The organism is Streptomyces sp. NPDC037203 (genome assembly GCF_055605065.1).
In genome coordinates this window covers 1-229,385 of the sequence record NZ_JBVJUC010000013.1, presented here as the reverse complement: position 1 = coordinate 229,385, position 229,385 = coordinate 1, and the positions used below count along the sequence as shown (strand labels likewise).

Genomic DNA, 229,385 nt, shown 5'->3' with positions numbered 1-229,385 from the left:
TGGAGCCGATCAGCGGGATGTCCGGCTTCTCGCGGAGCAGGAAGGGGACGCCGCCGATGTGGTCCTCGTGGCCATGGGTGAGGACGATGCCCTCGATGTCGTCGAGACGGTCCCGGATCGACGAGAAGTCCGGCAGGATGAGGTCGATTCCGGGCTGCTCCTCCTCAGGGAAAAGCACTCCGCAGTCGACGATGAGCAGACGGCCGCCGTACTCGAAGACCGTCATGTTCCGGCCGATCTCGCCGAGACCGCCGAGCGGGGTGACCCTCAGGCCCCTCGCGGGGAGCGGCGGGGGCGGGCCGAGTTCAGGATGCGGATGACTCAAAAGACTCTCCTCAACCACACGCGCCACGTACCGGTACGGCACGTGGCGCGCATGACGTTCGTGCGAAGCAGTTGTCGTTGGTGACGCGGGCACCGGTGGCCCGCCGTATTCGGTTGTGGTGTCTTCAGTTGTGAAGCTCCGGGAGCCACTGGAGCCTTTGGAGCTTCTGGACCGCGGGGGTCCGGGTGGTGCTGAAGTCTGTTGCTAGAGCTGTACCCCGCCGGCCGCAAGATCGATCTTGAGCTGGGCGATCTCCTCGGGCGAACACTCGACCATGGGCGAGCGCAGCGGGCCGCCGGGCAGTCCCAGCAGGTCGAGCGCGGCCTTGGTGGTCATGACGCCCTGGGTGCGGAACATGCCGGTGTAGACCGGGAGCAGCTTCTGGTGGATCTCGGTGGCCTTGACGACGTCACCGGAGGTGTACGCGTCGACCAGGGCGCGCAGGTCCGGGGTGACCAGGTGGCCGACGACCGAGACGAAGCCGACCGCGCCCACGGAGAGCAGGGGCAGGTTCAGCATGTCGTCGCCGGAGTACCAGGCGAGTCCGGACTGGGCGATGGCCCAGCTGGCGCGGCCGAGGTCGCCCTTGGCGTCCTTGTTGGCGACGATCCGGGGATGCTCGGCGAGCCGGACGAGGGTCTCGGTGTTGATCGGGACGCCGCTGCGGCCGGGGATGTCGTAGAGCATGTTCGGCAGGCCGGTCGCGTCGGCGACAGCCGTGAAGTGCCGGTACAGGCCCTCCTGCGGGGGCTTGTTGTAGTACGGCGTGACGACCAGAAGGCCGTGGGCGCCGATGCGCTCGGCCTCGCGGGCCAGCTCGATGCTGTGGTGGGTGTCGTTGGTGCCGACCCCGGCCACCACGTGGGCGCGGTCGCCGACCGCCTCCAGGACGGCTCGTACGAGATCCGCTTTCTCCGCGTCACTGGTGGTGGGGGACTCGCCGGTGGTCCCGTTGACGATCAGGCCGTCGTTGCCTGCGTCCACCAGGTGGGCGGCGAGCCGCTGCGCGCCGTCGAGGTCGAGTGCGCCGTCCGCCGTGAAGGGCGTGACCATGGCGGTGAGGACCCGCCCGAAGGGGGTCTGCGGAGTCGAGGTCGGAGCCATGGGTAACACGCTACTCGGTGCGCCCTGCGCGGTCTGCCCTTGGGGGTCCGGGCAAGTCAGGACAAAAGTGGAACCCGGCACTGCCTGCTCGGGGGTTCAAGCAGTGCCGGGCCCGTTTGATCAGGCTAGATGAACTTCTCTAAATGCCGCAATACGGACACCTCAGGAGGCTGACCCGCACATCCGTTCCGCGCGGTGGAACAGGGCCGCGGGCAGCCCCTTCGTCCGGGGCCCTGTTACGGGGCGACGCGGCCGTTCGCGTTGTAGGCGGCGTACGTCAGCGGCATGAGCTTCGCCCACTCCGCCTCCATCTTCTCGCCGACCATCTCGATCTCCCGCTGCGGGAAGGACGGCACCTTGGCCAGCTCGTGCTGGGTGCGCAGACCGAGGAAGTGCATCAGGGAGCGCGCGTTGCAGGTGGCGTACATCGAGGAGTACAGGCCGACGGGGAGCACCGAGCGGGCGACCTCGCGGGCGACGCCCTCGGCGAGAAGCTGCTGGTAGGCGGCGTACGACTGCTCGTACGACGCTTCCAGGGCGCCCTTGACGGCGCCGTGCTGCTCCGGTGTGCCCTCGACGAAGACGTACTTGCCGGGGCGGCCCTGCTGCACCAGCTTGCGGGAGGCGTCCGGCACGTAGAAGACGGGCTCCAGCTCCCGGTAGCGGCCGGACTCCTCGTTGTACGACCAGCCCACGCGGTGCCGCATGAACTCGCGGAAGACGAAGATCGGGGCGCTGATGAAGAAGGTCATCGAGTTGTGCTCGAACGGGCTGCCGTGCCGGTCGCGCATCAGGTAGTTGATCAGACCCTTGGAGCGCTCGGGGTCCTTCTTCAGCTCGTCCAGGGACTGCTCGCCGGCGGTGGAGACGCGGGCGGCGAAGAGGACGTCGGCGTCCGAAGCGCTGGACTTCACCAGCTCGACGGTGACATCGCTGCGGAACGTGAGCGACTCGGGGGTGGTCACGGGGGTTGGGGTCCTTCCCTCACTTCGGTGGTTCGCGCCCACCTTACGGGGCACCCGCCGGGGCCGGAGCGGGACCTCACCCCGAAAAACGCGCCGACGATTTTTTCCGACATGGGCACCTTTTGCGGTACTCGATCGTCTGTACCGGTGAGACCCGCACGTTCGATGCTGAAACGGGAAAGGAGTGGCAACCGCGATGTCCCGCCGGCGTGAGCCCGTACCCTTCGCCTTCCTCGCCGAGGGCGATACGTTCCGCAGCAATGTGACTCCCCCGCCGCGGCAGCGAGGGTCCTTCGGCGAGATAGCCGGGCGCTGGTTGCTGGCGCTGACCGTCGTGGCCGGGCTGGTGGGTGCGCTGCTCGTCGGCATGCCGGCGCTGTCCACGCCGGCCGATCCGCCGGCGCCGCAGTCCCAGGCGTCCCAGGGGCACTGACCCTTACGGCGGTTCCGGGCTGGTGAGCGGGCAGGCGGCCGGATAGCCTCACCGGGCACAGCCCCCGCGAGCAGCGAGTGAGGAACCGCCGTGCCCCTGCCCTTCCTGACGGCCGACCGTCCCTTCGAGGTGGCCTCCGAGAGCGCATTGCCGTACGACGACCGGGACCGCTGGCGGCGCCCCTACCGGCCCGGCCCATGGCGGGTGGGACTGGCGGCGCTGGTGCTGATGGTGGCGTCGTTCGTGCTGTTCGCTGCGGTGCTGATCGCGGTGACCGGGTCCTCGTCGTCCGCGGCGGTGGTACTGGGCATCGGCCTGGTGGTGATCGCCGGCGCGCTGCGCTTGCTGCGGGTGGGGGTGTGGGTGAGTCCGCGGGGCGTGCGGCAGGTCGGGTTGCTGAGGACGCGGACGGTGCCGTGGGCGCGGGTGGGCTCGGTGCGGACGGTGCAGCAGCCGGTGCGCTGGCTGGGGATGCCGAGGACGGTGCAGGGGCAGGCCCTGGTGCTGGTCCGGGAGGACCGGGCGGGGGACGCGGGGGTGCTGCTGACGACGGCGTCGCTGGACTTCCTCAACCGGCCGGCGGGGTTCGACCGGGCGGCGGATGCGGTGGAGGCGTGGGCGGCGGAACGCTGCCGGTGAGGCGCCCCGCGCAGCCGCGGCTGCCCGCGGCCGAAGCGTCCTACAGGGGCGCGGGGAACTGCGCGACAAGCGACCGCACGCCCGCGGTCCCGAGTCGGCCCGCGCACCCGCCGATCTGAAGTCGGCCGGTATCGCGCGGGATCAGACGTCCGTCGGGACGCGGCCCGCGTGCAGGGCGATCGCTCGTTGCATGGCCTTGCGGGCGCGAGGTGTGTCGCGGGCGTCGTGGTAGGCGACCGCCAGGCGGAACCAGCAGCGCCAGTCGTCCGGAGACGCCTCCGTCTCGGCCTTTCGGCGGGCGAAGACCTCGTCGGCCGAGTCGCGGTCGATACGGCCGCCCGCCGTGCGCTTGAGCTCGTCCACCGGCAGGCCCCCCTCCGCGTCGAGCTCGGCGGCGAGCTGGTTGGCCCGGCGGACGAACTGGGTGTTCTTCCACAGGAACCACAGGCCGATGACCGGCAGGATCAGCACCGCGACCCCGAAGGTCACGGTGAGGGCCGTACCGGTCTCTATGAGCAGCACGCCGCGGCTGCCGACCAGGACGAAGTAGAAGACCAGGACGGCGGCCGTGACGAGATAGTTGATCTTCGCGCGCATGGCAGGGAGTGTTCTCAGCTCAGGTCGAGGAAGTGCTCGAGGCCGAAGGTCAGGCCCGGAGTGGTGACCACGCGGCGCGCGCCGAGCAGGATGCCCGGCATGAAGCTGCTGTGGTGCAGGGAGTCGTGCCGGATGGTGAGGGTCTCGCCCTCGGCGCCGAGCAGCACCTCCTGGTGGGCCAGGAGGCCGCGCAGCCGCACGGCGTGCACGGGGACGCCGTCCACGTCGGCGCCGCGGGCGCCGTCGAGCGCGGTGACCGTGGCGTCCGGGGCCGGCGCGGTGCCGGCCGCGCGGCGGGCCTCGGCGATGAGCTGCGCCGTGCGCGTGGCCGTACCGGACGGCGCGTCGACCTTGTTGGGGTGGTGCAGCTCGACCACCTCGACCGATTCGAAGTACGGCGCCGCGAGCTGCGCGAACTTCATGGTCAGCACGGCCCCGATGGAGAAGTTCGGGGCGATGAGCACGCCGGTTTCCGGGGACTGGCCGAGCCAGCCCGTCAGCTGCGCGAGGCGGTCCTCGGTCCAGCCGGTCGTGCCGACGACCGCGTGGATGCCGTGGCGCACGCAGAAGTCGAGGTTGCCCATGACCGAGGCGGGAGTGGTCAGTTCGACGGCGACCTGGGCGCCGGTCTCCGCCAGCGTCTCCAGCTTGTCGCCGCGGCCGAGAGCGGCCACCAGCTCCATGTCCTCGGCGGCCTCGACCGCCTTGACCGCCTCGGACCCGATCCGGCCCCTGGCCCCGAGGACCGCCACGCGCAGCTTGCTCATCCTTGCTTCCTCACGATCCTTGCTGACTTGCCGACTTGTCGATTCCGAAGGTCAGGCGACGGCGTCGTGCAGTCGCGCGGCCTGTTTGTCCTTGAGCGGGCCGATGACCGACAGCGACGGGCGCCTGCCCAGGATGTCGCGGGCGACCGCGCGGACCTCGTCCGGGGTGACCGCGGCTATCTTCGCCAGCATGTCGTCCACCGACATCTGCTCGCCCCAGCACAGCTCGCTCTTGCCGATGCGGTTCATCAGCGCGCCGGTGTCCTCCAGCCCGAGGACCGTGGAGCCGCGCAACTGGCCGATGGCGCGGGCGATCTCGTCGTCGGTCAGCCCGTTGGCGGCGACCTGGTCGAGTTCGTCGCGGCAGATCCGCAGCACGTCGTGCACCTGGCTGGGACGGCAGCCGGCGTAGACGCCGAACAGGCCGCAGTCGGCGAAGCCGGAGGTGTACGAGTACACGCTGTAGGCCAGACCGCGCTTCTCCCGGACCTCCTGGAAGAGGCGCGAGGACATGCCGCCGCCGAGGGCCGTGTTGAGGACGCCCATGGCCCAGCGGCGGTCGTCGGTGCGGGCGAGTCCCGGCATGCCGAGGACGACATGGGCCTGTTCGGTCTTGCGGCCGAGCAGTTCGACCTTGCCGAAGGTGCGGATCGTACGGCTGCCGTCGCGCGGGGCGATGGGCTGTGCGTCCGGGGTCTTCAGCGCGCCCGCCTTCTCGAAGGCCGCGCGGACCTGGCGTACGACCTTGTTGTGGTCGATGTTGCCGGCGCAGGCGACCACGAGGTGGGTCGGGTCGTAGTGCTTCCGGTAGAAGCGGCGGATGCGGTCGGCGGTCAGGGCGTTGACGGTGTCGACGGTGCCGAGGACGGGGCGGCCGAGGGCGTTGTCGCCGAACATGGTGTGCGCGAACAGGTCGTGCACGCAGTCGCCGGGGTCGTCCTCGGTCATCGCGATCTCTTCGAGGATCGCGCCGCGTTCGACGTCGACGTCCTCCTCGGCGATGAGCGAGCCGGTCAGCATGTCGCAGACGACGTCGATGGCGAGCGGCAGGTCGGTGTCGAGCACGCGTGCGTAGTAGCACGTGTACTCCTTGGCCGTGAACGCGTTCATCTCGCCGCCGACGGCGTCGATGGCGGCGGAGATGTCCAGCGCGGAGCGGCGCGCGGTGCCCTTGAAAAGCAGGTGCTCCAGGTAGTGCGTGGCACCGTTCAGGGACGGGGTCTCGTCACGGGAGCCGACGTGCGCCCAGATACCGAAGGTCGCGGAGCGGACGGAGGGCAGGGTCTCGGTGACGACGCGCAGGCCACCGGGGAGGGTGGTCTTGCGGACGGTGCCGATGCCGCCGGTGCCCTTGATGAGGGTTTGGGTACGGGCGACGGCCCGCGCCTCCGAAGAGGGGCGGGCCGTCACCTGTGCGCTACGGGACGTCACTTCTCGGCGTCGTCCTTCGCCTCGTCGCCGTCCTCGCCCTCGATCACCGGGACGAGGGAGAGCTTGCCGCGCGAGTCGATCTCGGCGATCTCGACCTGGACCTTCTGGCCCACGCCGAGGACGTCCTCGACGTTCTCCACGCGCTTGCCGCCGGCGAGCTTGCGGATCTGCGAGATGTGCAGCAGGCCGTCCTTGCCGGGCAGCAGGGAGACGAACGCGCCGAAGGTGGTGGTCTTGACGACCGTACCCAGGTAGCGCTCGCCGACCTCGGGCATCGTCGGGTTGGCGATGCCGTTGATCGTGGCGCGGGCGGCCTCGGCCGAGGGACCGTCGGCGGCACCGATGTAGATGGTGCCGTCGTCCTCGATGGTGATCTCGGCGCCCGTGTCCTCCTGGATCTGGTTGATCATCTTGCCCTTGGGGCCGATGACCTCACCGATCTTGTCGACCGGGATCTTGACGGTGATGATCCGCGGGGCGTGCGGGCTCATCTCGTCGGGCCGGTCGATGGCCTCCATCATCACGTCGAGGATGTGCAGGCGGGCGTCGCGGGCCTGCTTGAGGGCCGCGGCGAGGACGGAGGCCGGGATGCCGTCCAGCTTGGTGTCGAGCTGGAGGGCGGTCACGAACTCCTTGGTGCCGGCGACCTTGAAGTCCATGTCGCCGAAGGCGTCCTCCGCACCGAGGATGTCGGTGAGGGTGACGTAGTGCGTCTCGCCGTCGATCTCCTGGGAGATCAGACCCATGGCGATACCGGCGACGGGGGCCTTCAGCGGCACACCGGCGTTCAGCAGCGACATGGTGGAGGCGCAGACCGAGCCCATGGACGTCGAGCCGTTGGAGCCGAGGGCCTCGGACACCTGGCGGATCGCGTAGGGGAACTCCTCGCGGGTCGGCAGCACCGGCACGAGGGCGCGCTCGGCGAGGGCGCCGTGGCCGATCTCGCGGCGCTTCGGGGAGCCGACGCGGCCGGTCTCGCCGGTGGAGTACGGCGGGAAGTTGTAGTTGTGCATGTAGCGCTTGCGGGTCACCGGGGAGAGGGTGTCCAGCTGCTGCTCCATGCGGAGCATGTTGAGGGTGGTGACGCCCAGGATCTGGGTCTCGCCGCGCTCGAACAGCGCGGAGCCGTGCACCCGCGGGATGGCCTCGACCTCGGCGGCGAGCGTACGGATGTCCGTGACGCCGCGGCCGTCGATGCGCTTCTTCTCCTTGATGACGCGCTCACGGACCAGGGTCTTGGTCAGCGAGCGGTACGCGGCGGAGATCTCCTTCTCGCGGCCCTCGAACTCCGGGAGGAGCTTCTCGGCGGCCAGCGCCTTGACGCGGTCCAGCTCGGCCTCGCGCTCCTGCTTGCCGGCGATGGTGAGCGCCTGGGCGAGCTCGGGCTTGACCGCGGCGGTCAGGGCCTCCAGCACGTCGTCCTGGTAGTCCAGGAAGATCGGGAACTCGCCGGTCGGCTTGGCGGCCTTGGCGGCGAGGTCGGCCTGGGCGCGGCACAGGACCTTGATGAACGGCTTCGCGGCCTCCAGACCGGCGGCGACGACCTCCTCGGTCGGCGCCTCGACACCGCCCTCGACCAGCTTGATGGTCTTCTCGGTGGCCTCGGCCTCGACCATCATGATCGCGACGTCGCCGTCCTCCAGGACGCGGCCCGCGACGACCATGTCGAAGACGGCGTCCTCGAGCTCGGTGTGCGTCGGGAAGGCGACCCACTGGCCGCGGATCAGCGCGACGCGGACGCCGCCGATCGGGCCGGAGAAGGGCAGACCGGCCAGCTGGGTGGACGCGGACGCGGCGTTGATCGCGACGACGTCGTACAGGTGGTCGGGGTTCAGCGCCATGACCGTACAGACGACCTGGATCTCGTTGCGCAGGCCCTTCTTGAAGGACGGGCGCAGCGGGCGGTCGATCAGGCGGCAGGTGAGGATCGCGTCCTCGGAGGGGCGGCCCTCGCGGCGGAAGAAGCTGCCGGGGATCTTGCCGGCGGCGTACATCCGCTCCTCGACGTCCACCGTGAGGGGGAAGAAGTCGAGCTGGTCCTTGGGGTTCTTGGAGGCGGTGGTGGCCGACAGCACCATGGTGTCGTCGTCCAGGTAGGCCACGGCGGAGCCGGCGGCCTGCTTGGCCAGGCGGCCGGTCTCGAAGCGGATGGTGCGGGTACCGAAGGCGCCGTTGTCGATGACGGCCTCGGCGTAGTGGGTCTCGTTCTCCACTAGCGTTTTCTCCGTTACTTATCGTCTTTTGTCCCTGGCCTGCCCGTGTGGCAGGGGGACGGTGGTGGAGAAGCGCGCCTGGTGCGGGCCGGTCTTCGATCGAAGCACCCGGGGTTCGCTTCCCCCGGGGGCCACTACCGAGGACCGGCGGCGGCGTGGTGCGCTTCTCCTCGTCTTGTGTCGTGCGTTCTTGCGTACTGCGTTCTTGCCTGGTGCGTCTTGCGTTGTGCTACCACACTACAAAGCGTGAGTGACACCGCGCACGTTTCCGCACGTACAGCAAAGGGAGCGGCCCCCGAGTCCTGTCGGGAACCGCTCCCCTCACGGCGTCCTTACTTGGCGCCGGCCGCACCGCGGCGGATGCCGAGGCGGTCGACCAGCGCACGGAAGCGCTGGATGTCCTTCTTCGCCAGGTACTGCAGCAGGCGACGGCGCTGACCGACCAGGATCAGCAGGCCACGACGGCTGTGGTGGTCGTGCTTGTGGGTCTTGAGGTGCTCGGTCAGGTCGGAGATCCGACGGGACAGCAGAGCGACCTGGACCTCGGGGGAGCCGGTGTCACCCTCCTTGGTACCGAACTCGCCGATGATCTGCTTCTTCGTAGCGGCGTCGAGCGACACGCGTACTCCTCATAGTCTGTTGAGGCCACCGAGTGCCCCCGGTCTACGTCTCGGGGGAGCTTCCGTGACTCGGAAGGCGGGGATCCGCTGCGCGCGGCCTCCAGGGCACGGGGCTCCGGGGGTGCGTACACGAACGGCCGTCACTCAGGGTACCAGGCAGCGGCGGGCCCGTTTCCCCCGGTCGGCGAACCCCTCCGGGGAGCGGCGTGCGGCCACTAGGGTGAGCATCAGGACTGTACGTCACCGGGACCGTACGTTACGTCGGGAAGGGGTCGCCGCGAGATGGCGGAAACGGAAGCCGAGATCAAGGCACGCAAGGAGCGCGAGCGCGACGAGCTGTACGCGCTCGACATCTCGGACGTCGAGTGGCACTGCGCTCCGGGCACCGAGGAGCACGAGGAGCGCGTCGAGATCGCGTACCTCCCCGAGGGGGCCGTGGCCATGCGCTCCTCCCTCGACCCGGACACGGTGCTGCGCTACACGGAGGCGGAGTGGCGGGCGTTCGTGCTGGGGGCGCGGGACGGCGAGTTCGACCTCAAGCCGATGGCGCACAACGGGGGGCTGGACGCCCAGTAGGGGCGCCGGTGAACGGCGGAAAGGGGCGGCACACCCTGGGGGTGCCGCCCCTTTTCCGCTGTGCGGGTCGGGTTCGTCCGATCGGGGTCAGTGCTTGAGGCCGGCGGTGCCGACGCCGAACACCGAGACGACCGAGCCTGCCTTGCGCGGGTCGTCGAACTGCAGTTGGTAAGGGGCGAAGAACGCGTGGCCCTGCTGGTACAGGATGAACGAGAAGTCGGGCTCGTCCTCCACCTTCCCCCCGTACTTGACGTCTCCCTCCGGCACGTGGAAGAGGAGGTACGGGGTCTCCTTGCCGGTGCGGGGGTTCCAGTCGACGATGGCCGCGGGCTGCACGTCGTCCAGGCTGCTGCGGTAGAGGATCAGGTCGTCGCCGTTCATGCGGACGGGGAGGACGGACTGGAACGGCCGGCCCTGGAAGGCGGCGACGGCCGTGCCCTTGCGGACGTCGAATGCCGTGATGTGGTTGCTGGGCTTGAGGAACTCGGTCGAGTCCTTGCTCATCACGAAGATCCGGTCGCGGCCGACCGCGATGCCGGTGCACTTGTCGACGACTCCGAAGTAGCCCATGGGGTCGGGGCCGCACTCGGGCTCGTACTTCTTCAGCGAGATGGTGGCCTGGAGCCTGCCTGTGCCGGGGTCCAGGGTGATCAGGTCCGTGACCATGGTGTCCCCGGCCGCGACGGCGATCACGGGCGGGGCGGAGGACGGCAGGTACACCTGCTGGACGCCTTTGCTGACCGGATACCGCCAGACGACCTTGCCGCTGCGCGGTTCGAGCTTCTCCACCCGGTAGGTCTTCTCGCCGGCCTGCTTGCAGCTGACCAGGGCCAGCAGGGCCGGGCCCCCGGCGTAGCCCGCGTCGTGGCACTGGGAGGTGGCGAGGGTGGTGTTCCACAGCCGCCTGCCGCTGTCCATGTCGTACGCCACCGAGCCCTGTCCCCAGGCGACGGCCACGACACCGCGGGTCAGGGCGAGGTTCGTGTCCGTGGCGTCGGCGAAGTCGGCGGACGGCATCTTCTGCTTCCAGAGCTGCTTGCCGGTGCCGAGATCGAACATGAGCACGTGGTCGCAGCTGCCGTGCGCCGACTGGACGACGACGGCGGTCCGGCCGTCGACGGTGACGTCATGGCCGACGGCGCAGACAGGGCCGTCGAGGCGCAGGGTCCAGGCCGTGTTGTCGGCGTCCAGCGAATCACCGATCTTGTAGCCGGTGATCCGGTCGGAGACGGCCCGCGCGACGATCTTGCCCGTCGCCCAGAGGCCGGGCGAGTACCGGTAGCGGCCCTTGGGGAGCTTCTCCTCGTGCCGGACGACGGTCTGGCCCTCCGGGGAGACGGGCGGTATCTCCGTGTTCAGGCGGTTGTCGCGCACGTCGTCCGGGGACTGCCGGGCCGGCTTGGCGTCGGTCGGACCCGTCCGGTCGCCGGACGAGTGGTACCAGAGCAGGCCGGCGCCGGCGCACAGCACGATCGCCACGGCCGCGGCGATCACCCCCAGGAGGCGTCGGCGGCGTCGGCCGCGCGCCTGGTCGGCGGCCAGCGCGGACTGTGTGTATGCGGACGGGGGCGGGCCGAAGTGCACGCTGCGAGGTCCTTCTCTTCGCCGCCTCGCCGGGGGCGGGCGGTCCGGCGGTACGAGACCCGGATCACTTGCTGGTCATCGCGCGGGCGGCCGAGTACACGTCGAACACGGCGAGCGCGAGGGGGACCAGCGTGAGGAGGACGAAGCCCTCGACGATCTCCAGGAACCGTCCCCAGAAGGGGCTCAGGCCCCGGCGCGGGACGATGAGCCCCACGGCCGCCGCGAGGGCCGCGCCGGCCGCGATCGCCGCGGCGAGCCAGATGGCGCGGATGTCGAGGCCCGAGCGGTCGCCGGTGAGCGCGTCACGCAGGATGGACTGCGGCGGGTTGAGCGCCAGTCCGAGGCCGAGCAGCACGAGCGCGCCGAGCCCGGCCGCCAGCAGCGGGGCGACCTGTCCGGTGTAGCGGAACAGCTGGGCGCGCATCAGCAGGGCCAGGGCCGTGGCGAGGGCGAGCAGTTGGGCCCAGATGTCGTCGGAGAAGCCGAGCACCGCGCAGGAGGCGAGGGCGGTGAGCGCGCAGCCGCCGACGAGACCGACGAGGATCTCGTGGCCGCGCCGGGCCCGGGCCTCGATCCGCTTCAGGTCGACCGGCTCCTGGACGACGGTCTCCGTGCCGTAGGTGCTGCTCTGGGCGGAGTTCGGCGGCTCGAAGCCGATGGGCAGCCGGGCGAAGCGCATGGACATCCCCGGCAGGAAGGCCAGGCCGCCGACCGCGAGGGGCGCGCACAGGGCGGCGATGTCCTTGGGTGTCCAGTGCACGAGGATGGCCGTGAACACCGTGACCAGGCCGAGCGCGGATGCGAGGACGAAGGCGACGAACGGGGCGTCCCCGCCGGGTGTGCACAGGGTCAGGACGACCGAGGCGAGCAGGACGGCCGCGCACGCGAGCAGGAACTGGAGCTTGCCGACGCCCTGGTCGTGCGCCAGGGCGAGGAGGCCGGAGCCGGCCACACCGGCGTTGGGCAGGGCACCGAGGCCCAGGGCGATCGCGGAGCCCCGGTCGTCGTAGACCCGGCCGCGGACGGCGGCGAAGACGACGAGGAGCACTCCGGCGACGCCCGCGAGGATGCCGGGCAGGCTGTGCATGTCGTGTCCGGGGTCGGCCTGCCAGGCGACGAAGGCGAGCAGGGCGGACAGGGCGCCCGCGCCGACGAGGCCCGCGACGCGGGTGAGGTCGTCGCTCCACAGGGTGCGATGCCGGGTCACCGAGGAGGCGACGGCCTCGGAGACGTCGTCGAAGACGGCCGGCGGCAGCGACTCGGAGAAGGGCCGCAGGGTGAGCAGTTCGCCGTCGAGAATCCGCTGTGCGGCGAAGGAGCGCGCGCTGTCGAGGACGGTGCCGTCCCGGCGCACCAGGTGGTAGCCGACCGGGGCGCCCTCGGCGGGCTCCTGCCGGGAGAGCCGGAGGATCTCCGGGTAGATGTCGGCGACCGGGATGTCGTCGGGCAGCGCCACGTCGATCCGGCTGTCGGGCGCGACGATCGTGACCCGGCAGAAACCGAGTCCCGACCCCGTTCCGGTGCCGGGCAGCGCTGTTCCCGTGGCCGTCGTGCTCACCTCGTACTCCCCCTCAGTGATGATCCTGCGTCCGTGCAGTGAATATCCCGCGCCCCTGCCCGGCCGGAATCACCGGGAATCGACGCGGCGGGCGCCGACCGGCTCCGCCGTGGGATGGCATGCGATGACGCCTCGCACGGAATACCCCGCTTCACGGGGTTTGTTCGCGTGTGCTCAAGCGAACACCCGGCACCCTACCCCGCACCGCCGACTGGTGGAGTCAGTAGGATCACGCGGCGGCCTGCGTCCGTCCGTCAACGGGGGACGGACCTCATTCTTGGGGCCTGGCAAAGGAATTGGGGAGCAGTGAGCCACATCGTCGTGAAGCGCCCGCCGCGGGCGCTGCCGTCCGAAGTGCCCACGGGGGAGGTCGTTCTCCAGCCTCCTCCGGAATTGCCGCGGGGGCCGCAGGAAAGCGTCCTGATGCAATTGCTGCCGACGCTCGGTATGGGCGGCTCCGTGGTCTTCTTCTTCACGAACGGGCAGCCGTTCATGAAGATCATGGGCATGGTGATGATCGCGTCGACGGTCGGCATGTCCATCGCGATGGTCGTCCGCTTCCGGCGCGGTTCGCAGGGCCAACTCGCCGATGTGCGGCGCGACTACATGCGGTATCTGGCGGGGACCCGCGGCGCGGCCGTGCACACCGCGAAGGCACAGCGCGACGCGCAGTACTACCTGCACCCCTCGCCCGAGCAGTTGTGGGCGCTGGTCGCCGAGGGCAGCCGGGTCTGGGAACGCAGGCCGGGCGACGAGGACTTCGCCCAGGTGCGCATCGGACTGGGCTCCCAGGAGCTGGCCACCCCCCTCATCGCGCCCGAGACCGGTCCGGCCGGCCGGCTGGAGCCGCTCACGGCCGGGGCCATGGAGCGTTTCCTCGACGTCCACGGCACCCTGGACGATCTGCCGATGGCCGTGTCGCTGCGCGCCTTCTACCACGTCTCGGTCAGCGGCGACGCGGAGTGCGCACGCTCGACCGTGCGTGCCCTCACCGGCTCGCTGGCCGCGCTGCACTCCCCCGAGGACCTGATCGTCGCGGTGGTGGCCGGCCGTGCGGCGCTGCCGCGCTGGGAGTGGGTCAAGTGGCTGCCGCACGCCCAGGCGCCGGACGCGGTGGACGGCGCGGGTACCCGGCGGCTGATCGGCCCCGACGCCCACGAACTCGAGATCCTGCTCGCCGACCGGCTGGCCGGCCGGCCCCGGTTCCACCCGAGCGGCGCGCCGCTCCTGGAGGAGCCCCACATCGTCGTCGTACTCGACGGGGTGTCCCTGCCGCCGGACTCGGCCCTGTCCACCATGGAGGGGCTGCAAGGCGTCACGGTGATCGAGATCGTGCCCGGAGAGCCCACCGGCGCCCGCGGCGACCTCGCGGTCGTCGCCCAGCCCGGCCTCCTGCGCCTGGAGCCGGCGGACGGGGAGATCTACGAGGGCACGCCGGATGCCCTGTCGTACGAGTCCGCCGAGGCCCTCGCCCGGCAGCTGGCCCCGTTGCGGCTGGCCTCCGGCGGTGACGACGACGAACCGCTGCTGGCGAACCTGGACTTCACCGAGCTGCTGAATCTCGGTGACGCGGCGTCCGTCGATCCGCAGCGCACCTGGCGGCCGCGGGGGCTGGCCGAGCGTCTGCGGGTGCCGATCGGTGTCGGTCCCGACGGCCGGCCCGTGATGCTGGACCTCAAGGAGGCCGCCCAGGAGGGCATGGGTCCGCACGGCCTGTGCGTGGGCGCGACGGGTTCCGGCAAGTCGGAGCTGCTGCGCACCCTGGTGCTGGGGCTCGCGGTCACCCACTCCTCGGAGACCCTGAACTTCGTCCTGGCCGACTTCAAGGGCGGCGCCACCTTCGCCGGCATGGCGCAGATGCCGCACGTGGCGGCGGTCATCACCAACCTGGCCGACGACCTCACGCTGGTCGACCGCATGGGCGACTCGATCCGCGGCGAGCTGAACCGCCGCCAGGAGATGCTGCGCGACGCGGGCAACTACGCCAACATCCACGACTACGAGAAGGCGCGCGCGGCCGGTGCCCCGCTCCAGCCGATCCCCTCGCTCGTGCTGGTGATCGACGAGTTCAGCGAACTGCTGACCGCCAAGCCGGACTTCATCGAGATGTTCGTGCAGATCGGCCGTATCGGCCGTTCGCTGGGCGTGCATCTGCTGCTGGCCTCGCAGCGCCTGGAGGAGGGCCGGCTGCGCGGCCTGGAGACGTATCTGTCGTACCGGATCGGTCTGCGGACCTTCTCCGCGGCCGAGTCGCGCGCGGCGCTCGGCGTCCCGGACGCCTACGAGCTGCCGAACGTGCCCGGTTCCGGCTTCCTGAAGTTCGGCACCGACGAGATGGTGCGGTTCAAGGCGGCGTACGTCTCCGGGGTGTACCGCTCGGGGGGCAGGCAGGGCGCCACGGCCGGGGGGCCGCTGCCCGTCGAACGGCGGCCGGTGCTGTTCACGGCCGCGGAGGTGCCCGTGCACTACGCGCCGGTGCCGAAGCAGCGCACGGAGTCGGCGGCGCAGGTCGACGACGCGCTCGCGGACACGGTGCTCGATGTGATCGTGCGCCGGCTGGAGGCGCAGGGCCCCGCGGCGCACCGGGTGTGGCTGCCGCCGCTGGACAGCCCGCCCTCGCTGGACGGGCTGCTGCCCAAACTCACGGCCGTCCAGGGGCGCGGGCTCACCCAGCCGGATTACGAGGGTGCGGGGCGCCTCGTCGTCCCGGTGGGCCTTGTCGACAAGCCGTACGAGCAGCGTCGTGAGCCGCTGTGGCTCGACTTCTCCGGGGCGGCGGGCCATTTGCAGCTCCTGGGCGGCCCGCAGTCCGGCAAGTCCACCCTGCTGCGGTCGCTGATCTGCTCCTTCGCGCTGACGCACACACCGCACGAGGTGCAGATCTACGGCCTCGACTTCGGTGGCGGTGGCATGGCGGCGGTATCCGGTCTGCCGCACGTGGGCGGGATCGCCTCCCGGCTCGACCCTGAGCGGGTGCGCCGGACGGTGGCCGAGGTCTACGGCGTGCTGCGACGCCGCGAGGAGTACTTCCGGACGTCGGGCATCGCCTCGATCCAGGACTTCCGCGCCCGGCGCGCCCGCGGCGAGATCTCGGTCACCGACCAGCCGTGGGGCGACGTCTTCCTGGTCATCGACGGCTGGGGCAGCTTCCGCACCGACTACGACAGTCTGGAGCCGGCCGTCCTGGACATCGCCGCGCGCGGTCTCGGTTACGGCATCCACCTGGTCCTGACGGCGTCGCGCTCGATGGAGGTCCGCGCGAACCTCAAGGACCATCTGATGAACCGCCTGGAGTTGCGGCTCGGTGACACCATGGACTCCGAGATCGACCGCAAGGTGGCGGCGAACGTGCCCGCAGGTGTGCCCGGTCGCGGTGTGTCGCCGCAGAAACTGCACTTCATGGCGGCGGTGCCGCGTATCGACGGCCTGACGTCCGACACGGACCTGGCGGACGCGACGGCCGCGCTGGCGGCCGAGGTCTCCCGGCACTGGCAGGCGCCGGGGGCCCCGCAGGTGCGGATGCTGCCCCGCGAACTCCCGGTGGCCCAGCTGCCCGCGGGGGACCGGTTCCCCCGGCAGGGGGTCGCCTTCGGCATCGACGAGAACGATCTTGAACCGGTGTTCGTCGACTTCGAGACGGACCCGTTCTTCATGGTCTTCGGCGAGAGCGAGTCGGGGAAGTCGAACCTGCTGCGGCTGCTCATCGGGCAGCTGACGCAGCGCTACTCGGGCGACGAGGCGAAGTTCTTCGTGGTCGACAACCGGCGCTCGCTGCTGGATGTCACCCCGGCCTCGCATCTGGCCGAGTACATCCCGATGTCCAACGCCATGGACCACCACATGGTGGCCCTCGCCGACCTGATGAAGCGGCGTACGCCGACGGCCGATGTGACGGCCCGGCAGCTGCGGGAGCGCAGCTGGTGGCGGGGTCCGACGGTGTACGTGGTCGTGGACGACTACGACCTGGTGTCGACGTCGAGCGGAAACCCGCTGAGCGGCCTCACCGATCTGCTGCCGTTCGCCCGTGACGTCGGCGTGCGGTTCATCATCGCCCGGTCGACCGCGGGTGCGGGCCGGGCCTCGTTCGAGGCGTTCATGCAGCGGATGATGGAGCTGGGCGCGCAGGGCGTGGTGCTGGCCGGCGACCCGAGCGAGGGTGACATCCTCGGCGGGGTACGGCCGCGTCCGATGCCGGCGGGCCGGGGCGTCTTCGTGTCGCGCAGGCGGGGGAAGACGCTGGTCCAGACGGGGCTGGTGGACGTGGAGTACTGAGCGTCCCGCGGGAGACACGGAGGGGTGGGCACCTCCCGCGCGTGCCCACCCCCGTGCCGTTCGTGCGGCGTCCGGCCTACTCGAAGTAGCTGGCGCCCTTGAGGTCGCCCCCGCGGTAGTCACCGCCGGCGGCGTGCACCCGCTGGCTGATGGAGAGCAGCGCCTGGTGGATGCCGCTGGCGTGCTGGTCCCACTTCACGGACTTGCGCTGGAACGAGTCGTACGCCTCGCCGCCCCAGCCCTCGGCCACGTCGTGGACGGCCTTCTTCAGCGCGCCGAGGTCGTCCTCCAGCTGCTTGGCCACGTTGCCCAGCTCGGTCGTGAGGGCGTCCAACGCGCCGTACTTGACGCTCAGGTCCTGGTAGTGCGGAGTGGTCATGTCTTCCTCTTCCTCGGATTCCTCGGATGATCGATCGTGGTCAGTACAGGTTCAGCGCGGAGGTGCTCGCGCCGGCGTCGACCTCGACCTTGTTGATCGTCGAGTGCAGCTCGTCCTCGAGCTTGGTCTTGTCCTTCTGGTTGAGGTTGATGCCCTGGAGGAAGTCTTCGAGCATGCGGCCGATCGCGGCCATGTGCTCGTTGATCTCGTGCTGCTTCGTCTTGAACGCGTTGGAGCCCTGACCCGTCCAGTGGGTCTCGATCATGTCGATCGTGCCCTGGAGCCGGCCGAGGCACTTGGTGACCGAGTCGTAGCGGTCGATGACGTTCTTCTCGAGCTTTTGCGCGTGCGCGTCTACAAACTTACGGCCGTCGGCCATTGCGGCACTCCCCTTCGTGAGAGCGAGCTGTGCTTCCTTGACTGCGCATCACCGGGTGGTGACGCCTTTCCTGTGAACCGTCAGGCACGTCGTCGCGACCGGATCACGGCGAAGGCCGCGCCACCGATCACCACCAGTGCGGCGGCGGCTCCGACGACCCACGTCAGTGTGTTGCCGGACGACTTCGAGCCGGCGTCGGCCGCGGGGGCCGGGTGGCCGGGGGTGGGCTTGGCGGAGCCGGATGCGGACGTGGAGGGCGAGGTGCCCGGCTTGCCGCGCCAGTTCTCCGTGGCCAGCGGATCGGCCGCCGCGGAGCCCGGATCGTAGTGCGGGTTTTCCAGCACCTTGCGGGGGCGGACGATGCCGTAGCCGAGGTAGTTGCTGGGAGTGCCCTTGGGCCACGTCCGGCCGGCGGTGTCGATCAGTGAGCGGAGGACCTGGTTGGCGGTCCAGTCGGGGTGGACGGACCAGATGAGGGCGGCGGAGGCGGAGGCGATGGCGGTGGCCTGACTAGTGCCGTTCATGTGAGAGCAGTACGACTGGAACTTCGCGTTGCACCATCCGGGCAAGTCCACACCCGGCGCCGCCAGATCGACGGAGGAGCCGTGGTCCGAGAACTTCCCCACCCTTGTCGCCTTGTCGATGGCGGAGACGCCGACGACGTAGGGGTAAGAAACCGGGTAGCCGGCGTTGTTCGACGTCTGGGCGTTGTTCCCGACTGCGGCGAACATCAATTTGCCCTTTGAGGCAGCGTACTTGACTGCCGCCTCCTCGTCGTCATAGGAGATGTCGTCACCGAACGACATGTTTATGATCTTGGCATCGCTGTCAGCGATGGCCCTGATCACCTTGCTGACGTCAGGTGCCTTGTTCTCCTCGGACAGTGTGAATCCCTTGCCCGCGATGCGGTAGGGCACAATCTTGGCCCCAGGCGCCAACCCCTTGATCCCCCCGCCGCGTCCCGTGCCGGCGATGATCTCGGCCATTGTGGTGCCGTGGCCGTCCAAGTCTTTCGTGGCCCCGTAGGCAACGGACTTCGGCACTTCGTCGCCCAGTACTTGCCCTTCGAGAGAGGGAGTCGAGGGGTTGACGCCCGAGTCCACGACGGCCACCTTGACCCCCTTGCCCGTGCTCGTCTTCCACATCTCGTCGGCCTTCATCGCCGACAGGTACCACTGCTGCGACTGGACGTCGGCGGCAGCCGCGCTGGGGGCCAGACCCACCGGCAGAGCCATCAGTGCGCCGAGCGCTGCACACGCGGCGGTCAGTCGTCTCGTGCTCGCTGACAACATGCCTCTCGTACGTCCTCGCTTCATCTCGTTACTCGGTCTCCGGCGCTTGCCGCCGGCGCGACTTCTTGTCGTCGCGGTTCCGTGTGGAGCGTCGGGCCGCCGGGCGACCCGGCACGTGCTCGTCGGAGACACGGGCGCCGTTCCCGGCCGCCGGTGCCTTGCCGTTGGGCGCCGCGGTCCTGCCCGCGGGCGGTGTCCCGAAGCCCTCCGACTCGGCCGCCCGGATCACCCCGCGCTGACCGGGTCGCTCGACGGCACGCGCGGCACGCGCGGCGGGCTCGCCGCCGATGACCTTGCCGCGCGGCACCCGCGAGCCGTTGACACCCTTCGCGGAGGGCGTGGTCGGCCGGCCGCCGATGACACCGCCAGTGCGTGCCGCTCCGGTCGGTCCCGTCTCACCGATGGGCTCGCCGGGAACGCCCGCGGTCCGGGGCGTGCCGCCGACGATGCCGCGAGCGACCGGGCCCCGGCCCACCGGAGCCTTGCCCATGGGGGACTGGCCCATGGGGGTTCTGTCCATCGGTGACACCGGTCCGCGCGCGCCCACCTGACCGGGAACGACGGACTGCCGCACCCCACCGATGGGGCCGCGTCCCGCGCCGGTTCCGGCCTCCGGTTCCTCGACGGCGGGTACGGCCGGGCGCGACGGCCCGACCGGGCCCCGGATGCCACCCGCTCCACCGCGTGGCACGGGCATGCCCACCGGCGGGACCATGGGACCGGTGGGGAAGGGAGCGATCGGTCCCCCGCCGCCGCCACCAGGACCGGGTGCGGTCGGCGGCGCGACCGGCACCGTCGGCTTCACGTCCGGAGGCAGGGTGTTGGTGCTGTCGATGTGGGTGCCGACGTGCTGGGTCGGGTCCACGTGGACATGCTGCTCCGGCGGCAGGACCACATGGTGGAGATTCGTCCCAGGCGCGACGCTGGTGCCAGCAGGCTCGATCGGAACGCTGACGGAGTGATCGACCCGAGTTCCAGCCAAGGGTGTATGCGGGAGAGCGGCTTCGCCCCCGCCGGTCTGCTCATTTCCTCGCCACGCTTTGGCAGGCTTGGGCACCCCCATGTCCGGCATCTTCCCGAACTTGGGCTCGCTCAGCCCCTGCAGGTTCCCCTCCGAGACCGCGTAGTACGACGCCAGACGGTTCATCTGGTTGATCGCCTCTTGGCGGTGGTTCTCGACGACCTGGGCCTGTATGCCACCCGGATCCAGCTTGGCCTGCTCGCCCGGCAGGATGCCCTTGGGCCGGTTGTCGCGGGGCGGCATGGAGCTGCGTACGGAGGCGAGTCCCATGCTGGCCGCGGAGACCTGGGTGGCCACGTCGTCCGCGAACTGGGCGAGTTCGTAGGAGTGGTTGACGAGGTCGCTGGCCCAGCCGTGGAACGCGGTGGCCGCCTCACCCTGCCAGTCGATCCGGCCGATGTTCTGCAGGAGTTCACCGGCGGCGTTCCAGATGGCGTCCCGTGCGTCCCAGAAGCCGTTGGCGGCGTTCTCCAGATCCTCCGGCTTCGCGGCATGCACCATGTCGATCATGTCGTTCAGCTGGTGGTTCTCGAAGTCGCTGACCGTGCAGCCGCCGCCCGGCGCATTGAGGCTCGGCGCGGCACACTGGTGCTTGTCCAGGGCCGACTTCTCGTCCTTGAACTGGTCGCCGGCCACCGCGCGGTCGAACTGATGCGGATCCGGCTTCTTGTCGTGGTCACCCATCAGATGTTCCCGCCGCCCTGCTCGGCGTCGCCGCGCTTCTGGTCCTTCCGTACATCCCCGTACTTCTCGTTGATCTCCATGCGGATCTCGTGGAACCGCCGCCGCTCGTCGTCGTCCAGATTCGCGAAACCGATGTCCGCGCCGTGTACGGCGATCTGCATGGCCTCGATCTGCAGCGTCAGCGACTTGGAGAGTGTCACGAGGCGGTCGTGGACCCGCGTGTACTGGCTGTGCAGGCCGGTGGCCTCGGGGAAGCCGCCGTGGCCGCAGAACGAATCGGCGGCGAGCGTGTGCATCGCCACCTTCTTCGCCGAGCCGGGCGAACGCTCGAACGTGTCGAGCACCCCGTCCACACGTGTCTTGAAGGTCTTCAGCGCCTCAAGACCGACCTTCAGTCCGCCCGTGCCGTCGTCAGGCCGCACGTTGCGCCACCCCCGTTTCCGTCCCCTGCCCGGGGCGGCAGCGATCCCCAAGCGTTCGTCTTCGCAACGCAGTCACTGTAGTCAACGGGACTGACACCCCCAACTGACTTGTGTGACAAGTCTGCTGCGGCCCGGCTGCCTTCACGCATCTTTCACGCCGTGGTCCGCCCCGGACCGCCGCCCGCCGTCCTTCTGCGGGCGTCGCGGATCGCCACCGCCACCCCCGCCAGGGCGGCCACCAGCACCGCCACCCCGACGGCCACGTACGTGGCCAGCCGGGCGTTGCGTTCGTCGGCCGTCTCGCCGAGCACCAGCCGGGCCGGGGTCGGCGCCTGGGCGTGGCTGAGGCCCTCGTGCGGGTCGGGCTTCTCGATGGGGTGCTCGTCGTCCGTCAGGGCGCGGACCGGGTCGACGACGCCCCAGCCGACCAGCATGTCGTGCCCGGCGACCGAGCGTTCCGCGGTCTGCTCGATCTGTGCGACGATCTCGCGCGCCGTCCAGCCGGGGTGCTTCGCCTTGATGAGCGCGGCGACACCGGCGACGTACGGGGCGGAGAAGCTCGTGCCGTTGTCCGAGCAGTGGCCGCCCTTGGGCACGGTGGAGATCATGTCGACGCCGGGAGCGGCGACGCCCACGAAGTCGCCGGACTGGGAGAAGGACGCGCGCTCGTTGTTGCGGTCCGAGGCGGCGACCGCCAGGACACCCGGATAGGACGCCGGGTACGTGAGTTTGACGTTGCCGTCGAGGCCGTCGTTGCCCGCGGAGGCCACCACCACGATCTGGTGTGCCAGGGCGTCGTCGATCGCGCGGCGCAGGCCGTCGGCCGGCTGTATGGCGTTCGCGGTGTCCTGGGAGATGTTGATCACCTGGGCCTTCGCCCTGATCGCGTACTCGATCGCCTGGGCCAGGGTGGCCGCGGTGCCGTCGCCCTCCGCGTCGTTCTGCTTGATGGGAATGATGGTCGCCTCGGGTGCGAGACCGACGAATCCCGTTCCCTGCATGGGCCGGGCGGCGATGATGCCCGCGACACGCGTGCCGTGTCCGACGGTGTCCGTCGTCCCGTTCGCCTTGCCGCGGTCGATCTTCTGGCCCTTGGTGTTCTTCGGCGGCAGGAAGTTGGCGCCGCTCGACGCGTCCACCGCGTGGGCGAGTTGGGGGTTCCGGGTGTCCACGCCGGTGTCGATGACCGCGACGCGCACGTCCTTGCCCTTGGACTGGCTCCACAGCTCGTCCAGCAGCACGCGCTGGAGGGACCAGGGGCGCCCGGAGTACACCTTGTTCGGGAAGTCGCACTGGTCGGCGAAGGAGTCGGCGGCGGCCGGCGGGGCCGGAGCGACGGCGGCGGTGCACAGCGTGGCGGCCGCGATCGCCGCGGTACGGAGCAGACGCGGGTACGGCACGTGGCTCCTCCTACGAACCCTGCGGCTGGCTCGCCGCGGTGGTCGAAAGGCGCGGCCCGGTGGGCAGGAACACCGACCAGGGCAGCGGGATCGGGGCGGGTTCGAGACCGGCGTACCCGAGCCTGGTCTGGGCCAGTTGGGCCTCCTGCTGGAGTTCCTTGCGCTGCTTGTCCGTCATGCCGTACTCGATGCCCTTGGAGCCGGTGTCGGCGTTCGACTGCATGGCGTAGCGCAGGCCGGTGTCGGTGACGAGGAAGACACCGCCGGCCTTGGTGTCCGTGCCCTGGAACTGGCGGTAGAGCTGGCCGGAGCCGGGAGTCACGTAGGCGCTCGACGATCCGGTGGGCAGTTCGGCGGGGAAGTCGGTACCGGCCCAGGTGCTGAGGGTGGTGTCGCCGTTGCCGGGGGCGACGTGGTCGAGGACGTTGCAGACGGTGTCGCGGCTGCCGCCCGCGGTGCCCGCGTCGTTGACGACGATCGGGGCCAGGCTCGGCCACTTGCGGTCGGCCGCGAAGGCGGTCGAACCCGGTACGAAGGCGCCCGCGCTGACGTCGAGTGCCTTGCTCGCCTGCCCGAGGCCGACGAGTGCCTTGCTGTTGAGGAGCAGCCTCGCGGTGAAGTCGGAGACGGGCAGGACCTTGCCCGGTTCGACGACGTAGAACTGCCGGCGGTCGCCGTCGGGGGCGCGCAGCACCATGCCGACCTTGTTCGCGGCATCCGGCAGGCTGCCCTGGACACCGGCGGGCGCGCCCACGGTTCCCTCGATCCGGGGAAAGGTGATCCGGTCGCCGGGGTGCAGGGTGTCGAGCCAGTCCCGCGAGACGCGCTCGGGCTGCCGACCGGCGCCGACGAGGGTGCGCAGCAGCAACTCGTCGTTTTTGTCGACCGGGTACGCCGTGCCGTGGGCGTCCACGATGTAGCGCTGCCCGTCCGGGGCGGCGACGTACATGATGTCCCCGCCGGCGAGCTTCTCGCGGGCTCCCTCGGTCCTCTTCCTGTCGCGGGCGGCGAGCACGAACGCCGCCTTCTGGATGGCCCTGCCGCCCGCGCTCGGGCGCTCGCAGACGGCCCACCGCTTGGGCGAGCCGGCCTCCTGGCTGGAGGGCAGGCGGTCGGGGGCGTACGGGATGCCGATGGTGACGCCGTGCGGGATCTTGCCGTTGTCGAGGATCGACTCGTCGACGGTGACCACATCGCCCTTGCCGTCGGCGAGGAGGAGCTTGGCCGACGCCATGTTGAGCACAGGGTGCAGCTGGGTCTTGCCGTCGGTCTTGAGGACGACGTACCGGGTGGTCGACTTGCTGGCGATGATCACCTTTTCACCCGGAGTGTCCCAGCCCTGCGGCGCGGTCGGGCGGAACATCCCCCAGGCGCCGAACACCGCCATGACGGCCACTCCGACGATGGTGCCGGGCAGGATCGCTCGCAGCGGCTTGGGGGCAGCTTCCTCCGAGCCGTCGGAGGAGGGCTGGACGAACGCCGCGAGCATGCGCTGCTTCGCAAAGGTGTAGGCGTTGAGTTGATCCCGCCGAGATGCCATCTGCCCCTGATTCTCCCCGTGTGGCCGTCCGGATACCGGTCGAAGACCACCGTCTCCGGCACGCCGTTGTCGGACCGAGCCCCTACTATGCCTGGTGGCTGGACGGTTCCGTGGAGCGGGTAGGGTACCGGGGCCCTCGCGGGCACTGCTCAGGGGCCGCACAGCGGGGAGTCGTAAGGAAAATGGGGGGATGAGTTGAGGGCTTCCGGGACGCGCTCTCGTACGCGCCGGCAAGGACGGGGAACCGGCCCCTCGACGGCCGGTGCGCAACCGGCGGCAGCTCCGCGGGTACCGCCCGGAAAACGGCTGCTTCCGGATCCGGCGGGTCCGGGCACCCGCCCGGCGCTGTCCGGTTCGTTCCGCATGCAACGACTCGTACTGCCGGAACTCGCGCTGGCCCTGCTCGTCGTCGGATGGGTCATCGGCCCGTTCGCCCTGGTACCCGCCGCGCTCGTCGCCGTACTGCTGGTCGCCCTCGCGTTCGTCCGGCGGCGCGGTCGGTCGCTGCCCGAATGGCTGTTCACCGCGCGGGAGTTGAAGGCCCGCAAGCGCCGGGCCGCGAGCACCCCGATACCGCCGGGCACCGAACCGTCACTGGTGCCCGCGCTCGAATGCGAGCCGAGCCTGCGCACGTACGCCTACGGCGGGCGCGACCGGCGGCCCGTCGGCATCGTCGGTGACGGCACCTTCGTCACCGCGGTGCTCCAGGTGGAGGCCGACGCGACCGCGTTGCGGGCGGAGCGGAGCCGGCAGCCGCTGCCGTTGGGGCTGGTGCGGGACGCGTTGGAGGTGGACGGGATACGGCTGGAGTCGGCGCAGGTCGTGCTGCACACGCAGCCCGCGCCCGCGCTGCACCTGCCGCAGCAGTCGGTGGCCGTCGCCAACTACCTGCCGTTGCAGAAGCAGACCGGGGCCCCCGCCGTGCGGATCACGTGGATCGCGCTGAAGCTGGACCCGGAGGTGTGCGCGGAGGCGGTGGCCGCGCGCGGGGGCGGGCTGCTCGGGGCGCAGAAGTGCGTCGTGCGCGCCGCGGACCATCTGGCGAGCCGGCTGACCGGGGCGGGCTTCCGGGCCCGTGTGCTCGACGAGGAGGAGCTGATCGCCGCGCTCGCCACCTCGGCCTGCGCCAATCCGCTGGTCACCGCGGAGGCGGGGCGCGGCGAGACGCGGGAGCGGCGCACGGAGGAGTCCGGGCGCAGCTGGCGGTGCGACAACCGGCGGCACACCACCTACTGGGTGCGGCGCTGGCCCCCGCTGGGCGGCGGGCGCGGCGAGTCGCTGCCGCAGCTGGTCGCGAGGGTCACGGCCGTACCGGCGCTGGCCACCACCTTCAGTCTCACCCTCGCGCCCGGCGACCGGCAGGAGGTGTCGCTGTGCGGGCATCTGCGGGTGACCGGCCGCAGCGACGAGGAACTCGTCGCTGCCCGGCGGGCGTTGGAGGCGGCGGCCCGCGAGGCCGGTGCCGGCCTGGCCCGCCTCGACCGCGAGCAGCTGCCCGGCATGCTGGCCACGTTGCCCCTCGGAGGTGCGCGGTGACGACGACTCCCACGGACTCCCCCGGCCTGCCCCGGGCGACGGCGGACGGCACCGGACCGCGCGGCCTCGGCGAGCGGCTGCGGCACGGGCTCGGGCTGCTCGGCCCCCGGCACGGCCGGCACGCGCTGTCCGCCCGGATGCTCGACGCGCTCGCGCTGCCCATCGGCGACGACGGTGTGGTGGCCGGTGTGGACGCCGAGGGCCAGCCCGCCGTGCTCGGCATCAACCGGCCCACGCCGTACGACGTGGTGCTGATCGGCGGCCTGTGGACGGCGCAGGTGCTGGCGCTGCGCGCGGCGGCCACCGGGGCGCGGGTGGCCGTGGAGACCGGCCGGCCGCAGGCCTGGATGCAGATGGTGCACGCCATGGGCGGCGGGCAGAACGGACTGTCGGTGTACGACGTCGGGCGCGTCCCCCCGCAGGGCGCCTCGGCCGGCACGCCGGTCGTGGTGGTGCGGGACTGCGGTATGCGGCCCCCGCGCGGCCGGGTGGCGTCCGGGCCCTGGCAGTCGGTGCTGACCCTGCTGCCGTATCTCAGCCCGGTCGCGCCCCGGCTGCTGCGCCAGGCCCGGCTCGCCGGTATCCAGCGGGTCTCGCCGGACGAGGCCGCCGAACTCGGCCGCACCATGGGGCTCACGCGCACCGAGGTGGAGTCGCTGCCCGCGCTGCCGGACGGTGTCACCCTGTGGTGTACCGACCGGGACCGGCAATATGTGCTGACCCAACCGACCGACGCCGAGACGGGGTTGCTGGGCACACCGCGACGCATGGACTGAATTGCCCTTGCCTGTGGGATTTGTTCGCTTTCCCGCTCCTTCCCGTTCGCCGGTTCCCTTCCGGTTGCTCCCGGTTTCGTGCCGCAACTCGGGGCGTGGGCCGGGGGCTTCGCCCTGCCTTCCGCCCTCCTGCGCGCGAGCCGGGAGGCGGGCGGGCCTGCCGGGGGACGGCTCGTGGTGATTAGGCTGGGAGCGGGCGTGACGGCAGGACCCGTGGACCGGGCTGCCCCTGACGACTACGGACGACTCGAACGACACGACATGGTCGCCCCGCCACGGCATGAGGGTGCTCGACCACACCAGGAGGAACTGTGAGCAGCGATCGGGACGGGACGCGCGGGGGCTGGGCCACACCCGGCGATGACCAGCCCGACGCGGAGGCCGTCGAGACCACCGGCGAGTTCACCATCGACTACGCTCCCCCGGCCTGGTACACGCAGAACGCGTCCGGCGCGGGCGGACACGCCGAGCAGGGCGGGACCGAGGGGGCCGCTGCCTCCGGTTCCTCGGAGGCGTCCGGGTTTCCGCCGTTTCCCTCTTCGGGGGACGCGGACGCCGGGGTGATGCCACCGCCGGTCGGCATGCCCCCGGTCGGCACGCCCCCGGTCGGCGTCCCGCCGGTCGGCACGCCCCCTGTAGCCGCCCCGCCGGTCGCTACGGCGCCGCAGGGGACGCCGTTCGCTCCGCCGATGCCGCCGCCCGTGCCGCCGCAGGCTCCGGTGGGGCCCGCGCGGTCGTTCGGCGATTCCGTTCCGGTACCCGGCCTGCCCGACGGGTTCGAGCTCCAGCAGCCGCAGGGCCGGCCCGCCCAGCCCGAGGGCTCGCCGGCCGAGCCCGAGACGGGCAACGGGGACCTGGAGAGCGGGGCGACCATGCGGTTCTCCGCCGTCGCCCTGAAGCGTGAGATGGCCGAGATCGCCGAACGCGCCGCCGCGCTCCAGAAGGCTGCCGCCGAATCCGGGACGGCGGACCGGACCGAGTCCGAGCCCCAGGCGGAGGCCGAGGCAGAGGGCGCCGGGGAAGGTGCTTCCGGCGTCGAGTCCGGTGCCGGTGCCGAGCGAGGCGCGGGGGACGGTGAGGCCACCGGGCACGGTGAGAGCGGTGCCTCGACCGGGAGCACGGACGGAAACGGGGGCACGACCGCCGACGGCGCGGCGACGGGCGGCGGCGCGGTGACCGGCGGCGGCGCGGCGAACGCCGTGGTGACGGGTGACGGCGCGGCGGACGCCGTGGACGCGGACTCCGCGCCGGATGAGTCCGGACGGGAAGGGGCCGCGCGGGAGGGCGCCGCCGAGGACGTCCGGGACCCCGCCCCGCAGACCCCCGCGCCCCAGAACGCGGCGCCTCAGGGCGCGGCACCTCAGGACGGCGCTCCCCAGAACCCCGTGCCTCAGGAGGCCGCCCAGCAGGACGCGGTCCCGCAGGACGCCGTCGGACAGCCCGCTCCCCCGGTGCCGCAGGACTTCCCGGCCGCCTGGACGCCGCCGCCCGCGCCGCAGCACGGTGTGCCCCCGCTGCCGCCGTCGTACCAGCCCGCCGCCCCGGCCCCGGCGAACCAGTGGCCGGCGCAGCAGCCCCTGCCGCCGCAGGCGGGACCGCAGCCGCCCGCGCCCCCGCAGCCCGGCCCGGTGCAGGGGCCGCAGCCGCCGTTCCAGCCGCAGGCTCCGCAGCCCGCGCCCGCGGTCTGGAACCAGCCGAATCAGCAAGCGCAGCCCCCGCAGCCGAACCACCCCGGCATGCCCATGCCACCCGCTCAGCCGGGTCCGCAGGGCGTGCCGCAGCCGCACCAGGCCGGCGGCTACGGCTTCCCGCCGGGCCCGGCGCCCCAGCCCCACCCCCAGCCTCCGGTCCCGGCGCCCAACGCGCCCGAGCAGCAGGGCGGCTACGGCTTCCCGCCGGGCCCGGCGCCCCAGCCCCACCCCCAGCCTCCGGTCCCGGCGCCCAACGCGCCCGAGCAGCAGGGCGGTTACGGCTTCCCGCCGCAGCCCCGGCCCGACGCCCCGCAGCCCCCCGTCGACCCGCGTGCCGGGGCCGCCTGGCCGCAGGCGGTCCAGCACGACCAGCGGCAGCCCACCAACCCCGGTGCCGCGCCGCTGGGTTACACCGCGGCCGTGGAGCTGTCCGCGGACCGGCTGCTGAACAACCGCCGGCAGAAGGCCCGGAGCGGTCGGCCGGCGGCCGGCGGGTCCCGGTTCAAGCTGGGCGGCAAGAAGGAAGAGGCCGAGCGGCAGCGCAAGTTGGAGCTGATCCGAACGCCGGTGCTGTCCTGCTACCGGATCGCGGTCATCAGCCTCAAGGGCGGCGTGGGCAAGACCACCACGACCACCGCGCTGGGCTCCACCCTCGCCACCGAACGGCAGGACAAGATCCTCGCCATCGACGCCAACCCGGACGCCGGCACGCTCGGCCGGCGGGTGCGCCGGGAGACCGGGGCCACCATCCGCGACCTCGTCCAGGCGATCCCGTACCTCAACTCGTACATGGACATCCGCCGGTTCACCTCGCAGGCGCCCTCCGGTCTGGAGATCATCGCCAACGACGTGGACCCGGCCGTCTCGACCACGTTCAACGACGAGGACTACCGGCGCGCGATCGACGTGCTCGGCCGCCAGTACCCGATCATCCTCACCGACTCCGGCACCGGTCTGCTGTACAGCGCCATGCGCGGGGTGCTCGACCTCGCCGACCAGCTGATCATCATCTCCACGCCGTCCGTGGACGGTGCGTCCAGCGCCAGTACGACGCTGGACTGGCTGGCCGCGCACGGGTATTCCGACCTGGTGTCCCGCTCGCTGACCGTGATCTCCGGGGTCCGCGAGACCGGCAAGATGATCAAGGTCGAGGACATCGTGTCGCACTTCGAGACCCGCACCCGCGGGGTCGTGGTCGTGCCCTTCGACGAGCATCTGGCCGCCGGTGCCGAGGTGGACCTCGACATGATGCGGCCGCGCACCCGCGAGGCGTACTTCAACCTCGCCGCGATGATCGCCGAGGACTTCGTGCGGCACCAGCAGGCGCACGGGCTGTGGACCAGCGACGGCAACCCGCCGCCGATGGCCGCGCCGCCGATGCCGGGCCAGCAGCAGACGCCGCCCCAGGGCCAGCCCTACCCCCAGCCCTATCCGCAGGGACCGGGCCAGCAGTACCCCGGCCAGCCCTACCCGCCCCAGGCGCCGCAGCCCCAGCAGCCCTACCCGCCCCAGCAGCAACAGCAACCGGGGCAGCCTGGTCAGCCGGGCCAGCCCGTCCCGCAGCCCTACCCCCCGCAGCCGGGCCAGCCGTACCCCGGCCAGCCCTACCCCCAGGCGCAGCCCCCGCAGCAGCCGTGACCCCGCGGCCGTAGCGGCATGACGAAAGGGCGGCCGGTGCTCCACGCACCGGCCGCCCTTTCGTCGTCGTGGACGAGTCCGCGGCGGTCAGCCCTCCGCCGCCACGATCTCCCGGCACCGCTTCACATCGGCCGCCATCTGTTCGAGCAGCGCCTCCAGCGAGTCGAACTTCGCCTGGCCGCGGACGTAGGCGAGGAAGTCGACGGCGACGTGCAGGCCGTACAGGTCGAGGCCGACGCGGTCGATGGCGTACGCCTCCACCGTGCGCTCGGTGCCGTCGAACTGCGGGTTCGTGCCCACCGAGATGGCGGCCGGCATGATCTCGCCCTGTGCGTGCAGATAACCGGCGTACACGCCGTCGGCGGGGATCGCCGTGTGCGGCAGGGTCTCGACGTTGGCCGTGGGGAAGCCCAGCTCACGGCCGCGCTGGGCGCCGCACACCACGACGCCCTCCACCCGGTGCGGGCGGCCCAGGATCTCGCGGGCGCCCTCGACATCGCCCTCGGCGACCAGCCGCCGGGTCAGGGTCGAGGAGAACGGCTGCCCGCCGCCCGCCGCGCCGGACACGTACAGGTCGATGACCTCGACCTCGAAGTCGTAGACCTTGCCCTGTTCGGCGAGGAACTCGACGTTGCCGGCCGCCTTGTGGCCGAAGCGGAAGTTCGGGCCCTCCACGACCGCCTTGGCGTGCAGCTTGTCCACCAGGACCTTGACCACGAAGTCGGCGGGCGACAGCTTGGAGAACTCGCTGGTGAAGGGGAGGATCAGCACCGCGTCGACGCCCAGCCCGGCCATCAGCTCGCAGCGGCGGTGGTGCGGGGCGAGCAGCGGCGGGTGGCTGCCGGGGCGCACGACCTCGCTGGGGTGCGGGTCGAAGGTGACGACGACGGCCGGGACGCCCAGCTCGCGGGCGCGGTCGACGGCGTGCTTGATGATCAGCTGGTGGCCGCGGTGGACACCGTCGTAGGAACCGATGGTGACGACGCTGCGCCCCCAGTCCTCGGGGATGTCCTCCAAGCCACGCCAGCGCTGCACTGTGACCGCTCCTCGAACCCGTGTCCGTGTCTACCTTGACGATTGTGCAGGTCTAAGGGTGCCATGCCGGGTGGCCGGGGCCCGCATCGGCGGGGGTGCTGTGACCGGGCGCACGTCGCCGGGGCGGCTCGGGGGGCGGTGTCAGGCCGGTACCCGCGCGCCCCCGAGGATTTCCAGGGTGCGGCGGGTGCTGGGACCCACCACGGCGGCCCACTCGTCCGGGGCGTCGGCGAGCCAGCGGGTCATCCGGGCGGCGAAGCCGGGGACGTGCCGACCGAGGTCGGCCAGGGCGCGGTCGAAGCGGGTGGCGCCCTCGGGGGTGCGGCCCAGCAGCAGCCCGGTGCGGTGGACGAGGGCGCGGACCTCGTCCGCGCGGCGCGGTGCCCAGGCCCCCTGGCCGGCGTCCAGGACCTCCCCACCGGCGTCCAGGATCTCCTGACCGGCGTCCGAGGCCGCCGGGCCGGATTCCGGGACGGCCGACCCGGAATCCGGGAACGCCGACCCTGTTTCCGAGACCGCCGACCCTGTCTCCGAGACTGCCGGGCCGGATTCCGAGACCGCCGCGTGCACCACGGCGACCAGCACCGACGGCTCCTGTTCGCGGGCGAGCAGGAAGTCCAGGAGTTCGGCGCGCGGCGAGCCGGCGGCGCGGGTGCCGGGGGCGGCGAGGACGGTGGCGAGGGCGGCCCGCAGTGGCTCGGGGCCGTCCCTGAGCAGGCCGGTGACCAGCGGGAACAGTACGGGGCGGGCGGCGGGGCCGGGTTCCAGCCGGTGCTCGACGGCGGTGGCGATCCGGCCGGCGGTCTCCGGGTGCGGGCGCGCCGCCTCCCGCAGCAGGTTCGCGGCCGCGCGGGCGAGGGCCGGGGTGGTGACATCGGCGAGCAGACGGCGCAGGCAGTCGGCCGCCACCCGGTGCGGGCCGCGCAGCCGAGTACGGAAGGCGTCCAGGACGGGTTCCGGGTGGGTGGGCAGCGCGGGCAGCAGGGCGGTCGCGGGGACGAGCGGGTCACCGTCGGCGAAGTGGCGCAGCGCGTCGGCCAGATGGCGGTCGCGGAACCGCGGGTCGCCGGCCAGGAGGGCGTGGGCGCCGCCGTGCAGGGCGTGGTCGGCGGGGCGGCCGAGCACGGCGCGCGCGGCACGGCACAGCAGCTCGCGGTCCCCGGCCCCGCGCACATGCGGGGCGGCGCGCAGCGCGAGCGCCACGGCGGCCGGGTGCCGGGCGGACCGCCCGTCCCGCGCCCAGCGGTGCACGGCCCGGCACAGCGCCGACGGCTCCTCCTCGGCGAGCACGGTGAGCAGCTCCTCCGCGTACCGGTGGCCGCTCTCGGCCAGCGCCTGCGTGAGCGTGTCGAGCGCGCCGTGCCGATGGGTGTGCAGCAGGGCCTGCGCGGCGGTCGCCACGGTGGCGTGCGGGGCGGCGGGCAGCGGCCGCTCGTCCTCGAACCACCGCGTCAGACACGGCTGTACGGCGTCGGGTGCGGACGCCAGCAACCGGGCGACGGCGTCGAGGTACCGCTCCCCCGGCGCAGCCGCGACCGCCCCACCGCCCACCGGCGACGCACCCGAGGCCGGCACACCCGCACGCGCCGCACCCGCGGTCGACGCACCCGCACCCGGCGCACCCGCATCCGACGCCGGCGCACCCCCACCGGACGGCCGCACCCGCGCCCTCGACGCGCCCGCCGCCGGGTCGGCGAGGACGAGCCGGCGCAGCAGGTCCAGGCGCCCCGCCATCGGCAGAGGCAGTCCGGTCCAGAAGGCGGGCCCGAACTCCTCCGGCACCGGACGCAGTTCGCGCCGCCAGGCCACCACGCGCTCGGCGAGCAGCCGCAGCACCTCGGTGTACGGCGTCGCGTCCGGCACCTGTCCCAGGGCCCCGGCGAGCAGCCGGGCGGCCCACCAGGACTCGGTGTCCAGATCCAATGCGTCCACCAACTCACGCAACTGAAAGGCGAGTTGACGGGAGCCCTGGCGGCGGCCGAGGTGCAGCAGGGCCTGGACGACGGGCCCGGCGCGATGGCGGGGCACCGGCGCCGCGTCCGTATCCGCGTCCGCATCCACCGGCTCCGCTCCGGAGTCACGGGCGCGGTGCACCAGGGTGTGCACGGCCTCGTCCAGGTCGAGGTGCAGGCCCTGGAGCCAGTCGGCCAGTTCCTCGTGGGCGAAGCGGTAGCCCCGCCCGGCCGGCACGAGCAGGCCCTCGGCGAGCACGGCCGGTGCCCAGCCGGTGCCACCGCCGAGCCGCTCGGGGGCCTGCCCCCACGGGAACACCGCCTCGAAGGACGCGCGGTCCAGTTCCCCGTGCCCCGCCCCGAGGCTGAGCCGGGCGGCCTCGTGCACCTGCCCGGCGACCCGCGCGGCGAGCCGTCGTACGGCCGTGCCGCGCAGCCCGCGCTCGGCGGCGAGCCGCACCGCGATGCGCAGGCACACCAGGTCCAGGTGGGCCGCGAGCACCTCGTGCCGGTCGACGGGACCGGCGAACGGCGCCGTCCGCAGTACGGCCCACACCTCCGACAGCAGCCGCAGGGTGAGCGGATGCCGGGCGTCCCGCGCGGCGAGCAGGCCCTCGGGAAGCCCGTACCGCACCCGCGCCTGCTCGGCCTCCCGTGCGTCCAGGTCGCCAAGTGCCACGGCCCGTGCGGGAATCGAGGCGAAGCCGACCTCTTCCCAGTATTCCGGCCGGCAGGCCACCACCAGACGGGTGCCGGTCTGCCGGAGCCAGGCGAGGGTGCCCTCGGTCCATGCGGAAAGGCGCCGGGCCAGGGCGGGGGGCATCTCCTCGGGGCCGTCGAGGAGGAGCAGGAGGGGGCGGCCGGCGCGGGCGGCGAGGCGTTCGGGGGTGAGGTCGCCGAGGTCGGGGTCGAGACGGCGGGCGGCGGCGATGATGCGGGCGGCCCGGCACAGGGCGCGGTGGGCGGCGTCGGCCAGCGAGCCGTCACGCTCCTCCAGATCGGCGCCGCGCAGCCACAGCGTCGGCGCGGCGGCGCGGGCACGGCGGGCGGCGAGCGCCGCGAGTTCCGTCGTACGGCCGCTGCCCGGTGCGCCGACCAGGCCGAGCACGCACCGGTCGCCCTCGTCCGCGAAGGAGGCCAACTCCGCTGCCACCGCGGGGCGTTCGACCGGCTGCACCAGGGCCCTGGGCGGGCCGTCCTGGCCCACCGAGGTGGCGGTCAGCTCCAGGACGCCGGCGAGGTTGAGGTCGGCGCCGTACGCGGGCACGGTGGCCGCGTTGCGGGCGAGCAGCTCGGCGAGGGGGCCGTCGGCGGTGTGCGGCGGCACGGCGAAGCCGGCGTCGCGGTGGGGGGCGTGCAGGACGGTGCCGAGGACGCCGAGGACCGCGCCGGTACGCGCGTCCACCACAGGGCCGCCGGCCGCCCCGCCGCCGGGGCGCAGCGCGTCCCGGCCCGCCGTCCCGATGGCCAGCTCCAGCGCGTCGCCGATCAGGTGACGGCCGTACGACACCTCGGCGGCGGCCAGCACCCGCGCCTCGCGCCAGACCCCGGCGGCGAGCCGCACGTAGGTGCCGGCCGCGACGCTCTCCCGGCCGCTCAGCGGCAGCGGCGGCACGTCCAGGCCCTCGGTACGCACCAGGGCAAGGTTCCGGGCGGGCAGCCCGGTCACGTCCTCGGCGCCGACCACGCGGGTGCGGTCCCCGGCGCGCAGCACCAGCCGGTCGAGGCCGTCGACGGCTTCGTGGCTGGTCAGGAGGGTGCCGTGGTGGTCGGCGAGGAAGCCGGTGCCGCGGGGGCGGCCGGCGGGGTCCTGGATGTGGACCAGCGGGTCGGTGGTGCGGGCGTCCGCGAAGGGGGCGGGGTCCGTACGGCGGATGCCGAGGGCGCCCGCCGGGTGGGGGTGGGGAAGGGTGGCGCCTGCCGGGTGCGGGCGGGGGCTGGTGATCACCCGCGCGCCGCGCGCCCCGCCCGAGCGTGCACCGTCCGTGCGGGCGGCCTCCCCGTGAGCGGCCTCCGCGTCGGCGGCCTCCGTGTGGGCGGCGGCCGGTCCCGTCGCGTCCGTCATGTCACCCGTGCCGTGCGCCGTGGCCCCGCGGGCGCTGCCGGTTCGCGGGTCTCCTGCCGTCATCGTCCTGCCTTCCCGCCTTGCCCGTGCCTGTGGCGACGGTAGGCGGGTGAAGATCGGCGAGGCGGCCCGCTCGGGGAACGCGCCCCCTTCCGCTCCCCCGGTTCACTCCGAGCGCCTGCCCGGACGGGTGAATTGGCGGGGGCGGCTGGATAACCCTAGAGGTGGGGGAAGTGGGGGGACCGTGGAGCGGCGGCAGGGGCGTACCCCCGTGCCGGCCGCCGCTCCACGGCAAAGGCCCTCATCCGGCGAAGGCCACCGCCCGGACGAGGGCCACCGCCCGACGAGGACCACCGCCCGGACGAAGGCTTGCGCTCAGGCGAAGACGGCCAGGCTCTTGGCCTTGCCCTTGTGCAGTTCGACGAGCGCCAGGAAGCGGCCCTCGGGACCGAACACGGCGACGGGACCGGCGTCCGCGTACTCGTCGGGCATCTCCAGGCGGACCCCGTTCAGCAGCAGCTTGGCGCGCCTGGCGTCCACCTCCCAGCGCGGGAAGGCGGCCCCGGCGGCCTCGGCGATCGGCATCACGGTCAGCTCCTGCTGGAGCTGGTCCAGGGTCCTCGCCGAGTCGAGCTTGTACGGCCCGACGCGCGTGCGGCGCAGCGCGGTGAGGTGTCCGCCGACGCCCAGGTCGGCGCCCAGGTCGCGGGCGAGCGCGCGGATGTAGGTGCCGGAGGAGCAGACGACGGAGACGACCAGGTCGAGGACGGGGGTGCCGTCCTCGGCGACGGCGTCCCGGACGTCGTAGACCGTGAAGGAGGAGACGGTCACCGGGCGGGCCGGGATCTCGAAGTCCTCGCCCTCGCGGGCCCGCTTGTACGACCGCACGCCGTCGATCTTGATGGCGCTGACCTTGGACGGCACCTGCATGATGTCGCCGGAGAGCTTGGCGATGCCGGCGTCGATGGCCTCGCGGGTCACCTTGGAGGCGTCGGTGGACGAGATGATCTCGCCCTCCGCGTCGTCGGTGAGGGTGTCCTGGCCGAGCCGTACGGTGCCCAGGTACTCCTTCTCGGTCAGTGCGAGGTGGCCGAGGAGCTTGGTGGCGCGCTCGACGCCGAGGACCAGCACGCCGGTGGCCATCGGGTCGAGGGTGCCGGCGTGGCCGACGCGGCGGGTCCGGGCGATCCCGCGCATCTTGGCGACCACGTCGTGCGAAGTGAAGCCCGACGGCTTGTCGACGATGACAAGGCCGTCGGGCGTGGTGTGCTTCTGCGTCATTCCGCGGCGTCGCCGTCCGTCTCGTCGTCGGCGGGCTTGCGGTAGGGGTCCGCGCCGCCGGCGTAGGTGGCGCCCGCGGAGGTCTCCCGCACCTTGGCGTCGGACTGCCGGGCCTTGTCGAGGAGGTCCTCGATGGTCCGTGCGGTGTCCGGCAGGGCGTCCGCGACGAAGGTGAGGGTCGGGGTGAACTTGACCCCGGCCGCGCGGCCGACCTCGGAGCGCAGGATGCCCTTGGCGCTCTCCAGGCCCGCCGCTGCGGCCGCCCGCTCCTCGTCGTCCCCGTACACCGTGTAGAAGACGGTCGCCTCCCGCAGGTCACCCGTCACGCGGGTGTCCGTGATGGTGACGTGCGAGCCGAGCCGCGGGTCCTTGATCCCGCGCTGCAGCTTCTGGGCAACCACCTCTCGGATGAGGTCCGCCAGCCTTTTCGCCCGCGCGTTGTCGGCCACTGGTCCAGCTCCCGTTCTTTCCTGATTCCTTGGTCTTTGATCCGTGGTCTTCGTTCCGCGGTCCGGGTCAGTCGTCGTCGCCGTGGAAGCGGCGGCGTACGGACAGCAGCTCCACCTCGGGGCGGGCGGCGACCAGCCGTTCGCACCGGTCCAGTACGTCCGTGAGGTGCGCCGCGTCTCCGGAGACCACGGCGAGGCCGATGATGGCCCGTCGGTGGAGGTCCATGTGGTCCACCTCGGCCGCGCTCACGGCGTACTTCCGCTGGAGTTCGGCGACGATCGGGCGGACGACGGAACGCTTCTCCTTCAGCGAGTGGACGTCGCCGAGGAGGAGGTCGAAGGACAGGGTCCCCACGTACATGTATGTTGCCGGTTCACCCGCCGGTACGGGATCGATGGCCCCTGCCGGGTGGCTGGGGGACATCAAGAAACGGTACCGCGTGCGGGGCGGTGCCTCGACAGGGTTTCGGCCGGCCGCCCGGCCCGGCCGGCCCCGAGGCCGGCCGGAGAGCTCCGTACCGCCTCGCTCCGCCGACAGACCACGAGCCGGACGGCTCGGAGCGGTGCTCCGAGCCGTCCGGCCCCTGTCCAGCCGACCGAGTCGGGTGGGTGGGCGACGGGAAGCGGCACCGCCGGCCGACGGGATCCCCCGTCGGCCGGCGCGCACCGTCACCCCGTTACGCCCGCGGCTTCTCCCGCATCTCGTACGTCGCGATGACGTCGTCGACCTTGATGTCGTTGAAGTTCCCGAGGTTGATACCACCCTCGAAGCCTTCGCGGATCTCGGTGACGTCGTCCTTGAAGCGACGCAGGCCCTCGATGGTGAGGTTCTCCGCGACCACCTTGCCGTCGCGCAGCAGGCGCGCCTTGGTGTTGCGGCGGACCTCGCCGGACCTGACGAGCACACCGGCGAGGTTGCCCAGCTTGGACGAGCGGAAGACCTCGCGGATCTCCGCCGTACCCAGCTCGACCTCTTCGTACTCCGGCTTGAGCATGCCCTTGAGGGCCGCCTCGATCTCCTCGATCGCCTGGTAGATGACCGAGTAGTACCGGACGTCGACACCCTCGCGCTCCGCCATCTGCGCGGCACGGCCGGCCGCACGGACGTTGAAGCCGATGACGATGGCGTCGGAGCCCATCGCCAGGTCGATGTCGGACTCCGTGACCGCACCGACACCGCGGTGCAGGACGCGGATGTCGACCTCTTCGCCGACGTCCAGCTGGAGCAGCGAGGACTCGAGGGCCTCGACCGAACCGGAAGCGTCACCCTTGATGATCAGGTTCAGCTGCTGGACCTCGCCGGCCTTGAGCACCTTGTCCAGGTCCTCCAGGGAGACACGGCGCGTGCGCTTCGCGAAGGCCGCGTTGCGCTCGCGGGCGGCGCGCTTCTCCGCGATCTGACGGGCCGTACGGTCCTCGTCCACCACGATGAAGTTGTCGCCGGCACCCGGAACGTTGGTCAGGCCCAGGACCTGGACCGGCGTCGACGGGCCCGCCTCGGCCACGTTGTTGCCGCTGTCGTCCAGCATCGCGCGGACACGGCCGTACGCGTCGCCGACCACCATGGTGTCGCCGACCCGCAGCGTGCCTCGCTGCACCAGGACCGTGGCGACCGCACCGCGGCCGCGGTCCAGGCGGGACTCGATCGAGATGCCCTGCGCGTCCTGGTGCGGGTTGGCCCGCAGGTCGAGCGAGGCGTCGGCCGTGAGGATCACGGCCTCCAGCAGCGAGTCGATGTGCAGACCCTGCTTGGCGGAGATGTCGACGAACATGGTGTCGCCGCCGTACTCCTCGGCCACCAGGCCGTACTCGGTCAGCTGACCGCGCACCTTGGTCGGGTCCGCGCCCTCGACGTCGATCTTGTTGACCGCGACCACGATCGGCACGTCGGCCGCCTTGGCGTGGTTGAGCGCCTCGACCGTCTGCGGCATGACGCCGTCGTTGGCCGCGACGACCAGGATCGCGATGTCCGTCGACTTCGCACCGCGGGCACGCATGGCGGTGAACGCCTCGTGACCCGGAGTGTCGATGAAGGTGATCGCGCGGTCCTCGCCGTTGACCTGGGTCGCGACCTGGTAGGCACCGATGTGCTGGGTGATGCCGCCGGCCTCGCCCGCGATGACGTTCGTCTTGCGGATGGCGTCGAGCAGCCGGGTCTTACCGTGGTCGACGTGACCCATGACGGTCACGACCGGCGGACGGACGACCAGGTCCTCCTCGGTGCCCTCGTCCTCGCCGAACTCCAGGTCGAAGGACTCGAGCAGCTCGCGGTCCTCCTCCTCGGGGCTGACGATCTGGACGTTGTAGTTCATCTCGTCGGCCAGGAGCTGCAGCGTCTCGTCGGAGACGGACTGCGTGGCCGTGACCATCTCGCCGAGGTTCATCATGACCGCGACGAGGGACGCCGGGTTGGCGTTGATCTTCTCCGCGAAGTCGGTGAGCGACGCGCCGCGGGAGAGTCGGATGGACTCGCCGTTGCCGCGCGGCAGCATCACGCCGCCGACGCTCGGGGCCTGCATGGCCTCGTACTCCTGGCGACGCTGCCGCTTCGACTTGCGGCCACGACGCGCGGGACCACCGGGACGGCCGAAGGCGCCCTGCGTGCCACCACGGCCACCGGGACCGCCGGGACGGCCACCGAAGCCGGGACGACCGCCGCCACCGGGGCCGCCGCCGAAGCCGCCGCCACCGCCACCGGGACGACCGGCGAAACCGCCGCCGCCACCCGGACGGGCACCGCCGCCACCGCCGCCGGGACGACCGGCGAAGCCGGGACGACCGCCGCCGCCGCCACCGCCGGGCCGGCCGGCACCGGCCGGACCACGGCCGCCGGGGCCGGGACGCGGGCCGGCAGCGGGACGCTGCGGCATCATGCCGGGGTTCGGACGCGGGCCGCCCGGACGCGGGGCGCCGCCCTGCGGACGGGGCATCGAGCCCGGAGTCGGACGGGGACCGCCGGGAGCCTGCGGACGCGGACCGCCGCCCTGGGCGCCGGGCGCCTGCGGACGGGGACCGGCGCCGGGGGCGCCGCCGGGACGCGGACCACCCTGCGGACGGGGCGCCTGCGGGCGCGCCATGCCGGTGGAGCCGCCGGAGGTGAAGGGGTTGTTGCCCGGACGCGGGCCGGAGGGACGGGCACCCGGACGCGGGGCCTGGCCACCGGGACGCGGCGCACCCTGACCCGGACGGGCCTGACCCTGACCGGGGGCCGGACGGCCACCGGGCTTGGGGGCACCGGGACGGGCGCCGCCGGGACGCGGACCCTGCGCGGCCGGAGCCTGCGGGGTCTGAGCGGCGGGGGCGGCCGGCGGAGCGGTGAACTCCGGGGCGGCCGGAGCCGGACGCGGCGCGGGCTTGGGGCCCGGAACCGGACGCGGACCCGGAGCCGGCGCGGAGGCCGCGGGAGCCGCCGGGGCCGCCGGCTGCTGCGCGGCGGGCGTCGGGGGCTTGGGCGCCGGCGGCCGCGGGGCAGCCGGACGAGCCGCCTGCGCCGGAGAGGGCGCGGCGGGCTTGGGGGAAGCCTTGCGCGGGGCGGGCTTGGCGGACTTGCCGCTGCCACCACCCTGGAAGGCGTCGGTCAGCTTGCGTACAACCGGCGCTTCGATGGTCGAAGACGCCGAACGGACGAATTCACCGAGTTCCTGGAGCTTGGCCATGACGACCTTGCTCTCGACACCGAACTCCTTGGCGAGTTCGTAGACCCGGACCTTAGCCACTTCGCTCCTTTGAGGTCCGGGTGAAGCCGGACCGTCGCTAGTTCATGGGCGTACTCATCGCGTACTCATCGAGTGCTCATCGCAATCTCGACCTGCTTTCGACTCGCGAGGTACCAAGCCGCACGGGGTTCCGTACGGCATGTCTTACGGCGTTGCCTGCTCGGCAACTGTCGCCTGCTCGACGTATCGGCGCAACGCCTTTGTGTCGAGCGCGGCCGGGGCGCGCAGTGCCCTCGGCAACGCTCGGCGGCGTACCGCCTGGTCGACACAGACCAGGGCGGGGTGCACATAAGCACCCCGGCCGGGCAGCGTACCGCGCGGATCGGGGACGCATTCGCCCTCTCTCCGCACGATCCGCAGAAGATCGTCCTTGGCCGCCCGCTCCCGGCACCCCACACAGGTGCGTTCAGGGCATGCTCCGGCATGCGTCCGGCCAGACACGGCTAAGTCTACCTCCCCGCACCGACCTCACCCCCGTGGGGGAAAGATCGAACGGTTGTTGTCCCATTCCAAGCCACTCTCGGCCTGGATCATTCCCTGGTGGCGAAGCGCCTACTCCGCGGGCTGCTCGGTGTCGGGCCGGATGTCGATGCGCCAGCCGGTGAGCCGGGCGGCCAGGCGGGCGTTCTGCCCCTCCTTGCCGATGGCCAGCGAGAGCTGGTAGTCCGGCACGGTCACCCGCGCGGAGCGGGAGGCGAGGTCCACGACCTCCACCTTGCTCACCCGAGCGGGTGACAGGGCGTTCGCCACCATCTCCGCCGGGTCGTCCGACCAGTCGACGATGTCGATCTTCTCACCGTTCAGCTCGCCCATCACATTGCGGACCCGGCCGCCCATGGGGCCGATGCAGGCGCCCTTGGCGTTCAGACCCGAGCGGGTGGAGCGGACGGCGATCTTGGTGCGGTGGCCGGCCTCGCGGGCGATGGCGGCGATCTCCACCGAGCCGTCGGCGATCTCCGGCACCTCCAGGGCGAACAGCTTCTTCACCAGGTTCGGGTGGGTGCGCGAGAGCGTCACGGAGGGTCCGCGCACGCCCTTGGCGACCCGGACCACGTACGACCGCAGGCGCTGGCCGTGCGGGTAGGTCTCGCCGGGGACCTGCTCCTGCACCGGCAGGATGGCCTCCAGCTTGCCGATGTCCACCAGCACGTTCTTCGGGTCCCGGCCCTGCTGGACCACGCCGGTGACGATGTCGCCCTCACGCCCCGCGTACTCGCCGAGCGTCGCGTCGTCCTCGGCGTCGCGCAGGCGCTGCAGGATCACCTGCTTGGCGGTGGTGGCGGCGATGCGGCCGAAGCCCGAGGGGGTGTCGTCGAACTCCCGCGGCTCCTGCCCCTCCTCCAGGTCCTCGGGGTCCTCCTTCGCCCACACGGTCACATGACCGGTCCCCCGGTCGAGCTCCACGCGCGCATGCCGGCGGCTTCCCTCGGTGCGGTGGTAGGCGATGAGGAGGGCCGACTCGATCGCTTCGACCAGCAGGTCGAAGGAGATCTCCTTCTCCCTGACCAAGCCCCGCAGGGCGCTCATGTCGATGTCCACGGCTACGCCTCCTCCTCTTCCTTGTCCTTCTTGTCCTTGCGGTTGAACTCGACCTGCACGCGCGCCTTGGCGATCTCCGGGAAGGCGATCCGGCGGGTGGTGGCCTTGCGGCCCTTGACGCCGGGGACCTCGGTGTCGAGGCCCTCCTCGTCCACGGCCAGGATCCGCGCGACCAGTTCGCCGCCCTCGGTCAGCTGGAACTTCACGAGCCGGTCCACGGCGCGCACGAAGTGCCGGTGTTCGGTGAGGGAGCGCTCCGCGCCGGGGGTGCCGACCTCCAGGTCGTACGCGGTGTCACCCATCGCGTCGGTCTCGTCCAGCTTCGCCGAGAGCGCACGGCTCACATCGGCGATCGCGTCCAGGTCCGCCCCGGAGTCCGAGTCGACGACCACGCGCAGCACCCGCTTGCGTCCGACGGAGTCGATCGCGATCTCTTCGAGATCCAGCCCCTGGGAGGTGACGAGCGGTTCCAGCAGCTCTCGCAGCCTCTCGCTCTGGGTGGTGCTCATCCGGGTGACTCCTCGGCCGCGTGTGCTGTTGTGGGATGGGTCGCGTGTCTGATCAAAGGGTATCCGGTCGCGGGGAGTGTTGCCGTCCACCTGTGGACAACCCGGCGCGGGACGGGTGAGGCCGGGCGGTGCCGGTGACTGGTATCGGACAGATGCGCGGGTACGGTGATCACGCGCGCTCGCTCGCCGCACTTCTTGTCGTACGAGTTCCCCGAGGACGTCTGCCGTGCCGTACCCCTCGCCACCGCGTTCCCCCTCGGGGCCGCGTGTCCGCAGAAGAACCCTGCTGGCCTCGGCCGCCGGTACCGCCCTGCTGGCGGGCTGCACCTCGGGCGCGGATTCCGGCGACGACCCCTCGGCCGCCGCGCGGGCCCGTGCGGCGGCCGCCGCGGACAGCACCGCGCTGCTGGCCCGCTACGACGCCGTGCTCACGGCGTTCCCGGACCTCGCGGAGCGGTTGCGCCCGCTGCGCGCGGAGGTCGCGGCCCACGTCGCCGCGTTCACGGAGGGGACGACCCCCACCCCGACCCCCTCGGGCTCCGCCTCCCCCGGCCCCTCGCCCGCCCCCGTGCCGGCGAGGGGGAAGGACGCCCTCGCCGCGCTGGCCGCCGCCGAGCGGGCGCTCGCCGACCGGCGGGCCAAGGCGCTGCTGGACGTGCCGGGCGAGTCGGCCCGGCTGCTGGCCTCGACCGCGGCGGCCGGTGCCGCGCACGCGTACCTGCTGACCACGGGGGCGGCGAAGTGAGCGACGACCGCGAGAAGGCCGAACTGGCCGCCCTCCAGGCCGCGTTGGCGGCCGAGCACGCGGCGGTGTACGGGTACGGCGTCGTCGGCGGCCGGGTGGCCGACGGGCGCCGGGGCGAGGCGAAGGCGGCGTACGACGCCCACCGGGCCCGGCGGGACGCGCTGACCCGCGAGGTGCGGGACCTGGGCGGCCGGCCGGTGGCGGCGAGCGCGGCCTACGCCCTGCCGTTCGCGGTGCGCGACGCGGCCGACGCGGTACGGCTCGCCGCTCGGCTCGAGGAGCGGGTGGCCGGGGTCTACGCCGACCTGGTGCGCTCGGCCTCCGGTGCGCGGCGCGCCTCGGCGGCGGCGGCGCTGCGGGAGGCCGCGGTGCGGGCGGTGGCCTGGAGCGGACGGAGCGTAGCCTTCCCTGGGCTCGCCGAGCGGGCGGGCGAGGGGACGGGGACCGGTACGGACACGGGGACCGTGGGCGCGGGGCCGTCGGGGGCCGTGGCGCCGGCCCGCTGAGGCTTGCAGGGCCGAGGCTTACAGGACTGAGGAAGGGAACGGCTCGCGCATGGCTTTCGAACCGCCGCGGCGCCTGGTGCGGGCGCTCGGGGAGAGCGCCCCGGCCGGGGACGACTGGCTGGCCGGGCTGCCGGAGCTGGCCGAACGAGCCGTGGCGCGGCGGGAGTTGACCGTCGAGCGGGTGCAGGTGCCGGGCGGCCGCAGCAGCCTGGTGGTGCTGGTGCGGCGGGCGGACGGCGGCCCGGCGGTGCTGAAGCTGGCCCCGCCCAGGGCCCGGCCGGAGAGCGAGCGGGTGGCGCTGGCGCACTGGGGCGGCCGGGGTGCCGTACAGCTGCTGGAGTCGGACGCGGAGGACAGCGCGGAGGGGGCGCTGCTGCTGGAACGGCTGCACCCCGATGTCTCGGTGCGGTCGCTGCCGGAGGCGAAGGCCCTGCTGGAGGCGGCGGGCACGCTGCGGCGGCTGTGGGTGGAGCCACCCGCCGACCATGCGTTCGAGACCGTCGCCGAGCGCACCGGGCGGCAGGCGGTGGCGATGCGGGCGGGCGCGGAGCGGGAGCCGGAGGCGGCGCCACTGGTGGACGCGGCGCTGGCGGCACGGGAGGAGCTGCTCGCGGCGCCGCCGGAGGAGCGGCTGCTGCACGGGACGTTCCGGCAGAGCAAGGTGCTGGCCGGGGAGCGGCTGCCCTGGCTGGCGGTGGGTCCGGATCCGGTGGTCGGCGAGCACGCGTTCGACTTGGCGCGGCTGGTGCGGGACCGGGTGGAGGACCTGATCGCCTCACCGGCAGGCGCGTCCATCACCCGGCGCCGGATCAAGCGCCTCGCGGAGTCCCTGGAGGTGGACCAGGAACGGCTGCGGGGGTGGACGCTGTTCCGGGCGGTGGAGTCGGGGGTGCGTGCGGTGCGGGTCGGCAGGCCCAGGGACGGGGAGTTGCTGCTGGAGTTCGCCGGGTGGCTTTAGGCGGCGGTGGCGGTGGCGGTGTTCACGGTTTGCGGGTCACCCAGATCATTTCCGCCGGCCAGCGGTGTGCCCAGTCGGGCGGGTCGGTCTCGTTGTAGCCGTTGGCCGCCGCGGGTTCGGGCCGCGGTTCGATGAGGTCGTCGATGACGAGGCCGGCACCGCGCAGGACCCTGATCCAGTCGCCGTAGGTGAGCTGGTAGCTGGTCGCGCCGTCGTCCTCGGCGATGGTGTTCAGCCCGAAGTAGTCCTGCTGCAGCGTCGTGGTCACGCGGCCGGCGGCTTCGTCGTAGCAGGCTTCGAACCAGGGGCTGGCGACGTTGAACACCAGCCGGCCGCCGCGGCGCAGGACACGCGCGGCCTGCGGGACGGCCAGGTGCGGAGGTGCCCAGCTGAGCCCGCCGTAGTCGCAGAAGACCAGGTCGAAGCTGTCGGCGGCGAACGGGAGGTGTTCGGCGGCGCCCTGCACCAGCGGGTAGCGGGCCGCTCCCCTCGCGCGGGCCGCCGCGGCGAGCTGGGCCTCGGACAGGTCGAGCCCGACCACGTGGGCGCCCTCGGCGGCGAGCGCCCTGGACCACTGGCCGGCGCCGCAGCCGAGTTCGAGGACGCGCTTGCCGGTGACGTCGCCCAGGGCGCCCAGGTGCGCGTCGGGGATGGCGTACGTGCCCCACAGCCGGGGGGCGGCGCCGATCTGCGGGTCGTGTGCGCGCTGGTAGGTGCTGCTGAAGCGGTTCCAGAAGCGCCGGTTGGCGGGGATGCTGTCCACGCGCCGACTTCAGCACCACCTGCCGGGTACGGTCAACAGGATGGGCGGAGCCCCGCACCCTTGCGGGCGCGGGGCTCCCGAGCGGGGATTACGCCGTCAGACGCGCGATCGCGTCCTCCACCGTGACTTCCTCGCGCTCGCCCGTCTTGCGGTCCTTCAGCTCCAGGACGCCCTCGGCCGCGCGGCGGCCGGCGACGAGGATCCGGGGGACGCCGATCAGTTCGGCGTCGGTGAACTTGACGCCCGGCGAGACACCGGCGCGGTCGTCGACCAGGACGCGGACGCCCGCGGCGGCCAGCTTGCCGGCGACGTCGAGGGCCAGCTCGGTCTGGAGGGCCTTGCCGGCGGCGACCACGTGCACGTCGGCCGGGGCGATCTCCTTGGGCCAGCACAGGCCCTGCTCGTCCGCGGTCTGCTCGGCGAGCGCGGCGACGGCGCGGGAGACGCCGATGCCGTAGGAGCCCATGGTGACCCGGACGGGCTTGCCGTTCTGGCCGAGGACGTCGAGCTTGAGGGCGTCGGCGTACTTGCGGCCCAGCTGGAAGATGTGGCCGATCTCGATCGCGCGGTCCAGCTTCAGGCCGGTGCCGCAGGCGGGGCAGGGGTCGCCCTCCTGGATCACCACGACGTCCACGTACTCGTCGACCTCGAAGTCCCGCCCGGCGACGACGTTCTTCGCGTGGGTGTCCGCCTTGTTCGCGCCGGTGATCCAGGCGGTGCCGGGGGCCACGCGCGGGTCGGCGATGTACTTCACCTTCTCGCCGAGGCCCTGCGGTCCGACGTAGCCGCGCACCAGGTCGGGGCGGTCCGCGAAGTCCGCCTCGGTGACCATCTCGACGGCGGCGGGCGCGAAGTGCTCCTCCACCTTGCCCATGTCCACCTCGCGGTCGCCGGGCACGCCCACCGCGACGATCTCGCCGTCCACCTTGACCAGCAGGTTCTTCAGCGTGTCGGACGCCTGCACGCCGAGCGAGGCGGCCAGCGTCTCGATGGTCGGGGTGCCGGGCGTGGGGATCTCCTCCAGCGCGGGCACGGCGGAGCCGTCGACGGGCTGGAGCGCGTAGTGGACCGCCTCGGTGTTCGCGGCGAAGTCGCAGTTCGGGCAGTCCGCGAAGGTGTCCTCGCCGGCCCCGGCGGGGGCCAGGAACTCCTCCGACTTGGAGCCGCCCATCGCACCGGCGGTGGCCGCGACGATGCGGTAGTCCAGGCCGAGGCGCGCGAAGATCCGCTGGTAGGCCTCGCGGTGCAGGGCGTACGCCTCGGCGAGGCCCTCGTCCGCGGTGTCGAAGGAGTACGAGTCCTTCATCAGGAACTCGCGGCCGCGCAGGATGCCGGCGCGGGGGCGGGCCTCGTCGCGGAACTTGGACTGGATCTGGTAGAGGATCACCGGCAGGTCCTTGTAGGACGTGCACTGGTCCTTGACCAGCAGGGTGAAGATCTCCTCGTGGGTGGGGCCGAGGAGGTAGTCGCCGCCCTTGCGGTCCTTGAGCCGGAACAGCTCCTGCCCGTACTCGTCCCAGCGGCCGGTGGCGTCGTAGGGCTCGCGGGGCAGCAGCGCGGGCAGCAGCACCTCCTGGGCGCCGATGGCGTCCATCTCCTCGCGTACGACGCGCTCCACGTTGGCGAGGACCTTCTTGCCCAGGGGCAGCCAGGACCAGATGCCGGCGGCGGTGCGGCGGACGTACCCGGCGCGGACGAGGAGCTTGTGGCTGAGGACCTCGGCGTCCGCCGGGTCGTCGCGCAGCGTCTTCGCCATCAACTGGGACATGCGCTGGACCTGTGCGTTGGCCATGGTTCTCGTACTCCTACAGATAACCGGTGATGGCATAGGAGGTTAGCCGGGCTTGCCGGGCGGGCGGAAATCGGTTATCGCCCTATCGCCTGCGCAGCGGCAGCGGGGCCCCCATGACGGCGTACGGGCGCGGCGCGCTCGGGAAGTGCACGCGGCGGGCGAGGTCGACGTAGCCCAGGGAGTGGTAGAGGCCGCGGGCGGGACTGTCGGTGTCGATCGCGGAGAGGATCGAGCGGGGTTCGGTGGCCGAGTCGGTGATCCGGGTGATCAGACGGCGGCCGATGCCCCGGTTCTGGTGGTCCGGGTGGACGTGCAGTTCGGTGATCACGAAGGAGTCGTCCAGCCAGGAGTCGTTGCCCGCCGCGCGCAGGTACGGCTCGACGACCGTGGACCACCAGTGGGTACGGGAGTTCGGCATGCCGTAGACGAAGCCGACGAGGAGCCCGCCGACGCTCGCGCCGAGGGCCCGCGCGCCCGGAAACCGCATGTGCCGCTGGACGATCTGGCGCCGTACGGCGACTTCGTCCGGGCCGAGGCCGAACGCCAGCGCTTGGACCGCCAGGGCCTCGTCCACGCGGGCCGCCAGGTCCAGGGGGCCGATCGCTAGATCCATGCCGGGAGCGTATCCGGGTTCAGAACAGCACACTCATGAAGGCGCCGATCTCCTGGAAGCCCACCCTGCGGTAGGTGCGGCGCGCGGCGGTGTTGAAGTCGTTGACGTACAGGCTGACCACGGGGGCGACGTCCGCGAGCGCGTAGCGCAGGACCGCCGCCATGGCCGGGGCGGCGACGCCCTTGCCCCGGTGCTCGGGGGCCACCCATACGCCCTGGATCTGGCATGCCTGGGAGGTGGCCGCGCCGATCTCGGCCTTGAAGACGACCTTGCCGTCCCGGTCGAGCCGGGCGAAGGCCCGCCCGGCGCCCACGAGTTCGGCGACCCGCGCCTGGTAGAGCAGCCCGCCGTCCCCCGCCAGCGGGGAGACGCCGACCTCCTCGGTGAACATGGCCACGCACGCCGGCATGATCGTCTCCATCTCGTCCTTGCGGACGCGGCGGACGTAGGGGTCCGGGGCGATGTCGTCGGGCATGCGGTCGGTGACCATCAGCGGCTGGTGGGGCCTGACGTCGCGGGCCGGGCCCCAGTGGGGTTCCAGCAGCCGCCACAGCGCGGAGGTGGCGTCGGCGGGGCCGACGATGGAGGAGCAGCGCCGCCCGGCCCGCCGGGCACGGTCGGCGAAGCCCCGCACGGCGCGGGGGGTGGCGCAGATCGGGACCAGGTTGGCGCCCGCATAGCACAGGGACGTGAGCATGCCGTCCTCGTACCAGCCCCACATCTCGCCGCCGAGCCGCCAGGGGTCGAGCCCGGCGATCCGGACGCGCGCGGTCACGAAGGCATTCGCGACCGGCTCGCGGTCCAGGACCGCGAGCGCGGCGTCGAGGTCGCTCGGTTCGAGCACCCGTGAGGTGGTCTGGGTCAACAAGTGCGGGGGCCTCACCCTGGGGTTTGCGCTGGTCTTGGCACTATAGCCGCGCGTTCCCACCGGCGCGTCGAACAGTCCGGGATCGCGGGGGGCACCGACTTTGGGCACCTGCACTCCCAGGCTCATCCTTCGAGCAAGTCGTTCACGTATTCACGCAGCTCCGACGGCAGCTGTTCAAGCTGGATCTCCCGTAGCTGTGCGACCTGCTCACGTTGTACATGGCCAGTCGACATCAACTCGAGGATGGCGTGCAGTTCGGCCTCCAGGGCCGAGTTCTCCGATTCGGCCACCGCGACCGCCGACAACAAAGTCGCCAGCGCCGAAGCCTGAGCCGGCGTGTAAGCGGTCAACCGGTCCGTGATTTCGTCCGCCGCACGCTCGCGTAGCCCCGGCTCGACATCCAGGGCCTTGCGTACCATTTCGACATATTCTCGGGATTCCATGTGTGCAACCTGGTTCATCAATATGGCAGCGGATATCGGGTCGGCCACGGTATGTGCGTGCCATTGGCCGCTGCAGAATTATAGTTTGGGCTGTTCGGGTTGTGAACTTGCCGATGGTACAAGTTCCCCGCATCGTCCTGGTACCTGCCGCCGATCGAGATGCGATAGACATCACCGTTCGCCGCATTCGAGCCTGCTGGGGCAGTACCGTCCCTGTCGTGCACTCGGAGTCGAACAGTGTTTCCCGTATCAGGGTCCTTCCATTTGTATTCGACTCCTTTTTGCGCACCTCCGTTGGGATCTGGCCTGAGAACACGCATCTCAGCGTCGTCGGGGACGATGTCGAGTGGATTGTGATTCCTCAGGTCCCAGCCACCGTCCTCTACACGGGGCGGATAGGGACTCAGCCCATGCGGATCCACCCACGTGTGCGGGTTGGACACATACGCAACAGGATTCGGGGCCGGGGCCAAGCCCATCGGGTCAGGAGTGCTGTAACAGCCGATTTCGGGATCGTAGTGGCGGAAGTAGTTGTAGTGGAGACCGGTTTCGGGGTCGTAGTACTGGCCTGGGAAACGCAGCGGTGTGTACCCCGTGGCGTCGGTGTTCCAGGCCGTTGTTCCCCACAGGGTGCTTCGGGTGCGCCACGCGATCTCACCTTGCTCATCGATCAGCTCACTGGGCGTGCCGACCAGGTCGGTGACGATCGTGAAGAAGCGGGAGTCGATCTCGTTCTGGGAGGCGTCGGCCGCTGTGATGCGTTCCGTCTGGGTCAGGGGGCGCAGGCCCTGGTGGTCCCAGGTGAGGGTGACCCGGTTCGGGAGGGCCGAAGAGGCTGTCGTCTGTTCGCAGAGAGTGGTGCCGTCCCAGGTGAAGGTCACCTTTTCCAAAACGGTCTCGCCGTCGTCGGCCAGGCGTTGTTTGGTGGTGCGGCGGCCCAGGGGGTCGTAGGTGTAGCGCCAGCGAGTGCCGTCCGGGGTGACCACTGAGGTGAGGCGGTCTTCGGCATCCCATTCGTAGCGCCAGGTGTCCGGCTTGCGGGACAGGCGGGTCTTCTGGCGGAGGGTGATGCGGCCCAGGGCGTCGTGTTCGTAGCGGACCTCGCCGGCGCGGAGGACGCGGGTGCCCGCGTACGTGCGGGTGCCTGTCGCCTCGGCGCCCGGATGGGTCGTCGGCCAGGCGGCTTCTGTTTGGTTGCCTGCCTCGTCGTAGGCGTAACGCTCCGTCCAGTTCGCCGCGTGGACCGCCGTCACCCGTCCCGTCGCGTCCAGGTCGAAGCGGCGGGTACCGGACAGGTGGTCCTCGATGCCGATGACATTGCCGTCGGCCCGATAGGTGTACGCCCTGCTCTGCACCAGCCTGCCTCCGGTGCCGGTCACCGACTGGGCGGCCAGGCGGCCCAGGGGGTCGAAGGTGTGGGACACGGTGACCGTTCCGGCTACGCGGCGGGTCAGTTCGCGGCCCGCCGCGTCGTGGGCGAAGTCGATCGTGCGGCCGTTGGTCGTCAGCCGGGCGCGGTTGCCCGCCGCGTCGTACGACCAGGTGGAGACCGCACCCGTCGGGGTCGTACGGCCCGTGCGGCGACCCGAGGAGTCGTAGGCGTGCTTCAGCGTGCGGCCGTCGACCGTCTCGGAGAGCAGGCGGCCGTAGCGGTCGCGCAGCAACATCACGGTCGTGCCGTCCGGACCCGTGGCCTGAGCCAACTGGTCGGTGAAGTCGTACGCGTAGGTGGTGACCTGGCCTGCCGCGTTCTTCGCGGTGATACGGCCCAGGGCGTCGCGTGCGAAGGACGTCACCTCGCCAAGGGCGTTCCGGCGCGAGATCAGGCGGCCGGCGGCGTCATGCTCGTACGTCAGCGTGCGGCCGTCGAAGTCTGTCTCCGTGAGCAGGCGGCCGGCCGGGTCGTATGTGTAGTCCCAGGTCAGGCCCTGGGGGTTGGTGACCTTGGTCGGGCGCAGTTCCGCGTCATGGGTGAACTCGTAGCGCACTCCGTCGGGGCCCGTGCGGGCCGACAGGAGGTCGAAGTGGGTGTACTCGAAGCGGGTGACGCCGCCCAGCGCGTCGGTGTAGGTCGTGCAGTTGCCCTCGCCGTCGTACGTCCACGTCTCCGTCGTGCCGTCGGGGGCCGTACGGCGCGCCAGCCGGCCTTCGACCGTCCACTCCAGGCGGGTCGTCGCACCGGTGGGGTCCGTGATGGCGGTCGGGCGGCCGAAGGCGTCGCGTGTGTAGCGGGTGACCGCGCCCAGCGGGTCGGTGATCTCGACGGGCAGGCCCGCGCGGTCGCAGACCACCCTGGTGGTGTCGCCCAGTGGGTCCGTCACCGACGTCAGGTGGCCTGCCTCGGTGTAGGTGAAGCGGGTCGTCCGGGTCGCCGGGTCCGTCACCGCTGTGCGGTTGCCCCGCTCGTCGTAGGTGAGGCGCTGGATGTTCCCGTCGGTGCCCGTCACCTTCACCGGCAGGCCCAGGGCGTTGTACTCCGCCCTCGCCTCACGGCCGTCCGGGCGGGTGACCGAGGCGAGGTTGCCCTCGTCGTCGTAGCGGAACGTCGTCGTGTTGCCCAGGGGATCGGTGTGGGACAGGAGCCGGTTGTAGCGGTCTCGCGTGAACCGGGTCGCCGCGCCCAGCGGGTCGATCTCCGTGACGACCTGGCTGTTGGCGTCGATCAGGTAGCGGCGGGTGTGGCCCTCGCCGGTCACCGTCGTGGTGACCCGGTGGCCGGTCTCCGGGTCCGTGTCGTCGTAGGAGAGCCGCAGGGCCATGTGGCCGTGGGAGCCGCTCTCCGCGATGCAGCGGTCCCGGTCGTCGTACTCGTAGGTGTAGGAGCGGTCGTTCGTGTCCGTCCAGGACACCACTCGGCCACGCTCGTCGTAGCCGAAGCGCAGCGGCAGGCCCGAGGAGTTGACGACCTCCGTCAGGTGGCCTTCCGGGGAGTAGCCGTAGCGTTTGAGTTCCTGGTCGGTGCCGTCCGGGGCGGCGCCCGCCAGGTGCAGGGCCGTGACCCGCCCACCGGCGGTGGTGATCTTCAGGCGGTGACCGGCCGATGACGTGATCGCCAACGGGGTGCCGTCGGTGTCGTACTCGAAGGTGAGCCAGTTGCCGTTGCGGTCGTCGATCTGTTCCAGGACCGCCCGGTCCGGGGACTGGACGGCGAAGTGCCGGACGCGGCCCGAGCGGGGGTCGGTGATCGTGTAGCCGCCGTCCGTGCGGGCGAGCGGCCAGCGGTTGCTGCCGTGGGTGGGGAGGGTCGGGGCGCCGCCGGGCTCGGGCTGGGCGTAGGTCAGGAGGAGCCCGTCCTCCGTGACGAAGATGACCCCCTCGGCATCGATCGCCAAGTGCTGGTCGATGGTGGACGACCAGGAAGGCCCGAACCAGTGGCCCAGCCTGTATCCGGATTCCACGCGGCGGGTGAAGACGAGAGGGAGGGTGCCGGGCAGGGTGACGTCGGTCTGCGGCAGGTACATCTTGCCGGTGACCAGGTCGACCGGGTCGGTGTTGTCGTCCTCGACCTTGTTCTTCGGGTTCTCCGCCGTGCCCTCCGGATCGTCACCGGCCGCCTGGCGGGCGTCACTCGCCGCCGTCCTCTCCCCCGTACGCAAGTCCGCGCCCAGGCCGTCCAGTTCGGTCGGCAGCGTGCTGGGCAGGCGGACTCCGTCGAAGTCGAACAGCGCGCGGAAGCCCCCCGCGTCACCCGCCGCCCTGGCCACCGCACCGCCGCCGCCCAGCAGCCCCCCGAACTCCATCCCGGACACCGCGGAGTCGCTGACCTCGTCCAGGTTGAAGCCCTTGCTCTCACCCGTGGCCATCGAGACCGGCTGGGTCACCGCCAGGTCCACCGTGACCGACTCGATGCCGCCGATCGCGGCCGTGGCGAGCGTGGTGCCCGCGATCGTCGCCACCTCGCTCGACACGGCCACGCCCAGACTGCTTGCGAGTTCCACGATGCCCGCCGTGGCAGAGGCCGCGGCGGCCTCCGAGATCCCGGCCGTGAAGACGGCCAGCGCCGTGCCCGCGACGATCGTCGCGCCGACGATCTCCAGCTCGTGCTCCAGACGCGTCACCGCGTGATGCACGGCGTCGGCGTACTTGTCGAGCGCCTTCGCCATGTCACGGGCACCGTCGGCCATGTCCTTCAGCCAGCCCTGGCCGTTGTCGTAATAGCGGCGCCAGTACGGGTCGTCGAAGGCGGAGATCGCCTCGCCCTTGTTGTCCTCGATGATGCCGCGGGCCGTCTTGTTGGCCGCGGTCATCACGCCTTCGACGTCATCGGCGAACGACCGCCACGCCTTGGCCGCGTCCCGCAGCCCGCCCTCGTCCGCCGCCGGCCACCACATGCCGGTGACGTCCTGGACGATCTGCTTCGCCTTGTCCGCCGCGCTCACTTGACCGGGTCCCCGCCGTCCACATGGACGCGGCTGAACATCGAGCGGACGAGTTCCTCGTTGTCGATGTGGCCGTCCGCCATGTCACTCATGGCCTCGTGGATGCTGGCCAGCCCCTGGGAGAGGATGGACGCCGCGTGTTCGATCTTCGTCACCAGCGGGCCGTACGCCTTGTGGAACTCGTTGCCCTGCTTGTCGTCGCCCCACGGTGAACCGGCGTCCGCAAGCCCCGACTTGAGCTTCGTCAGCGCCTTGGCCAGATCGTGGCTGTGCGTCTGGAAATGCGGTGCCGTCTTCTTCAGATCATCGATCTTGATGTCGAGGATCTTGCCATCGTCGCCCTGGCCCCCCATGGTGCCGCGCCCTCCCTCGTCGATCCGCTCACTGGCCCGAAGGCCCTTCTGAGCAAGACGAGTTCACCAACGGGAACGACACCAAAGGGAAGGTAAAACTTGCTCAAGACCGCACGAGACCCAGGAAGGACTGCCAGGCGGTGGTCGGGACGGAGAGGGTGGGGGCGGTGGTGGGGGTCTGCTTGGAGTCGCGGATGTGGATGGTGGTGGGGCAGGTGGCGATCTCGACGCACTCGCCGCCGTCGCCGCTGCTGTAGCTCGACTTGTGCCACGAGAGGGCGACTTCGAGGCATTCCCCGCCACCGCCACTGCTGTAGCTGCTCTTGAACCACGTTAGGTTCGACGGCTTTTCGACCTTCATGCCTCTCCCAACAACTTCTCTACGAATGCCACCGACTCGCGCGGTGTCAGGGCCTGGGGACGGCAGGATCCCGCTGCACGGGACGCTCGCCGCGGACTCCCCCGGCTCCTTGCCTTCCGGTTCGTGACGTGCGTGCATGATCAGCTCCGTTCGAGGCCGTACACGAGTGGTGCGGGCATCAGGTACGCGGCGAAGGCGATCTGGCACAGGACCTGCAACACCAGCGGCTGGGGATAACTCGCCCCCACGAGCGGCCACGCGAAGAACACCATCGGGAAGGCCAGCGTCGCCCGGAACGTGGTGACCTCCATCCGCCGGTGAGCCAGGCCCGCGAGGAGGGCGAGGAGCAGCGTCGGTATGCCGGTGATGGCGAGCACGCCCAAGCCGAGCCACATGACGTCGGTGTACGAGTCCTCCTGGGACACGAGGAGCGCGATGACCACCCATGTCACGGCATGCAGGACCACATACGTCAGGACGCATCGCCCGACCCGCTCCAGCACCCGGCGCACGCCGGGACCGGCCTGGGACGCCGTGCCTTGCGTCACCGGCTCAGCCCTGAACCAAGCCCAGGAACGCCCGCCACGCGGTGGTCGGGACGGAGAGGGTGGGGGCGGTGGTGGGGTTCTGCTTGGAGTCGCGGATGTGGATGGTGGTGGGGCAGGTGGCGATCTCGACGCACTCGCCGCCGTCGCCATCGCTGTAGCTTGACTTGCGCCAGGTGAGGGCGACCTCGACGCACTGCCCGCCATCGCCCTGGCTGTAGCTGCTCTTGAACCACATCAGGTCCGACGACTTTTCGACGTTCATGTCTCTCCCAGCAACTTCTCTACGAATGCCACCGACTCGCGCGGTGTCAGGGCCTGGGCACGCAGGAGGCCGTACTTCTCCTCCACCTCTCTGACTGTCGAGCGGTCAGTTACGAGGCGGCTGACCTTGTAGGCGGGCACGTATGCGATCCTGCGCCCTTTCGCCGTCTCGATCAAGGTGAAGTTTCCAGAGAGTGCGGCATGCTCCTCCCGGTCGTACGGCATGACCTGGATCTCCACATTACGCCGTTGGCCGACGAGCAGGATCTGCTCCAACTGGCCGCGCCAGACTGCCAGTCCACCCAGTTGCCTGCGCACGACGGCCTCCTCCATAACGAAGGTCAACGTAGGCGCCGGTTTCCGCCCGAAGATCTCCTGCCGGGCCAGCCGTGCCATCACGCGCTGTTCGACCGTCTCTTCGTCCAGCATCGGCCGCCACATCCTGAACACGGCCCGTGCATACTCCTCGGTCTGGAGCAGGCCCGGCACCGCCTGCACTGCGAACACGTGCAGCGCTACAGCTTGTTTCTCCAGCGCCGCAGCATCCCGAAAATACGTCGGATACTGCGCCTTCTCCATGTCCTCGATGAAGTCGATCAACAACCCGTCTGCGCCCAGCACTCCGTCCACTTGCCGGATGAACTTCGCGTTCGGGATGCGCCTGCCCACCTCGTACGACGTGATCGTCGCGGCGGAGTATCCCGTGCGGTCCCCCAACTCCGCGCGGTCCATGCCCGCTCGGAGGCGCACCCGCTTCAGCACCCGTCCGAAGACGAGCGGAATGCCCGAGCCCGGCGCTTCCTGGCCATCCAGGTCTTCCTGTGCTTCCTCGCTCATGTACACCCCCAATGCCCTCGCGCCGCCCTCGGTCACGGTTGCGCGCGTGTACAGCGGCACCCTGCCCTTGTACAACGCCTGGTGGTCGTGGTGCGGCCGCTGTCCAACGCTACTGAGCGTGCGGGACCGTAACGGCGTGAAATCAGAAATCTCCACCCAGGAATTCACCATGCGCTTCACCTCCACCCCGCGCGGCGCGCGGCTCGCCCGGCGGCTGGTCTCGCTGCGACTGCACGAGTGGGGGCATCCGTACGACGGCAGGGTCAACGAGGCCGTCACGCTGATCGCGGCCGAGTTGGCCGCCAACGCCGTACGGCACGGGCATGTACCCGGCCGTGACTTCCATCTGCGGCTCGCGGCTCAGGACGGGGCCGTACGGCTGGAGGTCTCCGACACCCGGGGCGAGCGGCTGCCCGAGCCTCGGGTGCCGTGCGGGGAGTCCGGGCGGGGGCTGGTCCTGGTGGAGGCGCTCGCGGACAAGTGGGGGGTGGCGCCCCGGCAGCCCGGCAAGACGGTCTGGGCGGAGGTACGGCCGAGTCCCGCCACCGGGCGGTGACGGGACTCGTGATGCCGTACGGTCAGCCCGCGACGGAGACCGAGGGCTCGCCGGACTCGACGCCGTCGTCCTGCATCTTCTCGGCCAGCTTCATGGCCTCCTCGATGAGGGTCTCGACGATCTTGGACTCGGGGACGGTCTTGATGACCTCGCCCTTGACGAAGATCTGCCCCTTGCCGTTGCCGGAGGCGACACCGAGGTCGGCCTCGCGGGCCTCGCCGGGGCCGTTGACGACGCAGCCCATGACGGCGACGCGGAGCGGGACGTCCATGCCGGTGAGGCCCGCGGTGACCTCTTCGGCGAGCTTGTAGACGTCGACCTGGGCGCGGCCGCAGGAGGGGCAGGAGACGATCTCCAGGCCGCGCTGGCGCAGGTTCAGGGACTCCAGGATCTGGATGCCGACCTTGATCTCCTCGACCGGGGGGGCCGAGAGGGAGACGCGGATCGTGTCGCCGATGCCCTCGGAGAGCAGCGCGCCGAAGGCGACGGCCGACTTGATGGTGCCCTGGAAGGCGGGTCCGGCCTCGGTGACGCCGAGGTGGAGGGGGTAGTCGCACTGGGCGGCGAGCTGGCGGTAGGCCTCGATCATCACGACCGGGTCGTTGTGCTTGACCGAGATCTTGATGTCGCGGAAGTCGTGCTCCTCGAAGAGGGAGGCTTCCCACAGGGCGCTCTCGACCAGCGCCTCCGGGGTGGCCTTGCCGTACTTCTGGAGCAGGCGGCGGTCCAGGGAGCCCGCGTTCACGCCGATGCGGATCGGGGTGCCGTGCTCCTTGGCGGCCTGGGCGATCTCCCTGACCTGGTCGTCGAACTTCTTGATGTTGCCGGGGTTCACCCGGACCGCGGCGCAGCCCGCCTCGATGGCGGCGAAGACGTACTTGGGCTGGAAGTGGATGTCGGCGATGACGGGGATCTGGGACTTCTTGGCGATGGTGGCCAGCGCGTCGGCGTCGTCCTGGGTGGGGCAGGCCACCCGGACGATCTGGCAGCCGGAGGCGGTCAGCTCGGCGATCTGCTGGAGGGTGGCGCCGATGTCGGACGTGCGGGTGGTGGTCATGGACTGGACCGAGACGGGCGCGTCTCCGCCGACCGGCACGCTACCGACCTGGATCTGCCGGCTCTTGCGGCGCTCGGCGAGCTTGGTCGGAACGGACGGCATGCCGAGAGAAATCGCAGTCATCTGCTGTGCAACCCCAAGTCGTGGATCAAGATCCGGCCCCGTGCTACGGCGGGCTCCGGCATCCGAGATTACGGCACCGGCGTGTGCGCGGGCACATCCCACCCTGAGAAACCCCCTCTTTGGGGGGCGGCCGGGCGCGGCACGGAAGCGGCCCGGAACCCCAGGGGTTCCGGGCCGCCGTGCAGGCCGTACGGCTAGGAGATCTTGACCGGGTTGACGACGTCCGCGATGAGCACCAGGACGGTGAAGCAGACGAAGATCCCGGCCACCACGTAGGCCACCGGCATCAGCTTGGCCACGTCGAACGGGCCGGGGTCCGGGCGGCGCAGCACGCGGGCCAGGTTGCGCCGCAGCGCCTCCCACAGGGCGCCGGCGATGTGGCCGCCGTCGAGCGGGAGCAGCGGGAGCATGTTGAACAGGAACAGCGAGAGGTTGAACCCGGCGAGCAGCATCACGAACATCGCCACCTGCTGGGAGGCGGGGATGTCCAGGGTGGCGATGTCGCCGGTGATGCGGGCCGCGCCGACGATGCCCATCGGGGAGTCCGGCTGGCGCGGGGCGTTGTCGAACGCGGCGTCCCACAGGGCCGGGATCTTTCCGGGCAGGGCGGCGAGGGAGTCCACGGCGTCGCCGACCCGGTCGGTCATCCAGGTCACGGAGTCGCCGAAGCCCTGCTTCTGGACGCCGGTGGCGGAGCTGAAGCCGAGGAAGCCGGCCTTCACGTACTTGCCCTGCACGTAGGTGCCGCTGGAGTCCTTCGCGGCGACCATGTTGGTGGCGATCTTCGCGTGCAGGGTCAGCTGCCGGCCGTCGCGCTCGACGACGATCGGCACCTGTTTGCCCGCGCTGTCGCGGATCAGGTCGGAGAGGGTGTTCCAGTCCTTGGTGGGCTTGCCGGCGAAGGAGACGATCTTGTCGCGCTTCTGGATGCCGGCGGCCGCGGCCGGGGAGGCGGGGTCGGACTTCTTGCAGCTGTCGCGGTTCTCGCTCTGCGCGATGACGCAGGGCGAGACGGAGGCGACGGTGGTGGTCTGCTGCTGGATGCCGAAGCCCATGAGCACGGTGAAGAACAGGGCGATGGCGAGGATCAGGTTCATGAACGGGCCCGCGAACATGACGATGACGCGCTTCCACGGCTTGCGCGTGTAGAACATGCGCGTCTCGTCGCCGGGCTGGAGCTCCTCGTAGGCCGCCGAGCGGGCGTCCTCGATCATCCCGCGCCAGGGCGAGGTGGAACGGGCGGAGATCCGGCCCGCGTTGTCCGGCGGGAACATGCCGATCATGCGGATGTAGCCGCCGAGCGGGATCGCCTTGATGCCGTACTCGGTGTCGCCCTTCTTGCGCGACCAGACGGTGGGGCCGAAACCGACCATGTACTGCGGGACGCGGATGCCGAAGAGTTTGGCCGTCGACAGATGCCCCAGCTCGTGCCACGCGATCGAGACGAGCAGACCGAACGCGAAGACCAGTATGCCGAGGATGAACATCAAGGTCGTCATGCACGCGCCTCCGCGGTCGCCGTCGTGGCTGTGATCTCACGGGCCCGGATCCGCGCCCAGGTCTCCGCTTCGAGGACGTCCGACACGGTGAGTGAAGTTCCCGATCCCGGCGTGCCGTGTTCCTCGACCACGCGGGTGACGGTCTCCACGATCCCGTTGAAGGGCAGCGCGCCGCTCAGGAAGGCCGCGACGCACTCCTCGTTGGCGGCATTGAACACCGCCGGGGCCGTCCCCGCGAGCTGTCCGACGTGCCGGGCGAGATCCACCGAGGGGAAGGCCTCGTTGTCCAGCGGGAAGAACTCCCAGGTGGAAGCCTTGCTCCAGTCGAAGGCGGGCGCGGCGTCCGGAACCCGTTCGGGCCAGCCGAGGCCGATGGCGATCGGGCCCCGCATGTCGGGCGGCGTGGCCTGGGCGAGGGTCGAGCCGTCGGTGAACTCGACCATCGAGTGGACGTACGACTGCGGGTGCACGACCACCTCGATGCGGTCGAACGGGATGTCGTACAGCAGGTGCGCCTCGATGACCTCCAGGCCCTTGTTGACCAGGGTCGCGGAGTTGACCGTGATCACCGGGCCCATCGCCCAGGTGGGGTGGGCGAGGGCGTCCTGGACGGTGACCTGCGCGAGGTCCGCCTTGGTACGGCCGCGGAAGGGGCCGCCGGAGGCGGTGACGACCAGCTTGCGCACGTCGGCGCGGGTGCCGGCGGCGAGCGCCTGGAAGAGGGCGGCGTGCTCGGAGTCGACCGGGATGATCTGGCCGGGCTTGGCGAGCGCGGTGACCAGCGGGCCGCCGACGATCAGCGACTCCTTGTTGGCGAGCGCGAGGGTGCGGCCCGCCTCCAGGGCGGCGAGGGTCGGCGCGAGGCCGATGGACCCGGTGATGCCGTTCAGCACGGTGTGGCAGTCGGAGGCGGCCAGCTCGGTGGCAGCCCGCGGTCCGGCGAGGATCTCGGGCAGCGGCTCGCCGGGGCCGTACGCGGCGGCGAGCGCCTCGCGCAGGGCCGGTACGGCGTCCTCGCGGGCGACCGCGACGGTGCGCACCCGCAGCCGGTGCGCCTGCTCGGCGAGGAGCGCGACCCGGCCCCCGTTGGCGGACAGCGCGGTGACGCGGAAGCGGCCGGGGTTGCGCAGCACGAGGTCGATGGCCTGGGTGCCGATGGATCCGGTGGAGCCGAGGACCACCACGTCCTTGGGGCCGTCGCCCGCGAGGGGGTCGTAGACGAGGTGGGGGTCGGCGAGGGGTGCCGGACGGGCAGGGCTGTCGGTCATCCCCCCATTGTGGCCGCACGCGGTGACGGCCTGGACAGGGTGTCCCCTCAGGGAGTACGTCCGAATGCGGAGTGAGGGTGAAGATCCTGTGATAACTCTTCATTCCTGCGCTTCGGCGCTCACGCATTTCGCGGACGACATCCTTGGGGGGATCTCTCGATGCGGACCATACGGCTGCGCGCCGCCCTGCCCGCCCTCGCCGGTGCGGCCCTGCTCACCGGCACCCTGCTGAACACTCCGGCCCAGGCCGCCGGGGGTGTGAAGATCCACCATGTCTGGTTCGACAGCCCCGGCTCGGACAACCGCTCGAACACGAGCCTGAACGGCGAATGGGTACAGCTCAAGAACACCGGCGGCTCGGCGGTCTCGCTCAAGGGGTGGGTACTCAAGGACGCCGCCGACCACCGGTACGTCTTCCCGGACGTCAAGATCGGCGCCGGGAAGTACATGAAGATCCACACCGGGTCCGGCAGGGACACCGCGACGGACAGGTACCAGGGCCGCCGCGCCTACGTCTGGAACAACGACAAGGACACGGCGACGCTGACGAAGGCGAGCGGCGCCAGGGTCTGGTCGTGCTCCTGGACGACGCGGGACCCGAGCGACAAGTACTGCTGAGCGGCGCCCGTCAACCACCGTACGGCCTGCGGGCGTTGGCCTGGGTGGAGGGGCCGGGGGCCGCGTCGGCGATCCACGGTCCGTCCTGCGAGGGGTCCACGATCCCCTCCTCCAGCCAGGTGTAGGCGCCGCCGAGGACGCCCTTGACGACCTTGCGGTCGAGATCGTCGGTGTTGGTCCACAGCCGGCCGAACAGCTCCTCGACGCGGACGCGGGCCTGCCGGCAGAAGGCGTCGGCGAGCTGGTACGCCTCCCGGCCGTGCTCGTCGCGGGTGCGCAGCCGCTCCGCCCGCACACAGGCCGCGCTCATCGCGAACAGCTCGGCGCCGATGTCCACGATCCGCCCGAGGAAGCCCTGCTTGGTCTCCATCCGGCCCTGCCAGCGGGACATGCCGTAGAAGGTGGCGCGGGCCAGCCTGCGGGCCGTGCGCTCGACGTAGCGCAGATGGCAGGACAGGTCGACGCCGTGCCGGAACTCGCCGTATGAGGTGGGCAGTTGGCCGGGACCGGCGACGAGCTTCGGCAGCCACCTGGCGTAGAAGACACCGGCCTGCGCACCCGCCTTCGCCTTCTCCGGCAGGGACTTGGCCGGATCGATGAGGTCGCCGGCGACGGCGAGGTGGGCGTCCACGGCCTCGCGGGCGATCAGCAGGTGCATGATCTCCGTGGAGCCCTCGAAGATCCGGTTGATGCGCAGATCGCGCAGCATCTGCTCGGCGGGGACGGCCCGTTCGCCGCGCGCCTTGAGGGAGTCGGCGGTCTCGTAGCCGCGCCCGCCGCGGATCTGGACCAGCTCGTCGGCCATCTTCCAGGCCATCTCGGAGCCGTAGAGCTTGGCGAGGGCGGCCTCGATGCGGATGTCGTTGCGGTCCTCGTCGGCCATCTGGGAGGAGAGGTCGAGCACCGCCTCCAGGGCGAAGGTGGTCGCCGCGATGAAACTGATCTTGGCGCCGACGGCTTCGTGCAGCGCGACGGGCTTGCCCCACTGCTCGCGCTCCGCCGACCATTCACGGGCGATTTTCAGACACCACTTCCCGGCGCCCGCGCACATCGCGGGCAGCGAGAGGCGGCCGGTGTTGAGGGTGGTGAGCGCGATCTTCAGACCCGCGCCCTCGGGGCCGATGCGGTGCGCGGCCGGCACCCGCACCCGGTGGAAGCGGGTCACGCCGTTCTCGATGCCGCGCAGCCCCATGAAGGCGTTGCGGTGCTCGACCGTGACGCCCTCGGAGTCCGCCTCCACGACGAACGCGGTGATGCCGCCCTTGTGCCCCTCGGACTTCGGCACCCGCGCCATGACGACGAGGAGATCGGCGACGACGCCGTTGGTCGTCCACAGCTTGACTCCGTCGAGGACGTACTCGTCCCCGTCCGGCACGGCGGTGGTCGCGAGCCGCGCCGGGTCCGAGCCGACGTCGGGCTCGGTGAGCAGGAAGGCGGAGATGTCGGTACGGGCGCAGCGCGGCAGGAAGGTCCGCTTCTGCTCCGGTGTGCCGAACATCTTCAGCGGCTGGGGCACGCCGATCGACTGGTGCGCGGAGAGCAGGGCGCCGACGGCGGGGCTCACGGAGCCGACCAGGGCAAGGGCCTTGTTGTAGTAGAGCTGGGTGAGGCCGAGACCGCCGTACTCCGGGTCGATCTTCATCCCGAGGGCGCCGAGTTCCTTCAGGCCCGCGACGACCTCGTCGGGGATGCGGGCCTCGCGCTCGATCCGTGCCGAGTCGATCTCCGTCTCGCAGAAGGCGCGCAGCTTGGCCAGGAACTCCTCGCCGCGCCGCACGGACTCCTCCGCGGGCATCGGGTGCGGGTGCACGAGGTCGAGCCGGAAGCGCCCGAGGAACAGCTCCTTGGCGAAGCTGGGCTTGTGCCAGTCCCGGTCCCGCGCGGCCTCCGCGACCTCGCGGGCCTCGCGTTCGGTGACGGTGCTGCGGTGCTCGGTGGGGGCGGACATGGGATCACCTCGCCGCGAGGAGGAACCGGCCGGGGCGGTGCGCCGCCGACCGGTGCTACTGGCTCGTTGGTACCCGAAGTCGAACGTCCCCGCCACCCCTCGCGGGGGCGGGCGGGGCTGTTCGGGTCGGTTCCGGGGGCGCGGGTTTACTAGTGGCAGAGGTCGAGCACGGCACTCGCGTCGTCGGCGGTCACCTTGACGTACCGGTCGATGGCCGCCTGGTCGTTGTCGGTGATCGCGGTGGCGAAGGCGGCGTGGTCGGCGGACTCCTGCTGGATCGCGGACTTGACCGCCGGGTCGGTCGCCGCGTCGGCCGCGGCGGACAGGTCCTGGGCGAGTCGGCTGTTGTCCGCGGCCCATGCCTGGTCGGCGCCGGGGTTCGTGACCGGCGCCGTCGCTCCCCTCTCGTCGCTGGCCTGCTTCGCTTCGTAGTACTGGTCGCAGCCCGCCGGAGACGCGAAGGGGTCGGAGGCGGAGGCGGTGGGCGACGCCGTCAGCTCGGCCGGGAGCGAGAACGAGAACGTCGGGGTCGGCCCCGCGCCGCGCGCGTCCCCCGAGCCCGGCCGGTGGTCCCCGGAGGAGCTGGAGCTGATCGCGTAGCCCAGGCCGCCGACGAGCGCGCAGGCGGCGATCAGGGAGACGACGACCGTGACGAGGGTGCTCATGCCCGCCCCGGCGGCGCTCCCGCCGGTCACGGCGGCGGTGTGCGAGGCCACGGAGCCGAGGGTGGGCGCGTGCGCGGGGGCGGGGCCGGTGTGGGCGGGGGTGCCGGTGGAAGCGGTGCCGGTGGAGGGGGCTCCGCCGGTGTGGGCGGTGCCGGTGCCGGTGCCCCATGAGGCGCCGCCGTCGTGACCGGAGGCGCCGCCCCACGAGGCGCCGCCGTCGTGGGCCGGGAGGCCGGGGGTGGCGGAGGTGCCGGGGTGGGCGGGCGGTCCGAAGCCGTTGCCGGTCATGTACTGGTGGAGGTCGAAGTGGGGCGGGGCGGCAGGGGCGTGGGCTGCGGCGCCGCCGTGGGCCGCCGTACCGCCGTGGGCACCCGCGCCGCCGTGGACGCCCGCGCTGCCGTGGACACCCGGTCCTGCGTCGACTCCGGCGCCACTGTGAGCGCCCGCTCCCCCGTGGGCTCCCGCGCCCGTGGTGGCGTGTGCCGATGCGCCCTCGTCGCCCAGGGAGTACCCGAGCCGCGCCGCCTCGGCCAGCAGGGCCGCGTAGACGACGCGGCGGCCGAGCAGCAGGGCCCGTACCGCCTCCTCGTGCAGGAAGTAGCCCTCGGCCCGCCGGTCGCCCGCGGCGCGGGCGGCGACCCAGCCGCGGCCGAGCAGCCTGCCCCACACGCCCAGCCGCAGCGAACGGGCCAGTCCGGGCGAGGAGACCCGTACGAGCCGTACCGCCAGCTCCGGGCGCCCGGCCGCCTCGGCCAGTTCGGCCACCCGCTCCAGCACCTGCCCCGAGGCCGCGAGGTCCAGCGGCGTGGTCTCGCGGAGCGATCCCCACCGCACGAAGTGCTCGCACAGCCGCTCGGCCGGGAACGGCGCGGGAAAGCGCCCGCGCAGCACCGGCACCGTGTCGGCGACGGAGCCGTACCCCTGCTCCCCGGCACGCGCCAGTCCCAGGCGCACCAGGCGGTCGCACACCGCCTCCGGTTCCGGTACGTCCGTCAGCGCGCCGATGTGCGCGGCCGGGACCTCGGCGCCGTCGAGCGTGGCCAGCAGCCGCAGCACCCCCATGGCCGGCGCGTCTCCCGCCAGCCGGTCGAGCAGGGCGGGGAGCAGCTCGGTGATCTGGCCCGCGCGCGGGAGCCTGCCGCCGTCGGAACGCGCGAGCGCGGCGGCCCGCAGCAGTGGGAGCGGCAGGCCGTTCGCGGCCCGCCACAGGTCGCCGGCCGCCTCCCGGTCCGCCTCCGGGACCGGGCCGCCCAACTCCCGTGCCAGCAGCTCCAGTCCGGCGGTCCGCGACAGGCCGCGCAGTTCGAGCGCGGTGCCCTCGCTCCACAACGACCGCTCGGCAGCGGCGAAGACGAACGAAGCCTGGGGCGCGGTGTCCATCAGCTCCAGCAGCTGATCGGAGGTGAGCCCGGCGTCGTCGACGTACACCGTCACCCGCACGCCGGTCATCAGCCGTTGAAGCTCGGCCCGTGTGGGCGCGTATCCGGGGGCTTCGTAGCAGGCCTCGAAGACCTCCTGGGCGAGGTCCTCGACGCCGCGGTGGGCGCCGCCCAGGAAGACCACGCCGTCCGGGCCGGGCGGCAGCCGTCGCGCGGCGTGCCGCAACAGGGTGGTCTTGCCGGTACCGGGCGGCCCCCACAGCTGCACCGGGCCGCCGGCGCGCACGGCCGCCTCCAGCGCCCGCGTCTCCTCCTCCCGGCCCAACGGCTCCGGCCGACTCCGGGGCAGCACGGCGGCGCGCGGCCGGCGCCGGGGGCGCGGGCGTTCGGGACCCACCAGCACGGTCACCCGCGAGCCGTGCTGGGCGTCGACGACCACGTTGTGGTTGCCCGCGATCACCGGCCCGGTCGCGCTGCCGCCGATGTCGATCCGGTGTGCCGCCCGCGCGGCGTCGTGGTCATCGGGCGTCGGGACGCTGTCGTCCGCATCCGGCATGGTTCCCCCGTTCCGTTCGGCTGCCCGCCACCGTAGTGGCCCGCGGGGCGCCGGAAACCGTCCTGTGACGGTTTCGCTCCCCGACGGCCGTCCGGACGACGGAAACGGCCGCAGCCCCCGCACAGTGGGCTGCGGCCGTTCCGGTTTCCGACCTGTCCGTGGCAGGTCAGCTCTGGGTGACCCGTCGGCAGGTCAGAGGGCGAGGCCCGTCAGGACGAGGACGCGCTCGTAGGTGTAGTCCTCCATCGCGGAGCGGACGCCCTCGCGGCCGACGCCGGACTGCTTGGCGCCGCCGTAGGGCATCTGGTCGGCGCGGTAGGAGGGGACGTCGCCGATGACCACGCCGCCGACCTCCAGGGCGCGGTGGGCGCGGAAGGCGGCCTGGAGGTCGTGGGTGAACACGCCTGCCTGGAGGCCGTACTTGGAGTCGTTGACCGCGGCGAACGCCTCGGCCTCGCCGTTCACCTTCTGCACGCTGAGGACCGGTCCGAAGACCTCCTCGCGGGCGAGGGTGACGTCCGAGGGCAGGTCGGTGAGGACGGTCGGCGCGTACGAGGCGCCGTCGCGGTCGCCGCCGGTGAGCAGCGAGGCGCCCGCCTCGACGGCCTCCTTGACCCAGGACTCCACGCGCTTGGCGGCGTCCTCGCTGACCAGCGGGCCGACATCGGTCTTGGGGTCGCTCGGGTCGCCGGTGGCCTGGGCCTCGACGGCGGCCACGATGCGCGGCAGCAGCCGGTCGTACACCGGGGCGTCCACGATCACGCGCTGCACGGAGATGCAGGACTGGCCGCCCTGGTAGTTGGAGAAGGTCGCGATGCGGTTCGCGGCCCAGTCCAGGTCGGCGTCCGAGGAGAAGTCGCCGAGGACGACGGCCGCGCCGTTGCCGCCCAGCTCCAGCGTGCAGTGCTTGCGCGGCACCGAGTCCATGATCGCGTAGCCGACCTTCTCGGAACCGGTGAAGGAGATGACCGGCAGGCGCTCGTCCTGGACCAGGGCGGGCATCTTCTCGTTGGCGACCGGCAGGATCGACCAGGAGCCGGCCGGCAGGTCGGTCTCGGCGAGCAGCTCGCCGATGACCAGGCCGGACAGCGGGGTGGCCGGGGCCGGCTTGAGGATGATCGGGGCGCCGGCCGCGATCGCCGGGGCGACCTTGTGGGCGCACAGGTTCAGCGGGAAGTTGAACGGCGCGATGCCGAGCACGACGCCCTTCGGGAAGCGCCTCACCAGGGCGAGCCGGCCCTCGCCGCCGCCGTCGGTGTCGAGGCGCTGGGCCTCGCCGCCGTTGAACCGGCGGGCCTCCTCGGCGGCCCAGCGGAACACCGAGGCGGCACGGCCGACCTCACCGCGGGCCCACTTGATGGGCTTGCCGTTCTCGGCGGAGATCAGCCGGCCGATCTCCTCGGTGCGCTCGGTCAGGCGCTTGGCCACGTGGTCGAGGGCGGCGGCCCGTACGTGCGCGGGGGTGGCGGCGAACTCGTCCCGGACGGCGTACGCGGCGGCCACGGCCTCCTCGACCTGGGCGTCGGTCGGCACGCTGACGGTGCCGACGAGCCGGCCGTCCCACGACGAGGTGACGTCGAAGGTGGTGTCGCCGGTGACCTGGCGGCCGGCGAGCCAGAAGGCGTGGGTGGAAGTCATGTGCGATTCCCGGCCTTTCCGCGTTTGGGGGAGTCCTTGGCTTTCGTGCTCCACGGTAGGGCGGCGGGGGCCGGGGGTCGCTTGTCCGTGCCGTAGCAGTAGCTGCTGCAGCCACTACTGATTGGACTACTACTGGTCGGTCGAGGTGGCCTTGAGTGCGAGCCACAGCTCCATGCGGACATCGGGGTCGTCCAGGGAGCGCCCGAGGATCTCCTCGACCCGGCGCATCCGGTAGCGCAGGGTGTGCCGGTGCACGCCCAGGTCGGCGGCGGCCGCGTCCCACTGGCCGTGCCGGGAGAGCCAGGCGCGCAGGGAGGCCACCAGGTCGCCGCGGCCGGTGGCGTCGTGCTCGTACAGCGCGCGCAGCAGCCCGTCGGCGAACGCCTTCACCGCGTCGTCGGCGAGCAGCGGCAGCACGGAGCCGGCGGCCAGTTGCTCGTGCTCGACCAGGACCCGGCCGCGGCGCCGGGCCACCGACAGGGACTGCTCGGCCTGCTTGTAGGCGGCCGCGGCGGCGATCGGGCCGGCCGGCGCGGACAGCCCCACGACGAATTCGTCCTCGTCCGCGGCCGTGTGCTCGGTGCTGGTGCGGGCCGACTCCAGCTCCGCCGCGCGGGCGGCGCAGGCGGCCACCGCCGCGCCGCCGTCCGCGGCCAGTACGACGAGCCGCTCGCCCTCCGGCACCACCAGCACCGCCTCGCCGGAGCGCGCGGCGGCGGCCTCCAGGGTCTCCGCGAGGGTGCCGAGCCGGTCGCCGCCGGTTCCGCGCGCGGCGGGCACGGTCTCGGCGACGATCATGCGGAACGGCGCGTCCAGCAGCCTGCCGTACAGGTCGCCGGCGACGGCGCGGGCGTGGTCGGGTTCCCCGGCGAGCAGCATGCGCAGGACGGCCGTGCCGATGCGCTGTTCGGCGGCGTGCAGGGAGCGGGAGCGCTCGGTGGTGAGGGTGAGCAGGGCGATGGCGGAGTGCACGGCGTACCGCTCGGCGGTGCCCGGTGCGGCGGCGGTGCCCACGGCGAGGGCGGCGCGGGGGCGGCGGCCGGTGCCCAGGGAGTGCAGCTCGACGCGGTCCTCGTGCTCGGGGCCGCCGACCACGGAGGAGGCGGGGGCGGGCCGCTCCCGGAGCCGTTCCACCTCGCCGGTGAGGCGGGCGGCGCGGCGGCCGGCCCAGTCGGGGGCGGCGGCGACGACGGTGCCGGAGGCGTCGTAGAGCGCGGCCCAGCCGTCGACCTGCGCGGCGAGGGCGGTGAGCAGGCCCTCGGGGCCGGAGTTCAGGGCCTGCTTGGTCAGCTCGCGCTGGGCGGCGAAGCCGGCGGTGACGGCGCGGTACTGGTCGGCGGCGATGGCGGCGGAGACGGCCTTGCTGATGGCGAGGAAGGGGGTGCGGCGGGGGACTTCGAGGAGCGGGAGGGGTTCGCCCGCGCAGGCGTCGACGAGGGCCTTCGGGATCTCCTCGTAGTTCACCCCGACGGCGAAGCCGAGCCCGACGACGCCGGCGCCGGCGAGGCGGTGCACGTACCGGCGCATGGCCTCCGGGTCCTCCGCGTCCAGTTTGAGCGCGGTGATCAGGAGGAGTTCGCCGCCCTCCATGTACGGCACGGGGTCGGCGAGCTCGCTGACGTGCGCCCAGCGCACGGGCACGTCGAGGTGGTCGGCGCCGGCCCGGACGGTCAGCTTCAGCGCCGAGTGGTGGACGAGTGAGGCGAGCGTCGGGGGCATGGTGCCTTCACGGTGACGGGGATCTGTCTTGGCCGCCGCGTACCAACGACCGCCCCCGATTCTGCCTCACCGTACGATCCCGTGCCGCCCCCTTCACCCCCTCGGCTCAGCCCCTCAAATCCACCAGCAGCGGCGGCGCGTGCTCCCCCCGCACACTGGTCAACGACAACACGGCGTGCCCGGCGGGAACCCCGTGCGCCAACTCGGAGGCGGACCAGCGTTCGCGTTCTACTTGGCGGACGGTGACGGCGCGGGCGGTGGGCGCCTTGCCGGTGATGACCCGGCGCACCATGTGGACGGCCTTGCCGGCCGGGGTCTCGGCGATGATCTGCCGGTCGGTGACGTCCCGCGTCTCCGTCCACTCTTTGCCCCACACCTCGGCGAAGTCCTGCCCGTCCCAGGGGGTGAGCCCGGACAACGCCATCCGGCAGCCGACGGTGCCGAGCAGCGGTCCGCGCAGCGGCCGGGGCACGTCGTCCAGGGTGCGCAGGGTGAGCACCGCGCCGGCGTTCGCCGACCGCAGCCGCTGGATGCCGCGCACGGCCTCCGGGGTGACGACACCGGTGGCGTCGTCCAGGATCAGGCAGGCGAACAGCGACCGGTCCTCGCGGACCGCCACGGCGGCCGTGAACTGGGCGAGCACCAGCCGCGCCAGAATCCGGGAGGCGTCGGCGTGGCCCCGCTGGGGCAGGTCGATGCGCACCCGGACCGGGTGGTCGAGCGCCTTGAGCGAGAACGGCCGGGTGCTCCCGGAGGTGTCGAAGAAGGAGGCGAAGGCGGCCCGGTCGAGCAGGGCGATCCGGTCGGCGAGCACGCTGCCGATGTCGCCGGGGTGGGCCATCTGCCGCTCCCTGGCATCCAGTTCGCGCAGCAGCGACTCGTGGCTGGTGCCCGTCAGCGCCTTGCGCAGGGCATTCAGCGGGCCGGGCCCGCCGTCGAGGAGTCCGCGCAGCTCGGGCACGGAGGGGAACCGGCCGTGGACGGCGCGGAAGGGGCCGAGCAGTTGCGCGAGGATGGTGGTGGAGCGGCGGCTGTCGCTGCCCGGATGCGGGTCGGCCAGGTCGCCGACGAGGGCCTCGGCCAGTATGACGGCGGCTTCGTCGGGGTCGGTCGTGCCGCCGTACAGGTCGAGGTCGTAGGCGGAATCCGGCTGGCCGATGCGGATCACGACGTCGTACGCCTCCGCCGGGCCGAGTCCCGCGCCGACCGCGCCGACGACCACGACCGAGGCGCGGCCCGCGAGGGCGTGCAGGCACAGCGACTCGGCCAGCGGCCGAATCAGGGTGCCGGTCTTGCCGGAGCCGGCCGGGCCGACGGCCAGCAGGGAGGTGCCGAGCAGGTCGGGGCCGAGACCCAGGCCGGTGCCGCGGTAGTGGTAGGGGTTGCGGGGGTCGTCGGCGGTGGCGCCGAGCCGGACCTGGCCGGTGAGCAGGTCGTGGCTCGCCTGGCGGACGGGCAAGTCGCGCTGGCCGGAGGGGTGCGCGCAGGCGGCGGCGCCGTCCTTCACCACGGCTCCGGTGAACGCGGCCAGGCTGTGCCGCCCCGACCGCACCGCCTGCCAGGCCCGGTCGATCCGGGCGTGGTCCACGTCCCGCATCAGCCCGGCCTTCGCCTCCCGCGCCAGCCGCTCGGCAGCCTCCTGCGCCCCGGCGGCACGGAGGTGGGGGTACTCGGCGGGGTCGTGGTCGGGGGCGGGCGGGCGCTCGGACACCGGCAGCGCGGGCCGCCAGGCGGGCGGACCGTACCGGCGCCAGACCTCGCCCCAGCGACCGAGGCGGCCGACGACGATCAGGAGGACGGCGACGACGAGGACGGAGTAGCCGTCCCACAGGATGGCCTGCGCGACCGCGCTGTCGCTGTTCTGCCAGGAGTCCGGAGCGAGCAAGCGGACCGGCAGCACCCACCAGCTGCCGAGATAGCCGTGTGACAGCAGGGACCACACGAGCCAGGCCACGAGGAAGGCGATCAGCGCGCCGCCGATCAGCTGGTGGCCGGGGGTCCGCTCGGGCTCCTGCCGGGGGCGGCTGCGGTGCCCGAGCCGCCAGACTCCGGGCGGGGCCTCGGGGCGTGGCGTACGCAGCCAGGTCAGGAAGGCCGTGCCGTCGGGCCTCGGCGGTGCCCCCGGTGGTGTCGTCGGTCTAGGTGGCAGTGCTGTCTTGTCCAAGGGGCGGGTGGGGTGGGGTAGGGGGCCGGGTTGGGTTTTGCGAGTGTTGTGGGTTTCGTCGTCGTGCATCCGCCCTGCCCCCTGACCAGCCGTTCCGTCCACCGTCAGCGAGCAATCTAGTGCCTGCGGAGGGGAGTTAGGGGGTTGCGGGGCCGGGTGGGGCGCGGAGAGGTCCGTACGGTCGTACGCTCGCTATGTCCACCACGGACAACCGCGGCACCGCACAACGCCCACATGGAGCATGCCCACCTGTCCGCACCCGTCTTAGCCTGCGAGAAAAGAAGGCAAGCGTCCGTAATACCCCCAGGAGCCCCGCATGACCGCACTTCCGCAGGAGCGCCGCGTCGTCACCGCCATCCCCGGCCCGAAGTCGCAGGAGCTTCAGGCCCGCCGCACCGCGGTGGTCGCCCAGGGCGTGGGCTCCACGCTGCCGGTCTTCGTCACGCGCGCCGGCGGCGGTGTCATCGAGGACGTGGACGGCAACAGCCTGATCGACTTCGGCTCCGGTATCGCCGTGACCAGCGTCGGCGCCTCCGCCGAGGCCGTCGTACGCCGCGCCTCCGCCCAGCTCGCCGACTTCACCCACACCTGTTTCATGGTCACCCCGTACGAGGGCTACGTGGCCGTCGCCGAGGCGCTGGCCGAGCTGACGCCGGGTGACCACGCCAAGAAGTCCGCGCTGTTCAATTCCGGCGCCGAGGCCGTCGAGAACGCCGTCAAGATCGCGCGCGCGTACACCAAGCGGCAGGCCGTCGTCGTGTTCGACCACGGGTACCACGGGCGCACCAACCTCACCATGGCGCTGACGGCGAAGAACATGCCGTACAAGCACGGCTTCGGCCCGTTCGCGCCCGAGGTGTACCGCGTCCCGGTCGCCTACGGCTACCGCTGGCCGACCGGTGCGGAGAACGCCGGTCCCGAGGCCGCCAAGCAGGCCATCGACCAGATCACCAAGCAGGTCGGCCCGGACAACGTGGCCGCGATCATCATCGAGCCGGTGCTCGGCGAGGGCGGCTTCATCGAGCCCGCCAAGGGCTTCCTGCCCGCCATCCGCCAGTTCGCCGCGGACAACGGGATCGTCTTCGTCGCCGATGAGATCCAGTCCGGTTTCTGCCGGACCGGGCAGTGGTTCGCCTGCGAGGACGAGGGCATCGTCCCGGACCTGATCACCACCGCCAAGGGCATCGCCGGCGGTCTGCCGCTCGCCGCGGTGACCGGCCGCGCGGAGATCATGGACGCGGCGCACGCCGGCGGCCTCGGCGGCACGTACGGCGGCAACCCGGTCGCCTGCGCCGGTGCGCTCGGTGCCATCGAGACCATGAAGGAGCTGGACCTCAACGCCAGGGCCAAGCGCATCGAGGAGGTCATGAAGGGCCGCCTCACCGCGATGGCCGAGAAGTTCGACGTCATCGGCGAGGTCCGCGGCCGCGGCGCGATGATCGCCATCGAGCTGGTCAAGGACCGCGCCACCAAGGAGCCGAACCCGGAGGCCACCGCCGCGCTGGCCAAGGCCTGCCACGCCGAGGGCGTCCTGGTCCTGACCTGCGGCACCTACGGCAACGTGGTGCGCTTCCTGCCCCCGCTGGTCATCGGCGAGGACCTGCTGAACGAGGGTCTGGACGTCGTGGAGCAGGCCCTGGCCCGCATCTGAGGCCCCGGAATCCGGGCTGCGGCAGGCCGTGTGAAGAAGGTGTGCGGGGTGCATGACGGGACGGGAATCCGTCTGCCCAAGCGCCCCGGCCTGCCGTAGGTTCTACCCAGATGAGAGATACACCCCGTCCACGGGGGACCGTGGGCGACTCCGGGCCGGGGCCTCCCCAGCTTCGACCTGGTCGTGCCTTCGCGCACACAACCGGCGCCTGACGCCGGGATCTCCTCACCGATCGGACGGTCGCCGCCCCAAACCCCCCGGGGCGTGCGACGTTCCGGTCCGGACGGCCGCCCCGTGACCACCCCCCCCTGTTCCGGGGCGGCCGGCCTCCTTCTCCGGGCCCCCTCGCGTACACGGCCCCGGTACGACCCCTCCCCCGCCCGCCTGCCAAGCTGGCCCCCGTGTCGCACCCCGCCCGCCCCGGCCTCCGTGCCCTCCTCCTCGGCATCCCGGCCGTCCTCTTCCTGCTGATCACCTGGCAGGTCGTCGGCCACGGCCCGCTGCTGCGCGCGGACGCCCGGCTCAGCCGGGACCTGGTCCACCCGGACGGGTTCGGGCAGTTCCTCTCCGACCTCGGCGACGTCCAGGTCGCCGTCCCGGTCCTCGTCGCCGCCATCGGGTACGCCCTGTGGCGGGGCCGCGCCGCCGGACACCCCCGCTGGTGGCTGCCGCCCCTCGCGGCCGCCGTCCTGATGGCGCTGCTCCCGGCGCTGGTGGTGCCGCTGAAGGACTGGGCCGCCCGGCCGGGGACCCCCGTGGTGCCCCCGGCCGTCGGCTACTACCCCTCCGGGCACACGGCGACCGCCGCCGTGGCCTACGGCTGCGCGACCCTCCTGCTGCTGCCCTGGCTGCGCACCCGCGCCGCCCGCCGCACCGCCCGCGCGCTCTGCGCCGCGCTGGTCCTCGGCGTCTCGTACGGCCTGGTCCGCCGCGGCTACCACTGGCCGCTGGACGTGCTGGCCAGCTGGTGCCTGAGCGCGGTCCTGCTGACCGCGCTCGGCGCGCTGCCGGGGTTCAGCGGAAGTAGCCGTCGAACGTCTTCTGGAACTCCCAGTCCGAGTAGCGGTCCCAGTTGATCGACCAGGTCATCAGGCCGCGCAGATCCGGCCAGGTGCCATGGGTGGCGTACGAGCCGCAGTTCGTCTTCTTCGTCAGGCAGTCCAGGGTCTTGGTGACCTCGGCCGGGGCGACGTAGCCGTTGCCCGCGTTGGTGGAGGCGGGCATGCCGATCGCCACCTGGTCGGGGCGCAGCGGCGGGAAGACGTTGCCGGGGTCGCCGGCCACCGGGAAGCCGGTGAGGAGCATGTCGGTCATGGCGATGTGGAAGTCGGCGCCGCCCATGGAGTGGTACTGGTTGTCCAGGCCCATGATCGGTCCGGAGTTGTAGTCCTGGACGTGCAGCAGGGTGAGGTCGTCGCGCAGGGCGTAGATCACCGGGAGGTAGGCGCCGCAGCGCGGGTCCTGGCCGCCCCATTTGCCGGTGCCGTAGTACTGGTAGCCGTTCTGCACGAAGAAGGTCTCCGGGGCCATGGTGAGCACGAATCTCGCGCCGTACTTCGCCTTCAGCGTCTTCAGCGCCGAGATGAGGTTGACGATCACGGGCGTGGTGGGGTTCTTGAAGTCCGTGTCGCCGGTGTCCAGGGACAGCGAGTGGCCCTCGAAGTCGATGTCGAGGCCGTCGAGGCCGTAGGTGTCGATGATCCTGGAGACGGAGGAGACGAAGGCGTCGCGGGCCGCCGTGGTGGTGAGCTGGACCTGGCCGTTCTGGCCGCCGATGGAGATCAGCACCTTCTTGCCGGCCGCCTGCTTGGCCTTGATCGCCGCCTTGAAGTCGGCGTCGCTCTCCGCGTTCGGGCAATCGGTGACCGCACAGCGGGTGAACTCGACGTCCCCGGAGGTCGGGGAGGTGGGTTCGGCGAAGGCCAGGTCGATGACGTCCCAGCTGTCGGGGACGTCCGCGAGCCGGGTGTATCCGGAGCCGTTGGCGAAGCTGGAGTGGAGGTAGCCGACGAGAGCGTGCGCCGGCAGACCGGCGGACCCGCCGCCCGAGCCGCCGCCTGATCCGCCGGTGCCCGTCGTCACGACCACCGCCGCCGACCTCGCGGACTCGCCCGCGTCGTCGACCGCCGTCACCTGGAAGCTGTACGCCGTCGAGGCCGTGAGCCCGGTGACGGTGGCCGAAGTCCCGCTCGCGGACTGGACCTTGACGCCGTCGCGGTAGACGGCGTATCCCGTGGCGCCGGGCACCGCCGACCAGGACAGGGCGACGGAGGAGGCGGTGACGGAGGAGGCGGTCAACCCGGCGGGTACGGCGGGCGGTTGGGCGGTGCCGCTGCCGCCGGGGCCGGTGAGCGAGAGGTCGTCGGCGTCGTAGGCGCCGGTGCCGTACCACCCGTGGGTGTAGACCGTGACCTTGGTGGTCGAGGGTCCGGTGGTGAAGGTGGTGCTCAGCTGCTGCCAGTCCGGTGCCGACTGGGTCCAGGTGGAGACGTCGGTGGTGCCGGTGCCGCTCGCGCCCAGGTAGACGTACGAGCCCCGGACGTAACCCGCCAGCGTGTACCGCGAGCCGGGCTGGACGCTCACCGTCTGCGTGCACTGGGCGTCGTCGCTGCCCGCCGGGGTGGCCTGGAGCGCCGAACCGCCGCTGTGCACGGGTGCGTTGACCGTCTTGCCGGAGGATGCGGAGCACGTCCAGCCGGACAGGCCGGACTCGAATCCGCCGTTCTGGAGTACGTCCGCGTCGGCCGCGCGGGCGGCCGACGAGAGCGCGGTGAGGCCGGGCACGGCGAGGGCCGTGGCCGTGAGCAGGGCGAGCAGGGGTCTGGAGCGGTCCACAACGGCCTCCGGGCAGGGGGGAGTTGGAGGGTGGAACGGCACTCAATTTGGTCCAGACCAATCCCGGTGTCAAGACGCACGAGCGCTACTCGTCCTCCCCCGGCCCCAGCACGAGGCGTGCCGCCGCCTCGTGCATCGCCAGTTCCAGCAGCGCCGCGTCGGTCAGCGTGCCCGAGCCGTCCGGCGGCACCAGCCAGCGCACCCCCCGGCTCGCCCGGCCCGGATGCGGCACCACGATCCAGGTGCCGTCCCCCGCGGCGCGCACCCCGGTGCCCAGCCAGCGCTCCGCCGTGCCCGGCGCCACGAAGAACCCGACCCGGTTGTCGCCGAAGTCGGCGAGCACCGGGCCGGGGCGGCCGAGCATCCGGGTCAGCACGTCCAGCGTCGGATGGCCCAGGTGGGCCGGGAGGATCAGCACGTCCCAGGCCCGGCCCGCGGGCAGCAGCGCGACCCCGTGCGGATTGCGCTCCCACTCCCGGCGGCACCCCCGCGGGTCCGGTGCCACGGACGCCAGCCACTCCACCGCCGTCTTCGTCCCGCTCATCGAAAGGCCTCCCGCTCTCCTCGGCGGGCGGCGCGGGCGCGCGCCGCCTCGGCAGGAGAGAGGGAGGCCGTACCGGAGCATTACGCGGGTTCCGGAACCTCTAGAGGGTGACCTGGGTCACGCGAACTAGCTGTCGAATCCGAGACCCAGCTTGTCCATCGTGCGCAGCCACAGGTTGCGGCGGCCGCCGTGCGCGTCCGCGCGGGCCAGCGACCACTTGGTGAGGGCGATGCCGGTCCAGGCGAACGGCTCGGGCGGGAACGGCAGCGGGCGCTTGCGCACCATCTCCAGCTCGGTGCGCTCGGTGCGCTCCCCGTCCAGCAGGTCGAGCATCACGTCCGCGCCGAACCGGGTCGCGCCGACACCGAGACCGGTGAAGCCCGCCGCGTACGCCACCTTGTCCTGGTGGGCGGTGCCGAAGAAGGCCGAGAAGCGGGAGCAGGTGTCGATCGCGCCGCCCCAGGCGTGGGTGAAGCGGACGCCCTCCAGCTGCGGGAAGCAGGTGAAGAAGTGCCCGGCGAGCTTGGCGTAGGTCTCGGGACGGTCGTCGTACTCTGCCCGGACCCGGCCGCCGTAGTGGTGGATGGCGTCGTAGCCGCCCCACAGGACCCGGTTGTCGGCGGACAGCCGGAAGTAGTGGAACTGGTTGGCGCTGTCACCGAGCCCCTGCCGGCCCTGCCAGCCGATCTCCGCGAGCTGCTCCTTGCCCAGCGGCTCGGTCATGAGCGCGTAGTCGTAGACCGGGACGGTGTACGAGCGCACCCGGCGCAGCAGGCTCGGGAAGATGTTGGTGCCGAGCGCGACCTTGCGGGCGCGCACGGCGCCATAGGGGGTGCGGACGGCCATCCCGGCGCCGTACGGCTTGAGGGTGAGCGCGGGCGTGTGCTCGTACACCCGCACCCCGAGCCGGACGCACGCCTGCTTCAGGCCCCAGGCGAGCTTCGCCGGGTGCAGCATGGCCACGCCCCGGCGGTCCCACAGGCCCGCCTTGAAGGTCGGCGAGTCCACCTCGGCGCGCACGGCGTCCTCGTCCAGGAAGTCCATCCCGTCCGCGAGGCCCTGCTCCTGGAGCTCCTTGTGCCAGTCGCGCAGCTCCCAGGCCTGGTAGGTCTCGGTGGCCACGTCGATCTCGCCGGTGCGCTCGAACTCGCAGTCGATGCCGTGCCGGGCGATCGCCGCCTCGATCTCGTCCAGGTTGCGCCGGCCCAGCTCCTCCAGCTTGTGGATCTCGCCGGGCCAGCGGGTCAGCCCGTTGGCCAGGCCGTGGGTGAGGGAGGCGGCGCAGAAGCCGCCGTTGCGACCGGAGGCGGCCCAGCCCACCTCGCGGCCTTCCAGCAGGACCACGTCCCGCCGCGGGTCGCGCTCCTTGGCGTTGAGCGCGGTCCACAGTCCGCTGTAGCCGCCGCCGACGACCAGCAGGTCGCAGGTCTCGGAGCCGGTGAGGGCGGGCTCGGGTCCCGGCTTGCCGGGGTCTTCCAGCCAGTACGGGACCGGCTGGGCTTCGGAGAGAGAGGCGATCCAGTTGTCTCGGCCACGATTCATGGCGCTTGGGGCCATGATTTCAACTCCCTACAGAGCTTTTGCGCGCATGTCGGCTGTGCGCTTTTCGGCTTTACGCCTTTTGACTGTTACGGCGATTGTTGATCAGCATCGACACCAGCACCAGCACCACGGCGAGCAGGAACATGGCCGTACCGATCACATTGATCTGAACGGGCGTTCCGCGCTGGGCCGAACCCCAGACGAACATGGGGAAGGTGACGGTCGATCCCGCGTTGAAATTGGTGATGATGAAATCGTCGAAGGAGAGCGCGAAGGAGAGCAGCGCGCCCGCGGCGATTCCGGGTGCCGCGATCGGCAGGGTGACCCGCAGGAAGGTCTGCGCAGGCCCGGCGTACAGATCCCGTGCGGCCTCCTCCAGACGCGGGTCCATCGACATCACACGCGCCTTGACCGCGGTGACGACGAAGCTCAGACAGAACATGATGTGGGCGATCAGGATCGTCCAGAAGCCCAGCTGGGCGCCCATGTTGAGGAACAGGGTGAGCAGCGAGGCGGCCATGACGACCTCGGGCATCGCCATCGGCAGGAAGATCAGCGAGTTGATGGCGCCGCGGGCGCGGAAGCGGTAGCGGACCAGCGCGAAGGAGATCATCGTGCCGAGGATGGTGGCGCCCAGCGTCGCCCAGACGGCGATCTGGAGGCTGAGCGACAGCGAATTGCACATGTCGGCGACACCGCACGGCTGTTTCCAGGCGTCCAGCGAGAACTGCTGCCACTGGTAGTTGAAGCGCCCCTTCGGTTTGTTGAAGGAGAACACCGTGACGATGACGTTCGGCAGCAGCAGATACGCGAGGGTGAGAAGTCCCGCGATGACGACGAGGTGGCGCTTGAGCCAGTTGACGACGGGCATTTAGACCAGGTCCTCCGTCCCGGACCGGCGGATGTAGATCGTCACCATGGCCAGGATCGCGGCCATGAGGATGAAGGAGAGGGCCGCCGCCGTCGGATAGTCCAGGATGCGCAGGAACTGCGTCTGGATCACATTGCCGATCATGCGGGTGTCGGTGGAGCCGAGGAGTTCGGAGTTGACGTAGTCACCGGCGGCCGGGATGAAGGTCAGCAGGGTGCCCGAGACCACGCCCGGCATCGACAGCGGGAAGGTCACCTTGCGGAAGGTGGTCGACGGCTTGGCGTACAGGTCGCCGGCCGCCTCGTGCAGCCGCCCGTCGATCCGCTCCAGCGAGGTGTACAGCGGCAGGATCATGAACGGCAGGAAGTTGTACGTCAGGCCGCACACCACCGCGAGGGGGGTGGCCAGCACCCGGTCGCCGGCCGTCCAGCCGAGGAAGTTGGTGAGGTCCAGGATGTGCAGCGAGTTCAGCGCGTGCACCACGGGGCCGTTGTCGGCGAGGATCGTCTTCCAGGCCAGGGTGCGGATCAGGAAGCTGGTGAAGAACGGCGCGATCACCAGGATCATGATCAGGTTGCGCCAGCGGCCCGCGCGGAAGGCGATCAGGTAGGCCAGCGGGTAACCGAGCAGCAGGCACAGCACGGTGGCACCGGCGGCGTAGAAGATGGACCGCAGGAACTGGGGCCAGTACTCGGACAGCGCGTTCCAGTAGGTCGCGAAGTGCCAGGTGACCTTGTAGCCCTCCTCCAGGGAGCCCGTCTGCACGGACGTGGAGGCCTGGTAGACCAGCGGCAGCGCGAAGAAGACGACCAGCCACAGGATGCCGGGCAGCAGCAGCCAGTACGGCGTGAACCGGCCGCGCTTGCGCGGGGGCCTGGCCGCGGATTCCGCGGGGGCGAGCGGCGGGGGCGCTTCGGTGAGCGTCGGCATCAGGCGGCGACCTCTTCCCCGGTGCCCGCGTCGATGGCCTGGTCCGCGTCCAGGCCGAAGGTGTGCGCGGGGCTCCAGTGCAGGACCACGTCGGCGCCGGGGACCAGCCGGGCGTCCCGCTCGACGTTCTGGACGTACACCGAGAGTTCGGCGCAGGCGGGGCTGTCGATGACGTACTGCGTGGAGACGCCGATGAAGCTGGCGTCGGCGATCGTGCCGGTGAGGCGGTTGCGGCCCTCGGGGATGGTGCCCGCGTCGTCGGCGTGGGCGAGCGCGATCTTCTCGGGGCGGATGCCGACCAGCACCTTGCCGCCGGCCGGGGCGGGGGCGCTGCAACGGGCGGCGGGCAGCACCAGCTTGTCGCCGGCGGCCTTGAGCACGATGTCGTCGCCGCCGCTGGTGTCGACCTCGGCCTCGATCAGGTTGGAGGTGCCGAGGAAGTTGGCGACGAAGGTGGTCTTCGGGTTCTCGTACAGGTCGGTGGGGGCGCCGAGCTGTTCGACGCGGCCGCCGTTCATCACCGCGACCGTGTCGGCCATGGTCATGGCCTCCTCCTGGTCGTGCGTGACGTGGATGAAGGTGATGCCCACCTCGGTCTGGATGCGCTTGAGCTCCAGCTGCATCTGGCGGCGCAGCTTGAGGTCGAGGGCGCCGAGCGGCTCGTCCAGCAGCAGCACCTTCGGGTGGTTGATCAGCGCGCGGGCGACGGCGACGCGCTGCTGCTGGCCGCCGGAGAGCTGGTGCGGCTTCTTGCGTGCCTGCTCGCCGAGCTGGACCAGGTCCAGCATGTCCTCGACCTGCTTCTTGACGCTCTTGATGCCGCGCCGGCGCAGCCCGAAGGCGACGTTCTCGAAGATGTCGAGGTGCGGGAAGAGGGCGTAGGACTGGAAGACCGTGTTCACGGGCCTCTTGTACGGCGGCAGGTGGGTGACGTCCTGGTCGCCGAGGTGCACGGTGCCGCTGGTCGGCTCCTCCAGGCCCGCGATCATGCGCAGGGTGGTGGTCTTGCCGCAGCCGGAGGCGCCGAGCAGGGCGAAGAAGCTGCCCTGGGGCACGGTCAGGTCCAGCGGGTGCACGGCGGTGAAGGCGCCGTAGGTCTTGCCGATACCGGAGAGGCGGACGTCGCCGCTGTTGTCTGTCGTCATCGTGGTCGTCACGCCCCTGTGAGCTTGGAGAACTTCTGCTGGTAGGCGGTCTCTTCCTTCTGCGTCAGGGCGCGGAAGGGATGGGACTTCGCCTGCATGGCCTTGTCGGGCACGATCAGCGGATTGCTCGCGGCCGACTTGTCGATTTTCGCGAGGTAGGGAACGACTCCCGCAACGGGGCTCACGTAATTGACGTAGGCGGCGAGTTCGGCGGCGGGCTCGGGCTGGTAGTAGTAGTCGATGAGCCGCTCGGCGTTGGTCTTGTGGCGCGCCTTGTTGGGGACCAGCAGATTGTCGGTCGACGTCATGTAGCCGCTGTCCGGGATGAGATAGCCGACGTCCGGGTTGTCGGCCTGGAGCTGGACCACGTCGCCGCCCCAGGCGACACAGGCGGCGATGTCGCCCTTGGCCAGGTCGGAGGTGTAGTCGTTGCCGGTGAAGCGGCGGATCTGGCCCTTGTCGACGGCCTTCTGGAGGCGGGCGATGGCCGCGTCGTAGTCGTCGTCGGTGACCTTCGCCGGGTCCTTGCCCAGGTCGAGCAGGACCATGCCGATGGTGTCGCGCATCTCGGTCAGGAAGCTGACGCGGCCCTTGAGCTTGGGGTTGTCCAGGAGGTCGGAGACCGACTTCACCTCGACGCCGTCGAGGGCCTTCTTGTTGAAGGCGATGACGGTGGAGATGCCCTGCCAGGGGTAGGAGTAGGCGCGGCCGGGGTCCCAGTCGGGGTCGCGGAACTGGTCCGAGAGGTTCGCGAAGGCGTGCGGCAGGTTGGCCGGGTCCAGTTTCTGGACGTAGCCGAGGCGGATCATGCGGGCGGCCAGCCAGTCGGTGAGGACGATCAGATCGCGCCCGGTGTCCTGGCCCGCGGCGAGTTCCGGCTGGATCTTGCCGAAGAACTCGTCGTTGTCGTTGATGTCCTCGGTGTACTTGACCTGGATGCCGGTCCGCCTGGCGAACGCGTCGAGCGTGGGGTGGTGCTTGCCCGAGTCGTCCACGTCGATGTACTCGGGCCAGTTGGAGAAGTCGACGACCTTCTCGGTGGCCGAGTGGTCGTCGGCGGACACGCCGCCCTGGTTCTTGCTCGCGGCGGGGATGCCGCAGGCGCTCAGCGTCCCGAGTCCGCCGATCGCGAGGGCGCCCCCGGCGGAGGCGCGCAGCAGCGAACGGCGGGTCGGCGCGGCCCTGCCGCCGCCAAGACTCCGGCGTACGGCGGCCGATGCGACCGGTGCCGGCCGGTCGGGCTCGTAACTTCCCATGCGCGTGTGGCCTTTCGGAGGGGAGGGGGTGCCCGGTGGTGGGGACGGGCGTCGTACCCGGTGGAGCGCGCCGCGGGCGGGGGTCCCGCGGCCGGGGACGGCTCCTACCGGTCCCCGAAGATCGTGCGGTGCCAGTCCTTGCGGACCACCGCCGTGTTGTCGAACATTACGTGCTTGACCTGCGTGTATTCCTCGAAGGAGTACGACGACATGTCCTTGCCGAAGCCGGAGGCCTTGTAGCCGCCGTGCGGCATCTCGCTGATGATCGGGATGTGATCGTTGATCCAGACGCAGCCCGCCTTGATGTCGCGGGTGGCGCGGTTGGCCCGGTAGACGCTGCCGGTCCAGGCGGAGGCGGCGAGGCCGTACGGGGTGTCGTTGGCGAGCCGGATGCCCTCGTCGTCGGTGTCGAAGGGCAGGACGACCAGGACCGGCCCGAAGATCTCGGACTGGACGATCTCGCTGTCCTGGGCGGCGCCGGCGATGAGGGTGGGCCGGTAGTAGGCGCCCTTGGCCAGGTCGCCGCCGGGGGCCTCGCCGCCGGTGACCACGCGGGCGTAGGAGCGGGCGCGGTCCACGAAACCGGCGACGCGGTCGCGCTGGGCGGCCGAGACGAGCGGTCCGAGGTCGGTGCCGGGGGCGAACGGGTCGCCGAGCCGCACGGTCTCCATCAGGGCGGCGGTGCGCTCCACGAACGCCTCGTACAGCGGGCGCTGGACATAGGCGCGGGTGGCGGCGGTGCAGTCCTGGCCGGTGTTGATGAGCGCGCCGGCCACGGCCCCGTTGACGGCCGCGTCCAGGTCGGCGTCGTCGAACACGACGAACGGGGCCTTGCCGCCCAGCTCCAGGTGGAGCCGCTTGACGGTGGCGGTGGCTACCTCGGCGACGCGCTTGCCGACACCGGTGGAGCCGGTGAACGAGGTCATGGCGACGTCGGGGTGCCCGACCAGGTGCTCACCGGCCTGCCTGCCGGTGCCGGTGACGATGTTGACCACACCGTCCGGCAGGCCCGCGGCGGTGGCGGCTTGGGCGAACAGCAGCGAGGTCAGCGGGGTCAGCTCGGCGGGCTTGAGCACGATGGTGTTGCCCGCGGCGATCGCCGGGAGCACCTTCCAGGCGGCCATCTGGAGCGGGTAGTTCCACGGCGCGATGGACCCGACGACGCCGATCGGCTCGCGCCGGACGTACGAGGTGTGGTCGCCGGAGTACTCGCCGGCGGACTGCCCCTGGAGGTGACGGGCGGCGCCCGCGAAGAAGGCGGTGTTGTCGACGGTGCCGGGGACGTCGAACTCGCGGCTGAGCTTGAGCGGCTTGCCGCACTGGAGCGACTCCGCGCGGGCGAAGTCCTCGGCACGCTCGGCGAGCACGGCCGCGAAGCGGTGCAGGGCGTCCGAGCGCTCGCCCGGAGTGGCCGAGGCCCAGCCCGGAAAGGCCGCGCGGGCGGCGGCGACGGCCGCGTCCACGTCGTCGGTGCCGGCCAGCTCGTAGGTGTAGACCTCGGTGCCGGTGGCCGGGTCGACCACGGCGTGGCGGCGCCCCGAGGTGCCCCTGGTCAGACGGCCGGCGATGAACTGAGCGCCTTCCGCGAAACGGTCCTGCGCGGGAAATCGCTCCTGGCCGGCGGTGCCCGGATTGTGCATGTCGCTCTCCTCCGCCGATCACCCCGTCCCAGGGGTGGGTGGCGTAGCTCCAGCTCGATTTGAGTGCCGATCCTGACAGAGCTATTAGCCTCCAACAAGTGATTCCGTTGTTGCCTTTTGGTTACGCGACGGAATCTGTCGACCAGGTGTCGAGTCGGGCGAGGAAAAGCCGGACGGAGTGTCAGTGGTGCGTGCCAGACTCGCGTGCATGGGGAAGATCGACGGGCTCGAGGCCCTGGTCAGCGAGGTCCGCGCGGGGTCCCGGACCAAGTACCTGCACTTTTGGGGCCACCGGCCCCGGCCGGACGGCGGCATCGGCGCGAGCTGTCTGAGCCAGTGGTGGCCCTCACCCTTCGTGGTCGACGGCAGGCGGTACGCGACGGCGGAGCACTGGATGATGGCCGCCAAGGCCCGGCTGTTCGGCGACGCCGGGGCCGAGCACCATGTCCTCGCCGCGGCGCATCCGGCCGAGGCCAAGAAGGCGGGCCGGCTGGTCCGCGGCTTCGACGAGGCGACATGGGAGCGGGAGCGGTTCCGCATCGTGGTCGAGGGCAGCGTCCACAAGTTCGCCGCCGACCCGGCGCTGCGCGCGTTCCTGCTGGGCACGGGCGAGCGCGTGCTGGTCGAGGCGAGCCCGGTGGACCGGGTGTGGGGCATCGGCCTGACGGCGGACGACGAGGCGGCGGACGACCCGGAGCGCTGGCAGGGCCTGAACCTGCTGGGTTTCGCGCTGATGGAGGCGCGGGCGGAGCTGGCCGGACGATAGGTGCGGGGGCGCTCGGGTGTGGCGGGGCTCCGGGTGCGGCGATGCCCGCCGGACGGGTCCTGCGGTCCGGCGGGCATCGACCGGAGCGTGCGCTCCGGACGGGAACCGCGCTGTGCGGTCCCGTCGCGGGATCAGCGCTGCGCCACCGCCACCGGGACGGAGTGCAGGGAGCCGTAGTACGGATCCGTGTTCCTGCTCTCGTTGAAGGCGGTGACACCGATCACGATCATCAGCACGATCATGCCGATGCCGACGATGATGCCGATGACCCCCATGACCAGCCCCGCCTGAGCCTGCCCGTGGTTCGTGGCCTCGCCGCGCTCGACCCGGCGCCGCCCCTTGACGCCGAAGACCACCGCGAGGATGCCCAGCACCACCGAGAGGACGCCGTACAGGCAGAACAGGCAGATCGACAGGATGCCGAGCACCATGGCCGCGGTGCCCATGCCGTTCTGCGGTGCCATCGGCATGCCCGTCCAGCCGTAGCTCCCCGCGGCCGGGTAGCCGGGGTAGCCGTAGCCGCCGGCGGGCGGCGCGGAGACCGGGGCACCGGGGCCGGTGGGCGCGATCGGCGGGGGCGGCACCGGCTCACCCGTGCCGGGGGCGCCGAACACGGGCGGAGTGGGCGCCCCGAAGCCCGGCGCGCCCTGGGCGGGCGGGGCCGGCGGGGCGAAGCCGGGCCGGGCGTACCCGCCGGTCGGCAGGTCGGTCACGGTGGCCTGCTCGTGCACGGACGGCGGCTGGGCCGGGGGCTGCCCCGCGCCCGGCGCGGCGGGCTGGTCCTTGTCGAGCGACAGCCCCTGTCCGGGCGGTGCCCACGGGTCGTGGCCGCCGCCGGCCGCCCCACTCGACTGCGTTCCGTCTGACACCGGTACTTCCCCCTCGGTCGTTCGTCCCGCCATGCTACGGCCTTCCCACCCCACCCCGACCGGCCGGTCCCACCGCCCGGCACCAGCACAGACCGCCCCGACCGGCCGGTCCTCCGCCCTGGCGCCGGGCCCGCCGTCCTGACACCGGGCCTCCTGACGCCGCCTTCTCCGCGGCCGTACCGCTCGCGCCGCCTCCCGGACGCCCGGCAGGCCCCCTCACGCCTCCCCCTCCTCCCCCGCCCGCCTACGATGGCCTCTGACGATCAGCCGATCACCCGCGCCGCGCCCGCAAGGGCCCGTCGGCGCCCTGCCTCGGGGAGGACCCCTTGTCCGACAGTTCCGTACCGGCCGCCGGGCACGCCGACCGCGATCTGCGGGCGTTCATCGCCGGACTGCCCAAGGCCGAACTGCACGTGCACCACGTGGGCTCCGCCTCCCCCCGCATCGTCTCCGAGCTGGCCGCCCGGCACCGCGACTCCAGGGTCCCCAGCGATCCGGAGGCCCTCGCCGAGTACTTCACCTTCACCGACTTCGCGCACTTCATCGAGGTGTACCTGTCGGTGGTGGACCTGATCCGCACCCCGGAGGACGTCCGGCTGCTCACCTACGAGGTGGCCCGCGACCTGGCCCGCCAGCAGGTGCGCTATGCCGAGCTGACCCTCACCCCGTTCTCCTCCACCCGGCGCGGCATAGACGAACGGGCCTTCATGGACGCGATCGAGGACGCCCGCAAGAGCGCGGAGGCCGAGTTCGGCACCGTGCTGCGCTGGTGCTTCGACATCCCCGGCGAGGCCGGACTCCAGTCCGCGGAGGAGACGGTACGGCTCGCCACCGACGACCGGATCCGCCCGGAGGGCCTGGTGTCGTTCGGGCTCGGCGGCCCCGAGATCGGCGTGCCCCGCCCGCAGTTCAAGCCGTTCTTCGACCAGGCCATCGCGGCCGGCCTGCGCTCGGTCCCGCACTCCGGCGAGACCACCGGACCGCAGTCGGTGTGGGACGCGCTGAACGAGCTGGGCGCCGAGCGCATCGGGCACGGCACCAGCTCCGCGCAGGACCCGGCGCTGCTCGCGCACCTCGCCGAGCGGCGCATCCCGCTGGAGGTCTGCCCGACCTCCAACATCGCCACCCGCGCGGTGCGCACCCTGGACGAGCACCCGATCCGGCAGTTCGCCGAGGCCGGGGTGCTGATCACGGTCAACTCCGACGACCCGCCGATGTTCGGCACCGACCTCAACAACGAGTACGCGGTGGCCGCCCGCCTCCTCGGCCTGGACGAGCGCGGTGTCGCGGACCTCGCCAAGAACGCGGTGGAGGCGTCCTTCCTGGACGCGGCGGGCAAGGCGCGGCTCGCGGCGGAGATCGACACGTACACCGCCGCCCGGCTCGCGGTCTGAGGCGCACCACAATGGGGGCCATGCAGACCGTGACCGCCGTGGCCCACCGCGGCGACCCCTACCGCTTCCGCGAGAACACCCTCGACTCGCTGCGCTCCGGCATCGACCGGGGCGCGGACGCCGTCGAGCTGGATGTCCGGCTCACCCGTGACGGCGTGCCCGTGCTGCTGCACGACGACACGCTCGAACGGCTGTGGGAGGTGGAGCGGCCGCTGAGCACGCTGTCCGCCGAGGAGGTGCGCGGACTCACCGGCGGCGGGGTGCCGACGCTGGCCGAGGCGCTCGCCGCGACCGGTGACAGCCGGGTGATGGTGGACCTGTGCGGGCGGGTGACGCGGCGGACGATGGAGCGGATCCTGGACGTGGTCCGGCAGAGCGGGGCCGGGGACCGGGTGTACTACAGCGCGGGCGCGGAGACGATGCTCACCGTGCGCGCCGCCGACCCGGCCGCGGAGATCGCGCTGACCTGGACCACGCTGGCCCCGCCCCGCCCCGCGCTGCTCGCCGCGATCAACCCCCGCTGGCTCAACTACCGCTTCACCCTGGTCGACCGGGACCTGGTCGACCGCGTGCACCGGGACGGCCGGCTCGTGTCCGTGTGGACACCGGACACCCGGCGCTCGCTGCGCCGGCTGATGGAGCTGGGCGTCGACTCGATCACCACGAACCGCATCGACGTCCTGCACGGCCTCCGCTCCCGCTAGGGTCTTTCCCCCCGGCCCTGACGGACCGCCCCCGGCAACTCCCCCGGTCTCGGGAGGAGTTGCCGGGCGCTTGCTCAAGCAGCCGCGGTCAGCGGCGCGTCGGGGCCGGTCAACGCTTCCAGGCGCTTGATCTTCCGGCGTACGACGTACAGCGGAAGCACTCCGAAGACGCCGAACGACATGTCGATCAGGCTCCACCAGAACGGGATGCCCCGGACCGGGCCGCAGGCGAGGGCCAGCGGGACGATGCCGGCGCAGGCGATCATCCCGAACTCGATCACCCAGACGTTGCGCACCGGGTCGCGGTACGGGCCGTAGAAGGCGACCGCGATGACGAGGTGGGCGAACGCCAGCCAGTCGGTGCCGTAGAGGACGAACGGGTAGGTCGCGTCGACGGCGTCGAGCCCGTCCCGCACCCGTGCGATCCAGCCCGTCAGTCCGGGCAGCCACTGCGGCACCCCCGCCGCCGCCAACCCGCTCTGGGCCCAGCGCAGTTCGTGTACCAGTGGAAAGGCCGTGGCCCCGCTCAGCACCAGGCACACCACGAAGAAGACAAGCCAGCCGCGAATGCCCTTCAGGAGGGCGGCTCTGTCGCTCATGGGCAGAGCCTACGCCTCAGTTGAACGCGTTCAAAACCTGCCGGGAAAGAAGGGCTGGTGCCGTCAATCACGTCGTACTCCCCCACATGCCTGTACATTTCGGACGATCGTTTCGAGAGGCGACCGGCAGACGGGGCGAGGGATGAGCGCGGACGGACGTGGCGCGGTGGGCACCGGGCCGGGTGCCGAGCCGCGCCGCCGGGAAGGACGGACCCGTCGATGACGTCGACTCCGCCGGCCGGTACGGAGATCCGGGGGTTCCGGGCGGGTGACGGGCCGCCGCTGGTGGCCGCCTGGTGCCGTGCCGCCCCGGCGGATCCGATCACCCCCGACCGCTTCCGCACCCTCGTCCTGCTCGACGCCAACTTCGACCCCGAGGGGCTGCGGGTCGCCCTGGCCGGCGGCCGGGTCGTCGGCGCCGCCTACGCGGTGCGCCGGCTGACCCCGGTACACGGCACCGACCTGGAGCCCGAACAGGGCTGGATCCCGTTCTTCTTCGTCGACCCGGCCGCCCGCGGGCAGGGCCTCGGCCGCCGGCTGCTGACCGACGCCCTGGACTGGCTGAGCGCGCACGGCCGCACCACCGTGGACTTCTCCTCGTACACCCCGAACTACCTGCTCCCCGGCCTGGACACCGAGACCTACCCGGAGGCGGCGAGGCTTCTCGACGCGCTCGGATTCCGGACGCTGTACGAGGCCGCGGCGATGGACCGCTCGCTCGTCGGCCACCGGATGCCGGACGCCGTCGCCCACCGCCGGGACGAACTGGCCCTGCTGGGGCACCGGTTCGGCACTCCCGCCGACGACGACCTGGTGGAGCTGATCGCGCTCGCCGGGAGCCGCTTCAGCCCGGACTGGGCGCGGGCGATCCGGGAATGCCTGGCGGGCGGGGCCCCGCCGGACCGGATCGTCGTCGTCCGGGAGCCCGGCGGGCGGCTGGTGGGCTGGGCGATGCACGGGGCGTACGAGTCGGCGCTGGAGCGGTTCGGCCCGTTCGGGGTGGTGGAGGAGATGCGCGGCACCGGGCTCGGCAAGGTCCTGCTCCATATGGTCCTGGCCCGGATGCGGGCGCGCGGCGCGCACGGGGCGTGGTTCCTGTGGACCGGCGAGCGGTCGCCGGCCGGCCACCTCTACCGCGCCGCCGGTTTCAGCACGACCCGGACGTTCCGGGTGCTGCGCCGGGAGGCCGCCCGGTGACGCGGCCCCGACCCGGCCTGAACCGGCGGCACTTCGCCCTCGCGCTGCCCTCCGCGCTGCTCGCCGCGGGCTGCGCCGCACCCCGCCAGGGCACCGGCCGCCCCGGCGACCCGATCGTCCTCACCCTGCTCACGCACTACTCCAGCGGCGTCCTGAAGACGGCCCTCCAGAAGCCGGTGGACGAGTGGAACGCCACGCACGACCGGGTCAAGGTGCGGGCGAAGGCGGTGGAGTTCACCGATCTGCTGACCACGTTCACGGTCCGGCAGGCGGCGGGCCAGGGCGCCGACATCATCCAGCCGTACTGCCTGTGGACCGGCCAGCTCGTCCGGGCCGGTGTGCTGCGGGCCGCCCCGCCCGAGCACGCGGCGGAGATCCGGCGCGGCTACAGCCCGGCCGCGGTCGGCGCCGCGTCGTACGGGGGCCGCGTCTACGGCTACCCCACCGAGGCGCAGACGTACGCCCTCTACTACAACGCACGGCTGCTGCGCGCCGCCGGCATCGAGCGGCCACCGCGCACCTGGCCCGAGTTGACCGAGGCCGCCGAGCGCACCACCCGCCGGGACCGGTACGGCAACACGCTGGTGCAGGGTTTCGGTCTCTCGCTGTACGACGACTCCACCACCGTCGGCCAGACCCTCGCCCTGCTGAACGCGGCCGGGGGCGCGTTCGTCGCCGCGGACGGCCGGAGCACCGCGATCGACTCGCCGGCCGGGCGGGCGGTGTTCGAGCTGGAGCACCGCCTGGTGAGCCGGGGGGCGAGCGCCCCCGGTGTCAACGTCTACCAGGCGTTCCCCGCCGGTCAGGTGGCCATGGTGATCGGCGCGGGCTGGTGGACCGGCAGCCTGAAGCCGCTGATGGGCGCGGGGTACCGGGAGGTCGGCGTCGCCCCCGTGCCCGTCCCCGGGGCGGGCCGGAAGCCCGCCACGCTCGCCACCGGGTTCCTGCTCGGGGTCAACGCGGCCAGCCGGTTCCCGCGCGAGGCATGGGATTTCCTGCGCTGGCTCAACGCGGAGCGGACGGGCGCGCAGGGCGTGACCCGCATGAGCGCCCTCCAGGTCTCGGTGGGCTCGCTCACCGGCCGGGCCGACGACATGCGGGCGCTGCTCGGCAGCGGCGGGGACCGGAATCTGCGGCCGTTCCTGGACGCGCTGGCGTACGCGGTGCCGGAGCCGAACGTGCCGGGTGCACAGCAGGCGAAGACGCTGCTGCGCACGAACATCGAGGCGCTGTGGACCGGTCAGCAGTCGGTCGGGGAGGCGCTGCGCAGCACGCGCCGGCAGGTCGATCAGGAGGTGTCGCGGCTGTGGTGAACACGCTCGCGCCGGAGCGGGCCGGGCCTCCCGCCGCCCGCGCCCTGCCGCCGGGGGCCGGCCTCGCCGCCCGCGCCCGGCGCCGCCAGACGGTGGTCGGCTATCTCTTCCTCGCCCCGGTCCTGCTGTTCTTCGCGGTCTTCCTCGTCCTGCCGCTCGCCTTCGCCCTGCTGCTGTCGGCCTCGCGCTGGTCCGGCTTCGACCTCGGGGACATCCGGCCGGTCGGCCTGGACAACTTCACCGGGCTGTTCGCGGCCGGCTCGACGTTCCTGACGCCGGTCCTCACCAACACGGTGCTGTTCGCGCTGGGCACGGTGGTCGTCGCGCTCGCGGGTTCGGTGCTCGTCGCCACCTGTATCGACCGGCTGCGGTTCCAGGGGCTTTGGCGGACGCTGTACTTCCTGCCGATGGTGACGACCGTGGTCGCCGTCGGCAATGTGTGGAAGTACATGTACGAGCCGGGCGGTCTGGTCGACGGCGTCCTCAACGCCCTCGGGTTCGGCTCGGTCGCCTTCCTCCAGGACCCGCGCACGGCGCTGCCCGCGGTGGTCGTCGTACAGGCGTGGGCCTCGGCGGGGTCGGCGATCCTCGTCCTGACGGCGGGGCTGAAGTCGATCCCGCGTTCCTACTACGAGGCGGCGGCGCTGGACGGCGCCGGGTCCGCCACGACCTTCCGGAAGATCACGCTGCCGCTGCTGCGGCCGTCGCTGCTGTTCGTGTGCGTCACCCAATTCCTCACCGGGCTCCAGTCGTTCGCGCTGATCACGGTGATGACCAAGGGCGGCCCCGGCGACGCGACGGCGGTGGCGGCGCTGGAGATGTACCGGCAGGCGTTCTCGTACGGCGACTGGGGTACGGCGAGCGCGGCGGCGTTCGTGCTGTTCGTGGTGGTGCTGGTGATCACGCTGGCGCAGTTGTGGCTGTTCCGGCGCGGCGGGGAGGACGCGTGAGGGGCCGCCGCCCGCCGTGGGTGTCGTACCTCCTCGTCGTGGCCGGTGCCGTGGTCATGGTGGTGCCGTTCCTCGACATGGTGATGACGTCCTTCAAGGGGCCGGGCGAGTCGGGGAGGCTGCCGTACCGCTTCCTACCGGAGGGGTTCGGCTTCGGCAACTACCGTGCGGCGCTGGACCAGTTGGACCTGCCGGTGCTGTTCCGCAACAGCGTCGCCGCGACGGCGCTGATCACCGGCTCGGTGCTGCTCACCTCGTCGCTGGCCGGTTACGCGCTCGCCAAACTCCGGTTCCGGGGGCGGGACTTCGTCTTCCGGCTGGTGCTGGCGACGATGATGTTCCCGCCGTTCCTCTTCTTCATCCCGCACTTCCTGATCCTGGTGCACTGGCCGCTGGCGGGCGGCAACGACGTGCTGGGGCGGGGCGGGGCGGGGCTGACCGCCAGCATCGTGGCGCTCGTGATGCCGTTCCTCGTCAACGGCTTCGGGATCTTCCTGACGCGCCAGTTCATGCTCTCCATCCCGGACGAGATCCTGGAGGCCGCCCGTCTCGACGGCGCGGGCGAGTTCACCCTCTGGTGGCGCGTCGTCCTGCCCCAGACCAAGCCGGTCCTCGTCACCCTGGCCCTGCTGACCTTCGTGGACTCCTGGAACGAGTACATCTGGGCCCTGCTGATCTCCACGGCGAATCCGGGCGTGATGACCCTGCCGGTGGGCATCCAGCTCCTCCAGGACTATGTCGACCCCACCCGCACCATGCCGGTCGTGATGGCCGGACTCGTCCTGAGCGTCCTCCCGGTCCTCGCTCTCTTCCTCCTGCTCCAGAAGCACTACATCCGGGGGGTGATGCTCAGCGGCCTCAAGTGAGGCCCCGGCGCGCGTCCGGCATCAGCGTCCTTCACAGACCCACGATCCGGTTCCAGCGCCGGGCGAACTCCACGCGTTCCGCGGAGGTGATGTCGCGGGCGATGGCGAGGCGGGAGCGCATCGTGGAGTCGGGGAAGATCAGGGGGTTGCCGGCGAGGGCCGCGGTGTCCTTGTCGGAGGCGTCCGCGAGGACCTCCCTGGCGGCCGGGACCGGGCAGACGTAGTTGACCCAGGTGGCGAGCTTCGCGGCGACCTCGGGCTGGTAGTAGTAGTCGATCAGACGCTCGGCGTTGGCCTTGTGCGCGGCGCGGTCGGGGATCATCAGGGAGTCCGACCACAGCTCGGCGCCCTCCTCGGGGACGACGAAGCGGATGTCGGGGTTGTCCGCCTGGAGCTGGATGACATCGCCCGAGTACGCCTGGCAGGCGAGCACATCGCCGCTGACCAGGTCCTTGGTGTAGTCGTTGCCGGTGAAGCGGCGTATCTGGCCGCGCCGGACCTGCCGTTCCACCTCGTCGCACATGGTGTGGAAGTCGTGCGCCGTCCAGCGGGTGATGTCCACGCCGTTGCCCTGCATCAGCAGCGCGAAGGACTCGTCCAGGCCGGACAGCAGGGTGACCCGGCCCTTGAGGTCGGGCGCCCACAGGTCCTTGACCGCGCGGATCTCACGGCCGAGCTTCTTGCGGTTGTAGGCGATGCCGGTGATGCCGGACTGCCACGGCACGGTGAACCGGCGGCCTTTGTCGAAAGCGGGCGTGCGCAGCAGCGGGTCGAGGTACCTCGCCACGTTCGGCTGGTGCGCGCGGTCCATCTCCTGCACCCAGCCCAGCCGCACGAACCGGGCGCACATCCAGTCGCTGATGACGATCAGGTCGCGGCCGGTGGACTGGTGGTTCATCAGGGCGGGGCTGATCTTGCCGAAGAACTCGTCGTTGTCGTTGATCTCCTCGACGTACTCCACCCGTATCCCGGTGCGCTTCTCGAACGCGTCGAGGGTGGGCCTGCGGTTCGGGTTCTTGTCGTCGGTGTCGATGTACAGCGGCCAGTTCGCCCAGGTCAGCCGGTGATCGGCGGCGGACTCGTCACTCACCGAGCGCTCGCCCGGCCGGACGTAGGCGGCGGGCACTCCGCAGCCGGCCAGTGCGCCGAGCGCGGCGGTGCCGCCGAGCGCGCGCAGCAGGGAACGGCGGGAGAGGGACGTACGCGAAGAAGTCTGGGGCACCCCGGAAGGATGCCGCCGACTCGTCCGGACGCACAATCGACGGTGCGTCGAGCGGGGAGCGCCCTGTCCGACACCTTGTCGATCAGCGCGGTTCACCGGAAAGCGGCGAACGGCGGCCCCCGCACAGGAGGGTGAACCTGTGCGGGGGCCGCCGGGGACACACCGGGACTGCTAGCCCAGCGACGTCATCACGTGCTTGATCCGGGTGTAGTCCTCGAAGCCGTACGCCGAGAGGTCCTTGCCGTAGCCGGACTTCTTGAAGCCGCCGTGCGGCATCTCCGCGACCAGCGGGATGTGGGTGTTGATCCACACGCAGCCGAAGTCCAGCTTCTTCGACATGCGCATCGCGCGGGCGTGGTCCTTGGTCCACACCGAGGAGGCCAGGGCGTACTCCACGCCGTTGGCGTGCTCGACGGCCTGGTCCTCGTCCGTGAAGGACTGGACGGTGATGACCGGGCCGAAGACCTCCTTCTGGATGATCTCGTCGTCCTGCTTGACGCCGGAGACCACGGTCGGCGCGAAGAAGTAGCCCTTGTCGCCGACCCGCTTGCCGCCGGCCTCCACGCGCGCGTGCGCGGGCAGCCGCTCGATGAAGCCCTCGACCTGCTTGAGCTGGTTGGGGTTGTTCAGCGGGCCGTAGAGCACGTCCTCGTCGTCCGGCTGCCCGGTCTTCGTCTCCTCGGCGGCCTTGGCCAGCGCGGCGACGAACTCGTCGTGGATCGACTCGTGGACGAGGACGCGGCAGGCAGCCGTACAGTCCTGGCCGGCGTTGAAGAAGCCCGCCACCGAGATGTCCTCGACGGCCTTGGCGATGTCGGTGTCCTCGAAGACGACGACCGGCGCCTTGCCGCCCAGCTCCAGGTGGACCCGCTTGAGGTCCTTGGACGCGGACTCGGCGACCGACATGCCGGCGCGCACGGAGCCGGTGATGGAGGCCATGGCCGGCGTCTCGTGCTCGACCATCAGGCGGCCGGTGTCGCGGTCGCCGCAGATGACGTTGAAGACGCCCTTGGGCAGCACCGAGCCGATGATCTCCGCGATCAGCACCGAGGAGGCGGGGGTGGTGTCGGAGGGCTTGAGGACGACCGTGTTGCCCGCGGCGAGCGCCGGGGCGAACTTCCATACGGCCATCATCATCGGGTAGTTCCACGGCGCGACCTGGGCGCAGACGCCGATCGGCTCGCGGCGGACGATGGAGGTCAGCCCCTCCATGTACTCGCCGGCCGAGCGGCCCTCCAGCATCCGCGCCGCACCGGCGAAGAAGCGGATCTGGTCGACCATCGGCGGGATCTCCTCGGAGCGGGTGAGCCCGATGGGCTTGCCCGTGTTCTCCACCTCGGCCGCGATCAGTTCCTCGGCCCGCTCCTCGAACGCGTCGGCGATCTTCAGCAGGGCCCGCTGGCGCTCGGCCGGCGTGGCGTCGCGCCAGGCCGGGAAGGCGCGGGCGGCGGCCTCCATGGCGGCGTCCACGTCCGCCGGTCCGGACAGCGGCGCGGTCGCGTACGCCTCGCCGGTCGCGGGGTTGACCACCTCGGTGGTCCGTCCGTCGGCGGCGTCCCGGAACTCACCGTCGATGTAGTTGCGCAGACGACGCAGCTCGGTGCTCACTGCCGGCCTCCTGATCTGGTTCGAGGGTTCGAGCGGTCCAGTCCGGACGGCCGGTGCGGCTGTCCGATCACTGAGACACCCCACCCTAGTCGGCACCCCCACGTTTTCAACACCCCCGGCGGCGCCACTTCTGCGAAATCCGCAAGCTTTGGTCGCGCAGACAACGAATTTCATCGATTGGGGCTTGCAAAACTGACGAGACCTCGTGCACAGTGAGCGCGTGGCCAGTCGAAGCGCAGACCAGAGGGACTCGTCCCGCGAGTCCAGGAACGGCACCCCGCAGTTGGATGCCGTCTCCCTCGCCATCATTCAGCAGCTCCAGGAGGACGGTCGCCGGCCGTACGCCGCGATCGGCAAGGCCGTCGGCCTGTCGGAGGCGGCCGTGCGCCAGCGCGTCCAGAAGCTGCTGGACCAGGGCGTGATGCAGATCGTCGCCGTCACGGACCCGCTCACCGTGGGCTTCCGCCGGCAGGCGATGGTGGGCATCCACGTCGAGGGCGATGTCGAGTCGATCGCTGACGTGCTGACTGACATGTCGGAAGTCGAGTACGTGGTGATGACCGCGGGCTCGTTCGACATCCTCGCCGAGATCGTCTGCGAGGACGACGACCACCTGCTGGACGTCATCAACAAACGCATCCGGGCACTGCCCGGCGTGCGCTCCACCGAAAGCTTCGTCTACATGAAGCTGAAGAAGCAGACCTACATGTGGGGAACCCGATAACCGTGACCCAGAAGGACCTCAGCCGCACCGCGTACGACCACCTGTGGATGCACTTCACCCGCATGTCCTCGTACGAGAACTCTCCCGTCCCGACGATCGTCCGGGGCGAGGGCACCTACGTCTACGACGACAAGGGCAAGCGCTACCTCGACGGTCTCGCGGGCCTGTTCGTGGTCCAGGCCGGGCACGGCCGCACGGAGCTCGCCGAGACCGCCTTCAAGCAGGCCCAGGAGCTGGCCTTCTTCCCGGTGTGGTCGTACGCCCACCCCAAGGCCGTCGAGCTCGCCGAGCGCCTCGCCCACCACGCCCCCGGCGACCTGAACAAGGTCTTCTTCACCACCGGCGGCGGCGAGGCGGTCGAGACCGCCTGGAAGCTGGCCAAGCAGTACTTCAAGCTGACCGGCAAGCCCACCAAGTACAAGGTCATCTCCCGCGCGGTCGCTTACCACGGCACCCCGCAGGGCGCCCTGTCCATCACCGGCCTGCCGGCCCTGAAGGCCCCCTTCGAGCCGCTGGTGCCGGGCGCGCACAAGGTGCCCAACACCAACATCTACCGCGCGCCGATCTTCGGCGACGACCCGGTGGCCTTCGGCCGCTGGGCCGCCGACCAGATCGAGCAGCAGATCCTGTTCGAGGGCCCGGAGACCGTCGCCGCGGTCTTCCTGGAGCCGGTGCAGAACGCCGGCGGCTGCTTCCCGCCGCCGCCCGGCTACTTCCAGCGCGTGCGCGAGATCTGCGACAAGTACGATGTGCTGCTCGTCTCCGACGAGGTCATCTGCGCCTTCGGCCGCCTGGGCACGATGTTCGCCTGCGACAAGTTCGGCTACGTCCCGGACATGATCACCTGCGCCAAGGGCATGACCTCGGGCTACTCCCCGATCGGCGCCTGCATCGTCTCCGACCGCCTGGCCGAGCCGTTCTACCAGGGTGACAACACCTTCCTGCACGGCTACACCTTCGGCGGCCACCCGGTCTCCGCGGCCGTGGGCCTCGCCAACCTCGACCTGTTCGAGCGCGAGAACCTCAACCAGCACGTGCTGGACAACGAGGGCAACTTCCTCCAGACGCTCCAGAAGCTGCACGACCTGCCGATCGTCGGCGACGTCCGCGGCAACGGCTTCTTCTACGGCATCGAGCTGGTGAAGGACAAGGCCACCAAGGAGTCCTTCAGCGACGAGGAGACCGAGCGCGTCCTGTACGGCTTCCTCTCCAAGGCGCTGTTCGACAACGGCCTGTACTGCCGTGCCGACGACCGCGGCGACCCGGTCATCCAGCTCGCCCCGCCGCTGATCTCCAACCAGGAGACGTTCGACGAGATCGAGCAGATCCTGCGCGCCACCCTCACGGAGGCGTGGACCAAGCTGTAATCAGCTGACGGTGTGACCGCGACCGGCCCCGGAGCCGCCCGTTCGAGTGAGAACGGCGGTCCGGGGCCGTGTGCTGTCCGGCCACCGTCCGGCGGCTGCCTAGCGTGCCAGTGACCGATCGGCCCTGCCTTCGTTCCCCCATATGGAGGAACGGGCACGGGAAAACGGATCAGGAACCGAGGTGTACGCCCATGGAGGCTCCGCCGGACAACGACGTGCTGTGGGCACGGTCCCTGCACTTCACGCACCCCGACGGCTCCCCCGGACTGTCCGGGGTCTCGCTCGGCGTCCGGGAGGGCGAGATCCTCGCCCTCAGCGGCCCCCGCGGCAGCGGCAAGACGACCCTGCTGCGCTGCCTGTCCGGGCTGGAGCCGGTGCGCGAGGGCGAGGTCTGGTTCAACAGCACGCCCGTGCACACCCTCGGCCCGGCGCAGCGCGAGCGGCTGCGCCGCGACCGGTTCTGCTGGATCGGCCCCGAGCCGGCCCTGGTCCCCGAGCTGAACGCCTGGGAGAACACCGCGCTCCCGCTGATGCTGCGCGGCACCAGCCGCCGCCGGGCCAAGACCACCGCGCTGGAGTGGCTGGAGCGCCTCGACGTCGGGGAGCTGGCCCGCAAGCGCCCGCACCGGCTGCGCCAGTCCGAACGCCAGCGGATCTCCATCGCCCGCGCGCTGGCCCCGGCACCGACCGTGCTGTTCGCCGACGAACCGAGCGCCCCGCTGCACCGCGCCGACCGCGGCCATGTGCTGCGCACCCTCACCAGCGCCGCCCGCTCGCACGGCATCACCGTGCTGCTGGCCACCCACGACCCGGAGACCGCGGCCTTCGCCGACCGCACGGTGAACCTGCTGGACGGCAGGCCGGTGCGGACCGTACACCTGCCGGAGGTCCCCGACGCGGAAGGCCGGGCCGCGTGCTCGATCTCCGTCTGACCCGCGCGGCCCGGCCCGCCGTCCAGCTGCGCCGCCTGCTGGTGGCGGCGGCCTCGGCGGGCACCGGGTTCCTGCTGCTGTCCTGCCTCGGCTACGCCCTGAAACACCCCGAGGCCGCGAGCTCGGGCGCACTGCGGCTGGGCTGGTGCGCGGTGCCGGTCGCCGCGACGGTGTACCTCGCGCTCGCCGTGGCCCGCACCGACCCCGGCACCCGCCCGCGCCCCGGACTGTCCGCGCTCGGCCTCGGACCGGCCCGTCTGATGGCCGTGTCCGCCCTGGTCACGGCCCTGTCCACCACCCTGGGCTCGCTTTTCGCGCTCTCCCTCTTCCTGCATCTGCGCGGCGATCTGACGGGACTGCCGTTCGACGGCGCGGCGGCGTCCTTCCTGGCCGCCGGCAAGCACCTGCCCCGCGCGGCGACCCTGACCCTGCTGGCGGTGGTGCCGGGGGTGACGACGATCGCGGTGGCGGTGGCGCTCCGCCCGCGGGACCCGCGGCAGCCGGCCCGGCCGCAGCGGAGGTATCTGCCGTTCGTACGACAGGCCGGTGCTCCGGACGCGGCCGGCCAGGCCACCGAGGCCGCACCGGCGGGCGCCGGGGGCACACCCGCCGGGGACGGCACCGCGCAGGCGCCGGGCGGCGTGATCGACCCCCGGTTCACGCCCCCGCCGGTCGCGAAGCCGGCCGACGACGACAAGGGGCCCGGCGACACCCCCGCCGGTCTCCCCTGGGCGGTCGCCCTCCTCGCCGCCGGACTCACCGCCCAGGCGTACGCGGGCCGCACGCCCCCCGCCCCCACCTTCACCACCTTCCCCGCCAGCACCGGCCTCTTCCTCCTCGGCTGGCTCCTCACCGCGCTCGGCCTGGTCTTCGCCGCCCCCGGCCTCACCCATCTGTGCGGCCGCCTCCTCCAGTGCGCCCGCCCCGGCGCGCTCCGCCTCCTCGCGGGCCGCGGCCTGATGGCGGAGGCCACCAGGATCGGCCGCCCCCTCGGCATCCTGTGCGCCGTCACCGCCGCCGGGTACGCCATGACCACCCTGTACCGCGCCCCCGCCCGCGCCCTCGGCCCGCTGAGCGCCCTCGGCGCGCTGGTCGTCGCCGGCTGCGCCTTCGCCACACTGCTGACCGTGGCCGTCGAGACGCGCCAGCACCGCGCCGAGACCACCACCGCCCTGCTGCGCCTCGGCGCCCCCACGGGGGTGCTGCGCGGCGCCGCCGCCCTGCGCGCGCTCGTCCTGCTGGCCTTCTTCACGCCGCTCACCCTGGCGATCGCCGCGCTGGCCGCGTTTCCGCTGACCCGCTGAGCACCCGGCCGGCCGCTCCACCGGGCCTCCCCGCGCCCCGGACGCAGGCCACTCCAAGGGGCGCGGGGAACTGCGCGATCAGCCGGCGAGCGGCCGTAGCCATCACTCGGGACGTATCCTCACGGCGCTCAGCCGAAGTTCGTGTTCTCCAGCCAGAACTCCAGCACCTCACGCTCACCCACGATGTCGAGACCCGGAGTCTCAAGCGGCAGCCGGCGGTAGAAGGCGAGCAGCACGGACGTGAGCGGCCCCCGCAACGCGACCGTCGCCTTCTCGTGACCGCGCCGCCAGCTCACGCCGTCCTCGCCCATCTCGACCAGCCACTCGGCGTTCAGCTCCGGCTCGGCGTCGGTGGCGTGCAGATGGATGCTGCGGCCGGGCACGCGCAACGCGGCGGCCCACTCCCGCGCGCCGCTGCGCTGCACCCACTCCACCAGCTCCAGCCACTCGTCCAGCGCGTCGGCGGCGATGTCCGCCGCGACCTCGTACGGCGCCCCGGTGGTAAGCGCCGCGTCGGCGCGGTGGACGGTGATCTCGTGGGTCATCCGGCGCGCCCAGAAGCCGCTGGTGGCGGCGCCGGTCCAGCTCCACACCCCGGCCTCGGGGCCCGCCTCGCGCAGCGCGCCGACGATCAGCTCTCCGGTGTCCGCCAGCCACGCGTCCAGCGCCGCCGCATCGCCCTGCTTCTCGGGGCCGCCGCCGAGCGGGACCCGGTCCGTCGGGATCCTCTCCTGCGCCCGCTCCCGCACCATCGTGCCGGACCAGCGCAGGGCGCCACCCATATGCCGTACGAGCTGTTCCAGCGACCACTCCGGGCAGGTCGGCACGGTGGCCGACAGATCCGCGCCGGAGGTGATCAGTTCCCTCAACTTCCCTACTTGGAAGGCGATTTCGTCACAGTAGCGGTCATGTGCGAGGTAGGTCATGGGCCCACCCTAGGCGGCCGGTGATCAGTCGAGCACGACGATTTCGGCCGCGTCGAACTCCGCGCCCACCGTGTCCCCCGGCTCCGGTGCGTCCCGCAGCGCGCACGCCGCCTCCAGGCGGGGGCCGGTCCCCGGCTGGAGGTGGACGGCGACATGGGTGCCCTTGAAGGTGCGGGCGGCGACCGTGCAGGTCAGCCCGGTGTCGGCAGGGACGAGCCGTACGCCGGCGGGCCGGACCAGCAGCGTCCGGGGACCCTGCGGGGCGTCCTCGGGCACCGGCAGCTTGCCCCAGGGGCTGTCGGCGACCGCGCCCGCGACCGTCGCCGGGACCACGTTCTCGAAGCCGAGGAAGCGGGCCACGAACGCGTCGGCGGGGCGCCGCCAGACGTCGAGTGGCGTGCCGGACTGGGCGACTCGGCCGTCCCGCATCACCACCACCCGGTCGGCCAGCGCGAACGCCTCGCCCTGGTCGTGGGTGACGGCGAGCACGGTCGTACCCAAGTTCCCGAAGAGTTCGCGGAGTTCGACCACGAGGCGTTCGCGCAGGGAGCGGTCGAGCTGGCCGAGGGGCTCGTCCAGCATCAGCAGCCGGGGCCGGGGAGCGAGCGCGCGGGCGAGGGCGACGCGCTGCTGCTCGCCGCCGGACAGCCCGGCCACCGCCCGGCGGCACGCGCCCGGCAGTCCGACCAGTTCCAGCAACTCGCCCACCCGTGCGTCCCGTTCGTCTTTCGGCACGCCGCGCACCCGCAGCCCGAACGCCACGTTGGCGCCCACGTCGCGCTGCGGAAAGAGCTGGTGGTCCTGGAACATCAGGCCGACCCCGCGCCGGTGCGCGGGCACCCCGCCCTGGTCCCGTCCGGCGAGCGCGATCCGTCCGGCGTCGAGGGGCTGGAGCCCGGCGACCGCGCGCAGCAGGGTGGACTTGCCGCTGCCGCTGGGCCCGAGGACGCAGACCACCTCGTGCTCGGCGACCTCCAGATCGACCGCGTCCAGCACGGGCCGCCCGCCGAAGCACACGGTCGCGCCCTCGATGCGCAGCATCAGAACTCCCCGGTCCGGTCCGTGCGCAGCCGCTCCAGGAGGAGCAGGGCGGCGGCGCACACCACCATCAGAATCGTCGAAAGGGCCATCGCCTGGCCGTAGTTGAGGTCGCCGGGACGGCTGAGCAGCCGGGCCACGGCGACCGGCAGGGTCGGGTTGTCGGGCCGCGCGATGAAGACGGTCGCGCCGAACTCGCCGAGCGAGACGGCGAACGCGAACCCGGCCGCGACCAGCAACGCCCGCCGCACCAGCGGCAGATCGATCTCCCGCCATACCCGCCAGGGCGAAGCCCCGAGCACCGCCGCCGCCTCCCGCAGCCGGGCGTCCACCGCGCGCAGCACCGGCAGCATGGTGCGCACCACGAAGGGGGCGCCGACCAGGGCCTGCGCGAGCGGCACCAGAATCCAGGACTGGCGCAGGTCCAGCGGCGGTTTGTCGAGGGCGATCAGGAAGCCGAAGCCGACGGTCACGGCGGACACGCCGAGCGGCAGCATCAGCAGCGCGTCGAAACCCCGTACCAGCCGGCCCGCGTCACGGCGGGCCAGCGCGGCGGCGGCGAGAGAGCCGATCAGCACGGCGATGGCGGTGGCGGCGACGGCGTACTGGAGCGAAGTCCACACCGCGTGCACCGGCGCCACCAGGAACGTGCCTCCGTCGGTGCGGGTCAGTGCCCGGTAGTAGCCGAAGCCGGGGGCGTCCAGGGAGCGGCGGACGAGGACGGCGAGCGGCAGCACCAGGAGCAGCGCGACGGTGGCGAGGACGCCCGCGAGCAGCGCCCGCTGTCCGGCGCCGCGCGGCCGGCGGGCGGTGATGTCGGGGTCGACCAGGCGCAGGGCGGTCTCCCGGCGTCGTACCGTCCAGGCGTGGACACCGAGGACGGCGCCGACGGCGGCGAACTGGACGAGGGTCAGGACGGCGGCCGTGCCCAGGTCGAAGATCTCGGAGGTCTGCCGGTAGATCTCCACTTCGAGGGTGGAGAAGGTGGGGCCGCCGAGGATCTGGACCACGCCGAAGGAGGTGAAGGTGAACAGGAAGACCATCAGCGCGGCGGCGGCCACGGCGGGCGCGAGGGCGGGCAGGGTCACCTTGCGCCACGCGGCGAACGGGGAGGCGCCGAGCATCCGCGCGGCTTCCTCCTGGCGCGGGTCGAGCTGCGCCCACAGCCCGCCCACGGTCCGTACGACGACGGCGTAGTTGAAGAAGACGTGCGCGAGCAGGATCGCCCACACGGTGGTGTCCAGCCGTACGCCCCAGAGCTGGTCGAGCAGCCCGCCGTGGCCGACGAGGGCGAGGAAGGCGCTGCCGGCGACGACGGTGGGCAGCACGAACGGGACGGTGACGACGGCCCGCAGCACTTGTTTGCCGGGGAAGTCGAGGCGGGCGAAGACGAACGCGGCGGGCAGCGCGAGCAGCAGGGTGAGCGCGGTGGAGGCGAGGGCCTGCCAGGTGGTGAACCACAGCACGTGCCGGATGTCCGGCCGGCCGACCACGTCCGCGATCAGCCCGAGGTGCCAGGCGCCGCCGGTCTTCAGGCCGCGCGCCACGATCGCGACGACGGGCCAGGCGAAGAACACGGCGAAGAACGCGACGGGCAGGGCCATCAGTCCCAGCCGCGCCGCGCTCCCGCGCCACCTCCGCCCGCGGGCGGTCACTTCAGTACGAGCGACGTCCACGCCTTGACCCACTGATCACGGTCGGCAGCGATCTTCTCGGGGGCCATGGTCTCGGGGTGCCGGGCCGGGGGACCGTACCTGGTGAAGTCGGCGGGCACGGCGGCCCCCGCGACAACCGGGTAGACGTACATGTTCAGCGGCATGTCCTGCTGGAACTCCCTGGAGACCAGGAAGTCGAGGAACGCCTTGGCACCCTTGGGGTTCCTCGCGTTGCTGAGCAGCCCGGCGAACTCGATCTGCCGGAAGCAGGTGCCGGTCGCCACGCCGGTCGGGGCGGTGGCGGGGCGCTTCTTGGCGTAGATCACCTCGGCGGGCGGAGAGGAGGCGTACGACACGACGAGCGGCCGGTCGCCGCCGGCCTTCCTGCCGCCCGAGGAGCCGGAGAACTCCTGGTCGTAGGCCTGCTCCCAGCCGTCGACGACCTTGACGCCGTTGGCCTTGAGCTTCTTCCAGTAGTCCTGCCAGCCGTCGTCGCCGAACCGCGCCGCGCTGCCGAGCAGGAAGCCGAGGCCGGGCGAGGCGGTGGCCGGGTTCTCGGTGACGAGGAGGTTCCTGTACTCGGGCTTGACGAGGTCGGCGTAGGACTGGGGCGGCGTCAGGTGGTGCTCGGTGAAGTACGCCTTGTCGTAGTTGACGCAGATGTCGCCGTAGTCGACGGGGGTGACGCGGTGCTTGCCGTCGAGCTGGTACCGGGCGCCGACCTTGTCCAGGCCCTTGGCGGTGTACGGCTGGAACAGGCCGTTGTCGAGGGCTCGGGAGAGCAGGGTGTTGTCGACGCCGAAGAGGACGTCGCCCTGGGGGTCGTCCTTGGTCAGGATGGCCTTGTTGACGGCCTGTCCGGCGTCGCCGTCCTTGAGGACGCGGACCCGGTACCCGGACCGCTTCTCGAAGTCCGCGAGGACACCCTTGGAAACGGCCCACGAGTCGTGGCTGACGAGGGTGACGGTCTTGTCGTCCGCGTTGCTCCGGCCCTGGGTCGAGCCGCACGCGGACAGCGCGAGCAGGCCGAGCCCGACCGCCGCGGCCAAGCAGGTCTTCTTGTGCACTTGGTTGTCCTCCTGGGGTTGGCCAGGAAGAACGCGGCCCTGCCCGGAAGACCCGGACAGGGCGCAACAGCTTGAGTAGTGACCGAACTTCCTACCCAGAATGACCTGGGCGAGGTTCAGAGGGTCTGCGGCCTGGTGCCGCACTCTCAGCGCTGTGGCGCTCCCCTGTCGGAATATGAAGATGTGGATACAGCAGCTTCTTCGGTACTTCAAAGATGAAGAAGTGATGGAACGGGCTCAGACTACCGCTCGGTGGCGGCGAGCTGACCACAGGCTCCGTCGATCTCCTGGCCACGGGTGTCCCGGATGGTCACCGGCACACCGTGCGCGGCGATCGCGTCCACGAACGCCTTCTCGTCCTCGGGCCGCGAGGCCGTCCACTTGGAGCCCGGAGTCGGGTTCAGCGGGATGAGGTTGACGTGCACGGGCCGGCCCTTGAGCAGCCGGCCGAGCCGGTCGCCGCGCCACGCCTGGTCGTTGATGTCGCGGATGAGCGCGTACTCGATCGACAGCCGGCGCCCGCTCTTTTCGGCGTACTCGAACCCGGCGTCCAGCACCTCGCGCACCTTCCACCGCGTGTTCACGGGGACGAGGGTGTCGCGCAGCTCGTCGTCGGGGGCGTGCAGGGAGATCGCCAGCCGGCACTTGAAGCCCTCGTCGGCGAACCGGTGGATGGCCGGCACCAGGCCCACGGTGGAGACGGTGATGCCGCGCTGGGACAGGCCGAGGCCGTCCGGGGCCGGGTCGGTGAGCGCGCGGATGGCGCCGACGACCCGGTTGTAGTTGGCGAGCGGCTCGCCCATGCCCATGAACACGATGTTGGACAGCCGCGCCGGGCCGCCCGGCACCTCGCCGTCGCGCAGCGCCCGCATGCCGTCCACGATCTGGTGGACGATCTCCGCGGTGGACAGATTGCGGTCCAGGCCCGCCTGCCCGGTCGCGCAGAACGGGCAGTTCATGCCGCAGCCCGCCTGCGAGCTGATGCACATGGTGACCCGGTCCGGGTAGCGCATCAGCACGGACTCCACGAGGGTGCCGTCGAACAGCTTCCACAGCGTCTTGCGGGTGGTGCCCTCGTCGGTCGACAGATGCCGGACGACCGTCATCAGCTCCGGGAACAGCGCCTCGCGCAGCTTCTGCCGGGAGCCGGCCGGGATGTCGGTCCACTGCTCGGGGTCGTGCGCGTACCGCGCGAAGTAGTGCTGCGAGAGCTGCTTGGCACGGAACGGCTTCTCACCGATCCCGGCCACCGCTTCCTTGCGCTCGGCGGGCGAGAGATCGGCGAGATGCCGCGGCGGCTTCTTGGCTCCGCGCGGCGCGACAAAGGTGAGTTCTCCGGGCTTGGGCATGGTGGTACCAGTGTCGCAGATCCAATCGGGTGATCCGCGGTCGCCGGTTGTGGCGCCCGTCGCGCGGGCCGGGTCGTTCGGGTCGGGGGCGGCCGGGGTGGGTGGGTCACATCGGGGTCGGTTTGATCATGGCGAAGGGGGCGCCCTGGGGGTCGGCGACCACGGTCATCCGGCCGGCCATCATGTCGAAGGGCGGGGCGAGGACCGTGCCGCCGCTTCTGACCAGGGCGTCCACGGTGGAGTCGACGTCGTCGACCGCGAAGTAGGCCAGCCAGTGGGCGGGGGTGCCGGGCGGGTCGCCGGCGAGCTGGGTGACGCCGCCGACCGGGCGGCCGCCGACCGTCAGCGCCCAGTAGGAGTCGGCGCCCTCCATGGGCTCGATCTCGATGCCGAACGCCTCGCCGTAGAAGGCGGTGGCGCCGGGTACGTCGCTGGTGTGCAGCTCGTTCCAGGTCAGCGCGCCGGCCTCGTTGACGACCCGGGCGCCGTGGAAGTCGCCGGCCTGCCAGACGCCGAAGACCGCGCCCTGCGGGTCGGCGGCGATCAGCATCCGGCCCAGGCTGCCCACGTCCATCGCCGGGACGAGCAGGGTGCCGCCCGCGGAGACGATCGCGTCCTGGGTGGCCTCGGCGTCGGTGGTGGCCAGGTAGCTGGTCCAGACGGTCGGTGGCGGTTCCGGCATGTCCTGCGGCTTCGGGCCGAGACCCGCCACGGGCTTGCCGTGCAGCTCGCAGACCGTGTACCCGCCGAACTCGGCCGGTCCCGGCTGACCCTGCCAGCCGAACAGGTCGCGGTAGAAGTCCAGCGCGGCCTGCTGGTCCGAGGCCATCAGGTCGACCCAGCAGGGGGTGCCGGTCGCGTACGGGGTGGTGACTTCGGGCATCTCTCGCTCTCCCTACCCGGGGACCAGGGGGCCGGGGATCCAGCGGCCACGCCACGGGGCGTTCTTTGTCACCATCGTGTGGCCAAACGTGATCGCCCGCCCGTCAGAGCGGCTGGTGGGCGGCCATGGTGCCCCTGGGGGCGGGCCCTGGGAGTCCGTACGGACCCCGAGGCCGGATGAGCGGACGGTCGTACGGCGACGGGCCCCGCCCTGTTCCCAGGGCGGGGCCCGTACGGCCGTGACGACGCGCGACAGGGGTTTCGTCAGGCGGAGCCGACGAAGACCACCAGTAGGAGCCAGACCACCGGTGCCGTCGGCAGCAGGGAGTCCAGGCGGTCCATGATGCCGCCGTGGCCCGGCAGCAGGGTGCCCATGTCCTTGATGCCCAGATCGCGCTTGATCATGGATTCGCCGAGGTCGCCCAGGGTGGCGCTGGCCGCGACGGCGAGGCCCAGCAGCAGGCCCTGCCACCAGTGGCCGCCGTCGATCAGGAACTGCATGCACAGCGCGCCCGCGACCATCGAGAACGACACCGCGCCGAACAGGCCCTCACGGGTCTTTCCGGGGCTGATCCGCGGAGCGAGCTTGTGCTTGCCGAAGCGCCAGCCGACGGCATAGGCGCCGGTGTCGCTGACGACGGTGAGCAGCAGGAAGGTCAGGACCCGCCAGGGACCGTCGTCCGCGGTCAGCATCAGGGCGACGAAGGTGGCCAGGAAGGGCACGTAGAACGCCGCGAAGACGGCGGCCGTGACGTCCTTGAGGTAGCCCTCCGGTGGTTCAGTCATCCGCCAGACCAGCACCGCGAGCGCGGTGAGGGCCATGGCGACCCACGCGCCCTCGGCGCCGCGCACATAGCCGGCGACCACCATCGCCGCACCGCCGACCGCGAGCGGCACGAGCGGCGCCTTGATCTCCTTGCGCTCCTGGAGCCTGCTGGTCAGCTCCCACAGGCCGACGACGACCGCGACCGCGATCACGCCGACGAACACGGCCTTGACGATGAACAGCGACGCGATGATCACCACGCCGAGTCCCACGCCGACGCCTATGGCCGCGCCGAGGTCGCGGCCCGCGCTTTTCTTCTGCGGCGCCGGCGTCGGCTGCGGGGCGTCGGGCATGGGCTCCGGATTCTGGCTCGGGCTCGGGGGCGGCTGGGGCGTCCCGTACGGGGGCTGCGGCTGTGCCCCGTAGGGCGGCTGCTGCCCCTGCTGCGGCTGGGGCGCGTACGGCTGCGGCGCCGGCGGCTCGTACGACGGCTGCGTCCCGGCCGGCGGCTGCGTCCCGTACGGGTCGTACGGCATCGCGTCCTCGGGCGGGTTCGGGGTGCCGTAGCCGGGCTGCCGCTCGTACGGCGGCTGCGTCCCGTAAGGGAGCTGGCCGCCGGACTGCGGTGGTGACCCGTACTGCGGCTGGGGCTCGTCCCGGAACAAGGGGCCGCTCAGCCGAGCAGCCCGCCGGGTGTCGTCCTGGTCTCCGCCATACACGGGTACGTCGGGCACGATGGGCATGGGGCGCGTCTGCTGCGCCTCGGGCGCATCGTAGGCGGGACCCGCCGGGGCGGCCTCGCCCTGGACGGGCCCACCCTCGATGGGCCCCCAGTAGCCGGTCCGCCCCGCCGGTGGCGGCGCCCCCCAGGAAGAGTCGCTCATCAGACTTCGAGCAGCTCCGCTTCCTTGTGCTTGAGGAGCTCGTCCACCTGGGCGACGTACTTCGCCGTCAGGTCGTCCAGCTCCTTCTCCGCACGGCGGCCCTCGTCCTCGCCGATCTCGCCATCCTTGATCATCTTGTCGATGGTGTCCTTGGCCTTGCGGCGCACGGAACGGATGGAGACCTTGGCGTCCTCGGCCTTGCCCTTGGCGACCTTGATGTAGTCGCGGCGGCGCTCCTCGGTCAGCTCGGGGAACACCACCCGGATGATGTTGCCGTCATTGCTGGGGTTGACGCCCAGGTCGGAGTCGCGGATCGCCTGCTCGATGTTGCGCAGCGCGCTCTTGTCGAACGGTGTGACGACCGCCATCCGCGGCTCCGGCACGGAGAACGAGGCCAGCTGGTTGATCGGCGTCAGGGCGCCGTAGTAGTCGGCCACGATCTTGTTGAACATCGCCGGGTGCGCACGGCCGGTGCGGATCGCGGCGAAGTCCTCCTTGGCGACCACGACGGCCTTCTCCATCTTCTCCTCGGCTTCGAGGAGGGTCTCTTCGATCACCACTTGCTCCTGCGTGTCTTGAGTAAGGCCCGGCTGCGGTCCCTCGGTGGTCCGGCGGCCGGCTGCGTCGCGTCTTCTTCCTGCACGGTTCCCGACCGGCAGGACATTGTCCATCCCCCGGCCGAGGCGCGTGACGTCCGTCCCTCGGACAGGTGTCGTACCCCCTGGGGGCGACGGGGGCGGCCGGTCAGTTCCGGCTGCCGTGGTCACCCACCAGCGTGCCGATCTTCTCACCCTTGACGGCACGGGCGATATTGCCCTCGGCGAGAAGCTCGAAGACGAGGATCGGGAGCTTGTTGTCGCGGCACAGCGTGATCGCGGTGGCGTCGGCGACCTTCAGGTCCCTGGTGATGACCTCGCCGTAGCCGAGAGCGTCGAACTTGACGGCGTCGGGGTTGGTCTTGGGGTCGGAGTCGTAGACCCCGTCCACACCGTTCTTGCCCATGAGCAGCGCCTCGGCGTCGATCTCCAGGGCGCGCTGGGCGGCGGTGGTGTCGGTGGAGAAGTAGGGCATGCCCATACCGGCGCCGAAGATGACCACGCGGCCCTTCTCCAGGTGGCGCACGGCGCGCAGCGGGATGTACGGCTCGGCGACCTGGCCCATGGTGATGGCGGTCTGCACCCGGCTGTCGATGCCCTCCTTCTCCAGGAAGTCCTGGAGGGCGAGGCAGTTCATCACGGTGCCGAGCATGCCCATGTAGTCGGAGCGGGCGCGGTCCATGCCGCGCTGCTGGAGTTCGGCGCCGCGGAAGAAGTTGCCGCCGCCGATGACGACCGCGACCTGCGCGCCGTCCCGTACGACGGCCGCGATCTCGCGGGCGATCTTGTGCACCACGTCCGGGTCGACGCCCAGGCCGCCGCCTCCGGAGAACGCCTCTCCGGACAGCTTCAGCAGAAACCGGCCGCGTACTTTGCCGTCGTCGCTTTTCTGGGCCTTGTCGGTCATGGGAGATCCCGCCTCTTTCACGTGTTGCACATACGAAGAAGGCCATTGCCGGTGGGGTCGCTTTTCGCTCCCATACGCGGCAATGGCCTCCTCGTCAGATCTGCTGCCGTCCGCCCCACACTCGCGTGTGGCGGTGGTCGCGGACGACTGCTGTCGACCCTATCGGGATTCCTCCGCGGGTCGCGCGTCGATCGCGGTACGGACTCAGATGCCGACCTTGATGCGCGTGAAGCGCTTCAGGGTGACACCGGCCTCGTCCAGCACCTTCTGGACCGACTTCTTGTTGTCCAGCGCGTACGGCTGGCCCAGCAGGGTGGCGTCCTTGAAGAAGCCGTTGACGCGACCCTCGACGATCTTGGCGATCGCGGCCTCGGGCTTGCCCTCGGCGCGGGTCGTCTCCTCGGCGATGCGGCGCTCGGACTCGACGACCTCGGCCGGGACGTCCTCCTTGGCCAGGTACTTCGGCGCGAACGCGGCGATGTGCTGGGCGATGCCCTTGGCGACCTCGGCGTTCGGCTTGTCCAGCTCGACCAGGACACCGATCTGCGGGGGCAGGTCGGGCATGGTGCGGTGCATGTAGGCGGTGACGTAACCGTCGGAGAACTGCGCGAAGCGGTCCAGGACGATCTTCTCGCCGAGGTTGGCGTTGGCCTCGTCCACGAACGCCTGGACGGTCTTGCCGGGCTCGATCTCGGAGGCGAGCAGGGCCTCGATGTCGGCCGGGGAGGTCTTGGCGACGTGCTCGGCGATGGTCTTGGCCACGGCCTGGAACTTGTCACCCTTGGCGACGAAGTCCGTCTCGCACTTCAGCTCGACCAGGACGCCGGAGGAGTTGTCGTCGGCGATGATGGAGACCACGGCGCCGTTCTCGGCGGAGCGGCCCTCGCGCTTGGCGACGCCCTTCTGGCCCTTGATGCGCAGCGCCTCGACGGCCTTGTCGACGTTGCCCTCGGCCTCGTCCAGCGCCTTCTTGCAGTCCATCATGCCGGCGCCCGTGAGCTCACGGAGCTTCTTGACGTCGGCGGCGGTGTAGTTCGCCATGAGTCAGTGAGTCTTTCTCGAAGTCTGGGAGATCTTCAGATCCGCACGGTTGGCGATCCACATGTAGACGCGGAGCGCGTACGTCGTACCGACCTATGGGTGAACAGCGGGGGCGGAGTCGATGTCGCCGCCCCCACTGTCAAACGCTGACGCGGCGGATCAGGCCTGCTCGCCCTCGGCGGCCTTCTCCTCGGCCGGAGCGGCCTCGGCGGCGGGAGCCTCGGTGGCGGGAGCCTCGGTGGTCTCCGTGGCCTCGGCGGCGGGGGCCTCGGCGGCCGGAGCCTCGTCCTTCTTCTCACCCTCGAGCAGGTCGCGCTCCCACTCGGCGAGCGGCTCGCCGGCGGCCTTCTCGCCCTTGTCACCGGTGGCGACGCGCGAGCGGGAGATGAGGCCCTCGGCGACGGCGTCGGCGATCACGCGGGTGAGCAGGGTGACGGAGCGGATCGCGTCGTCGTTGCCCGGAATCTTGTAGTCGACCTCGTCGGGGTCGCAGTTGGTGTCGAGGATCGCGACGACCGGGATGTTCAGCTTCCGGGCCTCACCAACGGCGATGTGCTCCTTCTTGGTGTCCACGATCCAGACGGCGCTGGGCACCTTCTGCATCTCGCGGATACCGCCGAGGGTCTTCTCCAGCTTGGCCTTCTCGCGGGAGAGGACCAGCAGCTCCTTCTTGGTCAGACCGGAGGCCGCGACGTCCTCGAAGTCGATCTGCTCGAGCTCCTTGAGGCGCTGCAGACGCTTGTAGACGGTCGAGAAGTTGGTGAGCATGCCGCCCAGCCAGCGCTGGTTGACGAAGGGCATGCCGACGCGGGTGGCCTGCTCGGCGATGGCCTCCTGCGCCTGCTTCTTCGTGCCGACGAACATGACCGTGCCGCCGTGGGCGACGGTCTCCTTGACGAACTCGTAGGCGCGGTCGATGTACGACAGCGACTGGAGCAGGTCGATGATGTAGATGCCGTTGCGCTCGGTGAAGATGAAGCGCTTCATCTTCGGGTTCCAGCGACGGGTCTGGTGACCGAAGTGGACGCCGCTCTCCAGCAGCTCCCGCATCGTGACGACGGCCATGGCCGTATCTCCTTGAGTTTCTCGGTTGTGCCGCGTCCGCCGGACGGCGGTCGCGCCTGACGCCCGCGTGCGCCGTGCCGCGAAGGACCGAGAGGCGCTTGGCAGGAACCGTTTCCGGATGCCGTACCGGGGCGTGCGAAGTCGACCCGGTGACCCGGATCGCCAGAAGAAGTGTACGGGACCGCCGGGCCACCGGGTGACGCGGTTGTCCACAACCGGGGAGTGATCCACAGGTGGGAGGGCCCCCGCGGTGGGGTGCGGGACGGTGGGGGCATGCGACGACTTGTGTGGTACGGGATGGGGACGCTGGTTCTGGTGACGGCGCTGGCGCTGATCCTGTGCGGGCGCCGGGCCTGGGCGCGGCCGCCGTCAGCGCCTCCGGTGGGGGCTTCGGCCGCGGTGCCGGCGATCGCGCGGGGCTGGCCGGTGGGAGCATGGCCCGTGGTCCTGCGCGGCTGGCAGCCGCCGGCCACGCCGTACGGCCCCGGCCACCGCGGCGTGGACCTGGCGGCCGGTCCCGGAAGCCCGGTACGGGCGGTGGCGGCGGGCCGGGTGGCCTTCGCGGGCCGGGTCGCGGGGCGCGGAGTGGTGACGGTGGAGCTGAGGGGGACCGATCTGCGGACGACGTACGAGCCGGTGCGCCCTTCGGTGCGGGAGGGGGCGGAGGTGGGGGCGGGGGATGTGGTCGGGGTGGTGGAGGCGGCGGGATCGCACTGCGGTGCGCCGGCCTGCGTCCACTGGGGTCTGCTGCGGGGCGGGACCTATCTGAACCCGTTGGCCCTGCTCCCGCCGTGGCTGCTGGACCGGGGGCCGTCGAGACTGCTGCCGGTACTCACCGGCTGAGGCCGCCCGGCCGGGTTCAGCCCCGCACACCCCGCAGCGCCATCCTGACCGCCGCGTCGGTCACCGCCGCCGGGTCCTCGGCGCCGAGCTCGATCCGCCGTACCGCCGCGTCCACGACGCCCTGGAGCAGCATCGCCGCCAGCCGCGGCTGCTCCTGCCCCAGCTCGCCCAGCGCCTCGACGATCATCGCGACCAGCTCGCCGTGCGCCGCCCTGATCTTCTCCCGCGCCCCGGCGTCCAGCTCGCTCGCGGAGATCGCCACGACCGCCCGGTGCCGGCGGTCCCCGACGAGGGCCAGCTGCCGGCGGACGTACGCCTCGACCTTCCCCTCGGGCGAGTCCGCGTGCTCCATGGCCGCGGCCACCTCGGCCGCCCACAGCGGGAAGTCGGCCTCGCACAGCTCCTCGACCACGGCCGCCCGCGAGCGGAAGTACTCGTACACGGAGGACCGCGCGAGGCCCGTGCGCTCGGCCAGCGCGGGGAAGGTCAGCGCCTCCGTCCCGCCCTCGGACAGCAGGGCACGAGCCGCGTCCAGCAGGGCGGCTCGCTGCATCGACCGGTGCTCGGCCACGGAGGCCGCTCGAATCCTTGGCACGTCGACCACTTTAGGACGCGCCCGCGTCCGGCGGCGTCCGCTCAGCGCCCGAAGCTCGCCAGCTTGGCCCGCAGCTGGAGCACCGATTTGGTGTGGATCTGGCTGACCCGGCTCTCGGTGACCCCGAGCACATTGCCGATCTCGGCGAGGGTGAGGCCCTCGTAGTAGTAGAGGGTGACGACCGTCTTCTCCCGCTCGGGCAGCGTGTTGATGGCGCGCGCGAGAAACCTGCGCAGCTCCCGGTCCTCGGCCACCTCCACGGGGTTGTCCGCGGCGGTGTCCTCCAGCGTGTCCATGAGGCTGAGCCGGCCCCCGCCCTCGCCACCGACGTGCAGCAGCTCCTCCAGGGCCACCACGTTGGCGAGCGACAACTGGCTGAAAATGGCATGCAGTTCCTCCACCTCCATGCCCAGCTCCGCGGCCACCTCGCTCTCACTCGGGGTGCGCCGCAGCCGGGCCTCCAGGGTGGCGTAGGCACGCTCGACATTGCGTGCCTTCTGCCGCACCGAGCGCGGGATCCAGTCCAGCGCCCGCAGCTCGTCGATCATGGCGCCGCGGATCCGGGTGATCGCGTACGTCTCGAACTTGATCTCCCGGTCGATGTCGAACTTCTCGATCGCGTCGATCAGCCCGAACACCCCGGAGGAGACGAAGTCGGCCTGCTCCACATTGGGCGGCAGGCCGACGCTCACCCGGCCCGCCACGTATTTCACGAGCGGCGAGTAGTGCAGGATCAGCTGCTCCCGCAGCCGTTCGTCCCCCGTCGCCTTGTACGACCGCCACAGCTCGTCGAGCGTCGAGGGAGCGGGCGGCCGCACGCTGCCACCGTCGCGGGAGGCTGGGGGGATCGCCGCCCGGTCGGACCCGGAGGTGTGCTGGGGCATTCGTCGCCTTGTGCCGTTCTGCCGTGAAGTGCCGTCAAGTGCCGTGACTGTGAGTGCGGTGCTGGGAGGTGGTGGGTGGTGGTGGGCCGAAAGGGGCCGCCTGGGCGAGGTGTCGGTCTGATGTCGGGTTGGCGTGGTCTGTGCGGACGTCTTCGTGAGCGTAGCGTGACTGAGGAGTCGCGGTGTGCGAACGACGAGGCACCACCCGTGCGCGGGTCCCGGAGGCCCCTTCGGCATCACCTTCCGCAGCTCGCTCTGTGTGATGGCCGATGGGCGCCAACTCCGGGAAACTCCAAGGGCGTCGGCTGTTCCCCCGGACGGCCGAACACGCTCGGTCAGCATGGGGGGCGCCCCGTCCGGGCCGAGATCACCGCCTGGCGTGTCAACTTCCAGCCATCGCCGTGTCGTTCGACGTATCCAAGTGCTCGGAGTTCGTACAGTCTCGCGATCGCCTCGTCCGGGGTGGTGCGGGCGGCCGCCGCGAGCTCCCCGGCGGGGGCCGCGCGGTCGCCGGGCAGCGCGGCGAGGACGGTCCTCGCGGCCGGGGTCAGCAGGTCGCGGGGCAGCACCGGGCCGGTGCGGGGCGGGGCCAGGTCGCCCATGTCGCCGACGAGTTCGGCCACCTCGGCGGCGTCCGTGACGAGGGTGGCCTCGCCGCGCAGCAGCTCGTGCACCCCGGCGCAGAGAGCGCTGGTGACCGGGCCCGGCACGCCCATGGTGTGTCTGCCCAGGCGCTGCGCGGCCCGCGCGGTGGCGAGTGAGCCACTGCGGCAGGCGGCCTCCACGACGACGGTGCCTCTGGTCAGGGCGGCGATGACCCGGTTGCGCAGGATGAAGCGGCTCGGGGTCGGGTGGTCGCCGGGCGGCAGCTCGCCGATCACCAGGCCCTGCTCGGCGATCCGCTCGATCAGGGTGGTGTGGCCGCGGGGGTAGGGCCGGTCGACGCCGCTGGCCAGGACGGCGACGGTGGCTCCGCCGGCGGCGAGGGCGCCGCGGTGGGCGGCGGCGTCGATGCCGTAGGCGCCGCCGGAGACGACGACCCAGCCGCGCTCGGCGAGGCCGGCGGCGAGGGTGGCGGCGACATGGGTGCCGTACTCGGTGCAGGCGCGGGCGCCGACCACGGCGACGGAGCGCAGGGCCCACATGCGCAGGCTGGGGTGCCCGCGGACCCAGAGCCCGAGGGGGCGGGCGTCGGCGAGGTCGTCCAGTTGTCCCGGCCACTCGGGGGTGCCCGGCGCGACGAACCGGGCACCCACCGCCCGCGCCCGGACGAGGTCCCGCTCCGGCTCGGCGCGCGCGGCCCGCGCCAGGAGCCCGGCCCACCGCGCCTCGCCGACCCCCGGCAGCGGCTCACCCCCCGCCTTGATCCGCCGCACCACCTCCCCCACCCCGAACTCCCTCACCCACCGCCCCCCGACCTCGTCCCCCGGCTCGATCACCCGCCCCAGGAAGACGCGGCCGAGGGTCTCTTCGTCCGGCTTACGGGGCGGGTTCCGCTCTCCTTCGCTCATGTCAGCGCGCCGATGGCCATCGGGACCCCGCGCGGGACGCCGGTGCGCAGGTGCAGGGCGAGGGCGACATCGCTCGCATCCGGGCGGTCGTGCCCCACGAGGTCGGCGACCGTCCAGGCGACGCGCAGCACCCGGTCGATGCCGCGGGCGGTGAGCACGCCCCGCTCAAGGTTGCGCTCGGCCTCGTCCATCGCGCCGGGGACGGCCTGGAACCGGCTGCGCAGCTCCCTGCCGGGCACCTCGCTGTTGGTGCGCCAGGGTGTCCCGGCGAGGCGGGCGGCCGTACGCTCCCTGGCGCCCCGGACCCGGTCCGCGACGGTCGCTGTTGACTCTCCCCGCGCACCCGGCGCGGTGAGCTGGGCGCGGGTGACCGGATCCACCTCGACGCGCAGGTCCACCCGGTCCAGGAGCGGGCCGGAGAGCCGGGCCTGGTAGCGGCGGATCGCCGAGGGCGGGCACTCGCACAGGGCGTCGCGCTGGGAGAAGCGGCCGCAGGGGCAGGGGTTGGCCGCCAGCACCATCAGGAAGCGTGCCGGAAAGCGGACCACTCCCGCGCTGCGCGCGATCACGACGTGCCCGGCCTCCAGGGGTTGCCGCAAGGCGTCCAGGGTCTGGCTGTGGAACTCGGGGGCTTCGTCCAGGAACAGCACACCGCGATGGGCGAGGGACACCGCCCCCGGACGCGCGATGCCGGGACCACCGCCCACGAGTGACTGCATCGTCGCCGAGTGGTGCGGGGCGCAGTAGGGCGCGATGTCGATGAGCGGCTTGCCCGGTGGCAGCAGCCCGGCGACCGAGTGCACCGCCGTGACCTCCAGCGAATCCTGCCTGGTGAGCCTCGGCAGTACGGCGGGCAGGCGTTCGGCCAGCATCGTCTTGCCGGCGCCCGGCGGGCCCTCCAGGAACAGGTGGTGCCCGCCGGCGGCGGCCACCTCCACGGCCGTGCGGGCCGAGGTCTGGCCGACGACATCGGCCAGGTCGTGATCGGATTCGTGCTGGGCCGCGCCGAGGCTGTGCATGCCGGTGGCGGCGCCGGTTCCGGGCACGCGCAGCCCGGCCAGCAGCGGGTCCGGGCGGCCCTGTGCGTCCGGCTCCTCCTCGGGCACGGGTTCCTCGGCCAGCACCGCGATGAGCTGGCGCAGGCTGCGGACGCCGAGCACCGACACGCCGGGAACCAGCGCGGCCTCCGGGGCGGCGCACTCGGGCACGACCACCTGCTCGTAGCCCGCGTCGGCGGCGGCCAGCACGGCGGGCAGGATGCCGCGCACGGGGCGCACCCGGCCGTCCAGGCCCAGCTCGCCGATCATGACGATGTCGGCGAGGACGCGTGGGTCGATGCGTTCGGCGGCCCCGAGCACCGCGCAGGCCACGGCCAGGTCGAACCCGGAGCCGGCCTTCGGCACCGAGGCGGGGCTGAGCCCGACGGTGAGCTTCTTCTGGGGCCACTCGGCGCCGGAATTCACCACCGCCGCGCGCACCCTGTCCCTGCTCTCCGTCAGGCTCTTGTCCGGGAGGCCGACCAGGGTGAAGGCGGCGACGCCGGGTTCGAGGTCGGCTTGGACCTCGACGACCACGCCCTCGACGCCGACGAGGGCGACGGAGCAGGTGCGGGCGAATGCCATTCAGGCCACCCCCCGCGCGTGCTCGACCCGCGGGGCGCCGCGGCCGGGGACGAGGACGCCGACCAGGTCGATGCGGACGCCGCCCGGTGGGGCGCCGCCGTGGGCGTGGATCCAGCGTTCCGCGAGGTCGCGCAGCCGGGCGGCCTTCTCCGGGGTCACCGCGGCCATGGGATGTTCGTAACGGCCGCCCGCGCGGGTCTTGACCTCGCAGACGACCAGGACCTCGCCCTCCCTGGCCACGATGTCGATCTCGCCGCTGCGCCCGGCGCGCCAGTTGCGCGCCAGGATCGTCATCCCGCCCTCGGCCAGCCGCCGGGCGGCCAGGTCCTCTCCGTACCTGCCGATCGCTTCTCGTGCGTTCATGTCGGCACCACCTCCGGCGCCAACCGTCACGCATCCACCCGAGGGAAGTGGATCTTGGTGGGCTACCGGGTGGTTGTGGAAAACCCTGTCACCCGGACGGGGTAACCGAGCGAAAACAGGCAGGTCATCAGCCGCCCGGCAGCTCCAGGTCGCTCTTGTTCAGCTCCTCGATGTTCACGTCCTTGAACGTGAGCACCCGGACCTGCTTGACGAACCGGGCCGGCCGGTACATGTCCCAGACCCAGGCGTCGGCCATCGACACCTCGAAGAACACCTCGCCCTGGACCGAGTGCACCTGCATCTCGTAGTCGTTGGTGAGGTAGAAGCGCCGTTCCGTCTCGATCACGTATTTGAACAGACCGACGACATCTCGGTACTCCCGGTAGAGCTTCAGCTCCATCTCGGTCTCGTACTTCTCGAGGTCCTCGGCGCTCATGGCATGTTCCCCTTCAGCCGTGCGATCCCCCCATTGTGCGCCAGTTCCACTGGCTCTCAGACGATTTCCGTGTCGAGGGTCAGGGGGCCGGCCGGGGGACCCTCGTCGAGCAGCGTGCGCAGCAGCTCGGCGAGTCTGGTCGGATACACCGTCTCATGTGCCCGGCTCAGTTCCCGGCACGTCCACCAGCGTGCTCCGGCGACACTGCGCCGCTCCAGGTCCGTAAGGCCGGTCGGCGCCGTCGCGGTCTGGGTCGTACGGGCCAGGTAGTACCACTCGTCCTGGTCCCAGCGGCGGCCCGCGAACGGGAAGGAGCAGCGGCGCCGCCACAGCACCGGGCCGAGTTCGACCTCGGTGATGCCGGTCTCCTCGGCGAGTTCCCGCAGCGCCGCCTGGGCGCGGGTCTCGGCGCCCTCCACTCCGCCGCCGGGGGTGAACCACCAGTCGTCGGCGGGGTCGTCGGGCTCATGGCCGTGCAGCAGCAGGATGCGGTCCTCGGGGTCGAGCAGCACCACGCGGGCCACCTTGCGCGGGCGCCCTTCGCACGGCTGCTCGCACTCGGGCTCAGCGGGCACCGGCCGCCTCCGCGCGGGCGGTACGGGCGCGGGAGCGGCCGGTCCGCTTGGCGATCGGGCCGTAGGCACCGCCGCCGAGGACCAGGACGGCGCCGACCGCGATCAGCAGCTCGATGGTGGACAGCGGTCCCGGCCGCGACAGGGCGCCCAGCGCCTCGAACCCGGTGGGGCGCTTCAGCCCGCCCTTCCAGGGGAAGACGACGGCGTCCACGCGGGCGATCACCGCGGTGCGGGAGACGGTGCCCTTGGCGGCGTCCGTGAGGTGGGCGGTGGAGTCCAGGGAGCCCTGGCGCTCGTCGCCGAGCAGAAAGAGCCGGCCCTTGGGCACGGTCACGGTCGGGAAGTTCTGGTTCTCGGCCGCGGTCCCCTCGGGGAGGTACGGCTCCTCGATCTGCTTGCCGTCGACGGTCAGCTTGCCGTCCGTGCAGCAGGAGACGGTGTCGCCGCCGACCGCGACCACGCGCTTGACCACGTCGGAGCCGGTGACCCAGCTGCTGTCGCGGAAGACGACCACATCGCCGCGGCGCACCTCGCCGCCGTCCACGCGCTGGGCGAGCACGCGGTCGCCGGCGTCGATGGTGGGGGTCATGGAGCTGGTGGGCACGGTGTACGGCCGATAGCTCACGGCCGCCCAGCCGAAGCCGCCGAGGAACAGCACCAGGCCCAGGGCCACGGCCACCCCGGACAGCCGCTGCCCGAGCCGGCCGCCGGCCGCCGCCGTGCCGGTGCCGCCGCTGCGCGGGGCCGTACGCGTCGTACTCTCACCACCCATGGACCCGCACCCTACCTGTCGGTACCGAGCGTGGTCAGCCCCTCTTCCAGGACCTGGGGTACAGCTTTCCCGGAGCTTCACACCGCGGTCCGGGAAAGCGTGGGCGCAGCGCTCAGCGCTGTCCGGACGACGATTTCGGCAGGGCGTCCGAGCGCAGCCGGTCCGCGCGCCTGCGCCGCCACACCACGACGGGGGCGACGGCCGCGACGGCGACGCCCTCGGGGGCGACCGTCAGGGAGGCGGCGGAGGAGGACTGCTGGTTGCCAAGGCCCGGCTGGTCGAAAGTGTCCGGGATGGGCAGGGTGCCCCAGTGGCTGATCGGCCAGGCCTTGACGATGGCGCGGCCGACGACCTTGTCGACGGGGACGAAGCCGTGGTTCTTGTCGGTCTGGTTGTAGCGCGAGTCCCGCGAGTTCTGCCGGTGGTCGCCCATCACCCACAGGTAGCCCTTGGGGACCTTCACCTTGAACTGGCCGCCCTGGTCGTCCTGGCTGCAGGGGGTGTTGCCGGGGTAGACATACGGCTCGTTCAGCGCCTTGCCGTTGACCAGCAGCGGGCCGGTGCCCTTGCATTCGATGGTGTCACCGCCGACGCCGACCACGCGCTTGATCAGGTCCTTCTCATTGGCGGAGGGCATCAGCCCGACCCAGCTGAGGACCTTCTGCACCGCGTTCGGGTTCGGCGCGGGCTCGCCCGCCAGCCAGTCGTCCGGGTCGTGGAAGACGACGACCTCGCCGCGCTCGGGCTTGGAGCCGAACCAGGGGGTGAGCTTGTCGACCAGGACGCGGTCGCCGATCTGGAGGGTGTTCTCCATCGAGGCGGAGGGGATCGAGAACGCCTGGACCAGGAAGGTCTTGATCAGCAGCGCCAGGACCAGCGCGATCACGACCAGGATCGGCAGTTCTTTCCAGAAGGAGCGCGGCTTCCTGGGCGGCGGCGGGGTGTTGCCCGCGCCCGCGCTCCCGGAGCCCTGTCCGTCGCGCGGTGCGCCGTCGTCGCCCGTCGCGTCATTCCCTGTGGTCATGGCGCCGTCCGTACCTGAGTCGTCCGCCTCCGCGGGGTTCCCGCGGTGCTCCTCGCCGTCGTGACCCGACCGTGCGCCAACCGCCACATCCCCCACGCCAACTCCTTACTCCGTGCCGCCGCCCGCGCCACAGACGGCGCAGGCCCACCACTCCCATAACGAGCGGGAGTTCCGCAGGGGTCGGGAGCCGGGTCATTCCGTTCGGATTCTCATGGTCAACCCTATGCGACAGGGGCGGAGCGGCAGTCGCCCGCGTCCCGGCACGGGCAACGCTTGCAAAGGTTTTAGGTTCCTCCAGGCGCGTCCAGTGGCCGATCGGCCAGCCGATCCACATAGCACGCCCGACCACCGATTTCACCGACACCGTTCCGCCGTACGGGGAGTTCCGGTGGTAGCGGGAGTCCGCGGAGTCGCCCCGGTGGTCGCCCATCACCCACAGCCGGCCCTTGGGGACGGTGATGTCGAAGCGGATGTCGGACGGGTCGTTGCCCGGATACAGGTAGTCCTTCTCGGACAGCGGCACGCCGTTGACGGTGATCCGCCCTTGCGCGTCACAGCACTTCACATGGTCGCCGCCGACCCCGATGACCCGCTTGATCAGGTCCTTCTCGTTGGAGGACGGCAGCAGCCCGATGAAGCTGAGGCCCTCCTTGAGCTGTTTGACGACGACCGGGTCCGGCTTCTGGGCGGCCTCTTCGCCGGCCAGCCAGCCACCCGGATCGTGGAAGACGACGACGTCTCCGCGCTCGGGCCGGGAGCCGAACCACGGCGTCAGCTTGTCGACCAGGACGCGGTCGCCGACGCGGATCGTCTGCTCCATGGAGCCGGACGGGATCACGAACGCCTGGACGAGGAAGGTCTTCAGTACCAGCGCGATCAGCACCGCGACTCCCACCAGAAGGGGGATCTCCCGAACGGCCGAGCGTCTGCGCTTGCGCTTGACCTTGCGCTGGAGTTTCCGCCGTTCGGCGCGGGTGCGGCCGCCGCCGGGCGCGGAGCTGCGCCGGGCGGCGGCGGCCGGGCCGGGGCCGGCCGGGCCGGAGCCCGCGCGCGGCTTGCCGCGGTTACCCATGGGCGCCGCCCGCCGCGGCCGGCACGCGCGCGTAGGCGGGCGGCCGGGTCAGATGGGTCCAGTGGCGGTACGGCCAGACGATCCAGTCGGCCCGGCCGATGACGCGGCTGACCGGGATCATGCCGCCGCCCGGCGAGCCGAGGTGGTCGCGGGAGTCGCTGGAGTCGCTGCGGTGGTCACCGAGGACGAACAGCGTGCCCGGCGGCACCACGATGTTGAACGGCACGCTGGAGGGCCTGTCTCCGGGGTAGAGGAACGCCGATTCGTCGACCGCGCGGCCGTTCACGTCGATCCTCCCCCGCTTGTCGCAGCAGACCACATGGTCCCCGCCCACCCCGACGACCCGTTTGATGTAGTCGCCGTCCCCGAAATACCCGCTTCCGTCGAACACAATCACGTCCCCGCGGGCGGGTCCGGCGCCGAAGCGGTAGGTCAGCTTGTTCACGAGGACGCGGTCGCCGATCCGCAGTCCCTGCTCCATGGATCCGCTCGGGATCTGGAAGGGCTGCACCACGAAGGTGCTCAGCAGGAGCAGGAACACCAGGCAGGCGAAGAGAGTGAGGGTGACGCGGCCGCCCGGCAGCCATTCGGTGATCCGCGCCAACGCGAAACGCGACCGCTCCTCCGGGTCCGGGGAGTCCGGGCCGGAGGTGCGGTCGCGCTTCGTCGGCTGTGCTTCGGTGTCCATCGGGGCGAGATGTTATCCGGCCCCGCTATGACTCCGGGGAGGCGCTCAGCTCTCGCGCTTCTCCTTGATCTTCGCGGCCTTGCCGCGCAGCTCACGGAGGTAGTACAGCTTGGCGCGGCGCACGTCACCGCGGGTGACCAGCTCGATCTTCTCGACGATCGGGGTGTGCACCGGGAAGGTGCGCTCGACGCCGACGGAGAACGAGACCTTGCGGACCGTGAAGGTCTCGCGGACACCGGAGCCCTGGCGGCGGATCACGACGCCCTTGAACTGCTGCACACGGGAGCGGTTGCCCTCGATGACGCGCACGTGCACGTTGACCGTGTCACCCGGACGGAAGGCCGGGAGGTCGGTGCGCAGCGACGCGGAGTCGACGGTGTCGAGCAGGTGAGACATTTCGTCTGCTTTCTTCGCTGATGCCACAGGTCATCAACGGGACTGAAGAGGTACAGGGTGGTGCCGCGCGTGTCGGGTCGGGCGTCTTGTCCCCCTGTGGCAGGGGCGCACACCGGACGGGCGCACAGCAGCGGCCTATTCTTCCATGCCGGTGGCCCGGCGCCAAAATCGGCCGTACCGGTGACCGTCCGGGTCCGGTTCCCAGCCCAGGATGGACAGCATTTCGCGGTCCTTCTTGTCGAAGGCCTTGGGGTCGCAGCGCTCGATCAGATCGGGCCGGTTGAGGGTCGTACGGCGCAGGGCCTCGTCGCGGCGCCAGCGGGCGATCTTGCCGTGGTGGCCGCTGAGCAGCACGTCCGGGATGTCCCGGCCGCGCCAGGCGGGCGGCTTGGTGTAGACGGGGCCTTCCAGGAGGTTTGCCATGGCGCCGGGCGCGAAGGAGTCGTCGCGGTGGGACTCGGCGTTGCCGAGGACGCCGGGCAGCAGCCGGGCGACGGCCTCGGTGATGACGAGGACGGCCGCTTCGCCGCCGGCGAGGACGTAATCCCCGATGGAGACCTCGTAGACGGGCATCCGGGTGGCGTACTCGTCGAAGACACGCCGGTCGATGCCCTCGTAGCGGGCCGGTGTGAAGATCAGCCAGGGCCGCTCGGAGAGTTCCACGGCGAGTTCCTGGGTGAAGGGCCGGCCGCTCGGGGTGGGGACGATCAGCGCGGGGGCATGGGCGCCGGTCTCGTAGCCGTCGGCGAGGACGGTGTCGAGGGCGTCGCCCCAGGGCTCGGTCTTCATGACCATGCCGGGGCCGCCGCCGTACGGCGTGTCGTCCACCGTGTTGTGCCGGTCGTACGTCCATGCGCGCAGGTCGTGGACGTGCACGGCGAGCTGCCCGCGGTGCCGGGCCTTGCCGACGAGCGAGACGTTCAGGGGGTCCAGGTACTCGGGGAAGATGGTGACGACGTCCAGGCGCATTACGCGTCTTCCCCCGGCTGGTCTTCCTTCGGCTGGTCTTCCGCCGACCGGTCCTCCGCCCGCTCCGCATCCTCCGGCTCGCGGCTGGAGGCGATCTCGGCGCGGTCGTCGATCAGGCCGGGCGGGGGCGTGATGACGGCCTTCTGCTCCTCCAGGTCGATCTCGGAGACGATCTCCTCCACGAAGGGGATCATGACCTCCGAGCCGTCCGGGCGCTCCACGATGAACAGGTCCTGCGAGGGCAGGTGCGAGATCTCGGTGATCCGGCCGACCTCCACGCCGTCCTCGGTGACCACGTCCAGGTCCATGAGCTGATGGTCGTAGTACTCGTCCTCGCCCTCCGGCAGCTCCTCCGGGTCCACGTCGGCGATCAGGAGGGTGTTGCGCAGGGCCTCGGCGCCGGTCCGGTCGGTGACGCCCGCGAAGCGCAGCAGCAGCCGGCCGCTGTGGACGCGGCCCGTCTCGATGGTCAGCGGCCCCGCCGACGCGGGATCCGTGGCGAGGACGGCGCCGGGGGCCAGCCTCAGCTCCGGCTCGTCGGTACGTACCTCGACGGTGACCTCGCCCTTGATGCCATGGGCACGGCCGACCCGTGCGACTACCAGCTGCACCGTTCCAATTCTCCTGTCATCTGCTGCGCGTGTCCTGCTCGTACGACTGTGTTGTACGACTGCGTTGTACGACTCGTACGACTGCGGTGTACGACTCCGGATACGACTGCGGGCCGGGGACGGCCGAGTGGCCCTCCCCGGCCCGAGCCGGTTGCGATGAAGCGTCAGCGGACGTTGTCCACGTCGACCAGGTCGACGCGGACACCGCGACCGCCGATGGCGCCCACGACGGTACGCAGAGCGCGCGCGGTACGGCCGTTGCGACCGATCACCTTGCCGAGGTCGTCGGGGTGTACCCGGACCTCCAGCACGCGCCCGCGGCGCAGGTTGCGCGAGGCGACCTGCACATCGTCAGGGTTGTCGACGATGCCCTTCACGAGGTGCTCAAGCGCCTCTTCGAGCATGCTGCTCAGGCCTCGGTCGACTCGGACTCAGCCGCGGCCTCGTCCTTCTTCTCAGCCTTCTTCTTCTGGGTGATGGCCTCACCCTTGGCGTCGTCGTCGCCACCGAGGGCGTCGAACGACGGGCGGGCCGGCTTGGGCTCGGCGACGAGCAGCGGCGCGGGAGCCGGCTCGCCCTTGAACTTCTGCCAGTCGCCGGTCTTCTTCAGGATGGCGAGGACCGGCTCGGTCGGCTGGGCGCCGACGCCGAGCCAGTACGCCACGCGGTCGGCGTCCACCTCGATGACCGACGGGTTGTAGGTCGGGTGGTACTTGCCGATCTCCTCGATGGCCCGGCCGTCACGGCGGGTACGGGAGTCGGCGACGACGATGCGGTAGTGAGGCGAACGGATCTTGCCCAGACGCTTCAGCTTGATCTTGACTGCCACGGGAGTGGAATCTCCTGGTTTTGACGTGGGTGGGGCACGGCGCGTTGCCGCGTGGGGTTGCGGTACCCGTGTGCCCGACGGACGCGTCAGCCGGAGGAGAGAGGGGTCCTGTGCGGCTGTCGAGTACAGCCATCCATTCTGCCATACCCGGCGGACCCCTCCGGGCCGGGGTTCGAGACCCGCGGGATCGCTGCCCGCGCCCGCCGGCCTGGGGTGCCGACGGGCGCGGTACGGGGTCGCGGTGTGGGGTCCGGCACCCACGAGATGCCGGTGTGGAGGATCAGGCGGCGCCTGACATTTCCGGGATGCGGAAGGGTTTGCCACAGCCGCCGCAGACGATGGGGGCCTGGGCGAGGACGGAGGGGACCACGCGGACGTTGCGACCGCAGTCGCAGACGGCCTTGACGCGGACGCCGCCGCCGGAGGATCCATGGCGGGCGGCGGGCCCCCGGAAGGTGCGGGAGGTGTCCTCCGTGGTGGCCGCCGAGTGCGCCTTGAGGGCGCGCTGGAGGCGTTCGATGGTCGGGCGGTAGCGCCGCTTCGCCTCGGGGTTGAGCGTGACCAGGGAGAAGCCGCTGCTGGGATGCGGTTCCTCGGGGTGGTCCAGGCCCAGCTCCTCGGCGATCGAGAGGAACCGTCGGTTGTGGTAGCGGCCGGCACGGGAGGTGTCGCGGACCCCGCGCGCGGCGGCGATGCCGTGGACTGCCTCATGGAGCAGCCGTTCGAAGGAGAGTTCGTGTCCGCAGGCGGAGGACGACTCTCCGATCAAGGACTCTGGCGCGGCGAGATCCGGCAGATCGGGGTGGTACCGCTGAATGTCGGCCCACGCCTGTGCCAGCTCTGCGGCGAGAACAGGTGGTGTCTGTGTCGTGCTCACGTAATGACAACGAGCGGAGGGCACGCTGTGTTCCTATTCCGGGGCATCCCAAATAATTTGCACGTACCCGTCAGTTGGCACTGATGCGTCCTGACGAGGGCGCGTGCGCCGATGTGCGGAGGAAGGCTCACAGCTCATCACAAGCCGGTGCGTAGGTGGCACTACGATTCGCCCAGTAGACCCTGTCACGACGATGGCCCGCGGCGGCGCAAGAGGCGATTCGGCCGCTCTCGGCGCCGGGCCCCGTCCCGGTCGGCGCCCGTGACGCTCGCGACGTTACCGTGCGCGACCGCGCCCCTCGGCACCGGGCCGCCCTCCGGTGTGATCACCGTAAGCACAGCGGGGTTGCCGGGATGTGAATTCTCGCCACACCGGCCCACTGGGGCCAAGCAGGCGCCCTCGACCCCTGGACGGCACCGCGAGGCGGGGGTTACCTGGCATACGTGAGTCGTCGCGAGGGCGGCGGGCACGGGGGCCACACCAACCGGACACAGCGGCGAACCGTCGGCGGATGGGGGCGCTTATCCATGACAGCTTCGCTCGTACGGCGGTATCCGCCGCACGTGGCACCCACAGCCCACGAGGAAACGGAGGCACGCGCACGCGACTGGGCCGAGATCCAGGAACGGATGCTCGTCCCGCTGCACGAAGCCGTGTACGAACGGCTCGACGTCGGCCCGGACACCCGTCTGCTCGGCCTGCGCTGCGGCTCCGGCCTCGCCCTTCTCCTGGCGGCCGCCCGCGGCGCCGCCGTCACCGGCACCGACTCCTCCCCCGAACTGCTGGCCCTCGCCCGCGAGCGGCTGCGGCCACCGGACGGCGGCGCCCCGCGCGCGGAACTCGGACACGGCACGCCCGCGGACACCGGAACCGCCGGGTCGTACGACCTGATCACCGCACTGGACCCGATCCGCTGCCCCTCCGGCGACCCCGAGAAACTCGCCGCCCTGCTCGCGGGGGCCCTCCCCCGCACCGCCCCCGGAACCGCCGTGGTGCTCGCCGGCTGGGGTCCGCAGGAACGTTGCACCACCTCCAGCGTGCTCCGCGTCGCGGCGAAACTGGCTGATCCTTTGCGCAGTACCGGCGGCTGGCGCCCGGCCCGGCGGGACGACCTGGAGGAGGCCGCCCAGCGGGCGGGGCTGCGCCCGGACGGCTCCGGGCGGGTCTCCTGCCCGTTCGGATACGCCGGCCCGGACAGCGCGGTGCGCGGACTGCTGTCCACCGGTCTGTTCGACGCGGCGATCGCGGCGACCGACGCCAAGCAGGTCGACAAGGAGCTGACGGAGGCCCTGCACCCGTACCGCCGCGCCGACGGCACGGTCTGGATGCCCAACGTCTTCCGCTATCTGATCGCGCGCGTCCCCTGAACCCGGTGCGCCCGCCGGACCCCGCGGACCCGACCTGCCCGGTGGTCCCGGCGGGCCCGGCTCACCGTGCCTCCTCAGGGCCCTTGGCGAGCCGGGTGATCCCGGCGATGCGGTACGCGTCCGCCTCCTCCAGCGTCTCGTGCTCCAGCAGCGCCCGCGCCAGCGCGTCCAGCTGGCCGCGATGGTCCTGGAGCTTGCGCAGGGCCTCCCCGTAGCAGTCGTCCACGATCCGCCGCATCTCGGCGTCGATCACATCGAGCGTGCCCGGCGCCGCCGCGAGCCCGTACGCCTGCTGGGCGTCGCTCGGCAGCGCGGACAGCCGGCCGACCCGCTCGCTCATGCCCCAGCGGGCCACCATCGCGCGGGCGATGTTCGTCACCTGTTCGAGGTCGCTCTCCGCGCCCGTGGTGACCACGCCGTAGACGACCTCCTCCGCGGCCATGCCACCCAGCGCACCGATGATCCGACCGCGCAGATACTCCTCCGAATGGGCGTACCGCTCCACCTCGGGCGTGGACATCGTCACCCCGAGCGCCCGGCCGCGCGGCACGATGGTGATCTTGCGAACGGGGTCCGCGCCCGGCTGGAGCATGCCGAGCAGCGCGTGGCCGCTCTCGTGGTACGCCGTACGCCGCCGGTCCTCCTCCGGCATCACCAGGGTCCGCTCGGCACCCAGCTGGACCTTCTCCAGCGCCTCGGAGAGATTCGCGCCGGTCACCCGGTCCTGCCCCCGCTTGACCGCGAGCAGCGCCGCCTCGTTGGCCAGGTTGGCGAGGTCCGCGCCCGTCATACCGGGGGTCGTGCGCGCCAGCCGGGCCAGATCCACGTCCGGCTCCAGCGGCACGTCCCGCGTGTGGATCCGCAGGATCGCCTCACGGCCCGCACGGTCCGGCGGGGCCACCGTGACCACCCGGTCGAAGCGGCCGGGACGGGTCAGCGCCGGGTCCAGGATGTCGGCGCGGTTGGTCGCCGCGATGACGATCACGCCCTCCGAGCCCGAGAAGCCGTCCATCTCCGTGAGGATCTGGTTGAGCGTCTGCTCGCGTTCGTCGTGCCCGCTCATGGCCGTACTGCCGCTGCGCGCCCGGCCGATGGTGTCGATCTCGTCGATGAAGATGATCGACGGCGCCACCTTGCGGGCCTCCGCGAACAGCTCGCGCACCCGCGACGCGCCGACGCCGACGATCATCTCGATGAACTCCGACGCCGAGGCCGAGAAGAACGGCACCCCGGCCTCGCCCGCCACCGCCCGCGCGAGCAGCGTCTTCCCGGTGCCGGGCGGCCCCGCGAGCAGCACGCCCCGAGGCAGCTTGGCGCCCATCCTGCGGTAGGCGTCCGGGTGCTCCAGGAAGTCGACCACGTCGTCCAGCTCGCCCTTGACCTCGTCGATCCCGGCCACGTCCGCGAACGTCGTGCGCCTGGAGTCGGGCTCGGGCCCCACCGGCTTGGGCGGCGCCCGGCGGCCGAACAGACCGCCCGCGCCGGGCAGCGCGCCGCCGAGCCGCCGGGCGAAGAAGACCCACACCGCGACCAGGACCAGGATCGGAATCAGGGAGAGCAGCAGATTGGAGACGAAGCTGCGCTCCTGGACCACCGGCCGGGCGGTCACCGTGACGCCATGACTGCTCAGGTTCTGCCACAACCGGTCGTCCGCGAAGGCGGGGCGCTGCGTCTTGAACCGGGTGTACCGGCCGCCGCCCTCGGGATTGCTCCGGGCGGTCTTCAACTGGCCCTGGATGGCGTCGCCCTTGGAGTAGATCGTGGCGACATTGCCCTCGGAGACCTGCCGGCTGAACTCGGTGTAGGAGATCGTCGGCTGATTGGCCTGGCCGAGGTAGTTCAGGCCGAAATAGGCCAGCAGGAAGACGATCACCGCGGTGACGAGGAGCCCCCACCACTTCCCGCCCCGGAGTCCTCCCCCACCGGACCGCCGGGGCCCGTCGGGGGTGCCCTCGGCGCGCCACGGCTGCTCCGGGTCCTGGCGCGGGGGCGGCGCGTTGCTCATATAGGGACGTTAAGGCAGATACCGGCGCACGGCACATGGTGAAGGGCGCCCCCTGGAAACAGGGAGCGCCCTTCAGCGTCGTACAGCCGTCATGTCATACGGCCATGTCGTACGACTGTCAGCCCATGAACTTCTTGAACTCGTCCGGCAGCTCGAACTCCTCGGAGCCCTGCTGGGGCAGCTGGAAGGCGTTGCCGGCCTGGGCCGCGGCGGCCTCGCGGCGCTGGGCCTCCTCCAGCTCCTGCTGCCTGCGCTTCATCGGGTTGCCCGAGCGCTGCTTGCCCTTGGCCTTCTTCTGCTGCTTCTTCTGCCGGCCGGGGCCGCCGCCCATGCCCGGAATCCCCGGCATGCCGGGCATACCGCCGCTCTGAGCCATCCGGGACATCATCTTGCGGGCCTCGAAGAACCGCTCGACCAGGCCCTTCACGGCGCTGACCTCGACGCCGGAGCCCTTGGCGATACGGGCGCGGCGGGAGCCGTTGATGATCGTCGGGTCCTGGCGCTCGGCCGGGGTCATCGACTTGATGATCGCGGCGGTGCGGTCGACGTCGCGCTCGTCGATGTTCTGGATCTGCTCCTTGATCTGGCCCATGCCGGGGAGCATGCCGAGCAGCTTGCTGATCGAGCCCATCTTCCTGACCTGTTCCATCTGGGACAGGAAGTCGTCCAGGGTGAAGTCCTGGCCCTTCTTGGACGCCAGCTTGGAGGCCATCTTGGCGGCCTCTTCCTGGCTGAAGGTCTTCTCCGCCTGCTCGATCAGGGTGAGCAGGTCACCCATGTCGAGGATGCGGGAGGCCATCCGGTCCGGGTGGAACGCGTCGAAGTCGTCCAGCTTCTCGCCGTTCGACGCGAACATGATCGGCTTGCCGGTGATCTGCCGGATGGACAGCGCGGCACCACCGCGGGCGTCGCCGTCGAGCTTGGAGAGGACCACACCGTCGAAGCCGACGCCGTCGCGGAACGCCTCGGCCGTGTTGACGGCGTCCTGGCCGATCATCGCGTCGACGACGAAGAGGATCTCGTCCGGGGAGACCGCGTCGCGGATGTCCGCGGCCTGCTGCATCATCTCCTGGTCGATGCCCAGACGGCCGGCGGTGTCCACGATCACGATGTCGTGGACCTTGGACTTCGCGAACTCGATGGAGTCCTTGGCGACCTTGACCGGGTCGCCGACGCCATTGCCCGGCTCCGGCGCGTACACGGCGACGCCCGCGCGCTCGGCGACCACGCTGAGCTGGTTGACCGCGTTGGGGCGCTGGAGGTCGCAGGCCACCAGCAGCGGGGAGTGGCCCTGCTCCCGCAGCCAGTGGCCGAGCTTGCCCGCGAGGGTGGTCTTACCGGCACCCTGGAGACCCGCGAGCATGATCACGGTGGGCGGCTGCTTGGCGAAGCGCAGGCGCCGGGTCTCGCCACCGAGGATGGTCACGAGCTCGTCGTTGACGATCTTGACGATCTGCTGGGCGGGGTTCAGCGCCTTGGAGACCTCGGCGCCGAGGGCACGTTCCTTGACGTTCTTGATGAACGTGCGGACGACCGGAAGGGCCACGTCCGCTTCGAGGAGCGCGATGCGGATCTCGCGTGCCGTGGCGTCGATGTCCGCCTCGGACAACCGGCCCTTGCCGCGGAGGTTTTTGAAAGTCGCGCTGAGGCGGTCGGAGAGGGTATCGAACACGGTGGCGTCGGTCCTCGGGGTCGGAGGGATCTGGGCTGCCCTCCAGGGTATCCGGCCCGGCAGGGCATCAGTCCCCGCCCGTCGCATTCCCGGTACGCGTCACGGCGTCCGCAGGGTCTCCTCCAGGGCCCTCGCCACCGAGGCCGCGTCCTGTTCCGGCAGCGGCTCGCCCGTGCCCGTCGTCACGTAGAAGGCGTCGACCGCGTTGGCGCCGAGGGTCGAGACGTGCATGCTGCGGACCCGGACGCCCGCCTTCTCCAGGGCCGTGCCGATGCGGTGCAGCAGGCCGGGGGCGTCCTGGGCGCGGACCTCGATCACCGTGGCGTGGTGGGAGGCGGCGGGGGCCACCGTCACGCGCGGCGGCGGGGCGAGCAGGCCCCGGCGCCGCGGGTAGGCGGCGTCGCGCTCGGCGAGGCGGCCGGCGATGTCGAGGGAGCCGTCCAGGGCGCGCACCAGGTCGGCGCGCAGCCGGGCGGCTTCGGGCAGCGAGCCGTACTCGGCGGCGACCCGCCAGTCGAGCAGCAGCACCGGGCCGTCGCCGTCGTGCACGTCCCGCGGCAGCCGCAGGGTGCGCAGCTCGGCGGTGCGCACGGTGAGCCGGTGCACGGCGAGGACCCCGGCGACGGCGGGCAGCACGGCGCTCTGGTCGGGTACGGCGATGAGCAGCTCGACGCCGAGGGGTTCGGGCACGCCGGGCGGTTCCTCGGCGGCGACCGGCTCGCTGCGGGCGCGCACGGCGAGCACCGGGCCGCCGGTGCGGAACGCCTCGATGGCCAGGCGTTCCTGCTCGGCGGTGGGCGCGGTGGGCGCGGGCTCGTCCGGCACCTCGCCCGCGAGCAGCGCGCCGACACGGCGGACCAGGTCGGCGACGAGGGAGCCGCGCCAGGTGGACCAGGCGGCGGGGCCGGTGGCGAGGGCGTCGGCCTCGGTGAGGGCGTGCAGGAGTTCCAGGGTGCCCTGGGTGCCGACGGCCTCGGCGACGGAGCGGACGGTGGCGGGATCGTCCAGGTCACGGCGGGTGGCCGTGTCGATCAGCAGGAGGTGGTGGCGGACCAGCGTGGCCAGGACGGCGCCGTCCTCGGGGTCGAATCCGATGCGGGTGGCCACGTCCTTGGCGATGATCTCGCCGGCCACCGAGTGGTCGCCGGGCCAGCCCTTGCCGATGTCGTGCAGGAGCGCGGCGACGAGGAGCAGGTCGGGGCGGTGGACGTGCCGGGTGAGGGCGGCGGCGCGGACGGCGGTCTCGATCAGGTGGCGGTCGACGGTCCAGATGTGGACGGCGTTGCGCTGGGGGCGGCAGCGGACCCGCTCCCAGTCCGGGAGGAGCCTGCTGATCAGCCCCTCGGCCTCCAGCGCCTCCCAGACCTCGACGGTGGGGCGGCCGGAGCCGAGCAGGGTGACCAGTTGTTCGCGGGCCTCGGCGGGCCAGGGGGTGGGCAGCGGGCGGGCGGTCGCGGCCAGGCGCCGTACGGCGTACCGGGACAGCGGCAGGCCGGCCTGGGCTGCGGCGGCCGCGGCGCGCAGCGGGAGCACCGGGTCGCGTTCGGGGCGGGCGGCGCGGGCGAGGACCACCTCACCGTCCTGTTCGACCACGCCCTCGGCCAGCGGGGACCGCTCGGCCACCTGTTTCCCGCCGCCCAGCATGGCGCGCAGCCGCGGGCGTACGGCGCGTGAGCGCAGCACGCGCCGCACCTCGCGCCAGGTGACGTCACCGGCGTAGGAGATGACGCCGGCCGCCTCGTAGACCTGCCGGAGCAGGGCGTCGGCGTCGAGCAGGCCCAGTTCGGCCGCTACCTGGTCCTGTTCCTGGAGGGCGAGCCGGTCGGTGGCGCGGCCGGTGCTCAGATGGAGGGCGTCGCGGACGTCGAGCAGGGTGCGGCGGGCCTCGGACAGGCCCTCGCGGGGGGCGTCGGCGAGCCAGGAGGCGGCGACGGCGCGCAGCGCGGTGGCGTCGCGCAGACCGCCGCGGGCCTCCTTGAGGTCGGGCTCCAGGAGGAACCTCAACTCGCCCTGCCGGTCGGCGCGTTCGTCGCACAGCTCGTTCAGCTCGGGCAGCCGCTTGGGGGCCTGGTTGCGCCAGTCGGCGAGGACGGCGGTGCGCAGTCCGGCGGTCAGGCCGAGGTCGCCGGCGAGATGGCGGGCGTCCAGCAGGCCGAGCTGGACCTTGAGGTCCTCGCCGGCCGTCTTGCGGGCCTCGGCGAGGGTGCGCACGGAGTGATCGAGGTCGAGGCCGAGATCCCAGACCGGGTACCAGAGGCGGTCGGCGAGGGCGGCGACCGCGGCGGGGTCGGAGCCGTCGTGCAGCAGCAGGAGGTCCAGGTCGCTGCGCGGGGACAGCTCGCCGCGGCCGTAGCCGCCGACGGCGACGAGGGAGATGCTGCGGGACGGGCCGGCCGCGGCGGTGAACAGTGCGGCGAGCCAGCCGTCGGTCAGTTCGGCGAGGGCGGCGCGGCGCGGCGGCCCGGTCCGCGCCCCCTCGGTGAGGAGGCGCAGCCGGGCCGCCGCGTAGCCGCTGGGTTCCGGGCCTTCGGCCGCTGTCCGCTCATCCGTTCCCGTCACCCGGCGACTCCCGTTCCGTTCGGTTTCCAGGGTCCGACCTGGGTTTCCAGGCCAGATGTCAGAGGCGTCAGAGGGCGTCCGGGCCGCGTTCCCCGGTACGGACGCGTACGGCCGTCTCGACCGGGACCGACCAGACCTTGCCGTCGCCGATCTTGCCGGTGCGGGCCGCCTTGACGATGGTCTCGATCAGTTCCTCGGCGTCGTCGTCCTCGGTGAGGACCTCGATGCGGATCTTGGGAACCAGGTCGACGGTGTACTCCGCGCCGCGGTAGACCTCGGTGTGGCCCCGCTGCCGACCGTAGCCGCTGGCCTCGGTGACCGTCAGTCCGTGGACGCCGAAGGACTGAAGGGCTTCCTTGATCTCGTCGAGCCGGTACGGCTTGACGACGGCCGTGATGAGCTTCATGCGTCCACCTTCTTGGTCTGCTTCCCGCTCTTGCTGTCGTCCTGATTCTCCGGCCGCTTGCCTGCGGCGGCGGAGAGGGCGGAGCCGAGTACGCCGCCGCCGGCGCCGCTGAAGTCGTAGGCGCTCTCGGCGTGCTGGGCGCGGTCGATGCCGGAGACCTCCTCGTCCTGGGTGACGCGCATCCCGATGGTCTTGTCGAGGAGGAAGGCGAGGACGGCGGAGACGATCAGGGAGTAGGCGAGGACGGCGCCGACGCCGGCGCACTGCTTCCACAGCTGGGTGAAGGAGTGGTCGCCGTAGAAGACGCCGGTGGCGGCGGACTGGCCCTTGCCGCTGGCGAAGAAGCCGATGAGCAGGGAGCCGATGATGCCGCCGACCATGTGGACGCCGACGACGTCGAGCGAGTCGTCGTAGTTGAAGCGGAACTTCAGTCCGACGGCCGCGGCGCAGGCGACACCGGCGATGGCGCCGACGGCGATCGCGCCGAGCGGGGTGACGGCGCCGCCGGAGGGGGTGATGGCGACGAGGCCGGCGACCGCGCCGGAGGCGGCGCCGAGGGTGGTGCAGGCGCCGTGCCGGATCTTCTCGTAGCCGAGCCAGGCGAGCATGGCGGCGGCGGTGGCGATCTGGGTGTTGACGAACATCAGGGGGCCGACGCCGTCGTCGTTGCCGAGCCAGGAGCCGGCGTTGAAGCCGAACCAGCCGAACCACAGCAGACCGGAGCCGAGCATGACCAGGGGCAGGCTGTGCGGGCGCATCGGGTCCTTCTTGAAGCCGACGCGCTTGCCGATGACGAGGATGACGCCGAGCCCCGCGGCACCGGCGTTGATGTGGACCGCCGTGCCTCCGGCGAAGTCGATCACGCCCAGCTTGTAGGCCCAGCCGCCGGCGCCCCAGACCCAGTGCGCGACCGGGAAGTAGACCAGGGTGACCCACAGCACGAGGAAGACGGCCCAGGCGCTGAATTTCACCCGGTCGGCGAGGGCGCCGCTGATCAGGGCCGGTGTGATGATCGCGAACATCATCTGGAAGACGGCGAAGACGAAGACCGGGATGGTGTAGCCGGGCCACAGGTCCGTCTTGCCGATGCCGGTCCAGCCGACGTAGCCGGAGGACCAGCCGATCAGGGAGCCGTGGTCCGTACCGAAGCTCATCGAGAAGCCGTAGAGCACCCACAGGATGGTGACGATGCCCATGCTGATGAAGCTCATCATCAGCATGTTCAGCGTGCTCTTGACCCGGACCATGCCTCCGTAGAAGAAGGCCAGGCCCGGCGTCATGAGCAGCACCAGGGCGGAAGCAATGAGCATGAAGCCTGTATTGGCGGACGACAGCTTGGGTGCGTCCGCCGCAAGCATGATGGCTGGGGCCATCGGCGTCTCCTCGTCGATCGGGGCGCCCCCCTGCGGGCGGTGCCCCAGCGGTCCGGTGGGGTGGTGTGGGGGCCGGGTATGCGCCAGAGACTGACGGAGCACCGTTTCCACGGAGGCCACTCGTTGTTTCACCGGGGTGACGAAGACGACCCGTGTGTTACGCGTGCATGAACCGGCCGCGGCGCGGGCCTCTCGATGACCTGGCGTTGGGGGAGCCGAGTCGGGCGGTTCGGGAGGTCCGGCCGCGGCCGGGGTTTCGGGGCGGGGTCCGGGTCAGACGGCCTCGGACTCGGGGAGGTCGACGGCGAGCTGTTCGGCGAGATCGACCACGGCGGCGAGATCGCCGTGGTCCCGCACGGCCGCGCCGACCGTCTTTCGGATACGGGTGTTCACGCGCTCGGAGCGGACCTTCTTGGCCACGGTCATCGCCCGCGAGGCGAACTCGGTGCCGGCCTCGGGCTCGCCCTGGAGCAGATGCACGGTGGCCATGCCGATCAGATTGAGCGCATACGACCGCTGGTGCTCGCCGTCCTTGGCGAACAGGTCCACCGCGCGGCGCATCAGCGGCTCGGCGAGGGAGGCGTAGGCGGGGCTGCGGCCCGCGTGGTAGGCGAGGTCGCGGAAGGAGTGGGAGTTCTCCGCGTACAGCTCGGCCTCGGAGAAGAAGCGGATCCAGTCGGGGTCCGGCTCGTCCCACTCCTCCGCCTCGGCGAAGGTGTCCTCGGCCATCCGCACCGCGCGCTTGGTCCGGCCGGGCTGGCCCATGTTGGCGTAGGCGCGGGCCTCCATCGCATACAGCATGGCCTGGGTGCGCGGTCCGGCGCAGTCGCGGCTGCCGTACTGGGCGAGGTGGATCAGCTCCAGGGCGTCGTCGGGCCGGCCGAGGTGGATCATCTGGCGGCTCATGCTGGAGAGGATGTACGAGCCGAGCGGCCGGTCCCCGGCCTCCTTGGCCGCGTGCAGCGCGAGGACGAAGTACTTCTGCGCGGTGGGCTGGAGCCCGACGTCGTACGACATCCAGCCGGCCAGTTCGGCCAGTTCGGCGGCGACCTTGAACAGCTTGCGGGTGGTGGCCTCGGGCTGGGGTTCCTGGAGCAGGTCGGTGACCTCGTGCAGCTGGCCGACGACGGCCTTGCGGCGCAGGCCGCCGCCGCACTGGGCGTCCCACTGGCGGAACATCCGGGTGGTGGACTCCAGCAGGTCCAGCTCCGGCCTGGACAGGCGGCCGGGCCGGCGGGAGTCGGCGGCGGGCTCGGGGGCGGGCGCGGCCGGGGTGCCGGGGGTGGGCACGAGCCAGCGCTGCATGGGTTCGATCAGGGAAGGCCCCGCGGAGAGCGCGAGGGAGGTGCCGAGGAAGCCGCGCCGGGCGAGCATCAGGTCGCTGCGGGAGAACTCGCCGAGCTGGGCGACGGTCTGCGGGCCGGTCCAGGGCAGGTCCACACCGCAGGCGGCGGTCGACTGGCGGGCGGCGCGCAGGCCCAGGTCCTCGATGGAGACCACGCAGCCGAAGCGCTCGGAGAACAGCTCGGAGAGGATGCGCGGGATCGGTTCGCGCGGGTTCTCGCCGTCCAGCCAGCGGCGCACGCGGGAGGTGTCGGTGGAGATGTGGTTGGCACCCAACTGGCGGGCCCTGCGGTTCACTTGGCGGGCCAGCTCGCCCTTGGACCAGCCGCTGCGCACGAACCACGAGCCGAGCAGCTCATTGGGGCGCTTGTCAGCGTTTGTCCCGCTTCCGCCATTGCCGCCCACTGGAACGCCCCCATCCCTGAGACCTCTTGCCGCCCGAGTGCGCCAAGCCCTATCAGAATGCCGGTAAATACCGCCCGGCGTCCCCCGGTTCCCAGTCTTCGAACGCGATACCGAGCCGTTCTCGGAACCATTTCGGGTTACCGCCGAGTCGCTTCCGGGTTGCCCCCGGCATACCCAGGGGCGCATGTGCCCCGAGGATTTCGCACACTCACAGTAACCCCGTGATCACCGGCTCGGCCACGCGGATCAGAGAAACGCCACCATTCGCCACCCCTTCGAATGAACTCGCGGTCCGTCCCACGCGATTCACTTGACACAGGACGCACGGAAGCGGGCGGAGTGATGCGCAAAGGGGCGCGCGGATTACGGCGTGCCACCCGACATGCTTCAAAGCGCCGCCCCGGTTCCGTCACGGCCGGGGCATGCGGAGCCGTAACGTTACGTTCCGCTTCCGTCTCGTTCCGTGTCGTAACCACCGGCGCGCTGGACCCGTTGGAGGGGGCATGGGCTTCACGATCGGCGGCATTCGCGAGATCCGCTCCGGCACGCGCCGGCGTGGCCGGCCGGCGGAGTGCACCACCGTCGCCGAGTTCACCGGGCTCTGGGGCTGGGACGTGGTGCCGGGTGCCCGCGCCTCGGCGGGCGCCTGCTCCTGCGGCCTCGCGGAGTGTGCCGAGCCGGGCGCGCATCCGCTCGGCTTCGCGCCCGAGGTGCCGGCCGGGGCCACGCTGGACGAGGTGACCAAGGCATGGGCGGAGTTCCCCGGCGCCTCGGTGCTGCTGCCGGTGGGCCGCGCGTTCGACGTGGTGGAGGTCTCCGAGCCGGCCGGCCGGCGCGCCCTGGTCCGGCTGGAGCGGATGGGGCTGCCGCTGGGTCCGGTGGCCCTGACCCCCGAGGGCCGGGCGCAGTTCTTCGTGGCGGCGGGCGCCGCGGCCGAGCTGCCCCGGCTGCTGTACCGCATGGGCTGGGACGACCCGCGCGCCCTGGATCTGCGCGGGCTCGGGCCGGGTGCGTACATCACCGCACCGCCCAGCGACCGGGGCGGCCGGGGTCCGGTGCGCTGGCTGCGCCCGCCCGCCCTCGACTCCGCGACCCGCCCCCCGGCGGCCCGGCTGCTGCTGGGAACGCTGGCGTATGTGGCGCACCGGTCGCGCTCGCGGGCCTGAGACCGCGGCAGGAAGGACGACGGCCGGAAGGCACCCGCGGAAGACAGCGGCCGGAAGGCGCCGGGAGAAGGCGGTCGGCGGGCGCTGACGGGCGGCGGCCGGAAAGAGCGAAGTGCCCGTCCTCGACTGCACCTCGAGGACGGGCACTTCTTCACGCCGGGAGGATGGACCTACCCCTCAGTCTCCGATCAGGGCGTCCACGAACGCCTCGGGCTCGAACGGCGCCAGGTCGTCCGCGCCCTCGCCGAGCCCGATCAGCTTGACCGGCACGCCCAGCTCGCGCTGGACCGCGACCACGATGCCACCCTTGGCGGTGCCGTCCAGCTTGGTCAGCACGATGCCGGTGATGTCCACGACCTCCGCGAACACCCGCGCCTGCACCAGGCCGTTCTGCCCGGTGGTGGCGTCCAGGACCAGCAGCACCTCGTCCAGCGGCGCGTGCTTCTCGACCACGCGCTTGACCTTGCCCAGCTCGTCCATGAGACCGGTCTTGGTGTGCAGCCGGCCCGCGGTGTCGATGAGGACGACGTCGACCCCCATCTCCTTGCCCTCCTTCACCGCGTCGAAGGCCACGGAGGCGGGGTCACCGCCCTCCGGACCGCGCACGGTGTAGGCGCCGACCCGCTCGCCCCAGGTCTGGAGCTGGTCGGCGGCGGCGGCACGGAAGGTGTCGGCGGCGCCGAGCACCACGCTGCGGCCGTCGGCGACCAGGACGCGGGCGAGCTTGCCGGTGGTGGTGGTCTTGCCGGTGCCGTTGACGCCGACGACCATGACGATGCCGGGCTTGCGGTCGGCGGGCTCGGTCTTCACGGTGCGGTCGACATCGGTGCCGACCAGCTTGAGCAGCTCCTCGCGCAGCAGGCCGCGCAGCTCCTCGGGGGTGCGGGTGCCGAGCACCTTGACGCGCTCGCGCAGGCCCTCCACCAGCTCCTGGGTGGGCTGCACGCCGACGTCGGCGGTGAGCAGGGTGTCCTCGATCTCCTCCCAGGTCTCGTCGTCCAGGTGCTCGCGCGAGAGCAGCGTGAGCAGGCCCTTGCCGAGAGCGTTCTGGGAGCGGGACAGACGGGTGCGGAGCCGGACGAGCCGGCCTGCGGTGGGCTCCGGGATCTCGATCTCGGGAGCCTCGACGGTGGGTACGGGAGGCTCCTCTACGGCGACCGGCGGGCCGCCAGGGAGATCCACCTCCTCGATCGTCCGGCGCGGTTCGTCGCGCGGCGTCTCGGCCTCTTCGCCGACATGCGGCTCGGCCGGGGGCGCGGTGATGTCGGGCGCCTTCGGGGGCGGCGGGGGCAGTGACTTCCGGCGTCGGCTGCCCACGATCAGCCCGCCGAGCGCGCCGAGCACGACCACGGCGATGACTACAGCAAGGATGACGGTTTCCATAACGCGTCCAGTATCGGCCATGGGTTCCGCCGGGACCGGGCTTGTGGCATCCTCCGAGAGACAAACGCCACGTTTGGCGAGGAGTGGGAGCAAAGTACGATGGTCCGGGCTGCGTTGACGCGCGTAGAGTCCGACCGTCCCCTTCCCCCACCTCTAGGGCACCTTTCCCCATGAGCAAAACCGTCGAGACCGAAGGCGCTCTCGAGACCCGTGGCATCGAGCAGGTCCCGGACGACGAGCGGACCGGCCGGACCCGTGAGCTGTTCCCGACCTGGGTCGGCGCCAACATCAGCGTGCTGCTGCTGACGATGGGCGCGAGCCTCGTCGTGGCGTACCACCTGAACATCTGGCAGGCGCTGGTCGTCGCCGTCGCGGCGCCCGTCGTGTCGTACGGCCTCGTCGGTCTGATCGGCATCGCCGGCAAGCGGGGCGGGGCGCCGGGTATGGCGCTGTCCCGCGCGGTGTTCGGACAGCGGGGCAACCTGCTGCCGGGCTCGCTGATCTGGGTGGCCCGCTGGGGCTGGGAGACGATCAACGCGGTGACCGGCGCCTACGCCATGCTCTCCATCCTGGACATCCTGTTCGGGATCAAGGGGAACAGCGTCCTGGACATGGTGACGCTGCTGGTGTTCGTGGTGGCGACCTTCGCGATCTCCGGGCTCGGCATCAACGCCGTGCAGAAGTGCAACAAGTACGCCACCTACTTCTTCGGCGCCTTCTCGGTGCTGGTCCTGGTCTACCTGGCGGTGAAGACGGACTGGTCGAAGGTGATGGACCACAGCGCCGGTTCCACGGCCGCGGTGATCACCGGGATCGGCATGATCGCGGCCGGTGGCGTCAGCTGGATCCCGACGGCCCCGGACTTCACCCGCTATCTGCCGCGCACGGCCTCCTCCAAGGCGATCGTGGGTACGGCGGTCGGCGGCGCCGGTGTGGTCGTGCTGCCGATGGTCCTGATGGGCGCGGTGATGGCGGTCGCCACTCCGGACCTGGCCTCGGCCACCGACCCGGTGTCCTTCCTGGGCAAGATCCTGCCGACGTGGATCGCGGTGCCGTACCTGTTCATCGCGCTGGTCGGCATGCTGCTGATCAACTCGATGTCGATGTACTCGGCGGGCTTCACCGCGCAGACCCTCGGCTTCAAGGTGCCGCGGCACTGGGCGGTGTCGGTCAACGCCGTGATCTCGCTGGTGTTCGGCGGCGTGCTGATGCTGGTGGCGACGAGCTTCATGGGCTCCTTCATCGCCTTCCTGTCCCTGCTCGCGGTCGCGTTCTCCGCGTGGGTCGGCGTGTTCGGCGCGGACATGCTGCGGCGCACGGAGTACGACGGCCGGGCCATGGCCGACACCACGCGCACCAGCGCCTACTGGTACAAGGGCGGCTTCTCCCCCGCCGCCGTGGCCGCCTGGGCGATCGGCCTGGTCTCGGGCCTGCTGTTCACCACCTCGGACTGGTTCACCGGTCCGCTGGCCAAGAACAACGTCATCGGCCAGTACGGCCTCGGCTGGGTCGCGACGATCGTGGTCTCGGGCGTGCTGTACATGGTGCTGCCGAAGCCGGGCATCGAGGCTCCGGCGGACGCCGGGGAGACGGCCGGGTCCGCCCCCACCAGCAGCCCCAGCCCCACCGGCGAACAGGCGACCGCCGCCGTCTGATCGGACGCCCTGCGGGCTCGGCGGACGTTCTCGTGCGGCGGGCAGGGCGGTCGGTCGCCCGCCTCAACGCCGTAGCTCCGAGCGGCACCTGACGGTAAGTCAGCCGTAAGTCAGCCACCCTCCCCCTCCGACGCCTCGCGCCGGAGGGGGTTTTGGTGTGTCCCGGCGGCGGGGGTCGCTCGCGACGAGCCGCGGCCGATCGGTCACGGTGGCGCACCTCGTATCCGGAGGTGAACGCGCTGTTCGAGGGGCTGGGCGGCGCGCTCCCCGTCGCGGACGAGGCCGCCGTCGGCGCCCTCCCGGCGCTGACCGGCACACCGAGACCACGCACTACGCGTGCCTCGCCACGCTCACCCCGTGGGCCGCTGGCCAGGGCATCCGGCGGCCGACATCCGGGGCCTGCTGCCAGGGGGCCGGCCGCGGGCGACGGGAGCCGGTCGCCGGAGCGGCTCGCGGCCGGTCGCGAGACGCCGGGCCGGAGCGGCGGGAGCGGCGAGCAGGTCAGGAGCGGCTGGTCGACCGGGCCGGCAGCCGAGGCGCTCACGGAGGTCGCGACCAGCGCCTCGCCCCGTCTCGGCACCGGCGCGTGAAAGCCCTCGCCCCCGGACCGGGCAGTGGCCGGTCCGGGGGCGAGGGGAGATACGGGGAGAGGGGCAGCGGGGTCTGAAGGCCCTTCTCCCCGGGTTCGGGGTGCCTCGCACAGTCGCGGGGCTCAGCCCATCTCCTCCAGGGCCTTGCCCTTCGTCTCCTTGACGAACTTCAGGACGAAGGGGATGGAGAGGGCGGCGAACACCGTGTAGATGACGTACGTGCCGGAGAGGTTCCAGTCGGCCAGCGACGGGAAGCTCGCGGTGATCGCCCAGTTGGCGATCCACTGGGCGGCGGCGGCGACGCCCAGCGCGGCGGCGCGGAGCCGGTTCGGGAACATCTCGCCGAGCATGACCCAGACGACCACACCCCAGGACAGGGCGAAGAAGAGGACGAAGACGTGCGCCGCGATCAGGGCGACCCAGCCCTGCGTGGCCGGCAGCTTCCCGTCGACCAGGTGGTACGAGAACGCCCAGGCCTCCAGAGCCAGGCCGACGACCATACCGACCGAGCCGATGAGCGCGAGCGGCTTGCGGCCGATCCGGTCCACGAAGATCATCGCGATCACGGTGCCGATGATGTTGATGATGGACGTGGTGAAGGAGTAGAAGAACGAGTCCGTCGGGTCGACACCGACCGACTGCCACAGCGTCGAGGAGTAGTAGAACGCGACGTTGATGCCGACGAACTGCTGGAAGACAGACAGGCCGATGCCGACCCAGACGATCGGCTTGAAGAAGAAGCCGCCGCCCAGCAGGTCCTTGAAGGTGGAGCGGTGCTCGCTGCGCATCGCGTGCTCGATGTCGGCGACGCGCTTGTCCAGGTCGACACCCTTGCCCTCGACCTCGGCCAGGATCTCCTTGGCGCGCTCACGCTTGCCGACGGACAGCAGGAAGCGCGGGGACTCCGGGATGGCGAAGGACAGCAGGCCGTACAGGGCGGCCGGGATCACCATGACGCCCAGCATGACCTGCCAGGCCTCCAGGCCCATGAGGTGGCCGCGCTGGTTGCCGCCGGCGGCGTTCAGCAGGCCCCAGTTGACCAGCTGGGAGATGGCGATGCCGACGACGATCGCCGCCTGCTGGAAGGAGCCGAGCCGGCCGCGATAGGCGGGCGGGGCGACCTCGGCGATGTAGGCGGGGCCGATCACGGAGGCCATGCCGATGGCGAATCCGCCGACGATGCGCCAGAAGGCGAGGTCCCACAGCGCGAAGGGCAGCGCGGAGCCGACGGCGCTGATCGTGAACAGCACGGCCGCGATCTGCATGCAGCGGATACGGCCGATCCGGTCGGCTATCCGGCCCGCGGTGGCGGCGCCGATGGCGCAGCCGATCAGGGCGATGGCGATGACCTGCGCGAGCCCGGCGGAGCCGATGCCGTAGCGGTCCCGGATGGCTTCGACGGCGCCGTTGATGACGGAGCTGTCGTAGCCGAAGAGGAAGCCGCCCATGGCCGCGGCCGCGGCGATGAAGATGACGTGCCCGAGATGTTCGGGATGAGCCGTCCCGGCTCCTGACTGAGGTGCCTGCGCTGTGCTGGTCACGTGAAACTCCTCGGGCCACGGCAACGCTGCCGGGGTGGGGTGAGCCCTTCCAGGTCTCCAGTGGCGCACACGTTAACGCCACTTACACCTGAAGGAAAAAGCAACGTTGCAGAGACTATGCCTTCAACTTTCGAAGTCAATAGGGGGAATGCTGTGAGTTAGCAGATACAGCACCGCGCTCCGTGTTCAAGAAATGAACAGGGAGTGAAGTGATCTTGATCGACGGCTGCAGTGGATCTTGAAATGGGTCAGCGCAGACGCTGCGAGATGACCTTCGACACACCGTCGCCCTGCATCGAGACGCCGTACAGCGCGTCGGCCACCTCCATCGTGCGCTTCTGGTGCGTGATCACGATGAGCTGCGAGGACTCCTGCAACTCCTGCATGATCCGGATCAGCCGCTGGAGATTGGTGTCGTCCAGGGCCGCCTCGACCTCGTCCATCACATAGAAGGGGCTCGGCCGGGCCTTGAAGATCGACACCAGCAGCGCGACAGCCGTCAGCGACCGCTCGCCGCCCGAGAGCAGGGACAGCCGCTTGACCTTCTTGCCCGGCGGCCGCGCCTCGACGTCGACGCCCGTGGTGAGCATGTTGCCGGGGTCGGTGAGCACGAGCCTGCCCTCGCCACCGGGGAACAGCCTGGCGAAGACGCCCTCGAACTCGCGCGCGGTGTCCCGGTAGGCCTCGGTGAAGACCTGCTCGACCCGCTCGTCGACCTCCTTCACCACCTGGAGCAGATCGGCGCGGGTCTTCTTCAGGTCCTCCAGCTGCTCGCTGAGGAACTTGTGCCGCTCCTCCAGTGCAGCGAACTCCTCCAGGGCCAGCGGATTGACCTTGCCGAGCTGCTGGTACGCCCGCTCGGCCGCCTTGAGCCGCTTCTCCTGCTCGGCCCGCACGAAGGGGCGCGGCTGGTTGCGGGGGTGGTCCGGGTCCTGAGGCAGCGTCTCGCCGTCGGCGGCGGGCGAGGGCGGCACGAGCTGGTGCGGCCCGTACTCCGTCTCCAGCCCCGCCGGTTCGACACCCAGCTCCTCCAGCGCCCTGGCCTCCAGCTGCTCGATCCGCAGCCGCTTCTCGGCGCCGAGTACCTCGCCGCGGTGGACCGAATCCGTCAACTTGTCCAGTTCCGACTTCAGTTCACGTCCGGCGGTACGGGCGGCGGCCAGTTCCTGCTCGCGCCGGTCCTTCGCGGCCTCCGCGGCGGCGCGCTCCCGATCGGCGCGGGCGAGGGAGACCTCGACGTGCGCCAGCAGCTGCCGGGCGCCGTCGGCCACGGCCCGCGCGACCGCCGCCTCGTGGCGCAGCCGGGCCCGGCGCTGCTCGGCCCGCGCCCGCGCCTCGCGCTCCGTACGGGCGGCACGGTCGAGGGAGTCGGCGCGGCCGGCCAGCCCCTTGACCCGCTCCTCGTGGGTGCGGACCTGGAGACGCGCCTCCATCTCGGTCTGCCGCGCGTTGGCGCCGTCGGCGGAGAGCCGGTCGCGCACCGCGGTGTCCGGCTCCTCCTCGACCGGCATCTCCTCGGCGGCGGCGAGCCGCTCCGCGAGTTCCCCGGCCTCCGCCACGGCCTTGTCCAGCGCGTCCTGCGCCCGCGCGGCAGCGGCGGCGGAGCGCTCGGCCTCACCGGCGGCGGCGCGGGCCTCGCCGGCGAGGCGGCCGAGCCGCTGGGCGACGGTGGACTTCTCGCGGTCGGCCGCCCGACGCCGTTCGCCCAGCTCCTCCACGAGGGCGGCGGCCCCGGTACGGCGTTCCGCCGCGCTGTTCTCTTCTTCGGCCAGCCCGGCGCAGCGGACGGACAGCTCCGCGAGTTCGGCGGCGGCCTCGTCCACGGATGCCTGGACCTCCAGCAGGCTGGGGGCGCCGGCGGAGCCGCCGTGGGCGAAGTGGGCGCCGAGGAGGTCGCCGTCGGCGGTGACGGCGGTGAGGTGGGGGTGCAAGCGGACGAGGTCTTCGGCGGCGTCCAGGGTGTCGACGACGACGGTGTCCCGCAGGAGTCCGCGCAGGGCGGGCATCAGCTCGTCGGGGGCGCGGACGAGGTGTTCGGCAAGAAGCGGTCCGGGCCCGCGGTCGGTCGCGAGTGCCTCGTGGCCGCTTGCGCCCGCGCGGCGGACGCCGCATGCCGGGCACGGCTCCGCGCCCCTTCGCGGCGCGCCGTCGGGACCGGTGATGAGCAGGGCCGCCCTGCCCCCGTCCTGTTTGCGCAGGAGGCGGAGGGCGTCGGCGGCCGCGGACGGGTTCGTCACGGCGAGGGCGTCGGCGGCGGCGCCGAGGGCGGCGGCCAGGGGGATCTCGTAGCCGGGGGTGATCGTCAGGAGTTCCGCCGCCGGGCCGAGGAGGCCGGTGAGGGTCGTGCGGGCGTCGAGCAGCATGCCGGTGCCGTCCTTGCGGCGCAGGCCCAGGGCCAGGGTGTCGTGGCGAGCCCGGGTCGCGGCGCGGCGGCGCTCGGCGGCGGCGGTGGCCTGGCGGGCGGCGGTCAGGGCGGCCTCGGCGTCGGCCAGCTGCCGCTTCGCGGCCTCGTGGCGTGCGGCGAGGTCGGTGTCGTCCGCGTCGAGGCCGTCGACCTCGGCCTGGAGCGCCTCGTACTCCTCACGGGCGCGCACCGCGCGGTCCTGTGCCTCGTCGCGGGCCGTGGCCAGCCGGCCGATCTCGGCCTGTGCGGCGGCGGCGCGCGAACGGGCCGCGCCCACCTGGCCGCTCAGCCGGGCCAGGCCCTCGCGGCGGTCGGCGATGGCGCGGGCCACGTCCTTGAGCCGGCGTTCCTCGACGGCCAGTTCCCGCTCCAGTTCGGCGCGGTGCGCGACCGTGTCGTCCAGGGCGTGCCGGGCCGCTTCCAGGGCGGCCTCCAGTTCGGCCTCCTGCTCGCGGACGCGGGCGGCCTCGCGCTCCAGGTCCTCGGGGTCGCGGCCGCGGCGCTCCTCGGGCGGGGCGGAGGTGGCGCTGGTGACCCTGGCGTCGGCCAGCGAGATGGTGCCGCGTACCCGCTCGGCCAGCTGGGAGAGCTCGTACCAGGTCTGCTGGGCGCGCTGGAGGCGGGGCGCGAGCCGCCGTACCTCGTCCTCCAGGGCGGACTCGCGGTGCAGGGCCTTGCGCAGCTCCTGCCCGGCGGCCTCCTTGCGTTCCTTGAGGGCGGCCTCGTCGGCGATCTCGGCGTCGAGCGCCTGGCGCAGCCGTACGAGGTCGTCGGCGAGCAGCCGCAGCCGGGCGTCGCGCAGGTCGGCCTGGATGACGGCGGCCCGGCGTGCCACCGCCGCCTGGCGGCCGAGGGGCTTGAGCTGGCGGCGCAGTTCGTCGGTGAGGTCCTGGACGCGGGCCAGGTTGGCCTGCATCGCGTCCAGTTTCCGCAGCGCCTTCTCCTTGCGCCTGCGGTGCTTGAGGACGCCGGCCGCCTCCTCGATGAAGGCGCGGCGGCCCATCGGGTCGGCGTGCAGCACGGAGTCCAGCTGGCCCTGGCCGACAATCACGTGCATCTCGCGGCCGATGCCGGAGTCGGAGAGCAGTTCCTGGATGTCGAGGAGGCGGCAGGTGTCGCCATTGATCTGGTACTCGCTGCCGCCGTTGCGGAACATGATCCGCGTGATGGTGACCTCGGCGTACTCGATGGGCAGCGCCCCGTCGGAGTTGTCGATGGTCAGGGACACCTCGGCGCGGCCCAGCGGGGGGCGGCCGGTGGTGCCGGCGAAGATGACGTCCTCCATCTTGCCGCCGCGCAGCGACTTGGCGCCCTGCTCGCCCATGACCCAGCTCAGCGCGTCCACCACATTGGACTTGCCCGAGCCGTTCGGCCCGACGACGCAGGTGATTCCGGGTTCGAACCGGAGGGTGGTCGCGGAGGCGAACGACTTGAAGCCGCGCAGGGTCAGGGCCTTGAGGTGCACGCCGCCGGACTCTACCGGCCGCCGCTGTCTCACTCCATGAACGCCCGAGGCCGCGCGGTTTCACTCCTGGACACGCAGGGCACACCAGATGGTGAAGATGGTGAAAGGATGCGCGGGGGAAGAAAGAAGGGACGCCGAAGCGTCCCTTGTGATTCTGATGGACGGCCCCGGATGCCGGTCGTCCGATCTGTCGAGCGGTTGATACGGGCTGCCCGGCCGCTGCGTTGTAGAGCGATGCAGCGATCAGGTGAGCGCAGGCTCCGCCTGGTGTGCGTCGATGCTCTCCATGATCCTGTCCTGAGAAGCGGCAGCCGTCAGCGCTTCGTTCTCCGCCTGGATCCTGACCAGCTCGGACTCCAGGTCCTGAACACGCTGCTGAAGCCGTCGCATCTCGGCGAGGAGTCGAGGGTCGGAGCCGCCGACGTAACCGAGAAGCGCCTTTGCCATGATGGATGGTCCTCCACACTGAGTGACCGACCGATGCGGTGTGGGTCGTGAGGGATTCGCACCCGCGGTGCTTGGCACATCCGAGTGTTGCTCTGCTGTTGTTCTCATGCCAAACAGCTAAGGTGCGCGGGGCTTTCAGCGTCTCACCAAAAAGTTTGACGGTCAACACGATCACGCCCCGTATTGGCGGGCGAACCGGGGCGCGCGGCCGGAGAAGCACGGCGGCGCAGCGAGTCATCCGGGCCCTGGGGGCGCAGCGATCAGCTGTACCTGCGGAGCCTGCCACGCCACGCCCTTCTTGGCAACCACCAGGCCGTTTCCGCTCCCGGCGGGCGCGGGCGGGGGCGTGGCGGCCGGGGCCGGGCGGCTTCGGCTCAGCGGATCGCGAAGCCGTCGTAGCCGCCGCGGGGTGTGTCCCAGATCTCGGTGACGCCGTCCACACGGCCGGGCGTGTCGGCGCCCTGGAGCCAGTCCAGCAGCCCCTCGCAGCGCTCGCGGGCACCCTCCGCGACGACCTGCACCCGGCCGTCGGCCAAATTGAGAGCAAAACCACTCAAGCCGCCGATCTCCAGCGCCTTGGCACGGGTGAACCAGCGGAATCCCACGCCCTGCACGTGTCCACGCACCCAGGCGATCAGTCGGACATCCTCACTCATGGGGGCAACCTAACCGCCCGGTGTCGTTCGGGACACATCGCCCCCGAAGGGCATGAGGTACGGTCCGCACGCGGGTCCCTCTCCGGGGAAACTCACTCGATCGAGTGGGTTGGGGCGGCCCGAAGCACCAAAGATGTACGAGGAAGAGGGCAAGGTCATGGGACGCCACCGACGCTCGGACGCCGGCCGCGCCGCGGAGAGCGACACCCCGCGCGCCTCCGCCGCCGGGAGCGGCGACCTTCGTGCCCCGGCCACCGGGAACGACGATCCGGCGTCCACGCCTGCGGGGCCGGCCGGGGGTCGGGATCAGGCGTCCGCGCCCACCGCGCCGGTCGGCGGTCATGACCCGGCCGCCACGCCCACCGTGCCGATACCGATGGGCACCGCTCCCTATCTGAACCCCGAGGCGTACGCGGCGGCGAAGGCCAAGGCGGACGCGTATCTCTTCGCGGCCGGGCCGGTGCAGCCGCCCGCGGCCACGGCGGGGGACGCGGGCTCGCCGTACGCGGAGGCGGCCGCGGCAGGCGAGAGCGCGGCCGGCTCCGGGGCACCCCGCAGGGTGCCCGGCCGCGGCAGGCGGCGGCCGAGGCAGGCCGGGCGCGCGGTGAGCAGGACGCTGCTCGGGATGTGCGTGGCCGTGGCCCTGGGCACCGCCGCGGTGGCCGCGGGTGTGGTGCCGGGCTTCCAGGGCTACCGCCTCGACGGCAGCAGCCACACCACCGGCGGCGACCGGGTCCGGGCGGCGAGCTCCCCCGGCAATACGGCGGACGCGCAGGGCGGCACGTCCGGCAGCGCGGAGACCGGCGGCGCGTCCCGCAGCGCGGAGACCGGCGGCACGGACCACGGCGGCGGTGGTGCGGCGGCGGGTCCCGGCACCGGGCGGTCGCCTTCCTCTTCGGCCGCTCCCACGCCGTCCTCCTCCCCGACGCCGGGAACGTCCGCGTCGCCCTCGCGCTCGGCCCCCGCCTCGCCGGCCCCCTCGAAGTCCGCGAAGCCCACCACGCGCAGGAGCGTCCCGGCCGCCCCCGCCGCGCCGAAGCCCAAGCCCTCCCCCACCAGGGCGAAGCCGAGCCCGGCCCCGACGAGGACCGCGGCCCCCGCGCCGACCGTTCCGCCCGTGACCGTCTCCGCGCAGGCCGCCGCCGCGGCCGAGGTGCTGAAGCTGGTCAACGACGAGCGGGCCAAGGCGGGCCGCCCCGCGCTGTCCGCGAACTCGGCGCTGGCGAGCCTGGCCGGGGCGTTCAGCGACGACATGGCGGCGCGGGGCTTCTTCTCCGACACCGACCCGGACGGCAAGTCGCCGTGGGACCGGGCGGCGGCGGCCGGTGTCACCGGTCTGGGCGCCGAGAACATCGCGCGCGGTCCGGCGGACCCGGCGGCCCTGGTGAAGGCGTGGATGGCCAGCCCCGAGCACCGCGCCGACCTCCTGAACCCCGCCTTCCGCACCCTCGGCGTCGGCGTGCACTACGGTGCGGGCGGCCCTTGGTGGACGGCGGAGTTCGGCGGCTGAGTCCGGCGGCCGGGCCGGACCCCCCGTCCGGCGGCCGGGTCAGGCGGCGGCGCGGCCCCGCGCGAACGTGCGTGCCGTCTCCGCCACCCGGCGCCCGAGGTGCTCGGCCGTGGCGATGTCCGCCTTGTGCACACCCTCCGGGCCCTGGTCGGTGTCGGTCTGGGCGGCGGCGCCGGCGAAGAAGCCGAGGCGGTTGAGGTCGTTCTCGGAGGCGGTGCTGCTGTTCCAGCCCGGAAGCAGACCGAGGTTGACCCAGTGCATGCCGTGCTGGGCGGCGAGCGTCTGGAAGAACTGGAGCGTGTGCAGCTTGTCGCCGCTCTTGGAGCCCGAGTTGGTGAATCCGGCGGCCAGCTTGCCCTGCCAGTCCTGGCCGGCCCAGCGCGAGGAGGTCGCCTCGCCGAAGACGTGGAAGGCGCCGGAGGCGGTGCCCATGTAGGTGGGCGAGCCGAAGACGATCGCGTCGGAGCGGTCGAGTATCCGCCACTGCTCCTCGGTGATCTCGTCCACCTTGATCAGATGCGCCTCGGCGCCCGCCTCGACGGCACCGGCACGGACGGCCTCGGCCAGGACGGCGGTGTGGCCGTAGCCGGAGTGGTAGGCGATGGAAAGAACGGGGGTGGTCATGACTCTCCTCGGAAGGGCAGCTCAATAACGGCGAGGAAAGGAAAGCACTAACTTCCAGTTAGTGCAACCTGCCGGTTAGCGCTGCGTGGCGTATCCTGGTGCCATGACCGGATGTCCCGAGGAGCGCGACCAGCTCGCCTACAGCGTCTTCGCCAAGGCGTGCCCCTCCCGCTGCACGCTGGAGAACGTCACGGGCCGCTGGGGCGGACTGACGCTCGGCGCGCTGTACGAAGGCTCGCTGCGCTTCAACGAGCTGCGCCGCCGCGTCGACGGCGTGAGCGAGAAGATGCTCTCCCAGACCCTGCACGCGCTGGAGCGCGACGGCCTGGTGCACCGCGAGGCCCAGCCGACCAACCCGCCCCGCGTCGACTACGAGCTGACCGCGCTCGGCCGCGAGGTCGCCGGCCGCCTGCTCTCCCTCATCGAGTGCGTGGAGGGCGCGATGGACGAGGTGCTGGCCTCGCGCGAGCGTTACGACACGGCGCGCGGCGCCCGCTGACACGTCGGGCAGAAGTAGCTGGAGCGGTTCATCCAGGGGCGGCGCCGTATGGGCGTGCCGCAGCGGCGGCAGGGCTCGCCCTCGCGGCCGTAGGCGTCGAGCGAGCGGTCGAAGTAGCCCGACTCGCCGTTGACGTTGACGTACAGGCTGTCGAAGCTGGTGCCGCCGACGGCGAGCGCCGCGTTCATCACATCCCTGATGTGGCCGAGGAGTTCGGCCGTGACCGGGCGGGTGAAGTGGGCGGTCGGACGCTCGTAGTGGATGCGGGCGCGCCAAAGGGCCTCGTCCGCGTAGATGTTGCCGACGCCGCTGATCAACGACTGGTCCAGCAGGGCCCGTTTGACGGTCGTGCGCTTGCGGCGCAGCGCCTGGTGGAAGGCGTCGTCGTCGAACAGCGCGTCGAGGGGATCGCGGGCGATGTGCGCGATGACGTCGGGCAGTCCGTCGGGGGTGTTGTCGTGCAACGAGAGCCCGCCGAAGGTGCGTTGGTCCACGAACCGCAGCTCGGTGCCGAGTGAGTCGGCGAACCGGATCCGGATGCGCAGGTGCTTCTCGTCCGGCGCCTCCTGCGGCTGCACCAGCAGTTGCCCGCTCATCCCGAGATGCGCCAGCACCGACTGGTTGGTCTCCTCCAGCGGCAGCCACAGGTATTTGCCGCGCCGGCTGGGGTCGCCGATGTGATGCCCCTTGAGCCGCTGCGCGAAGTCCTCGCCCCCGGCCACATGCCGGCGTACGGCGCGCGGGTGCAGCACCTCGGTCTCGGCGACGGTGCGATGGGCCACCCACCGCGCCAGCCCCCGCCGGACGACCTCGACCTCGGGCAACTCGGGCATCGGGACCCCCGTGGGAAAGCGCGGTACGGAACGGAAGGACGCCCTGCGAGCCGGAAGGGCGCCGGATGTGACGAGCGCCCACCCCGTCCGGAACCGGTGGGGCGGGCGCTCGGTGGAGCTGTCCTCAGGCGGTGGCGGACGACGTGTCGTCGTCCTTCACGGCGTGTACGGCGGCCTGCCCGGCCTCCGCCGCCGCCTTGGCGCGCTCGTCCGCGGCGGCCTTGATGGCCCGCCAGGCGGACTCGGCGGCCTGCTGCTCCGCCTCCTTCTTGCTGCGGCCGGTGCCGGTGCCGTACGAGACGCCTCCGACGCGGGCGGCAGCAGTGAAGGTCTTCTCGTGGTCGGGGCCGGTCTCCGTGACCAGGTACTCGGGCACACCGAGCCCCTCGATCGCGGTCAGCTCCTGGAGCGACGTCTTCCAGTCCAGGCCCGCGCCCAGGTTGGAGGACTTCTCGATCAGCGGGTCAAAGAGCCGGTGCACCAGCTCGGACGCCGCGTCGAGGCCCTGGTCGAGATAGACCGCGCCGATCACCGCTTCGAGGGTGTCGGCGAGGATGGACGCCTTGTCCCGGCCACCCGTGCCCTCTTCGCCCCGGCCGAGCCGGATGAAGGCGCCCAGGTCGAGGCCGCGCCCCACCTCCGCCAGCGCACGCGAGTTGACCACCGCGGCCCGCAGCTTGGCCAGCTGGCCCTCGGGCAGGTCGGGGTGGGTGCGGTACAGCGTGTCCGTGACGACGAGGCCGAGCACGGAGTCCCCGAGGAACTCCAGCCGCTCGTTCGTCGGCAGACCGCCGTTCTCGTACGCGTAGGAACGGTGGGTGAGCGCACGCACCAGAAGGGCGGACTCGACCTGGTAGCCGAGCCGCCCTTCCAGAACTGTGTGGGACGAGGCCTGCGGACTACCCCCGCGCTGGCGGGGACTAGCGGCATTCGCGTCTGTCATCGGGCCTCTCACCAACCGCTCAGACTTCGAGGACCTGGCGCTTGTTGTAGGTGCCGCAAGACGGGCACGCGATGTGCTGCTGCTTGGGCTCGTGGCAGCGCTCGCACGCAACCAGGGTGGGGACCGCAGCCTTCCACTGCGACCGGCGGTGGCGCGTGTTGCTGCGCGACATCTTCCGCTTCGGAACAGCCACGGCTACTTCTCCTGCTTCTCGTCGACGCCCGCTTCGGCGCCGCTCATCTCGTCCTTCTCGCCGTCCGTCGTGGTGTCGGCGAGTCCCTGCAAAGCCGCCCAACGGATGTCGACGGCGTCATGGTGGTGTTCCGGGTCGTCCGCGAGCCGCGCTCCGCACTCGGAGCACAGGCCCGGACAGTCTTCCCGGCACACCGGCTGCATCGGCAGTGCGAGCACCACCGCATCACGCAGCACGGGTTCGAGGTCGAAAAGGCCGTCCTCGATAAAGAGCCTGTCCTCGTCGTCCTCGGCGTCGTCGCCCGGTTCCGCGATCACGCGGCCCCGGTCGTCGGCGTCAGGGTACGAGAACATCTCCTGGAAGTCCGCTTCGAGCTCCAGCTCGACCGGCTCCAGACACCTTACGCACTCCCCCTTGGCCGTTGCACGGGCGGTGCCTGTGACAAGCACCCCTTCCATGACCGACTCAAGCCGGAGGCCGAGTTCCACCGGGGTGCCTTCCGGCACTTCGATGACTCCCGGAATGCCGAGATCCCTGGGAGCGTCGATCTCGCGGGTCAGGCGCTGCAGCGCACCAGGACGCCGACCCAGCTCGTGGGTGTCGAACACGAGGGGGTTGCGGTGGTCGAGGCGGGCGTTGGAAGCCATTCCTGCTTTCGATCTGCGAACTCGAAGGGACACCGCCCGTCGGTGTTTCCGGGCGGCGGCGGTCGCGGGCTACTCCGTACGCGAGGCGTCAGGGCATGCGCGACCGAAGGGCCAGGATACTGGACCTTGCGCCCAGGGCCCAATCCGGCCCCGTCAGCGGCTGCCGCGCCCCTGCTCGTAGGCCCGCAGCTGCTCCGCGCTGATCATGCCGGTGTCGAAGAGGCTGGTCTCGTCCAGAGCGTAGTCCTGCTGCGCCGGGGACTGCTGCGGGTCCTGCTGCCGGGGGTCGTAGGCGGGCTGCTGGGGGTAGCCGCCCTGGTACCCGTAGGGATCGGCCTGCTGGTATCCGTACGGGTCCTGCCCGCCGTAGCCGGCCTGCTGCGGGTAACCGGGGTAGCCGGCCTGCTGCTGGTCGTAGGCGCCGTAGGCGGGCCCCGGCTCGTACGCCGGCTGCTCCGGCTGCTGCTGCGCGTACGCGGGCTCGGCGTGCGGCTCGTATGCCGGCTCGCCCCCCGCTTCGTACGCCGGCTCGCCCCCGGCTTCGTAGGACGGCTCGGCCGCCGGTTCGTACCCCGTCCGGTCCGTCCGGGGCTCGTACGACGGCTGCTCCTGCCGGGCCGCCGGGCGCCCGGCCGGGGCGTCCGCGAGGGCGGCCAGGTCGGCGAGGTAGTCGGCGTCGCTGGAGTGCTGGAAGGTCGTGGTGTCGTCGGCGAGGGCGCCGAGGTCGTCGGTGGCGATCCGGCCGTGCAGCTTCTGCCGGCCGCGCCCGACCGCCTCCAGGGTCTTGGCGAGCACCGCCTCGAAGGCGCCCAGCTTGGTGTCCACGTAGGCGTCGGCGTTGTGCCGCAGGGTCTCGGGGTCGGGGCTGCGCTCGGGGGCGTCCTCGTCCTCGTAGCCGTTCTCGTCCAGGCCCGGACCGGTGCCGAGGAGCTTCTCGCGGCCGCGGCCGACGGAGCCGAGCGTCTTGGTCAGGACGACCTCGAAGTTGGCGAGCTTGGAGTCGACGTAGTCGTCGGCCTCGGCGCGGATCTCCTCGGCCTCCTGGCGGGCCTCGGTGAGGATCCGGTCGGCCTCGGCCTGCGAGCGGCGGGCGATCTCGGTGCCGGAGATCAGCGAGCCGCGCTCGGCGTGCGCGGTCTCGATGATCCGCTCGGCCTCCCGCCGGGCCTCCTCGACCATCTGCTCCCGGTCGCCGATCAGCTCCTGCGCCTGCGCGAGGGAGCCGGGCAGCGCCTGGCGCACCTCTTCCAGCATCGCGAGCAGCTCGGCGCGGTTGATCACACAGGACGCCGACATGGGCATGGCCCGCGCGCCGGCGACCGCGGAGACGATCTCGTCGAGCTTCTTCTGCACGTCCACCTGTGCTCGCCACTTCCTACAGCCGGATCGGAGACGGACGGGACGACTGTAGCCCCATGGCCATCAGTCCTTGCGCAGCCGCCTGTTGAGGGCGTCGAGGACCTGCGGCGGGACCAGGTGGGAGACGTCGCCGCCCCAGGCCGCGACCTCCTTGACGAGCGAGGAGGACAGGAAGCTGTAGGTGGGGTTGGTCGGCACGAACAGCGTCTCGACGCCGGTGAGGCCGTTGTTCATCTGGGCCATCTGCAGCTCGTAGTCGAAGTCGCTGACGGCGCGCAGGCCCTTGACGATGGCGGGGATGTCGCGCTGCTTGCAGTAGTCCACGAGCAGGCCGTGGTGGGTCTCGACCCGTACGTTGGCGTACTCGGCGGTGACCTCGCGGATCAGCCCGACCCGCTCGTCGACCTCGAACAGGCCCTTCTTGGTCTGGTTGATCATCACCGCGACGTAGACCTCGTCGTACAGCCGGGAGGCTCGGGCGATGATGTCGAGATGTCCGTTGGTGATCGGGTCGAATGACCCGGGACAGACGGCGCGGCGCACTTGAGATCCCTCGCTCTCCGGTCCGGTCATCGTGCGTCTTCGCACGTAGCGGCGGCGCGACCGTACCAAAACGTTCCCTCGCCGTAACGACGGGACCGGATCGCCTCGAAGCCGTCCGGCCACCGGAATTCGCCGCCTCTGGTGCTGCGCTCCACGGTGACCAGCGCGTCCCGCGCGAGCCAGCCCTCCGAGTGGAGTGTGAGCAGAATCTCCCGGAGATCGTCGTCGGTGACCGCGTAGGGGGGATCGAGGAAGACCAGGTCGTACGGGGCGGCACCGGGCGCGGTCCGGATGACTTGTTCCGCTTTGCCCGCTCTGACCTCCGCGCCGGGCAGGCCCAGGTTCCGCACGTTCTCGCGGACGGTCCGCGCGGCGCGGGCGTCGGCCTCGACGAGGAGGGCGTGGCCCGCACCGCGGGAGAGGGCTTCCAGGCCGACGGCGCCGGAGCCGGCGTAGAGGTCGAGGACGCGTTCGCCGCGCAGGGGGCCGCCCAGGAGGGACTGCCAGGTGGAGAAGAGACCTTCGCGTGCGCGGTCGGAGGTCGGCCGGGTCCCTGTGCCGGGCGGTACGGAGAGGCGGCGTCCGCCTGCCTTGCCGGCGATCACGCGGGTCATTTTCGTTCCTTGTCCGGGGGTGATTGCGTAGTCAGTCTGGCAGGCCGTTCGCCGTGGCCGCGCGCGGTACCCCGCGCTCCCGGGGGGCGCGTTACCCGTCAGCCCTTCTCCAGGTACTGCTCCCTCTCCTCGTCCAGCAGCGCGTCCAGGGCGGTCCGCAGGCCCGGCAGCCGCTCCAGCTCCGGGTCCGCCGTCACCAGGGCCATCGCCTCCGCCCTCGCCTCCGCGATGACCTCCTCGTCCTCGATGACGGCGAGGACCCGCAGGCTGGAGCGGGCGCCGGACTGGGCCTGGCCGAGGACGTCGCCCTCGCGGCGCTGTTCGAGGTCGATACGGGAGAGTTCGAAGCCGTCGAGGGTGGCGGCGACCGCGTTCAGCCGCTGGCGGGCGGGGCTGGCCTCGGGCATCTCGGTGACCAGGAGGCACAGACCGGGCGCGGAGCCGCGGCCCACCCGGCCGCGCAGCTGGTGGAGCTGGGAGACGCCGAAGCGGTCGGCGTCCATGATGACCATCGCGGTGGCGTTCGGGACGTTCACGCCCACCTCGATGACGGTGGTGGCGACCAGGACGTCGGTCTCGCCCGCGGTGAAGCGGCGCATCACCGCGTCCTTGTCGTCGGGGTGCATACGGCCGTGCAGCACCTCGACGCGCAGACCCTTGAGCGGGCCCTCGACGAGGTGGCCGGCCACGTCGAGGACCGCGAGCGGGGGGCGCCTCTCGGCCTCGTCCTCGGCGGACTTCTTCCTGGCCGCCTTCTTCGGGTCGGCCGCCTCGTCGATGTCGTCTCCGATACGCGGACACACCACGTACGCCTGATGGCCGTTCTCCACCTCCTCGCGCACCCGCTCCCAGGCACGGGCCAGGAAGTGGGGTTTGTCGGCGGCCGGGACGACATGGCTGGCGATCGGGGAGCGGCCGGCCGGGAGCTGGTCGAGGACGGAGGTCTCCAGGTCGCCGAAGACGGTCATGGCGACCGTGCGCGGGATCGGGGTGGCCGTCATGACGAGGAGGTGCGGGGGCTGCTTGCCCTTGCCGCGCAGGGCGTCGCGCTGCTCGACACCGAAGCGGTGCTGTTCGTCCACGACGACCAGGCCGAGGTCGTGGAACTGCACCTTGTCCTCGATCAGGGCGTGGGTACCGATGACGATTCCGGCCTCGCCGGTGGCGAGGTCGAGCAGGGCCTTGCGGCGGGCGGCGGCGCCCATGGAGCCGGTCAGCAGCACCACCTTGGTGGCGTGCTCGGTGCCGCCCAGCATGCCGCCCTCGGCGAGGTCGCCCATCATCTCGGTGATCGACCGGTGGTGCTGCTGGGCCAGCACCTCGGTCGGCGCGAGCATCGCGGCCTGCCCGCCCGCGTCGACCACGGCGAGCATGGCGCGCAGGGCCACCAGTGTCTTGCCGCTGCCGACCTCCCCCTGGAGCAGCCGGTGCATGGGGTGTTCGGTGGCGAGACCGGCGAAGATCTCGCGGGAGACCTTCTGCTGGCCCTCGGTGAGGGTGAAGGGCAGCCGGTCGTCGAAGGCGGTGAGCAGGCCGTCGGGCTTGGGGCGGCGGGCGACCGCCGGGAGCTGGGCGTCCGCGTACCGGCGGCGGGCCAGGGCGACCTGGAGGACGAAGGCCTCGTCCCATTTGAGGCGGGCGCGGGCGGCCGCGATGTCGGCCTTGGTGGCCGGGCGGTGGATCCCGACCAGGGCCTCGGGGAGCGGGAGCAGCCCGCGGCCCTCGCGCAGGGCGGGCGGCAGCGGGTCCACGGCCTCCCGGGCGGCGGGCAGGACCGTCTGCACCGCCTTGCCGATCTTCCATGACTCCAGTTTGGCGGTGGCCGGATAGAGCGGGATCAGGGCGCCCGCCCAGGTCTCGACGGTCTCCTCGCCGTCGCCCTTCAGCAACTCGTAGGCGGGGTGGGCGAGCTGGAGGCGATGGTTGAAGACGGAGACCTTGCCGGCGAACATCGCGCGGGTGCCCGGCAGCAGGTCCTTGTGCGGTTTGTGCACGCCGTTGCCGAAGAAGACCAGCTGGAGGCGGCCGCTGCCGTCGGTGATGGTGACCTCCAGGCGCTGGCCCTTGCCGCGGGGCGCACGGGAGGAGGCGAAGGAGTGCAGGCGGGCGTCGGCGACCTGGGCGACCACGGTCACATGCTCGTCCATGGGGAGGTCGGCGAGGTGGGTGAGCTGGCCGCGCTCCTCGTACCTGCGCGGGTAGTGGTGCAGGAGGTCGCCGACGGTGTGCAGGCCGAGGTGCTCGGCCATCACCTTCGCGGTGGCGGGGCCGAGCACTGACTTCAGTGGCTGTTTCAGTGGTTCTTCCAGTGCGGGCACGGGATCCATTGCACACCACCGCACTGACAATGCCGTAGACGCCCGCCGGGCGGGTCCGGTCGCGAGCTGTCGTACCGATCCGGGAAAGCCCTGGTCCGCGCGGCGGTTCCGGGCCTAGGATGGCGCGCTCCGGCCATCCTTCGCGGTCACCGCCCCCTGCTGCGAGACCGCCCGACCCGGCGCCGGGTCCTCCCCCTCCGGCGCAGTGACGATGGATTCCCAGACCTCACAGTCATCCCAGTCCTCCCAGTCGCCTCTCCCCCCTCACACGTTCCAGGTCGATCTGCGCGGTCTGGTCGATCTGCTCTCCCATCACCTCTACTCCAGTCCGAAGGTCTACCTGCGCGAGCTGCTGCAGAACGCCGTGGACGCCGTCACCGCCCGGCGGGCCCTCGCGCCCGACGCCCCGGCGCAGGTGCGGCTGCACCCGGTGGACGGCGGTCTGCGCGTGGAGGACAGCGGCATCGGGCTCACCGAGTCGGACGTGCACGAACTGCTGGCGACCATCGGGCGCAGCTCCAAGCGCGCCGAGGGACTCCAGGAGGCCCGCGCCGGCTTCCTCGGCCAGTTCGGCATCGGTCTGCTCGCCTGCTTCCTCGTCGCCGAGCGGATCCGCGTGGTCAGCCGCAGCGCCCGCACCCCGAACGCGCCCCCGGTGGAGTGGACGGCGTGCGACGACGGCTCGTACACCGTGCGGACGCTGCCCGAAGCCGCGCGGCCCGAGCCCGGTACGACGGTGCAGCTGACGCCCCGGCCGGGCGCCGCCGAGTGGCTCGCGCCCGAGCGGGTGCGCGCGCTGGCCCGCGACTTCGGCGCGCTGCTGCCGTACGACGTCCGGGTCGGCGAGGAGCGGATCGGCGAGCTGCCCGCGCCCTGGGACCGGCCGTATCCGAGCCCCGGCGCGCGCCGGGCGGCGCTGGCCCGGCACTGCCAGGAGCAGTTCGGGTTCGCGCCGCTGGACGCGATCGACCTGGCCGTGCCGCTGGCCGGGGTCCGCGGGGTGGCCTATGTGCTGCCGTCGGCGGTGAGCCCGGCGCAGCGGGCGACGCACCGGGTGCATCTCAAGGGCATGCTGCTGACCGAGCGGGCCGAACAGCTGCTGCCCGACTGGGCGTTCTTCGTGCGCTGTGTGCTGGACACGGACAGCCTGCGGCCCACCGCCTCGCGCGAGTCGCTGTACGAGGACGAGACGCTGGCCGCCGTGCGGGACGCGCTCGGCGAGCGGATCCGCGACTGGCTGACCGGGCTCGCGGCCGGTGACCCGGAGCGGCTCGCGGCGTTCCTCGCCGTGCACCATCTGGGGGTCAAGTCGCTGGCGCGGCACGACCACGAGATGCTGCGCACGATGCTGCCGTGGCTGCCGTTCGAGACGACCGACGGCCAGGTGTCGCTGGAGGAGTTCGCGCGCCGGCACCCGGTGGTGCACTTCACCCGCGGGGTGGAGGAGTACCGGCAGGTCGCGGCGATCGCCTCGGCGCAGGGCGTGGGCGTGGTCAACGGCGGTTACACGTACGACAGCGAGCTGATCGAGGCGCTGCCCTCGGTGCGGCCGGGCACGGTGGTCGCCGAGCTGGACGCGGACACCGTGACCGCGCATCTGGACGGCGTCGATCCGGGGGTGGAGCTGGCGCTCACCGGGTTCCTGGCGGCGGCGCGGGCGAAGCTGGACCCGCTGGGCTGCGATGTCGTGCTGCGCGCCTTCCATCCGCTGTCGGTGCCCGCGCTGCACCTGGACGACCGGTCGGCGCGGCACGAACAGGCTCGCGCGGCGGCCGAGGAGCAGGCCGACGAGCTGTGGGCGGGCATCCTGGGTTCGCTGCGCGGCAGCGCGCCGCGCGCCCGGCTGGTGCTCAACCACCTCAACCCGCTTATCCGCAGGGTGGCTTCACTGGACGACGCGGAACTGATCGGCACCGCGGTCGAGTCGCTGTACGGGCAGGCGCTGCTGATGGCGCAGCGCCCGCTGCGGCCCGCGGACTCCGCGCTGCTGAACCGGGCGTTCATCGATCTGCTGGGGTGGGCGACGCGGGGGACGGCCGATGACTGAGATCACCGACCTGGCGGGGCTGCGCCGGGAGATGGCGGAGAACGCCGGGCAGCCCGAGGGCCCGGCCCGCAACGCCCGCGCGGAGCGACTGCTGGCGGCGGCCGAGAGGTTGAACGTTCCGCTGGCCGTGATCGAAGCCCTCGGGCACCAGTTGAGCGTCTACAACTACAGCTCCGAGAAGGACAAGATGTTCGTCCCCTTCGCGCGGCTGCTGCGCATGTGGGACGAGCGGCCCGAGGACTTCGACGCGTACGAGACGCGGTCGCTGCACTGGGTCTTCAAGTGGATGTCGGCGGGCATGCTGGACCAGCCGCACATCCCGCTCGCCTCGATCGAGAAGTGGCTGGGCGAGATGGAGCACCGCTACCGGCTCGCCGGGCACTCCGAACGGGCGGTGCGCAGCGCCGAGTTCAGCGTGGCCGCGCACCTCGGGGACCTGGCGCGGGCGGAGCGGGCGTACGCCGCGTGGCTGGCCGCCGACCGCGACGAGATGGCCGACTGCCACGCCTGCGAGCTGCACGGGCAGGGCCTGTGGCAGGTGGAGCGGGGCCGGGACGCCGAGGCGCTGGAGCTGTGGCGGCCGGTGCTGGAGGGCGAGTTCAGCTGTGCGCACGAGCCGCACGCGGTGCTCGCCGCGTCCCTGCTCCCGCTGCTGCGGCTGGGCCGCCCGGAGGACGCCCGCGCCCACCATCTGCGGGGGCTGCGGCTGGTGCGGCCCATGGAGAGCATGCGCAGCGCGTACGCCGAGCACGTGGAGTTCTGCGCGCTGAGCGGCAACGAGGCGCGCGGTCTGGAGCTGCTGGCCGAGCGGCCCGCCTACTTCACGGACACCGGGCAGCCGCGCAGCCGGCTGGACTTCCTGGCCGTGGTGGCGCTGCTGACCGGGCGCCTGACCGAGCTGGGACTCGGCGCCGAGCCGGTGCCGGGGCCCGCCGGACGCGCCTGGACGGCACGGGACCTCGCGGCCCACGCCCGCATCGAGGCGCTGGCCCTGGCCGGGCGTTTCGACGCGCGCAACGGCACGTCGTACGTGGGCGACCGGACGCGGGCGCGGATGGCCCGGCGGCCGCTGGCGGACCGGCTCCCGCTGGGCGTCCGCACCGCGCGCCCGGCGCCCGCCGCGCCGCCGGCCGCTCCCCCGCCGGCACCGGCCGCCGAACCGTCGCTGCCCGCTCTCCTCGCCGAGGCGCACCGGATGGCGGACACCCTGCGCCCGGAGGCGCTGGACGCCTGGGCGGCGGTGGGACGCGCCGCGAGCGATGGCGAACTCTCCCCCGGTGACCGCGCGTTGGTCGCCGACCACGCGGCGATGTCCCGCGGCCTCGAGGGCGCCGAGCTGTTCGAGCGGGCGGCCGGGCTGTACACGGCGGCGGGCGATCCCGGCGAGGCGCTGGCGGCGCGGGCCCGCGGCGCCTACTTCCGGGCGCTGCGGGGCGAGCGGGACACGGCCCTGGTCCGGGTGAGCGGCCTGTGCGAGGAGGTGCTCGCGCTGTACGCCGCCGGGGCCACCGGGGTGCGGCAGACCGCGTCGGTCCTGATGAGCCGGGCGCGCGTCCTGATGCACCGGGTGCGCTCCGGCGCGGGCTCCGCGCAGGACGCCGACGCCGCGGTGCGCGAGGTGCTGAGCCTGATCGAGGCGCAGGAGGTGCGGGACGCGCGGCTGGCGGCGCGGATCGCGGAGTCCCGCGGCATGCTCGCCGAGCTGGCCGGGGCGGCCGGGGACGGTGCGCGGGCGGCGGAACTGCTGCGGCAGGCCGTCGGGGAGTACGTCCGCGCCGGGCTGCCGTGGTGCGCGGTGGAGTACGAGGTCCACCTCGCCGCGCTGGCCGAGGAGGCCGGGGACCGGGAGGGGGCCGAGCGGGCGCTGCGGGCGGCGCTGGAGCACGGCGGCCGGTACGTGGAACCGGCCGGGCAGGTCCAACTGCATCTGCGCATAGCCGCGTTGACGGCCGAGCGGGGGGACGTCGCGGCGGCCGCGGAGCATGCGCTCCAGGCCGCGCACTGGGCCGACGAGGCCGGGGAGTCCGGCACGTCGGGGGCCTGGGCGCGGCAGCAGCTCGGCGGATATCTGCTGCGGCGGGGGCAGTGCGCGGAGGCGGCCGAGGTGCTGGAGTCGGCGCTGGCCGACCTGAGCGCCGGGACGCACGGCGACGGGGCCGTCGTACAGGCCCGCTGGTGGCTCGGGGACTGCCTGGCGGAGCTGGGTGAGCACCGGGCGGCGGCCGAGCAGCGGCTGCTGGCCGCCGACATCGCCCGGCACTGGCCCGAGCAGCGCGACCACGCCACGCTCGCCCACCTCGCCGCGGACGCCCTCGCCGACGCGGGCCTGGCGGCGGAGGCCGACCGGGCCTATGCCCGCGCGGGCGAGCTGTGGCGCTCCCTCGGCGACATCCGGCTCCAGGTCCGCTCACTGCGGGCCCGCGCCTGGCTGGCGCTGGGTGAGGACGCGGAGGCGGAGCCGGCCGCGGCGCTGATGGCCGAGGCCGTGGCGGTGTGCGAGCGCGCGCGGCAGGACGCGGCGGGCTCCCCCGCCCTGGCCGGGCTGACCCGTGAACTGGCCCAGACGCACCGCCAGTTCGGCGACCTCCTCGCCCAGTCCGGGAGACCGGACGCGGCCCCCTTCGACCGGGCGATCGCGCTGTTCGGCTCGCTCGGCGCGGCCGGGCTGCACGACCGTACCGGCGCCGAACTCGCGGCGGCCGAACTGGCCGCAGAAGGAGGCCGGCCCGAACAGGCGACGGCCCACGCCCGCGCGGTACTGGCCGCCTACGCGGACGCGGACGACACGGACGACACGGTCCGGGCACGCCGGGCGGAGGCTAACCGGCTGCTCGGAACGGCGGAGTGAGCGGGGCGCTGCGCCCGTCGGGCACGGAGGCGGGCCGGGGGTGGCCGAGCGGAGACGCCGGGAAGGGGCGGCGGCCCGCGTCCGAGCGGCCGCGCCTGCGCTCGGGGTGCGCCGGAGTCCGGTCGCTCACTCCACGCCGATGAGCAGCAGCGCTCCCTGGCGGCCGCCGTCGTACACCACCGTGTCCACGGCCAGGTAGGACTCCCGTACGCGGGCCTCCAGGTGCCCGCCGACGGTCTCGGGGGCCTCGGCGCCGATGACGAGGGTGACCAGTTCGCCGCCGGCCTGGAGCATGCGGTCCAGGACGGTGACCGCGGTGGCGGTGACGTCCGTGCCGATCACCGCCACGTCGCCGTCGATCAGCCCGAGCACGTCACCGGCCTGGCAGATCCCCGCGGTGGTCCAGGACCGGTGCTCGGCGACGACGACTTCCGCGTACCGGGTGGCGCCCGCGGCCGAGGTCATCTGGACGACGTCCTCGTCGAACCGGCGCCCCGGCTCGGACACCGCGAGCGCCGCGATGCCCTGCACCGCCGAGCGGGTCGGGATCAGCGCCACCCGGACCCCCTCGGCACGGGCCTGCTCGGCGGCCGCCGCCGCGGTGTCGCGCAGCTCGGCGTCGTTGGGCAGCAGCACCACCTCGCGCGCGTGGGCCCGCCGCACCGCCGCCAGCAGCTCCCCGCTGGCGGGCGGCTCGCCGGGGCGCGCGAGCACGGTGGTCGCGCCGGCCTCGGTGTACAGCTCGGCGAGCCCCTGCCCCGGTACGACGGCCACGACGGCCCGCTGGGCCCGCTCGCGCGGGGGACGCGGCCCGCCCGTGTGCACATCGCCGAGCCCGAAGTGCGTGATCCTGATCCGGTACGGGCGTCCGGCCTCCACGCCCGCCTCCACGGCGGCGCCCGCGTCGTCCACGTGCACATGGACGTTCCACAACCCGTCGCCGCCGACCACCACCAGGGAGTCGCCGAGCGCGTCGAGACGGGTGCGCAGCCGGGCCACGGCGGTGTCGTCCGCCTCCAGGAGGTAGATCACCTCGTAGGCCGGGCCACCGGGGCCGCCGTTCCCGGCCGTCTCGGCGACGCAGGCCCCGGCATCGGCATCGACATCGGGGCCGGGGTCGGGGTCGGGGTCGGGGTCGACGACGGCTTCGGCTCCGGAGCGGGCTTTCGGCAGCTGTTCAGCCACCCCGCCCACGACCGCTGCGGCGTCCGCGGCCTCCGCCGCCCCCGGCGCCGCCTCCCCCGTGCACGCCTCCACCAGCGCGCCGAGCACCGCGACGAGACCGCTGCCTCCGGCGTCGACCACCCCGGCCCGCGCCAGGACGCCCAGCTGGGCCGGGGTGGCCGCCAGGGCCGCGCGGGCGCCCTCGTGGGCGGCGCGGGCGATCATCCCGCAGTCGCCGTCGGCCCGCTCGGCGGCTTCGGCCGCGGCCGACGCGACCGTCAGCACGGTGCCCTCGACCGGGTGCGCCACGGCCTGCCGGGCGGAGTCCGCGGCCCGGCGCAGGGCGAGCCGCAGCGCGGCACCGTCGCAGCGCGGTTCCGCGTCGTCCGCCGCGAGCACCTGGGCCATGCCGCGCAGCAGCTGGGCGAGGATCGTGCCGGAGTTGCCGCGCGCGCCGATGAGCGCGCCATGGGCCATCGCGCGCACCGCGTCCGCGAGACTGGGACCGGCGGGCTGCGTCTCGTACCCGGCGAACACGGCCTCCACGGCCGTCGCGGCGGACTCCAGGGTCAGATAGAGGTTGGTCCCGGTGTCGCCGTCGGCCACCGGATAGACGTTGATCGCGTCGATCTCCTCGCGCGCCCGTCCCAGGGCGCGCAGGGCCAGACCGCACCAGGTGCGCACCGCGAGACCATCGAGGAATGTCTGCGGCACCTGCGCCACCTGCGCCTCCCTGAGCCGGCTTGACGTGGTCGCAGCGTAGACCCCGGCGGGCCGCCCGCCGGAAGCGGGCCGGGGCGGGACCCCTCGCGACCATGGTAGTTTCGCTGTACCGAGGCAGGCTTGCTATGCTGCTCCGGTTGCCCGATCCGATCGGGCTCTCCCCCCTGGCAACGCCAACCAGATCTCAGGTCGTACGATCTCGATCCCGGCCTGCCGGGATTATCCGTAAGTGCATCTGAAGTCTTTGGAGTGACCCGTGGCTGCCAACTGCGACGTCTGCGGCAAGGGGCCGGGCTTCGGCAACAACATCTCGCACTCGCACCGCCGTACGCCCCGTCGCTGGAACCCGAACATCCAGCGTGTGCGTACCGTGGTGGGCGGGACGCCGAAGCGCGTGAACGCTTGCACCTCGTGCATCAAGGCCGGCAAGGTCTCGCGCTGACGCTACAGCTGAGCGCGCGGCCACTTGTTGGTTCGCTGCACTGAGCCGGTCCATCTCAGGATGGACCGGCTTTTTGCCATGCCCGGAAGCCGGGGCGCCCCCTCGCCTCAGCCCGTCGGCATGCCGACCTGCCGCCGCTCCAGGGCGGAACGCAGCCTGGAGAGGGTCCGCGCGACGGCCGCCGCCGAAGCGGCGTCGATCACATCCCCCAGCAGTTCGGCCAGGGTCGCACCGACCGTCTCCTCGGCCGCGGCGACGAGCCGCGCACCCTCACCGGTCAGGGCCAGCAGGGAGGAGCGGCGGTCGGCCGGGTTCGGCGTCCGGACCACCCAGCCCTGCTTCTCCAGCCGGTCGACGCCCTTGCTCGTCGCCCCGACGCCGATCGCGAACTCGGCCGCGAGATCCGCCACCCGCGCCCCTTCGTGATCGCGCAGGAAGCGCAGCGCCTCGAACTGCGAGGTGACGATCGCGTGCCGCGCGCGGAGCCGGTCGTTGAGGGCGTTGTACAGCCGCGTCTCGCAGCGCACCAGGTCGGAGAAGAGATCCAGAAGCCCGGCGGTGTTCCCGGTTGTTTTATATGCCACGGCATATAGTGTAGAGGAATCTACTAGCGAGGGGGAGCACGCCCATGAGCAAGGAACAGCGCGCCCGGATCGACGCCATGCTGCGGCAGCCGCGCCCCGAGGGGCCCCGGACGACCGAGGAGCTGCGGGCCGGGTTCGAGGCGCTGATGAGCCGGATTCCGGTGCCCGGCGGCATCCGTACGACGCCGACCGCGCTCGGCGGCCGGCCCGCGCTGTGTGTCGCACCACAGGAGCGCCCGCGCCCCGGCACGATCCTGTACTTCCACGGCGGCGGCTGGATCAGCGGCTCGCCCGAGACGTCCCTGGCGCTGACCGGACACCTCGTGACCAGGACCGGCCGCACGGCGTACTCGCTGGACTACCGGCTGGCCCCCGAGCATCCGTTCCCGGCCGCGGTCGAGGACACGCTCGGCGCCTACCGCGCCCTGCTCGACGGCGGCGCCGACCCGTCGGCCGTCGTGTTCGCCGGGGACTCCGCGGGCGGCGGTCTCGCCGTCACCACCTGCCTGGCCGCGCGGGACGCGGGTCTGCCGCTGCCCGCCGCGATCGTGGCGTTCTCCCCCGGCCTGGACGCGACCCGCACCGGCGAGAGCATCGACACCAAGGCGGGCGTCGACCCGTTCTTCACCCGCGCGTCCGTCGAACACACCGGGGCGATGTACCTCGCGGGCGCCGATCCGCGTCAGCCCCTGCTCAGCCCGGCCGTCTGCGCCGACCTGAGCGGGCTGCCGCCGATGCTGCTCCAGGTGGGCACCAACGAGCTCCTGCTGGACGACTCCACCCGCCTCGCCGCGCGCGCCAGGGCCGCCGGGGTGGACGTGATCCTCGACGTCACGGCCGATGTGCCGCATGTGTTCCAGTCGTTCGCCGGCTCCCTGGACGAGGCGGACGAGGCACTGGAGCGCGCGGTCCTCTTCCTCGACCAGCGCCTGCGCCACCTGAGCGCGGCGGCGGCCTAGGGCACGGACCCGGCTCGGCCGGCGTGCGGCCCGCTCACTTCCCGGACCGCCACCCGTGGTCCACCGGGCCGATCCCCGCGCCCAGCGCGAACCCCGCTGCGATCGCCCCGGTGACGTACTCCTTGGCCGCGGCGACCGCCGCCGGGACGGTCAGGCCCCGCGCCAGCCCGGAGGCGATGGCGGAGGCGAGCGTGCAGCCGGTGCCGTGGGTGTGCCGGTTGTCGTGGCGGGGGGCGCGCAGCCGGTGCTCACCCGCCGCGGTGCCGTCCGTCAGGAGGTCCACCGCGTCACCGGCCAGGTGCCCGCCCTTGATCAGCACCCAGCGCGGGCCGTAGGCCAGCACCGCGTCCGCGGCCCGGCGCAGATCGTCCTCCGACTCGACGCGGACTCCGGTGAGCAGGTGCACCTCGTCCAGGTTCGGGGTCGCCACGGCCGCCGCCGGGAGCAGCCGGGTGCGCACGGCGTCCAGGGCGGAGGCGGCGAGCAGCGCGTCGCCGTGCTTGGAGACGCCCACCGGGTCCACCACGGCGGGCGCGTCCGTGCCGGCGATCAACTCGGCCACCGTCTCGACCAGTTCGGCCGAGCCCAGCATGCCGGTCTTCACGGCCTGTACGCCGATGTCGTCCACCACGCTGCGGTACTGGGCCCGCACCGCCTCGGCCGGGAGTTCCCAGACGCCCTGCACGCCAAGGGAGTTCTGCGCGGTCACCGCGGTGAGCACGCTCATCCCGTGCACGCCGAGCGCGAGCATCGTCTTGAGGTCGGCCTGGATCCCGGCGCCGCCGCCGGAGTCGGAGCCGGCCACCGTGAGCACGCGCGGCGGGGTCACGGCTCTATGTCCCCGAAGTGGTCCCAGCCGCCCGCGCTGGTCCAGGGCGCCCCGTCCACCGTCACCTGCGGCAGCGCGGAGGGGTTCAGGACCTCGCCGATGACCTTCCAGCGGGCCGGGAGCTTGGTGTCCGGCGGGAAGGTCGCCACGATCGCGTGGTCCTCACCCCCGGTCAGCACCCACTGGAGCGGGTCCACGCCGACGGCCTGCCCGATGTCGTTCATCTGCGTGGGCACGTCGATCGCGCCGGAGCGGATGTCGATGCGGACCTTGCTGGCCTCGGCGATATGGCCGAGGTCGGCGATCAGCCCGTCGCTCACGTCGCACATCGCGGTCGCGCCGAGCGATGCGGCGGCCGGCCCCGCGTGGTACGGCGGCTCGGGGCGCCGGTGGGCCTCCACGAAGGCGCGCGGCGAGCGGAAGCCGCGGGAGAGCACCGCGTACCCGGCCGCGGACCAGCCCAGCCAGCCCGTGACGGCCACCAGGTCGCCGGGCTGGGCGCCGGCACGGGTCACCGGCTCCTGGTTGCGCAGATCGCCGAGGGCGGTGATCGACACCGTGATGGTGTCGCCCCGTACGACATCCCCGCCGACCACGGCGGCGCCCGCGACCTGGCATTCGTCGCGCAGCCCGTCCATCAGCTCGGTCGGCCAGCTGACCGGGAGTTCGGCCGGCACCACCAGGCCCAGCAGCAGGGCGGTCGGTACGGCGCCCATCGCGGCGATGTCCGCGAGGTTCTGCGCGGCCGCCTTGCGCCCCACGTCGTAGGCCGTGGACCAGTCGCGGCGGAAGTGCCGCCCCTCCAGCAGGACGTCGGTGCTCGCCACCACCCGGCGGTCGGGCGCGGCCACCACGGCGGCGTCGTCACCCGGACCGATACGGACCGCCGGGGTGGTGGTGAGACGGGAGGTGAGCTCCCTGATGAGCCCGAATTCCCCGAGCTCACCAACCGTGCCCTTCATGTCCCTGACTCCCCTTCTCTGCCTTCGCCCGGCCGTGCTGACTCGCGCCCCATCAGTGTCCCCGATACCGTCGAGATGACCCCGACGCGGTCGGGAACGACCGCCGGTACGGTCCCGGACGACCGCCGACTTCCGTTGTGCCCGCACCCTGGCGCGCAAGCCGGTTCCCGCAGGTCTCCCCGCGGGGAGCGGCGACGCGATACCGTGGCGTTCCTTTTCCCCACATGATCCTCGTGGCCGCCCTGGAGGTTCCGTGGTACAGGCGTACATCCTGATCCAGACGGAGGTCGGCAAGGCGTCGACCGTCGCCGAGACCATCAGCAAGATCCCTGGAGTGATCCAGGCCGAGGACGTCACGGGTCCGTACGACGTCATCGTGCGCGCCCAGTCCGAAACCGTCGACGAACTCGGTCGCATGGTGGTCGCCAAGGTCCAGCAAGTGGACGGCATCACCCGCACCCTGACCTGCCCGGTCGTGCATCTGTAGCCCCCGTCTACGCTTGGCCGGTGAACTTCTTCCGTCACCGGCCCCCCGCCCTGATCGCCGCCCTGGCCGCGTCCGCGTCGCTGCTCGCGGTCGCGGGCTGCACCGCGGACGACGGCGCGGCGGTCGCGGTTCCCCGTCCCGACGCGAAGACCGCCCCGCTGTGCCGGAGTCTGCACGCGGTGCTGCCCGCCACGGTGGACGGGCGGCGGCGTGCCGACCCCGAACCCCGGTCCGTCTACACGGCGGGCTGGGGAAACCCGGCGATCATACTGCGCTGCGGGATCGTCCGGCCGCCGAAGATGATCGACCCCAAGGTGGCCCAGGGCGAGGACCCGGACGCGATCGCGGGCGGGGTCAACGGCGTGGACTGGCTGATGGAGAAGCAGGGCGACGGCACCTGGCACTTCACGACGGCGGGCCGCTCGGCGTATGTGCAGGTGACCCTGCCGAAGAAGCTCTCGGGGCCGGACGACAGCGCCCAGGTCCTGGAGGACCTGGCCCCGGCCGTGAAGAAGGCCATCCCGAAGGGGATGGCCTCCATGCGCGGCTAGGGCCTTTCTTCCGGATCTTGCCGGGGTCGCGGGGCCTGGCACGCACATCTGCGGCGTTGTCGTCGGTCGTCGACGCTCCGCGTCGACTCCCTCCTCCGCCTTGCATCTGCACGCACCAGCCCCCGCTCGGCTCGGCCGTAAGGCACCGCCAACTCAAGCCGACCTGATCCGGAAGAAAGGCCCTAGCGCCGCGGGTCAGCGCAGTCCGGTGGACCTGCGCAGCGCGGCCTGGAGCAGGCGGTCGATCAGCTCCGGGTAGCCGACCCCGGTCGCCTGCCACATCTGCGGGTACATCGAGATCGGCGTGAAGCCGGGCAGCGTGTTGATCTCGTTGATCACGAACTCCCCGTCCCGCGTGAGGAAGAAGTCCGCGCGCACCAGCCCCTCGCAGGACGCCGCCTCGAACGCGTCCACCGCGAGCCGCTGGATCTCGGCGGTCTCCTCCGCGGTGAGCGGCGCCGGGACGATGCCGGGCGTGGAGTCGATGTACTTGGCCTCGAAGTCGTAGTACGCGTGCGCGTCCGGCGGCGGGATCTCCGCCGGGACCGAGGCGCGCGGGCCGTCCTCGAACTCCAGGACGCCGCACTCGATCTCGCGGCCGGTGATGGCCGCCTCGATCAGGATCTTCGGGTCGTGCGACTGCGCCTCGGCGATCGCCTCGTCGAGCCCGGACAGGTCGTCGACCTTGGTGATGCCGATGGACGAGCCGGCCCGCGCGGGCTTCACGAACAGCGGCCAGCCGTGCTCGCCCGCGAAGTCCACGATCTTCTTGCGGGCGGCGGCCTCGTCCCGCTGCCACTCGCGGGGCCGGATCACCACGTAGGGGCCGACCTTGAGCCCGAAGGAGGTGAAGACCCGCTTCATGTACTCCTTGTCCTGGCCGACGGCCGAGGCGAGCACGCCCGCGCCCACATACGGAACCCCGGACAGTTCCAGCAGCCCCTGGAGGGTGCCGTCCTCGCCGTAGGGGCCGTGCAGCACCGGGAAGACGACGTCGACCTCGCCGAGCGCCTTGGGCACGGAGCCCGGCTCGCTGTAGACGACCTCGCGGCTGGTGGGGGCGACGGGGAGCACCACGTCCCCCTCGTGCGACTCCGCCAGGTCCTCGACGGCGGGCAGGGCGCGGTCGGTGATCGCCATCCGCTCCGGCTCGTCGGCCGTCAGCGCCCAGCGGCCGTCCCGCGTGATGCCGATCGGCAGGACGTCGTACTTCGTCCGGTCGATGGCCTTGAGGACGGCGCCGGCGGTGACCACGGAGATCCCGTGTTCGGAGCTGCGCCCACCGAACACGACGGCCACGCGGGGCTTGCGCGACGGCTGCTCAGGGCTCTGGGGAAGGTTCTCGGTGCTCATATCGCGTTGAGAGTACCCGTTGCCAGAGCCCGGATACAGCGTCGGCTCCGCCCTGAAACGCACAAAAACGGGCGGATTTCGCTCAGTGTCGCGGCATTTTCGCGCAACGGCCCCGCGGTCTCGCTCAGCGTCGCTCGGGCTTCGCGCTGCGCGACATCAGCTCCTTCAGCGCGACCACCGGCGGCTTGCCCTCGTGCACGATGCCGACGACCGTCTCCGCGATCGGCATGTCGACGCCGTGCCTGCGGGCCAGATCCAGCACGGACTCACAGGACTTGACGCCCTCCGCGGTCTGCTTGGTGACCGCGATGGTCTCCTCCAGGGTCATGCCCTTGCCGAGGTTGGTGCCGAAGGTGTGGTTGCGCGACAGCGGCGAGGAGCAGGTGGCGACCAGGTCGCCGAGGCCGGCGAGACCGGAGAAGGTCAGCGGGTCGGCGCCGAGCACGACACCGAGCCGGGCGGTCTCCGCGAGGCCGCGGGTGATCAGCGAGCCCTTGGCGTTGTCGCCGAGCCCCATGCCGTCCGCGATGCCGACGGCGAGCCCGATGACGTTCTTCACCGCGCCGCCCAGCTCGCAGCCGACCACGTCGGTCTCGGTGTACGGCCGGAAGTACGGCGTGTGGCAGGCCGCCTGGAGCCGCCGGGCCACGGCCTCGTCGGCGCAGGCCACCACGGCGGCGGCGGGCATCCGGGCGGCGACCTCGCGGGCCAGGTTGGGCCCGGTGACGACGGCGACGCGCTCCGGGCCGACCTTGGCGACGTCCTCGATGACCTCGCTCATCCGCATCGCGGAGCCCAGCTCGACGCCCTTCATCAGGGAGACCAGCACGGTGTCGGGGGCGAGCAGCGGAAGCCACTCGGCGAGGTTCTGGCGCAGGGTCTGGGAGGGCACGGACAGGACGGTGAAGTCGGCGTCCGCCGCGGCCTCGGCGGGGTCGGTGGTCGCCCGCAGGTTCTCGGGAAGTTCGACACCCGGCAGGTAGTCGGGGTTGATACGGGTCGTGTTGATCGCGTCCGCGACCTCGGCGCGCCGGGCCCACAGGGTGACCTCGCAGCCGGCGTCCGCGAGGACCATGCCGAACGCCGTGCCCCACGAACCGGCGCTGAAGACCGCCGCCTTGACCGCCTCGCTCACTTGCCCTGCTCCTCCGCTTCCCTGGCCTTGTTCTGCTCCCGCGTACGCCGCCGCTGCTCGATGCGCTCGCGGCGCGGGTCGTACGGCGTCTCGGGCGCCTTCTCGCCGCGGATCTCCTCCAGGAGGCGGGTGATGGCCGCCATGATGGCCTCGGTGGCCTCCCTCTGGAGGTCCGGGGTCATCTCCTTGTCGTAGAAGCGCGACAGGTCCACGGGCGGGCCCGCCAGCACGTGGTGGGTCTTGCGCGGGAAGAGGTTCGGCTTCTTCGCGTACGGCGGCAGCAGTTCGTTGGCGCCCCACTGGGCGACCGGGATCACCGGGCACTTGGTCTGCAGGGCCACCCGCGCGGCGCCGGTCTTGCCGGTCATGGGCCAGCCGTCGGGGTCGCGGGTCAGGGTGCCCTCGGGGTAGAAGGCGACGCACTCACCGCGCTCCACGGCGTCGATCGCGGCGCGGAAGGCGCTCAGCGCGTCCGTGGACTCGCGGTAGACGGGAATCTGTCCGGTGCCGCGCATCGCGGCGCCCACGATTCCCTTCTTGAAAAGGCCGCTCTTGGCCAGGAATCGCGGAACCCGTCCGGTGTTGTACTGATAGTGCGCGTATGCGAAGGGGTCCACGTGGGAATTGTGGTTCACCACGGTGATAAATCCGCCCTCGGCCGGAATGTGCTCCATTCCACGCCAGTCCCGCTTGATCAGAACCACCAGCGGCGGTTTGCAGATCACCGCGGCGAAGCGGTACCAGAAGCCGATTCTGCGGCGGGGCACAAGGACACCTTCCTCTAGGCGAATCCACGGGGGCTGACCCCGGCGCGGGCCGCACAAGTGTCGCCCCGCAGCGCCGGTCTGTCGAGAACACCGTACGCCCGACACGCCCCACCCCTTCGGCTGCGGGTGACAATGATCGCGACAAGAGAGGGGCGGTACGCCGGTGCAGTGGACGTTGGTCATCCCCCTGAAGCCGCTGTCGCGGGCCAAGAGCAGGCTCGCGGACACCGCGGCGGACGGGGTGCGCCCCGGCCTGGTCCTCGCGTTCGCCCAGGACACGGTGGCCGCGGGGCTGGGGTGTGCCGGGGTCGGGGATGTGGTGGTCGTCACGGACGACGCCCGCGCCGGGCGCGAGCTTTCCGCGCTGGGCGCGCGGATCGTCCCGGACGCCCCGGCGGCGGGCCTGAACGCGGCGCTGGCGCACGGGGCGGCGGCGGCACGACGGGGGCGCCCGCGGGCCGCGGTGGCCGCGCTGAACGCCGATCTGCCGGCCTTGCGGGCGGGCGAGCTGGAGCGGGTGCTTTCCGCCGCCGCGCAATTCCCGAGATCTTTTCTCGCGGACGCGGCGGGGGTCGGTACGACATTGCTGGCGGCGCGGGCGGGCCGGGAATTGGACCCGCTGTTCGGCCCGGACTCACGGGCGCGGCACCGGGGGTCCGGCGCGGAGGAACTTCTGCTGGGGGCCGTGGATTCGGTACGGCAGGACGTGGACACGGGCGAGGACTTGCGGGCGGCGCTCGCGCTGGGGGTCGGGCCGTATACGACCGCCGCGTGCGCTCATTTGCCGGTACCCGGCGTTTGACTCCCATCGCCCCGAGCGGCGCGACCGCCCGCGGCCGGACGGCCGCGGGTACTACCCTGAACCCCATGCAGGCGACCGCATACACCTACGACAGCGAGACCCGCAGCGGGCAGGTGCTGCTCGACGACGGCACCCCCGTGCCCTTCGACGCCGCGGCGTTCGACCGCGGCGGTCTGCGGCTGCTGCGGCCCGGCCAGCGCGTGCGGATCGAGACGGAGGGTGCCGAAGACACCCTGCGGATCACGCTCGTAACGCTCCAGACCCTGTAACTCCCCTTACACACGCCGCGGGCCGGACTCCGCCGGGAGTCCGGCCCGGCGCGTGAGTGCCCTGGCCTGCGACCTGCGCCCAGGGTCTTTCGTTCGGAGGAGGCCGGATCAGGGAGCGGGGTCTGGTGCCGTGCGTCGCAAGGCGGAGGAGGGCGACATGGCGGAGCCATGGCAACCGACGACAACGCCGCGAGGCGCGGTGCCAGGGCCCGCGAGCCCGGCATGATCCAAACGAGAGACCCTAGCGCGCGGTGGTCTTCTTCGCGGTGGTCTTGCGGGCCGTCGACTTCCTGGCCGGCGCCTTCTTCGCGGTGACCTTCTTCGCCGGGGCCTTCTTCGCGGTGGCCTTCTTGGCGGTGGTCTTCTTCGCCGTCGCGGTCTTGGCCGTCGCCGGCGCCTTCTTGGCGGTCGTCTTCTTCGCGGTGGTCTTCTTCGCCGCGGCGGCGGTGGCGGTGGTGGTCTTCTTCGCCGTCGTCTTCTTGGCGGTGGTCTTCTTCGCGGCCGCCTTCGCGGTCTTCTTCGCGGCGGCCTTCTTCACCGTCGCCGCGGCGCCCCCGGTCAGGCTGCCCTTGGGCGCCTTCTTCACCGAGACCTCGCCGCCGCGCGGCAGCTTCTTCGAGCCGCTGACCAGGTCCTTGAAGCCCTGACCGGCGCGGAAGCGCGGCACGGAGGTCTTCTTGACCCGAACCCGCTCGCCCGTCTGGGGGTTACGGGCGTACCGCGCGGGGCGGTCCACCTTCTCGAAGGACCCGAAACCGGTGACCGAGACCCGCTCGCCCGCGACGACCGCGCGGACGATGGCGTCCAGAACATGATCGACGGCTTCCGCCGCCTGCTGGCGGCCGCCAACCTTCTCGGCAATCGCTTCTACGAGCTGCGCCTTGTTCACGTCTTCCCCTTCGGAGACATCGCCAGAACGAATGTGTTCAAGCTTTTTCGCACGTTAGGCAGATATATACCGCAAATCAAACACGAAACGGGCTTATCACCCTTGTGCCGCAACGGACTCGGCGCTCTCGGGCTGTTCAGCGGTCCTCGCCGGGGATCCGACCCTCGTCGAGGTCCGCGGTGAACCGCTCGAGCCGCCTTGCCGCACCGGCGAGATCGTGCTTGGCCGCAGCCGTAATGACCAGCAGCTTCCGGGTCAGCGCCATCCGTACGCCCTCCGGGACTTGCAGTGCGCGCACTCTTGCGTGCGCTTCCTTGAGTTGGTTCGCGACCGCCGTATAGAGCTGGAGTTGGCCGTCGTGTTCCATGCACAGATTGTGCCATCTGGGGCGAGTTGTCGCCTGCCCAGGGGGTAACTCCCGCCACAAATGGCCTTCCGGGCACTTGCGGAAGGCGCGCTCCTCTGCCTCATCTACCCTCCCAACGCCCTTCATAACATGGGAAGTTGAGAGAACCCCCAGCGCAAGGGGGGTGCGTACGGGCCCGGACATGCCTGTACCCCCGATCGGGGCGATCGGGGGTACAGGCGGGCTTGTTGGGTGGCCGAAACCCGACCCTCGCGGGACTCGGGACAGGTTACCCGGTCAGCTCTGGAGGGTCTGCGGCTTGTAGGCCGGCCGGCGCTGCTCGTAGGCGGCGATGTCGGCCTCGTTCTGGAGGGTGATGGAGATGTCGTCCAGGCCGTTCAGCAGCCGCCAGCGGGAGTTCTCGTCCAGCTCGAAGGAGGCGGTGACGCCCTCGGCGCGCACCTCGCGCGCCTCGAGGTCCACCGTGATCTCGGCACTCGGGTCGTCCTCGGTCAGCTCCCACAGCGCGTCCACGATCTTCTGCTCCAGAACCACGGTGAGCAGGCCGTTCTTCAGCGAGTTGCCCCGGAAGATGTCCGCGAAGCGGGAGGAGATCACGGTCTTGAAGCCGTAGTTCTGGAGCGCCCAGACGGCGTGCTCACGGGAGGAGCCGGTGCCGAAGTCGGGGCCGGCGACCAGGACGGTGGCGCCCTGCCGCTCGGGGCGGTTGAGGATGAACTGGGGGTCCTTGCGCCAGGCCTCGAAAAGCCCGTCCTCGAACCCGTCCCGCGTCACCTTCTTGAGCCAGTGAGCAGGGATGATCTGGTCGGTGTCGACATTGCTGCGGCGCAGCGGGACGGCCCGGCCGGTGTGGGTGGTGAAGGCTTCCATGGTTTCTCAGACTCCAGCGGGCACGGGGGCGTCGGACAGGTCGGCGGGCGAGGCCAGGTGGCCCAGGACGGCGGTGGCCGCCGCGACCTGCGGCGACACCAGGTGGGTACGACCGCCCTTGCCCTGCCGGCCCTCGAAGTTGCGGTTGGAGGTGGAGGCGGAGCGCTCGCCCGGCGCCAGCTGGTCCGGGTTCATGCCCAGGCACATCGAGCAGCCCGCGTACCGCCACTCGGCGCCGGCCTCCTTGAAGACCACGTCCAGGCCCTCGGACGCCGCCTGGAGCCCGACCCGCGCGGAGCCCGGTACGACCAGCATCCGTACACCGTCGGCGACTTTGCGCCCCTTGAGGATCTCGGCGACGTTGCGCAGGTCCTCGATCCGCCCGTTGGTGCACGAACCTACGAAGACGGTGTCCACCTTGATGGAGCGCAGCGGCGCACCGGCCTCCAACCCCATGTATTCCAGGGCCTTTTCGGCGGCCAGGCGCTCCGATGCGTCTTCGTACGAAGCCGGATCGGGGACCCGTGCCGAAAGCGGCGCGCCCTGGCCGGGGTTGGTGCCCCAGGTGACGAACGGGGACAGGGCGGCGGCGTCGATGACGACCTCGGCGTCGAATTCCGCGTCGTCGTCGGTGCGCAGCGTCTTCCAGTACGCGACGGCCGCGTCCCACTCGGCGCCCTCGGGGGCGTGCGGGCGGCCCTTGAGGTAGGCGAAGGTGGTCTCGTCGGGGGCGATCATGCCCGCGCGGGCGCCGGCCTCGATCGACATGTTGCAGATGGTCATCCGGGCCTCCATCGAGAGCTTCTCGATGGCGGAGCCGCGGTACTCCAGGACGTAGCCCTGGCCGCCGCCGGTACCGATCTTCGCGATGATCGCCAGGATCAGGTCCTTGGCGCTGACGCCCTCGGGCAGTTCGCCGTCGACGGTGATCGCCATGGTCTTCGGGCGGGCCATCGGCAGCGTCTGGGTGGCCAGCACATGCTCGACCTGGGAGGTGCCGATGCCGAACGCCAGCGCGCCGAACGCGCCGTGCGTGGAGGTGTGGGAGTCGCCGCAGACCACGGTCGTGCCGGGCTGGGTCAGGCCCAGCTGGGGTCCGACCACGTGCACCACGCCCTGCTCGACGTCGCCCAGGGGGTGCAGCCGCACCCCGAACTCGGCGCAGTTCTTGCGCAGCGTCTCCAGCTGGGCGCGGGAGACCGGGTCGGCGATCGGCTTGTCGATGTCGAGGGTCGGGGTGTTGTGGTCCTCGGTCGCGATGGTGAGGTCGAGGCGGCGGACCTGGCGGCCGTTCTGGCGCAGCCCGTCGAAGGCCTGCGGGCTGGTCACCTCGTGCAGCAGGTGCAGATCGATGTAGAGGAGGTCGGGCTCGCCGTCGGCGCGCCGGACGACATGGTCGTCCCAGACCTTTTCCGCGAGTGTCCTACCCATCGCTTTCCCTCCGGCCGGCATGCGTGCGCCGGCCCAACTAGAGATCTTGAGGACGGCGCCCGCGCCCCTGATTCCGGGCGTCCGCCGCCGGGCCCATCGATGGACGGGCCGCCGTGTGAATCCAGAGTGGCGCGTTCCGCGGAAAATTGAACTTGCGTTTCACAGAGTGAGACGTGAGTATCGTTGCATGGACAACAGTAGCGGCGTCGGCGTTCTGGACAAGGCGGCCCTCGTCCTGAGCGCTCTGGAGTCCGGTCCGGCCACCCTCGCGGGTCTGGTCGGGGCCACCGGACTGGCACGACCCACGGCCCACCGCCTGGCCGTGGCCCTGGAACACCACCGCATGGTGGCGCGCGACATGCAGGGCCGGTTCATCCTCGGCCCGCGCCTCGCGGAGCTGGCCGCGGCGGCGGGCGAGGACCGCCTGCTGGCGACGGCGGGCCCGGTGCTCACCCACCTGCGCGATGTCACCGGCGAGAGCGCGCAGCTCTACCGGCGCCAGGGTGACATGCGGATCTGCGTGGCCGCGGCGGAGCGGCTGTCCGGCCTGCGGGACACCGTCCCGGTCGGCTCCACGCTCACGATGAAGGCCGGCTCCTCGGCACAGATCCTGCTGGCTTGGGAGGAGCCCGAGCGGCTGCACCGCGGACTCCAGGGCGCCCGCTTCACGGCGACGGCCCTGTCGGGCGTGCGGCGCCGCGGCTGGGCCCAGTCCATCGGCGAGCGCGAACCGGGCGTCGCGTCCGTCTCGGCGCCCGTGCGCGGCCCCTCCAACCGCGTGGTGGCCGCCGTCTCCGTCTCGGGCCCCATCGAGCGCCTGACGCGCCACCCGGGCCGTATGCACGCCCAGGCCGTCATCGACGCCGCCACCCGCCTCTCCGAGGCCCTGCGCCGCACGGGCTGACAGCGACCGGTACGCCCCCGCCGGCCGGGAGCCGCCTCAACGCCGCGGCGCTCCCGACCCGCGGGGGCGCAGCCGCCCACCGCACCGCCCCTCAGGCGATCTTCTCCCCGGACCCCGCCGGCCCGGCCGTCTCCCCCGAGCGATAGGCGAACCGATCCTTCGCGTACCGCCCGCGCGCGGCGAGCGGCACCTGTCCGTGCGCCGCCGCCAGGCCGAAGGGCGGCATGTCGGCGTAGATCGCCTCGTACGACCCCTGCGGCACCACGTACGCCTCGTGCCAGATGCCGACCTCGCCGCGCAGCTTCCCCGCCCGCTCCATGCGGTTCAGCCGCGCCCAGACCTCGTGGTGGAAGGCGTCGGGCGCCGTGGCGTAGGCGTACAGCTTCTCCTTGGACTCCCAGTACTGCACGACGTAGTACGTCCGCGGGGACGCCGTGAGCAGGATCTTCTCCCGGAGCCCCCGCTCCGGGTGCCGGGCCAGTTCGCGCAGCATGCGGAGCATCGCCAGCATCACCGGCACCCACCGGTGCACCGCCAGGAAGCGGTTGACGCGCATGCCGATCAGCAGGACGACGACATCGCCCTGCGCGTCGGCGGTCGTACGGGACACCATGGCTTCCCCCTTCATCGCGTGTTTGGATAGTGCTCCTATCCAAGGAAAGGCGCAAGACATGCGGCTGGCCGAACTGAGCCGACGCAGTGGTGTCCCCACCGCGACGATCAAGTACTACCTGCGCGAGGGCCTGTTGCCGCCGGGCCGGCAGCTCAACGCGACCACGGCGGAGTACGACGAGGGACATCTGCGCCGGCTGCGGCTGGTGCGGGCGATGGTGCAGGTCGGCAGGCTGCCGGTGGCGAAGGTGCGCGAGGTCCTCGGGCACGTGGACGACGAGTCCCTGGGCAGCACGATCCGGCTGGGCGCCGCGCTGTGGGCGCTGCCGCAGGTGCCGGAGCCGGACGAGGACGACGCCTGGGTGCGGTCCGCGCGCCAGGAGGTCGAGGCGCTGCTCGGCCGGCTGGGCTGGGAGAACGCGATGCGGGTTTCGACGATCTCCCCCGCGTACCGCTCGCTGGTGGTGGCGGTGGCCGCGTTCCGCCGGCTCGGCTACGAGTGGGGGGCCGAACAGCTCGCGCCGTACGCGGAGTTGATGTACCGCACGGCCGTACGTGACCTGGACAACATGGAGACGCTGCCGCCGGGGGCGGAGCGGGTCGAGTTCGCGGTCCTCGGGGCGATCCTCAACGAGCCGGCGCTGCGCGCGCTGCACCGGCTCGCCCAGGAGGAGGAGACGGCCCGGCGGTACGGCTTCGAGTGAGCGGGCGCCGGGAACGGCGAAGGCCCCCCGCCGAAGCGGAGGGCCTTCGTTCTGTACCCCCGACCGGATTCGAACCGGCGCTACCGCCTTGAGAGGGCGGCGTGCTAGGCCGCTACACAACGGGGGCGTGGACCCTGCGTTTCCGCAGGTCCGAGCTGGTCTACCTGGACTCGAACCAAGACTAACTGAACCAGAATCAGTCGTGCTGCCAATTACACCATAGACCAATGATGGTTTAGACCAGTCGTACCCCCGACCGGATTCGAACCGGCGCTACCGCCTTGAGAGGGCGGCGTGCTAGGCCGCTACACAACGGGGGCCCTAGCGATCCCGACAAGATCAGGATCAGTACCCCCGACCGGATTCGAACCGGCGCTACTGCCTTGAGAGGGCAGCGTGCTAGGCCGCTACACAACGGGGGCTTTGCAGATAAGCTCTGCGAGCTGGCCTACCTGGACTCGAACCAAGACTAACTGAACCAGAATCAGTCGTGCTGCCAATTACACCATAGGCCACAGGAACTCAACCCCCTGAAGGGCTTTCGTTCTCGTTTCGCTCCTCGGGGTTCCGGCCTTTCGGCCCGTTCCCCTCGGCGCAGGAAGAACATTACCCGAAGGTGGACGGGGCTCCAAAACGAGTATCCGAGCGCAGCAGCGCCGGAAGTTCGGACAGGCTCGCGATGCGGTGCGCGACGGCGCCCCCGGCGTCTCGCGCGGGGGCCGTGCCGCGGTCGATCCACACGGACAGCAGCCCGGCCTCGGCGGCGCCCCGCCCGTCGATCTCCGGATGGTCGCCGACGTACGCGACCTCGTGCGGGGCGAGGGACAGCGCCTCGCAGGCGGCCAGGAAGGCGCCGGGGCGCGGTTTGGAGACGCCCAGCTCGGCGGCGCACAGCACGGCTTCGAAGCGGTCCAGCAGGCCGAGGACGCGAAGCTTGCGCTCCTGCACGGTGATGCTGGAGTTGGAGAGCACCGCGTGCCGGTGGGTGGGCGCGAGCGCCTCCAAGGCGGGCAGCACGTCCGGGAACAGCCCCCAGGCGGCCTCGTAGTGACCCACGTAACGCTGGAACCAGGCCTCCGCCTCGGCGTCGTCCATCTCCGCCTCGACGAACGCCCGTACCCGGTCGCGGCGCTGCTCCTCGAAACCGCATTCCCCCGCCGCGTACCGCGCCCACTGCCGGTCGGTGATCTCCCGCCACCGGCTCAGCGCGTCCTCCACCACGCCGTAGCGCCCGAGCAGCCCCTCGGCGACGAGGTGCGCCCGCATCCCGTTCCGGTCGGCGGTGGTGTAGTCGAAGAGGGTGTCGTCCACGTCCCAGACCACGGCTTGGATGCTCACGGTCCGAAGGTAACGCCGGAGCGGGGCGAACGGCCCGGAACGCGGGATTCCGGGCTCCGTGCCGAACGTGAACGGGGGCGGCGCCCGGAGTTCCGGGTGCCGCCCCCATCGGGTGTGCCGGGCCTTACGCGGTGAGCCTCGTCAGGGCCGCGTCGATGCGGGCCAGGGTCGGCTCCTTGCCCAGGATCTCCAGGGACTCGAACAGCGGGAGGCCGACGGTGCGGCCGGTGACGGCGACGCGCACCGGGGCCTGCGCCTTGCCGAGCTTGAGGCCGTGGGCCTCGCCGGCGGCCAGGACGGCCTCCTTGAGGGACTCGGCCGACGTCCAGTCCGCGGACTCGAGCTTCTCGCGGGCCGTGCGCAGCAGGGCGTCGCTGCCCTCCTTCATCGCCTTCGCCCAGGACGCCTCGTCGTGGACCGGCTCCGGCAGGAACAGGAAGTCGACGTTCTCGGTGATCTCGGAGAGCACCTTCAGGCGGGTCTGGGCGTGCGGCGCGATGGCCTGCCACTTGGCCTCGTCGAACGCCTCCGGCGCCCAGGGGGCGACCGGGGCCTTCAGCCAGGGGCGGCAGCGCTCGGTGAAATCCTTCACATCCAGCATGCGGATGTGGTCGGCGTTGATCGCCTCGCACTTCTTCAGGTCGAAGCGCGCCGGGTTCGGGTTCACATCGGAGATCTCGAAGGCCGCGACCATCTCCTCGATCGTGAAGATGTCCTTGTCCGCGGAGAGCGACCAGCCCAGCAGGGAGAGGTAGTTGAGCAGCCCCTCGGGCAGGAAGCCGCGCTCGCGGTAGAGGTTCAGCGAGGACTGCGGGTCGCGCTTGGAGAGCTTCTTGTTGCCCTCGCCCATCACGTACGGCAGGTGGCCGAAGGCGGGGGTCTGCTTGGCGATGCCCAGCTCGGTCAGCGCCTTGTACAGCGCGATCTGGCGCGGGGTGGAGGAGAGCAGGTCCTCGCCGCGCAGCACGTGCGTGATCTCCATCAGCGCGTCGTCGACGGGGTTGACCAGCGTGTACAGCGGGGCGCCGTTGGCGCGCACGATGCCGTAGTCCGGGACGTTCTCCGGGGTGAAGGTCAGCTCGCCGCGCACCAGGTCGTCGAAGGTGATCGTCTCGTCGGGCATCCGGAACCGGACGATCGGCTGCCGGCCCTCGGCCCGGTACCGCTCGACCTGCTCGGCGGACAGGTCGCGGCAGTGGCCGTCGTAACCGGAGGGCTTGCCGGCGGCGCGGGCGGCCTCGCGGCGGGTGTCCAGCTCCTCCTGGGAGCAGTAGCAGTGGTAGGCGTACCCGCCGTCGAGGAGCTTGCGCGCGACGTCGGCGTAGATGTCCATGCGCTGCGACTGCCGGTACGGCGCGTGCGGACCGCCGATCTCGGGGCCCTCGTCCCAGTCGAAGCCGAGCCAGCGCATCGCGTCGAGCAGCTGGTTGTACGACTCCTCGGAGTCGCGGGCCGCGTCGGTGTCCTCGATGCGGAAGACCAGGGTGCCCTGGTGGTGCCGGGCGAACGCCCAGTTGAACAGGGCGGTGCGAACCAGGCCCACGTGGGGGTTACCGGTGGGCGACGGGCAGAATCGGACGCGGACGGGAGACGGAGAGCCGGGTGCGCTAGCCACGCTTGACAACCTTGTTGGTGAGAGTGCCGATGCCTTCGATGGTGACGGCGACGTCGTCGCCGACGTTCAGGGGGCCGACCCCCGCGGGGGTGCCGGTGAGGACGACGTCGCCGGGCAGCAGCGTCATCGCCTCGGTGATGTTGACGATGAGGTCCTCGATGGGGTGGATCATCTCGCTGGTGCGGCCGAGCTGGCGCTGCTCGCCGTTGACGGTGAGCTGCACGGTGAGGTCGTTGGCCCGCGCGAGGTCGATGTCCGTCTCCACCCAGGGGCCGAGCGGGCAGGAGCTGTCGAAGCCCTTGGCCCGCGCCCACTGCTTCTCGCGGCGCTGGACGTCGCGGGCGGTGACGTCGTTGGCGCAGGTGTAGCCGAAGATCACGTCCTTGACCCGCTCGCGGGGCACCTCGCGGCACATGCGGCCGATGACGACGGCCAGCTCGGCCTCGTGGTGCAGTTCCTCGGAGAAGGAGGGGTAGTGGATCTCGTCTCCGGGGCCGATCACCGAGGTGGACGGCTTGAAGAAGGCGAACGGGGCCTCGGGCACCTCGTGGCCCAGCTCCCGCGCGTGCTCGGCGTAGTTGCGGCCGAACGCCACGACCTTGTTGGGGAGGACCGGCGGGAGCAGCCTGACCTTGCTCAGCGGCACCTTCGTCCCGGACAGCTCGTGGTCGGCGAAGGGGATGCCCTTGATGATGTCGAGGACGAGTTCGTCCTCCTTGTCGCCCTCGACCGCGCCGAAGGCTACGTTCCCGTCGATGGAGAACCTGGCGATGCGCACGGGTGCTTGCGCCCCTCACTGAGAACCGGCGTACTGACGCCCAAGGTTAACCGGTCGGGCGGCCCGATGTTCGGCCGGGAGGGCATGGCGAGGGCTTTTTCCGGGGCCGTAATGCGCTTAAGGGGAATTCCCGTTTCCGGTGTTTTCAGGGGCGCCGACGCCAGGATCTCGGACATCCCTCACCCCTGTGAACTGCACTGATGGCCTCCGCCCTGCCTGAGCTCCGGGGGGTGGGAAGGCTACGGCGACGTCCGTCGCCGCCCCCGAAAAACGCGGAGGCGCGAATGCGCGGGAAAACATGTGCGGCCCGCCGCCCCGAGCCGCCGAAAAGAGAGCGCGGCCCGGAAGATCATCGCCGTCGGACGATCTTCCGGGCCGCGCTCGGAGCTCCCGCGGTCGCTTCGGCGGTCACTCGCCGGCGTTCACCGCCGCGGTCTCGGGCAGGTCCATGAGGATGGTGCGCCGGGGGTTGGCCGTCTGGGCGGGGAGTTCGACGGACTGCTCCGGCAGCGCGGGCGTCTGCAGCTCGCCGGCGTCCTCGAGGTGCGCCAGGGTCGTGCGTCGCGGGTTGGCTATCTTGCGGAACATCATCGTCGTCTTCACGGTTGTCGGCGTCCTAGTCCTGTGTCGGCGGGTGACGGTACGGGGCGACAGATACGTCCCTCATGTAAAGCGTCAGGCTAAACATCCGATTCCCTGACCAACTCGCCAACCAGCCCTGATGGTTGTGTGATTTTGCTCACCAACAAGGGGACAAATGGGTCAATTCCGGCCGACAATCCGCGCCAACGAAACGGACATTGAGGGTGGGAAGCCCCCATTCCGCTGCCGATCATGGCGACTGGGACACGTGCCACCGGGCGACGACTCGCAGGGATACGTCCGTTATGGATGAGATCGACTTCCACGACTGGTGACCCGACATGCACGCCCTGTCACGGTTGTCACAGCTCGGCACGCGGCCCTTGTTGGAGATCCGCCACTGTGCTGGAATTCCACGGACCGCCGCAGGATCGAGCCGGCGCAGGGGGCGCGACGCAGCGCCGAGTGGCGGCGAGACAAGGGGGAAACCAGCGCCGGTCACTCCAGACCACCGGGGGGCGTTTTCAGGGCGCCTTCCACGACGCCGACACCGTGTTCGTCCGCTCGCGCGGCCGGACGCCTGGTCCAGAGGTTGCGACGCTAGTGCAGGGACGTTTCAAGAGGGATGGCAGCGCTTCGGCGGAGCCGGAGCCGCACGACGGGACTGGCCCCATGAAGGGCAGCTCCTCTCCCCAGCACGCCCAGAGCCCGGGCCCCACCCCGCCCGGTGAGGGCCCCGAGCGCGCACGCCCCGGCGCGTCGGCCGCCTCCTCCCCCAAGGGCGCCGCCGGCAAGGGCTCCTCCGGCAAGGGCTCCGCGAAGTCCGCGGGCGCCGCGCCGTCCGCGAAACCCGCACCGGCCGCGAAGTCGGCGGCGGGGGCCACCGGTTCCGGCTCCCGCATGGCGCTGCGCAACTGGCGCATCTCGACCCGTCTGGTCTCGCTGCTCGCGCTCCCCGTGGTCGCGGCGACCTCGCTGGGCGCGCTGCGCATCGACGAGAACCTGAACGACATCCAGCAGCTCGACAACATGAAGCTGCTGACGGACATGACCAAGCAGGCCACCGAGCTGGCCGCCGCGCTCCAGGAGGAACGCGACCAGTCCGCCGGCCCCCTCTCGCACGGCCTCAGCGCGAGCGACTACACGGTCAAGGGCTACCAGCAGAAGACCGACCGGGCCCGCGCCAACTTCCTCGACGCCTCCGAGCAGATCGACGAGGCCAGCAAGAACGGCCAGCTCCAGGGCGTGCGCGACGCGCTCGTCGGCCTGGCCAACCAGCTGGACGACCTGGCGAAGATCCGCCGGTCCGCCTACCAGTCCAAGGAGAACTCGACTCAGACCATCGAGTCGTACCACCGGCTGATCACCCAGCTGATCGACCTCTCCCAGGACATGGCCGAGGCGTCCAGCAACCCCGAGATGATCTCGCGCACCCGCGCCCTGGCGGCGTTCTCCACCGCCAAGGAGTACGCGTCCGTGCAGCGTGCGACCATCGCCGCGGCGCTGCCCTCGACCACCACCAGCAAGGCCGACCTCTCGGAGAACGACCGCCTGTACGGCGAGTCGGCGTACGAGAGCGAGAACTCCGAACTGGCGATCTTCCGCAAGATCTACGCGAGCCAGAACGCGGAGGAGCTGCTCAAGCCGATCGACGGCGGCAACAACCCGACGATCGAGTCCGCGGACACCTACGCCAAGCGCGCCTTCGCGCAGCGCGGCGGCCTGTCCGACCTGCCCCCGCGCTCCTACCGCGACTGGGTGGACGACAGCTCGACCAAGATCGAGCAGATGAAGAAGATCGAGCACACCCTGCTCGAGGACATGGAGCAGAAGGCGCGCGAGCTCAAGAGCGCCACCCAGCGCGACGCCATCATCTCCGGTGTGCTGATCCTGCTGGTGCTCGGCGTCTCGCTGGTCGGCGCGTTCGTCGTGGCCCGCTCCATGATCCGCTCGCTGCGCCGGCTCCAGGAGACCGCCACCACGGTCGCCCAGGAACGCCTGCCCGAACTGGTCAAGCAGCTCTCCGAGTCCGACCCGCAGGACGTGGACACCTCCGTGGAGTCGGTCGGTGTGCACTCCCGCGACGAGATCGGCCAGGTGGCCGCGGCCTTCGACGACGTGCACCGCGAGGCGGTCCGCCTCGCCGCCGAGCAGGCCCTGCTGCGGGGCAACGTCAACGCGATGTTCACCAACCTCTCGCGCCGCTCCCAAGGTCTGATCCAGCGCCAGCTGTCGCTCATCTCCGAACTGGAGTCCCGCGAGGCCGACCCGGACCAGCTGTCCTCGCTGTTCAAGCTGGACCACCTCGCCACCCGTATGCGCCGTAACGGCGAGAACCTCCTCGTCCTCGCCGGTGAGGAGCCGGGCCGCCGCTGGACGCGGCCGGTGCCGCTGGTCGACGTGCTGCGCGCCGCCGCCTCCGAGGTGGAGCAGTACGAACGCATCGAGCTGGCCTCCGTGCCGACGACCGAGGTCGCCGGCCGGGTCGTCAACGACCTCGTGCACCTGCTCGCCGAGCTGCTGGAGAACGCCACCTCGTTCTCCTCCCCGCAGACCAAGGTCAAGGTCACCGGTCACGCGCTGCCCGACGGCCGGGTGCTGATCGAGATCCACGACACCGGTATCGGCCTCTCCCCCGAGGACCTCGCGGCGATCAACGAGCGGCTGGCCTCGCCGCCCACCGTGGACGTCTCCGTCTCCCGCCGCATGGGCCTGTTCGTGGTCGGCCGGCTCTCGCAGCGGCACGGCATCCGCATCCAGCTGCGCCCCTCCGACTCCGGTGGCACGACCGCGCTGGTCATGCTGCCCGTGGACGTCGCCCAGGGCGGCAAGAAGGCTCCCGGCAAGCCCGGCGGCCCCGGCGCGGTCGGCGGTCCGGCCGCGGCGCAGGCGGCAGCGGGCGCCGCGGCGGCCCGCCGCGGCGGCGCCGGTGCCGGTGCTCCCGGCGGTGGTCTGCTCGGCGGCGGCTCGCGCGGCCAGGTCGGCGCGGGGCAGGGTCCCCGAGCCGCGCTGCCCGGCGCGGGCCAGGGCCAGGGCGGTCGTCCCGGCGGACCCGGTGGTGCGCGCGGTCCGCAGCGCGGCGGCCCCGGTGCCCCCGGTGCCCCCGGTGCCCCCGGTGCCCCCGGTGGTCCCGGTGCCCCCGGCGGCTTCGGTGCGCAGGCGCCGAACGCCCCGCAGAACCTCCAGGCCGCGAACCCGGCCAACCCGCAGGGGCTCCAGGCCGCGAACCCGGCCGGCCCCCAGCAGGACCTGTTCGGCGGGCGCGGCTCCCAGCGCGACACCGGCGGCGGCGCCGACCAGGGCCGCCAGCCCCAGCTGCCGCCGCGCGGCGGCCCGCGGGCCGAGCTGCCCGGCGGCGACTCCCGGCGCGGCCAGGACTGGAGCAACGGCCGGGCCTCCCTCGACACTCCGCGCGGCCACGACGAGCAGGACCCGGCGGGCACCGCGCAGATGCCGGCGATCGACGACCGGCAGGGGCCCGGTTCGACCGCGCAGATGCCGCGGATAGATCCGCTCGCTCCCGCCCCCACCGGCGACTTCGGCCGACCCGAGCTGCCCGGTTCGAGGGGCGCGGACCAGTACGGCCGTACGGAACCCGCCCAGCAGACCGGCCAGTTCGCCCGGCCGGACACCACGGGCCAGTACCAGCGGCCCGACGCCGGCCAGCACACCGGTCAGTTCCAGCGGCCCGAAATCCCGCAGAACACCGGCCAGTTCGCGAGCCCCGACACCACGGGCCAGTACCAGCGGCCCGAAACCCCGCAGGACACCGGTCAGTTCCAGCGGCCCGACGCGTCGCAGCACACCGGCCGGTTCCCCCAGGCGGACGCGGGCCGGCACACCGGGCAGCACACGGGCCAGTTCCCGCAGGCCGAACTCCCGCAGCAGACCGGGCAGTTCCCGAGCCCCGACGCCGCCCAGCAGACCGGCCAGTTCCCGGTGCCGGGGCAGTACGACGCCCCCGCCGGGCAGCAGGAGAACGGCTCGTTCGTGCGCCCGGACGTCTTCGGGACGCCGGCCCGGCCGCAGGAGCCCGCCCAGGACACCGGCCAGTACGCGGCGCCGGGTGGCTACGACGGCGGCACCGGACAGCACGCGCTGCCCGGCCGCCCCGGCCCGGCGCACACCGGGCAGTTCGAGCGCCCGCAGCCGCCGGCCCGTGACGACTTCGGCGCCCCGCGCCCGCCGGCCCCGCAGCAGGCGCCGGCCCACCAGGAGCGCCCGGTGCGCGAACCGGAGGCGCTGCCCCCGGCCAGCGGTCCCGGTGACGGCCGTACCCCGCTGTTCGACACGCTGGAGACCAACTGGTTCCACGGCGCGGCCGGGCAGCAGGGCCAGCAGGGCCAGCAGCAGAGCGCGCCCGCCGAGCAGCAGCCGCAGCCCGCACCGCGCGAGGCGGCCACCACCGGCTCGTGGCGTGCCTCGCCGAACGACGAACTCGTGCGGCAGGCCGAGCGGGTGCGGCAGCCCGCCGCGGGCGGCATCACCACGTCCGGCCTGCCGCGCCGGGTGCCCAGGGCGAACCTCGTGCCGGGCACGGCTCAGCAGCAACAGCACCAAGCTGGTCCGCAGGTCTCCCGTGCGCCCGACGACGTACGCGGCCGGCTGACCAATCTCCGTCGGGGCATCGCACAGGGCCGTCAGGCCGGCAGCGGCCAGACCGGCAGCTACCCGAGCCCCACTCACCAGCAGGAGCGTTAGTTGAGTCCGATGAGCCAGGCGGCACAGAACCTGAACTGGTTGATCACCAACTTCGTGGACAACACCCCCGGTGTGTCCCACACGGTGGTGGTCTCCGCCGACGGTCTGCTGCTGGCGATGTCCGAGGGCTTCCCGCGGGACCGCGCCGACCAGCTCGCCGCGGTCGCCTCCGGCCTGACCTCGCTGACGGCCGGGGCCTCCCGGATCTTCGAGGGCGGCACGGTGGCCCAGACGGTCGTGGAGATGGAGCGGGGGTTCCTCTTCCTGATGTCCGTCTCGGACGGGTCCTCCCTCGCGGTGCTGGCGCACCCCGAGTGCGACATCGGCCTGGTCGGCTACGAGATGGCACTGCTCGTCGACCGCGCGGGGGCGGTACTCACCCCGGACCTGCGCGCCGAACTACAGGGCAGTCTGCTCCACTGACCGGCCCCGGCACCACACACCTCACCAAAACACCGTCCGGCCGCCACAAACCCCCCACCGGCCCCGTCAGACGGCTTGACTGACCGACTTGCTGTCCCGCCCGGAGGATCCATGACCCCGCCCACCGCCCATCACGATCCGTATGCGGAACCGTACGGGGACGAGGGCGACCAGCCGCTGGTGCGGCCGTACGCCATGACCGGCGGCCGCACCCGGCCGCGCTACCAGCTCGCCATCGAGGCGCTGATCAGCACCACGGCCGACCCCGCCGCCCTCATGGGGCTGCTTCCCGAGCACCAGCGGATCTGCCACCTGTGCCGCGAGGTCAAGTCGGTGGCCGAGGTCTCTGCGCTGCTGAACATGCCGCTGGGCGTGGCCCGGATCCTGGTCGCCGACCTGGCCGAGGCCGGCCTGGTCGCCATCCACCAGCCGGGCGGGGACGAGAACAACGGCGGCGCTCCGGACGTGACGCTGCTCGAAAGGGTGCTCAGTGGACTTCGCAAGCTCTGACGCGGGACGGGCCACCACCTCGGCGAAGATCGTGGTGGCGGGCGGCTTCGGCGTGGGCAAGACCACGTTCGTCGGCGCCGTCTCGGAGATCAACCCGCTGCGCACGGAGGCCGTGATGACCTCGGCCTCGGCCGGCATCGACGACCTCACCCACACCGGGGACAAGACCACCACCACGGTGGCCATGGACTTCGGCCGCATCACCCTGGACCAGGACCTCATCCTGTACCTCTTCGGTACGCCGGGTCAGGACCGCTTCTGGTTCATGTGGGACGACCTCGTCCGCGGCGCCATCGGCGCGGTGGTCCTCGTCGACACCCGGAGGCTCGCCGACTGCTTCCCGGCTGTCGACTACTTCGAGAACAGCGGGCTGCCCTTCGTCATCGCCCTCAACGGCTTCGACGGCCACCAGCCCTACACGCCGGACGAGGTGCGCGAGGCGCTGCAGATCGGTCCCGACACCCCGATCATCACCACCGACGCCCGGCACCGGGCCGACGCCAAGAGCGCTCTGATCACGCTGGTCGAGCACGCGCTGATGGCACGGCTGCGGTAACCGGTCCGGTAGCACTCAAGTGCGACGCCCCGTACGGAAGTTGCCGTACGGGGACGCGCGGGGCCCGGCGGGGCCCACTGTGGCCTTTGACACGGTGGGCCGCGGTGTTCATAACAGTTCGGCAGAGGAATCGTCCGGAGCCGCCACGCGACGCGGTCGGCCGGTGCCGCTGCGCGCACGACCGCCCCGCCTTTTGGCGGGGCTCGCTCTTTATGACCGTTTTATCTCTCGCTTACAGCCGAACGGTCACAAGGTTTCCACTGTTTGGAAGTGCGCTGGTCCACGTGCTGGAATGCCTGAACTGCCCCATGGTCCCTGACGTACTGCGTCGTCGTCGGCCGAACGGGCTCTGAGAGACTGCGGCACGACGTAGGTGCCGACCGCCGAGAGGTTGTTGGTCGAGTGAGGCGAAGCAAGAACGGTCCCGAGCCGTCGGCGCGGGGCAACTTCACCCCGCCGCCGCGCGCCGCGGCGCCCGCCCCGGTGTCCGGTGCGGAGCCGGCGGACACTCCCGCGCCCGGCGGCGGCCGTTTCTCCCCGCGCAACTGGCGGGTACCCACCCGGCTGAACGCGATCCTGCTCATACCCGCGGCCGTCGGCCTCGTCATGGGCGGCTTCCAGGTGAACAACTCGATCGACACCTGGCAGCAGGCCCGTGACGCCGAGAACACCGCCCGGCTGGTGCGCGCGGCCCTCGTCTACGCGGACGCCGTGGAGAACGAGCGCGACATCACCGCCGAGCCGCTCCTGCTGAACAAGAAGGACAGCAAGAGCAAGGCGACGATCGAGGACGCGCGCAAGGCCACCGACGAGGCCGCCGCCGGCTTCACCGAGGCGACGAAAAGCATGCCGCACACGCCCGGTCTGGTGCGCCGGCTGAAGCTGTTCCGCAAGGCCGAGCCCGAGCTGCAGGTCCTGCGCAAGACCGCCTACACCTCCAAGCTCACCGGCGTGCAGACGGAGGAGGCGTACGTCGAGGTCGCCCACCCGCTGATGGAGTTCGCCAACGAGCTCGGCCTGGGCACCGGCAACATCACCTCGTACGGCCGTACCGTCTACGCCATGTCGCTGACCAAGGCGGCGCTGTCGCTGGAGCGGTCCATCGGCATGCACCTGCTGGTCAAGCCGGGTCCGGACGCGCCGAACCTGTCCACCCAGCGGGTCTCCCTGGCGTCGTACGCCTACCTCGAGCGCATCGCCATCGAGGAGTACCAGGGCGGTGGCACCGCGCAGGACTCGCAGGTGCTGGCCGACGCGCAGAAGAAGGTCGCGGCGGACGCCAAGGCCGAGGCCGCGCAGGCCAGGCAGGACGACCCGAACTACGTGCCGCCGCCGAGCAACCCCAACACCATGGTCTCGGCGCTGGCCACCATGAAGGACACCAGCCAGGCCACCCGTGACGCGCTCGCCGCGAACGGCGTCAGCGCCCAGAACTGGTTCGCGGTCAACACGCTGAAGTACAAGGCGTACCGCAAGATCGAGTCGGACATGGCCGACAAGGCCGTGAACGAGGCGTCCGGCATCGCCGACGACGCCCGCACCTCCGCGATCATCACCGGCACCATCGTGGTACTCGCCCTGCTGCTCGCCTTCCTCCTGGCCGGCGCGGTGGCCCGGCAGATGAGCCGGGCCATGCGCCAGCTGCGCAACGCGGCCTTCGGCGTCGCCGAGCAGCGCCTGCCGATGCTGGTCGACCAGCTCTCGCGCACCGACCCCGGCCGGGTCGACACCCGTGTCGCCCCGATCCCGATCCACACCAAGGACGAGATCGGCGAGGTCGCCCGCGCCTTCGACCAGGTGCACCGCGAGGCGGTCCGGCTCGCCGCCGAGCAGGCCCTGCTGCGGGGCAACATCAACGCGATCTTCACCAACCTGTCGCGCCGCAACCAGTCGCTGATCGAGGGCCAGTTGACCCTGATCACCGACCTGGAGAACAACGAGGCCGACCCGGACCAGCTGGAGAACCTCTTCAAGCTGGACCACCTGGCCACCCGTATGCGCCGCAACGGCGAGAACCTCCTGGTCCTCGCCGGCGAGGAGCCCGGCCGCCGCTGGGACCAGCCGGTCCCGCTGGTCGACGTGCTGCGCGCCGCCTCCTCCGAGGTGGAGCAGTACGAGCGCATCGAGCTGTCCGGCGTCCCCGAAGCCGAGATCCACGGCCGCGCCGTCACCGACCTGGTGCACCTGCTGGCCGAGCTGCTGGAGAACGCCACCACGTTCTCCTCGCCGCAGACCAAGGTCAAGGTCACGGCGACCCGGCTGCCCGACGGCCGGGTCATGATCGAGATCCACGACAAGGGCATCGGCCTGACCGCCGAGGACTTCGCGGACATCAACCACAAGCTGGCCAACCCGCCGACCGTGGACGCCGCGATCTCCCAGCGCATGGGCCTGTTCGTGGTCGGCCGGCTGTCCGACCGGCACGGCATCCGGGTCCAGCTGCGCCCCTCGGGCGAGCAGGCCGGCACCACCTCCCTGGTCATGCTGCCGGACGCGATCACGCACGGCGGTGGCGGCGACTCGGCGCTGGACCGCGAGGAGTTCACGGTCTCGCAGATCATCCCGGAGCAGCAGTTCCAGGCGCAGCACCCGGAGGCGCAGCCGCTGCGCACCGCCGCCGAACTCGGCTTCGACGACAGCCAGTACACCGAGGTCCCCGACGACATCCGCGAACTGGACCCGGTCGGACGCTCCCTGCTCCGCGAGGGGCGCCGGGCGGCGCTGGAGGCGCAGGCCAACGGCCAGCCGCAGCCGGAGGAGCCGCGCCAGGACACCGGCGAGACCTACGCCGAGCCGCTGTTCGAGGGGCAGCACACCGGATACCCGGAGCAGCCGCGGCAGCCGCGGCAGCCGTACGAGGAGACCGCGTACCAGAGGACTCCGCATCAGGAGACTCCGTACCAGGAGACTCCGTACCAGGAGGCCGGCTACCAGGAGCAGGGGTACCAGGAGCCGTACGCGGAGACGCCGTCCGCCTCCTACGAGCGGTCGTACGACGGGCAGTTCTACCCCCAGGGCGGTGAACTGCCGGGCACGGAGGGCTACCCGGCGGCCGGCGGTTACCCGCAGAACGGCTATGCGGAGCCCGCCTACCAGGGCGACTGGCAGCAGCAGGACGGCTACCAGAACGGCTACCCGGCCCATTACGCTCCGGAAACGGAATCCGCGCCGGCCGACGCGGGTGAGCAGAACCGCGTAGGCTTCGAGGGTCCCGAAACGGTCGCTCCCGCCGCGCACGCGCTGACCGACGCCGGGCTGCCCCGCCGGGGTTCCGTCGCGAACGGCTCCGACGGTGCGGCCCCCGCACAGCAGGAGCCGCCGGCCGCCGCACCGGGGAACGACGGTGACGACGACTGGCGCTCGGCCAACGACGAGCGCTGGCAGCAGGCTTCGCAGCTGCGCAAGCCCAAGGCAGGCGGGGTCACCGCCTCCGGGCTGCCGCGGCGGGTACCCAAGGCCAACCTGGTCGAGGGCAGCGCCGAATCGACCCCCCAGGGAGGCCCCCAGGTCTCCCGCGCTCCGGAGGACGTCCGGGGCAGGCTGAGCAACCTGCGCCGGGGCGTCCAGCGCGGACGCAGCGCAGGCAGTGAAACGAACGGCCAGGCCACTGGGAATCACCACAGTGGTCCTGACAGCACCTACAACCAGGAGCGTTAGTGTGAGCCCGATGAGCCAGGCGGCACAGAACCTGAACTGGTTGATCACCAACTTCGTGGACAACACCCCGGGGGTGTCCCACACGGTGGTGGTCTCCGCCGACGGACTCCTTCTGGCGATGTCCGAAGGCTTCCCCCGTGACCGCGCCGACCAGCTCGCCGCCGTCGCCTCCGGTCTGACCTCGCTGACCGCCGGTGCCTCGCGCATCTTCGAGGGCGGCAGCGTCAACCAGACGGTTGTGGAGATGGAGCGGGGATTCCTCTTCATCATGTCCATCTCGGACGGATCGTCCCTCGCCGTCCTGGCCCACCCGGAAGCGGACATCGGCCTCATCGGGTACGAGATGGCCCTGCTGGTGGACCGCGCGGGCACGGTCCTCACCCCGGATCTCCGCGCGGAGCTCCAGGGCAGCCTTCTCAACTAGTAATCGGACGGTGCGTATTCGCGTCTCGGGGCCTTAAGGTTTCGGGACGCGGCTCCACACGGATGGGTGCCCGACGCAGTCGGAGGAGGAGAAAGTGGCAACACCCCCAGGAGGTTCGCCCTCGGGCAATTGGTCGTACGGCCCTGCCCAGGGCCACGGCGACGGCTCGGCGAACCCGTACGACTTTTCCTCCGCCCCCCACCACCGGCAGCCGTACGCCCCGCAGGGACCCGGCCCCTCGCCGTACGGCCGGCCGCAGGGGCCCGGCCCCTCGCCGTACGACCAGCCGCCGGCCCCGCGCATCCAGCCGGTCCAGCCGCAGCGCCGCCCCGAGCCGGCGCCCGCGGCGAACAACCCCCTGGTGCGTCCGTACGCCATGACCGGCGGCCGGACCCGCCCGCGCTACCAGCTCGCCATCGAGGCGCTGGTGCACACCACCGCTGCTCCGCACCAGATGCAGGGCCAGCTGCCCGAGCATCAGCGGATCTGCAATCTCTGCCGGGAGATCAAGTCGGTGGCCGAGGTCTCGGCCCTGCTCACGATCCCCCTCGGCGTGGCCAGGATCCTCGTCGCCGACTTGGCGGAGGCGGGCCTGGTCGCCATCCATCAGCCCGGCGGCGACGAGAACGCCGGTGGCCAGCCAGACGTGACACTGCTCGAAAGGGTGCTCAGTGGACTTCGCAAGCTCTAGCGGAGGGCCGGTTTCTCAGAGTCGCTCCACCACCTCCGCGAAGATCGTGGTGGCGGGCGGCTTCGGCGTGGGCAAGACCACGTTCGTCGGCGCCGTCTCGGAGATCAACCCGCTGCGCACAGAGGCCGTCATGACGTCCGCTTCGGCCGGCATCGACGACCTCACCCACACCGGAGACAAGACCACCACCACGGTGGCCATGGACTTCGGCCGCATCACCCTGGACCAGGACCTCATCCTGTACCTCTTCGGTACGCCGGGTCAGGACCGCTTCTGGTTCATGTGGGACGACCTCGTCCGCGGCGCCATCGGCGCGGTGGTCCTCGTCGACACCCGGAGGCTCGCCGACTGCTTCCCGGCTGTCGACTACTTCGAGAACAGCGGGCTGCCCTTCGTCATCGCCCTCAACGGCTTCGACGGGAATCAGCCCTACAGCCCGGACGAGGTGCGCGAGGCGCTGCAGATCGGTCCGGACACCCCGATCATCACCACCGACGCCCGGCACCGGGCCGACGCCAAGTCCACGCTCATCACGCTCGTGGAGCACGCGTTGATGGCTCGTCTGCGGTAAGCGAGGTTCGCGGCTCCCAGGGGCTGCCCGTCACGGCCGTACGCCGTCCACGGGCAGCCCTTTGCCGTTCGCGCGGTTCCCCGCGCCGCTTCGGGCGCGCAGAGAAGTGGGGCCCCTCCGGAGAGGGGCCCCACTTCCATGTCTTCTTCGTCTTCTTCTTCGCTCAGCCGTGCCAGCTGTGCGGGGCGCGGAAGCCGGGCTCGCGCTCCAGGCGGCGCCAGCCGGCCTTGGGGTGCGCGCGGTGGTGGGCCGGCTCGGGGCGGGCCGCGGCGCGGGCGAGCAGGACGGCCGTGATGGCGGCGACCTCCTCGGGCTCGGCGTGGCCCTTCTCGACGCGGATGTCGGCAGTGCTCATGGGTGTCAGTCTCCGTAAGAGAGAGGGCCGCTCGGTTACTGCGGGGGGTTGCCGTGCTTGCGGGACGGGAGGTCGGCGTGCTTGGTCTGCAGCATCGCCAGCGACTTCACCAGCACCTCGCGGGTCCCGGCCGGGTCGATGACGTCGTCGACCAGGCCGCGCTCGGCGGCGTAGTACGGGTGCATCAGCTCGGACTTGTACTCCTTGACCATGCGGGCCCGCATGGCCTCGGGGTCCTCGGCCTCGGCGATCTGGCGGCGGAAGATGACGTTGGCCGCGCCCTCCGCGCCCATCACCGCGATCTCGTTCGTGGGCCAGGCGTAGGTGAGGTCGGCGCCGATCGACTGGGAGTCCATGACGATGTAGGCACCTCCGTACGCCTTGCGCAGGATCAGCGAAATCCTCGGCACGGTGGCGTTGCAGTAGGCGTACAGCAGCTTCGCACCGTGCCGGATGATGCCGCCGTGCTCCTGGTCGACACCGGGGAGGAATCCGGGGACGTCCAGGAAGGTCACGATCGGAACATTGAAAGCGTCACACATCTGGACAAAGCGTGCAGCTTTTTCACTCGCTTCGATGTCCAGTACGCCGGCGAGGACCTGCGGCTGGTTCGCGATGATGCCGACCACCTGGCCGTCGAGGCGGGCCAGGGCGCAGATGATGTTGCGGGCCCAGCGCTCGTGGACCTCCAGGTACTCGCCGTCGTCGACGAGTTCCTCGATGACCTTCGTCATGTCGTACGGCCGGTTGCCGTCGGCCGGGACCAGGTCGAGCAGGATGTCCGAGCGGCGGTCGACCGGGTCGGAGCACTCCACGCGCGGCGGGTTCTCGCGGTTGTTCTGCGGCAGCAGCGAGAGGAGGTAGCGCACCTCGGCGATGCAGGTCTCCTCGTCGTCGTACGCGAAGTGGCAGACACCGGAGGTCTCGGCGTGCACGTCCGCGCCGCCCAGCCCGTTCTGGGTGATCTCCTCGCCGGTGACCGCCTTGACCACGTCCGGGCCGGTGATGAACATCTGCGAGGTCTCGCGGACCATGAAGACGAAGTCCGTGAGGGCCGGCGAGTACGCCGCGCCGCCCGCGCAGGGGCCCAGCATCACGGAGATCTGCGGGATGACGCCCGACGCCTTCGTGTTGCGCTGGAAGATGCCGCCGTATCCGGCGAGCGCGCTGACGCCTTCCTGGATGCGGGCGCCCGCGCCGTCGTTCAGGGAGACCAGGGGGGCGCCGGCCGCGATGGCCATGTCCATGATCTTGTGGATCTTGGTGGCGTGGGCCTCACCGAGGGCGCCGCCGAAGATCCGGAAGTCGTGCGCGTAGACGAAGACGGTACGGCCCTCGACCGTGCCCCAGCCGGTGATCACACCGTCGGTGTACGGCTTCTTCGCCTCCAGGCCGAATCCGGTCGCCCGGTGCCGGCGCAACTGCTCGACCTCCTGGAAGGAATCCGGGTCCAGGAGCAGCTCGATCCGCTCCCGCGCCGTCAGCTTGCCCTTGGCGTGCTGCGCCTTGGTCGCCTTCTCGCTGGGGCCGGCCACGGCCTGCGCACGGATGTCGTGCAGTTCGGCGACCCGTCCGCGCGCGTCCGTCGGCTCGCCGGTCGGCTCACCCGTCGTCTCTTCCAAAACGGTCATGTAGCGACCTTACGAAGGACACCAAGGAAAGCGAGCCGTCGACTCCGTACAGTCTCCGGCCCGTTTTCCTGGTGCGAGTGAACAGAACCACGGCGTAGTGCAGCCGTTCCGACTGCTCAGAGGCGGCTTGCGTTGTGGGAATACGACAAGGACACCACCGGCAGACCATCCCGCATTCGTGGGAACGCGCATGCCATCCGTGGAGTGACGCCACCCCCCGGACGGCCCTCGGCCGCGACCGCCGACCCCCACGCTATGCGCTTCTCCCGGCGGGTGCGCGCAGTGACTTTGAGTCATCGACACGCCACGCACCGGATGATGTTGAAACCCGAACCGAATGGGTCTACCGTCGGAGTCGTCGGATTCGTTGAACGTTAAACAGAATGGCTCCCAGGAGGACGTCATGGGCATCTTCGGCCGCAAGGACAGCACGACCGCCACCGCCGCGCAGAGCGCCGGCCCCGACCTGACCGCGCTGACCGGCGACTACACCATCGACCCCGCGCACAGCACGATCGGGTTCGTGGCCCGGCACGCGATGGTCACCAATGTGCGGGGCACCTTCCAGGACTTCACCGGCACCCTCCACCTGGACGGTCAGGATCCGGCCAAGTCCACCGCCGCCCTCGACATCGCGATGGCGAGCATCGACACCGGCAACGCCGACCGCGACGGCCACCTGAAGTCGGCCGACTTCTTCAAGATCGACGAGTTCCCGGCGATGACCTTCCGCTCCACCGAGGCGCAGGCCCTGGGCGGCGACGACTACCGCATCACCGGCGACCTCTCGCTGCTCGGCGTCACCCGGCCGATCACCATCGACCTGGAGTTCAACGGGCTCGCCAGGGACCCCTTCGGCAACGAGCGCGCCGGCTTCGAGGGCAAGGCCGAGCTGCTGCGCTCCGAGTGGGGCCTGACGTGGAACGCCGCGCTGGAGACGGGTGGCGTGCTCATCTCCGACAAGATCAAGCTGAACTTCGACATCTCCGCGATCAAGAACGCGTGAGCGTCGCCTGCTTCATCAGCGTTGCGTATCAGTTCCGGACGCGTTGACCGGGAAGAGAGCCTCGCAGTCGGCTCTTTGATAAGCGTCTCCGTACGATATCGCGCATGGACGATCACCTCGCCGACGCCGCCGCTCTCCGCCGCGCCGTCGTCCGGGTCAACCGGCGGCTGCGGCAGGAGCGCGGGGAGGGGGGCCTGAGCCCCAACCAGCTCGCGGTGCTGGGGTATCTGCACGCGCACGGCCCGGCCACACCGGGGCGGATCGCGGCGCAGGAGCGGCAGCGGCCGCAGTCGCTGACGCGGGTGTTCGCGGACCTGGAGGCCGAGGGGCTGATCGCGCGGGAACCGGACGCGGGCGACCGCCGGCAGTCCGTGCTGACCCTGACCGGACCGGGGCGGCGGGCACTGGAGCGGGACATGGCCGAGCGGGACATCTGGCTCGCCGCGGCCCTGAGCACGCTCGGCGACACGGAGCGGGGGGTGCTGGGGCTGGCGGCGGCGCTGCTGGAACGGGTGGGGTCGATGGAGATACCGGGCACGGAGCCCTGACCGCCCCCGGCCACTCCCCTTACGGGTACGCCTCAGTTGCCGAAGCCGCCCCCGAAGTCGCCCCCGTCTCCCCCGCCGAAACCGCCGCCGTCGCCGAAGCCGCCGTCCCCGAATCCGCCGCCGAAGTCGCCGGGGTCGAAATCGGTGCCGGAGACGTCGCCGCCCTGGTAGTCGGCGCCGCCGAAGTCGCCGTACCCGGCGCCGTAGTCGGCGGCGTACGAGGGCGTGGACATCATGCTGCCGAGCAGGGTGCCGAAGAGGAGACCGGGGAGGATGCCGCCGCCGAAGTAACCGCCGGCCCAGGGGCCGTAGGCGGGCCCGGCGTCCCAGTAGGGGCGGCGGCCGTACTCCGTGTCGACCTCGCGGACCACGGGATCGCGGCCGTCGGCGAGGCGGGTGGCGTCGGCGGCGCAGACCGGGACCTCGCGCGGGGCGCCGCCGGGCGGGGTCCAGGCGGCGTCGGCGACCGAGGGGCCGTGCCGGGGGTCGAAGAAGCAGGGCGGCCGGCGCTCGGGCAGCGGGCGGCCCTCACGGCGCGCGGCAAGCCGGGCGAGACAGAAGCGGCCGTCCGCCAGCGCCTCGGTGACCGGCCGGACGTCCTCCGGCCTGCCCGCCTCGGCCATCCGCTGCTTCGCGGTCTCGTAGGCGTCCAGGGCGCGCTCGTAGTCGGCGCGCATCGCGTCGTCGGCGCCGGGGTCGGCCGGGTGGAAGTCGAGGCGGTCCAGCTCCTCGCCGAACGCGGTGATGTCCTCGTCCACCACCACCCGGAGCCGGTCGAGCGCGGCCCGCTGCTCCCGCTCGCGCCGCCGCCGGTTCCGCCGTACCAGCGTGTACGCGCCCGCCGCGCCCGCCACCAGCACCGCGGCGACCGCGATCAGCCCCGCGCCGGAGCCCTCCCCGCTGCCCGCGGCGCCCCAGCTGCGGGGCGCGCGGCCGCCCATGTGGGCGAGGGCGCGGTCGGTGAAGTCGGTCAGCTGGGCCTTGGCGTCCTCGCCGTGGACGCTGTTCACCAGGTTCTGCCGGGCGGTCGGCGACATCACGGAGGCGTCGGCGCGGGCGTCGAAGCGGTCGCCGAGGCGGATGCCGTACAGGCCGGTGATGCCGGTGGCGGCGCGCAGGTCGGAGAAGAGGCTCGTCATGGGATAACCGGCCGGGAGGACCGCGATGAACAGCGGTTTGTTCGCGTCCTTGATCCGTTTCGCCAGCGCGTCGGCGTCCGCGCGGGAGAGCTGGCCGGAGGCCGCCGGGTCGACGTAGACCGGGCCGGAGCGCAGCGCGCGGGCGATGGCGGAGACGCTGGTGTCCGCGCTCGCTCCGGGGGCGAGACCGGTCGCCAGGACCAGGGCGAGCGCGGCGAGCAGCAGGGCGGTCAGGCTTCGGGTCCGCGGGACTGCCTTCATGTCTCGACGCTACCCGAAGCCTCCCGCAAGGGGTGGTTCAGGACGGACCGGTCAGGCCGCCCGGTACGCCTGCGCCAGCTTCTGCAGCGCCTGCCCGTAGTGGCCGGTCAGCAGCAGGTGGTCCGCGTCCGCGAAGGGCTTCGCCACGGCCGCCGTCATCCGGGACCCCACCTTCTGCTGGACCAGCAGCCGGGCCTGGTCGACCAGTTCCCGTCCGGTGCGTCCGTCACCGTGCCGCTGTGCCGTCGCCGCCCGCGCGGCCAGCGACCTCAGGGTGTCCGCGCCGCCGTGCGGGACGGCGGTGCGGGTGGTCAGGCCCCACCCGTAGGGGAACTGGGGGTCGTACGACGCGTCGCCCACGTTGATCGGGAGCTGGGACTCGGACTTCGGCCAGGTGACCGGGAGCTGTCCGGTGAAGGGGCGGGCGCCGTAGAGGACGTCGGCGACGCCCTCGCCCTCGGTGCCGGGCAGCCAGGAGGCCACCAGGGAGTCGATCTCGCCGAGCCGGTCGCCGATCAGCTGGGGCCGGCCGGAGACGATCAGCACCACGCACTTCATGGCGCCGCAGACCTTGTCCACCGCCGCCTGGTCGGCCGCCGTGAGGGACAGCGAGTGACCGTTGCCGACGTCGCCGACGCCCTCGGCGTAGGGGGTCTCGCCGACGACGACCACGCCCACGTCGTATCCGGCGGTCGGGGCGGAGGCGTCCTTGGAGTAGGTGACGTTCCCGCCGGCCTCGCGCATGCCCTGGAGGATGGTGGTGCCGGGGACGGTGCCGCCGGAGGCGCCCTGCCAGGTGAGGGTCCAGCCGCCGCTCTGGTTGCCGATGTCGTCGGCGTTGGACCCGGCGACGTACACCTTCTCGCGCTTGTCCAGCGGCAGCAGCCCGCCGCTGTTCTTCAGCAGCACCTGTGATTCGGCGGCCGCCTGGCGGGCCACGGCGCGGTGGGCCGGGGAGCCGATGGCGGCGGCGCCGCTGGTGTCGGCGTACGGGTGCTCGAACAGGCCCAGCTCGAACTTGCGGGTGAGGATGCGGGAGACGGCGTCGTCGATCCGCGCCACGGGGACCCGGCCCGCCTTCACCTCGTCGATCAGGGTGGAGCTGAAGTCCTTGTAGGTGTACGGCACCATCATCATGTCGACGCCCGCGTTCACGGCCGTGCGGACGTGGTTCGCGTAGTCGCCGGGGAGCTGGTCGATGGCGTTCCAGTCGCTGATCACGAAGCCGTCGAAGCCCAGCTTCCCCTTCAGCTCGCCGTTGATCATGTCACCGCGGGCGTGCATCCGGACCGCGCCCTTGCCGTCGCCGGTGATGTCGAGGGAGGAGTACGAGGGCATCACGGTGCCGATCCCCCGCTTCACCGCGCTCCGGTACGGCGCCAGGTGGATGTCCTCCAACTGCTGCCGGGTGACGGTGGTGACGCCCTGGTCGATGGTGTACGTGCCGGTGGTGGAGGAGCCGTAGGCGGTGCCGCCGTCGCCGACGAAGTGCTTGGCAGTGGCGAGGACCTTGTCGCCACGGCTCAACTGGCTGCCGTCCGCGCGCCCTTGGAGGCCCTGGATCACCGTCTCCATGGACTGCACCAGCGCCGGGTCCTCGCCGAAGGACTCGTAGGAGCGGCCCCAGCGTTCGTCGCGGCTCACGCACAGGCAGGGTGCGAAGTCCCAGGGGACGCCGGTCGCGCGCACCTCGGCGGCGGTCACCGCGCCGGTCCGCTCGGCGAGTCCGGGGTCCCTGGTGGCGCCGATGCCGATGTTGTGCGGCATGACGGTCGCGCCGTACAGGTTGTTGTGGCCGTGCACCGCGTCCACGCCGTAGATCAGCGGGATCTGGAACCGCGTTGCCTGCGCCTGGAGTTGGAAGCCGTCGATCATCTGCGCCCAGCCCTCGGCGGTGTTGGGCGTGGGCGTGGAACCGCCGCCGGACAGCAGCGAGCCGAGGCCGTACGAGGCGATGTCGCCCGGCGTGGTGAGTCCCGCGCGTTCGGCCTGGGTCATCTGCCCGGCCTTCTCGGCGAGCGACATCCGGGACAGCAGATCGGCGACCCGTTTCTTCACCGGCAGCTTCGGGTTCAGGTACGGCAGTCCGTGCGCGTCGATGACGACCTGCGGGGCCTCGGCGGGGGCCTTGGCGCCGTCGGCGGTGAGCTTGAGGGGGATGGTCTCGGCGGGCTCGGCGGCCCTGTCCTTGCGGGTGGGCACCTCGATGGTCCGGGTGGTGCCGGAGGGGGTGCCCGCGGGGAAGGTGAGGGTGCCGGAGACCGGGGTGTAGTCCCGGCCGGCGGTGGCGGTGCCGCCGCCGGTGGCGTAGGTGACGGTCACCGGGTCGTCCACGGGCTTCGCGCCCGTGGTCGCGAGGGTGACCCGCACCCTGGCGGTGCCGCCCCCGGTCACCGGGTAGACGGTCGCGTCGGTGCTGACGGAGGCGTGCAGCGCCTGATCGGCCTCGCCGTACAACTCCACGTCGTCCATGGCGAATTCGCCCTTGAGGCCGACGGGGAGGGTGACCGCGTACCCCCACATCCGGGTGAGGCCGAGGACGTGGTCGATGCCGCCGACGGGCTGGTAGTCGGTGCGGTACGTGAAGTCGGCGAACGGGATCTGGATCTGCTTCCAGCCGGTGAAGTCGTCGGTGAAGGACGTCGTCCACAGCTCGGACGCCTCGCCGGTGGCGCCGCCGTCCTTGATCTCGAAGGCGATCTTCTTGCCGTTGTCGTGCCCCTCCCACCAGAAACGGATGCCCTGGTGGGCCGACCAGTCGTGGGCGGGCTGGTCCGCTGCGAAGTCATGGGTGAAGCCGCCGTAGCCGCTGATGTCGTAGGTGCCGGCGAGCACCTTGGCGCCCTCGGGGGCGTCGGCGCGGTCGGCGAGGCGCAGTGTGGGCGGGTCGTCGCTGTCGCCGCCCCAGGTGAAGATGCCGTCCGCGGGCTGGGAGGCGAAGGGCACCTCGCCCTCGAAGCGGTCCACGGGCACCGGCGGGGGATCTCCGGCGGCGTGCGCCGCGGCGGACAGGGGCAGCAGGGCGGCGAGCAGGGCTCCGGGGACGAGCAGGGCGGTTCTTGGCCTTGGCATGGACCTTCCCTTGGCTCTCATGGTTCACTCATGGCTTAGCTCACGGCGTGAGTTAACTGACGGCTCCCCAACTCGTCAAGACCGTGCGTCAGTTGCTCCGCTCCGCTCCAATCCGCTCTGTCGACCCGAGAGGAAGGGCGACGCACCATGAGGAGATCCCCCCGCGCACTCCGGCTGCTGCTGGCCGGGCTGCTCTCCGCCGCCGGATTCACCGCGGCCACGCTCCCCGCGCATGCCGCCGGTGAGCAGGTCACCGCGTGGCTGACCACCACCGACGACTCCGCGGGCCGCCATGTCGTACGCGGCCTCGAAGCGCAGGCGCCGTTCGCCTTCCAGTCCGGGACGGGCGGTGGCGGCACCCAGATCACCGTGGACGAGAACACCCGGTACCAGACCTTCACCGGCGCCGGCGCCTCGTTCACCGACACCGCGGCCTGGCTGCTGAACAGCAGCGGCGCGCTGTCGCAGGCGACACGGGACGCGACGATGCGCAAGCTGTTCTCGCCGACGGACGGCATCGGCCTGTCGTTCCTGCGCAACCCGATGGGCGCCTCGGACCTCGCCCGCTACGGCTACACGTACGACGACGTGCCGTCCGGGCAGACCGACCCCGGCCTGAGCAAGTTCTCCATCGCGCACGACCTCGCGGACGTCGCGCCGCTCACCAGGCAGGCGCTCCAGTTGAACCCCGCGCTGACCGTGATGGCCTCCCCCTGGACCGCCCCGGCCTGGATGAAGGACAGCGGCTCGCTCAACGGGGGCTGGCTGAAGGCGGAGGACTACGGCGCCTACGCGTCGTACTTCGTCAAGTACCTCCAGGCGTACCAGGACCAGGGCGTCCACGTCTCGTACGTGACCCCGCAGAACGAGCCGACCTGCTGCTCCGGCTACCCGTCGATGAGCTGGAACGCGAGCGGTCTGGCCTACTTCCTCAAGAACGACCTGCTGCCGCAGCTCCAGTCGGCGGGTCTGAGCACCAAGGTCCTGGCACACGACTGGAATTGGGACACGTACGACTCCTATGCCGCGCAGTCCGTGGACGACCCCGCGATCCGGGAGCATCCCAACTTCGGCGGCATCGCCTGGCACGGCTACGGCGGCGACGTCTCCGAACAGACGGCGATCCACGACAAGTACCCCTCGCTGGACGCCTTCGCCACCGAGCACTCCGGGGGCACCTGGATCGCCGACCAGCAGCACGAGGACATGTCGAACATCATCGACTACACCCGCAACTGGGCGAAGTCGGTGACCAAGTGGTCGCTGGCCGTGGACCAGAACATGGGCCCGCACAACGGCGGTTGCGGCACCTGTACCGGACTGGCCACCGTGCACAACGGGGACAGCAGAAGCGGGAGCGTGGACTACACCGTCGAGTACTACGACATGGGCCAGCTGACCAAGTTCGTACGGCCCGGCGCGCAGCGGATCGCCTCCACGGCGTCCACCACGGTGCCCAACGTGGCCTGGCGCAACCCGGACGGCAGCAAGGCGCTGATCGCCTACAACGGCTCCGCCTCCGCCCAGACCGTCACCATCGACTGGGGTTCGCAGCACGCCACTTACTCGCTGCCCGGCAAGACCTCCGCGACCTTCACCTGGTCCGGCACCCAGTCCGGCACCGGCGCCGCGAGCGGGGCGTTCGTGGGGCTGGCCGGCAAGTGCCTGGACGTGGCGGGCGGGTCGAGCGCCAACGGTACGGCCGTACAGCTCTACGACTGCAACGGCAGCGCCGCGCAGCAGTGGACGGTGTCGGCCGACGGCTCGGTGCGGGCGCTCGGCAAGTGCCTGGACGTCACCTCGGGCTCGACGGCCGACGGGGCGAAGGTGCAGCTCTACGACTGCAACGGGAGCGGCGCCCAGCAGTGGTCGTACAACGCCGCGACGCATGACGTGGTGAACCTCGCCGCGGACAAGTGCCTGGACGTCACCGACGACTCCTCCGCCAACGGGGCCCGCGCGCAGATCTGGTCCTGCACGGGGGCGGCCAACCAGAAATGGCAGCTGCGGTGACGAGCGGCGGGCCGGTGGCTGGGGGACGATGAGGGGCAACGGCCGCGTCGACCTGGAGCCACCATGACCACACCGCAGGACCTGTTCCTCGTCAGCGTGGACGTCCCCGGCGCGCGCCCCGTCGAGCAGGGCGATCTGTCGCTGGCCCTCGCGGGGGCCGAGCTGATCGACCTGCTCGGGGTGCGCGCGCTCACCCTGGACGGGGAGCGCATCGTGCCGGGTCCGGCGCCGGCCACCGGTGACCGGATGCTGGACGAGGCGGGCGCGGCGCTGGTGCGCGAGGAGCCTTACGAGACGGTCGAGGACTGGCTGTGGCGGCGCGGGCGGGGGCTGGCCGCGGCGTATCACGACGCGCTGGACACCGAGGGGCAGCTCACCGGGGAACGCCGGCGCTGGCTGCCCCGGCTCGGCGGGGAGGCCCCGCACCCCGACACCCCGGCCCGCCGCCGCGCCGCCGACCGCTGGTGGTCCGGCGAGCCGGTCCTGACCGCGCTCGCCGTCCCGCTGGGCATCGGCGAGGACCGCGCGGACGGCAACGAGAACGCCGACGACGCGGTGCTCACCGTGCTGGCCGCCGTCGGCGACGCGATCACCGAACTGACCGCGGTCCGCGAACGCCGCCGCATCGAGAACGCCGCCTTCGACAACATCTGGCGGGCACCGTGAGGGCAGGGAGCGGACCGACGGCGACCAGGTGACGGGGACCGGCACCCTGAGCCCCGTGGGCCCCCAGCCCCTCCGTCAACACCGCCGAGAGGGCGGCCCAGACCCGCCGGGCGCCCTCGGACCCGCCGGGGAGAAGGCTCGCCCAGCCCCGCCGGGGGGCGGCGGCCCAGCCCCTCCGGGAAAAGCGGTCCAGGTCTGCCGGGAAGGGAACGTCAGATCCGCCGGGGGGCGCCCGCCCAGCCCTTCCGGGGACGGCACCTCAGCCCCGCCGGGAGCACGGCCCACCCGCCGGGAAGGGCGCCCGCAGGTACGCCAGGGAAGAGACCCTCAGATCGGCCGGGGGGGACCCACCCAGCCCCACCGGGGACGGCCGCTCAGGCCCGCCGGGAGGAAGGCCCAGGTCTGCCGGGAAGGGAACGTCAGATTCGCCGGGGGGGCTCCCGCCCGGCCCTCCGGGGACGGCGCCCCAGGCCCGCCGGGAGATCGGCTCAGATCCGCTGGGGATAAGGGCAGCCCAGCCCGTCCGAGAACGGCGGCGCAGATCCGGCGGGAGCGCGGCCATCTTCCGGGGACAAGGCCCGCCACCCCCCCCCAGGGACGGCGCCCCAGGCCCGCCGGGGCGCCGTCGGCCCAGTTCAGCCCTGCCGGGGAGCGCGCCTCGGCACCGCTGGGGAGGGCGGCGCAGGTCCGCCGGTCCCACCGTGCCGGGGTAGGGGTCTCGCGTCCCGTCAGGGCAGGGCGGGCCGGGCGCCTCACGTCACCCTGGGGGCCCCGCCCCCTGAGCCCCGCAGGGGCGGGGCCTGGGCGGGCCGTACCGGAGGCCGGGGAGGCGGACATCGCGAGCCCAGTGGAGCGTTACGCCGGTTGGACGCCCGCGCGGAGGAGGCCGTAGGTATAGGCGTCCTCCAGGGCCTGCCAGGAGGCGGCGATGACGTTTTCCGCGACGCCCACCGTGGACCACTCGCCGGTGCCGTCGGAGGTGGAGATGAGGACGCGGGTGGTGGAGGACGTACCGTGGCGGCCCTCCAGGATGCGGACGCGGTAGTCGACCAGTTCCAGGCCCGCGAGCTGGGGGTAGATCTTCTCCAGGGCGACCCGCAGCGCGCGGTCGAGCGCGTGGACCGGGCCGTTGCCCTCGGCGGTGGCCACGATGCGCTCACTCTTGGCCCACAGCTTGACCGTGGCCTCGTTGGCGTGTGTGCCGTCGGGCCGGTCCTCGGCGATCGCCCGCCAGGACTCGACGTCGAAGTACTTCAGCGCCCTGCCCTCGGCCTCGCCGCGCAGCAGCAGTTCGAAGGAGGCGTCCGCGGCCTCGTACGTGTAGCCCTTGAGCTCGCGCTCCTTGACCCGAGCCACCACCCGCCCGATCAGCTCGCGGTCGCCGCCGAGGTCGACGCCGAGTTCCTTGCCCTTCAGCTCGACGGAGGCGCGGCCCGCCATGTCGGAGACCAGCATCCGCATGGTGTTGCCGACCAGCGCCGGGTCGATGTGCTGGTACAGATCCGGGTCGACCTTGATCGCGGAGGCATGCAGCCCGGCCTTGTGCGCGAACGCGGACACGCCCACGTACGGCTGGTGGGTGGAGGGCGTGAGGTTGACGACCTCGGCGATGGCGTGCGAGATCCGGGTCATCTCCCGCAACCGCCCCTCGGGCAGCACCTTCTTGCCGTACTTCAGCTCCAGCGCCGCCACCACCGGGAACAGGTTCGCGTTGCCGACCCGCTCGCCGTACCCGTTGGCCGTGCACTGCACATGCGTGGCGCCGCCGTCGACCGCCGCCAGCGTGTTGGCGACCGCGCACCCGGTGTCGTCCTGGGCGTGGATGCCGAGCCGGGCACCGGTGTCGGCGAGCACGGTCGCGACGACCGCGTGCACCTGCGCGGGCAGCATGCCGCCGTTCGTGTCACACAGCACCACCACATCGGCCCCGGCCTCGGACGCGGCGCGCACGACGGCCTTGGCGTACTCGGGGTTCGCCCGGTAGCCGTCGAAGAAGTGCTCGCAGTCCACGAACACCCGGCGCCCCTGCTCGCACAGGTAGGACACGGTGTCGCGGACCATCTCCAGGTTCTCGTCCAGCGTGGTGCGCAGCGCCATCTCGACGTGCCGGTCGTGTGCCTTGGCGACCAGCGTGATCACCGGGGCGCCGGACTCCAGCAGCGCCCTGACCTGCGGGTCGTCGGCGGCCTTGGCCCCGGCGCGGCGGGTGGCGCCGAAGGCGACCAGCCGGGCGTTGCGGAACTCGATCTCGTTCTGGGCGCGGGCGAAGAACTCGGTGTCGCGGGGGTTGGCGCCGGGCCAGCCGCCCTCGATGAAGCCGACGCCGAAGTCGTCCAGGTGCCGGGCGATGGCGAGCTTGTCCGCGACGGTGAGGTTGATGCCCTCACGCTGCGCACCGTCGCGCAGCGTCGTGTCGAAGACGTGGAACGAGTCGTCGAGCTCGCTGGTTGCCGTCTCGGTCATGGTCTCAAGGCTCCTGTTGTGGATCTTCGGTCTTACCGGAATGACCGGCTCCACCGTCCCCCCAATACTCCCCCGCGCTCGATTCACGGCTGAAGGTGGGCCGTAAAACGAAAAAACCCCTCGCGGATGCGAGAGGTCTGCGCGCGGGTCGAGGACGAACGATGGCCACCCGCACCTGGTCGTACGAGATGGTCACTGCGGACCGGCGCGCCTGTTGCCGATAATCGTGGCGAACGTAAGCACGGGGGAAGTCTGGCACAGCACCGCCCCCGGCTCACCGTCCGTCTCAGGATGCGGTCGTCACACGGGACTCCCCCACTCCGCCGGCCCCCCGGACGCCGGTCAGGTCCCGGTCCTTCGTCTCCCGCATCGTGACGTACACGATCAGAGATACGGCCGCGCATCCCGCCACGTACCAGAAGAAACCGGACTCGATCCCGGCCTTCTTGAACCACAGGGCGATGTATTCGGCGGTCCCGCCGAAGAGGGCGTTGGCGAGGGCGTACGGGAGGGCGACGCCCAAGGAGCGGACACTCGTGGGGAACAGCTCGGCCTTCACACAGGCGTTGATCGAGGTGTAGCCGGTGACGATCACCAGGGCGAGCAGACTGAGGCCGAGGGCGGGCCAGTAGCCGCCGGTGTGCTTGAGCAGGGTCATGATCGGCACCGTCAGGACGGTGGAGCCGACCGCGAAGGTGATCAGCAGGGGCCGGCGCCCGATCCGGTCGGACAGGGCGCCGGCGAGCGGCTGGATCCCGGCGAAGACGATCAGCGCGGTGAAGGAGACGAGGGTCGCGGTGTCCTTGGACAGGCCCGCCGAGTTGGAGAGGTACTTGGTCAGATAGGTGGTGTACGTGTAGTACGCGACCGTGCCGCCCATGGTGAGCGCGATGACGAGGAACGCCTCGCGCCGGTGCCGCCACAGGGCGCGCAGGGTGCCGCGCTCCTCGGCGGCCGAGGCGTCCTCGTCGTAGACCTCGCTCTCCAGCATGTTGCGGCGCAGATAGAAGACGACGGCGGCACCGAGGGCGCCGACGACGAAGGGGATGCGCCAGCCGTAGCCGTGCAGGGCGGAGTCGGACATGGTGCGCTGGAGGACGATCTGGAGGCCGAGTCCGATGATCTGACCGACGGTCATGGACACGTACTGGAAGCTGGAGGCGAAGCCGCGCCGCCTCGGGTCGGTGGCCTCGGTGAGGTAGGTGGCGCTGGCCGCGTACTCACCGCCCACCGACAGGCCCTGGAGCAGCCGGGCGACGAGCAGCACGAGGGCGCCGCCGTACCCGGCGACCGCGTACGTGGGCGCGACGGCGATCAGCACCGCCGAGGCCGACATCAGTGTGACGGTCAGCGTCAGCGCCGCCTTGCGGCCCCTGCGGTCGCCGACCCGCCCGAGCAGCCAGCCGCCGACGGGCCGCATGAAGAACCCGACGGCGAAGATCCCGGCGGTGTTCATCAGCTGCGCGGTGGGGTTCCCACTCGGGAAGAACGCCCCGGCGAAATAGGTGGCGAAGCTGGCGTACACGAACCAGTCGAACCACTCGACCATGTTCCCCGCCGAGCCGACCCAGATCTTCTTCCAGTGTTGGATTCCCATGCCCCCTTACCTGCCCGACTCCGCGACGCCGGATGCGCCCCGGAGGCAGGCGGGGAACGCGCGCCCGCCGCACCGCCGACGCGTTCACGGCGACGGGGCGGCAAGTCCCTCCTCGATGAACTCCCTCACGTGCTGGATCACTTGCTCCCGGCGCACTCCGCGCAGGCCGATCGCCACGTGGATCGAGAAGCCGTCGAGCAGCGCGCGCGTGCGGGTGGCGAAGCGGTCCGCGTCCACGGTGCGGAACTCTCCCCGCGAGATGCCCTCGGCGATCAGCGCGACGAGGTCCCGGTGCCAGGCGCCCTCGATCGCGGCCTGGCGGGCGCGTGCGTCGTCGTCGGCGTTCTGGGAGCGGTTCCAGACCTCCAGCCACAGGCTCCAGTGGGGATCGCGGTGGCCGTCGGGCACGTACAGGTCGACGTAGGCCGCCAGCCGCTCGCGCGCCGAGCCCTCGCCCGCGAGCAGCCGGCCGCGCGCCGCACCGAGCCGGCCCTCGCTCCACTCCAGGGTCTGGAGCAGCAGTTCGTCCTTGGAGCGGAAGTAGTAGAGCAGATGCCCGCTGCTCATCCCGACCGCACGGCCGAGCGCCGCCATGGTGAGCTTCTCCAGACCGCGTTCGGCGATCATGCCCATGGCCGCGGCGAGCAGCTCCTCGCGGGGCGGGGCGGGGGTGCGCCGGCGCGGCGCGGCGCCCTCGCTCATGCGGACACCGTCCGTGCGGCGAGGGGACGGCGGGCGGGCGACGCGGGCAGCGGCCGGACCGGCTCGGGGAGACGGTGCCCGCGGCCCGTACAGACCAGGACGTTCACCCGTATGTTCTACCCGACCCGGAAGCCCGGCGGCCGCCGGGACGCCGGTTCCCCGACGCCCGCGGGCGGCCGCCCCTGCGTCCAGACCGCACGGACGGCCATCCGGGCGAACCGCCAGCCGTCGCCCGTCCGCGTGAGGTCCGCCTCGAAGACGCCGCCGACCTGGAACAGCGTGGCGTCGTGGTGGACATGGACCATCAGGGCGTTCCAGGTGGCCCGCGCCGTGGTGCCGGTCACCTCGGCGAGGACGCCGGAGGCGAGGTGCTGCGTACGGTCGTACCGCCCGAGCGCCTCCTCGGTCGCCCGGACGGCCGCCGCGCCCTGGGACGTCCCGAGCGGGGTCTCCATCCGGGCGTCCGGGGTGAGGAAGCCGTCCGCCCAGCCGGGCGTGAACTCCCGCGCGTCCAGCGCCCGGAAATACCGGTCCACCAGGGCGGCGATCTCCGTCTGATCCGTCTGCGCGCTCATGTCCGTGGTCATGCGCTCAGCCTCCGACCTGAACCGGACTTGAGGTCAAGAGCGGCCGCTGCACGCGGCGACATGCCCTTGGATGTCAGTGCCGCCACCAGTGCCTGTGCACGGCTTGCGGACGTAGTCCGTGTTTGAACGGATCGGCCGCCTTCCACGCCTCCTCGCCCCTGGCCGCCCGGTGCGCGGCCGTCAGCGGAGGTCGGCCCGGCGAGCGGCGCTCTGGGGCTGCTGCTGGGTGATGCAGTGGATGCCGCCCCCGGCCGCGAAGATCTGCCGGGCGTCCACGAGGGTGACCGTGCGGTCGGGGAAGAGGCGGCGGAAGATGGCGGCGGCGGTCTCGTCGCGGGGGTCGTCGAAGGCGCACAGGACGACGCCGTCGTTGCACAGGTAGTGGTTGATGTAGGAGTAGTCGGCCCAGTGGCCGTCCGCCTCCAGGACGGTCGGCGCGGGGACCTCCACGACCTCCAGGGGGCGGCCCTGCGCGTCGGTCGAGGACGTGAGGAGGCCGATGATCTCCTTGGTGACCTCGTGGTCGGGGTGGGCCGGGTCCGGCTGGTGGTGGGCGAGGACGACGCCGGGGCGGGCGAAGGCGGCGACGATGTCGACGTGGCCCAGGGTGCCGAAGCCGTACGGCGGATAGTCGGCGGTCAGGCCGCGCGGCAGCCAGATCGCCTTGCTGGTGCCGAGGTGGGCGTGGATCTCCGCCTCGACCTGCTCCTTCGTCCAGTGCGGGTTGCGCTCGGGGCCGAGCTGCACGGTCTCGGTGAGCAGCACCGTGCCCTCACCGTCGACATGGATGCCGCCGCCCTCGTTGACCAGCGTCGAGGCGTACGTCCGCGCGCCCGCGAGGTCGGCCACGTACGCGCCGGCCTTCGCGTCGTACTCCCAGCGGGCCCAGTCCTGGGCGCCCCACCCGTTGAACGTCCAGTCCACGGCGGCCAGTCGGCCCTGGCCGTCGGTGACGAAGGTGGGGCCGATGTCGCGCATCCAGGCGTCGTCCAGCTCGCGCTCCACGAGGTCGATGTCCGGCCCGAGCAGTTCCCGCGCCTGCGCCGAGGCACCGGGTCCGCAGACCACGGTCACCGGTTCGAAGCGGCGGACGGCGCGGGCCACCGCGGCCCAGGCGCGCCGGGAGGCGGCGAGGTCCTCGGCGTCCTCGAAGGTGGGGTTGGGGCCCGGCCACGCCATCCAGGTGCGCTCGTGCGGGGTCCACTCGGCGGGCATGCGGAAGCCGTCGGCGGCGGGGGTGCTCATCTGGGGGTCCGTTCCAAGGTCGCGGGGTGCGAAGTTCACAGGAAGTAGAGGCGGTTGAGGGAGACCGAGTCGGCCGGCTCCGAGCGCAGCGGGTCGCCGTCGAGGGTGACCAGGCCGGTGCGCTGGTCGACGTCGACCGCTCCGGTACGGGCGTTCAGCCGCAGGTCGGCGGGGCCGATGCCGCGGGTGCCGCGCACGGCGACCCGGCGGCGGCGCGTCGGCATGGTGTCGTTGCCCTGGTCCACGGCGGCCTGCGCGACGAACGCGACCGAGAGGTCGGCGGCCGTCGCGCCGTACGCCCCGAACTGCGGCCCCAGGACGAGGGGTTCACAGGTGTCGGTGGCCGCGTTGGGGTCGCCGACGACGCCGTAGGCGGGGAAGCCGGACTTGAGGACGAGCTGCGGCTTGGCGCCGAAGTACTCGGGGCGCCACAGCACGATATCGGCGAGCTTGCCGACCTCGATCGAGCCGACCTCGTGGGAAAGCCCGTGCGCGATCGCGGGGTTGATGGTCAGTTTGGCCATGTAGCGCAGCACGCGGGCGTTGTCGTCGGCCGCGCCGTCACCCTCCAGGGGGCCCAGCTCGGCCTTCATCTTGCCGGCCATGGCGAAGGTGCGCCGTACCGTCTCCCCCGCGCGGCCCATGCCCTGGGCGTCGGAGGAGGTGATGCCGATCGCGCCCAGGTCGTGCAGCACGTCTTCGGCGCCCATGGTGCCGGCCCGGATCCGGTCGCGGGCCATGGCCGCGTCGCCCGGCAGGTCGGGCTTGAGGTCGTGGACGGAGACGATCATGCCGTAGTGCTCGGCGACCGCGTCCCGGCCGAAGGGCAGGGTGGGGTTGGTGGAGGAGCCGATGACGTTCGGCACTCCGGCCATCTTCAGCACGTTCGGGACGTGGCCGCCGCCGCAGCCCTCGATGTGGAAGGCGTGGATGGTGCGGCCCTCCAGCACCCTGAGCGTGTCCTCGACCGAGAGGCACTCGTTCAACCCGTCGCTGTGCAGCGCGACTTGGACGTCGTGCTCCTCGGCGACCCGTAGCGCGGTGTCCAGGGCGCGGGTGTGGGCACCCATGTCCTCGTGCACCTTGAAGCCGCTCGCGCCGCCCTCGGCCAGCGCCTCGATCAGCGGGGCTTCGTGCGAGGACGAACCCCGGCCCAGGAAGCCGATGTTGACCGGCCAGGCGTCGAAGGCACCGAAGGCGTGGCGCAGCGCCCAGGGGGAGTTGACGCCGACGCCCCACACCGGGCCGAACTCCTGCCCGATGATGGTGGTCACGCCGGAGGCGAGGGACGCCTCCATGATGCGCGGCGACAGCAGGTGGACATGGGTGTCGACGGCGCCCGCGGTGGCGATCAGGCCCTCGCCGGAGACGATCGAGGTGCCGGTGCCGACGACGACGTCCACGCCGTCCAGCGTGTCCGGGTTGCCCGCCCGGCCGATCGCGCTGATGCGGCCCTCGCGGATGCCGATGGACACCTTGCGGATGCCCTGCACCGCGTCGATCACCACGACGTTGCTGATCACCACGTCGCAGGTCTCGCGCACGGCGGCGGCCTTGAGGTGCAGTCCGTCGCGGGCCGTCTTGCCGAACCCGGCGAGGAACTCGTCGCCGTGGCGCTGGGCGTCGGACTCCACCCGGATGGTCAGGCCCGAGTCGCCGAGGCGGACCCGGTCGCCCGCGCGGGGGCCGTGGGTGGCGGCGTAGGCGCGCGGGTCGACATGGATCTCCCGGCTCACCTCGCGCCCCTTGGACCGGCTCATCGCTGCTGCCCCTTCTCCTCGTCGCCCGCGGCCTCCGGGCGTCCGCCGCCGAACCCCCGCGCTCCGCCATCGGTGACCCCCAGATATCCGCAGGCCGCGGCCCTGCGCAGCGCCTCCGCACGCGCGCCCGGCGCGTCCAGCGGCCCGTCGACCAGCCCGGCGAAGCCGATCGCGATCCGCTCACCGCCGATCGGCACCAGCCCGACCTCCTCGCTCTCCCCCGGCCCGAAGCGCACGGAGGAGCCGGCGGGCACGGCGAGCCGCATGCCGTAGGCGGCCGCGCGGTCGAAGTCGAGGCGGGGGTTGGCCTCGAAGAAGTGGAAGTGGGAGGTGACGGAGACCGGCACGGCAGCGGTGTTGGTGACGGTGAGCCGGAGCACCGGCTCGGGGTCCGCGTGCGCGGGACCCGGCAGCAGCGCGCCGGGGGCGTCCGCGCCCAGCCCCCCGCCGATGGGGTCGGAGACCACCGCGAGCCGGGAGCCGTCGTCGAACACGGCCTCGACCATCACCTCGGTCACCACGTCGGCGACACCCGGCAGCACGTCCTCGGGGCCGAGGACACCGCGCGCCGCCTCGATCGCCTCCGCGAGCCGCCGGCCGTCGCGGGCGGCCTCGCAGACGGTGTCCGCGATCAGCGCGGTCGCCTCCGGCACGTTGAGCCGCAGGCCGCGGGCGCGCCGGGCGCGGGCCAGCTCGGCGGCGCCGAAAAGCAGCAGCCGGTCTCGTTCCGTGGGGGTCAGTCGCACGGCGCGCCGCCTCCTTCTCGTCCACCCATTTAGAGCGACACTCTAAAGCTTTCGAGCACCACTCTAAGCAGGTGGAACGCGAGCTGGCTAGAGATGAGGGCGTGAGGGATCGAACACCGCTCTAAAAACGCGCAGGGCCGCCGACGACCCCTGAGGGGGTCATGGCGGCCCTGTGCGAGGTGCCCGAGCGTCAGCCGATCCGGTGCATCCAGCCGTGCTTGTCCTCGGTCATACCCCGCTGGACGCCGAGCAGCGCCTCGCGCAGGCGCATGGTCACCTCGCCGGGAGTGCCGTCGCCGTGGGTCCACTCGTCCGTCTTGGTCTTGACGTGGCCGATCGGGGTGACCACGGCGGCGGTGCCGCAGGCGAAGACCTCGGTCAGCGCGCCGGAGGCGGCGTCCGCGCGCCACTGCTCCAGGGTGACCACGCCCTCCTCGGCCTGGTAGCCGAGGTCGCGGGCGACCTGGAGGAGGGAGTCGCGGGTGATGCCCTCCAGGATGGAGCCGGTCAGCGAGGGGGTGACGATCCGGTCGCCGTAGACGAAGGCGACGTTCATGCTGCCGCTCTCCTCGACCTTGGTGCGGGTGACCGCGTCGAGGTAGACGACCTGGTCGCAGCCGTGCGCGGCGGCCTCGGCCTGCGGGAGCAGGGAGGCGGCGTAGTTGCCGCCGGTCTTGGCGTCGCCGGTGCCGCCGGGGACGGCGCGGACGTGGTCCTCGGCGACCCAGATGGTGACCGGCTTGACGCCGCCGGAGAAGTAGGCGCCGGACGGGGAGGCGATCAGCAGGAACAGGTATTCGTTGGCCGGGTGCACGCCGAGCGCGGCCTCGGTGGCGATCATGAACGGGCGCAGATAGAGGGCCGCCTCGCCGCCGTGCGGCGGGACCCAGTCGGCGTCCTGGACGAGCAGTGCGTCCAGGGCGGCGATGAACAGCTCCTCGGGCAGCTCGGCCATGGCCATGCGGCGGGCGGAGGTGCGGAAGCGGCGGGCGTTGGCCTCGGGGCGGAACAGCGCGATCGAGCCGTCGGGCTGGCGGTACGCCTTCAGCCCCTCGAAGATCTCCTGGCCGTAGTGCAGCACCTGCGTGGAGGGATCGAGGGAGATCGGGCCGTACGGCACGAGCTGGGCGTCGTGCCAGCCGCGGCCCTCGGTCCACCGGATCGTCACCATGTGGTCGGTGAAGTGGCGGCCGAATCCGGGATTGGCCAGGATCGCCTCGCGCTCGGCGGCGGCGAGGGGGCTGGCGGAGGGCTTGAGCTCGATCGTGGGCGTCGTCATGAGTGATTGTCCTTCACCGGTTGTCGTGACGGGCCGCGCTCACACCTGACACCGGTTTCGACCGGTGCTCGGACATCCGAGCTTTCCCTCATACCGCGGCTCCGCGTTCGATTATCGCGCGCGGGCCTCGGCCGACGGAATCGGGTCGTGGGCTGCGGCCCAGGGGTCGTGTTGGCGGCCCAAGGGGCGATGCTTTCACCCGGCGGGGACATGCGGAAGCCGCCGGGCGATCATGCGGCCCGGCGGCTTCTTGAGAAGGGAGCGCCGGGTCAGCCGGCTACTCGGGCGGCGAGCGCGTCGCCGATCTCGGAGGTGCTCCGGGCGGGCCGGCCCGCGCGCTCGGTGAGGTCGGCGGCGACCGCGGCGTCGATGCGGTCGGCCTCGGCGTCGTACCCGAGGTGGCGCAGCAGCAGGGCGACGGAGAGGACGGTGGCCGTGGGGTCGGCCTTGCCCTGTCCGGCGATGTCCGGGGCCGAGCCGTGCACCGGCTCGAACATGGACGGGAACTCGCGGCTGGGGTTGATGTTGCCGGAGGCGGCCACGCCGATGCCGCCGGAGACGGCCGCGGCGAGGTCGGTGATGATGTCGCCGAAGAGGTTGTCGGTGACGATCACGTCGAAGCGCTCGGGCTGGGTGACCAGGAAGATGGTGGCCGCGTCGACATGCAGGTAGTCGGTGCCGACCTCGGGGAACTCCTGGGCGACCCGGTTGAAGGTGTCGGTCCACAGGTGGCCGGCGAAGGTCAGCACGTTGTTCTTGTGGACCAGGGTGAGCTTCTTGCGCGGGCGGGCCTGGGCGCGGGCGAAGGCGTCGCGGACGACGCGCTCGACGCCGTACGCCGTGTTGACGGACACCTCGGTGGCGACCTCGTGCGGGGTGCCCTTGCGAATGGTGCCGCCGTTGCCGGTGTACGGGCCTTCCGTGCCCTCGCGGACGACGACGAAGTCGATCTCCGGCTGCCCGGCGAGCGGAGTGGAAACGCCCGGCAGCAGCTTGCTCGGCCGCAGGTTGACATGGTGGTCGAAGGCGAAGCGGAGCTTGAGCAGGAAGCCGCGCTCCAGGACGCCGGAGGGCACCGAGGGGTCGCCGATGGCGCCGAGCAGGATGGCGTCGTGCCGCTTCAGCTGTGCGAGGTCCGCGTCGGTGAGGGTCTCACCGGTGGCGTGGTAGCGCTTGGCGCCGAAGTCGTACTCACGGGTCTCCAGCTTCACGTCCTGCGGAAGGACGGCGGAGAGGACCCTCAGACCCTCGGCCACGACCTCCTGGCCGATGCCGTCACCGGGGATCACTGCGAGATTGAGGCTGCGAGACATGCGGGAACCCTACTCCTCGTCCCACGGGATGACATGACCCGTCCGGCATGCGGACAGATCATGTCCCGCGCGGCGGCACGGCGAGCGGGCTCAGTGGCCGGTCTGCCCGCCGTTGTCCCTGCGGTCGAGGGCGCGCTGGAGCGCGGCGGCGGCCTGCCTGCGGTCGGACTCGCTGGCGCGGTGCGTGTGGCGGACTCGGCGGACGGTCGTCTCGGCCATGGCAATCGACTCCTTCGGCAGAACCGGAGCACGGAAATGAGGGGTACGCAGGCGATACGAGGCGCCGGAAGGGGGCGGGGAGCATCGGCCGCAGGGGTTGCCTGCACGGAGCCCGGCTCACAACCGCCATTCGCTGGGTCGAGCGAGATGTTCGGCTTCCTCCAAAGTAAGGGCATGCCCCTGTGCCTGTCTGCACAAATACTCGGGCTTCCTACTATCTGAGACGGCCCACCCGGACGACTCGGTCCTGACCTGGGCCTTTACTGATCCGGCCGCGGGCTTTCCGGACATTTTGCCGGTTCCCTGCCTGTCTCCTGCCGGTCCTGCGGGCCCGAGGGCGGCGCCCCGTTCAGCGTGGCGATCCCGAGGTCGGGCCGGGCGCCGGACCGGCCGCGCTCGAACAGCACGGCGCCGGGGAGGAGTTGGACGGCTGCGCCGCATCACCGTCCCGTCAGCCGGCGGGAATCGCGGCCGGGCCGGGTATCGCGGCGGGCCGGGAATGGGAAACGGGCCGGGAAGCCTGTTCGAAGTCAGGCTTCCCGGCCCGTCGTCCGGGTCGGGCCGAGGATCAGCCCATGTGCGGGTACGTGTAGTCGGTCGGCGGGACCAGGGTCTCCTTGATGGCGCGGGTCAGGGTCCAGCGCATCAGGTTCTGGGGGGCACCGGCCTTGTCGTTGGTGCCGGAGGCGCGGCCGCCGCCGAAGGGCTGCTGGCCGACCACGGCACCGGTCGACTTGTCGTTGATGTAGAAGTTGCCCGCGGCGAAGCGGAGCTTCTCCATCGTGTACGCGGCCGCCGCACGGTCGTTGGCGATGACCGAGCCGGTGAGGGCGTAGTCCGAGACCGACTCCATCTGGGTCAGCATCTCGTCGTACTCGTCGTCCTGGTAGACGTACACCGCGAGGATCGGGCCGAAGTACTCGGTCGTGAAGACCTCGTTCTCCGGGTCCGAGCACTCGATGACGGTCGGGCGCACGAAGTAGCCGACCGAGTCGTCGTACGTGCCGCCCGCGACGATCGTGCAAGTGGCGTCGGCCTTGGCGCGGTCGATCGCGGCCTTGTTCTTGGCGAAGGAGCGGTCGTCGATGACGGCGCCCATGAAGTTGGACAGGTCCGTCACGTCGCCCACCGTGAGGGAGTCGACCTCGGCCGCGAACTCCTCCTTGAAGCCCGAGTTCCAGATGGACGCCGGGATGTACGCGCGGGAGGTGGCGCTGCACTTCTGGCCCTGGTACTCGAAGGCACCGCGGGTCAGGGCGGTCTTCAGGATGGCACGGTCGGCGCTCGGGTGGGCGACCAGGAAGTCCTTGCCGCCGGTCTCGCCGACCAGACGCGGGTACGAGCGGTACTTCTCGATGTTGTTGCCGACCGTCTTCCACAGGTACTGGAAGGTCTTGGTCGAGCCGGTGAAGTGGATGCCCGCGAGGTCGCGGTGCTCCAGGGCGACCTTGGAGACCTCGATGCCGTCGCCGGTGACGAGGTTGATGACGCCCTTGGGCAGACCGGCCTCCTCCAGGAGCTGCATGAGCAGCACGGCGGCGTGGGTCTGGGTCGGGGACGGCTTCCAGACCACCACGTTGCCCATCAGGGCCGGGGCGGTGGGCAGGTTCGCGGCGATCGCGGAGAAGTTGAACGGCGTGATCGCGTAGACGAAGCCCTCCAGCGGGCGGTGGTCCATGCGGTTCCACACGCCCGGCGAGTTCGCCGGGGGCTGCTCGGCGAGGATCTGGCGGGCGTAGTGCACGTTGAAGCGCCAGAAGTCGACCAGCTCACAGGGGCTGTCGATCTCCGCCTGCTGGGCCGTCTTGGACTGGCCGAGCATGGTGGAGGCGGCGATCGTCTCGCGCCAGGGGCCGGACAGCAGCTCGGCGGCGCGCAGGATGATCGCGGCGCGGTCGTCGAAGGACATCGCGCGCCAGGCCGGGGCGGCGGCGAGGGCCGCGTCGATGGCGTCCCGCGCGTCCTGCTGGGTGGCGTGGCGGCCGGTGCCGAGGACGGCCTTGTGGTTGTGCGGCTGCACGACCTCGAACGGCTCGCCGCCGCCCAGCCGCTTCTCGCCGCCGATGGTCATCGGCAGCTCGACCGGGTTGCCGGCCAGCTCCTTGAGCCTGGCCTCCAGACGGGCGCGCTCGGGCGAGCCGGGGGCGTAGCCGTGCACCGGCTCGTTGACGGGGGTGGGGACCTGGGTCACAGCGTCCATGAGATCCGAACTCCTTGTACGTGAGCGGGTGGTGGGCTCAGCCCTTGCTGACCATGCTGCGGAGGAAGAAGCGCAGGTTCGCCGGCTTCTCCGCCAGACGGCGCATGAAGTAGCCGTACCAGTCGGTGCCGTACGCCGTGTAGACGCGCATACGGTGGCCCTCGGCGGCCAGCCGCAGGTGCTCGTCGCCGCGGATGCCGTACAGCATCTGGAACTCGTACTCGTCGAGCTTACGACCGGCCTTGTGGGCGAGCTCCTGCGCGATGGATATCAGGCGCGGGTCGTGGGACCCGATCATCGGGTAGCCCTCGCCCTCCATCAGGATCCGCAGGATGCGCACGTAGGCCTTGTCGATCTCGTGCTTCTGCTGGTACGCGACCTCGGCGGGCTCCTTGTAGGCGCCCTTGACCAGGCGGACCCGGCTGCCGGACTCGGCGAGCCGCTTGGCGTCGGCCTCGGTGCGGAAGAGGTACGCCTGGATGACGCAGCCCGTCTGCGGGTGGTCCTTCCGCAGCTCCTCGTGGATGGCGAACATCGAGTCGAGGGTGGTGTGGTCCTCGGCGTCCAGTGTGACGGTCGTACCGATGGCGGCGGCGGCCTCCACGACAGGGCGGACGTTGGCAAGCGCCAGCTCGTGGCCGCCCTCCAGCGCTTGGCCGAACATCGACAGCTTGACCGACATCTCGACCTTCTCGCCGAGCTCCAGCTCCTTGAGGTGGTCGATCAGCGCGAGGTAGGCGTCGCGGGCCTGGGCGGCCTGCTCGGGGGTGGTGATGTCCTCGCCGACGACGTCCATCGTCAGCTGGAGGCCCTTGCCCGTCAGGTCCTTGATGATCGGGACGATGTCGGACACCGTCTCACCCGGAATGAAGCGGTCGACGACCTGCTTGGTCACCGGGGCCGCCGAGATCAGGCGACGCATCCGGTCGCTGCGCGACGCGGCGAGAATCACGGGACCCAGCACGGGGCACCTCCACAGACAAGCACCAGAAGAGGCCATCACCCGACGATTCGGGTACGGCACGGAGAACCACCGTGAAACCTACGGATCCCTCTGATCGTCGGCCATCGACAGCTGTCACGCATCCGTCCCCGCGATCTCAGACATCTGTATGAAGGTGGCCGGAAAATGGGGGAGAATGCCCGCGTGGCGTCGGTTTACAAGGGTGATTACCAGGAGCTGGTGGACGAGATCTCGGAGCTGCTCGGCGTGCCCGCGACTCTGGAGAACCGCGACTTCGAGCTGCTCGCCTTCGGGGCGTACGACAGCGACGAGGAGCTGGACGCCTCGGCACTGGATCCGGTGCGCACCCGCTCGATCCTCACCCGGCGCTCCACGGCGGGCGTGCGCACCTGGTTCGAGGGCTTCGGCATCACCCGCGCGACCGGCCCGGTCCGCATCCCGCCGAGCCCGGAGGCCGGCGTCTACCGCGGCCGGATCTGCCTGCCGGTGCGCCACCGCGGTGTCGTCCTCGGCTACGTCTGGCTCCTGGACGGCGACCCCGGCCCGACGGACGCCCAGCTGACCGCCGCCATGCGGGTGGCCGGCCGGATCGGCGCGCTGCTCGCGGACGAGGCGGAGGCCGGGGCGGGCCTGAGCCGGGAGCTGCGGGCGGTCCTCACGGCGGAGGGGGGCTGGCAGCGGGACATGGCGGTGGCCGACCTGCGCACGGCGCTGGGCCCCCGCGCCGACGGCCCGCACACCCTGGTCTGCGTGGCCCCCTGGCCCTCCCCCGACCCCGACGACGCCCCCTCCGCCCGCTCCATCCCGCACGCGGCCGCGCTGTGCACGATCCCCTGGGGCACGGCGGGCCAGAGCCTCGCGGTCCTGGTGCGCCTGCGCTCCACGTCGGTGGCGGCACCGGCGCTGGCGGCGGCGGCACGGGTACGGGAGGAGGCGGAGGGGATGTGGGGGGCGCTGGGAGTACGGAGCGAATCCGGGACTGCGCCCCGCAGCGACCCGGAAGCCGAGCCGGGCACCGGCGTGCGCGGGGCACGGACGAGGGGCGCGGCGCGGGGCGCTTCGGAGGTTTCGGGCACGTCGAGCGGGGCTTCGGGAGTCTCTGGCAAGGGGGCCGTGGCGCGGGGCGCCGGGGCGGTGGTGGCCGCGGCGGTGGCGGCGGGGGCCGCCGGGGCGGCCGGCTTCGCCGGGGGCCTCGGGACGGCGGCCGGGTTCGGCGGGCCCGCGGCCGGGATCGGGGAGCCGCGCGCCGGGCTGGCCGAGCTGGGCACGGTATGGCAGGAGGCGCGCGCCGCGGCGCAGGCGGCGCTGGCCGAGCGGCGCCTCGGGCCGATCGCGCAGTGGCGGGGCATCGGGCCGTACCGCCTCCTGACCGCGCTCCCCCCGGAGTCCGCGCAGGACCCGGCCGCCGGCCCGCTCCTCTCCCCCGCCCACCGCGAGCTGGCCCGTACCGCCGAGATCTACCTCGACTGCGCGGGCCAGGCGGGCCGCACGGCGTCCGAACTGGGCATCCACCGCCAGACCCTCTACTACCGCCTCAACCGCGTGGAACAGCTGACGGGCCTTGACCTGGACGACGGCGAGGACCGACTGCTGCTGCACATGGCGCTGAAGCGGGCGCGGCTGTGAGTCGGGTCCGTCCTCGGCGATTTCCATAAGGCTCGGCACTGCCCCGGCGACCGTGTCGGCCAGGGCGATGGCAGCGGTTCGGTCAGCGGGCAGAAGTCGTCGCCGCGTACCGCCAGAACTCCCTCATCACCGGTGCGGGCACGGGACCCGTCGCGGCCACCTGGGTCAGCAGGATGGTGACGGCACCCGTGGCCGGGATGACGTGCGCCGCTGTGCCCGTGCCGCCGACCCAGCCGTAACGGCCAGGCGTATTCCAGGGGTTGGCCCGGTCGATGTCGACCGAGCCGCCGAAGCCCCAGCCCTGGCCCTCCAGGAACAGTCGGCCGATGTCGCGCTGCGCCGGATTCGTATGGTCGGTGGTCATCATGCGCACGGAGTCGGCCGACAGCACCCGGCGGCCGTCGGCCGCCACCCCGCCGGCCGGCAACATCCGGCAGAAGGCCAGCCAGTCGTCGGCGGTCGAGGCCAGCCCGCCGTTGCCGAGCGGAAGCGCGGGCAGACTGCTCCACTCGCCGTCCGGGCCGTCGGCGAGTTCCAGACTGCCGTCGTCGCCTGGCCGGTAGAAGCTGGTGAACCGGCCCCGCTTGGCGGCCGGCGCCTCGAAACCGGTGTCCACCATGCCCAGCGGCCCGAAGATCCGCTCCGCCAGGAACTCCTGCAGCGACTGCCCGGTGACCCGCGGAATCAGTACCCCCTGCAAGACGGAGCAGGTGTCGTACAGCCAGGCGGCGCCCGGTTGGTACAGCAGCGGGATGCGGCCCAGCGCCGCCATCCACTCGTCGGCCGGCGGGAAGTTGCTCGGCACCCGGCCGTCCTTCTGCACCGTGAACAACTCCTGCACCGCCGGCAGGGTGAAGTCGGAGGCGAATCCGTACCCGGCCTGAGAGGACAGCACGTCGAATACGGTAATCGGCCGGTCGGCCGGCACCACGTCGTCCACCGGGCTCGCCGGCGTGCGTACGACCACCGGCTTCCCCAGCTCCGGCAGCCACGTCCCGATCGGCTCGTCCAGTGCGATCCTGCCCTCGTCCACGAGGATCAGCAGTGCGGCGGCGGTCACGGACTTGGTGAGCGAGGCGACCCGGAAGATGGAGTCCCTCGCCATCGGGGCGCCACCGCCGGTGTCCTGCGCGCCGACGGCCGCCACCTCGACCTGGTCACCACGGGCCACGAGGCCGACGGCTCCCGGCAGCGCACCGGCATCGACGTGGGCTTCGAGCAGGTCGTGCAGGGTCGTCATGAGGCCGCCTTCCAGAAGTTCGCTGTCGGAAGGCAGACTCCAGCACGGACTGGGAATCATCGGCGTCGACAGGTCTGGTGGCCGAATCCTCGCGCGGTTCCCGCGCCCGGTCGGCAGGGGCCCGGAGGGGAGGGCGGTCGGGGGCTGCGGATCGTCGTCGCGCTCGCGGAGGAACCGGACCGGTTCCTCCGCGCGGACCCTGGCAAGCCGGTCCGGCGCCGCCTCAAGTCCGCGTGCGGCGGCGGTAGTAGTGGAAGGTGACCACGCCGAGCAGGGGTCCCCACGCCGCCAGCGGGATGTAGCAGGCGTTCATCACCCACTCGCCCCACACCGTGATGTCCATGTCGGCGTGCAGCGTCGTATACACGAACAGCACGCCGTAGACGGTGCAGGCGAGCGCTCCGAGCGCCGCGGGCACGACGGCGGCGTACACCGGGATCCGGCGCCCTCCCAGGCCGGGGATCCAGCGGGGCCACGCCTCGCCCCACGGCCGGACGAGCCCCAACGCCAGCCAGGCCAGCCCCTCTTGGAACGCGCAGAGCAGCGGGAGGACGAGATAGCCCCAGCCGGGGAGGAGCATGTCGTCGTACTCGGACGCGGCGAGCCCCAGCGGGACGCCGAGCACCACGGCGAGGCGCCACAGCGCCGAGGGCAGCGATGCCCAGACGACGGCCCGGGCCGTCCGGCGGGCCCAGGCAGGGACGGGCGAGGCGGTCGCGAGGGGCGGGGAAGCGGGTAAGGGCGCGCTGGTGGTCATGAGTCCGGCTCCTTGAGTGGCGAACATGCTCCGACACCCGGCGACGTTGCCACCCGGCGGTCCCCCGCCACGTCCGCCCGCAGGGCGGAAGGATGTACCTCTTCGGACGCACCCGAGGGGCCGCCCGTCAGACCTCGGTCGCACCATCCGTACGACCCACGGCGACCCGGCCGAACCAAGCCCCTTCTCCCTTCGGAGTCAGGACCTCACCTGGGCGCAGCCGCCTCGATGACCTGCCGCAGCCCCTCCGTCAGCGCCTCCCCGTCCGGCGCGGTCGCCGGGTCGAAGGTCCACTGGGAGATCAGGCCCGTCATCAGGGTCAGGTAGAAGCGGCCGAGTGTGTCGGCGGTCTCGTCGGAGACACCCTCCTCCGGCACCCCCATCAGCGCCGCGACCAGGCCCCGGCCGCCCTCGCGCTGGGCGCGGGACAACTGGTCCCGGACTTCGGGGAGTTGGTCGCCCATCGCGAGGATCTCCACGCTGAGCCGCCAGATCGAGCCCGGTTCGCGCAGGCTGTCGACGACGCCCGACCACACCTCCCGGAACCGCTCCAGCGAACCGGGAGCGCCGCTGAACCCGGCGTCGCCTCCGAAGGACTCCCCCTCCACCAGCGCGATGTAGGCCTGCGCCAGCAGCGCGTCCTTGGAGCCGTAGTGGTAGCCGATGGAGGCCAGGTTGGTCCCCGACGCCTTCACGATGTCGCGCGCGGTCGTCCGCGCGAAGCCCTTCTCCAGCAGACAGCGCTGCGCGCCGTCGAGCAGATCCTCGCGGTGTCCCATGCCGGCAGCCTACCGCGCCGCCCATACAAGCGTCCTAGACGAATGACTTATACAAACGTTCTAGACATGCGTTTAAGACGGCCGTACATTTGCCTGCCATGAAGCGTGAATGGACCGCCCTCTACGTGCTGATGCTCCCGCTGCTGCTGGTCTCGATGGACGTCTCGGTGCTGTACTTCGCCGCCCCGGCGATCAGCGCCGACCTGCACCCCACCGGCACCCAGCAGCTGTGGATCTTCGACATCTACGGCTTCGTGCTCGCCGGATTTCTGATGACCATGGGGTCGCTCGGGGACCGCATCGGCCGCCGCAAGCTCCTGCTCATGGGCGCCGCCGCGTTCGGCGGGGCCTCGCTCCTCGCCGCCTACGCGCACAGCGCAGAGACCCTCATCGCCGCCCGCGCCCTCCTCGGCGTCGGGGGCGCCACCCTGATGCCCTCGACCATGGCCCTGCTGCGCACGATGTTCACCGACCCGGCCGAGCGCGCGAAGGCGATCGGGCTGTGGTCCGGCGTGATGACCGGCGGCATCGCCCTCGGCTCGGTGATGAGCGGCATCCTGGTCGAACACTTCTGGTGGGGGTCCGTCTTCCTCGTCAACCTCCCCGCCATGGCCCTGCTGCTGGTGCTCGGACCCGTGCTGCTGCCCGAGTCCCGCGACCCCTCCCCCGGCCCCTTCGACTGGGTGAGCGTGCCGCTGTCCCTGGCCGCCGTACTGCCCGTGATCTACGGCCTGAAGGAGATCCCCTCCGAGGGCTGGCACCCGCTGTACGTCGTCTCGCTCACCGTCGGCCTGCTGTTCGCGGCACTGTTCGTACACCGCCAGCGCACCCACGCCACCCCACTGATCCCGCCCGCCCTGCTGAAGGGCCCCGGCTTCGCCCCGGCGCTGGTGCTCAACCTCCTCTCCGCGCTGGGCATGATGGGCTCGGCCGTCTTCACCACGCAGTACCTCCAGTCGGTGCTGGGCAAGAGCCCGCTCGCGGCGGCGCTGTGGAGCCTGCTGCCCTCGGTGTTCATCGGCCTCGCCGGTCCCCTCACCGCGTGGCTGGTCCAGCGGGGCGTCGACCGGGGGTCCGTCGTCGCGGGCGGCTTCGCGGCCATGGCCGGCGGATACGCGCTGCTCGCCCTCGCGGGCACCGACTCGCTGTGGCTGGTGCTCGCCGGGGCGGGCGTCCTCGCCTGCGGCGTCGTCGCGATCATGTCCCAGCTGACCGATCTGGCGATGAGCGGTGCCCCGGTGGAGCGGGCCGGCGCCGCGTCCTCGCTGCTGGAGACCAGCTCGGAGTTCGGCGGGGCGCTCGGGATGGCCGTCCTGGGGTCGATCGGTGCGGCGGTCTACCGCCACGAGATGCCGGGCACGGCCCCGGCGGGATCCCGCGAAACCCTGGGGGGCGCGCTCGCCGCGGTGGCTCGACTGCCGCGCGCCGCCGGGCAGTCGCTGCTCGCCGCCGCCCGGAACGCGTTCACGTGCGGGATGCGGGATGCCGCACTGGCCGGGGCGGTGGTGCTGGTGCTGGCGGCGGTAGCGGCGGCGGTGACCCTGCGGAAGGTCGAAGGCAGGCCCTGACGGGCCGGGAAACCCCTGGGGGGCCGAGGTGTTCCTCGGCCCCCCAGGGGTTTCACACCGGCCCTCCAGCCCGCCGGGTCAGGTGGGCGGATGGGCGGGAACGCGTCAGACCAGGTTGACCGAGCGGGCGGAGGCCGCGCCGATTTCGGCGGCGACCTCGGCGAGGACGTTCGGCGTCACCGTGTCGTCCACCGTGAGGACGGCCAGGGCCTCGCCGCCCACCGCGGCGCGGGCGACCTGCATGCCGGCGATGTTCAGACCGGCCTCGCCGAGGATGCGGCCGACGGTGCCGACGACACCGGGGCGGTCCTCGTAGCGCAGCACCAGCATGTGGTCGGCGAGGGCGAGGTCGACGTCGTACTCCCCGACCGCGACGATCTTCTGGATGTGCTTGGGGCCGGCCAGCGTGCCGGAGACCGAGACCTCCTCGCCGGTGCCCAGCGTGCCGCGGACCGTCACCACATTGCGGTGCTCGCTCGCCTCGGAGCTGGTGGTGAGGCGCACCTCGACGCCGCGCTCCTGGGCGAACAGCGGCGCGTTCACGTACGACACCGTCTCGGCGACGACGTCCTCGAACACGCCCTTGAGCGCGGAGAGTTCGAGCACCTTCACGTCGTGCTGGGTGATCTCGCCGTAGACCTCGACGTCCAGCCGCACGGCCACCTCGCCGGCGAGCGCGGTGAAGATGCGGCCGAGGCGCTCGGCGAGCGGGAGGCCCGGCTTGACGTCCTCGGCGATGACACCGCCCTGCACGTTGACCGCGTCCGGGACCAGCTCGCCGGCGAGGGCGAGCCGCACCGACCTGGCGACCGCGATGCCCGCCTTCTCCTGGGCCTCGTCCGTGGAGGCGCCCAGGTGGGGGGTGCACACGACCTGGTCCAGCTCGAACAGCGGGGAGTCGGTGCACGGCTCCTTGGCGTACACATCGAGGCCGGCGCCGGCGACGCGGCCCTCCTTCAGCGCCGCGTACAGCGCCGCCTCGTCCACGATGCCGCCGCGCGCGGCGTTGACGATGCGCACGCTCGGCTTGACCTTGCGCAGCGCCTCGTCGCCGATGAGGCCGAGGGTCTCGGGGGTCTTCGGCAGGTGGACGGTGATGAAGTCGGAGACCTCCAGGAGCTCGTCCAGGGACAGCACCTTCACGCCCATCTGGGCGGCGCGCGCCGGCTGCACATACGGGTCGTAGGCGACGACCTTCATGCCGAAGGCGGACATGCGCTGCGCGACCAGGGCGCCGATGCGGCCGAGGCCGACGACGCCGAGGGTCTTCTCGGCCAGCTCGACACCCGTGTACTTGCTGCGCTTCCACTCGCCGTTCTTCAGCGCCGCGTTGGCCTGCGGGATGTTGCGGGCGGTGGACAGCAGCAGACCGCAGGCCAGCTCGGCCGCGGTGACGATGTTGGAGGTCGGGGCGTTGACGACCATCACGCCGGCCTTGGTGGCGGCGGACACGTCCACGTTGTCCAGGCCGACGCCCGCGCGGGCGACGACCTTGAGCTTCTTGGCCGCGGCGACGGCCTCGGCGTCGACCTTGGTGGCGGAGCGGATCAGGATCGCGTCGACGTCGGCGATGGCGGGCAGCAGCTCCGCCCGGTCGGCTCCGTTGCAGTGCCGGATCTCGAAGTCGGGGCCGAGGGCGTCGACGGTCGCGGGCGAAAGCTCCTCGGCGATGAGTACGACGGGTTTCGAGCTCACGTGGGTCCTCACAAGTCCAATGCGGACGGCCGTCCCGACGGCCGCTGGCGGAGGGGTGCTAGCCGCGTGGAAGACGCACGACGCTGTGGGCCTGACGCGTATGTTGTGCAGCAGTCTAGTGGCGCCGCGGTCTTTGCTTTGCGCCGTTGCGGAAGGATCACCCGGACGGGGAACTCCAATGTGGAGTGCCGCCGGAGATCGTGGCGAATGGGGGCCGGAGCAGCATGCCCCGGCCCCCTGACGTGAGGCTTACGCCTCCTCGTTCACCCAGCTCATCAGCCGGCGCAGCTGCTTGCCCGTGGTCTCCAGCAGGTGTTCGGAGTCCTGCTTCTTGTACTCGTCGTACTTCTTCAGGCCGCCGTGGTACTCGTCCATCCAGTTCTTGGCGAAGGTGCCGTCCTGGATCTCGGC

Annotated in this window: 195 protein-coding genes, 5 tRNA genes and 2 pseudogenes (1 of these 202 running past the window's edge); 55 read left to right on the top strand and 147 right to left on the bottom strand. The window is 71.8% G+C overall.

All coding sequences use genetic code 11. From position 1 onward, the window contains the following. From ACZ7EC_RS29310 to thyX, 3 genes are all read right to left on the bottom strand, one after another. Positions 1–325 carry the start of a ribonuclease J gene (locus tag ACZ7EC_RS29310; RefSeq protein WP_471067253.1) on the bottom strand. It extends 1,361 nt beyond the left edge of the window, so only the first 325 of its 1,686 coding nucleotides appear in the window; its start codon is at positions 323–325; the stop codon falls past the left edge of the window. A gap of 204 nt (positions 326–529) precedes the next feature. Further along, entirely contained in the window at positions 530–1,429 is a 900-nt protein-coding gene (gene dapA, locus ACZ7EC_RS29305; RefSeq protein WP_471067251.1) for a 4-hydroxy-tetrahydrodipicolinate synthase, read from the bottom strand. Between the two features lie 236 nt (positions 1,430–1,665). Beyond that, on the bottom strand, positions 1,666–2,394 hold the full coding sequence (gene thyX, locus ACZ7EC_RS29300; protein ID WP_471067249.1) for an FAD-dependent thymidylate synthase: 729 nt from the start codon (positions 2,392–2,394) through the stop codon (positions 1,666–1,668). Positions 2,395–2,590: 196 nt separating this feature from the next. On the opposite strand from thyX, the gene ACZ7EC_RS29295 reads away from it, so the two are divergent. Together ACZ7EC_RS29295 and ACZ7EC_RS29290 are read left to right on the top strand one after the other, a co-directional pair. Continuing rightward, entirely contained in the window at positions 2,591–2,827 is a 237-nt protein-coding gene (locus ACZ7EC_RS29295; RefSeq protein ID WP_471067247.1) for a hypothetical protein, read from the top strand. Between the two features lie 90 nt (positions 2,828–2,917). Continuing rightward, positions 2,918–3,466, top strand: a complete 549-nt coding sequence (locus ACZ7EC_RS29290; RefSeq protein ID WP_471067245.1) for a hypothetical protein — start codon at positions 2,918–2,920, stop codon at positions 3,464–3,466. 141 nt (positions 3,467–3,607) lie between these two features. Here the strand turns inward: ACZ7EC_RS29290 and ACZ7EC_RS29285 are convergent, their stop codons facing one another. The 5 genes from ACZ7EC_RS29285 to rpsO form a co-directional block, all read right to left on the bottom strand. Continuing rightward, entirely contained in the window at positions 3,608–4,063 is a 456-nt protein-coding gene (locus ACZ7EC_RS29285) for a hypothetical protein (protein ID WP_471067243.1), read from the bottom strand. 14 nt (positions 4,064–4,077) lie between these two features. Further along, positions 4,078–4,830, bottom strand: coding sequence for a 4-hydroxy-tetrahydrodipicolinate reductase (dapB, locus tag ACZ7EC_RS29280; RefSeq protein ID WP_471067241.1), 753 nt, complete (start codon positions 4,828–4,830; stop codon positions 4,078–4,080). A 51-nt stretch (positions 4,831–4,881) separates the two neighbouring features. After that, the gene (locus tag ACZ7EC_RS29275) at positions 4,882–6,261 is read right to left on the bottom strand and encodes a M16 family metallopeptidase (RefSeq protein ID WP_471067239.1); all 1,380 of its coding nucleotides are present in this window, start codon (positions 6,259–6,261) and stop codon (positions 4,882–4,884) included. Next, positions 6,258–8,474, bottom strand: coding sequence for a polyribonucleotide nucleotidyltransferase (locus ACZ7EC_RS29270; protein WP_471067237.1), 2,217 nt, complete (start codon positions 8,472–8,474; stop codon positions 6,258–6,260). The genes ACZ7EC_RS29275 and ACZ7EC_RS29270 overlap by 4 nt, the downstream gene beginning before the upstream one ends. Before the next feature lie 332 nt (positions 8,475–8,806). Beyond that, positions 8,807–9,094 carry a 30S ribosomal protein S15 gene (gene rpsO / locus ACZ7EC_RS29265; RefSeq protein WP_030177470.1) on the bottom strand — a complete coding sequence of 96 codons (288 nt, stop codon included), beginning with the start codon at positions 9,092–9,094 and terminating at the stop codon, positions 8,807–8,809. A gap of 282 nt (positions 9,095–9,376) precedes the next feature. On the opposite strand from rpsO, the gene ACZ7EC_RS29260 reads away from it, so the two are divergent. Beyond that, positions 9,377–9,670: a DUF397 domain-containing protein gene (locus ACZ7EC_RS29260; RefSeq protein WP_471067235.1), complete on the top strand. Its 294-nt coding sequence runs from the start codon at positions 9,377–9,379 to the stop codon at positions 9,668–9,670. Positions 9,671–9,757: 87 nt separating this feature from the next. On the opposite strand, the gene ACZ7EC_RS29255 is transcribed toward ACZ7EC_RS29260, so the two are convergent. Together ACZ7EC_RS29255 and eccD are read right to left on the bottom strand one after the other, a co-directional pair. Then, on the bottom strand, positions 9,758–11,254 hold the full coding sequence (locus ACZ7EC_RS29255) for an outer membrane protein assembly factor BamB family protein (protein ID WP_471067234.1): 1,497 nt from the start codon (positions 11,252–11,254) through the stop codon (positions 9,758–9,760). A 64-nt stretch (positions 11,255–11,318) separates the two neighbouring features. Continuing rightward, entirely contained in the window at positions 11,319–12,812 is a 1,494-nt protein-coding gene (eccD, locus tag ACZ7EC_RS29250) for a type VII secretion integral membrane protein EccD (RefSeq protein WP_471067232.1), read from the bottom strand. Positions 12,813–13,118: 306 nt separating this feature from the next. On the opposite strand from eccD, the gene eccCa reads away from it, so the two are divergent. After that, a complete protein-coding gene (gene eccCa / locus ACZ7EC_RS29245) occupies positions 13,119–17,084 on the top strand; it encodes a type VII secretion protein EccCa (RefSeq protein WP_471067231.1) in 3,966 nt (1,321 codons plus the stop codon). A 76-nt stretch (positions 17,085–17,160) separates the two neighbouring features. On the opposite strand, the gene ACZ7EC_RS29240 is transcribed toward eccCa, so the two are convergent. From ACZ7EC_RS29240 to eccB, 7 genes are all read right to left on the bottom strand, one after another. Next, on the bottom strand, positions 17,161–17,463 hold the full coding sequence (locus tag ACZ7EC_RS29240) for a WXG100 family type VII secretion target (RefSeq protein WP_471067230.1): 303 nt from the start codon (positions 17,461–17,463) through the stop codon (positions 17,161–17,163). Positions 17,464–17,503: 40 nt separating this feature from the next. Further along, positions 17,504–17,842, bottom strand: a complete 339-nt coding sequence (locus ACZ7EC_RS29235) for a WXG100 family type VII secretion target (protein WP_471067228.1) — start codon at positions 17,840–17,842, stop codon at positions 17,504–17,506. Between the two features lie 80 nt (positions 17,843–17,922). After that, a complete protein-coding gene (locus ACZ7EC_RS29230) occupies positions 17,923–19,134 on the bottom strand; it encodes a S8 family serine peptidase (RefSeq protein WP_471067226.1) in 1,212 nt (403 codons plus the stop codon). 28 nt (positions 19,135–19,162) lie between these two features. Continuing rightward, positions 19,163–20,839 carry a WXG100 family type VII secretion target gene (locus ACZ7EC_RS29225; RefSeq protein WP_471067224.1) on the bottom strand — a complete coding sequence of 559 codons (1,677 nt, stop codon included), beginning with the start codon at positions 20,837–20,839 and terminating at the stop codon, positions 19,163–19,165. Then, positions 20,839–21,261 (bottom strand): hypothetical protein, encoded by a 423-nt coding sequence (locus tag ACZ7EC_RS29220; protein WP_471067223.1) that lies wholly within the window; start codon positions 21,259–21,261, stop codon positions 20,839–20,841. Before ACZ7EC_RS29220 ends, ACZ7EC_RS29225 begins: the two co-directional genes overlap by 1 nt. Before the next feature lie 152 nt (positions 21,262–21,413). Next, positions 21,414–22,661, bottom strand: coding sequence for a type VII secretion-associated serine protease mycosin (gene mycP, locus ACZ7EC_RS29215; RefSeq protein WP_471067222.1), 1,248 nt, complete (start codon positions 22,659–22,661; stop codon positions 21,414–21,416). Positions 22,662–22,671: 10 nt separating this feature from the next. Continuing rightward, positions 22,672–24,201: a type VII secretion protein EccB gene (eccB, locus tag ACZ7EC_RS29210; protein WP_471067220.1), complete on the bottom strand. Its 1,530-nt coding sequence runs from the start codon at positions 24,199–24,201 to the stop codon at positions 22,672–22,674. A 363-nt stretch (positions 24,202–24,564) separates the two neighbouring features. Between eccB and eccE the strand changes: the two genes are divergently transcribed. From eccE to ACZ7EC_RS29195, 3 genes are all read left to right on the top strand, one after another. After that, the gene (gene eccE, locus ACZ7EC_RS29205) at positions 24,565–25,737 is read left to right on the top strand and encodes a type VII secretion protein EccE (RefSeq protein WP_471067219.1); all 1,173 of its coding nucleotides are present in this window, start codon (positions 24,565–24,567) and stop codon (positions 25,735–25,737) included. Positions 25,738–25,763: 26 nt separating this feature from the next. Further along, the gene (locus ACZ7EC_RS29200; protein WP_471067262.1) at positions 25,764–26,513 is read left to right on the top strand and encodes a hypothetical protein; all 750 of its coding nucleotides are present in this window, start codon (positions 25,764–25,766) and stop codon (positions 26,511–26,513) included. A gap of 311 nt (positions 26,514–26,824) precedes the next feature. Then, entirely contained in the window at positions 26,825–29,842 is a 3,018-nt protein-coding gene (locus ACZ7EC_RS29195) for an SCO5717 family growth-regulating ATPase (protein ID WP_471067218.1), read from the top strand. 87 nt (positions 29,843–29,929) lie between these two features. Here ACZ7EC_RS29195 and ACZ7EC_RS29190 read toward each other — a convergent pair whose 3' ends face one another. From ACZ7EC_RS29190 to rimP, 9 genes are all read right to left on the bottom strand, one after another. Beyond that, the gene (locus ACZ7EC_RS29190) at positions 29,930–30,877 is read right to left on the bottom strand and encodes a bifunctional riboflavin kinase/FAD synthetase (RefSeq protein ID WP_471067216.1); all 948 of its coding nucleotides are present in this window, start codon (positions 30,875–30,877) and stop codon (positions 29,930–29,932) included. A 141-nt stretch (positions 30,878–31,018) separates the two neighbouring features. Continuing rightward, entirely contained in the window at positions 31,019–34,894 is a 3,876-nt protein-coding gene (locus tag ACZ7EC_RS29185) for a trypsin-like peptidase domain-containing protein (protein ID WP_471067215.1), read from the bottom strand. A 375-nt stretch (positions 34,895–35,269) separates the two neighbouring features. Then, positions 35,270–36,175 (bottom strand): tRNA pseudouridine(55) synthase TruB, encoded by a 906-nt coding sequence (truB, locus tag ACZ7EC_RS29180; RefSeq protein ID WP_471067213.1) that lies wholly within the window; start codon positions 36,173–36,175, stop codon positions 35,270–35,272. Further along, on the bottom strand, positions 36,172–36,624 hold the full coding sequence (gene rbfA, locus ACZ7EC_RS29175; RefSeq protein WP_471067211.1) for a 30S ribosome-binding factor RbfA: 453 nt from the start codon (positions 36,622–36,624) through the stop codon (positions 36,172–36,174). Before rbfA ends, truB begins: the two co-directional genes overlap by 4 nt. Positions 36,625–36,691: 67 nt before the next feature. Continuing rightward, a complete protein-coding gene (locus tag ACZ7EC_RS29170) occupies positions 36,692–36,985 on the bottom strand; it encodes a DUF503 domain-containing protein (RefSeq protein ID WP_355152423.1) in 294 nt (97 codons plus the stop codon). Positions 36,986–37,301: 316 nt separating this feature from the next. Next, positions 37,302–40,340 carry a translation initiation factor IF-2 gene (infB, locus tag ACZ7EC_RS29165; RefSeq protein ID WP_471067209.1) on the bottom strand — a complete coding sequence of 1,013 codons (3,039 nt, stop codon included), beginning with the start codon at positions 40,338–40,340 and terminating at the stop codon, positions 37,302–37,304. 144 nt (positions 40,341–40,484) lie between these two features. After that, a complete protein-coding gene (locus ACZ7EC_RS29160) occupies positions 40,485–40,781 on the bottom strand; it encodes a YlxR family protein (protein WP_471067207.1) in 297 nt (98 codons plus the stop codon). Positions 40,782–40,892: 111 nt separating this feature from the next. Continuing rightward, complete coding sequence (gene nusA, locus ACZ7EC_RS29155; protein WP_471067206.1) at positions 40,893–41,879, bottom strand: transcription termination factor NusA; 987 nt, start codon at positions 41,877–41,879, stop codon at positions 40,893–40,895. A 2-nt stretch (positions 41,880–41,881) separates the two neighbouring features. Continuing rightward, positions 41,882–42,388, bottom strand: coding sequence for a ribosome maturation factor RimP (rimP, locus tag ACZ7EC_RS29150; protein ID WP_471067204.1), 507 nt, complete (start codon positions 42,386–42,388; stop codon positions 41,882–41,884). Between the two features lie 226 nt (positions 42,389–42,614). On the opposite strand from rimP, the gene ACZ7EC_RS29145 reads away from it, so the two are divergent. The 3 genes from ACZ7EC_RS29145 to ACZ7EC_RS29135 are packed head-to-tail and all read left to right on the top strand — an operon-like array spanning position 42,615 to position 44,597. Next, positions 42,615–43,133, top strand: a complete 519-nt coding sequence (locus ACZ7EC_RS29145) for a hypothetical protein (RefSeq protein ID WP_471067202.1) — start codon at positions 42,615–42,617, stop codon at positions 43,131–43,133. Beyond that, the gene (locus ACZ7EC_RS29140) at positions 43,130–43,639 is read left to right on the top strand and encodes a ferritin-like domain-containing protein (protein WP_471067200.1); all 510 of its coding nucleotides are present in this window, start codon (positions 43,130–43,132) and stop codon (positions 43,637–43,639) included. Before ACZ7EC_RS29145 ends, ACZ7EC_RS29140 begins: the two co-directional genes overlap by 4 nt. Positions 43,640–43,688: 49 nt before the next feature. Continuing rightward, complete coding sequence (locus tag ACZ7EC_RS29135; protein ID WP_471067198.1) at positions 43,689–44,597, top strand: aminoglycoside phosphotransferase family protein; 909 nt, start codon at positions 43,689–43,691, stop codon at positions 44,595–44,597. 22 nt (positions 44,598–44,619) lie between these two features. Here ACZ7EC_RS29135 and ACZ7EC_RS29130 read toward each other — a convergent pair whose 3' ends face one another. The 11 genes from ACZ7EC_RS29130 to ACZ7EC_RS29080 form a co-directional block, all read right to left on the bottom strand. Further along, entirely contained in the window at positions 44,620–45,360 is a 741-nt protein-coding gene (locus ACZ7EC_RS29130; RefSeq protein WP_471067197.1) for a class I SAM-dependent methyltransferase, read from the bottom strand. 88 nt (positions 45,361–45,448) lie between these two features. After that, the gene (locus tag ACZ7EC_RS29125) at positions 45,449–47,152 is read right to left on the bottom strand and encodes a proline--tRNA ligase (protein WP_471067195.1); all 1,704 of its coding nucleotides are present in this window, start codon (positions 47,150–47,152) and stop codon (positions 45,449–45,451) included. Positions 47,153–47,234: 82 nt separating this feature from the next. Then, complete coding sequence (locus ACZ7EC_RS29120) at positions 47,235–47,765, bottom strand: GNAT family N-acetyltransferase (protein ID WP_471067193.1); 531 nt, start codon at positions 47,763–47,765, stop codon at positions 47,235–47,237. Positions 47,766–47,784: 19 nt separating this feature from the next. Next, positions 47,785–48,633 carry a GNAT family N-acetyltransferase gene (locus tag ACZ7EC_RS29115; RefSeq protein WP_471067191.1) on the bottom strand — a complete coding sequence of 283 codons (849 nt, stop codon included), beginning with the start codon at positions 48,631–48,633 and terminating at the stop codon, positions 47,785–47,787. 122 nt (positions 48,634–48,755) lie between these two features. After that, the gene (locus tag ACZ7EC_RS29110) at positions 48,756–49,124 is read right to left on the bottom strand and encodes a hypothetical protein (protein WP_471067190.1); all 369 of its coding nucleotides are present in this window, start codon (positions 49,122–49,124) and stop codon (positions 48,756–48,758) included. Then, positions 49,094–53,455 (bottom strand): polymorphic toxin type 30 domain-containing protein, encoded by a 4,362-nt coding sequence (locus ACZ7EC_RS29105; protein WP_471067188.1) that lies wholly within the window; start codon positions 53,453–53,455, stop codon positions 49,094–49,096. Before ACZ7EC_RS29105 ends, ACZ7EC_RS29110 begins: the two co-directional genes overlap by 31 nt. Next, positions 53,452–53,808: a WXG100 family type VII secretion target gene (locus ACZ7EC_RS29100; RefSeq protein ID WP_471067186.1), complete on the bottom strand. Its 357-nt coding sequence runs from the start codon at positions 53,806–53,808 to the stop codon at positions 53,452–53,454. The genes ACZ7EC_RS29105 and ACZ7EC_RS29100 overlap by 4 nt, the downstream gene beginning before the upstream one ends. 103 nt (positions 53,809–53,911) lie before the next feature. Then, on the bottom strand, positions 53,912–54,169 hold the full coding sequence (locus ACZ7EC_RS29095) for a DUF397 domain-containing protein (protein ID WP_471067184.1): 258 nt from the start codon (positions 54,167–54,169) through the stop codon (positions 53,912–53,914). Between the two features lie 140 nt (positions 54,170–54,309). After that, on the bottom strand, positions 54,310–54,717 hold the full coding sequence (locus tag ACZ7EC_RS29090) for a hypothetical protein (protein ID WP_471067183.1): 408 nt from the start codon (positions 54,715–54,717) through the stop codon (positions 54,310–54,312). A 4-nt stretch (positions 54,718–54,721) separates the two neighbouring features. After that, positions 54,722–54,979: a DUF397 domain-containing protein gene (locus ACZ7EC_RS29085; RefSeq protein WP_471067181.1), complete on the bottom strand. Its 258-nt coding sequence runs from the start codon at positions 54,977–54,979 to the stop codon at positions 54,722–54,724. Continuing rightward, on the bottom strand, positions 54,976–55,815 hold the full coding sequence (locus tag ACZ7EC_RS29080) for a helix-turn-helix domain-containing protein (RefSeq protein WP_471067260.1): 840 nt from the start codon (positions 55,813–55,815) through the stop codon (positions 54,976–54,978). The genes ACZ7EC_RS29085 and ACZ7EC_RS29080 overlap by 4 nt, the downstream gene beginning before the upstream one ends. A 169-nt stretch (positions 55,816–55,984) precedes the next feature. On the opposite strand from ACZ7EC_RS29080, the gene ACZ7EC_RS29075 reads away from it, so the two are divergent. Beyond that, positions 55,985–56,371, top strand: a complete 387-nt coding sequence (locus tag ACZ7EC_RS29075) for an ATP-binding protein (RefSeq protein WP_471067179.1) — start codon at positions 55,985–55,987, stop codon at positions 56,369–56,371. 22 nt (positions 56,372–56,393) lie between these two features. Here ACZ7EC_RS29075 and ispG read toward each other — a convergent pair whose 3' ends face one another. From ispG to dxr, 3 genes are all read right to left on the bottom strand, one after another. After that, positions 56,394–57,551: a flavodoxin-dependent (E)-4-hydroxy-3-methylbut-2-enyl-diphosphate synthase gene (gene ispG / locus ACZ7EC_RS29070; RefSeq protein ID WP_471067178.1), complete on the bottom strand. Its 1,158-nt coding sequence runs from the start codon at positions 57,549–57,551 to the stop codon at positions 56,394–56,396. Between the two features lie 194 nt (positions 57,552–57,745). Continuing rightward, the gene (locus tag ACZ7EC_RS29065; protein WP_471067177.1) at positions 57,746–59,050 is read right to left on the bottom strand and encodes a M50 family metallopeptidase; all 1,305 of its coding nucleotides are present in this window, start codon (positions 59,048–59,050) and stop codon (positions 57,746–57,748) included. Continuing rightward, on the bottom strand, positions 59,047–60,318 hold the full coding sequence (gene dxr / locus ACZ7EC_RS29060; RefSeq protein WP_471067176.1) for a 1-deoxy-D-xylulose-5-phosphate reductoisomerase: 1,272 nt from the start codon (positions 60,316–60,318) through the stop codon (positions 59,047–59,049). The genes ACZ7EC_RS29065 and dxr overlap by 4 nt, the downstream gene beginning before the upstream one ends. A gap of 159 nt (positions 60,319–60,477) precedes the next feature. Here dxr and ACZ7EC_RS29055 point away from each other — a divergent pair, with 159 nt between their 5' ends. Further along, a complete protein-coding gene (locus ACZ7EC_RS29055; RefSeq protein WP_471067174.1) occupies positions 60,478–60,936 on the top strand; it encodes a lamin tail domain-containing protein in 459 nt (152 codons plus the stop codon). A gap of 10 nt (positions 60,937–60,946) precedes the next feature. Here ACZ7EC_RS29055 and ACZ7EC_RS29050 read toward each other — a convergent pair whose 3' ends face one another. The 5 genes from ACZ7EC_RS29050 to ACZ7EC_RS29030 all read right to left on the bottom strand — a co-directional run bounded on the left by ACZ7EC_RS29050 (position 60,947) and on the right by ACZ7EC_RS29030 (position 71,074). Further along, the gene (locus ACZ7EC_RS29050; RefSeq protein ID WP_471067172.1) at positions 60,947–62,884 is read right to left on the bottom strand and encodes an acyl-CoA dehydrogenase family protein; all 1,938 of its coding nucleotides are present in this window, start codon (positions 62,882–62,884) and stop codon (positions 60,947–60,949) included. A 149-nt stretch (positions 62,885–63,033) separates the two neighbouring features. Then, entirely contained in the window at positions 63,034–65,484 is a 2,451-nt protein-coding gene (locus ACZ7EC_RS29045) for an ATP-binding protein (protein WP_471067171.1), read from the bottom strand. Between the two features lie 192 nt (positions 65,485–65,676). Then, positions 65,677–67,122: an aldehyde dehydrogenase family protein gene (locus tag ACZ7EC_RS29040; protein ID WP_471067169.1), complete on the bottom strand. Its 1,446-nt coding sequence runs from the start codon at positions 67,120–67,122 to the stop codon at positions 65,677–65,679. A gap of 129 nt (positions 67,123–67,251) precedes the next feature. Next, positions 67,252–68,841 (bottom strand): PucR family transcriptional regulator, encoded by a 1,590-nt coding sequence (locus tag ACZ7EC_RS29035; RefSeq protein ID WP_471067167.1) that lies wholly within the window; start codon positions 68,839–68,841, stop codon positions 67,252–67,254. A 106-nt stretch (positions 68,842–68,947) separates the two neighbouring features. Beyond that, complete coding sequence (locus ACZ7EC_RS29030) at positions 68,948–71,074, bottom strand: type IV secretory system conjugative DNA transfer family protein (protein WP_471067165.1); 2,127 nt, start codon at positions 71,072–71,074, stop codon at positions 68,948–68,950. Positions 71,075–71,321: 247 nt separating this feature from the next. On the opposite strand from ACZ7EC_RS29030, the gene gabT reads away from it, so the two are divergent. Continuing rightward, positions 71,322–72,656: a 4-aminobutyrate--2-oxoglutarate transaminase gene (gene gabT / locus ACZ7EC_RS29025; protein WP_471067163.1), complete on the top strand. Its 1,335-nt coding sequence runs from the start codon at positions 71,322–71,324 to the stop codon at positions 72,654–72,656. Between the two features lie 401 nt (positions 72,657–73,057). After that, positions 73,058–73,732, top strand: coding sequence for a phosphatase PAP2 family protein (locus ACZ7EC_RS29020; protein WP_471067161.1), 675 nt, complete (start codon positions 73,058–73,060; stop codon positions 73,730–73,732). On the opposite strand, the gene ACZ7EC_RS29015 is transcribed toward ACZ7EC_RS29020, so the two are convergent. The 8 genes from ACZ7EC_RS29015 to ACZ7EC_RS28980 all read right to left on the bottom strand — a co-directional run bounded on the left by ACZ7EC_RS29015 (position 73,671) and on the right by ACZ7EC_RS28980 (position 83,419). Continuing rightward, positions 73,671–75,491 carry a chitinase gene (locus ACZ7EC_RS29015; protein WP_471067159.1) on the bottom strand — a complete coding sequence of 607 codons (1,821 nt, stop codon included), beginning with the start codon at positions 75,489–75,491 and terminating at the stop codon, positions 73,671–73,673. The two genes, ACZ7EC_RS29020 and ACZ7EC_RS29015, sit on opposite strands and share 62 nt — an antisense overlap. Before the next feature lie 85 nt (positions 75,492–75,576). Next, a complete protein-coding gene (locus tag ACZ7EC_RS29010) occupies positions 75,577–76,035 on the bottom strand; it encodes a hypothetical protein (RefSeq protein ID WP_471067158.1) in 459 nt (152 codons plus the stop codon). A 126-nt stretch (positions 76,036–76,161) separates the two neighbouring features. Next, positions 76,162–77,592, bottom strand: a complete 1,431-nt coding sequence (locus tag ACZ7EC_RS29005) for an NAD(P)/FAD-dependent oxidoreductase (RefSeq protein ID WP_471067156.1) — start codon at positions 77,590–77,592, stop codon at positions 76,162–76,164. Positions 77,593–77,647: 55 nt separating this feature from the next. Then, a complete protein-coding gene (locus ACZ7EC_RS29000) occupies positions 77,648–78,448 on the bottom strand; it encodes an ABC transporter permease (protein ID WP_471067155.1) in 801 nt (266 codons plus the stop codon). Further along, positions 78,449–79,378, bottom strand: a complete 930-nt coding sequence (locus ACZ7EC_RS28995; protein WP_471067153.1) for an ABC transporter permease — start codon at positions 79,376–79,378, stop codon at positions 78,449–78,451. It abuts the gene before it with no gap. After that, positions 79,378–80,523, bottom strand: coding sequence for an ABC transporter ATP-binding protein (locus ACZ7EC_RS28990; protein ID WP_471067258.1), 1,146 nt, complete (start codon positions 80,521–80,523; stop codon positions 79,378–79,380). Before ACZ7EC_RS28990 ends, ACZ7EC_RS28995 begins: the two co-directional genes overlap by 1 nt. A gap of 8 nt (positions 80,524–80,531) precedes the next feature. After that, positions 80,532–81,779: an ABC transporter substrate-binding protein gene (locus tag ACZ7EC_RS28985; RefSeq protein ID WP_471067151.1), complete on the bottom strand. Its 1,248-nt coding sequence runs from the start codon at positions 81,777–81,779 to the stop codon at positions 80,532–80,534. A gap of 104 nt (positions 81,780–81,883) precedes the next feature. Further along, positions 81,884–83,419, bottom strand: coding sequence for a gamma-aminobutyraldehyde dehydrogenase (locus tag ACZ7EC_RS28980; protein WP_471067149.1), 1,536 nt, complete (start codon positions 83,417–83,419; stop codon positions 81,884–81,886). A 208-nt stretch (positions 83,420–83,627) separates the two neighbouring features. On the opposite strand from ACZ7EC_RS28980, the gene ACZ7EC_RS28975 reads away from it, so the two are divergent. After that, complete coding sequence (locus tag ACZ7EC_RS28975; protein WP_471067147.1) at positions 83,628–84,185, top strand: NADAR family protein; 558 nt, start codon at positions 83,628–83,630, stop codon at positions 84,183–84,185. A gap of 131 nt (positions 84,186–84,316) precedes the next feature. Here the strand turns inward: ACZ7EC_RS28975 and ACZ7EC_RS28970 are convergent, their stop codons facing one another. Beyond that, positions 84,317–85,054: a DUF4190 domain-containing protein gene (locus tag ACZ7EC_RS28970; protein WP_471067146.1), complete on the bottom strand. Its 738-nt coding sequence runs from the start codon at positions 85,052–85,054 to the stop codon at positions 84,317–84,319. A 249-nt stretch (positions 85,055–85,303) separates the two neighbouring features. On the opposite strand from ACZ7EC_RS28970, the pseudogene ACZ7EC_RS28965 reads away from it, so the two are divergent. Together ACZ7EC_RS28965 and ACZ7EC_RS28960 are read left to right on the top strand one after the other, a co-directional pair. Continuing rightward, positions 85,304–86,448 (top strand): annotated as a pseudogene (locus ACZ7EC_RS28965) (adenosine deaminase). 20 nt (positions 86,449–86,468) lie between these two features. After that, entirely contained in the window at positions 86,469–87,152 is a 684-nt protein-coding gene (locus ACZ7EC_RS28960) for a glycerophosphodiester phosphodiesterase (protein WP_471067145.1), read from the top strand. 74 nt (positions 87,153–87,226) lie between these two features. Here the strand turns inward: ACZ7EC_RS28960 and ACZ7EC_RS28955 are convergent, their stop codons facing one another. Continuing rightward, positions 87,227–87,751 (bottom strand): hypothetical protein, encoded by a 525-nt coding sequence (locus tag ACZ7EC_RS28955; protein WP_471067143.1) that lies wholly within the window; start codon positions 87,749–87,751, stop codon positions 87,227–87,229. 219 nt (positions 87,752–87,970) lie between these two features. Here ACZ7EC_RS28955 and ACZ7EC_RS28950 point away from each other — a divergent pair, with 219 nt between their 5' ends. Genes ACZ7EC_RS28950 through ACZ7EC_RS28935 form a run of 4 tightly spaced genes read left to right on the top strand, consistent with a single transcriptional unit; the run spans position 87,971 to position 92,077 of the window. Continuing rightward, positions 87,971–88,948, top strand: coding sequence for a GNAT family N-acetyltransferase (locus ACZ7EC_RS28950; protein WP_471067142.1), 978 nt, complete (start codon positions 87,971–87,973; stop codon positions 88,946–88,948). Further along, the gene (locus ACZ7EC_RS28945; RefSeq protein WP_471067140.1) at positions 88,945–90,261 is read left to right on the top strand and encodes an ABC transporter substrate-binding protein; all 1,317 of its coding nucleotides are present in this window, start codon (positions 88,945–88,947) and stop codon (positions 90,259–90,261) included. The genes ACZ7EC_RS28950 and ACZ7EC_RS28945 overlap by 4 nt, the downstream gene beginning before the upstream one ends. Further along, the gene (locus ACZ7EC_RS28940; RefSeq protein WP_471067139.1) at positions 90,255–91,211 is read left to right on the top strand and encodes a carbohydrate ABC transporter permease; all 957 of its coding nucleotides are present in this window, start codon (positions 90,255–90,257) and stop codon (positions 91,209–91,211) included. Before ACZ7EC_RS28945 ends, ACZ7EC_RS28940 begins: the two co-directional genes overlap by 7 nt. Continuing rightward, entirely contained in the window at positions 91,208–92,077 is an 870-nt protein-coding gene (locus ACZ7EC_RS28935; RefSeq protein ID WP_471067137.1) for a carbohydrate ABC transporter permease, read from the top strand. Before ACZ7EC_RS28940 ends, ACZ7EC_RS28935 begins: the two co-directional genes overlap by 4 nt. A 31-nt stretch (positions 92,078–92,108) precedes the next feature. Here ACZ7EC_RS28935 and ACZ7EC_RS28930 read toward each other — a convergent pair whose 3' ends face one another. Further along, complete coding sequence (locus ACZ7EC_RS28930) at positions 92,109–93,299, bottom strand: polyamine ABC transporter substrate-binding protein (RefSeq protein ID WP_471067135.1); 1,191 nt, start codon at positions 93,297–93,299, stop codon at positions 92,109–92,111. Between the two features lie 171 nt (positions 93,300–93,470). Beyond that, on the bottom strand, positions 93,471–94,907 hold the full coding sequence (locus tag ACZ7EC_RS28925; protein WP_471067134.1) for a gamma-aminobutyraldehyde dehydrogenase: 1,437 nt from the start codon (positions 94,905–94,907) through the stop codon (positions 93,471–93,473). A 205-nt stretch (positions 94,908–95,112) separates the two neighbouring features. Between ACZ7EC_RS28925 and ACZ7EC_RS28920 the strand changes: the two genes are divergently transcribed. The 4 genes from ACZ7EC_RS28920 (at position 95,113) to ACZ7EC_RS28905 (ending at position 99,234) form a co-directional block, all read left to right on the top strand. Further along, the gene (locus ACZ7EC_RS28920; protein WP_145485556.1) at positions 95,113–95,631 is read left to right on the top strand and encodes an Lrp/AsnC family transcriptional regulator; all 519 of its coding nucleotides are present in this window, start codon (positions 95,113–95,115) and stop codon (positions 95,629–95,631) included. After that, positions 95,616–96,998 carry an aspartate aminotransferase family protein gene (locus ACZ7EC_RS28915; protein WP_471067132.1) on the top strand — a complete coding sequence of 461 codons (1,383 nt, stop codon included), beginning with the start codon at positions 95,616–95,618 and terminating at the stop codon, positions 96,996–96,998. Before ACZ7EC_RS28920 ends, ACZ7EC_RS28915 begins: the two co-directional genes overlap by 16 nt. Positions 96,999–97,189: 191 nt before the next feature. After that, positions 97,190–97,930 carry an ABC transporter ATP-binding protein gene (locus ACZ7EC_RS28910; protein WP_471067130.1) on the top strand — a complete coding sequence of 247 codons (741 nt, stop codon included), beginning with the start codon at positions 97,190–97,192 and terminating at the stop codon, positions 97,928–97,930. Next, positions 97,912–99,234 carry a hypothetical protein gene (locus tag ACZ7EC_RS28905; RefSeq protein ID WP_471067129.1) on the top strand — a complete coding sequence of 441 codons (1,323 nt, stop codon included), beginning with the start codon at positions 97,912–97,914 and terminating at the stop codon, positions 99,232–99,234. The genes ACZ7EC_RS28910 and ACZ7EC_RS28905 overlap by 19 nt, the downstream gene beginning before the upstream one ends. 128 nt (positions 99,235–99,362) lie before the next feature. Here ACZ7EC_RS28905 and ACZ7EC_RS28900 read toward each other — a convergent pair whose 3' ends face one another. From ACZ7EC_RS28900 to rpsB, 11 genes are all read right to left on the bottom strand, one after another. Then, positions 99,363–100,160, bottom strand: a complete 798-nt coding sequence (locus ACZ7EC_RS28900; protein WP_471067127.1) for a maleylpyruvate isomerase family mycothiol-dependent enzyme — start codon at positions 100,158–100,160, stop codon at positions 99,363–99,365. A 24-nt stretch (positions 100,161–100,184) separates the two neighbouring features. Continuing rightward, positions 100,185–101,201 (bottom strand): ABC transporter ATP-binding protein, encoded by a 1,017-nt coding sequence (locus ACZ7EC_RS28895; protein WP_471067125.1) that lies wholly within the window; start codon positions 101,199–101,201, stop codon positions 100,185–100,187. After that, positions 101,201–102,802: an ABC transporter permease gene (locus ACZ7EC_RS28890; protein ID WP_471067123.1), complete on the bottom strand. Its 1,602-nt coding sequence runs from the start codon at positions 102,800–102,802 to the stop codon at positions 101,201–101,203. The genes ACZ7EC_RS28895 and ACZ7EC_RS28890 overlap by 1 nt, the downstream gene beginning before the upstream one ends. A 47-nt stretch (positions 102,803–102,849) precedes the next feature. Then, positions 102,850–103,920: a thiamine ABC transporter substrate-binding protein gene (locus ACZ7EC_RS28885; protein ID WP_471067121.1), complete on the bottom strand. Its 1,071-nt coding sequence runs from the start codon at positions 103,918–103,920 to the stop codon at positions 102,850–102,852. A gap of 242 nt (positions 103,921–104,162) precedes the next feature. Next, complete coding sequence (gene rlmN, locus ACZ7EC_RS28880; RefSeq protein WP_397983780.1) at positions 104,163–105,269, bottom strand: dual-specificity RNA methyltransferase RlmN; 1,107 nt, start codon at positions 105,267–105,269, stop codon at positions 104,163–104,165. 106 nt (positions 105,270–105,375) lie between these two features. Further along, entirely contained in the window at positions 105,376–106,152 is a 777-nt protein-coding gene (locus tag ACZ7EC_RS28875; protein ID WP_471067118.1) for a VOC family protein, read from the bottom strand. Positions 106,153–106,415: 263 nt separating this feature from the next. After that, on the bottom strand, positions 106,416–107,660 hold the full coding sequence (locus ACZ7EC_RS28870) for a phosphatidate cytidylyltransferase (RefSeq protein ID WP_471067256.1): 1,245 nt from the start codon (positions 107,658–107,660) through the stop codon (positions 106,416–106,418). Positions 107,661–107,800: 140 nt separating this feature from the next. Further along, complete coding sequence (gene frr / locus ACZ7EC_RS28865; protein WP_471067116.1) at positions 107,801–108,358, bottom strand: ribosome recycling factor; 558 nt, start codon at positions 108,356–108,358, stop codon at positions 107,801–107,803. 187 nt (positions 108,359–108,545) lie between these two features. Then, a complete protein-coding gene (gene pyrH / locus ACZ7EC_RS28860) occupies positions 108,546–109,304 on the bottom strand; it encodes a UMP kinase (RefSeq protein WP_046421052.1) in 759 nt (252 codons plus the stop codon). A gap of 204 nt (positions 109,305–109,508) precedes the next feature. Next, on the bottom strand, positions 109,509–110,345 hold the full coding sequence (gene tsf / locus ACZ7EC_RS28855; RefSeq protein ID WP_397983783.1) for a translation elongation factor Ts: 837 nt from the start codon (positions 110,343–110,345) through the stop codon (positions 109,509–109,511). A gap of 159 nt (positions 110,346–110,504) precedes the next feature. Next, a complete protein-coding gene (gene rpsB, locus ACZ7EC_RS28850; protein ID WP_471067114.1) occupies positions 110,505–111,410 on the bottom strand; it encodes a 30S ribosomal protein S2 in 906 nt (301 codons plus the stop codon). A 273-nt stretch (positions 111,411–111,683) separates the two neighbouring features. Here rpsB and ACZ7EC_RS28845 point away from each other — a divergent pair, with 273 nt between their 5' ends. After that, positions 111,684–112,253, top strand: a complete 570-nt coding sequence (locus ACZ7EC_RS28845) for a peptidoglycan DD-metalloendopeptidase family protein (RefSeq protein ID WP_471067113.1) — start codon at positions 111,684–111,686, stop codon at positions 112,251–112,253. 16 nt (positions 112,254–112,269) lie between these two features. Here ACZ7EC_RS28845 and ACZ7EC_RS28840 read toward each other — a convergent pair whose 3' ends face one another. The 17 genes from ACZ7EC_RS28840 to ACZ7EC_RS28760 form a co-directional block, all read right to left on the bottom strand. Next, complete coding sequence (locus tag ACZ7EC_RS28840) at positions 112,270–112,824, bottom strand: TetR/AcrR family transcriptional regulator (protein ID WP_471067255.1); 555 nt, start codon at positions 112,822–112,824, stop codon at positions 112,270–112,272. 65 nt (positions 112,825–112,889) lie between these two features. Continuing rightward, positions 112,890–113,732, bottom strand: coding sequence for an RNA polymerase sigma factor WhiG (gene whiG / locus ACZ7EC_RS28835; RefSeq protein WP_471067111.1), 843 nt, complete (start codon positions 113,730–113,732; stop codon positions 112,890–112,892). A 335-nt stretch (positions 113,733–114,067) separates the two neighbouring features. Continuing rightward, entirely contained in the window at positions 114,068–115,243 is a 1,176-nt protein-coding gene (gene dprA / locus ACZ7EC_RS28830; RefSeq protein ID WP_471067109.1) for a DNA-processing protein DprA, read from the bottom strand. Further along, positions 115,240–116,865 (bottom strand): YifB family Mg chelatase-like AAA ATPase, encoded by a 1,626-nt coding sequence (locus tag ACZ7EC_RS28825; RefSeq protein WP_471067107.1) that lies wholly within the window; start codon positions 116,863–116,865, stop codon positions 115,240–115,242. The genes dprA and ACZ7EC_RS28825 overlap by 4 nt, the downstream gene beginning before the upstream one ends. Further along, the gene (locus tag ACZ7EC_RS28820; protein ID WP_471067105.1) at positions 116,866–117,228 is read right to left on the bottom strand and encodes a YraN family protein; all 363 of its coding nucleotides are present in this window, start codon (positions 117,226–117,228) and stop codon (positions 116,866–116,868) included. A gap of 127 nt (positions 117,229–117,355) precedes the next feature. Then, positions 117,356–117,664, bottom strand: a complete 309-nt coding sequence (locus tag ACZ7EC_RS28815; protein ID WP_003965949.1) for a DUF2469 domain-containing protein — start codon at positions 117,662–117,664, stop codon at positions 117,356–117,358. Positions 117,665–117,720: 56 nt separating this feature from the next. Beyond that, positions 117,721–118,239 carry an NUDIX hydrolase gene (locus ACZ7EC_RS28810; RefSeq protein ID WP_471067103.1) on the bottom strand — a complete coding sequence of 173 codons (519 nt, stop codon included), beginning with the start codon at positions 118,237–118,239 and terminating at the stop codon, positions 117,721–117,723. Continuing rightward, entirely contained in the window at positions 118,229–119,011 is a 783-nt protein-coding gene (gene lepB, locus ACZ7EC_RS28805) for a signal peptidase I (RefSeq protein WP_471067102.1), read from the bottom strand. The genes ACZ7EC_RS28810 and lepB (ACZ7EC_RS28805) overlap by 11 nt, the downstream gene beginning before the upstream one ends. Positions 119,012–119,123: 112 nt before the next feature. Then, complete coding sequence (gene lepB / locus ACZ7EC_RS28800) at positions 119,124–120,131, bottom strand: signal peptidase I (protein WP_471067101.1); 1,008 nt, start codon at positions 120,129–120,131, stop codon at positions 119,124–119,126. Continuing rightward, positions 120,019–121,107, bottom strand: coding sequence for a signal peptidase I (lepB, locus tag ACZ7EC_RS28795; RefSeq protein ID WP_471067099.1), 1,089 nt, complete (start codon positions 121,105–121,107; stop codon positions 120,019–120,021). The genes lepB (ACZ7EC_RS28800) and lepB (ACZ7EC_RS28795) overlap by 113 nt, the downstream gene beginning before the upstream one ends. Next, the gene (gene lepB, locus ACZ7EC_RS28790; protein ID WP_471067097.1) at positions 121,100–121,795 is read right to left on the bottom strand and encodes a signal peptidase I; all 696 of its coding nucleotides are present in this window, start codon (positions 121,793–121,795) and stop codon (positions 121,100–121,102) included. Before lepB (ACZ7EC_RS28790) ends, lepB (ACZ7EC_RS28795) begins: the two co-directional genes overlap by 8 nt. A gap of 45 nt (positions 121,796–121,840) precedes the next feature. Further along, on the bottom strand, positions 121,841–122,191 hold the full coding sequence (gene rplS, locus ACZ7EC_RS28785) for a 50S ribosomal protein L19 (protein WP_471067095.1): 351 nt from the start codon (positions 122,189–122,191) through the stop codon (positions 121,841–121,843). Positions 122,192–122,326: 135 nt separating this feature from the next. Further along, the gene (trmD, locus tag ACZ7EC_RS28780) at positions 122,327–123,160 is read right to left on the bottom strand and encodes a tRNA (guanosine(37)-N1)-methyltransferase TrmD (protein WP_471067093.1); all 834 of its coding nucleotides are present in this window, start codon (positions 123,158–123,160) and stop codon (positions 122,327–122,329) included. Continuing rightward, positions 123,160–123,771 (bottom strand): ribosome maturation factor RimM, encoded by a 612-nt coding sequence (gene rimM, locus ACZ7EC_RS28775; RefSeq protein WP_471067091.1) that lies wholly within the window; start codon positions 123,769–123,771, stop codon positions 123,160–123,162. The genes trmD and rimM overlap by 1 nt, the downstream gene beginning before the upstream one ends. A 164-nt stretch (positions 123,772–123,935) precedes the next feature. Continuing rightward, entirely contained in the window at positions 123,936–124,175 is a 240-nt protein-coding gene (locus ACZ7EC_RS28770) for an RNA-binding protein (protein ID WP_029385578.1), read from the bottom strand. A gap of 5 nt (positions 124,176–124,180) precedes the next feature. Beyond that, positions 124,181–124,600: a 30S ribosomal protein S16 gene (gene rpsP, locus ACZ7EC_RS28765; RefSeq protein ID WP_145485580.1), complete on the bottom strand. Its 420-nt coding sequence runs from the start codon at positions 124,598–124,600 to the stop codon at positions 124,181–124,183. A gap of 280 nt (positions 124,601–124,880) precedes the next feature. Next, positions 124,881–125,477, bottom strand: a complete 597-nt coding sequence (locus ACZ7EC_RS28760) for a hypothetical protein (protein WP_037654570.1) — start codon at positions 125,475–125,477, stop codon at positions 124,881–124,883. A gap of 527 nt (positions 125,478–126,004) precedes the next feature. Between ACZ7EC_RS28760 and ACZ7EC_RS28755 the strand changes: the two genes are divergently transcribed. After that, positions 126,005–126,844: a methyltransferase domain-containing protein gene (locus ACZ7EC_RS28755; protein ID WP_471067089.1), complete on the top strand. Its 840-nt coding sequence runs from the start codon at positions 126,005–126,007 to the stop codon at positions 126,842–126,844. A 61-nt stretch (positions 126,845–126,905) separates the two neighbouring features. Here the strand turns inward: ACZ7EC_RS28755 and ftsH are convergent, their stop codons facing one another. From ftsH to nsdA, 6 genes are all read right to left on the bottom strand, one after another. Beyond that, entirely contained in the window at positions 126,906–128,849 is a 1,944-nt protein-coding gene (ftsH, locus tag ACZ7EC_RS28750; RefSeq protein WP_471067088.1) for an ATP-dependent zinc metalloprotease FtsH, read from the bottom strand. A 118-nt stretch (positions 128,850–128,967) separates the two neighbouring features. Continuing rightward, positions 128,968–130,521 (bottom strand): signal recognition particle protein, encoded by a 1,554-nt coding sequence (ffh, locus tag ACZ7EC_RS28745; protein ID WP_471067087.1) that lies wholly within the window; start codon positions 130,519–130,521, stop codon positions 128,968–128,970. Between the two features lie 99 nt (positions 130,522–130,620). Further along, positions 130,621–133,080, bottom strand: coding sequence for a [protein-PII] uridylyltransferase (locus ACZ7EC_RS28740; protein ID WP_471067085.1), 2,460 nt, complete (start codon positions 133,078–133,080; stop codon positions 130,621–130,623). A gap of 67 nt (positions 133,081–133,147) precedes the next feature. Then, the gene (locus tag ACZ7EC_RS28735) at positions 133,148–133,486 is read right to left on the bottom strand and encodes a P-II family nitrogen regulator (protein ID WP_397983805.1); all 339 of its coding nucleotides are present in this window, start codon (positions 133,484–133,486) and stop codon (positions 133,148–133,150) included. Beyond that, a complete protein-coding gene (locus ACZ7EC_RS28730) occupies positions 133,483–134,859 on the bottom strand; it encodes an ammonium transporter (protein ID WP_471067084.1) in 1,377 nt (458 codons plus the stop codon). The genes ACZ7EC_RS28735 and ACZ7EC_RS28730 overlap by 4 nt, the downstream gene beginning before the upstream one ends. 273 nt (positions 134,860–135,132) lie before the next feature. Continuing rightward, the gene (nsdA, locus tag ACZ7EC_RS28725) at positions 135,133–136,608 is read right to left on the bottom strand and encodes a transcriptional repressor NsdA (RefSeq protein ID WP_471067082.1); all 1,476 of its coding nucleotides are present in this window, start codon (positions 136,606–136,608) and stop codon (positions 135,133–135,135) included. A gap of 503 nt (positions 136,609–137,111) precedes the next feature. Between nsdA and ACZ7EC_RS28720 the strand changes: the two genes are divergently transcribed. After that, positions 137,112–137,774 carry a bifunctional DNA primase/polymerase gene (locus ACZ7EC_RS28720; protein ID WP_471067081.1) on the top strand — a complete coding sequence of 221 codons (663 nt, stop codon included), beginning with the start codon at positions 137,112–137,114 and terminating at the stop codon, positions 137,772–137,774. 177 nt (positions 137,775–137,951) lie between these two features. Here the strand turns inward: ACZ7EC_RS28720 and ftsY are convergent, their stop codons facing one another. After that, positions 137,952–139,157 (bottom strand): signal recognition particle-docking protein FtsY, encoded by a 1,206-nt coding sequence (gene ftsY, locus ACZ7EC_RS28715; RefSeq protein WP_471067079.1) that lies wholly within the window; start codon positions 139,155–139,157, stop codon positions 137,952–137,954. A gap of 170 nt (positions 139,158–139,327) precedes the next feature. Between ftsY and ACZ7EC_RS28710 the strand changes: the two genes are divergently transcribed. Continuing rightward, complete coding sequence (locus ACZ7EC_RS28710; RefSeq protein WP_471067078.1) at positions 139,328–140,812, top strand: cytosine permease; 1,485 nt, start codon at positions 139,328–139,330, stop codon at positions 140,810–140,812. A gap of 712 nt (positions 140,813–141,524) precedes the next feature. Here the strand turns inward: ACZ7EC_RS28710 and ACZ7EC_RS28705 are convergent. The 4 genes from ACZ7EC_RS28705 to ACZ7EC_RS28690 form a co-directional block, all read right to left on the bottom strand. Further along, entirely contained in the window at positions 141,525–142,943 is a 1,419-nt protein-coding gene (locus ACZ7EC_RS28705) for a sugar porter family MFS transporter (protein WP_471067076.1), read from the bottom strand. Positions 142,944–143,191: 248 nt separating this feature from the next. Then, a complete protein-coding gene (gene smc, locus ACZ7EC_RS28700; protein ID WP_471067075.1) occupies positions 143,192–146,812 on the bottom strand; it encodes a chromosome segregation protein SMC in 3,621 nt (1,206 codons plus the stop codon). A gap of 243 nt (positions 146,813–147,055) precedes the next feature. Continuing rightward, a complete protein-coding gene (locus ACZ7EC_RS28695) occupies positions 147,056–147,259 on the bottom strand; it encodes a hypothetical protein (protein ID WP_014675251.1) in 204 nt (67 codons plus the stop codon). Between the two features lie 374 nt (positions 147,260–147,633). Continuing rightward, a complete protein-coding gene (locus tag ACZ7EC_RS28690; RefSeq protein WP_471067073.1) occupies positions 147,634–147,915 on the bottom strand; it encodes an acylphosphatase in 282 nt (93 codons plus the stop codon). A gap of 133 nt (positions 147,916–148,048) precedes the next feature. On the opposite strand from ACZ7EC_RS28690, the gene ACZ7EC_RS28685 reads away from it, so the two are divergent. Further along, positions 148,049–149,425, top strand: coding sequence for a CAP domain-containing protein (locus ACZ7EC_RS28685; protein WP_471067071.1), 1,377 nt, complete (start codon positions 148,049–148,051; stop codon positions 149,423–149,425). Between the two features lie 39 nt (positions 149,426–149,464). On the opposite strand, the gene ACZ7EC_RS28680 is transcribed toward ACZ7EC_RS28685, so the two are convergent. Further along, positions 149,465–150,049, bottom strand: a complete 585-nt coding sequence (locus tag ACZ7EC_RS28680) for a flavodoxin family protein (protein WP_471067069.1) — start codon at positions 150,047–150,049, stop codon at positions 149,465–149,467. A gap of 103 nt (positions 150,050–150,152) precedes the next feature. On the opposite strand from ACZ7EC_RS28680, the gene ACZ7EC_RS28675 reads away from it, so the two are divergent. Further along, on the top strand, positions 150,153–150,548 hold the full coding sequence (locus ACZ7EC_RS28675; RefSeq protein ID WP_471067067.1) for a winged helix-turn-helix transcriptional regulator: 396 nt from the start codon (positions 150,153–150,155) through the stop codon (positions 150,546–150,548). On the opposite strand, the gene mutM is transcribed toward ACZ7EC_RS28675, so the two are convergent. The 8 genes from mutM to recG form a co-directional block, all read right to left on the bottom strand. Continuing rightward, the gene (gene mutM, locus ACZ7EC_RS28670) at positions 150,521–151,381 is read right to left on the bottom strand and encodes a bifunctional DNA-formamidopyrimidine glycosylase/DNA-(apurinic or apyrimidinic site) lyase (RefSeq protein WP_471067065.1); all 861 of its coding nucleotides are present in this window, start codon (positions 151,379–151,381) and stop codon (positions 150,521–150,523) included. The two genes, ACZ7EC_RS28675 and mutM, sit on opposite strands and share 28 nt — an antisense overlap. A 124-nt stretch (positions 151,382–151,505) precedes the next feature. Next, on the bottom strand, positions 151,506–152,336 hold the full coding sequence (gene rnc, locus ACZ7EC_RS28665; protein ID WP_471067063.1) for a ribonuclease III: 831 nt from the start codon (positions 152,334–152,336) through the stop codon (positions 151,506–151,508). A gap of 7 nt (positions 152,337–152,343) precedes the next feature. Then, positions 152,344–152,517, bottom strand: a complete 174-nt coding sequence (gene rpmF, locus ACZ7EC_RS28660; RefSeq protein ID WP_003951102.1) for a 50S ribosomal protein L32 — start codon at positions 152,515–152,517, stop codon at positions 152,344–152,346. Positions 152,518–152,519: 2 nt separating this feature from the next. Continuing rightward, positions 152,520–153,164, bottom strand: coding sequence for a YceD family protein (locus ACZ7EC_RS28655; protein WP_471067061.1), 645 nt, complete (start codon positions 153,162–153,164; stop codon positions 152,520–152,522). Between the two features lie 153 nt (positions 153,165–153,317). Continuing rightward, positions 153,318–154,523: an ATP synthase F0 subunit B gene (locus ACZ7EC_RS28650; protein ID WP_471067059.1), complete on the bottom strand. Its 1,206-nt coding sequence runs from the start codon at positions 154,521–154,523 to the stop codon at positions 153,318–153,320. Positions 154,524–154,586: 63 nt separating this feature from the next. Continuing rightward, positions 154,587–155,066 (bottom strand): pantetheine-phosphate adenylyltransferase, encoded by a 480-nt coding sequence (coaD, locus tag ACZ7EC_RS28645; RefSeq protein ID WP_397987166.1) that lies wholly within the window; start codon positions 155,064–155,066, stop codon positions 154,587–154,589. 26 nt (positions 155,067–155,092) lie between these two features. Continuing rightward, a complete protein-coding gene (gene rsmD, locus ACZ7EC_RS28640) occupies positions 155,093–155,680 on the bottom strand; it encodes a 16S rRNA (guanine(966)-N(2))-methyltransferase RsmD (protein WP_471067058.1) in 588 nt (195 codons plus the stop codon). A gap of 98 nt (positions 155,681–155,778) precedes the next feature. Then, a complete protein-coding gene (gene recG, locus ACZ7EC_RS28635; RefSeq protein ID WP_471067056.1) occupies positions 155,779–158,007 on the bottom strand; it encodes an ATP-dependent DNA helicase RecG in 2,229 nt (742 codons plus the stop codon). A gap of 202 nt (positions 158,008–158,209) precedes the next feature. Here recG and ACZ7EC_RS28630 point away from each other — a divergent pair, with 202 nt between their 5' ends. Together ACZ7EC_RS28630 and ACZ7EC_RS28625 are read left to right on the top strand one after the other, a co-directional pair. Then, positions 158,210–160,045, top strand: coding sequence for an HSP90 family protein (locus tag ACZ7EC_RS28630; RefSeq protein ID WP_471067054.1), 1,836 nt, complete (start codon positions 158,210–158,212; stop codon positions 160,043–160,045). Then, positions 160,038–162,893: a tetratricopeptide repeat protein gene (locus ACZ7EC_RS28625; protein ID WP_471067053.1), complete on the top strand. Its 2,856-nt coding sequence runs from the start codon at positions 160,038–160,040 to the stop codon at positions 162,891–162,893. Before ACZ7EC_RS28630 ends, ACZ7EC_RS28625 begins: the two co-directional genes overlap by 8 nt. Before the next feature lie 126 nt (positions 162,894–163,019). Here ACZ7EC_RS28625 and ACZ7EC_RS28620 read toward each other — a convergent pair whose 3' ends face one another. Continuing rightward, on the bottom strand, positions 163,020–164,780 hold the full coding sequence (locus ACZ7EC_RS28620) for a DAK2 domain-containing protein (RefSeq protein ID WP_471067052.1): 1,761 nt from the start codon (positions 164,778–164,780) through the stop codon (positions 163,020–163,022). 256 nt (positions 164,781–165,036) lie between these two features. Between ACZ7EC_RS28620 and rpmB the strand changes: the two genes are divergently transcribed. Continuing rightward, positions 165,037–165,222, top strand: a complete 186-nt coding sequence (gene rpmB, locus ACZ7EC_RS28615; RefSeq protein ID WP_004924906.1) for a 50S ribosomal protein L28 — start codon at positions 165,037–165,039, stop codon at positions 165,220–165,222. A gap of 107 nt (positions 165,223–165,329) precedes the next feature. Here rpmB and ACZ7EC_RS28610 read toward each other — a convergent pair whose 3' ends face one another. Further along, the gene (locus tag ACZ7EC_RS28610; protein WP_471067051.1) at positions 165,330–165,806 is read right to left on the bottom strand and encodes a MarR family winged helix-turn-helix transcriptional regulator; all 477 of its coding nucleotides are present in this window, start codon (positions 165,804–165,806) and stop codon (positions 165,330–165,332) included. 44 nt (positions 165,807–165,850) lie between these two features. Between ACZ7EC_RS28610 and ACZ7EC_RS28605 the strand changes: the two genes are divergently transcribed. After that, positions 165,851–166,765 carry an alpha/beta hydrolase gene (locus tag ACZ7EC_RS28605; protein ID WP_471067050.1) on the top strand — a complete coding sequence of 305 codons (915 nt, stop codon included), beginning with the start codon at positions 165,851–165,853 and terminating at the stop codon, positions 166,763–166,765. A gap of 34 nt (positions 166,766–166,799) precedes the next feature. Here ACZ7EC_RS28605 and thiD read toward each other — a convergent pair whose 3' ends face one another. Next, the gene (gene thiD, locus ACZ7EC_RS28600; RefSeq protein ID WP_471067049.1) at positions 166,800–167,594 is read right to left on the bottom strand and encodes a bifunctional hydroxymethylpyrimidine kinase/phosphomethylpyrimidine kinase; all 795 of its coding nucleotides are present in this window, start codon (positions 167,592–167,594) and stop codon (positions 166,800–166,802) included. After that, complete coding sequence (locus ACZ7EC_RS28595; RefSeq protein WP_471067048.1) at positions 167,591–168,556, bottom strand: thiamine-phosphate kinase; 966 nt, start codon at positions 168,554–168,556, stop codon at positions 167,591–167,593. The genes thiD and ACZ7EC_RS28595 overlap by 4 nt, the downstream gene beginning before the upstream one ends. Positions 168,557–168,809: 253 nt before the next feature. Here ACZ7EC_RS28595 and ACZ7EC_RS28590 point away from each other — a divergent pair, with 253 nt between their 5' ends. Together ACZ7EC_RS28590 and ACZ7EC_RS28585 are read left to right on the top strand one after the other, a co-directional pair. After that, positions 168,810–169,043, top strand: coding sequence for an Lrp/AsnC family transcriptional regulator (locus ACZ7EC_RS28590; protein ID WP_037654619.1), 234 nt, complete (start codon positions 168,810–168,812; stop codon positions 169,041–169,043). A gap of 20 nt (positions 169,044–169,063) precedes the next feature. Beyond that, entirely contained in the window at positions 169,064–169,594 is a 531-nt protein-coding gene (locus tag ACZ7EC_RS28585; protein ID WP_471067046.1) for a DUF3515 domain-containing protein, read from the top strand. 195 nt (positions 169,595–169,789) lie between these two features. Here ACZ7EC_RS28585 and ACZ7EC_RS28580 read toward each other — a convergent pair whose 3' ends face one another. From ACZ7EC_RS28580 to ACZ7EC_RS28570, 3 genes are all read right to left on the bottom strand, one after another. Further along, a complete protein-coding gene (locus tag ACZ7EC_RS28580; RefSeq protein WP_397983830.1) occupies positions 169,790–170,947 on the bottom strand; it encodes a D-alanine--D-alanine ligase family protein in 1,158 nt (385 codons plus the stop codon). A gap of 124 nt (positions 170,948–171,071) precedes the next feature. Then, a complete protein-coding gene (locus ACZ7EC_RS28575; protein WP_471067045.1) occupies positions 171,072–172,082 on the bottom strand; it encodes an NAD(P)H-dependent glycerol-3-phosphate dehydrogenase in 1,011 nt (336 codons plus the stop codon). Next, positions 172,079–172,849: a lysophospholipid acyltransferase family protein gene (locus ACZ7EC_RS28570; RefSeq protein WP_471067043.1), complete on the bottom strand. Its 771-nt coding sequence runs from the start codon at positions 172,847–172,849 to the stop codon at positions 172,079–172,081. The genes ACZ7EC_RS28575 and ACZ7EC_RS28570 overlap by 4 nt, the downstream gene beginning before the upstream one ends. Positions 172,850–173,012: 163 nt before the next feature. On the opposite strand from ACZ7EC_RS28570, the gene cofC reads away from it, so the two are divergent. Both cofC and ACZ7EC_RS28560 read left to right on the top strand, forming a co-directional pair. Next, positions 173,013–173,651 carry a 2-phospho-L-lactate guanylyltransferase gene (gene cofC / locus ACZ7EC_RS28565; RefSeq protein WP_471067041.1) on the top strand — a complete coding sequence of 213 codons (639 nt, stop codon included), beginning with the start codon at positions 173,013–173,015 and terminating at the stop codon, positions 173,649–173,651. A gap of 65 nt (positions 173,652–173,716) precedes the next feature. Next, positions 173,717–173,920: a hypothetical protein gene (locus tag ACZ7EC_RS28560; protein WP_471067039.1), complete on the top strand. Its 204-nt coding sequence runs from the start codon at positions 173,717–173,719 to the stop codon at positions 173,918–173,920. A gap of 241 nt (positions 173,921–174,161) precedes the next feature. Here ACZ7EC_RS28560 and ACZ7EC_RS28555 read toward each other — a convergent pair whose 3' ends face one another. The 4 genes from ACZ7EC_RS28555 to leuC all read right to left on the bottom strand — a co-directional run bounded on the left by ACZ7EC_RS28555 (position 174,162) and on the right by leuC (position 177,477). After that, positions 174,162–174,809 carry an HU family DNA-binding protein gene (locus ACZ7EC_RS28555; protein WP_471067037.1) on the bottom strand — a complete coding sequence of 216 codons (648 nt, stop codon included), beginning with the start codon at positions 174,807–174,809 and terminating at the stop codon, positions 174,162–174,164. 136 nt (positions 174,810–174,945) lie between these two features. Then, on the bottom strand, positions 174,946–175,176 hold the full coding sequence (locus ACZ7EC_RS28550; RefSeq protein WP_366666472.1) for an SCO5555 family protein: 231 nt from the start codon (positions 175,174–175,176) through the stop codon (positions 174,946–174,948). Between the two features lie 276 nt (positions 175,177–175,452). Beyond that, positions 175,453–176,046 carry a 3-isopropylmalate dehydratase small subunit gene (leuD, locus tag ACZ7EC_RS28545; protein WP_471067034.1) on the bottom strand — a complete coding sequence of 198 codons (594 nt, stop codon included), beginning with the start codon at positions 176,044–176,046 and terminating at the stop codon, positions 175,453–175,455. 6 nt (positions 176,047–176,052) lie between these two features. Continuing rightward, complete coding sequence (gene leuC, locus ACZ7EC_RS28540; protein WP_471067032.1) at positions 176,053–177,477, bottom strand: 3-isopropylmalate dehydratase large subunit; 1,425 nt, start codon at positions 177,475–177,477, stop codon at positions 176,053–176,055. Positions 177,478–177,664: 187 nt separating this feature from the next. Between leuC and ndgR the strand changes: the two genes are divergently transcribed. Beyond that, positions 177,665–178,381 (top strand): IclR family transcriptional regulator NdgR, encoded by a 717-nt coding sequence (gene ndgR, locus ACZ7EC_RS28535; RefSeq protein WP_046427375.1) that lies wholly within the window; start codon positions 177,665–177,667, stop codon positions 178,379–178,381. Between the two features lie 91 nt (positions 178,382–178,472). Here the strand turns inward: ndgR and ACZ7EC_RS28530 are convergent, their stop codons facing one another. Then, positions 178,473–178,994 carry a DUF4188 domain-containing protein gene (locus tag ACZ7EC_RS28530; protein ID WP_471067030.1) on the bottom strand — a complete coding sequence of 174 codons (522 nt, stop codon included), beginning with the start codon at positions 178,992–178,994 and terminating at the stop codon, positions 178,473–178,475. 58 nt (positions 178,995–179,052) lie between these two features. Between ACZ7EC_RS28530 and ACZ7EC_RS28525 the strand changes: the two genes are divergently transcribed. Next, positions 179,053–179,697 carry a MerR family transcriptional regulator gene (locus ACZ7EC_RS28525; protein WP_471067029.1) on the top strand — a complete coding sequence of 215 codons (645 nt, stop codon included), beginning with the start codon at positions 179,053–179,055 and terminating at the stop codon, positions 179,695–179,697. A 54-nt stretch (positions 179,698–179,751) separates the two neighbouring features. On the opposite strand, the gene ACZ7EC_RS28520 is transcribed toward ACZ7EC_RS28525, so the two are convergent. The 9 genes from ACZ7EC_RS28520 to ACZ7EC_RS28480 all read right to left on the bottom strand — a co-directional run bounded on the left by ACZ7EC_RS28520 (position 179,752) and on the right by ACZ7EC_RS28480 (position 184,031). Next, positions 179,752–179,824: transfer RNA gene (locus ACZ7EC_RS28520), tRNA-Glu, on the bottom strand. A gap of 28 nt (positions 179,825–179,852) precedes the next feature. Further along, positions 179,853–179,924, bottom strand: a tRNA-Gln gene (locus ACZ7EC_RS28515). A 20-nt stretch (positions 179,925–179,944) separates the two neighbouring features. Then, positions 179,945–180,017: transfer RNA gene (locus ACZ7EC_RS28510), tRNA-Glu, on the bottom strand. A 29-nt stretch (positions 180,018–180,046) separates the two neighbouring features. Beyond that, positions 180,047–180,119 (bottom strand) — tRNA-Glu (locus ACZ7EC_RS28505). A 21-nt stretch (positions 180,120–180,140) separates the two neighbouring features. Continuing rightward, positions 180,141–180,212 (bottom strand) — tRNA-Gln (locus ACZ7EC_RS28500). A gap of 91 nt (positions 180,213–180,303) precedes the next feature. After that, positions 180,304–181,035 (bottom strand): HAD family hydrolase, encoded by a 732-nt coding sequence (locus tag ACZ7EC_RS28495; protein ID WP_471067027.1) that lies wholly within the window; start codon positions 181,033–181,035, stop codon positions 180,304–180,306. Between the two features lie 124 nt (positions 181,036–181,159). Next, positions 181,160–182,650: a glutamate--tRNA ligase gene (gene gltX, locus ACZ7EC_RS28490; protein WP_471067025.1), complete on the bottom strand. Its 1,491-nt coding sequence runs from the start codon at positions 182,648–182,650 to the stop codon at positions 181,160–181,162. Continuing rightward, positions 182,643–183,428: a fumarylacetoacetate hydrolase family protein gene (locus ACZ7EC_RS28485; RefSeq protein ID WP_471067023.1), complete on the bottom strand. Its 786-nt coding sequence runs from the start codon at positions 183,426–183,428 to the stop codon at positions 182,643–182,645. Before ACZ7EC_RS28485 ends, gltX begins: the two co-directional genes overlap by 8 nt. A 408-nt stretch (positions 183,429–183,836) precedes the next feature. Continuing rightward, positions 183,837–184,031, bottom strand: a complete 195-nt coding sequence (locus ACZ7EC_RS28480; protein WP_471067021.1) for a hypothetical protein — start codon at positions 184,029–184,031, stop codon at positions 183,837–183,839. Positions 184,032–184,613: 582 nt separating this feature from the next. Here ACZ7EC_RS28480 and ACZ7EC_RS28475 point away from each other — a divergent pair. The 8 genes from ACZ7EC_RS28475 to ACZ7EC_RS28440 all read left to right on the top strand — a co-directional run bounded on the left by ACZ7EC_RS28475 (position 184,614) and on the right by ACZ7EC_RS28440 (position 195,543). Further along, entirely contained in the window at positions 184,614–188,711 is a 4,098-nt protein-coding gene (locus tag ACZ7EC_RS28475; RefSeq protein WP_471067019.1) for a sensor histidine kinase, read from the top strand. Between the two features lie 9 nt (positions 188,712–188,720). Next, positions 188,721–189,134: a roadblock/LC7 domain-containing protein gene (locus ACZ7EC_RS28470; RefSeq protein WP_023546525.1), complete on the top strand. Its 414-nt coding sequence runs from the start codon at positions 188,721–188,723 to the stop codon at positions 189,132–189,134. Between the two features lie 111 nt (positions 189,135–189,245). Then, entirely contained in the window at positions 189,246–189,644 is a 399-nt protein-coding gene (locus ACZ7EC_RS28465; RefSeq protein ID WP_037654659.1) for a DUF742 domain-containing protein, read from the top strand. Beyond that, a complete protein-coding gene (locus ACZ7EC_RS28460) occupies positions 189,625–190,200 on the top strand; it encodes a GTP-binding protein (protein ID WP_085566720.1) in 576 nt (191 codons plus the stop codon). The genes ACZ7EC_RS28465 and ACZ7EC_RS28460 overlap by 20 nt, the downstream gene beginning before the upstream one ends. A 402-nt stretch (positions 190,201–190,602) precedes the next feature. Further along, positions 190,603–193,857 carry a nitrate- and nitrite sensing domain-containing protein gene (locus ACZ7EC_RS28455; RefSeq protein WP_471067016.1) on the top strand — a complete coding sequence of 1,085 codons (3,255 nt, stop codon included), beginning with the start codon at positions 190,603–190,605 and terminating at the stop codon, positions 193,855–193,857. 10 nt (positions 193,858–193,867) lie between these two features. After that, positions 193,868–194,281 (top strand): roadblock/LC7 domain-containing protein, encoded by a 414-nt coding sequence (locus tag ACZ7EC_RS28450; RefSeq protein ID WP_004983065.1) that lies wholly within the window; start codon positions 193,868–193,870, stop codon positions 194,279–194,281. 94 nt (positions 194,282–194,375) lie between these two features. Next, a complete protein-coding gene (locus tag ACZ7EC_RS28445) occupies positions 194,376–194,972 on the top strand; it encodes a DUF742 domain-containing protein (protein WP_471067014.1) in 597 nt (198 codons plus the stop codon). Further along, complete coding sequence (locus ACZ7EC_RS28440) at positions 194,953–195,543, top strand: GTP-binding protein (protein ID WP_070022337.1); 591 nt, start codon at positions 194,953–194,955, stop codon at positions 195,541–195,543. Before ACZ7EC_RS28445 ends, ACZ7EC_RS28440 begins: the two co-directional genes overlap by 20 nt. A 163-nt stretch (positions 195,544–195,706) precedes the next feature. Here ACZ7EC_RS28440 and ACZ7EC_RS28435 read toward each other — a convergent pair whose 3' ends face one another. After that, positions 195,707–195,898 (bottom strand): acyl-CoA carboxylase subunit epsilon, encoded by a 192-nt coding sequence (locus ACZ7EC_RS28435; protein ID WP_471067013.1) that lies wholly within the window; start codon positions 195,896–195,898, stop codon positions 195,707–195,709. Between the two features lie 35 nt (positions 195,899–195,933). Then, positions 195,934–197,529: an acyl-CoA carboxylase subunit beta gene (locus tag ACZ7EC_RS28430; RefSeq protein WP_471067011.1), complete on the bottom strand. Its 1,596-nt coding sequence runs from the start codon at positions 197,527–197,529 to the stop codon at positions 195,934–195,936. Positions 197,530–197,932: 403 nt separating this feature from the next. On the opposite strand from ACZ7EC_RS28430, the gene ACZ7EC_RS28425 reads away from it, so the two are divergent. Together ACZ7EC_RS28425 and ACZ7EC_RS28420 are read left to right on the top strand one after the other, a co-directional pair. Beyond that, positions 197,933–198,535 (top strand): YceI family protein, encoded by a 603-nt coding sequence (locus ACZ7EC_RS28425; RefSeq protein ID WP_471067009.1) that lies wholly within the window; start codon positions 197,933–197,935, stop codon positions 198,533–198,535. Between the two features lie 104 nt (positions 198,536–198,639). After that, complete coding sequence (locus tag ACZ7EC_RS28420; protein ID WP_471067007.1) at positions 198,640–199,083, top strand: MarR family winged helix-turn-helix transcriptional regulator; 444 nt, start codon at positions 198,640–198,642, stop codon at positions 199,081–199,083. Positions 199,084–199,115: 32 nt separating this feature from the next. Here the strand turns inward: ACZ7EC_RS28420 and ACZ7EC_RS28415 are convergent, their stop codons facing one another. Together ACZ7EC_RS28415 and ACZ7EC_RS28410 are read right to left on the bottom strand one after the other, a co-directional pair. Further along, positions 199,116–200,483 carry a hypothetical protein gene (locus ACZ7EC_RS28415; RefSeq protein ID WP_471067005.1) on the bottom strand — a complete coding sequence of 456 codons (1,368 nt, stop codon included), beginning with the start codon at positions 200,481–200,483 and terminating at the stop codon, positions 199,116–199,118. 51 nt (positions 200,484–200,534) lie between these two features. Then, positions 200,535–203,555 carry a glycoside hydrolase family 3 protein gene (locus ACZ7EC_RS28410; RefSeq protein WP_471067003.1) on the bottom strand — a complete coding sequence of 1,007 codons (3,021 nt, stop codon included), beginning with the start codon at positions 203,553–203,555 and terminating at the stop codon, positions 200,535–200,537. Positions 203,556–203,702: 147 nt separating this feature from the next. Here ACZ7EC_RS28410 and ACZ7EC_RS28405 point away from each other — a divergent pair, with 147 nt between their 5' ends. Beyond that, positions 203,703–205,568, top strand: a complete 1,866-nt coding sequence (locus ACZ7EC_RS28405) for a lectin (protein ID WP_471067001.1) — start codon at positions 203,703–203,705, stop codon at positions 205,566–205,568. 63 nt (positions 205,569–205,631) lie between these two features. Further along, complete coding sequence (locus tag ACZ7EC_RS28400; protein WP_471067000.1) at positions 205,632–206,234, top strand: GOLPH3/VPS74 family protein; 603 nt, start codon at positions 205,632–205,634, stop codon at positions 206,232–206,234. A gap of 855 nt (positions 206,235–207,089) precedes the next feature. Here the strand turns inward: ACZ7EC_RS28400 and cimA are convergent. From cimA to ACZ7EC_RS28340, 12 genes are all read right to left on the bottom strand, one after another. Then, positions 207,090–208,697, bottom strand: coding sequence for a citramalate synthase (cimA, locus tag ACZ7EC_RS28395; RefSeq protein ID WP_471066998.1), 1,608 nt, complete (start codon positions 208,695–208,697; stop codon positions 207,090–207,092). 286 nt (positions 208,698–208,983) lie between these two features. Next, positions 208,984–210,294 carry an MFS transporter gene (locus ACZ7EC_RS28390; protein ID WP_471066996.1) on the bottom strand — a complete coding sequence of 437 codons (1,311 nt, stop codon included), beginning with the start codon at positions 210,292–210,294 and terminating at the stop codon, positions 208,984–208,986. Between the two features lie 84 nt (positions 210,295–210,378). Then, positions 210,379–210,996 carry a TetR/AcrR family transcriptional regulator gene (locus tag ACZ7EC_RS28385; RefSeq protein ID WP_471066994.1) on the bottom strand — a complete coding sequence of 206 codons (618 nt, stop codon included), beginning with the start codon at positions 210,994–210,996 and terminating at the stop codon, positions 210,379–210,381. Between the two features lie 116 nt (positions 210,997–211,112). After that, positions 211,113–211,583: a nuclear transport factor 2 family protein gene (locus tag ACZ7EC_RS28380; protein WP_471066992.1), complete on the bottom strand. Its 471-nt coding sequence runs from the start codon at positions 211,581–211,583 to the stop codon at positions 211,113–211,115. Between the two features lie 180 nt (positions 211,584–211,763). Then, entirely contained in the window at positions 211,764–212,828 is a 1,065-nt protein-coding gene (locus ACZ7EC_RS28375; protein WP_471066991.1) for an agmatine deiminase family protein, read from the bottom strand. A 35-nt stretch (positions 212,829–212,863) separates the two neighbouring features. Further along, complete coding sequence (locus tag ACZ7EC_RS28370) at positions 212,864–214,588, bottom strand: urease subunit alpha (protein ID WP_471066989.1); 1,725 nt, start codon at positions 214,586–214,588, stop codon at positions 212,864–212,866. Continuing rightward, positions 214,585–215,334: an urease subunit gamma gene (ureA, locus tag ACZ7EC_RS28365; RefSeq protein WP_471066987.1), complete on the bottom strand. Its 750-nt coding sequence runs from the start codon at positions 215,332–215,334 to the stop codon at positions 214,585–214,587. Before ureA ends, ACZ7EC_RS28370 begins: the two co-directional genes overlap by 4 nt. 190 nt (positions 215,335–215,524) lie before the next feature. Beyond that, entirely contained in the window at positions 215,525–216,613 is a 1,089-nt protein-coding gene (locus tag ACZ7EC_RS28360) for a branched-chain amino acid aminotransferase (RefSeq protein ID WP_471066985.1), read from the bottom strand. A gap of 269 nt (positions 216,614–216,882) precedes the next feature. Continuing rightward, complete coding sequence (locus ACZ7EC_RS28355; protein ID WP_471066983.1) at positions 216,883–217,926, bottom strand: 3-isopropylmalate dehydrogenase; 1,044 nt, start codon at positions 217,924–217,926, stop codon at positions 216,883–216,885. A 90-nt stretch (positions 217,927–218,016) separates the two neighbouring features. After that, positions 218,017–218,145 (bottom strand): hypothetical protein, encoded by a 129-nt coding sequence (locus ACZ7EC_RS28350; RefSeq protein WP_471066981.1) that lies wholly within the window; start codon positions 218,143–218,145, stop codon positions 218,017–218,019. Between the two features lie 568 nt (positions 218,146–218,713). Beyond that, a complete protein-coding gene (gene pruA / locus ACZ7EC_RS28345; protein WP_471066979.1) occupies positions 218,714–220,345 on the bottom strand; it encodes an L-glutamate gamma-semialdehyde dehydrogenase in 1,632 nt (543 codons plus the stop codon). Positions 220,346–220,382: 37 nt separating this feature from the next. Further along, positions 220,383–221,309 (bottom strand): proline dehydrogenase family protein, encoded by a 927-nt coding sequence (locus ACZ7EC_RS28340; protein ID WP_471066977.1) that lies wholly within the window; start codon positions 221,307–221,309, stop codon positions 220,383–220,385. Positions 221,310–221,474: 165 nt separating this feature from the next. Between ACZ7EC_RS28340 and ACZ7EC_RS28335 the strand changes: the two genes are divergently transcribed. Continuing rightward, positions 221,475–222,935, top strand: a complete 1,461-nt coding sequence (locus ACZ7EC_RS28335) for a PucR family transcriptional regulator (RefSeq protein ID WP_471066975.1) — start codon at positions 221,475–221,477, stop codon at positions 222,933–222,935. Between the two features lie 82 nt (positions 222,936–223,017). On the opposite strand, the gene ACZ7EC_RS28330 is transcribed toward ACZ7EC_RS28335, so the two are convergent. From ACZ7EC_RS28330 to ACZ7EC_RS28320, 3 genes are all read right to left on the bottom strand, one after another. Beyond that, a complete protein-coding gene (locus ACZ7EC_RS28330) occupies positions 223,018–224,175 on the bottom strand; it encodes a serine hydrolase domain-containing protein (RefSeq protein ID WP_471066973.1) in 1,158 nt (385 codons plus the stop codon). Positions 224,176–224,398: 223 nt separating this feature from the next. Continuing rightward, a complete protein-coding gene (locus ACZ7EC_RS28325) occupies positions 224,399–224,932 on the bottom strand; it encodes a hypothetical protein (protein ID WP_471066972.1) in 534 nt (177 codons plus the stop codon). A 206-nt stretch (positions 224,933–225,138) separates the two neighbouring features. Further along, positions 225,139–225,711, bottom strand: a complete 573-nt coding sequence (locus tag ACZ7EC_RS28320) for a TetR/AcrR family transcriptional regulator (protein ID WP_471066970.1) — start codon at positions 225,709–225,711, stop codon at positions 225,139–225,141. 98 nt (positions 225,712–225,809) lie between these two features. On the opposite strand from ACZ7EC_RS28320, the gene ACZ7EC_RS28315 reads away from it, so the two are divergent. After that, positions 225,810–227,279, top strand: a complete 1,470-nt coding sequence (locus ACZ7EC_RS28315; protein ID WP_471066968.1) for an MFS transporter — start codon at positions 225,810–225,812, stop codon at positions 227,277–227,279. A gap of 105 nt (positions 227,280–227,384) precedes the next feature. On the opposite strand, the gene serA is transcribed toward ACZ7EC_RS28315, so the two are convergent. Further along, positions 227,385–228,974, bottom strand: a complete 1,590-nt coding sequence (gene serA / locus ACZ7EC_RS28310) for a phosphoglycerate dehydrogenase (RefSeq protein ID WP_471066967.1) — start codon at positions 228,972–228,974, stop codon at positions 227,385–227,387. 249 nt (positions 228,975–229,223) lie between these two features. Beyond that, positions 229,224–229,385 (bottom strand): annotated as a pseudogene (locus ACZ7EC_RS28305) (ketol-acid reductoisomerase); the annotation flags it as partial.

Excerpts from the sequence above, each read along its gene's own strand:
- ACZ7EC_RS29065 (WP_471067177.1), bottom strand. The coding sequence starts at position 59,050 with ATGACGACCTTGATGTTCATCCTCGGCATACTGGTCTTCGCGTTCGGT.
- ACZ7EC_RS28360 (WP_471066985.1), bottom strand. The coding sequence starts at position 216,613 with ATGACGACGCCCACGATCGAGCTCAAGCCCTCCGCCAGCCCCCTCGCC.
- ACZ7EC_RS29295 (WP_471067247.1), top strand. The coding sequence starts at position 2,591 with ATGTCCCGCCGGCGTGAGCCCGTACCCTTCGCCTTCCTCGCCGAGGGC.
- ACZ7EC_RS29030 (WP_471067165.1), bottom strand. The coding sequence starts at position 71,074 with ATGCACGACGACGAAACCCACAACACTCGCAAAACCCAACCCGGCCCC.
- dapA (WP_471067251.1), bottom strand. The coding sequence starts at position 1,429 with ATGGCTCCGACCTCGACTCCGCAGACCCCCTTCGGGCGGGTCCTCACC.
- ACZ7EC_RS29080 (WP_471067260.1), bottom strand. The coding sequence starts at position 55,815 with ATGAGCGAGGAAGCACAGGAAGACCTGGATGGCCAGGAAGCGCCGGGC.
- ACZ7EC_RS28895 (WP_471067125.1), bottom strand. The coding sequence starts at position 101,201 with ATGCTGCGCATCGAGGGCGCGACCGTGTGCTTCGGCGGGCGGCCCGTG.
- lepB (WP_471067102.1), bottom strand. The coding sequence starts at position 119,011 with ATGGGTGGTGAGAGTACGACGCGTACGGCCCCGCGCAGCGGCGGCACC.
- ACZ7EC_RS28320 (WP_471066970.1), bottom strand. The coding sequence starts at position 225,711 with ATGGGACACCGCGAGGATCTGCTCGACGGCGCGCAGCGCTGTCTGCTG.
- ACZ7EC_RS28685 (WP_471067071.1), top strand. The coding sequence starts at position 148,049 with ATGTACGAGGAAGAGGGCAAGGTCATGGGACGCCACCGACGCTCGGAC.
- ftsY (WP_471067079.1), bottom strand. The coding sequence starts at position 139,157 with ATGGAAACCGTCATCCTTGCTGTAGTCATCGCCGTGGTCGTGCTCGGC.
- leuC (WP_471067032.1), bottom strand. The coding sequence starts at position 177,477 with ATGGGTAGGACACTCGCGGAAAAGGTCTGGGACGACCATGTCGTCCGG.
- ACZ7EC_RS28990 (WP_471067258.1), bottom strand. The coding sequence starts at position 80,523 with ATGACGACAGACAACAGCGGCGACGTCCGCCTCTCCGGTATCGGCAAG.
- ACZ7EC_RS28325 (WP_471066972.1), bottom strand. The coding sequence starts at position 224,932 with ATGACCACCAGCGCGCCCTTACCCGCTTCCCCGCCCCTCGCGACCGCC.
- ACZ7EC_RS28380 (WP_471066992.1), bottom strand. The coding sequence starts at position 211,583 with ATGACCACGGACATGAGCGCGCAGACGGATCAGACGGAGATCGCCGCC.
- ACZ7EC_RS29170 (WP_355152423.1), bottom strand. The coding sequence starts at position 36,985 with ATGTACGTGGGGACCCTGTCCTTCGACCTCCTCCTCGGCGACGTCCAC.
- ACZ7EC_RS28430 (WP_471067011.1), bottom strand. The coding sequence starts at position 197,529 with ATGACCGTTTTGGAAGAGACGACGGGTGAGCCGACCGGCGAGCCGACG.
- ACZ7EC_RS28375 (WP_471066991.1), bottom strand. The coding sequence starts at position 212,828 with ATGAGCACCCCCGCCGCCGACGGCTTCCGCATGCCCGCCGAGTGGACC.
- ACZ7EC_RS28995 (WP_471067153.1), bottom strand. The coding sequence starts at position 79,378 with ATGCCGACGCTCACCGAAGCGCCCCCGCCGCTCGCCCCCGCGGAATCC.
- ACZ7EC_RS29035 (WP_471067167.1), bottom strand. The coding sequence starts at position 68,841 with ATGCCCCCGACGCTCGCCTCACTCGTCCACCACTCGGCGCTGAAGCTG.
- truB (WP_471067213.1), bottom strand. The coding sequence starts at position 36,175 with ATGACGCAGAAGCACACCACGCCCGACGGCCTTGTCATCGTCGACAAG.
- ACZ7EC_RS28675 (WP_471067067.1), top strand. The coding sequence starts at position 150,153 with ATGACCGGATGTCCCGAGGAGCGCGACCAGCTCGCCTACAGCGTCTTC.
- whiG (WP_471067111.1), bottom strand. The coding sequence starts at position 113,732 with ATGCCCCAGCACACCTCCGGGTCCGACCGGGCGGCGATCCCCCCAGCC.
- rsmD (WP_471067058.1), bottom strand. The coding sequence starts at position 155,680 with ATGACCCGCGTGATCGCCGGCAAGGCAGGCGGACGCCGCCTCTCCGTA.
- ACZ7EC_RS29075 (WP_471067179.1), top strand. The coding sequence starts at position 55,985 with ATGCGCTTCACCTCCACCCCGCGCGGCGCGCGGCTCGCCCGGCGGCTG.
- ACZ7EC_RS28580 (WP_397983830.1), bottom strand. The coding sequence starts at position 170,947 with ATGAGCACCGAGAACCTTCCCCAGAGCCCTGAGCAGCCGTCGCGCAAG.
- ACZ7EC_RS28405 (WP_471067001.1), top strand. The coding sequence starts at position 203,703 with ATGAGGAGATCCCCCCGCGCACTCCGGCTGCTGCTGGCCGGGCTGCTC.
- ACZ7EC_RS28315 (WP_471066968.1), top strand. The coding sequence starts at position 225,810 with ATGAAGCGTGAATGGACCGCCCTCTACGTGCTGATGCTCCCGCTGCTG.
- ACZ7EC_RS28985 (WP_471067151.1), bottom strand. The coding sequence starts at position 81,779 with ATGGGAAGTTACGAGCCCGACCGGCCGGCACCGGTCGCATCGGCCGCC.
- ACZ7EC_RS29185 (WP_471067215.1), bottom strand. The coding sequence starts at position 34,894 with ATGACGGACGCGACGGGACCGGCCGCCGCCCACACGGAGGCCGCCGAC.
- ACZ7EC_RS28680 (WP_471067069.1), bottom strand. The coding sequence starts at position 150,049 with ATGACCACCCCCGTTCTTTCCATCGCCTACCACTCCGGCTACGGCCAC.
- ACZ7EC_RS28900 (WP_471067127.1), bottom strand. The coding sequence starts at position 100,160 with ATGACCTACCTCGCACATGACCGCTACTGTGACGAAATCGCCTTCCAA.
- ACZ7EC_RS28910 (WP_471067130.1), top strand. The coding sequence starts at position 97,190 with ATGGAGGCTCCGCCGGACAACGACGTGCTGTGGGCACGGTCCCTGCAC.
- dxr (WP_471067176.1), bottom strand. The coding sequence starts at position 60,318 with ATGACCGACAGCCCTGCCCGTCCGGCACCCCTCGCCGACCCCCACCTC.
- ACZ7EC_RS28960 (WP_471067145.1), top strand. The coding sequence starts at position 86,469 with ATGCAGACCGTGACCGCCGTGGCCCACCGCGGCGACCCCTACCGCTTC.
- ACZ7EC_RS28385 (WP_471066994.1), bottom strand. The coding sequence starts at position 210,996 with ATGAGCGAGGGCGCCGCGCCGCGCCGGCGCACCCCCGCCCCGCCCCGC.
- ACZ7EC_RS29240 (WP_471067230.1), bottom strand. The coding sequence starts at position 17,463 with ATGACCACTCCGCACTACCAGGACCTGAGCGTCAAGTACGGCGCGTTG.
- ACZ7EC_RS28470 (WP_023546525.1), top strand. The coding sequence starts at position 188,721 with ATGAGCCAGGCGGCACAGAACCTGAACTGGTTGATCACCAACTTCGTG.
- ACZ7EC_RS29260 (WP_471067235.1), top strand. The coding sequence starts at position 9,377 with ATGGCGGAAACGGAAGCCGAGATCAAGGCACGCAAGGAGCGCGAGCGC.
- eccE (WP_471067219.1), top strand. The coding sequence starts at position 24,565 with ATGCAACGACTCGTACTGCCGGAACTCGCGCTGGCCCTGCTCGTCGTC.
- pyrH (WP_046421052.1), bottom strand. The coding sequence starts at position 109,304 with ATGACCGACAAGGCCCAGAAAAGCGACGACGGCAAAGTACGCGGCCGG.
- ACZ7EC_RS28815 (WP_003965949.1), bottom strand. The coding sequence starts at position 117,664 with ATGAGCGCCGAGGACCTCGAGAAGTACGAGACCGAGATGGAGCTGAAG.
- ACZ7EC_RS29045 (WP_471067171.1), bottom strand. The coding sequence starts at position 65,484 with ATGCCGGATGCGGACGACAGCGTCCCGACGCCCGATGACCACGACGCC.
- ACZ7EC_RS28770 (WP_029385578.1), bottom strand. The coding sequence starts at position 124,175 with ATGCTCGAAGAGGCGCTTGAGCACCTCGTGAAGGGCATCGTCGACAAC.
- ACZ7EC_RS29055 (WP_471067174.1), top strand. The coding sequence starts at position 60,478 with ATGCGGACCATACGGCTGCGCGCCGCCCTGCCCGCCCTCGCCGGTGCG.
- ACZ7EC_RS29235 (WP_471067228.1), bottom strand. The coding sequence starts at position 17,842 with ATGGCCGACGGCCGTAAGTTTGTAGACGCGCACGCGCAAAAGCTCGAG.
- ACZ7EC_RS28335 (WP_471066975.1), top strand. The coding sequence starts at position 221,475 with ATGGGGGAGAATGCCCGCGTGGCGTCGGTTTACAAGGGTGATTACCAG.
- ACZ7EC_RS28450 (WP_004983065.1), top strand. The coding sequence starts at position 193,868 with ATGAGCCAGGCGGCACAGAACCTGAACTGGTTGATCACCAACTTCGTG.
- ACZ7EC_RS29000 (WP_471067155.1), bottom strand. The coding sequence starts at position 78,448 with ATGCCCGTCGTCAACTGGCTCAAGCGCCACCTCGTCGTCATCGCGGGA.
- ACZ7EC_RS28415 (WP_471067005.1), bottom strand. The coding sequence starts at position 200,483 with ATGAAGGCAGTCCCGCGGACCCGAAGCCTGACCGCCCTGCTGCTCGCC.
- ACZ7EC_RS29095 (WP_471067184.1), bottom strand. The coding sequence starts at position 54,169 with ATGAAGGTCGAAAAGCCGTCGAACCTAACGTGGTTCAAGAGCAGCTAC.
- ACZ7EC_RS28530 (WP_471067030.1), bottom strand. The coding sequence starts at position 178,994 with ATGGTGTCCCGTACGACCGCCGACGCGCAGGGCGATGTCGTCGTCCTG.
- ACZ7EC_RS28630 (WP_471067054.1), top strand. The coding sequence starts at position 158,210 with ATGGATTCCCAGACCTCACAGTCATCCCAGTCCTCCCAGTCGCCTCTC.
- ACZ7EC_RS28870 (WP_471067256.1), bottom strand. The coding sequence starts at position 107,660 with ATGCCCATCGTGCCCGACGTACCCGTGTATGGCGGAGACCAGGACGAC.
- lepB (WP_471067099.1), bottom strand. The coding sequence starts at position 121,107 with ATGGGTAACCGCGGCAAGCCGCGCGCGGGCTCCGGCCCGGCCGGCCCC.
- ACZ7EC_RS28625 (WP_471067053.1), top strand. The coding sequence starts at position 160,038 with ATGACTGAGATCACCGACCTGGCGGGGCTGCGCCGGGAGATGGCGGAG.
- ACZ7EC_RS28355 (WP_471066983.1), bottom strand. The coding sequence starts at position 217,926 with ATGTCTCGCAGCCTCAATCTCGCAGTGATCCCCGGTGACGGCATCGGC.
- ACZ7EC_RS28980 (WP_471067149.1), bottom strand. The coding sequence starts at position 83,419 with ATGCACAATCCGGGCACCGCCGGCCAGGAGCGATTTCCCGCGCAGGAC.
- tsf (WP_397983783.1), bottom strand. The coding sequence starts at position 110,345 with ATGGCGAACTACACCGCCGCCGACGTCAAGAAGCTCCGTGAGCTCACG.
- rlmN (WP_397983780.1), bottom strand. The coding sequence starts at position 105,269 with ATGCCCAAGCCCGGAGAACTCACCTTTGTCGCGCCGCGCGGAGCCAAG.
- ACZ7EC_RS28695 (WP_014675251.1), bottom strand. The coding sequence starts at position 147,259 with ATGGCAAAGGCGCTTCTCGGTTACGTCGGCGGCTCCGACCCTCGACTC.
- ACZ7EC_RS28755 (WP_471067089.1), top strand. The coding sequence starts at position 126,005 with ATGACAGCTTCGCTCGTACGGCGGTATCCGCCGCACGTGGCACCCACA.
- dapB (WP_471067241.1), bottom strand. The coding sequence starts at position 4,830 with ATGAGCAAGCTGCGCGTGGCGGTCCTCGGGGCCAGGGGCCGGATCGGG.
- ACZ7EC_RS28735 (WP_397983805.1), bottom strand. The coding sequence starts at position 133,486 with ATGAAGCTCATCACGGCCGTCGTCAAGCCGTACCGGCTCGACGAGATC.
- ACZ7EC_RS29050 (WP_471067172.1), bottom strand. The coding sequence starts at position 62,884 with ATGTCCGCCCCCACCGAGCACCGCAGCACCGTCACCGAACGCGAGGCC.
- gabT (WP_471067163.1), top strand. The coding sequence starts at position 71,322 with ATGACCGCACTTCCGCAGGAGCGCCGCGTCGTCACCGCCATCCCCGGC.
- ACZ7EC_RS28410 (WP_471067003.1), bottom strand. The coding sequence starts at position 203,555 with ATGCCAAGGCCAAGAACCGCCCTGCTCGTCCCCGGAGCCCTGCTCGCC.
- ACZ7EC_RS29120 (WP_471067193.1), bottom strand. The coding sequence starts at position 47,765 with ATGGATCTAGCGATCGGCCCCCTGGACCTGGCGGCCCGCGTGGACGAG.
- rimP (WP_471067204.1), bottom strand. The coding sequence starts at position 42,388 with ATGAGCACCACCCAGAGCGAGAGGCTGCGAGAGCTGCTGGAACCGCTC.
- ACZ7EC_RS28730 (WP_471067084.1), bottom strand. The coding sequence starts at position 134,859 with ATGGCCCCAGCCATCATGCTTGCGGCGGACGCACCCAAGCTGTCGTCC.
- ACZ7EC_RS28400 (WP_471067000.1), top strand. The coding sequence starts at position 205,632 with ATGACCACACCGCAGGACCTGTTCCTCGTCAGCGTGGACGTCCCCGGC.
- ACZ7EC_RS28950 (WP_471067142.1), top strand. The coding sequence starts at position 87,971 with ATGACGTCGACTCCGCCGGCCGGTACGGAGATCCGGGGGTTCCGGGCG.
- leuD (WP_471067034.1), bottom strand. The coding sequence starts at position 176,046 with ATGGAAGCCTTCACCACCCACACCGGCCGGGCCGTCCCGCTGCGCCGC.
- ndgR (WP_046427375.1), top strand. The coding sequence starts at position 177,665 with ATGGACAACAGTAGCGGCGTCGGCGTTCTGGACAAGGCGGCCCTCGTC.
- cimA (WP_471066998.1), bottom strand. The coding sequence starts at position 208,697 with ATGACCGAGACGGCAACCAGCGAGCTCGACGACTCGTTCCACGTCTTC.
- trmD (WP_471067093.1), bottom strand. The coding sequence starts at position 123,160 with ATGCGCCTGGACGTCGTCACCATCTTCCCCGAGTACCTGGACCCCCTG.
- ACZ7EC_RS29100 (WP_471067186.1), bottom strand. The coding sequence starts at position 53,808 with ATGGGGGGCCAGGGCGACGATGGCAAGATCCTCGACATCAAGATCGAT.
- ACZ7EC_RS29125 (WP_471067195.1), bottom strand. The coding sequence starts at position 47,152 with ATGGCCAACGCACAGGTCCAGCGCATGTCCCAGTTGATGGCGAAGACG.
- ACZ7EC_RS28655 (WP_471067061.1), bottom strand. The coding sequence starts at position 153,164 with ATGGCTTCCAACGCCCGCCTCGACCACCGCAACCCCCTCGTGTTCGAC.
- ACZ7EC_RS28710 (WP_471067078.1), top strand. The coding sequence starts at position 139,328 with ATGAGCAAAACCGTCGAGACCGAAGGCGCTCTCGAGACCCGTGGCATC.
- ACZ7EC_RS29230 (WP_471067226.1), bottom strand. The coding sequence starts at position 19,134 with ATGTTGTCAGCGAGCACGAGACGACTGACCGCCGCGTGTGCAGCGCTC.
- ACZ7EC_RS28560 (WP_471067039.1), top strand. The coding sequence starts at position 173,717 with ATGCAGGCGACCGCATACACCTACGACAGCGAGACCCGCAGCGGGCAG.
- ACZ7EC_RS28875 (WP_471067118.1), bottom strand. The coding sequence starts at position 106,152 with ATGCCCGAAGTCACCACCCCGTACGCGACCGGCACCCCCTGCTGGGTC.
- lepB (WP_471067097.1), bottom strand. The coding sequence starts at position 121,795 with ATGGACACCGAAGCACAGCCGACGAAGCGCGACCGCACCTCCGGCCCG.
- ACZ7EC_RS28420 (WP_471067007.1), top strand. The coding sequence starts at position 198,640 with ATGGACGATCACCTCGCCGACGCCGCCGCTCTCCGCCGCGCCGTCGTC.
- ACZ7EC_RS28820 (WP_471067105.1), bottom strand. The coding sequence starts at position 117,228 with ATGAACGCACGAGAAGCGATCGGCAGGTACGGAGAGGACCTGGCCGCC.
- ACZ7EC_RS28390 (WP_471066996.1), bottom strand. The coding sequence starts at position 210,294 with ATGGGAATCCAACACTGGAAGAAGATCTGGGTCGGCTCGGCGGGGAAC.
- ACZ7EC_RS28525 (WP_471067029.1), top strand. The coding sequence starts at position 179,053 with ATGCGGCTGGCCGAACTGAGCCGACGCAGTGGTGTCCCCACCGCGACG.
- mutM (WP_471067065.1), bottom strand. The coding sequence starts at position 151,381 with ATGCCCGAGTTGCCCGAGGTCGAGGTCGTCCGGCGGGGGCTGGCGCGG.
- ACZ7EC_RS28605 (WP_471067050.1), top strand. The coding sequence starts at position 165,851 with ATGAGCAAGGAACAGCGCGCCCGGATCGACGCCATGCTGCGGCAGCCG.
- ACZ7EC_RS28890 (WP_471067123.1), bottom strand. The coding sequence starts at position 102,802 with ATGGCCCTGCCCGTCGCGTTCTTCGCCGTGTTCTTCGCCTGGCCCGTC.
- ACZ7EC_RS28955 (WP_471067143.1), bottom strand. The coding sequence starts at position 87,751 with ATGAGCGACAGAGCCGCCCTCCTGAAGGGCATTCGCGGCTGGCTTGTC.
- ACZ7EC_RS28845 (WP_471067113.1), top strand. The coding sequence starts at position 111,684 with ATGCGACGACTTGTGTGGTACGGGATGGGGACGCTGGTTCTGGTGACG.
- ACZ7EC_RS28550 (WP_366666472.1), bottom strand. The coding sequence starts at position 175,176 with ATGGAACACGACGGCCAACTCCAGCTCTATACGGCGGTCGCGAACCAA.
- ACZ7EC_RS28595 (WP_471067048.1), bottom strand. The coding sequence starts at position 168,556 with ATGAAGGGCACGGTTGGTGAGCTCGGGGAATTCGGGCTCATCAGGGAG.
- ACZ7EC_RS28825 (WP_471067107.1), bottom strand. The coding sequence starts at position 116,865 with ATGGCATTCGCCCGCACCTGCTCCGTCGCCCTCGTCGGCGTCGAGGGC.
- ACZ7EC_RS29285 (WP_471067243.1), bottom strand. The coding sequence starts at position 4,063 with ATGCGCGCGAAGATCAACTATCTCGTCACGGCCGCCGTCCTGGTCTTC.
- ACZ7EC_RS29010 (WP_471067158.1), bottom strand. The coding sequence starts at position 76,035 with ATGAGCGGGACGAAGACGGCGGTGGAGTGGCTGGCGTCCGTGGCACCG.
- pruA (WP_471066979.1), bottom strand. The coding sequence starts at position 220,345 with ATGGACGCTGTGACCCAGGTCCCCACCCCCGTCAACGAGCCGGTGCAC.
- eccB (WP_471067220.1), bottom strand. The coding sequence starts at position 24,201 with ATGGCATCTCGGCGGGATCAACTCAACGCCTACACCTTTGCGAAGCAG.
- ACZ7EC_RS28720 (WP_471067081.1), top strand. The coding sequence starts at position 137,112 with ATGGGCTTCACGATCGGCGGCATTCGCGAGATCCGCTCCGGCACGCGC.
- ACZ7EC_RS29225 (WP_471067224.1), bottom strand. The coding sequence starts at position 20,839 with ATGGGTGACCACGACAAGAAGCCGGATCCGCATCAGTTCGACCGCGCG.
- ACZ7EC_RS29005 (WP_471067156.1), bottom strand. The coding sequence starts at position 77,592 with ATGGCCCCAAGCGCCATGAATCGTGGCCGAGACAACTGGATCGCCTCT.
- ispG (WP_471067178.1), bottom strand. The coding sequence starts at position 57,551 with ATGACTGCGATTTCTCTCGGCATGCCGTCCGTTCCGACCAAGCTCGCC.
- ACZ7EC_RS28435 (WP_471067013.1), bottom strand. The coding sequence starts at position 195,898 with ATGAGCACTGCCGACATCCGCGTCGAGAAGGGCCACGCCGAGCCCGAG.
- rpsB (WP_471067114.1), bottom strand. The coding sequence starts at position 111,410 with ATGGCCGTCGTCACGATGCGGGAGCTGCTGGAGAGCGGCGTCCACTTC.
- ACZ7EC_RS28350 (WP_471066981.1), bottom strand. The coding sequence starts at position 218,145 with ATGGCCGAGACGACCGTCCGCCGAGTCCGCCACACGCACCGCGCCAGC.
- ACZ7EC_RS28330 (WP_471066973.1), bottom strand. The coding sequence starts at position 224,175 with ATGACGACCCTGCACGACCTGCTCGAAGCCCACGTCGATGCCGGTGCG.
- dprA (WP_471067109.1), bottom strand. The coding sequence starts at position 115,243 with ATGAGCGAAGGAGAGCGGAACCCGCCCCGTAAGCCGGACGAAGAGACC.
- ACZ7EC_RS28425 (WP_471067009.1), top strand. The coding sequence starts at position 197,933 with ATGGGCATCTTCGGCCGCAAGGACAGCACGACCGCCACCGCCGCGCAG.
- ACZ7EC_RS28975 (WP_471067147.1), top strand. The coding sequence starts at position 83,628 with ATGGGGAAGATCGACGGGCTCGAGGCCCTGGTCAGCGAGGTCCGCGCG.
- ACZ7EC_RS29085 (WP_471067181.1), bottom strand. The coding sequence starts at position 54,979 with ATGAACGTCGAAAAGTCGTCGGACCTGATGTGGTTCAAGAGCAGCTAC.
- recG (WP_471067056.1), bottom strand. The coding sequence starts at position 158,007 with ATGGATCCCGTGCCCGCACTGGAAGAACCACTGAAACAGCCACTGAAG.
- ACZ7EC_RS28690 (WP_471067073.1), bottom strand. The coding sequence starts at position 147,915 with ATGAGTGAGGATGTCCGACTGATCGCCTGGGTGCGTGGACACGTGCAG.
- ACZ7EC_RS29040 (WP_471067169.1), bottom strand. The coding sequence starts at position 67,122 with ATGACTTCCACCCACGCCTTCTGGCTCGCCGGCCGCCAGGTCACCGGC.
- ACZ7EC_RS29135 (WP_471067198.1), top strand. The coding sequence starts at position 43,689 with ATGGCTTTCGAACCGCCGCGGCGCCTGGTGCGGGCGCTCGGGGAGAGC.
- rplS (WP_471067095.1), bottom strand. The coding sequence starts at position 122,191 with ATGTCTCACCTGCTCGACACCGTCGACTCCGCGTCGCTGCGCACCGAC.
- ACZ7EC_RS28465 (WP_037654659.1), top strand. The coding sequence starts at position 189,246 with ATGACCCCGCCCACCGCCCATCACGATCCGTATGCGGAACCGTACGGG.
- ftsH (WP_471067088.1), bottom strand. The coding sequence starts at position 128,849 with ATGAGCAACGCGCCGCCCCCGCGCCAGGACCCGGAGCAGCCGTGGCGC.
- ACZ7EC_RS28370 (WP_471066989.1), bottom strand. The coding sequence starts at position 214,588 with ATGAGCCGGTCCAAGGGGCGCGAGGTGAGCCGGGAGATCCATGTCGAC.